Annotated in this window: 219 protein-coding genes and 1 other RNA gene (2 of these 220 cut by a window edge); 100 read left to right on the top strand and 120 right to left on the bottom strand. The window is 70.5% G+C overall.

The features are described from left to right. Together JMJ56_RS05650 and JMJ56_RS05645 are read left to right on the top strand one after the other, a co-directional pair. Positions 1-365 carry the 3' portion of a sulfite oxidase-like oxidoreductase gene (locus JMJ56_RS05650; RefSeq protein ID WP_202830591.1) on the top strand. The gene continues 307 nt to the left of window position 1, outside the view, so only the last 365 of its 672 coding nucleotides appear in the window; its start codon lies off the left edge, out of view; its stop codon occupies positions 363-365. After that, complete coding sequence (locus tag JMJ56_RS05645) at positions 358-912, top strand: glutathione peroxidase (RefSeq protein ID WP_202830590.1); 555 nt, start codon at positions 358-360, stop codon at positions 910-912. The genes JMJ56_RS05650 and JMJ56_RS05645 overlap by 8 nt, the downstream gene beginning before the upstream one ends. Here JMJ56_RS05645 and acpS read toward each other — a convergent pair. The 4 genes from acpS to folK all read right to left on the bottom strand — a co-directional run bounded on the left by acpS (position 902) and on the right by folK (position 4,633). Continuing rightward, the gene (gene acpS / locus JMJ56_RS05640) at positions 902-1,306 is read right to left on the bottom strand and encodes a holo-ACP synthase (protein WP_202830589.1); all 405 of its coding nucleotides are present in this window, start codon (positions 1,304-1,306) and stop codon (positions 902-904) included. The genes JMJ56_RS05645 and acpS overlap by 11 nt on opposite strands. Beyond that, positions 1,303-3,711 carry a RelA/SpoT family protein gene (locus JMJ56_RS05635; protein ID WP_202830588.1) on the bottom strand — a complete coding sequence of 803 codons (2,409 nt, stop codon included), beginning with the start codon at positions 3,709-3,711 and terminating at the stop codon, positions 1,303-1,305. Before JMJ56_RS05635 ends, acpS begins: the two co-directional genes overlap by 4 nt. Next, positions 3,632-4,030 carry a DNA-directed RNA polymerase subunit omega gene (gene rpoZ, locus JMJ56_RS05630; protein WP_043340735.1) on the bottom strand — a complete coding sequence of 133 codons (399 nt, stop codon included), beginning with the start codon at positions 4,028-4,030 and terminating at the stop codon, positions 3,632-3,634. The genes JMJ56_RS05635 and rpoZ overlap by 80 nt, the downstream gene beginning before the upstream one ends. Before the next feature lie 99 nt (positions 4,031-4,129). Continuing rightward, on the bottom strand, positions 4,130-4,633 hold the full coding sequence (gene folK, locus JMJ56_RS05625) for a 2-amino-4-hydroxy-6-hydroxymethyldihydropteridine diphosphokinase (RefSeq protein ID WP_202830587.1): 504 nt from the start codon (positions 4,631-4,633) through the stop codon (positions 4,130-4,132). 83 nt (positions 4,634-4,716) lie between these two features. Here folK and JMJ56_RS05620 point away from each other — a divergent pair, with 83 nt between their 5' ends. Next, positions 4,717-5,358: a LabA-like NYN domain-containing protein gene (locus JMJ56_RS05620; RefSeq protein ID WP_236037419.1), complete on the top strand. Its 642-nt coding sequence runs from the start codon at positions 4,717-4,719 to the stop codon at positions 5,356-5,358. Then, the gene (locus tag JMJ56_RS05615; protein WP_202830585.1) at positions 5,355-5,993 is read left to right on the top strand and encodes a uracil-DNA glycosylase; all 639 of its coding nucleotides are present in this window, start codon (positions 5,355-5,357) and stop codon (positions 5,991-5,993) included. The genes JMJ56_RS05620 and JMJ56_RS05615 overlap by 4 nt, the downstream gene beginning before the upstream one ends. 53 nt (positions 5,994-6,046) lie before the next feature. On the opposite strand, the gene JMJ56_RS05610 is transcribed toward JMJ56_RS05615, so the two are convergent. After that, on the bottom strand, positions 6,047-6,241 hold the full coding sequence (locus JMJ56_RS05610) for a hypothetical protein (RefSeq protein ID WP_202830584.1): 195 nt from the start codon (positions 6,239-6,241) through the stop codon (positions 6,047-6,049). Between the two features lie 73 nt (positions 6,242-6,314). Between JMJ56_RS05610 and JMJ56_RS05605 the strand changes: the two genes are divergently transcribed. Beyond that, entirely contained in the window at positions 6,315-7,760 is a 1,446-nt protein-coding gene (locus JMJ56_RS05605; protein ID WP_202830583.1) for an NAD(P)H-hydrate dehydratase, read from the top strand. 64 nt (positions 7,761-7,824) lie between these two features. Continuing rightward, positions 7,825-9,282: a malonyl-CoA decarboxylase gene (locus JMJ56_RS05600; RefSeq protein ID WP_202830582.1), complete on the top strand. Its 1,458-nt coding sequence runs from the start codon at positions 7,825-7,827 to the stop codon at positions 9,280-9,282. An 18-nt stretch (positions 9,283-9,300) separates the two neighbouring features. Here the strand turns inward: JMJ56_RS05600 and smpB are convergent, their stop codons facing one another. Both smpB and dapA read right to left on the bottom strand, forming a co-directional pair. After that, the gene (gene smpB, locus JMJ56_RS05595) at positions 9,301-9,789 is read right to left on the bottom strand and encodes an SsrA-binding protein SmpB (RefSeq protein WP_090560719.1); all 489 of its coding nucleotides are present in this window, start codon (positions 9,787-9,789) and stop codon (positions 9,301-9,303) included. 10 nt (positions 9,790-9,799) lie between these two features. Next, entirely contained in the window at positions 9,800-10,678 is an 879-nt protein-coding gene (gene dapA / locus JMJ56_RS05590; RefSeq protein ID WP_202830581.1) for a 4-hydroxy-tetrahydrodipicolinate synthase, read from the bottom strand. A 297-nt stretch (positions 10,679-10,975) separates the two neighbouring features. Here dapA and JMJ56_RS05585 point away from each other — a divergent pair, with 297 nt between their 5' ends. Genes JMJ56_RS05585 through JMJ56_RS05570 form a run of 4 tightly spaced genes read left to right on the top strand, consistent with a single transcriptional unit; the run spans position 10,976 to position 14,740 of the window. Beyond that, positions 10,976-12,952 (top strand): lytic transglycosylase domain-containing protein, encoded by a 1,977-nt coding sequence (locus JMJ56_RS05585; RefSeq protein ID WP_202830580.1) that lies wholly within the window; start codon positions 10,976-10,978, stop codon positions 12,950-12,952. Then, positions 12,949-13,797 carry an alpha/beta fold hydrolase gene (locus JMJ56_RS05580; protein WP_202830579.1) on the top strand — a complete coding sequence of 283 codons (849 nt, stop codon included), beginning with the start codon at positions 12,949-12,951 and terminating at the stop codon, positions 13,795-13,797. Before JMJ56_RS05585 ends, JMJ56_RS05580 begins: the two co-directional genes overlap by 4 nt. Before the next feature lie 2 nt (positions 13,798-13,799). Further along, positions 13,800-14,252, top strand: a complete 453-nt coding sequence (locus JMJ56_RS05575) for a phosphatidylglycerophosphatase A family protein (RefSeq protein WP_202830578.1) — start codon at positions 13,800-13,802, stop codon at positions 14,250-14,252. After that, positions 14,252-14,740, top strand: coding sequence for a CinA family protein (locus tag JMJ56_RS05570; RefSeq protein ID WP_202830577.1), 489 nt, complete (start codon positions 14,252-14,254; stop codon positions 14,738-14,740). The genes JMJ56_RS05575 and JMJ56_RS05570 overlap by 1 nt, the downstream gene beginning before the upstream one ends. On the opposite strand, the gene JMJ56_RS05565 is transcribed toward JMJ56_RS05570, so the two are convergent. From JMJ56_RS05565 to pdhA, 11 genes are all read right to left on the bottom strand, one after another. Further along, on the bottom strand, positions 14,741-15,052 hold the full coding sequence (locus JMJ56_RS05565) for a YraN family protein (RefSeq protein ID WP_268884960.1): 312 nt from the start codon (positions 15,050-15,052) through the stop codon (positions 14,741-14,743). It lies immediately after the preceding gene. Positions 15,053-15,120: 68 nt separating this feature from the next. After that, the gene (locus JMJ56_RS05560) at positions 15,121-16,185 is read right to left on the bottom strand and encodes a threonine aldolase family protein (protein ID WP_202830576.1); all 1,065 of its coding nucleotides are present in this window, start codon (positions 16,183-16,185) and stop codon (positions 15,121-15,123) included. Positions 16,186-16,253: 68 nt separating this feature from the next. Beyond that, on the bottom strand, positions 16,254-16,877 hold the full coding sequence (locus tag JMJ56_RS05555; RefSeq protein WP_202830575.1) for a glutathione S-transferase family protein: 624 nt from the start codon (positions 16,875-16,877) through the stop codon (positions 16,254-16,256). 73 nt (positions 16,878-16,950) lie between these two features. Beyond that, complete coding sequence (locus JMJ56_RS05550) at positions 16,951-17,415, bottom strand: type II toxin-antitoxin system RatA family toxin (protein WP_202830574.1); 465 nt, start codon at positions 17,413-17,415, stop codon at positions 16,951-16,953. A gap of 5 nt (positions 17,416-17,420) precedes the next feature. Then, positions 17,421-18,392 carry a lipoyl synthase gene (lipA, locus tag JMJ56_RS05545; RefSeq protein WP_202830573.1) on the bottom strand — a complete coding sequence of 324 codons (972 nt, stop codon included), beginning with the start codon at positions 18,390-18,392 and terminating at the stop codon, positions 17,421-17,423. 4 nt (positions 18,393-18,396) lie between these two features. Next, positions 18,397-19,800, bottom strand: a complete 1,404-nt coding sequence (lpdA, locus tag JMJ56_RS05540; RefSeq protein WP_202830572.1) for a dihydrolipoyl dehydrogenase — start codon at positions 19,798-19,800, stop codon at positions 18,397-18,399. Between the two features lie 4 nt (positions 19,801-19,804). Further along, entirely contained in the window at positions 19,805-20,290 is a 486-nt protein-coding gene (locus tag JMJ56_RS05535) for a GNAT family N-acetyltransferase (RefSeq protein WP_202830571.1), read from the bottom strand. Then, positions 20,287-20,679: a VOC family protein gene (locus tag JMJ56_RS05530; RefSeq protein ID WP_202830570.1), complete on the bottom strand. Its 393-nt coding sequence runs from the start codon at positions 20,677-20,679 to the stop codon at positions 20,287-20,289. Before JMJ56_RS05530 ends, JMJ56_RS05535 begins: the two co-directional genes overlap by 4 nt. Beyond that, entirely contained in the window at positions 20,676-22,049 is a 1,374-nt protein-coding gene (locus tag JMJ56_RS05525; protein ID WP_202830569.1) for a pyruvate dehydrogenase complex dihydrolipoamide acetyltransferase, read from the bottom strand. The genes JMJ56_RS05530 and JMJ56_RS05525 overlap by 4 nt, the downstream gene beginning before the upstream one ends. A gap of 14 nt (positions 22,050-22,063) precedes the next feature. Beyond that, on the bottom strand, positions 22,064-23,494 hold the full coding sequence (locus tag JMJ56_RS05520) for a pyruvate dehydrogenase complex E1 component subunit beta (RefSeq protein WP_202830568.1): 1,431 nt from the start codon (positions 23,492-23,494) through the stop codon (positions 22,064-22,066). Position 23,495: 1 nt separating this feature from the next. Beyond that, positions 23,496-24,521 carry a pyruvate dehydrogenase (acetyl-transferring) E1 component subunit alpha gene (gene pdhA, locus JMJ56_RS05515; protein WP_202830567.1) on the bottom strand — a complete coding sequence of 342 codons (1,026 nt, stop codon included), beginning with the start codon at positions 24,519-24,521 and terminating at the stop codon, positions 23,496-23,498. A 304-nt stretch (positions 24,522-24,825) separates the two neighbouring features. Here pdhA and JMJ56_RS05510 point away from each other — a divergent pair, with 304 nt between their 5' ends. Further along, positions 24,826-25,848 carry a phytanoyl-CoA dioxygenase family protein gene (locus JMJ56_RS05510; RefSeq protein WP_202830566.1) on the top strand — a complete coding sequence of 341 codons (1,023 nt, stop codon included), beginning with the start codon at positions 24,826-24,828 and terminating at the stop codon, positions 25,846-25,848. A gap of 78 nt (positions 25,849-25,926) precedes the next feature. Here JMJ56_RS05510 and JMJ56_RS05505 read toward each other — a convergent pair whose 3' ends face one another. The 13 genes from JMJ56_RS05505 to JMJ56_RS05445 all read right to left on the bottom strand — a co-directional run bounded on the left by JMJ56_RS05505 (position 25,927) and on the right by JMJ56_RS05445 (position 37,397). Further along, entirely contained in the window at positions 25,927-26,256 is a 330-nt protein-coding gene (locus JMJ56_RS05505; RefSeq protein ID WP_202830565.1) for an FtsB family cell division protein, read from the bottom strand. Positions 26,257-26,503: 247 nt separating this feature from the next. Then, positions 26,504-26,665, bottom strand: a complete 162-nt coding sequence (locus JMJ56_RS05500; RefSeq protein ID WP_202830564.1) for a hypothetical protein — start codon at positions 26,663-26,665, stop codon at positions 26,504-26,506. Between the two features lie 25 nt (positions 26,666-26,690). After that, complete coding sequence (gene eno / locus JMJ56_RS05495) at positions 26,691-27,968, bottom strand: phosphopyruvate hydratase (RefSeq protein ID WP_202830563.1); 1,278 nt, start codon at positions 27,966-27,968, stop codon at positions 26,691-26,693. Positions 27,969-28,053: 85 nt separating this feature from the next. Then, complete coding sequence (locus tag JMJ56_RS05490) at positions 28,054-28,293, bottom strand: hypothetical protein (protein WP_202830562.1); 240 nt, start codon at positions 28,291-28,293, stop codon at positions 28,054-28,056. Beyond that, positions 28,290-29,222, bottom strand: a complete 933-nt coding sequence (locus tag JMJ56_RS05485; protein WP_202830561.1) for a hypothetical protein — start codon at positions 29,220-29,222, stop codon at positions 28,290-28,292. The genes JMJ56_RS05490 and JMJ56_RS05485 overlap by 4 nt, the downstream gene beginning before the upstream one ends. Positions 29,223-29,348: 126 nt before the next feature. Further along, positions 29,349-30,989, bottom strand: coding sequence for a CTP synthase (locus JMJ56_RS05480; RefSeq protein ID WP_043363810.1), 1,641 nt, complete (start codon positions 30,987-30,989; stop codon positions 29,349-29,351). A gap of 216 nt (positions 30,990-31,205) precedes the next feature. After that, the gene (gene secG / locus JMJ56_RS05475) at positions 31,206-31,535 is read right to left on the bottom strand and encodes a preprotein translocase subunit SecG (protein ID WP_202830560.1); all 330 of its coding nucleotides are present in this window, start codon (positions 31,533-31,535) and stop codon (positions 31,206-31,208) included. 40 nt (positions 31,536-31,575) lie between these two features. Continuing rightward, positions 31,576-32,550: an apurinic/apyrimidinic endonuclease family protein gene (locus tag JMJ56_RS05470; RefSeq protein ID WP_236037417.1), complete on the bottom strand. Its 975-nt coding sequence runs from the start codon at positions 32,548-32,550 to the stop codon at positions 31,576-31,578. A gap of 154 nt (positions 32,551-32,704) precedes the next feature. Continuing rightward, positions 32,705-33,640, bottom strand: a complete 936-nt coding sequence (locus JMJ56_RS05465) for a calcium-binding protein (RefSeq protein ID WP_202830558.1) — start codon at positions 33,638-33,640, stop codon at positions 32,705-32,707. A 232-nt stretch (positions 33,641-33,872) separates the two neighbouring features. Next, entirely contained in the window at positions 33,873-34,286 is a 414-nt protein-coding gene (locus tag JMJ56_RS05460) for a Rieske (2Fe-2S) protein (RefSeq protein ID WP_043340769.1), read from the bottom strand. A gap of 2 nt (positions 34,287-34,288) precedes the next feature. Further along, entirely contained in the window at positions 34,289-35,398 is a 1,110-nt protein-coding gene (locus tag JMJ56_RS05455; protein WP_202830557.1) for an amidohydrolase family protein, read from the bottom strand. After that, positions 35,395-36,471, bottom strand: coding sequence for an amidohydrolase family protein (locus JMJ56_RS05450; protein ID WP_202830556.1), 1,077 nt, complete (start codon positions 36,469-36,471; stop codon positions 35,395-35,397). The genes JMJ56_RS05455 and JMJ56_RS05450 overlap by 4 nt, the downstream gene beginning before the upstream one ends. A gap of 2 nt (positions 36,472-36,473) precedes the next feature. Next, positions 36,474-37,397 (bottom strand): shikimate dehydrogenase family protein, encoded by a 924-nt coding sequence (locus JMJ56_RS05445; RefSeq protein WP_202830555.1) that lies wholly within the window; start codon positions 37,395-37,397, stop codon positions 36,474-36,476. Here JMJ56_RS05445 and JMJ56_RS05440 point away from each other — a divergent pair. Both JMJ56_RS05440 and JMJ56_RS05435 read left to right on the top strand, forming a co-directional pair. Next, positions 37,345-38,121 (top strand): 3-ketoacyl-ACP reductase, encoded by a 777-nt coding sequence (locus JMJ56_RS05440; protein WP_202830554.1) that lies wholly within the window; start codon positions 37,345-37,347, stop codon positions 38,119-38,121. The two genes, JMJ56_RS05445 and JMJ56_RS05440, sit on opposite strands and share 53 nt — an antisense overlap. A gap of 76 nt (positions 38,122-38,197) precedes the next feature. Then, positions 38,198-39,844, top strand: coding sequence for a methyl-accepting chemotaxis protein (locus JMJ56_RS05435; RefSeq protein ID WP_202830553.1), 1,647 nt, complete (start codon positions 38,198-38,200; stop codon positions 39,842-39,844). 2 nt (positions 39,845-39,846) lie between these two features. On the opposite strand, the gene JMJ56_RS05430 is transcribed toward JMJ56_RS05435, so the two are convergent. Then, positions 39,847-40,809, bottom strand: coding sequence for a tripartite tricarboxylate transporter substrate binding protein (locus JMJ56_RS05430; protein WP_202830552.1), 963 nt, complete (start codon positions 40,807-40,809; stop codon positions 39,847-39,849). Positions 40,810-41,135: 326 nt separating this feature from the next. Between JMJ56_RS05430 and JMJ56_RS05425 the strand changes: the two genes are divergently transcribed. Next, positions 41,136-41,690 (top strand): type 1 glutamine amidotransferase domain-containing protein, encoded by a 555-nt coding sequence (locus JMJ56_RS05425; RefSeq protein WP_202830551.1) that lies wholly within the window; start codon positions 41,136-41,138, stop codon positions 41,688-41,690. A gap of 3 nt (positions 41,691-41,693) precedes the next feature. Here JMJ56_RS05425 and JMJ56_RS05420 read toward each other — a convergent pair whose 3' ends face one another. Continuing rightward, a complete protein-coding gene (locus tag JMJ56_RS05420; RefSeq protein WP_202830550.1) occupies positions 41,694-42,332 on the bottom strand; it encodes an MBL fold metallo-hydrolase in 639 nt (212 codons plus the stop codon). A gap of 76 nt (positions 42,333-42,408) precedes the next feature. Here JMJ56_RS05420 and JMJ56_RS05415 point away from each other — a divergent pair, with 76 nt between their 5' ends. From JMJ56_RS05415 to urtE, 6 genes are all read left to right on the top strand, one after another. Further along, entirely contained in the window at positions 42,409-43,347 is a 939-nt protein-coding gene (locus JMJ56_RS05415; RefSeq protein ID WP_236037416.1) for a DMT family transporter, read from the top strand. Between the two features lie 215 nt (positions 43,348-43,562). Continuing rightward, on the top strand, positions 43,563-44,807 hold the full coding sequence (urtA, locus tag JMJ56_RS05410) for an urea ABC transporter substrate-binding protein (protein ID WP_202830549.1): 1,245 nt from the start codon (positions 43,563-43,565) through the stop codon (positions 44,805-44,807). 52 nt (positions 44,808-44,859) lie between these two features. Then, complete coding sequence (gene urtB, locus JMJ56_RS05405; RefSeq protein WP_202830548.1) at positions 44,860-46,419, top strand: urea ABC transporter permease subunit UrtB; 1,560 nt, start codon at positions 44,860-44,862, stop codon at positions 46,417-46,419. Between the two features lie 41 nt (positions 46,420-46,460). Next, the gene (gene urtC, locus JMJ56_RS05400; protein WP_456318781.1) at positions 46,461-47,510 is read left to right on the top strand and encodes an urea ABC transporter permease subunit UrtC; all 1,050 of its coding nucleotides are present in this window, start codon (positions 46,461-46,463) and stop codon (positions 47,508-47,510) included. Further along, a complete protein-coding gene (urtD, locus tag JMJ56_RS05395; protein WP_202830546.1) occupies positions 47,507-48,244 on the top strand; it encodes an urea ABC transporter ATP-binding protein UrtD in 738 nt (245 codons plus the stop codon). Before urtC ends, urtD begins: the two co-directional genes overlap by 4 nt. A 71-nt stretch (positions 48,245-48,315) precedes the next feature. Further along, positions 48,316-49,011, top strand: a complete 696-nt coding sequence (gene urtE, locus JMJ56_RS05390) for an urea ABC transporter ATP-binding subunit UrtE (RefSeq protein WP_202830545.1) — start codon at positions 48,316-48,318, stop codon at positions 49,009-49,011. 76 nt (positions 49,012-49,087) lie between these two features. Here urtE and JMJ56_RS05385 read toward each other — a convergent pair whose 3' ends face one another. The 3 genes from JMJ56_RS05385 to JMJ56_RS05375 form a co-directional block, all read right to left on the bottom strand. Continuing rightward, a complete protein-coding gene (locus JMJ56_RS05385) occupies positions 49,088-49,990 on the bottom strand; it encodes an MBL fold metallo-hydrolase (RefSeq protein ID WP_202830544.1) in 903 nt (300 codons plus the stop codon). Between the two features lie 51 nt (positions 49,991-50,041). After that, entirely contained in the window at positions 50,042-50,572 is a 531-nt protein-coding gene (locus tag JMJ56_RS05380) for a GNAT family N-acetyltransferase (RefSeq protein WP_202830543.1), read from the bottom strand. Between the two features lie 74 nt (positions 50,573-50,646). After that, positions 50,647-51,834: an amidase gene (locus JMJ56_RS05375; RefSeq protein ID WP_236037415.1), complete on the bottom strand. Its 1,188-nt coding sequence runs from the start codon at positions 51,832-51,834 to the stop codon at positions 50,647-50,649. Positions 51,835-51,989: 155 nt separating this feature from the next. Between JMJ56_RS05375 and JMJ56_RS05370 the strand changes: the two genes are divergently transcribed. From JMJ56_RS05370 to JMJ56_RS05360, 3 genes are all read left to right on the top strand, one after another. Beyond that, positions 51,990-52,799, top strand: coding sequence for a ferredoxin--NADP reductase (locus JMJ56_RS05370; protein WP_202830541.1), 810 nt, complete (start codon positions 51,990-51,992; stop codon positions 52,797-52,799). A 205-nt stretch (positions 52,800-53,004) separates the two neighbouring features. After that, positions 53,005-54,693, top strand: a complete 1,689-nt coding sequence (locus tag JMJ56_RS05365) for an MFS transporter (RefSeq protein ID WP_236037414.1) — start codon at positions 53,005-53,007, stop codon at positions 54,691-54,693. A 112-nt stretch (positions 54,694-54,805) separates the two neighbouring features. Continuing rightward, positions 54,806-56,683, top strand: coding sequence for an AMP-binding protein (locus JMJ56_RS05360; RefSeq protein WP_202830540.1), 1,878 nt, complete (start codon positions 54,806-54,808; stop codon positions 56,681-56,683). Positions 56,684-56,943: 260 nt separating this feature from the next. On the opposite strand, the gene JMJ56_RS05355 is transcribed toward JMJ56_RS05360, so the two are convergent. The 5 genes from JMJ56_RS05355 to JMJ56_RS05335 all read right to left on the bottom strand — a co-directional run bounded on the left by JMJ56_RS05355 (position 56,944) and on the right by JMJ56_RS05335 (position 59,111). Beyond that, positions 56,944-57,759 (bottom strand): TIGR00282 family metallophosphoesterase, encoded by an 816-nt coding sequence (locus tag JMJ56_RS05355; RefSeq protein ID WP_202830539.1) that lies wholly within the window; start codon positions 57,757-57,759, stop codon positions 56,944-56,946. A 4-nt stretch (positions 57,760-57,763) separates the two neighbouring features. After that, positions 57,764-58,357 (bottom strand): 5-formyltetrahydrofolate cyclo-ligase, encoded by a 594-nt coding sequence (locus tag JMJ56_RS05350; RefSeq protein WP_202830538.1) that lies wholly within the window; start codon positions 58,355-58,357, stop codon positions 57,764-57,766. Continuing rightward, a non-coding RNA gene (gene ssrS, locus JMJ56_RS05345) (6S RNA) lies at positions 58,344-58,498 on the bottom strand. The genes JMJ56_RS05350 and ssrS overlap by 14 nt, the downstream gene beginning before the upstream one ends. A 32-nt stretch (positions 58,499-58,530) precedes the next feature. Continuing rightward, positions 58,531-58,854: a cell division protein ZapA gene (locus JMJ56_RS05340; RefSeq protein WP_202830537.1), complete on the bottom strand. Its 324-nt coding sequence runs from the start codon at positions 58,852-58,854 to the stop codon at positions 58,531-58,533. Between the two features lie 11 nt (positions 58,855-58,865). Then, entirely contained in the window at positions 58,866-59,111 is a 246-nt protein-coding gene (locus JMJ56_RS05335; RefSeq protein ID WP_202830536.1) for a hypothetical protein, read from the bottom strand. A gap of 73 nt (positions 59,112-59,184) precedes the next feature. Between JMJ56_RS05335 and JMJ56_RS05330 the strand changes: the two genes are divergently transcribed. The 7 genes from JMJ56_RS05330 to JMJ56_RS05300 all read left to right on the top strand — a co-directional run bounded on the left by JMJ56_RS05330 (position 59,185) and on the right by JMJ56_RS05300 (position 63,718). Then, positions 59,185-59,622 (top strand): hypothetical protein, encoded by a 438-nt coding sequence (locus tag JMJ56_RS05330; RefSeq protein ID WP_202830535.1) that lies wholly within the window; start codon positions 59,185-59,187, stop codon positions 59,620-59,622. Positions 59,623-59,686: 64 nt separating this feature from the next. Beyond that, positions 59,687-60,613, top strand: coding sequence for a class I fructose-bisphosphate aldolase (locus JMJ56_RS05325; protein ID WP_202830534.1), 927 nt, complete (start codon positions 59,687-59,689; stop codon positions 60,611-60,613). After that, positions 60,610-61,248 carry a thiamine phosphate synthase gene (gene thiE, locus JMJ56_RS05320; protein ID WP_202830882.1) on the top strand — a complete coding sequence of 213 codons (639 nt, stop codon included), beginning with the start codon at positions 60,610-60,612 and terminating at the stop codon, positions 61,246-61,248. The genes JMJ56_RS05325 and thiE overlap by 4 nt, the downstream gene beginning before the upstream one ends. Further along, positions 61,245-61,661 (top strand): bleomycin resistance protein, encoded by a 417-nt coding sequence (locus JMJ56_RS05315; RefSeq protein ID WP_202830533.1) that lies wholly within the window; start codon positions 61,245-61,247, stop codon positions 61,659-61,661. Before thiE ends, JMJ56_RS05315 begins: the two co-directional genes overlap by 4 nt. Beyond that, positions 61,651-62,532, top strand: coding sequence for a PhzF family phenazine biosynthesis protein (locus JMJ56_RS05310; protein WP_202830532.1), 882 nt, complete (start codon positions 61,651-61,653; stop codon positions 62,530-62,532). Before JMJ56_RS05315 ends, JMJ56_RS05310 begins: the two co-directional genes overlap by 11 nt. Continuing rightward, entirely contained in the window at positions 62,525-63,250 is a 726-nt protein-coding gene (locus tag JMJ56_RS05305; protein WP_202830531.1) for an FkbM family methyltransferase, read from the top strand. Before JMJ56_RS05310 ends, JMJ56_RS05305 begins: the two co-directional genes overlap by 8 nt. A 51-nt stretch (positions 63,251-63,301) precedes the next feature. Further along, a complete protein-coding gene (locus tag JMJ56_RS05300) occupies positions 63,302-63,718 on the top strand; it encodes a DUF2171 domain-containing protein (protein ID WP_202830530.1) in 417 nt (138 codons plus the stop codon). 11 nt (positions 63,719-63,729) lie between these two features. Here JMJ56_RS05300 and epmA read toward each other — a convergent pair whose 3' ends face one another. Further along, on the bottom strand, positions 63,730-64,758 hold the full coding sequence (epmA, locus tag JMJ56_RS05295; RefSeq protein ID WP_202830529.1) for an EF-P lysine aminoacylase EpmA: 1,029 nt from the start codon (positions 64,756-64,758) through the stop codon (positions 63,730-63,732). 11 nt (positions 64,759-64,769) lie between these two features. Between epmA and JMJ56_RS05290 the strand changes: the two genes are divergently transcribed. Then, complete coding sequence (locus JMJ56_RS05290; RefSeq protein ID WP_202830528.1) at positions 64,770-65,777, top strand: lysine-2,3-aminomutase-like protein; 1,008 nt, start codon at positions 64,770-64,772, stop codon at positions 65,775-65,777. Here the strand turns inward: JMJ56_RS05290 and JMJ56_RS05285 are convergent. Then, positions 65,762-66,349, bottom strand: a complete 588-nt coding sequence (locus tag JMJ56_RS05285; RefSeq protein ID WP_202830527.1) for a hypothetical protein — start codon at positions 66,347-66,349, stop codon at positions 65,762-65,764. The two genes, JMJ56_RS05290 and JMJ56_RS05285, sit on opposite strands and share 16 nt — an antisense overlap. Before the next feature lie 279 nt (positions 66,350-66,628). Here JMJ56_RS05285 and efp point away from each other — a divergent pair, with 279 nt between their 5' ends. The 5 genes from efp to JMJ56_RS05260 are packed head-to-tail and all read left to right on the top strand — an operon-like array spanning position 66,629 to position 71,438. After that, complete coding sequence (gene efp / locus JMJ56_RS05280) at positions 66,629-67,198, top strand: elongation factor P (protein ID WP_202830526.1); 570 nt, start codon at positions 66,629-66,631, stop codon at positions 67,196-67,198. A gap of 15 nt (positions 67,199-67,213) precedes the next feature. Next, positions 67,214-68,068 (top strand): inositol monophosphatase family protein, encoded by an 855-nt coding sequence (locus JMJ56_RS05275; RefSeq protein ID WP_202830525.1) that lies wholly within the window; start codon positions 67,214-67,216, stop codon positions 68,066-68,068. Between the two features lie 46 nt (positions 68,069-68,114). Beyond that, positions 68,115-68,639, top strand: a complete 525-nt coding sequence (locus tag JMJ56_RS05270) for an OmpA family protein (protein WP_202830524.1) — start codon at positions 68,115-68,117, stop codon at positions 68,637-68,639. A 25-nt stretch (positions 68,640-68,664) separates the two neighbouring features. Beyond that, positions 68,665-69,813 carry a flagellar motor protein MotA gene (locus tag JMJ56_RS05265; protein ID WP_202830523.1) on the top strand — a complete coding sequence of 383 codons (1,149 nt, stop codon included), beginning with the start codon at positions 68,665-68,667 and terminating at the stop codon, positions 69,811-69,813. Continuing rightward, a complete protein-coding gene (locus JMJ56_RS05260; protein WP_202830522.1) occupies positions 69,813-71,438 on the top strand; it encodes a peptidoglycan -binding protein in 1,626 nt (541 codons plus the stop codon). Before JMJ56_RS05265 ends, JMJ56_RS05260 begins: the two co-directional genes overlap by 1 nt. Before the next feature lie 96 nt (positions 71,439-71,534). On the opposite strand, the gene JMJ56_RS05255 is transcribed toward JMJ56_RS05260, so the two are convergent. After that, entirely contained in the window at positions 71,535-72,251 is a 717-nt protein-coding gene (locus tag JMJ56_RS05255; RefSeq protein ID WP_202830521.1) for a response regulator transcription factor, read from the bottom strand. Positions 72,252-72,479: 228 nt separating this feature from the next. Then, positions 72,480-72,812: a DUF1491 family protein gene (locus JMJ56_RS05250; protein ID WP_202830881.1), complete on the bottom strand. Its 333-nt coding sequence runs from the start codon at positions 72,810-72,812 to the stop codon at positions 72,480-72,482. A 120-nt stretch (positions 72,813-72,932) separates the two neighbouring features. Between JMJ56_RS05250 and JMJ56_RS05245 the strand changes: the two genes are divergently transcribed. Further along, complete coding sequence (locus tag JMJ56_RS05245) at positions 72,933-73,130, top strand: hypothetical protein (RefSeq protein WP_202830520.1); 198 nt, start codon at positions 72,933-72,935, stop codon at positions 73,128-73,130. On the opposite strand, the gene JMJ56_RS05240 is transcribed toward JMJ56_RS05245, so the two are convergent. After that, the gene (locus tag JMJ56_RS05240) at positions 73,127-73,666 is read right to left on the bottom strand and encodes a cytochrome b (protein WP_202830519.1); all 540 of its coding nucleotides are present in this window, start codon (positions 73,664-73,666) and stop codon (positions 73,127-73,129) included. The genes JMJ56_RS05245 and JMJ56_RS05240 overlap by 4 nt on opposite strands. 102 nt (positions 73,667-73,768) lie before the next feature. On the opposite strand from JMJ56_RS05240, the gene JMJ56_RS05235 reads away from it, so the two are divergent. Then, positions 73,769-74,617, top strand: a complete 849-nt coding sequence (locus tag JMJ56_RS05235; RefSeq protein ID WP_236037413.1) for a hypothetical protein — start codon at positions 73,769-73,771, stop codon at positions 74,615-74,617. On the opposite strand, the gene JMJ56_RS05230 is transcribed toward JMJ56_RS05235, so the two are convergent. Genes JMJ56_RS05230 through JMJ56_RS05210 form a run of 5 tightly spaced genes read right to left on the bottom strand, consistent with a single transcriptional unit; the run spans position 74,607 to position 79,374 of the window. Continuing rightward, positions 74,607-75,443 carry a VOC family protein gene (locus tag JMJ56_RS05230; protein WP_202830517.1) on the bottom strand — a complete coding sequence of 279 codons (837 nt, stop codon included), beginning with the start codon at positions 75,441-75,443 and terminating at the stop codon, positions 74,607-74,609. The genes JMJ56_RS05235 and JMJ56_RS05230 overlap by 11 nt on opposite strands. A gap of 1 nt (position 75,444) precedes the next feature. Next, positions 75,445-76,431, bottom strand: coding sequence for a ketopantoate reductase family protein (locus JMJ56_RS05225; RefSeq protein ID WP_202830516.1), 987 nt, complete (start codon positions 76,429-76,431; stop codon positions 75,445-75,447). Beyond that, on the bottom strand, positions 76,428-77,420 hold the full coding sequence (locus JMJ56_RS05220) for a ketopantoate reductase family protein (protein ID WP_202830515.1): 993 nt from the start codon (positions 77,418-77,420) through the stop codon (positions 76,428-76,430). The genes JMJ56_RS05225 and JMJ56_RS05220 overlap by 4 nt, the downstream gene beginning before the upstream one ends. After that, a complete protein-coding gene (locus JMJ56_RS05215) occupies positions 77,417-78,190 on the bottom strand; it encodes a creatininase family protein (protein WP_202830514.1) in 774 nt (257 codons plus the stop codon). Before JMJ56_RS05215 ends, JMJ56_RS05220 begins: the two co-directional genes overlap by 4 nt. Next, positions 78,187-79,374, bottom strand: coding sequence for a M20 metallopeptidase family protein (locus JMJ56_RS05210; protein ID WP_202830513.1), 1,188 nt, complete (start codon positions 79,372-79,374; stop codon positions 78,187-78,189). The genes JMJ56_RS05215 and JMJ56_RS05210 overlap by 4 nt, the downstream gene beginning before the upstream one ends. Before the next feature lie 164 nt (positions 79,375-79,538). On the opposite strand from JMJ56_RS05210, the gene JMJ56_RS05205 reads away from it, so the two are divergent. The 5 genes from JMJ56_RS05205 (at position 79,539) to JMJ56_RS05185 (ending at position 83,970) form a co-directional block, all read left to right on the top strand. Next, positions 79,539-80,510, top strand: a complete 972-nt coding sequence (locus tag JMJ56_RS05205) for a Bug family tripartite tricarboxylate transporter substrate binding protein (RefSeq protein ID WP_202830512.1) — start codon at positions 79,539-79,541, stop codon at positions 80,508-80,510. Positions 80,511-80,638: 128 nt separating this feature from the next. Beyond that, complete coding sequence (locus JMJ56_RS05200) at positions 80,639-81,244, top strand: tripartite tricarboxylate transporter TctB family protein (protein WP_202830511.1); 606 nt, start codon at positions 80,639-80,641, stop codon at positions 81,242-81,244. 30 nt (positions 81,245-81,274) lie between these two features. Continuing rightward, positions 81,275-82,774 (top strand): tripartite tricarboxylate transporter permease, encoded by a 1,500-nt coding sequence (locus JMJ56_RS05195; RefSeq protein ID WP_202830510.1) that lies wholly within the window; start codon positions 81,275-81,277, stop codon positions 82,772-82,774. Positions 82,775-82,879: 105 nt separating this feature from the next. Then, positions 82,880-83,638 (top strand): SDR family NAD(P)-dependent oxidoreductase, encoded by a 759-nt coding sequence (locus tag JMJ56_RS05190; RefSeq protein ID WP_202830509.1) that lies wholly within the window; start codon positions 82,880-82,882, stop codon positions 83,636-83,638. Between the two features lie 17 nt (positions 83,639-83,655). Next, positions 83,656-83,970 (top strand): antibiotic biosynthesis monooxygenase family protein, encoded by a 315-nt coding sequence (locus JMJ56_RS05185; protein WP_202830508.1) that lies wholly within the window; start codon positions 83,656-83,658, stop codon positions 83,968-83,970. Here JMJ56_RS05185 and JMJ56_RS05180 read toward each other — a convergent pair. Next, positions 83,967-84,941, bottom strand: coding sequence for a S1C family serine protease (locus JMJ56_RS05180; RefSeq protein WP_202830507.1), 975 nt, complete (start codon positions 84,939-84,941; stop codon positions 83,967-83,969). The two genes, JMJ56_RS05185 and JMJ56_RS05180, sit on opposite strands and share 4 nt — an antisense overlap. A gap of 45 nt (positions 84,942-84,986) precedes the next feature. Between JMJ56_RS05180 and JMJ56_RS05175 the strand changes: the two genes are divergently transcribed. Beyond that, a complete protein-coding gene (locus JMJ56_RS05175; RefSeq protein WP_202830506.1) occupies positions 84,987-86,669 on the top strand; it encodes a Na+/H+ antiporter in 1,683 nt (560 codons plus the stop codon). A gap of 79 nt (positions 86,670-86,748) precedes the next feature. Here the strand turns inward: JMJ56_RS05175 and JMJ56_RS05170 are convergent, their stop codons facing one another. Beyond that, positions 86,749-87,693: a metallophosphoesterase gene (locus JMJ56_RS05170; RefSeq protein WP_202830505.1), complete on the bottom strand. Its 945-nt coding sequence runs from the start codon at positions 87,691-87,693 to the stop codon at positions 86,749-86,751. A gap of 218 nt (positions 87,694-87,911) precedes the next feature. On the opposite strand from JMJ56_RS05170, the gene JMJ56_RS05165 reads away from it, so the two are divergent. Next, entirely contained in the window at positions 87,912-88,874 is a 963-nt protein-coding gene (locus JMJ56_RS05165) for an SDR family NAD(P)-dependent oxidoreductase (protein ID WP_202830504.1), read from the top strand. A 4-nt stretch (positions 88,875-88,878) separates the two neighbouring features. Here JMJ56_RS05165 and JMJ56_RS05160 read toward each other — a convergent pair whose 3' ends face one another. After that, positions 88,879-89,544, bottom strand: a complete 666-nt coding sequence (locus JMJ56_RS05160; protein WP_202830880.1) for a DNA-3-methyladenine glycosylase family protein — start codon at positions 89,542-89,544, stop codon at positions 88,879-88,881. A gap of 74 nt (positions 89,545-89,618) precedes the next feature. Between JMJ56_RS05160 and JMJ56_RS05155 the strand changes: the two genes are divergently transcribed. Then, positions 89,619-90,014 carry a gamma-glutamylcyclotransferase family protein gene (locus tag JMJ56_RS05155; protein ID WP_202830503.1) on the top strand — a complete coding sequence of 132 codons (396 nt, stop codon included), beginning with the start codon at positions 89,619-89,621 and terminating at the stop codon, positions 90,012-90,014. A gap of 6 nt (positions 90,015-90,020) precedes the next feature. Here the strand turns inward: JMJ56_RS05155 and JMJ56_RS05150 are convergent, their stop codons facing one another. Further along, positions 90,021-91,154 (bottom strand): M20/M25/M40 family metallo-hydrolase, encoded by a 1,134-nt coding sequence (locus JMJ56_RS05150; RefSeq protein WP_202830502.1) that lies wholly within the window; start codon positions 91,152-91,154, stop codon positions 90,021-90,023. Between the two features lie 119 nt (positions 91,155-91,273). Here JMJ56_RS05150 and JMJ56_RS05145 point away from each other — a divergent pair, with 119 nt between their 5' ends. Together JMJ56_RS05145 and JMJ56_RS05140 are read left to right on the top strand one after the other, a co-directional pair. After that, positions 91,274-92,071 carry a hypothetical protein gene (locus JMJ56_RS05145; RefSeq protein WP_202830501.1) on the top strand — a complete coding sequence of 266 codons (798 nt, stop codon included), beginning with the start codon at positions 91,274-91,276 and terminating at the stop codon, positions 92,069-92,071. A gap of 4 nt (positions 92,072-92,075) precedes the next feature. Then, entirely contained in the window at positions 92,076-92,810 is a 735-nt protein-coding gene (locus JMJ56_RS05140; protein ID WP_202830500.1) for an aspartate/glutamate racemase family protein, read from the top strand. Between the two features lie 5 nt (positions 92,811-92,815). On the opposite strand, the gene JMJ56_RS05135 is transcribed toward JMJ56_RS05140, so the two are convergent. Further along, on the bottom strand, positions 92,816-93,811 hold the full coding sequence (locus tag JMJ56_RS05135) for a Bug family tripartite tricarboxylate transporter substrate binding protein (RefSeq protein WP_202830499.1): 996 nt from the start codon (positions 93,809-93,811) through the stop codon (positions 92,816-92,818). Positions 93,812-94,041: 230 nt separating this feature from the next. Here JMJ56_RS05135 and JMJ56_RS05130 point away from each other — a divergent pair, with 230 nt between their 5' ends. The 5 genes from JMJ56_RS05130 to JMJ56_RS05110 all read left to right on the top strand — a co-directional run bounded on the left by JMJ56_RS05130 (position 94,042) and on the right by JMJ56_RS05110 (position 99,633). Next, entirely contained in the window at positions 94,042-95,832 is a 1,791-nt protein-coding gene (locus JMJ56_RS05130; RefSeq protein ID WP_202830498.1) for a glucan ABC transporter ATP-binding protein/ permease, read from the top strand. Between the two features lie 92 nt (positions 95,833-95,924). Further along, positions 95,925-96,362 carry a CBS domain-containing protein gene (locus tag JMJ56_RS05125; protein ID WP_202830497.1) on the top strand — a complete coding sequence of 146 codons (438 nt, stop codon included), beginning with the start codon at positions 95,925-95,927 and terminating at the stop codon, positions 96,360-96,362. A gap of 148 nt (positions 96,363-96,510) precedes the next feature. Continuing rightward, positions 96,511-97,494: a TRAP transporter substrate-binding protein gene (locus JMJ56_RS05120; protein WP_202830496.1), complete on the top strand. Its 984-nt coding sequence runs from the start codon at positions 96,511-96,513 to the stop codon at positions 97,492-97,494. Between the two features lie 180 nt (positions 97,495-97,674). Then, positions 97,675-98,208, top strand: a complete 534-nt coding sequence (locus tag JMJ56_RS05115; RefSeq protein ID WP_202830495.1) for a TRAP transporter small permease — start codon at positions 97,675-97,677, stop codon at positions 98,206-98,208. 3 nt (positions 98,209-98,211) lie between these two features. Beyond that, positions 98,212-99,633 (top strand): TRAP transporter large permease, encoded by a 1,422-nt coding sequence (locus tag JMJ56_RS05110; RefSeq protein ID WP_202830494.1) that lies wholly within the window; start codon positions 98,212-98,214, stop codon positions 99,631-99,633. A 31-nt stretch (positions 99,634-99,664) separates the two neighbouring features. On the opposite strand, the gene JMJ56_RS05105 is transcribed toward JMJ56_RS05110, so the two are convergent. The 4 genes from JMJ56_RS05105 to JMJ56_RS05090 all read right to left on the bottom strand — a co-directional run bounded on the left by JMJ56_RS05105 (position 99,665) and on the right by JMJ56_RS05090 (position 103,271). Further along, positions 99,665-100,303: a hypothetical protein gene (locus JMJ56_RS05105; RefSeq protein ID WP_202830493.1), complete on the bottom strand. Its 639-nt coding sequence runs from the start codon at positions 100,301-100,303 to the stop codon at positions 99,665-99,667. Between the two features lie 7 nt (positions 100,304-100,310). After that, the gene (locus JMJ56_RS05100) at positions 100,311-100,724 is read right to left on the bottom strand and encodes a VOC family protein (RefSeq protein WP_202830492.1); all 414 of its coding nucleotides are present in this window, start codon (positions 100,722-100,724) and stop codon (positions 100,311-100,313) included. A 121-nt stretch (positions 100,725-100,845) separates the two neighbouring features. Then, entirely contained in the window at positions 100,846-101,673 is an 828-nt protein-coding gene (locus tag JMJ56_RS05095) for a PPC domain-containing DNA-binding protein (RefSeq protein ID WP_202830491.1), read from the bottom strand. Then, complete coding sequence (locus tag JMJ56_RS05090; RefSeq protein ID WP_202830490.1) at positions 101,670-103,271, bottom strand: acyl-CoA synthetase; 1,602 nt, start codon at positions 103,269-103,271, stop codon at positions 101,670-101,672. The genes JMJ56_RS05095 and JMJ56_RS05090 overlap by 4 nt, the downstream gene beginning before the upstream one ends. Before the next feature lie 112 nt (positions 103,272-103,383). On the opposite strand from JMJ56_RS05090, the gene JMJ56_RS05085 reads away from it, so the two are divergent. Then, on the top strand, positions 103,384-104,391 hold the full coding sequence (locus JMJ56_RS05085; protein WP_202830489.1) for a TRAP transporter substrate-binding protein: 1,008 nt from the start codon (positions 103,384-103,386) through the stop codon (positions 104,389-104,391). Positions 104,392-104,394: 3 nt separating this feature from the next. Beyond that, entirely contained in the window at positions 104,395-106,242 is a 1,848-nt protein-coding gene (locus JMJ56_RS05080) for a TRAP transporter large permease (RefSeq protein ID WP_202830488.1), read from the top strand. Between the two features lie 8 nt (positions 106,243-106,250). Here JMJ56_RS05080 and JMJ56_RS05075 read toward each other — a convergent pair whose 3' ends face one another. The 3 genes from JMJ56_RS05075 to JMJ56_RS05065 form a co-directional block, all read right to left on the bottom strand. Next, the gene (locus JMJ56_RS05075) at positions 106,251-107,009 is read right to left on the bottom strand and encodes an alpha/beta fold hydrolase (RefSeq protein ID WP_202830487.1); all 759 of its coding nucleotides are present in this window, start codon (positions 107,007-107,009) and stop codon (positions 106,251-106,253) included. A 14-nt stretch (positions 107,010-107,023) separates the two neighbouring features. Continuing rightward, positions 107,024-107,923: a DMT family transporter gene (locus JMJ56_RS05070; RefSeq protein WP_202830486.1), complete on the bottom strand. Its 900-nt coding sequence runs from the start codon at positions 107,921-107,923 to the stop codon at positions 107,024-107,026. A gap of 118 nt (positions 107,924-108,041) precedes the next feature. Further along, complete coding sequence (locus JMJ56_RS05065) at positions 108,042-109,049, bottom strand: NAD(P)H-quinone oxidoreductase (RefSeq protein WP_202830485.1); 1,008 nt, start codon at positions 109,047-109,049, stop codon at positions 108,042-108,044. A gap of 127 nt (positions 109,050-109,176) precedes the next feature. On the opposite strand from JMJ56_RS05065, the gene JMJ56_RS05060 reads away from it, so the two are divergent. Further along, positions 109,177-110,415 carry an ABC transporter substrate-binding protein gene (locus tag JMJ56_RS05060; protein WP_236037412.1) on the top strand — a complete coding sequence of 413 codons (1,239 nt, stop codon included), beginning with the start codon at positions 109,177-109,179 and terminating at the stop codon, positions 110,413-110,415. Here JMJ56_RS05060 and JMJ56_RS05055 read toward each other — a convergent pair. The 6 genes from JMJ56_RS05055 to JMJ56_RS05030 form a co-directional block, all read right to left on the bottom strand. Then, on the bottom strand, positions 110,402-111,370 hold the full coding sequence (locus tag JMJ56_RS05055; protein WP_202830483.1) for a Bug family tripartite tricarboxylate transporter substrate binding protein: 969 nt from the start codon (positions 111,368-111,370) through the stop codon (positions 110,402-110,404). The genes JMJ56_RS05060 and JMJ56_RS05055 overlap by 14 nt on opposite strands. Positions 111,371-111,427: 57 nt before the next feature. Next, on the bottom strand, positions 111,428-112,492 hold the full coding sequence (gene ugpC / locus JMJ56_RS05050; RefSeq protein ID WP_202830482.1) for a sn-glycerol-3-phosphate ABC transporter ATP-binding protein UgpC: 1,065 nt from the start codon (positions 112,490-112,492) through the stop codon (positions 111,428-111,430). Then, a complete protein-coding gene (gene ugpE / locus JMJ56_RS05045) occupies positions 112,492-113,337 on the bottom strand; it encodes a sn-glycerol-3-phosphate ABC transporter permease UgpE (RefSeq protein WP_202830481.1) in 846 nt (281 codons plus the stop codon). Before ugpE ends, ugpC begins: the two co-directional genes overlap by 1 nt. Next, positions 113,337-114,215, bottom strand: coding sequence for a sn-glycerol-3-phosphate ABC transporter permease UgpA (gene ugpA / locus JMJ56_RS05040; protein ID WP_202830480.1), 879 nt, complete (start codon positions 114,213-114,215; stop codon positions 113,337-113,339). Before ugpA ends, ugpE begins: the two co-directional genes overlap by 1 nt. Before the next feature lie 13 nt (positions 114,216-114,228). Further along, positions 114,229-115,578, bottom strand: a complete 1,350-nt coding sequence (gene ugpB / locus JMJ56_RS05035; protein ID WP_202830479.1) for a sn-glycerol-3-phosphate ABC transporter substrate-binding protein UgpB — start codon at positions 115,576-115,578, stop codon at positions 114,229-114,231. Between the two features lie 116 nt (positions 115,579-115,694). Then, the gene (locus JMJ56_RS05030; protein WP_202830478.1) at positions 115,695-116,858 is read right to left on the bottom strand and encodes a diaminopropionate ammonia-lyase; all 1,164 of its coding nucleotides are present in this window, start codon (positions 116,856-116,858) and stop codon (positions 115,695-115,697) included. Positions 116,859-116,958: 100 nt separating this feature from the next. Here JMJ56_RS05030 and denD point away from each other — a divergent pair, with 100 nt between their 5' ends. After that, complete coding sequence (gene denD, locus JMJ56_RS05025; protein ID WP_202830477.1) at positions 116,959-117,969, top strand: D-erythronate dehydrogenase; 1,011 nt, start codon at positions 116,959-116,961, stop codon at positions 117,967-117,969. A 28-nt stretch (positions 117,970-117,997) separates the two neighbouring features. On the opposite strand, the gene JMJ56_RS05020 is transcribed toward denD, so the two are convergent. Then, positions 117,998-118,444: an acyl-CoA thioesterase gene (locus JMJ56_RS05020; RefSeq protein WP_202830476.1), complete on the bottom strand. Its 447-nt coding sequence runs from the start codon at positions 118,442-118,444 to the stop codon at positions 117,998-118,000. 177 nt (positions 118,445-118,621) lie between these two features. Between JMJ56_RS05020 and JMJ56_RS05015 the strand changes: the two genes are divergently transcribed. The 10 genes from JMJ56_RS05015 (at position 118,622) to rpmG (ending at position 128,940) form a co-directional block, all read left to right on the top strand. Beyond that, positions 118,622-119,374, top strand: a complete 753-nt coding sequence (locus JMJ56_RS05015; protein ID WP_202830475.1) for a GntR family transcriptional regulator — start codon at positions 118,622-118,624, stop codon at positions 119,372-119,374. 62 nt (positions 119,375-119,436) lie between these two features. Further along, positions 119,437-121,008 (top strand): gamma-glutamyltransferase, encoded by a 1,572-nt coding sequence (locus tag JMJ56_RS05010; RefSeq protein ID WP_202830474.1) that lies wholly within the window; start codon positions 119,437-119,439, stop codon positions 121,006-121,008. Between the two features lie 148 nt (positions 121,009-121,156). After that, on the top strand, positions 121,157-122,134 hold the full coding sequence (locus JMJ56_RS05005; RefSeq protein WP_202830473.1) for a Bug family tripartite tricarboxylate transporter substrate binding protein: 978 nt from the start codon (positions 121,157-121,159) through the stop codon (positions 122,132-122,134). Positions 122,135-122,191: 57 nt separating this feature from the next. Next, a complete protein-coding gene (gene rutA / locus JMJ56_RS05000) occupies positions 122,192-123,271 on the top strand; it encodes a pyrimidine utilization protein A (RefSeq protein WP_202830472.1) in 1,080 nt (359 codons plus the stop codon). A 48-nt stretch (positions 123,272-123,319) separates the two neighbouring features. Beyond that, positions 123,320-124,714: an amidase gene (locus JMJ56_RS04995; RefSeq protein WP_202830471.1), complete on the top strand. Its 1,395-nt coding sequence runs from the start codon at positions 123,320-123,322 to the stop codon at positions 124,712-124,714. Between the two features lie 36 nt (positions 124,715-124,750). Then, positions 124,751-125,635, top strand: a complete 885-nt coding sequence (locus tag JMJ56_RS04990; protein WP_236037411.1) for a fumarylacetoacetate hydrolase family protein — start codon at positions 124,751-124,753, stop codon at positions 125,633-125,635. Further along, positions 125,632-126,594, top strand: coding sequence for a Bug family tripartite tricarboxylate transporter substrate binding protein (locus JMJ56_RS04985; protein ID WP_202830470.1), 963 nt, complete (start codon positions 125,632-125,634; stop codon positions 126,592-126,594). Before JMJ56_RS04990 ends, JMJ56_RS04985 begins: the two co-directional genes overlap by 4 nt. A 66-nt stretch (positions 126,595-126,660) precedes the next feature. Continuing rightward, the gene (locus JMJ56_RS04980) at positions 126,661-127,200 is read left to right on the top strand and encodes a SixA phosphatase family protein (RefSeq protein WP_202830469.1); all 540 of its coding nucleotides are present in this window, start codon (positions 126,661-126,663) and stop codon (positions 127,198-127,200) included. A gap of 26 nt (positions 127,201-127,226) precedes the next feature. Next, on the top strand, positions 127,227-128,696 hold the full coding sequence (locus JMJ56_RS04975; protein ID WP_202830468.1) for a CYTH and CHAD domain-containing protein: 1,470 nt from the start codon (positions 127,227-127,229) through the stop codon (positions 128,694-128,696). A 76-nt stretch (positions 128,697-128,772) separates the two neighbouring features. Further along, positions 128,773-128,940 (top strand): 50S ribosomal protein L33, encoded by a 168-nt coding sequence (rpmG, locus tag JMJ56_RS04970; protein ID WP_043342217.1) that lies wholly within the window; start codon positions 128,773-128,775, stop codon positions 128,938-128,940. 61 nt (positions 128,941-129,001) lie between these two features. On the opposite strand, the gene JMJ56_RS04965 is transcribed toward rpmG, so the two are convergent. Beyond that, on the bottom strand, positions 129,002-130,381 hold the full coding sequence (locus JMJ56_RS04965; RefSeq protein ID WP_202830467.1) for a PleD family two-component system response regulator: 1,380 nt from the start codon (positions 130,379-130,381) through the stop codon (positions 129,002-129,004). Positions 130,382-130,632: 251 nt separating this feature from the next. Next, a complete protein-coding gene (locus JMJ56_RS04960) occupies positions 130,633-131,817 on the bottom strand; it encodes a pyridoxal-phosphate-dependent aminotransferase family protein (protein ID WP_202830466.1) in 1,185 nt (394 codons plus the stop codon). Positions 131,818-131,944: 127 nt separating this feature from the next. Between JMJ56_RS04960 and JMJ56_RS04955 the strand changes: the two genes are divergently transcribed. From JMJ56_RS04955 to JMJ56_RS04920, 8 genes are all read left to right on the top strand, one after another. Beyond that, a complete protein-coding gene (locus JMJ56_RS04955) occupies positions 131,945-134,851 on the top strand; it encodes an FAD-binding and (Fe-S)-binding domain-containing protein (protein WP_202830465.1) in 2,907 nt (968 codons plus the stop codon). 181 nt (positions 134,852-135,032) lie between these two features. After that, positions 135,033-135,773, top strand: a complete 741-nt coding sequence (locus JMJ56_RS04950) for a DUF1194 domain-containing protein (protein WP_202830464.1) — start codon at positions 135,033-135,035, stop codon at positions 135,771-135,773. A gap of 134 nt (positions 135,774-135,907) precedes the next feature. Next, on the top strand, positions 135,908-136,621 hold the full coding sequence (locus tag JMJ56_RS04945; protein WP_202830463.1) for a hypothetical protein: 714 nt from the start codon (positions 135,908-135,910) through the stop codon (positions 136,619-136,621). A gap of 225 nt (positions 136,622-136,846) precedes the next feature. Beyond that, positions 136,847-138,475: an FAD-dependent oxidoreductase gene (locus tag JMJ56_RS04940; protein ID WP_202830462.1), complete on the top strand. Its 1,629-nt coding sequence runs from the start codon at positions 136,847-136,849 to the stop codon at positions 138,473-138,475. A gap of 65 nt (positions 138,476-138,540) precedes the next feature. Continuing rightward, complete coding sequence (locus JMJ56_RS04935; RefSeq protein ID WP_202830461.1) at positions 138,541-138,807, top strand: DUF3253 domain-containing protein; 267 nt, start codon at positions 138,541-138,543, stop codon at positions 138,805-138,807. Next, complete coding sequence (locus tag JMJ56_RS04930) at positions 138,804-139,253, top strand: DUF1499 domain-containing protein (protein WP_202830460.1); 450 nt, start codon at positions 138,804-138,806, stop codon at positions 139,251-139,253. The genes JMJ56_RS04935 and JMJ56_RS04930 overlap by 4 nt, the downstream gene beginning before the upstream one ends. A gap of 27 nt (positions 139,254-139,280) precedes the next feature. Next, positions 139,281-141,011, top strand: coding sequence for an ABC transporter ATP-binding protein/permease (locus JMJ56_RS04925; protein WP_202830459.1), 1,731 nt, complete (start codon positions 139,281-139,283; stop codon positions 141,009-141,011). A gap of 57 nt (positions 141,012-141,068) precedes the next feature. After that, positions 141,069-142,046: a YihY/virulence factor BrkB family protein gene (locus tag JMJ56_RS04920; protein ID WP_202830458.1), complete on the top strand. Its 978-nt coding sequence runs from the start codon at positions 141,069-141,071 to the stop codon at positions 142,044-142,046. Positions 142,047-142,050: 4 nt separating this feature from the next. On the opposite strand, the gene recQ is transcribed toward JMJ56_RS04920, so the two are convergent. From recQ to cydD, 5 genes are all read right to left on the bottom strand, one after another. Next, positions 142,051-143,898: a DNA helicase RecQ gene (gene recQ, locus JMJ56_RS04915; protein ID WP_236037410.1), complete on the bottom strand. Its 1,848-nt coding sequence runs from the start codon at positions 143,896-143,898 to the stop codon at positions 142,051-142,053. A gap of 127 nt (positions 143,899-144,025) precedes the next feature. Next, entirely contained in the window at positions 144,026-144,412 is a 387-nt protein-coding gene (locus tag JMJ56_RS04910) for an OmpA family protein (protein ID WP_202830457.1), read from the bottom strand. A 149-nt stretch (positions 144,413-144,561) separates the two neighbouring features. Then, on the bottom strand, positions 144,562-145,521 hold the full coding sequence (locus JMJ56_RS04905; protein WP_202830456.1) for a radical SAM protein: 960 nt from the start codon (positions 145,519-145,521) through the stop codon (positions 144,562-144,564). A gap of 16 nt (positions 145,522-145,537) precedes the next feature. After that, the gene (gene cydC, locus JMJ56_RS04900) at positions 145,538-147,178 is read right to left on the bottom strand and encodes a thiol reductant ABC exporter subunit CydC (protein ID WP_202830455.1); all 1,641 of its coding nucleotides are present in this window, start codon (positions 147,176-147,178) and stop codon (positions 145,538-145,540) included. 4 nt (positions 147,179-147,182) lie between these two features. Further along, positions 147,183-148,853 carry a thiol reductant ABC exporter subunit CydD gene (gene cydD / locus JMJ56_RS04895; protein ID WP_202830454.1) on the bottom strand — a complete coding sequence of 557 codons (1,671 nt, stop codon included), beginning with the start codon at positions 148,851-148,853 and terminating at the stop codon, positions 147,183-147,185. A gap of 92 nt (positions 148,854-148,945) precedes the next feature. On the opposite strand from cydD, the gene JMJ56_RS04890 reads away from it, so the two are divergent. Continuing rightward, positions 148,946-149,836: a polysaccharide deacetylase family protein gene (locus JMJ56_RS04890; RefSeq protein WP_202830453.1), complete on the top strand. Its 891-nt coding sequence runs from the start codon at positions 148,946-148,948 to the stop codon at positions 149,834-149,836. A 4-nt stretch (positions 149,837-149,840) separates the two neighbouring features. Here JMJ56_RS04890 and JMJ56_RS04885 read toward each other — a convergent pair whose 3' ends face one another. The 5 genes from JMJ56_RS04885 to JMJ56_RS04865 all read right to left on the bottom strand — a co-directional run bounded on the left by JMJ56_RS04885 (position 149,841) and on the right by JMJ56_RS04865 (position 155,314). After that, a complete protein-coding gene (locus JMJ56_RS04885; RefSeq protein WP_202830452.1) occupies positions 149,841-150,821 on the bottom strand; it encodes a TRAP transporter substrate-binding protein in 981 nt (326 codons plus the stop codon). A 75-nt stretch (positions 150,822-150,896) separates the two neighbouring features. Beyond that, on the bottom strand, positions 150,897-151,958 hold the full coding sequence (locus JMJ56_RS04880; RefSeq protein ID WP_202830451.1) for an SPL family radical SAM protein: 1,062 nt from the start codon (positions 151,956-151,958) through the stop codon (positions 150,897-150,899). Beyond that, positions 151,948-153,003: a spore photoproduct lyase family protein gene (locus JMJ56_RS04875; RefSeq protein ID WP_202830450.1), complete on the bottom strand. Its 1,056-nt coding sequence runs from the start codon at positions 153,001-153,003 to the stop codon at positions 151,948-151,950. Before JMJ56_RS04875 ends, JMJ56_RS04880 begins: the two co-directional genes overlap by 11 nt. Before the next feature lie 32 nt (positions 153,004-153,035). Then, a complete protein-coding gene (locus tag JMJ56_RS04870) occupies positions 153,036-154,394 on the bottom strand; it encodes a formimidoylglutamate deiminase (protein WP_202830449.1) in 1,359 nt (452 codons plus the stop codon). A gap of 17 nt (positions 154,395-154,411) precedes the next feature. Continuing rightward, a complete protein-coding gene (locus JMJ56_RS04865; protein WP_202830448.1) occupies positions 154,412-155,314 on the bottom strand; it encodes a lipid kinase in 903 nt (300 codons plus the stop codon). Between the two features lie 93 nt (positions 155,315-155,407). On the opposite strand from JMJ56_RS04865, the gene JMJ56_RS04860 reads away from it, so the two are divergent. The 6 genes from JMJ56_RS04860 (at position 155,408) to JMJ56_RS04835 (ending at position 161,849) form a co-directional block, all read left to right on the top strand. After that, positions 155,408-156,106, top strand: a complete 699-nt coding sequence (locus JMJ56_RS04860) for a phosphatase PAP2 family protein (protein WP_202830447.1) — start codon at positions 155,408-155,410, stop codon at positions 156,104-156,106. 214 nt (positions 156,107-156,320) lie between these two features. Further along, the gene (gene hutU / locus JMJ56_RS04855) at positions 156,321-157,997 is read left to right on the top strand and encodes a urocanate hydratase (protein WP_202830446.1); all 1,677 of its coding nucleotides are present in this window, start codon (positions 156,321-156,323) and stop codon (positions 157,995-157,997) included. An 18-nt stretch (positions 157,998-158,015) separates the two neighbouring features. Continuing rightward, entirely contained in the window at positions 158,016-159,515 is a 1,500-nt protein-coding gene (hutH, locus tag JMJ56_RS04850; RefSeq protein ID WP_202830445.1) for a histidine ammonia-lyase, read from the top strand. After that, positions 159,515-160,699 carry an imidazolonepropionase gene (gene hutI / locus JMJ56_RS04845; RefSeq protein WP_202830444.1) on the top strand — a complete coding sequence of 395 codons (1,185 nt, stop codon included), beginning with the start codon at positions 159,515-159,517 and terminating at the stop codon, positions 160,697-160,699. Before hutH ends, hutI begins: the two co-directional genes overlap by 1 nt. Beyond that, positions 160,699-161,115, top strand: a complete 417-nt coding sequence (locus JMJ56_RS04840; RefSeq protein ID WP_202830443.1) for a PaaI family thioesterase — start codon at positions 160,699-160,701, stop codon at positions 161,113-161,115. The genes hutI and JMJ56_RS04840 overlap by 1 nt, the downstream gene beginning before the upstream one ends. Then, positions 161,085-161,849 carry a hypothetical protein gene (locus JMJ56_RS04835; protein WP_202830442.1) on the top strand — a complete coding sequence of 255 codons (765 nt, stop codon included), beginning with the start codon at positions 161,085-161,087 and terminating at the stop codon, positions 161,847-161,849. The genes JMJ56_RS04840 and JMJ56_RS04835 overlap by 31 nt, the downstream gene beginning before the upstream one ends. On the opposite strand, the gene JMJ56_RS04830 is transcribed toward JMJ56_RS04835, so the two are convergent. After that, positions 161,846-163,372, bottom strand: a complete 1,527-nt coding sequence (locus JMJ56_RS04830; RefSeq protein WP_328702271.1) for a flavin monoamine oxidase family protein — start codon at positions 163,370-163,372, stop codon at positions 161,846-161,848. The two genes, JMJ56_RS04835 and JMJ56_RS04830, sit on opposite strands and share 4 nt — an antisense overlap. Continuing rightward, positions 163,369-164,454, bottom strand: coding sequence for an isocitrate/isopropylmalate dehydrogenase family protein (locus tag JMJ56_RS04825; protein ID WP_202830441.1), 1,086 nt, complete (start codon positions 164,452-164,454; stop codon positions 163,369-163,371). Before JMJ56_RS04825 ends, JMJ56_RS04830 begins: the two co-directional genes overlap by 4 nt. Positions 164,455-164,516: 62 nt before the next feature. On the opposite strand from JMJ56_RS04825, the gene JMJ56_RS04820 reads away from it, so the two are divergent. Then, the gene (locus JMJ56_RS04820) at positions 164,517-165,491 is read left to right on the top strand and encodes a Bug family tripartite tricarboxylate transporter substrate binding protein (protein ID WP_202830440.1); all 975 of its coding nucleotides are present in this window, start codon (positions 164,517-164,519) and stop codon (positions 165,489-165,491) included. A 39-nt stretch (positions 165,492-165,530) separates the two neighbouring features. On the opposite strand, the gene JMJ56_RS04815 is transcribed toward JMJ56_RS04820, so the two are convergent. Then, positions 165,531-165,875: a hypothetical protein gene (locus JMJ56_RS04815; RefSeq protein WP_202830439.1), complete on the bottom strand. Its 345-nt coding sequence runs from the start codon at positions 165,873-165,875 to the stop codon at positions 165,531-165,533. Positions 165,876-166,054: 179 nt separating this feature from the next. On the opposite strand from JMJ56_RS04815, the gene JMJ56_RS04810 reads away from it, so the two are divergent. Beyond that, positions 166,055-166,513 (top strand): MarR family winged helix-turn-helix transcriptional regulator, encoded by a 459-nt coding sequence (locus JMJ56_RS04810; protein WP_202830438.1) that lies wholly within the window; start codon positions 166,055-166,057, stop codon positions 166,511-166,513. Here the strand turns inward: JMJ56_RS04810 and JMJ56_RS35210 are convergent, their stop codons facing one another. After that, positions 166,514-167,383, bottom strand: coding sequence for a DUF697 domain-containing protein (locus JMJ56_RS35210; RefSeq protein ID WP_202830437.1), 870 nt, complete (start codon positions 167,381-167,383; stop codon positions 166,514-166,516). Continuing rightward, a complete protein-coding gene (locus JMJ56_RS04800) occupies positions 167,380-168,789 on the bottom strand; it encodes a YcjX family protein (protein ID WP_202830436.1) in 1,410 nt (469 codons plus the stop codon). The genes JMJ56_RS35210 and JMJ56_RS04800 overlap by 4 nt, the downstream gene beginning before the upstream one ends. Positions 168,790-168,967: 178 nt before the next feature. Here JMJ56_RS04800 and JMJ56_RS04795 point away from each other — a divergent pair, with 178 nt between their 5' ends. Next, complete coding sequence (locus JMJ56_RS04795; RefSeq protein WP_236037409.1) at positions 168,968-170,695, top strand: response regulator; 1,728 nt, start codon at positions 168,968-168,970, stop codon at positions 170,693-170,695. A gap of 5 nt (positions 170,696-170,700) precedes the next feature. Here JMJ56_RS04795 and gloA read toward each other — a convergent pair whose 3' ends face one another. The 19 genes from gloA to JMJ56_RS04700 all read right to left on the bottom strand — a co-directional run bounded on the left by gloA (position 170,701) and on the right by JMJ56_RS04700 (position 190,860). After that, positions 170,701-171,090: a lactoylglutathione lyase gene (gene gloA / locus JMJ56_RS04790; protein WP_202830434.1), complete on the bottom strand. Its 390-nt coding sequence runs from the start codon at positions 171,088-171,090 to the stop codon at positions 170,701-170,703. Further along, positions 171,087-171,929, bottom strand: coding sequence for an LpxI family protein (locus tag JMJ56_RS04785; protein WP_202830433.1), 843 nt, complete (start codon positions 171,927-171,929; stop codon positions 171,087-171,089). The genes gloA and JMJ56_RS04785 overlap by 4 nt, the downstream gene beginning before the upstream one ends. Further along, complete coding sequence (gene lpxA, locus JMJ56_RS04780) at positions 171,926-172,768, bottom strand: acyl-ACP--UDP-N-acetylglucosamine O-acyltransferase (RefSeq protein ID WP_202830432.1); 843 nt, start codon at positions 172,766-172,768, stop codon at positions 171,926-171,928. Before lpxA ends, JMJ56_RS04785 begins: the two co-directional genes overlap by 4 nt. A gap of 4 nt (positions 172,769-172,772) precedes the next feature. Continuing rightward, positions 172,773-173,273, bottom strand: coding sequence for a 3-hydroxyacyl-ACP dehydratase FabZ (gene fabZ / locus JMJ56_RS04775; protein ID WP_202830431.1), 501 nt, complete (start codon positions 173,271-173,273; stop codon positions 172,773-172,775). A 4-nt stretch (positions 173,274-173,277) separates the two neighbouring features. Then, a complete protein-coding gene (gene lpxD, locus JMJ56_RS04770; protein WP_407927881.1) occupies positions 173,278-174,315 on the bottom strand; it encodes a UDP-3-O-(3-hydroxymyristoyl)glucosamine N-acyltransferase in 1,038 nt (345 codons plus the stop codon). 16 nt (positions 174,316-174,331) lie between these two features. Beyond that, on the bottom strand, positions 174,332-175,135 hold the full coding sequence (locus tag JMJ56_RS04765) for an OmpH family outer membrane protein (RefSeq protein WP_202830429.1): 804 nt from the start codon (positions 175,133-175,135) through the stop codon (positions 174,332-174,334). A 47-nt stretch (positions 175,136-175,182) separates the two neighbouring features. Further along, positions 175,183-177,543: an outer membrane protein assembly factor BamA gene (gene bamA, locus JMJ56_RS04760; protein ID WP_202830428.1), complete on the bottom strand. Its 2,361-nt coding sequence runs from the start codon at positions 177,541-177,543 to the stop codon at positions 175,183-175,185. 139 nt (positions 177,544-177,682) lie between these two features. Continuing rightward, complete coding sequence (rseP, locus tag JMJ56_RS04755; RefSeq protein ID WP_328702270.1) at positions 177,683-178,813, bottom strand: RIP metalloprotease RseP; 1,131 nt, start codon at positions 178,811-178,813, stop codon at positions 177,683-177,685. 15 nt (positions 178,814-178,828) lie between these two features. Beyond that, a complete protein-coding gene (gene dxr, locus JMJ56_RS04750; protein ID WP_202830427.1) occupies positions 178,829-179,998 on the bottom strand; it encodes a 1-deoxy-D-xylulose-5-phosphate reductoisomerase in 1,170 nt (389 codons plus the stop codon). Continuing rightward, on the bottom strand, positions 179,989-180,840 hold the full coding sequence (locus JMJ56_RS04745; protein ID WP_328702269.1) for a phosphatidate cytidylyltransferase: 852 nt from the start codon (positions 180,838-180,840) through the stop codon (positions 179,989-179,991). The genes dxr and JMJ56_RS04745 overlap by 10 nt, the downstream gene beginning before the upstream one ends. 13 nt (positions 180,841-180,853) lie before the next feature. Further along, positions 180,854-181,591 (bottom strand): polyprenyl diphosphate synthase, encoded by a 738-nt coding sequence (uppS, locus tag JMJ56_RS04740; protein WP_456318780.1) that lies wholly within the window; start codon positions 181,589-181,591, stop codon positions 180,854-180,856. Between the two features lie 32 nt (positions 181,592-181,623). Next, on the bottom strand, positions 181,624-182,196 hold the full coding sequence (gene frr / locus JMJ56_RS04735) for a ribosome recycling factor (protein WP_202830425.1): 573 nt from the start codon (positions 182,194-182,196) through the stop codon (positions 181,624-181,626). A gap of 115 nt (positions 182,197-182,311) precedes the next feature. Then, positions 182,312-183,037, bottom strand: a complete 726-nt coding sequence (pyrH, locus tag JMJ56_RS04730; RefSeq protein ID WP_202830424.1) for a UMP kinase — start codon at positions 183,035-183,037, stop codon at positions 182,312-182,314. Positions 183,038-183,160: 123 nt separating this feature from the next. After that, a complete protein-coding gene (gene tsf, locus JMJ56_RS04725; protein WP_043363656.1) occupies positions 183,161-184,081 on the bottom strand; it encodes a translation elongation factor Ts in 921 nt (306 codons plus the stop codon). Positions 184,082-184,170: 89 nt separating this feature from the next. Further along, positions 184,171-185,010, bottom strand: a complete 840-nt coding sequence (gene rpsB / locus JMJ56_RS04720) for a 30S ribosomal protein S2 (RefSeq protein ID WP_202830423.1) — start codon at positions 185,008-185,010, stop codon at positions 184,171-184,173. 186 nt (positions 185,011-185,196) lie between these two features. Further along, positions 185,197-186,765 (bottom strand): ABC transporter substrate-binding protein, encoded by a 1,569-nt coding sequence (locus JMJ56_RS04715; RefSeq protein WP_202830422.1) that lies wholly within the window; start codon positions 186,763-186,765, stop codon positions 185,197-185,199. 49 nt (positions 186,766-186,814) lie between these two features. Beyond that, positions 186,815-187,768: an isopenicillin N synthase family dioxygenase gene (locus JMJ56_RS04710; RefSeq protein WP_202830421.1), complete on the bottom strand. Its 954-nt coding sequence runs from the start codon at positions 187,766-187,768 to the stop codon at positions 186,815-186,817. Between the two features lie 82 nt (positions 187,769-187,850). Beyond that, positions 187,851-189,494, bottom strand: a complete 1,644-nt coding sequence (gene pyk, locus JMJ56_RS04705) for a pyruvate kinase (RefSeq protein WP_202830420.1) — start codon at positions 189,492-189,494, stop codon at positions 187,851-187,853. Between the two features lie 67 nt (positions 189,495-189,561). After that, the gene (locus tag JMJ56_RS04700) at positions 189,562-190,860 is read right to left on the bottom strand and encodes a glycerate kinase type-2 family protein (RefSeq protein WP_202830419.1); all 1,299 of its coding nucleotides are present in this window, start codon (positions 190,858-190,860) and stop codon (positions 189,562-189,564) included. 71 nt (positions 190,861-190,931) lie between these two features. On the opposite strand from JMJ56_RS04700, the gene JMJ56_RS04695 reads away from it, so the two are divergent. From JMJ56_RS04695 to JMJ56_RS04685, 3 genes are all read left to right on the top strand, one after another. Further along, positions 190,932-191,240, top strand: coding sequence for a DUF1244 domain-containing protein (locus JMJ56_RS04695; RefSeq protein ID WP_043334853.1), 309 nt, complete (start codon positions 190,932-190,934; stop codon positions 191,238-191,240). Positions 191,241-191,406: 166 nt separating this feature from the next. Beyond that, the gene (locus JMJ56_RS04690) at positions 191,407-191,712 is read left to right on the top strand and encodes a DUF2312 domain-containing protein (RefSeq protein WP_202830418.1); all 306 of its coding nucleotides are present in this window, start codon (positions 191,407-191,409) and stop codon (positions 191,710-191,712) included. 173 nt (positions 191,713-191,885) lie between these two features. Continuing rightward, on the top strand, positions 191,886-194,648 hold the full coding sequence (locus JMJ56_RS04685) for a PAS domain-containing hybrid sensor histidine kinase/response regulator (RefSeq protein ID WP_202830417.1): 2,763 nt from the start codon (positions 191,886-191,888) through the stop codon (positions 194,646-194,648). 218 nt (positions 194,649-194,866) lie between these two features. Here the strand turns inward: JMJ56_RS04685 and JMJ56_RS04680 are convergent, their stop codons facing one another. Together JMJ56_RS04680 and JMJ56_RS04675 are read right to left on the bottom strand one after the other, a co-directional pair. Continuing rightward, on the bottom strand, positions 194,867-195,430 hold the full coding sequence (locus tag JMJ56_RS04680; RefSeq protein ID WP_202830416.1) for a tetratricopeptide repeat protein: 564 nt from the start codon (positions 195,428-195,430) through the stop codon (positions 194,867-194,869). Beyond that, entirely contained in the window at positions 195,430-195,924 is a 495-nt protein-coding gene (locus JMJ56_RS04675; protein WP_236037408.1) for a Fur family transcriptional regulator, read from the bottom strand. Before JMJ56_RS04675 ends, JMJ56_RS04680 begins: the two co-directional genes overlap by 1 nt. A 27-nt stretch (positions 195,925-195,951) precedes the next feature. Between JMJ56_RS04675 and hisI the strand changes: the two genes are divergently transcribed. Genes hisI through lpxB form a run of 5 tightly spaced genes read left to right on the top strand, consistent with a single transcriptional unit; the run spans position 195,952 to position 200,065 of the window. Then, positions 195,952-196,371, top strand: a complete 420-nt coding sequence (gene hisI, locus JMJ56_RS04670; protein WP_202830415.1) for a phosphoribosyl-AMP cyclohydrolase — start codon at positions 195,952-195,954, stop codon at positions 196,369-196,371. Next, positions 196,368-197,381 carry a CobW family GTP-binding protein gene (locus JMJ56_RS04665; RefSeq protein WP_202830414.1) on the top strand — a complete coding sequence of 338 codons (1,014 nt, stop codon included), beginning with the start codon at positions 196,368-196,370 and terminating at the stop codon, positions 197,379-197,381. The genes hisI and JMJ56_RS04665 overlap by 4 nt, the downstream gene beginning before the upstream one ends. Beyond that, positions 197,378-197,962 carry a GNAT family N-acetyltransferase gene (locus tag JMJ56_RS04660; RefSeq protein WP_202830413.1) on the top strand — a complete coding sequence of 195 codons (585 nt, stop codon included), beginning with the start codon at positions 197,378-197,380 and terminating at the stop codon, positions 197,960-197,962. Before JMJ56_RS04665 ends, JMJ56_RS04660 begins: the two co-directional genes overlap by 4 nt. Then, entirely contained in the window at positions 197,959-198,825 is an 867-nt protein-coding gene (locus JMJ56_RS04655) for a carbon-nitrogen hydrolase family protein (protein ID WP_202830412.1), read from the top strand. Before JMJ56_RS04660 ends, JMJ56_RS04655 begins: the two co-directional genes overlap by 4 nt. A 52-nt stretch (positions 198,826-198,877) precedes the next feature. Continuing rightward, positions 198,878-200,065, top strand: a complete 1,188-nt coding sequence (gene lpxB / locus JMJ56_RS04650; RefSeq protein WP_202830411.1) for a lipid-A-disaccharide synthase — start codon at positions 198,878-198,880, stop codon at positions 200,063-200,065. Here lpxB and JMJ56_RS04645 read toward each other — a convergent pair. Both JMJ56_RS04645 and JMJ56_RS04640 read right to left on the bottom strand, forming a co-directional pair. Further along, entirely contained in the window at positions 200,045-201,022 is a 978-nt protein-coding gene (locus tag JMJ56_RS04645; RefSeq protein WP_202830410.1) for a Gfo/Idh/MocA family protein, read from the bottom strand. The two genes, lpxB and JMJ56_RS04645, sit on opposite strands and share 21 nt — an antisense overlap. Before the next feature lie 71 nt (positions 201,023-201,093). Continuing rightward, positions 201,094-203,703, bottom strand: coding sequence for a PAS domain-containing protein (locus JMJ56_RS04640; RefSeq protein WP_202830409.1), 2,610 nt, complete (start codon positions 203,701-203,703; stop codon positions 201,094-201,096). A 288-nt stretch (positions 203,704-203,991) separates the two neighbouring features. Here JMJ56_RS04640 and secD point away from each other — a divergent pair, with 288 nt between their 5' ends. Together secD and JMJ56_RS04630 are read left to right on the top strand one after the other, a co-directional pair. After that, on the top strand, positions 203,992-206,571 hold the full coding sequence (gene secD / locus JMJ56_RS04635; RefSeq protein ID WP_202830408.1) for a protein translocase subunit SecD: 2,580 nt from the start codon (positions 203,992-203,994) through the stop codon (positions 206,569-206,571). A 308-nt stretch (positions 206,572-206,879) separates the two neighbouring features. Further along, a complete protein-coding gene (locus JMJ56_RS04630) occupies positions 206,880-207,719 on the top strand; it encodes an EAL domain-containing protein (RefSeq protein ID WP_202830407.1) in 840 nt (279 codons plus the stop codon). Positions 207,720-207,767: 48 nt separating this feature from the next. Here JMJ56_RS04630 and JMJ56_RS04625 read toward each other — a convergent pair whose 3' ends face one another. The 6 genes from JMJ56_RS04625 to JMJ56_RS04600 all read right to left on the bottom strand — a co-directional run bounded on the left by JMJ56_RS04625 (position 207,768) and on the right by JMJ56_RS04600 (position 213,355). Next, entirely contained in the window at positions 207,768-208,937 is a 1,170-nt protein-coding gene (locus JMJ56_RS04625) for an iron-containing alcohol dehydrogenase (RefSeq protein WP_202830406.1), read from the bottom strand. Positions 208,938-208,993: 56 nt separating this feature from the next. Further along, the gene (locus JMJ56_RS04620) at positions 208,994-209,620 is read right to left on the bottom strand and encodes a hypothetical protein (RefSeq protein WP_202830405.1); all 627 of its coding nucleotides are present in this window, start codon (positions 209,618-209,620) and stop codon (positions 208,994-208,996) included. Continuing rightward, complete coding sequence (locus JMJ56_RS04615) at positions 209,620-210,180, bottom strand: hypothetical protein (protein ID WP_202830404.1); 561 nt, start codon at positions 210,178-210,180, stop codon at positions 209,620-209,622. The genes JMJ56_RS04620 and JMJ56_RS04615 overlap by 1 nt, the downstream gene beginning before the upstream one ends. Before the next feature lie 25 nt (positions 210,181-210,205). Further along, positions 210,206-210,775 carry a hypothetical protein gene (locus JMJ56_RS04610; RefSeq protein WP_202830403.1) on the bottom strand — a complete coding sequence of 190 codons (570 nt, stop codon included), beginning with the start codon at positions 210,773-210,775 and terminating at the stop codon, positions 210,206-210,208. Positions 210,776-210,863: 88 nt separating this feature from the next. Next, a complete protein-coding gene (locus tag JMJ56_RS04605; RefSeq protein WP_202830402.1) occupies positions 210,864-211,841 on the bottom strand; it encodes a 2-dehydropantoate 2-reductase in 978 nt (325 codons plus the stop codon). Further along, complete coding sequence (locus tag JMJ56_RS04600) at positions 211,838-213,355, bottom strand: acyl--CoA ligase (RefSeq protein ID WP_202830401.1); 1,518 nt, start codon at positions 213,353-213,355, stop codon at positions 211,838-211,840. Before JMJ56_RS04600 ends, JMJ56_RS04605 begins: the two co-directional genes overlap by 4 nt. Positions 213,356-213,528: 173 nt before the next feature. On the opposite strand from JMJ56_RS04600, the gene JMJ56_RS04595 reads away from it, so the two are divergent. The 3 genes from JMJ56_RS04595 to JMJ56_RS04585 are packed head-to-tail and all read left to right on the top strand — an operon-like array spanning position 213,529 to position 216,545. Next, complete coding sequence (locus JMJ56_RS04595) at positions 213,529-214,527, top strand: Bug family tripartite tricarboxylate transporter substrate binding protein (RefSeq protein ID WP_202830400.1); 999 nt, start codon at positions 213,529-213,531, stop codon at positions 214,525-214,527. Next, entirely contained in the window at positions 214,524-215,012 is a 489-nt protein-coding gene (locus JMJ56_RS04590) for a tripartite tricarboxylate transporter TctB family protein (RefSeq protein ID WP_202830399.1), read from the top strand. The genes JMJ56_RS04595 and JMJ56_RS04590 overlap by 4 nt, the downstream gene beginning before the upstream one ends. A gap of 3 nt (positions 215,013-215,015) precedes the next feature. Further along, complete coding sequence (locus tag JMJ56_RS04585) at positions 215,016-216,545, top strand: tripartite tricarboxylate transporter permease (protein ID WP_202830398.1); 1,530 nt, start codon at positions 215,016-215,018, stop codon at positions 216,543-216,545. A gap of 10 nt (positions 216,546-216,555) precedes the next feature. Here the strand turns inward: JMJ56_RS04585 and JMJ56_RS04580 are convergent, their stop codons facing one another. The 4 genes from JMJ56_RS04580 to rplM all read right to left on the bottom strand — a co-directional run bounded on the left by JMJ56_RS04580 (position 216,556) and on the right by rplM (position 219,136). Further along, entirely contained in the window at positions 216,556-217,077 is a 522-nt protein-coding gene (locus JMJ56_RS04580) for a gamma carbonic anhydrase family protein (RefSeq protein WP_202830397.1), read from the bottom strand. Positions 217,078-217,088: 11 nt separating this feature from the next. Then, on the bottom strand, positions 217,089-218,036 hold the full coding sequence (gene argC, locus JMJ56_RS04575) for an N-acetyl-gamma-glutamyl-phosphate reductase (RefSeq protein WP_202830396.1): 948 nt from the start codon (positions 218,034-218,036) through the stop codon (positions 217,089-217,091). A gap of 132 nt (positions 218,037-218,168) precedes the next feature. Further along, positions 218,169-218,660 (bottom strand): 30S ribosomal protein S9, encoded by a 492-nt coding sequence (gene rpsI, locus JMJ56_RS04570; RefSeq protein ID WP_202830395.1) that lies wholly within the window; start codon positions 218,658-218,660, stop codon positions 218,169-218,171. A gap of 2 nt (positions 218,661-218,662) precedes the next feature. Next, positions 218,663-219,136 (bottom strand): 50S ribosomal protein L13, encoded by a 474-nt coding sequence (rplM, locus tag JMJ56_RS04565; RefSeq protein ID WP_202830394.1) that lies wholly within the window; start codon positions 219,134-219,136, stop codon positions 218,663-218,665. A 175-nt stretch (positions 219,137-219,311) separates the two neighbouring features. Between rplM and JMJ56_RS04560 the strand changes: the two genes are divergently transcribed. Both JMJ56_RS04560 and JMJ56_RS04555 read left to right on the top strand, forming a co-directional pair. Next, complete coding sequence (locus JMJ56_RS04560; RefSeq protein ID WP_202830393.1) at positions 219,312-220,280, top strand: Bug family tripartite tricarboxylate transporter substrate binding protein; 969 nt, start codon at positions 219,312-219,314, stop codon at positions 220,278-220,280. 6 nt (positions 220,281-220,286) lie between these two features. Beyond that, positions 220,287-221,596: the 5' portion of a dihydroxy-acid dehydratase gene (locus JMJ56_RS04555; RefSeq protein WP_202830392.1), read on the top strand. The gene runs 403 nt beyond the window's last position; 1,310 of the gene's 1,713 nt are visible here — the first part of the coding sequence; the start codon lies at positions 220,287-220,289; its stop codon lies beyond the right edge, outside the window.

Below are 221,596 nucleotides of genomic sequence, written 5' to 3'. Positions count from 1 at the left end.
TCACGCAATGGAGCCGCTACGACAACCGATGGCAGGGCGTCCGCGCCCGCGACCTCATCGAGATGGCCCGGCCGAAGGAGGAGGCGCGCTTCGTCTCCTTCACCTCCTATGACGGCTACACCACCAATGTCCCGCTGGCCGAGTTCACGCGCGACGAGGTCCTCCTCGCCCATTCCTGGGAAGGCGAGCCCATCACGTGCCAGCATGGCGGCCCGGTGCGCGTGGTCCTGCCCCGTCTCTATTTCTGGAAGAGCCCGAAATGGGTGACGCGCATCGAGTTGCTGCGCGAGGACCGGCCCGGCTTCTGGGAAGTCCGCGGCTACCACAACAACGGCGACCCCTGGCTGGAGGACCGGTATGGTTGAGCCCGGACGACGTACGGCCCTCGCCCTCGGGGCGATCGCCATGAGCGGCCTCGCCACCGCCGCCGAGCCGACCGCCTTCGACTTCCGCATGGAGTCGCTCGATGGCGGCCCGCTCGACCTCGCCACCTTCCGCGGTCGACCGATGCTGGTGGTCAACACCGCCAGCTTCTGCGGCTTCACCCCGCAATATGCCGGACTGCAACGGCTTCAGGACCGCTTCGCCACGCGCGGACTGGTGGTGCTGGGCGTCCCCTCCAACGACTTCAACCAGGAGAGCGCCGACGCCCGCACCATCAAGCATTTCTGCGAGGCGACCTACGCCGTCACCTTCCCGATGACCATGCCCGCCCGCGTGCGGGGCGCGCAGGCCGTGCCGCTCTTCGCCTTCCTCGCCACCCATGGCGGGGGCCCGCCGCGCTGGAATTTCCACAAGTACCTGGTCGCCCGCGACGGCCGCCGGGTGCAGGGCTTCCCGACCGCGACGGAGCCCGACGCCCCGGCCCTCATTCGCGCGGTCGAAGCCGCCCTGGCCGCGCCTACAGCCTGACCGCCGAGATGATCACCACGGCGCTGGCGTAAGGGTATTCATCCGTCATCGTCAGCGCCACCTCCGCCCGATGCCCGGGCGGCGTCATCCGCGCCAGCCGCTCCGCCGCCCCGCCCGTCATGCGGAGCGTCGGCTGCCCGCTCGGCAGGTTGACCACGCCGAGGTCGCGGAGGAACACCCCCGCCCGGAACCCCGTCCCCAGCGCCTTGGACGCCGCCTCCTTCGCCGCGAAGCGCTTGGCATAGGTGCTGGCCCGGATCTTCTCCGTCCGCCGCTCCGCCTTCGCCCGCTCCACTTCGGTGAAGACCCGCTCGAGGAAGCGCTCGCCGAAGCGCGCGATGCTCTGCTCGATGCGCCGTATATCGACGACGTCGTTGCCGAGGCCAAGGATCATCCGCGCGCCCGCTCCACCCGGAGGTTGTCCGCCGGCGCCCGCAACGCCCCCATGATCCGCTCCAGATGCCGGAGGTCCCGCACCTCCACGTCGAGCGCAATCTCGCAGCTTTCCGGATCGCGGTGATTGACCTTCAGCCCGGCCAGCGCCCCGTCCTGCTGCGCCACCGTCTCGGTCAGCGCCGCCAGCGCCGAGGGCTTGTTGCGCGTCTCGACGATGATCCGCCCGACATGATGCCCGACCGCCCCCTCATCCCAATCGATATCGAGGAAGCGCTCGGGCGCGGCAGCGAAATTCTGCAGGCTGGGACAGTCCGCCGCATGGATCGTGACCCCCTTGCCGGTGGTGACGATGCCGAGGATGCGCTCGCCCGGCAGCGGATGGCAGCAGCCCGCGAAGTGATAGGGCATGCCGCTGACGAGCCCCGTCACCGGCATCCCCGCGGGCGCCAGCGCCGCCCCGCGCCCCGCCCCCGGCCGCTCCGCACGCCCCAGCATCGGCCCAGCACCGAGCCGCCCGCGCGGCCGCGCCAACGGCAGCGGGTCGGCGATGCGCGGCGACGTCCGCAGCTCCGGCACCGCCGCCTGCACCACCTCCCGCGCCGAGAGCGAGCCGGAGCCGACCAGCAGGTAGAGCTCCGGCAGCCCCGGCTGCTTCAGCGCCTTCAGCGCCCCTTCCAGCAGCTTCTCGGAGAAATCCAGGCCCTCCTGCCGGAAGGCCTTGGTGATGGCCGCCCGCCCGCTCTCCTGGTTCTCCTCCCGCTGCCGCGCATGGACGAAGCGGCGGATGCGCGCCCGCGCCTTGCCGGTGACGACGAAGCGCTCCCAGGACGGGTTGGGCTGCCCGCCGCGGGCGGTGATGATCTCGACCTGGTCGCCGTTCTCCAGCATGTGCCGCAGCGGGACGATCTTGCCGTTGACCTTGGCGCCGACGCAGGTGTCGCCGACCTGGCTGTGCACCTCGTAGGCGAAGTCCACCGGCGTCGCCCCGCGCGGCAGCTCGATGAGGTCGCCCTTCGGCGAGAAGCAGAAGACCAACTCGCGGTGCAGTTCGAGCTTGGTGTCGTCGAGGAATTCCTGGACGCCCTCGGCATTCTCCAGGATATCGAGCAGCGCCCGCACCCAGGGGTAGCGCTTGCGCGTGGTCCCGGCGCGGGCCGTCTCCGGCCCCTGCTTGTAGATCCAGTGCGCCGCAACGCCGTATTCGGCGACCTCATGCATCTCGCGGGTGCGGATCTGCACCTCGATCTTGGCGTTGCGCCGCTCCGGCACCGTAACGCCGGTGTGCAGCGACTGGTATCCGTTGGTCTTCGGCGTCGAGATGTAGTCCTTGAAGCGCCCGGGGACGACACGATAGGCGTCGTGCACCGCGCCGAGCGCCATGTAGCAGGCGTTGCGGTCATCGACGATGACGCGGAAGGCCATGACATCCGAGAGCGCCTCGAAGGCCACGTTCTTCTTCTGCATCTTCAGCCAGATCGAGTAGGGCGACTTCTCCCGCCCCAGCACGTCGAGCGCGTTGACGCCATGCCGCGCCAGCACGCGCTTCAGGTCCTGCTCGATCTCGCGGATCAGGTCGGCGCCCTGGCCGCGAAGGAAGGTGAGCCGCGCCGCGATGGTCTGCCGCGCCTCCGGGTGGAGCGCCTGGAAGGCGAGCGTTTCCATCTCGGTCTTCAGCGCATCCATGCCGATGCGTTCGGCGAGCGGCGCGAAGATCTCCAGCGTCTCGCGCGCCGTCTTCTGCCGCCGCGCCTGCTGCGGCACGAAATGCAGCGTCCGCATGTTGTGCAGCCGGTCGGCCAGCTTCACGAGCAGGACGCGGATGTCCTCGCTCATGGCCAGCACCAGCTTGCGGAGGTTCTCCGCCTGCTTGGTCCGCTCCGACTGCAGCTCGATCCGCGTCAGCTTGGTGACGCCGTCCACCAACCGCGCCACCTCGGCGCCGAAGCGCCGCTCGATCTCCTTCAGCCCGACCGCCGTATCCTCGGCGACGTCGTGCAGCAGGGCCGTTGCGATGGTGGCGCTGTCGAGCCGGTAGTCGGCCAGGATGCCGGCGACCGCGAGCGGATGGGTGATGTAAGGCTCGCCATTCTCCCGCTGCTGCGCCGCATGCGCCTCGGCGGCAAGCTGCCCGGCGCGGGTGATGAGGCCGATATCGGCCCGCGGGTCATAGGCCAGCACCCGCTCAGCGAGCACGGCGGCCTCGGCATAGCCAGGTGGCAGGGTAGGATTAGCGACGGGGGCGGTTCCGGTGGCCGGGCCCTCGGGGGCGCGCGGCACCGGGGCGGAGAGGGGCCCGGTGTCGCGCTCGATCAAGGCGCCGGCCTCAGCGCCGGCCGCCGCCCAGCTCGGCGGCGATTGCGGCCTCGAGGTCGTCCGGCGACATCTCCTCAAGCCCGGCGCCATCGGCCGGCAACTCCTCGTTGACGTCCATGACGCCGAAGATGTTCTCGTCGGTGGCGATGAGGTCGAGCACCTCCTCCTCCGCCGGCTCCGGCTCGGGCGCGCGCTGCAACGACTTGATCAGGTCAGCCTCGACCGAGGACAGGTCGATGGTCTGGTCGGCGATCTCTCGCAGCGCAACGACGGTGTTCTTGTCGTTCTCGCGCTCGAGGGTCAGCTCCTCGCCGCGGCCGATGTTGCGGGCCCGTTGCGCGGCGGTGAGCACCAGCTCGAACCGGTTCGGGATCTGAAGGATGCAGTCTTCGACGGTGACGCGCGCCATCTCGGCCTCATGAACTGGAGCGGCCGCCCCCGAGGGGGCAGCGCGGATGAACCTTCCAGATAGACACGCCGCTCCTTTTCCGCAAGCGCCGCGCGCCTTTCACCCCCCGATCGGCACCGGGGCCTCCTCCGCCGCCAGCCCCGCCAGCAGCGCCTCCACCGTCACCCCGAGCGAGGGATGCACCCAGCCCGGCGCCACGTCGCGCAGCGGCTCCAGCACGAACCGTCGCAGATGCGCCCGCGGATGCGGCAGCACCGGGTCCGGTGCCGCCCGCACCATGTCACCGATCGCCACGATGTCGAGGTCGAGCGTCCGCGGCGCATTCGGATAGGGCCGCTGCCGCCCCGCCCGCTCCTCCAGTCCCTGCAGGGCCGCGAGCAGCGCCGCCGGGTCCATGTCCGCGCCCTCCAGCCGCGCCACGCCGTTGACGTAGCGCGGCACGCCCGGCACCGGCGGCACCGGCACGGTTTCATACCAGCGCGAGACGACAGCCAGCTTCAACCCGCACAACCCATCGAGCGCAGCGGCGGCTGCCCGACACGTCTCGATTGGTGTATTTCCGCCATATCCAGGCAAATTCGCGCCGATGGCGATGAGTGCCACGCTTTGTCGCTTAACCACCTGCAATGTTCACCTACAATGCACGCGCGCAGACTGGCGCGACCCAAATTTCGAAAGCAACAACCTTGCAGCCCGACCGGATCGAACGCCTCGCCGTTTTCATCGACGGGGCCAATCTTTACGCTGCTTCGCGTACCTTAGGCTTCGACGTGGACTACAAGAACCTGCTGGCGCATTTCCGCCGTCAGGCCTACCTCATCCGCGCCTATTACTACACCGCCCTGCTGGAGACCGAGGAGTACTCCCCGCTTCGTCCGCTGGTCGATTGGCTCGGCTACAACGGCTACTCGGTCGTCACCAAGCCCGCCAAGGAGTTCACCGACGCCACCGGCCGCCGCCGCGTCAAGGGCAGCGTCGACATCGAGATGGCCGTCGACGTGCTCGACCTCGCCCCGCATCTCGATCATGTCGTTATCTTCTCCGGCGATGGCGACCTCCGCCGCCTGGTGGAAGCGGTGCAGCGCCGCGGCGTCCGCGTCACCGTCATCTCCTCCATCCGCACCCAGCCGGCGATGATCGCCGACGAGTTGCGCCGCCAGGCCGATGCCTTCATCGACCTCACCGAGCTTGCCGAGCACATCACCCGCCGGCAGGTGGAGCCCCGGCAGCGCACGGCCGGCCCCTCCGGCGGCTCCTCGCCCAAGCTTCCGCCGGTCCGCGCCACCCCGGCCGAGCCCTTCCGCGAGGCCCCGGACCTGCCGGAATGACCGATCCAGCGCCCCAGCCGGGGCGCGACTGCCCGCTTTGCCCCCGGCTCGCCGCGCTCCGCGAGGCGAACCGGGTCGCCTGGCCGGACTGGCACAATGCCCCCGTTCCCTCCTGGGGCCCGCGCGAGGCAGGGCTGATGGTGCTCGGCATGGCGCCAGGCCAGCGCGGCGCCAACCGCACCGGCCGCCCCTTCACCGGCGACCATGCCGGAAGGCTGCTCTACGCCACGCTGCTCAAATACGGCCTCGCTGAGGGCACTTACCTGGAGCGCCCGGATGACGGTCTGGTACTGACCGGCTGCCGCGTCACCAACGCCGTCCGCTGCGTCCCGCCTGCCAACCTGCCCCAGCCCTCCGAGATCCGCGCCTGCAACGGCTTCCTTGCCGGCGAGATCGCCGCGATGCCGCAGCTGCGCGTGATCCTCGCCCTCGGCGTCCTGGCGCATGACGCCTGCCTGCGCGCCCTTGGGCTGAAGCGCAGTGCCAACCGCTTCGCCCATGGCGCCCTGCACCCGCTGCCCGGTGGCCTGCTGCTGGCCGACAGCTACCATGTCAGCCGCTACAACACCTCGACCCGCCGCCTGACGACGGAGATGTTCGAATCCGTCGTCGCCGCCATCCTGCAGCGGCTGTAGCGGGCCTGCCGGCATGGCCGGGCCCGGCCCGGCCGCCGACGATCCGCGGCGGCTTACCCACCCGTCTGCGTGCTGGTCGCCGGCGGCTGCACCGGCGCCGGCCCGGCCCCGCTCGACTCCCGGTAGGCCGCCGTGTTCGGCGGCGGCGGCGCCTCCGGCTTATCCGCGGTCATCTTGTGGAAGCCGAGCGCTAGGGTGATCAGGACCAGCAGCGGCGCGATGACGGTCGACAGCGAGATGCGAGGCATTCTCCCCTCCTTCGGGAAACCTGTCCTCCCAGGACGCATAGGATCCCTGCCGGTTCAGACGGAGCACGGATCGATGGCCCCAGAACTCACCCCCGACCCCGCACCCGAACTGCTCACCCCCGCCGAGATGGCCCGGGCCGATGCGCTGGCGGCCGAGGCCGGCTTCCCCACCTTACGCCTGATGGAGGCCGCCGGACGCGCCGTGGCCCGGGCGGCCCGCCGCCGCTTCCGCCCCTGCCGCACCCTTGTCCTGGCCGGGCCGGGCAATAATGGCGGCGACGGCTATGTCGCGGCCCGGCAGCTGGAAGCGGCGGGCTGGCCGGTCGCCGTCGCCCCCCTCGCCCCGCCCCGCACCGGCAGCGACGCGGCGGCGATGGCGGACCGCTGGCACGGCCCTCGCATTCCCTTCTCCGCGGCCGAGGCTGCCCGTGCCGGCCTCGTCATCGATGCCCTCTTCGGCGCCGGCCTTACCCGCCCGGTCGAAGGCCTCGCCGCCGAGGTTCTGGCAGCCTGCCGCGCCCCCATCCTCGCCATCGACACGCCCTCCGGCCTCGACGGCACCACCGGCCAGGTCCGGGGCTTCGCCCCGCAGGCGGCCCTGACCGTCACCTTCTTCCGCCTGAAGCCCGGTCATCTGCTGCTGCCGGGCCGCGGGCTCTGCGGCGAGACCCTGCTGGCCGATATCGGCCTGCCCGCCTCCGTCCTCACGGAGATCGGCCCCCGCGCCCGGCGCAACGGTCCGGGCCTCTGGCACCTTCCCAGCCTCGGCCCGGACTCGCACAAGTACACGCGCGGCCACCTGACCATCCTCGCCGGCGCGGCGATGACCGGCGCCGCCCGGCTCGCCGCTGGCGCCGCGCACCGGGCGGGCGCCGGCCTCGTCACCCTCCGCGCTCCCGATGCCACCGCCGCCACCCTCTACCGCGCCACCGAGCCCGGCAGCCTCGTCACCGAAGCCTCCCTTGACACCCTCCTCGCCGACCCCCGCCGCGCCACCTGGCTGATCGGCCCCGGCCTCGAGCCGGACGACGCCACCCAAACCGCCCTCCGCCAGGTGATCGCGGCCGGCCGCCGGCTCGTCGCCGATGCGGGCGCCCTCGCCGCCGCCGCCGGCGCCCCCGACCTGCTGCGTGGTGCCACCGTCCTCACCCCTCATGCCGGCGAGTACGCCCGCGTCTTCGGCCCCATCGGCCCCGACAAGCCGGACGCCGCCCGCCGCGCCGCCGCCCTGACCGGCGCCGTCGTGCTGCTGAAGGGTGCCGACACCGCCATCGCCGCCCCGGACGGCCGCGTGATCGTCAACGACAACGCCCCGCCGAGCCTCGCCACCGGCGGCACCGGCGATGTCCTCGCCGGCACCATCGCCGCGCTCCTCGCCCAAGGCATGCCCGCCTTCGAGGCCGCCGCCGCCGGCGCCTGGCTGCAGGGCGAGGCCGCCCGCCGCCACGGCCCCGGCCTGTTGGCCGAGGATCTCATCACGCTCCTGCCAGCGGCAGCGGAGGCCACACGCGGGACCTGACGGAATCTGCTCGCTCTCGCTATATTACCTGGGATTTCATTACGCCTCGCCGAAGGACCAACCGATGTCCGAAGTCCTGGAACAAGCCGGCCTCTTCGACCGCGCCCTCCGCCGCGTCACCAGCCTCTGGCGCGACATGGCGGACCGCGTCACCGGCGCCGAGGCGGAGGGCATCGCCGAGCAGATGCGCGCCTGCCTGGAGGACCGCGGCGGGGAGCTTTCCGCCCGCAACCGCGCCGCCAAGCTGGCCCAGGCCTATCTCGGCCTCGACGCGCCTGGCCGCATCGAATTCCTCCGCACCCTCGCCAGCTTCGACTCGGACGAGGCCGCCGTCCGCGCCGCCATGGAGCGCGTCCAGGCCGCCGCCGACGCCACCGAGCGCGCCAGCGCCAAGGCCCGCCTTCGCCGCGCGCTGGAGCCGCCGCGGCTGCGCCTGCTCACCCAGTTCACCACCATCCCCGACGGGGTGAAATTCCTCGTCGACCTGCGCGGCGAGCTGCTGCGTCTGATGGATGGCGACCCGCTCCTCGGCGCGCTGGAGAGCGACATGCGCGGCCTGCTGGCGAGCTGGTTCGATGTCGGCTTCCTCGAGCTGCGCCGCATCGACTGGAACAGCCCCGCCGCCCTGCTCGAGAAGCTCGTCAGCTATGAGGCGGTGCATCGCATCCGCACCTGGCGCGACCTGAAGAACCGGCTCGACAGCGACCGCCGCTGCTACGCCTTCTTCCACCCCCGCATGCCGGAGGAGCCGCTGATCTTCGTCGAGGTAGCGCTGGTCAAGGGCCTTGCCGGCAGCGTGCAGAAGCTGCTCGACGAGAAGGCGCCGGTGCTCGACCCGGCCGGGGCCGACACCGCCATCTTCTACTCGATCAACAACTGCCAGCGCGGGCTGGACGGCATCAGCTTCGGCAATTTCCTGATCAAGCGCGTGGTGGCGCTGCTTGGCGCCGAGCTGAAGGGACTGAAGGCCTTCTCGACCCTCTCCCCCATCCCCGGCTTCTGCCGCTGGCTGAACGAGCGCATCGCCGAGGGCGAGGCCGGGCTGATCACCGAGGAGGAACTCGCCGCCCTCCGCGCCGCCGCTCCCGCCATGCTCGCCCTCCCCGCCCCGGCCGAGGGCGGCGCCGCCACCACCAGCGCGCCCTCCCTCGTGCCGGAGACGCCTTCCCAGACCCTCGCCCGCATTCTCGGCCGCCGCGGCTGGCAACGCGACGAGGGCTTAGCGAAGCTGCTGGAGCCGGTGCTGACGCGCCTCTGCGCCACCTACCTGGTCCAGGCCGCCTCGCCGCGGAACCCGAAGCGCGTGCGCGACCCGGTGGAGCATTTCCACCTCTCCAACGGCGCGCGGATCGAGCGGCTGAACTGGCGGGGCGACATCTCCGACAAGGGGATGCGCGAGAGCGCCGGGCTGATGGTCAACTACCTCTACGACCCGGCCCGGATCGAGGAATACCACGAAGGCTACATGGGCGAGGGCAAGCGCCCCATGGCGAGCGCCATCCGCAAGCTGGCCAGGACCTGAGGCCCGGCCGCGGGCGCGTCAGCCGCGCGCCCGCATCAGCCGCGCCTTGTCCCGCGCCCAGTCGCGCTCGGCGATGGCATGCCGCTTGTCGTGCTTCTTGCGCCCCTCGGCCACGCCGAGCAGCACCTTGGCGCGACCCTTCTCGTTGAAATGGATCTGCATCGGCACGATGGTCGCCCCCTCGCGCGCGATGTTGCCGATCAGCTCCTGCACCTGCTTGCGGTGCAGCAGGAGCTTCCGCGGCCGCGTCGGCTCGAAGCGCGCGACGGTGCTGCCCGCCTGCCATTCGGGGATGGTGCAGTTGAACAGCCACATCTCGCCGTCGCGCTCGCCCGCCCAAGCCTCGGCGAGCGTCGCCCGCCCGGCGCGCAGCGACTTCACCTCCGGCCCGACCAGCGCCAGGCCCGCCTCGATCGTCTCGCCGATCGTGTAGTCGTAGCGCGCCCGCCGGTTCTGCGAGGCGATGCCGTGCGAGATCAGCCCCTTCTTCGTCTTCTTCTCTGCCATGAGGGCATATCTAGTTGAGGAGGCCCACCGATACCATGGCCTCCCGCACCCGCTTCCGTACCGGCTCCGAGACCGGAGCCATCGGCAGCCGGCAATGATCCGTGCCCTTGCCGAGCAGGCTGGCGGCATACTTCACCGGCCCCGGCGAGGTCTCGGCGAAGAGCGCGTCATGCAGCGGCACCAGCCGGTCCTGGATGCCCATCGCCTCGGCCACCCGCCCCTCGCGCCAGGCCTTATGCATCTCCGCGCAGAGCCGGGGCGCCACATTCGCGGTGACGCTGATGCAACCGACGCCGCCCGCCGCATTGAAGGACAGCGCCGTATGATCCTCGCCCGAGAGCTGGATGAAATCCGCCCCGCAGGCCCTGCGCGTGTGCAGCGGCCGCGCCAGGTTCGCCGTCGCATCCTTCACGCCGACGATGTTCGGGTGCTTCGCCAGCCGCGCCATGGTCTCGACGCTCATGTCGATCACGCTGCGCGGCGGGATGTTGTAGATGAAGAGCGGCAGGTCGGCCGCATCCGCCAGCGCCTTGAAGTGGAGGTACATCCCCTCCTGCGTCGGCTTGTTGTAGTAGGGCGTCACGACCAGCGTCGCATCCGCTCCCGCTGCCTTGGCGTGCTTCACGAAGTCGATCGCCTCGGCGGTGCTGTTGCTCCCCGCACCGGCGATCACCGGCACCCGGCCGTGCGCCACCTCGACGCAGAGTTCCACAAGCCGCTTGTGCTCGGCATGGCTCAGCGTCGGGCTTTCGCCCGTGGTGCCGACCGGGATGAGCCCCTCGGTCCCCTCGGTGATCTGCCACTCCACCAGCTCCTGGAAGGCTTTCTCGTCCAGGGATCCATCGCTCCGCATCGGCGAGATCAGCGCGACCATCGATCCCCTGAACATGACCCGTTCCCTCCTTCGGCAAGCCGGCGACATTAGAGCAAACCCCGGAAGGGTGGAAACACCCGACAAGCGGAATTGGCACGCGCGTCCGCGAGCGGGGACGGACCTGGACCGAAGCGGAAAGGGGGCGACGGATTCGATCTAAGGGGAGGGTGGAGCCCCTCCCGCACCCTATTCTGCCGTCGGTCCCCACCGACGCTTCGATCCATGCTCGACAAACCCCGAGGCCTGAAGGTCTTTGGAAACCGTTAGTTTAGCCGTGGGACATGACATGCCGAATTAGGGTAAGACATTCCGATGCGCCGCCGCACCGTACTCGCCTTCCCGCTCGCCCTCGCCCTGCCGCAACCGGCCCCCGCCCAGCCCGTCGCCCCCGCCGGCCCGGAGGCCATGCGCTCCGCCGGCCGCCAGGCCATCGCCTTCGCCAACAGCCAGCGCTGGGCCGAGGCCGATGCCGCCGCCCAGTCCGCCGACCCGCTGATCCGCAAGCTGGTCGCCTGGATGCGCCTGCAATCCCGGTCGAGCGCCGCCACCACCCAGGAAATCGTCGCCTTCGCCCTCGCCAACCCAGGCTGGCCGGCGCAGGACGCCCTCTCCCGCCGCGCCGAGGAGGCACTGGCCGCCGACCCCAACGACGCCCTCGCCGCCGAATACTTCGCCGCCCGCGCGCCCCGCACCCTGGACGGCTACCAGCGCCTCGCCGATGCCCTCGCCCGCGCCGGCCGCAGCGAGGAGGCGGCGAAGATCATCCGCATCGGCTGGCAGGATGCCCCGGCCGATCCGATGGCCGAGCCTGGTTATCTCGACCGCAACGCTGCCAGCCTGACGCCGGAGCACCACTGGCAGCGCTTCGACCGCCTGGCGCTGGCCCGTGAGACCGCCGCCGCCGGCCGTACCCTGGCCTACCTGGACCCTGCCCGGCAGAGCATCGCCGCCGCCCGCCTCGCCTATGCCGCCGACAGCGGCGATGCCGACCTCCCCGCCTTCGCCGCGGCCGCCGCCACCGATCCGGCGCTGGCCTTCGAGCGTGCCCGCTGGCTTCGCCGCCGCGACCGCGACGCCGAGGCCGCCGCCTGCTGGGCGACGAGCCCCGCCCCCTCGCCCGAACTGGCGCGCGCTGCCTGGCCGGAGCGCCAGCTCCTCGCCCGCAAGCTGATCCGCCTCGGCGACCCGCGCGGCGCCTATGCCGTCGCCGCCCGCCACGGCCTGGAGGTCCCCGGCGAGCCGCGCCAGGAGGCCGAATTCCTCGCCGGCTTCATCGCCCTCCGCCGGCTCGACGACGCCGCGTCCGCCGAGCGCCACTTCTCCCTGCTGGCCGAAGGCAGCCGCAGCGTCATCACCCGCGCCCGTGCGCTGTATTGGCAGGGCCGCGCCCTCGCCGCCCGGGGCGATGCCGCCTCCGCCCGTCAGCGCTACGCCGCCGCTGCCGAATATCCTGTCGCCTTCTACGGCCAGCTCGCGGCCCTCGCCCTCGGAGAGGACGGCGCCACCCTCTCCGCCCGCATCGCCCGCACGCCGAGCCCCGCCGCCTCCCCCGGCCTCGCCACCGCCTTCGCCGGCAAGGAGATGGCCCGCCTGGTCCTGGCGCTCGCCGATATCGGCGAGACCCGCCGCGCCCGCACCTTCCTCCTTCGCCTGGAAGAGACCGCTGCCGACCCCGCGGAACGTGTCCTTGCCGCCCAGTTGGCCACCCGCATCGGCCGTCCCGACCATGCCGTCTGGATCGCGCGTCGCGCCGGCGCCTCCGGCCTCATGCTCCTCGCCGATGGCTGGCCCACCCCCTACCCCGCTCCCGCGGATGGGCCCGAGCCGGCCCTCACCTTCGCCATCACCCGCCAGGAGAGCAATTTCGACCTGGAGGCCGTCTCCTCCGCCAATGCCCGCGGGCTGATGCAACTTCTCCCGAGCACCGCCCAGCTCGTGGCCCGGCGCCTCTCCCTGCCCTATGCGGTCGGGATGCTGACCATCGACCCGGTGCTGAACATGCGCCTCGGCTCCGGCTACCTCGCCCAGTTGCTCGACCGCTTCGCTGGCACGCTGCCCTTCGCCATCGCCGGCTACAATGCCGGGCCGGGCCGCGTCGACGAGTGGATCGGCACCTTCGGCGACCCGCGCGACGGCTCGATCGCCATGCTCGACTGGATGGAGCTCATTCCCTTCGGCGAGACCCGCAACTATGTGCAGCGGGTGATCGAGAACATGGCCATCTACCGCGCCCGCGACCCCGCCGCTGCGAGCCAGCCGCATCCGATGACGCGCTGGCTCGCGGCGTGAGCGCACTCCCGCGCCGCATCGCCTTCAGCGCCCGCGACGGCCTCCGCCTCTCCGCCCTGGAATGGCCCGGCGACCCGCGCGCCGTGCCGCTGCTCTGCCTGCCGGGGATCGCCCGCACCGCCCTCGACTTCACCGGCATCGCCCTCCGCCACCGCGGCCGCCGCCGGGTCGTCGCCCTCGACTATGCCGGCCATGGCGACAGCGCCCGCGCCGCCGACCCCACCCGCTACCGGGTGGAGATGGCGATCGGCGACCTGATGGATGCCCTGGCCGCCCTGCACCTGCACCGCGTCGCCCTGCTCGGCACCAGCTTCGGCGGCATCCTGGGCATGGCGCTTGGCATCCTCCGGCCCGGGGCGCTGGCCGCCCTTGCCATGAACGACACCGGCCCCCGGATCGAGCCCATGGGCCTCGAGGAGGTCCGCGCCTTCATCGGCCGCGACCCCGCCTTCGCCACCATCGAGGAGGCCGCCGCCTTCCTCCGCCGGATCCTCCCACCCCTTGGCATCCCCGAGGCGGGCTGGCGCGCCGTCGCCGAAACCACCTACGCCCGCGGCGCCGATGGCCGCCTCCACCCCCGCTGGGACACCCGCATCCTCGCCGCCATGCCTCGCGAGGCCGGCCCGACCGAGCTCTGGCCGCTCTTCCACGGCCTCCCCGCCGTCCCCCTGCTGCTGATCCGCGGAGAGGCCAGCGCCATCCTCTCCGCCGATACCGCCCGACGCATGCGCGCGGCCCGGCCGGAGATGACCTTCGTCTCCCTCCCCGGCATCGGCCACGCCCCGACGCTGATCGAGCCGCCCTGCCTCGCCGCCCTCGACCGATGGCTGGCCCGGCTCGGGTGAGGATGACTCCGTTGCGCTTCATCGCCACCATGGGCGGCATCGGCCTGCTGCGCCCGGCGCCCGGCAGCTGGGGTTCCGCCCTCGTCCTGCCACTCGCCTTGCTTGGCCCCGGCGCCTGCCTGGCACTGGCCCTGCTGCTGACCCTCATCGGCCTCTGGGCGATCGACCGCCTGCTCGCCACGGACCGCGCCGCCGATCCCGGCTGGGTGGTGATCGACGAGGGCGCCGGTCAGCTCCTGGCGCTCGCTGCCTTGCCGCCCTCCCCGACCGGCTGGGGAATCCTCCTTGCCTTCCTGCTCTTCCGGCTTTTCGATGTGACCAAGCCCGGCCCCGTCGGCTGGGCCGATCGCCGGCATGGCCCCTTCGGCATCATGCTGGACGATGTCGTGGCCGGGGCGATGGCGGCCGCGCTCCTGCTGCTGCTGCGCTTCGCCTGGCCGGAGGTGCCCCTGTGATGCTGCCCGCCGACACCCTCGACGCCGCGCAATCCCTGCTCGCCCTGCTCGAAACGCGCCGCCTGACGCTGGCCACCGCCGAGAGTTGCACCGGCGGCCTCATCGCCGCGGCACTCACCGCCATCCCCGGCTCCTCGGCGGTGGTGACGCGCGGCTACGTCACCTATTCCAACGAGGCCAAGGCCGGGATGCTCGGCATCCCCATCGGGGTGATCGAAGGCTACGGCGCCGTCAGCGACACGGTCGCTCGCCGCATGGCCGAGGGTGCGCTGCAAGCGAGCGGCGCCGGCATCGCCGTCAGCTGCACCGGCATCGCCGGCCCCGGAGGCGCGACGCCGGGCAAGCCTGTCGGCCTGGTCCACATGGCCGCCGCCCACCGCGACGGCCGCACCCTGGCGATCCGCAGCGTCTTCCCCGGTGACCGGGCCGCAGTCCGCGCCGCGACCGTCGCCGAGGTGCTGGCCCTCGCTCGCACCCTGGCCGGGTAGCTATTCCAGCCGGAACGCATCCGCGATCCGCCGGACGGTCCCGTCGGCTGCCACCAGCAGCAGGTCGAACCGCACCCCTGCCGCCCCGCGCCCCGGATTCAGGGCAAGCCAGCACTCCCCCGCCCGCAACAGCCTCTCCCGCTGCCGCGGCCCGAGCGCCCCGGCGGCCTCACCGAGGCTCGGCCTCGCCTTCACCTCGATGAAGGCGAGCATGCCCTTCCGCTCGGCGACGAGGTCGATTTCCCCCGCCGCCGTCCGCACCCGCCGCCCGAGCACCAGCCAACCGGAGGCCACGAGCGCCGCCTCGGCCAGCGCCTCGGCCTGCCGCCCAGAAAGCTCAGCCTTGGCGCCTCTCCCTTGGGCCCCGGTTCCGGCCCGGTTCAGCGGCCGATCGCCTCGCGGATCGCCGCCACCGCCTCCTCGATCATCGGCGCCGAGACATCGAGATGGGTGCAGGCCCGGACCCGCCCGCCGAGACCGCTCACCGCGATGCCCTGCAGCGCCAGGCGCGCCTGCAGCGCCTCCACCGTCAGCCCCGTCCCCTTGATGTCGAAGAAGACCAGGTTGGTGTCCGGCTCCTCCACCACGACGCCCTCGATCTGCCGCAGCCCCCGCGCCAGCGCCTTCGCATTGGCATGGTCCTCCGCCAGCCGTTCCACATTGTGGTCAAGCGCATAGAGGCAGGCCGCCGCGCAGATGCCCGCCTGCCGCATGGAGCCGCCGAGCCGCTGCTTCCACCGCCAGGCCTGGCCGATGAACGCATCCGTCCCGCACAGCACCGCCCCGAGCGGCGCGCCCAGCCCCTTGGTGAAGTCGAGCCAGACGCTGTCGTACTGCGCCACCATCTCCTTGGCCGAGATCCCCGCCGCGACGCAGGCATTCATCAGCCGCGCCCCGTCCATATGCGTGGACCACCCCTGCTCATGCGCCACCTTGGCGACGGCATTGAGCTGCGCCAGCGGCCATACCGTTCCGCCGCCGATATTCGCCGTCTGCTCAACCTCCAGCAGCCGCTGCGGCGGCGCGTAGCGCGTCTTCGGCCGGATCACCGCCCGCACGTCATCGGCGCTGAACTGCCCCCGCTCCCCCTTCAAGGGCAAGATTTGCACCCCGGTCAGCGCCGCATGGGTGCCGCCCTCGCTGTGGAGGATGTGGCTCGTCTCATGCGCGACGACCTCATCGCCCTTGCCGCAATGGGTCAGGATGGCGATGACGTTGCACATCGTCCCCGACGGCAGGTAGATCGCCGCTTCCTTCCCCATCAGCGCCGCCATCCGGTCGCAGAGCGCATGCACGGTCGGGTCGTCGCCATGCTGCTCGTCGCCGACCTCGGCGCGCATCATCGCCTCCTTCATCGCCGGGCCTGGCCGGGTCTGGGTGTCGGAATAGAGGTTGATGCGCACCGGCGGGGCACCGGCGGGCGGACGGGCGGGGGCATGGACCATGGCTGAAATCCCTATCGGAGGCGCCGAACCTGCGACCGCCCGGCCGCGCTGGCAACACCCCCGCGGCGTCAGATATGCTTCGCCCAGACCGGCCCCGCCCGCGGCCGCGCTGCGACCGCCCGGGCGATGCCCTCCACCTTCGGGCAATTGGCCGGCGTCCACTCCCGCCCACCCATCCAGCGCGACAGGAAGGCGAGGTAGAGATCGGCCACCGAGAACCGCTCCCCCAGCAGCCAGGGCGCCGGCTCGATCTGCGCCTCGACCAGCCGCCAGATGTCCCGCCCCATCTCGAAGGCCCGTGCCCGGATCGCCGGCGCATAGGCCGGGTCGGCGCTGAACCGCTCCGGATAGTCACCCCGAGTCACGCAAGGGTAAAACTCGCCCGCGAGCAGCGCCATCCAGCGCAGCGCAACCGCCCGCGCCGGATCGCCCGGCGGCGGCAGCAGCCCGGCCTCGGGGTGGCGGTCCACCAGCGTCAGCAGGATGGCGAGACTCTCCGTCACCACCGTCCTGTCCGGCAGGAGCAGCGTCGGCACCCGCCCCATCGGATTGATCCGCCGGTACTCCTCGGCGAGCTGGTGGTCGCCCTCCAGCGGCACCGCGCGCAGCTCCACCGGCGCGCCGATCTCGGCCAGCGCCATCTCCACCGGGGCCGAGCCCGACCCCTTGTCGCCATAAAGGATGTAGGTCATGGCGCCGAGCCTGCCGCACCCGCCGCGCCGGCCGCCAACACAAAAGCCTGATGCCCGCGATCAGCCCCGCTGATCAGGCCGCCGGCACCGGGCTCGGCGTCCCGTTCGGCCGCCCGTAGAGCTGCATCGCCCGCCGCTCGAAGGACCGGACCATCAGCCGCACCGCCTCGTTGAACACGGTGCCGATCACCGCCTGCAACAGCCGCGAGCGGAACTCGAAGTCGACGAAGAACTCCACCTGCGTGCCATGCGGATGCGGCACGAACTTCCAGTGGTTGTTCAGGTAGCGGAAGGGCCCGTTCAGGTACCGCACATGGATGTCGTGCGGCCGCTCCAGCTGCACCTCGCTGCGGAAGGTCTCGCGGAACAGCTTGAAGCCGATGGTGAGGTCGGCGACCAGCTTGTCCTCGGCCTGCGAGATCACCCGCGCGCCCACGCACCAGGGCAGGAATTCAGGATAGCGCCGCACATCCGCGACAAGCGCGAAGAGCTGCTCCGGGGTGTAGCGCAGCAAGCGCTTCTCGGCATGGGTCGGCATGGGGCTTAGGTGGCGCCGCCCGGCGACGTGACAACCGGCGCCTGGGCAAGCTGCCGCTCCCGCGCCGCCCTGAGGGCCGCGAAATCGCGATCCGCATGATAGCTGCTGCGGGTCAGCGGCGTCGCCGAGACCAGCAGGAAGCCCTTGGACCGCGCCATCCGCGCATAATCCTCGAACTCGTCCGGCGTCACGAAACGGTCCACCGCCGCATGCTTCACGCTCGGCTGGAGATATTGCCCGATGGTGAGGAAATCGACCTCGGCGCTCCGCATGTCGTCCATGACCTGCAGCACCTCGATCCGCTCCTCGCCAAGCCCGACCATCAGCCCCGACTTGGTGAAGATGGTGGGATCGAGCCGCTTCACCCCGTCCAGCAGCCGGAGCGAGTGGTAGTAGCGCGCCCCCGGCCGGATGTTCGGATAGAGCTTCGGCACCGTCTCGAGGTTGTGGTTGAAGACATCCGGCCGCGCCTCGACCACGATCTCGAGCGACCCGTCCTTGCGGAGGAAGTCCGGCGTCAGCACCTCGATGGTCGTCTCCGGCGTCGCCGCCCGGATCGCCCGGATGGTCTCGGCGAAATGCCTGGCCCCGCCATCCTTCAGGTCGTCCCGGTCCACGCTGGTGATCACCACATGCCTGAGGCCGAGCGTCGCCACCGCCTCGCCCACGCGCCGCGGCTCGTCGGCGTCGAGCGCCTTCGGCAGCCCCGTCGCCACGTTGCAGAAGGCGCAGGCCCGGGTGCAGGTCTCGCCCATGATCATCATGGTGGCGTGGCGCTGCGACCAGCACTCGCCGATATTCGGGCAGGCCGCCTCCTCGCAGACCGTGACCAGCTTCTGGTCCCGCATCAGCGCCCGGGTCTCATGATAGATCGGGTGCGTCGGCGCCTTCACCCGGATCCAGCTCGGCTTGCGCTGGATCGGGTTGTCAGGCCGATGGACCTTCTCGGGATGCCGGATTTCGATGCGGGTCGCCATGGGCCTACATGTGGATCACGCGGCCATAGGCATCAAGCACCGCCTCATGCATCGCCTCCGAAATCGTCGGGTGCGGAAAGATGCTCTGCATCAGCTCCTCCTCCGTCGTCTCCATGGTCTTGGCGATGGTGTAGCCCTGGATCATCTCCGTCACCTCCGGCCCGACCATATGGGCGCCCAGCAGCTCCCCGGTCTTGGCGTCGAAGATGGTCTTGATCAGCCCCTCCGGCTCGCCCATGGCGATCGCCTTGCCGTTGCCGATGAAGGGGAAGCGCCCGACGCGCAACTCGTGCCCCGCCTTCTTCGCCGCCTCCTCGGTCAGGCCGACGCTCGCCACCTGCGGCCGGCAATAGGTGCAGCCGGGGATGTTGAGCACCTCCATCGGATGCACACCCTCGATGCCGGCGATGGTCTCGACGCAGAGGATGCCCTCATGGCTCGCCTTGTGCGCCAGCCAGGGCGCCCCGGTCAGGTCGCCGATGGCATAGACGCCCGGCTCTCCCGTCCGGCAGTACTGGTCGATGACGACATGCGTCCGCTCGACCTTCACCTTGGTCCCTTCAAGCCCGATATCCTCGACATTGCCGACGATGCCGACCGCCGAGATCACCCGGTCGGCCGTGACCTCCTGCACCTTCCCCCCCGCCTCGATGACCGCGGTGACATTGTCCGCGCCCTTGCGCAGCCCCTGCACCTTGGCCTCCGTCAGGATCTTCATCCCCTGCTTCTCGAAAGCCTTGCGGACGAAGGCGCTGATCTCGGCGTCCTCGACGGGGAGGATGCGGTCCATCACCTCGACCAGCGTCACCTGCGCCCCGAGATTGAGGTAGAAGCTGGCGAACTCCGCCCCGATCGCACCCGAGCCGATGACGATCAGCGACTTCGGCATGGTGGGCGGCACCATCGCCTCCTTGTAGGACCAGACGAGCTTGCCGTCGGCCTCGAGGCCCGGCAGCGTCCTCGCCCGTGCCCCCGTCGCCAGGATGATGTGCTTCGCCGCCAGCTCGGCGACCGGCTTGCCGTCCTTGCTGACCGACATCTTGCCCGGCCCCGCGAGCTTGCCTTGCCCGTCGAAGACCGTGACCTTGTTCTTCCGCAGCAGGTGCTTGACGCCGCCCGAAAGCTGGTTGGCCACCGCCCGGCTACGCTTCACGATCTTGCCGATGTCGAAGCGGATGTTGTCGGCCGCGAAGCCATAGGCATCGAGCGTATGCAGCAGGTGGTTGATCTCGGAGGAGCGCAGCAGCGCCTTGGTCGGGATGCAGCCCCAGTTGAGGCAGATGCCACCCAGATGCTCCCGCTCCACCAGCGCCGTCTTCATGCCGAGCTGCGCCGCGCGGATGGCGGCGACATAACCGCCGGGCCCGCCACCGAGGACGACGAGGTCGAAGCTCTGGGTCTCTGCCATGGGTTCATTCCTCCCGCGTGGCGAGCGCCTCGAGCGCCGCGCCGCTGAGCCGTTGCAGGGTCCACCCCTCGCGCGGCAGCGCGCCGATGGAGCGGTAGAAGGCGATGGAAGGCGCGTTCCAGTCGAGCACCGACCATTCCATGCGGCCGCACCCGGCCGTCATGGCCCGCCTTGCGAGGTCCGCGAAGATCGCCCGCCCGATGCCGCGCCCGCGCGAGCCGGGCTCGACGAAAATGTCCTCGAGATAAAGCTTCGGCGCGCCGTCGAAGGTGGAGACGCTATAGAACCAGAGGGCGAAGCCTACCGGCCTCCCCTCCCACTCGGCAATCAGCGCCCAGGCACGCGGCGTCTCGCCGAAGAGCAGGCGACGGAAATGCTCTTCCGTCGCCGTCACCTCATGCAGCAGCCGTTCATACTCCGCGAGCGCCCGGACGAAATGCAGGACGAGGCCAAGATCGTCCGGGCTGGCGTCGCGCAGGCGAAGGGTCATGCGTGCTCCCCGTGGCAGACCGCCTCGACGCGGTTGCCGGCCGGATCGCGCAGGAAAGCCGCGTAATAGTGCGGATGGTAGTGCGGCCTGAGCCCAGGCGCCCCGTCGTCCGCCCCTCCGGCAGCCAGGCCGGCTTGCCAGAAGCGATCGACCGCCACGCGGCCCGGCGCCTTGAGGCACCAGTGCCGGCCCGGCGCCGCCTCCGGCATGGCGCCGAGTCGGATGGACAGGTAGCTCCGCTCCGGACTTGCAGCATCGGCCCGGAGGCCATAGCCCAGCCAGTGCTCGTCCCGCCCGACCGTCGGCACGCCGAGCGCCGCCATCACCGCGTCATAGAAGCGCGCGGCAGCGGCGATGTCCGGCACCGTGATCGAGACATGGTCGATCACAGCATCAGGCTCAGCGGGTCCTCGATGACGCCCTTCAGCGCCTGCATGAACTCCGCCGCCAGCGCGCCGTCGATGACGCGATGGTCGACCGAGAGCGTGCAGGTCATCACCGTGGCGACCGCCAGCTCGCCCTTCCGCACCACCGGCCTCTGCTCGCCCGCCGCGACGGCCAGGATGCCGGCCTGCGGCGGGTTGATGATGGCGCTGAAGTCCCGCACGCCATACATCCCCATATTCGAGATGCTGAACCCGCCGCCCTGGAATTCCTCCGGCTTCAGCTTGTTCGCCTTGGCGCGCGAGGCGAGGTCCTTCATCTCGTTGCTGATCGTCGTCAGCCCCTTCTGGTCGGCCTTTCGGATGATCGGCGTGATCAGCCCCGTCGGCGTCGAGACCGCGACCGAGACATCGACGTCGTGGAACTGCAGGATCGCCTCGTCCGTCCACATTGCGTTGACGTTCGGGAAGCGCCTGAGCGTCGCCGCCACCGCCTTGATGACGAGGTCATTGACCGAGAGCTTGAACGCCCCCGGCCCGTCCTTGGCGGACTTGGCATTGAGGTCGGCGCGCAGCTTCAGCAGCGCGTCGATCTCGAAATCCATCGTCACGTAGAAATGCGGGATGGTCTGCTTCGACTCCGCCAGCCGCCTGGCGATGACCTTGCGGATGGTGGAATTCGGCACCGGCGTATGCGGCGCCGTGACCACCGGCGCAGGCGCCGCCGGCTTCGGTGCCGGAGCGGCCGCCGGGGCCTGCGCGGCCGGTGCCGGCTGCGCCGCCGGCGCTGCCTTCGGCCGGTTCAGCGCCGCCTCGACATCCGCCTTGACGATCCGCCCCGCCGGGCCGCTGCCGCTGATGCCGCCGAGGTCGAGCCCTGCCTGCTGCGCCATCCGCCGCGCCAGCGGCGAGGCGAAGACGCGCTCATCCCCCTTGGCATGCCCATTGGCGACAGGCGGCAGCGGCTGCGGATTGAGCGATTTCTGCTCCGCCGGCTTCGGCGCCTCGATCGGCTGCTCGGCCGCACCCGCGACCTTGCCCCCATCCGCCTTCACCGCCTCCAGCGCCGGGCCGGAGGGCGACTCATTCCCCGCCGACTTGCTGCCGCCGCCACCACCGCTTGGCACCGCCTCGCCCGGCTCCACCAGCACGGCGATGGTGTCGTTCACCTTCACGCCCTGGGTGCCGTCGGCGACGAGGATCTTGCCGAGCACGCCCTCGTCGACGGCCTCGACCTCCATCGTGGCCTTGTCGGTCTCGATCTCGGCGATGATGTCGCCCGCCTTGACCTGGTCGCCTTCCTTCTTGAGCCAGCGCGCCAGCGTGCCTTCCGTCATGGTCGGCGAGAGCGCAGGCATCAGGATATTGGTCGCCATCTCCCCGCTCCCCCTTACTTGTAGGTCACGCGCTTCACCGCATCGACGATCTCGGGGATCGTCGGCAGCGCCAGCTTCTCGAGGTTCGCCGCATAGGGCATCGGCACGTCCTTGCCGCAGACGCGCACCGGCGGCGCATCCAGCCAGTCGAAGGCCGCCTCCATCACCTGCATGGCGATCTCGGTGCCAATATTGGCGTAGGGCCAGCCCTCCTCCACCGTCACAAGCCGGTTCGTCTTGCGCACCGACTCCGCGATGGTCTCCGCATCCAGCGGCCGGATGGAGCGCAGGTTGATCACCTCCGCCTCGATCCCCTGCTTCGCCAGCTCCTCGGCCGCCTGCATCGCCCAGGTCACGGCGATGGAATAGGCGACGATGGTGACGTCCTTGCCCGCGCGCTCGACCTTCGCCTTGCCGATCGGCACGATGAAGTCATCCGCCGTGGGGCAGTCGAAGGTGTGCCCGTAGAGGATCTCGTTCTCCAGCACGATCACCGGGTTGGGGTCGCGGATCGCCGCCCGCAGCAGCCCCTTGGCATCCGCAGACGACCAGGGCGCCACCACCTTCAGCCCCGGCACATGCGCATACCAGCTCGCATAGCACTGGCTGTGCTGCGCCGCGACGCGCGCCGCCGCCCCGTTCGGCCCGCGGAAGACGATCGGGCACCCAAGCTGCCCGCCGCTCATGTAGAGCGTCTTGGCGGCGCTGTTGATGATCTGGTCGATCGCCTGCATGGAGAAGTTGAAGGTCATGAACTCGACGATCGGCTTCAGCCCCGTGAAGGCCGCCCCCACCGCCATGCCCGTGAATCCATGCTCGGTGATGGGCGTGTCGATCACGCGCCGCGCCCCGAACTCGTCGAGCAGGCCCTGGCTGATTTTGTAGGCGCCCTGGTACTGCGCGACCTCCTCGCCCATGAGGAAGACCTTGTCGTCCGCCCGCATCTCGAGCGCCATCGCATCGCGCAGCGCCTCGCGTACCGTCATCGGCTTGGTCGGGCCCCAATCCTTCTCCGGCGCCGCCGCCGCCTCGCCCATTTTGGCGGCGCCTTCCTTCCGGTCGGCCCCGCGCTGCGCGACCGCGCCGTAATCCTCGGCCTGCTTCGCCACCTCGCCGACCTCGGGGCTGGCGGCCGCTGGCGGTGCCGGCTGCTGCGGCATCGCCGTATCCTGCCCCGGCGCCGTACCCTTCGAGCCGCCCGCGCCGCCGCCATCCAGCTCGGCGATCGGCGAGTTGACGGCGACGCCCTCCGTGCCCTCGGGCACGACGATCTTCGTCAGCGTCCCCTCATCGACCGCCTCGACCTCCATCGTGGCCTTGTCGGTCTCGATCTCGGCGATCACATCGCCGGACTTCACCGCATCGCCTTCCTTCTTCAGCCAGCGGGCGAGCTTCCCCTCCGTCATCGTCGGAGAGAGCGCCGGCATCAGGATCTCGACACCCATCTCAGCGCGCCTCCACCAGCACATCGGTCCAGAGCTCGGCCTCGTCCGGCTCCGGGCTCGACTGCGCGAAGTCGGCCGCCTCCTGGACCACCGCCTTCACCTCGTCATCGATCTTCTTCAGCGCCGCCTCGTCGAGGCCGCCCTCCAGCAGCAGCTTGCGCGCCGTCTCGATCGGGTCGGACTGCTCGCGCATCTTCTGCACCTCCTCGCGGGTGCGGTACTTCGCCGGGTCGGACATGGAATGCCCGCGATAGCGATAGGTCTTCATCTCCAGCAGGTACGGGCCGCGCCCTTCGCGGCAATGCGCCGTCGCCCGCTCCCCGGCCTCCTTCACGGCCATCACGTCCATGCCGTTGACCTGCTCGCCGGGGATGCCCCAGGCCGCGCCGTTCTTCGACAGGTCGCGCGAGGCGCTGGCCCGCTCAACGCTGGTGCCCATGCCGTACTTGTTGTTCTCGATGATGAAGATCACCGGCAGCTTCATCAGCGCCGCCAGGTTGAAGCTCTCGAAGACCTGCCCCTGGTTGGAGGCGCCCTCGCCGAAATAGGTCAGCGAGACGTTCCGCGACTCCCGGTACCAGTTGGCGAAGGCGAGCCCGGTGCCGAGCGAGACCTGCGCGCCGACGATCCCATGCCCGCCGAAGAAGCCCTTCTCCCGGCTGAACATGTGCATGGAGCCGCCCTTGCCGCGCGAATAGCCGCCCGCCCGCCCGGTCAGCTCGGCCATGACGCCGCGCGCCTCCATCCCCGTCGCCAGCATGTGGCCGTGATCGCGGTAGGAGGTGATGACTTGGTCGCCCGGCTCCAGGCAGGCCTGCATGCCGACGACGACCGCTTCCTGCCCGATATAGAGGTGGCAGAAGCCGCCGATCAGCCCCATGCCGTAGAGCTGGCCCGCCTTCTCCTCGAAGCGGCGGATCAGGAGCATGTCCCGATAGGCCTGCAGCAGCTGATCCTGCGTCATGGGCGGCGCCGACGCCGCCTTTCCACGGCGCTTCGCGCCTGTGGCTTCCGCTGCCTGAGCCATGCGGTCCCCTCCCTTGCCTGCGATCTCGTCCCTGCCCGAAATACGCGTCCCAGGCCTCTACGACAAGCGAGAGCCTCTGAAAAAACCGAGTTGCCGCAATGAAATACGGCGATTAACCAGATTTCGGTTAACAGACGTTGTGTGCATCGCAGCAGGCATCTGGCCTGTTGCTCCGCCCTGCCAGCAAGCGCAAGAAGCGCAAAGCGGTTCCGCCCGGGCGTGAAGCTTCCGGCACCGCTTGACGCGCTGCGCCCCAACCTCGGATAACCGCGCCTCGCATTCCCGTGACCGATCGGAGGGCTCGATGCCTGGCTGGACCGGCTGGCTGCTAGCCCCCCTGCATGCCCTGGCGCTGGCGACCGGCGCAAAATCCTTCCGCGGCAACCCCCTCCTCGGCAGCCCCGCGCTGAACCGCATGGGCCTCCATTTGGCCCGTAAGCGACTGGCCGCCCGCCTCGCCGCCCGCCGCCGCGCCGGGCTGGCCGCAGCCCTCGGCCCCGCCGACCGCGCCCGCTTCGATCGCGACGGCTACCTCGTCATCCCCGACTTCCTGCCGCCCACGCTCTTCGCCCGGCTACGCGCCGAGCTGCTCAGCCAGCAGGCGCCCGCCCGCGAGTTCGTCGACGGCTACACGCTGACGAGGCTGATCCCCCTCGATGCCGTCACCCTGCCCGGCCTGCCCGCCACCGCCGAGGCCCTTGCCTCGCCCCGCTACCGCGCCCTGCACGACTATGCCGGCTCTCACCGCCTCGCTCCGCATCGCTTCGTGCAAACCGTCTTCAGCGGCATCCGCGACGCACCGCCCGACGTGCAGAGCCATTTCCACACCGACACTTTCCATCCGACGGTGAAATCCTGGCTCTTCCTCACCGATGTCCCGGGCGATGCGGCCGCCTTCACCTATGTCCCCGGCTCCCACCGCCCGAACCGCCGGCACCTGGCCTGGGAACGCCGCCTCTCCATCACAGCGGCGCAGCACGCGGACCGGCTCACCGGCGAAGGCTCGCTCCGCATCGACGAGGCACGGCTTGCCCGCCTCGGCTATCCGCCCGCGCGGAAGCTCGCCGTCCAGGCCAACACGCTTGTCATCGCCGATACCAGCGGCTTCCACCGGCGCGGCATCAGCGAGGGTGCCGCCTGCCGCATCGCCATCTGGGCCTATGCGCGCGGCAATCCCTTCATACCCTGGGCAGGGCTTGGCCTCGCTGGTGCGGGTGGGCGGAAGATCCGGGCCCTCTGGGCCATGCAGGACGCCGTGGCGCGCCTCACCGGGCGCGGCAACGGTTGGAAGTGGGTCGGCATCCGGAGCCCTGCCGCACCGCCTTGAGGCGGGGCCGGAGGCAGTGCCCCCCATCTCTCAAAGTCTCCCCGTCAAAGGCCGAGGGGCCTTCGGCAACCAGTAGCATCAGTACAACCGCCGCTGCGCCTCGTAGGGCACGACGATCTCATCCTTGTTGACGAGGTTCAGCAGCGTCCGCGCCCGCTCATCCAGCTCGTCCCGGTCGATGCGCTCGCCGCGCAACCCGTTTACCTTCCGCTCCATCGAGTCACGCTCCGCCTCGGCACGCGCCAGCGTGGCCCGAGCGTCGACGATCTGCTGCTGCTTCTGCTCCCGCGCCAGCAGGCCGCTTTCGCCATGCAGCGAGTGCCACACGAAATAGCCGCAGAGCAGCGCCAGCCCCACCGGCGGCAAGGCCTCCGCCAGCTTGCGCTTCACCGCACGTCCAAAGGACATGTCCGGAATCCCCCAATCCCCGATGCTATAAGCACCAGCGCCGGCGCCACTGGCAAGCACGATCCCCGCTTCCACCGGCGATTCGGACCACCATCCGCAACCATGCTTGTCCAGGGTGCCCTTCGGCAGCGTTCGACGGGCGAAGCGAGCGGCATCCGGGCTCCCGCAACAGACGCGACGCGGTCTTGCCGGCAGCGCCAGAGCAGACTCTGCTCAGGTGGAACCACCCGGGCGGAGCAGTTGCCCGTTAAACAACAAACCAGACCAGGCTCCGCGCCTCCTCGCTGTCGAACAGCATCCGGATCAGCGCCTCCAGCGCCTCGTGCCGCGCCGCATGGTCGGCGACGGCCGCCTCGCTCTCCGCCTCCCGCCCGAGCACCACCCGGTCGAGGGCCCGGACGACATCCACCCGCCGCCAGCCCTCTATGGCAAACCTATCGCCGGAGGATGGTCCGCCCCGCATAGCGCGCGGCGGTGCCGAGCTGCTGCTCGATGCGGATCAGCTGGTTATACTTTGCGAGGCGATCCGACCGGCTCAGCGAGCCCGTCTTGATCTGCCCGCAATTGGTGGCAACGGCGAGGTCGGCGATCGTCGCATCCTCGGTCTCGCCCGAGCGGTGGCTCATCACCGCCTTGTACCCCGCCCGATGCGCCATCTCGACGGCTTCCAGCGTCTCCGTCAGCGTGCCGATCTGGTTCACCTTGACGAGGATCGCGTTCCCGGTCCCGGTCTCGATCCCCTGCCGCAGCCGCTCCGGGTTGGTGACGAAGAGGTCGTCGCCGACCAATTGCACCTTGCCGCCCAGCGTCTCCGTCAGCAGCTTCCACCCGGCCCAGTCATCCTCGGCCATCCCGTCCTCGATCGAGATGATCGGCCACTTGGCGCAAAGCCCGGCGAGGTAGTCGACCATGCCCTGCTGGTCGAGCGTCTTGCCCTCGCCCTCCATCTTGTAAGCGCCATCATGGAAAAACTCGGTCGAGGCGCAGTCGAGCGCGAAGACGATGTCCTCGCCGACCCGGTGCCCCGCCGCCTCGCAGGCGCGGGCGATGAAGGACAGCGCCTCGTCGGCCGAGCCGATATTCGGCGCGAAGCCGCCCTCGTCGCCGACATTGGTGTTGTGGTGCGCGTCGTGCAGCTGCTTCTTCAGCGCGGCGAAGACCTCGGCGCCGATCCGCACCGCATCCGCCACCGTGCCGGCCGCCACCGGCATGATCATGAATTCCTGGATGTCGATCGGGTTATCGGCATGCTTGCCGCCATTGATGATGTTCATCATCGGCACCGGCAAGGTGCGGGCGAAGACGCCGCCCACATAGCGGTAGAGCGGCTGCCCCAGCTCCTCCGCCGCGGCCTTGGCGACCGCGAGCGACACGGCCAGGATCGAGTTCGCCCCGAGCCGCGCCTTGTTCGGCGTCCCGTCCAGCTCTATCATCGTCTCGTCGATGCGGACCTGCTCGCTCGGGTCCATCCCCGACAGCGCGTCGAAGATCTCGCCCTCGACATGCTCCACGGCCTTCTGCACGCCCTTGCCGCCGTAGCGCGCCTTGTCCCCGTCCCGCAGCTCGACCGCCTCATGCGCGCCCGTCGAAGCGCCCGAGGGCACGATGGCCCGGCCAATGGCGCCGCTCTCCAGCACCACCTCCGCCTCGACCGTGGGGTTACCCCGGCTGTCGAGGACTTCGCGGGCGATGATGTCGACGATGGCGGACATGGGGGACCTCCGGCTCTCTCAGCGCGCGGATACCGGCCCCGCCGCCGGGCGGCAAGCCCCCAACTTTCCGGGATCGGCGAGGCCGCTATTCCCCGCCATCGCCTCCGGCATCGCCGTCGCCCCCGCCGCCATCGCCGCCCGGCCGGGCGCCACCCGCGCTGCCGCCATCGCCCGCCCCCTCATCCGGCTCCGAGCGCATCGCCATGGCGACCGCGACGAATGCCACGATGGTGAGCGGCGCCACCCAGGCCGCCGCCGCCGGCGCCAGCCCGCATAGCGCGACGCCGCCGAAGCCGATCCCTGCGAGGACCAGCCCCTTCCTCACCCCCGCCGCGCGCCTTCGGTCAGCGAGGTGAGCCGCTCGACCGCCAGCTCCAGCGCCGCCACCTTGGCCTCCGCATCCGCGCGGTCCGCCGCGAGCGCCGCATGCGCCTGCTCGATCGCGGTCAGCAACTCGTTGATCGCCTCGAGATTGCCCTGCGCCGGGTCGTTGTCCCGCCCCTCGGCGACGCTGCGGAAGATGCTGTAGCGCTCGCCCGGCCCGATCCGCCCGTCATTGCGGAGCGCGGCGAGAAAGCGTGCCTGCTGCGCATCCAGCCCCTCGCGCCGTGCCCGGATGGCGCCCCGCGTGCCGAGACCCGGCTCCGCCCCGATCACCGCCTGCAGCATGGCGATGACGGCCGCCACATGCGGCTGGCCTTCCTGCACCAGCGCAGCGAGGCTCGGCGTTTCGCGCCGCTGCGCCAGCACCGCCGGCAGGTCGGCCAGCGCCGCGACACCGGCGACGCCCGCCGTCCTCACCGGCTCCAGCACCGGCGTGCCGCTTGCCGCCCGCACCGCGTCGAGCCCCTTCGCCACCGCCTCGGCCAGCGCCCGGCCGTTCCCGGCCGTCTCGTCCCGCACGCGCTGCCCGCCCGCGGCCGCCGCCAGCACATGGGCGTAGTCGCCGAGCGCGGTGAAGGCCGGCTCCAGCACCCGCCCCGCTGCCTCAGACGCCCCTGCCGGCGGCGCGGTGAAATGCCCGGCCGGCGCCCGTCGCCCGCCGATGGCGAAGGCGATGGCATTGTCCTCGCGCTCGGCCAGGCGCTCGAACCCGTCCATCCGCCCGATCGCCTCGTCCACCGCGTCATCCGCCCGGTCCAGCGTCTGGGCGAAGCGCAGCGACACCGGGGCCGGCGGCTCCGGCCGCTCCCCCATCTGGGCGCAGCCCGCGAGCAGCGGCAGGGCAAGAAGCATCAGGCGAGGCCGGACCATGCGGTTTCCCTCTTTCAGCTGGTTCGGCGCCGAGTGAGACCCCGGCGCGTGACCAGGTCAAGCGCAACCGGGACGGCACCATGCGCCGCCCCGGCTTTCCCTGGGATTGCAGGCAGATGGACGCGCCTAGACCAACCTTGCCTGCTTCACCGCCGCCCCGATGAACCCGCGGAACAGCGGATGCGGCGCAAACGGCTTCGACAGCAGCTCCGGGTGGAACTGCACCCCGATGAACCACGGATGGTCCGGATACTCGACGATCTCCGGCAGCTCCCCGTCCGGCGACATGCCGGAGAAGCGCAGCCCCGCCTCCTCGAGCTGGTCCTTGTAGTTGACGTTGACCTCGAAGCGATGCCGATGCCGCTCCTCGATCGTCGCCGCCCCGCCATAGACCTCGCGCACCAGCGACCCGTCGGAGAGCTTCGCCGCATAGGCACCGAGCCGCATCGTCCCGCCGAGGTCGCCCGCGGCATTCCGCCGCTCCAGCGCATTCCCCCGCAGCCATTCGGTCATCAGGCCGACCACCGGATGCTCGCAGGGCCCGAATTCGGTCGACGACGCCCCCTTCAGCCCGACGAGATTGCGCGCCGCCTCGATCACCGCCATCTGCATCCCGAAGCAGATGCCGAAGAAGGGGATCTTCCGCTCGCGGGCGAAGCGCACCGCCTCGATCTTCCCCGGCGTCCCCCGCTCGCCGAAGCCGCCCGGGACGAGGATGCCGCTCGCCCCCTCCAGCCGCTTCACCGCCTCCTCACCGCGCCGCTCGTCGAACACGCCGGAGTCGACCCAGTCGAGGTTGACCTTCACGTTGTGCGCGATCCCGCCATGGGTCAGCGCTTCCATCAGCGACTTATAGCTGTCGAGCAGGTTGGTGTACTTGCCGACGACGGCGATCGTCACCTCGCCCTCGGGCTGCTTGATGGAATGGACGATCCGGTCCCAGCGGCGCATGTCTGGCTCGCCATAGGCCGAGAGGCCGAAATGCCGCAGCACCTCCTGGTCCATGCCCTCCGCATGGTACTGGATCGGCACGTCGTAAATGGTGCTCGCATCCAGCGCCGGGATCACGCTCTCCGGCCGCACGTTGCAGAACAGCGCGATCTTCCGCCGCTCGTTCTCGGGGATCGGCCGGTCGCAGCGGCAGAGCAGCACCTGCGGCTGGATCCCGAGGCCCAGCAGCTCCTTCACGCTGTGCTGCGTCGGCTTGGTCTTCAGCTCGCCCGCCGAGGGGATGTACGGCAACAAGGTGAGGTGGACGAAGAGGCTCCGCGTCGGCCCCAGCTCGTTGGCGAGCTGCCTGAGCGCCTCAAGGAAGGGCAGCGACTCGATGTCGCCGACCGTCCCGCCCACCTCGACCAGGATGAAGTCGTAGCCGTCGGTCTCGGCCTGGACCACTTCCTTGATCTTGTCGGTGATGTGCGGGATCACCTGGACGGTGCCGCCCAGATAGTCCCCCCGCCGCTCCGCGGCGATGACGTCGGAGTAGATCCGCCCCGTCGTCCAGTTGTCGGCCTTGGTCGCATGCACGCCGGTGAAGCGCTCATAGTGACCGAGATCGAGGTCCGTCTCCGCACCGTCATCGGTGACGAAGACCTCCCCATGCTGATAGGGCGACATGGTCCCCGGATCCACGTTCAGATAGGGATCGAGCTTGCGCAGACGGATCTTGTATCCGCGCGCCTGCAACAGGGCACCCAGGGATGCCGCTGCGATGCCCTTGCCGAGGGAGGAGACCACGCCGCCGGTGATGAATACGAACCGCGCCATGGGCGCCCCTCATAATCGGCTCCGGCGCGCTCCGCTACCCGCGATCACATCATCGGCCGAGAGGGCAGCCATGCGGTGACGCGCCTTGTAACGCATCGAAACGGGCCAGGACGGGCGCTGCCCTCCCCGAACCCTCGCCGCCGGAGGCCGAAAGGCCATTGGGCAGCTTGAGTTTGGCCAGCGGGAGGCGACCGCAATCGCCGGCCGGCCGAGCGATCAGTTCGTCGGCACGCCCGGCGCCGCCGGAGCGGCAGGCACGGCCGGGGCCGTCACCGCCGGCGGCGTCGGCGCCGCATCGAGGATTGACCCCCGCAGCCCCGTCCCCCGCCCGATCAGCGCCAGCGCCAGCGACAACACGAAGAAGGCCGTCCCAAGGACCGCCGTCGTCCGCGTCAGCAGGTTGGCCGTCCCCCGCCCGCTCATGAAGGATCCCATCCCCTGCGAGGAGCCGATCCCGAGCCCGCCCCCCTCGCTGCGCTGCAGCAGCACCACCCCGATCAGGGCCAGGGTGACGAAGAGGTGGATGACGAGGAGAACGGTGGCCATGGTCTGCGGCGAGGTCCAGGAGAGGGGTTCGGGCCGCCTTCTACAGGCTCGCCGCGAGCGAAGCCACCCTCCCCTGAACGGCGGCCTCCGCCAGGTCATGGCTGGCGAGGTTCTTCCCCTTCGCCTCCACCTCAAGGTCGGTCCAGGCCAGGTGCCCGACCGCCCAGCCGTTGATCGCCCGGTTCCACATCCGCTCCGAATGCGCCCGGAGCTCCCGCGCCGGCACCCCGGCCGCCACCAGCGCCCCGAAATCCGGCAGCGCATCCGGGTCCATCCCACCCGGCAGCAACCCTTCCCGCGGCGCGCTGAGATGCCCCATGGGCCGCACCCCCAGCCAGCTCTCCCGGACCAACGCGATCCGCGGATCGTCCGGGGCGATGTGCTCGCCCCGCGACTGGCACCAGTGATGATGCAGGTCGAGCACGATCGGCAGCGTCTCGGCGAGCGGCAGCAGGTCGTCGAGACCATAGGCGATCTCGTCGTTCTCGACCGTCAGCAGCCCCTGCGTCTCCTCCGACAGCAGCGCGAAGCCCCGCCGGAACCCCTCCACCCCCGGCGCCCGCGCCCCGCCATGGATGTTGATATGCGCCCCCTCCCGGTGCCATCCGCCCGAGAGGCCGAGCATCGCCATCACCTCGGTATGGTAGTCGAGTTCCTCGACGCTGTTGGCCAGCGCCCGCGGATTCTCGGTGGACAGCACGCAGTACTGCCCCGGATGCATCGACAGCCTCACCCCCGCCGCCCGCGCCCGCCTGCCGATCGCCACCAGCCCCCGCTCCACCCCCTCCCGCAGCGCAGGCTCCGCATAGCGCGGCCGGGCGACCGGATGCGTGTAGACCGGCAGCACGCTCGAGATGATACGCAGGCACCGCTCCAGCGGCGGCGCGGCCGCCGCCTCCTCCACCTGCGCGGCCAGCGCCAGCATGTTCCCCTCGACGAGGCCGAGCAGCTTCGCCGTCGCCTCCGCCGGCCCGAGCCGGCTGAGCGCCGCGACCGTCGTATCCCTGAGGTTCATCGAGGCCGCCAGCCGGTCATCCCCGGCCGGCGGCACCCATTTGCAGCACCATCCGATTCGCATGGAGGCCGAACGCGCCACGCGACCGGCCGGTTCTCCTTGCAGAATCAGCCCGAAGTTGCTATACGGGAACGATCAGCGCCTCTCCGCCCGTTCAGCCGAGGAACACATCGTCGGCGCTGAGCCCCTGCACGCCCAGCAACTCGATCTCCACCGTCACCCGCGGCACCGGCTGCGGTTCGTAGTCCGGCGGCGGCAGGTTGAACTCGCTGTAGACCTGCACGATCGTCCTGTCGCCCTCCACCTCGTAGCGCACCTGCAACCGGGCGCCGTCCTCCGGCGTGACCCGGAAAGCCTCGGTGCCGATGAAGATCGGCGGCGGCGTGCCCTGGGGCAGGAAGCCGCTGCGGTAGCCGGCCAGGTCGAGCACATCCTGGTCGGCCTGACGGAAGTCGGTGACGACGTCCCGGTTGCCCGAGCCCACGCCGCTGTCGAGGATCCTCCCCGGAGTGCCTTCCCGGTCGAAGACGAAGCGGTCGGCGCCGTCCCCGCCGGTCAGGCGGTCGAGGTCGGACCCGCCCTGCAGCGTGTCATCCCCGGCGCCGCCGGTGATGGTGTCGTTCCCGCCGCCGCCCAGGATGCTGTCGCACCCGCGACCGCCATGCAGCAGGTCGGCAGCATCGTATTGCTCATAGGCCTCGGCGCCCGACGGGCTTGGCGGCCCGAAGCCCCAGCCGATGATGGTGTCGTTCCCCGCGCCCCCGAAGGCGGTGTCCTCGCCATAGCCGCCGCGGACGAAATCGTTGCCGCCGCCGCCGAGGAGCAGGTTACGGCCCGGCGTACCGCCGGACTCGACCGGGGCCGGCCCGCCGCCCGAAGCATCGCCGACCACCGTATCGTCGCCGGCGCCGCCCGAGACGAGGTCGTCGCCCGCCCCGCCGAAGATGCTGTCATTGCCGCCGCCGCCGAAGACCGTGTCACTCCCCGCCAGCCCGTCCAGGCTGTCGGCACCGCCGGCCCCCACGAGCAGGTCCCAGCCCACCGTGCCTGGCAGGCTGTCGGCACCGGCGCCGCCAAATCGGATACTCATTCGGGTTCCCTCCGAAAGCCCATTCTTCTGCATGGGCCTTGCCTACCGGTAACCCGAAGGACTCCCGCACCGTACCTGTTTTCCCGCCAATCCGGCCGCAGCGGCTTCAACTTCCTTTGACAGGGTCGCGCTTCAATCCCTCAAAGTCTCAATTTTCGGGCCAAGCCATTGATATCAGCAACAAGACCCATGGCCTGCCTCAACCGCTTGAGGAAATTGAGGCAGGACGTCATCATGCCTCGACGACGACGTACTCGTCCTCGACCCTGACGGCGAAGGTCTCCGCCACATAAGGTCCCTCCACCAGCGCCGCCCCGCTCGTCACCTGCGCCGGGAATTGCCGCACCTGCACCCGCTTCGGGTCGAACCAGGACTTCCCCGTCCGGATGTCGAATTCCCAGTAGTGCCACGGGCACCGCACCATCTCGCCCCGCCGCGCATAGCGGTAGACGCCTGGCTCGCTGCTCTCGACATGCCCCGAGACCAGCCCCGCGCAGAGGCTTCCCCCCTGATGCGGGCAGCGGTCGCTCAGCGCATAGAACTCGCCGCCGAGGTTGAAGACGACGATCCGCTTCCCCTCCGCCTCCACCAGCTTCCGCCCGCCGGCCGGGATCTCGCCGACCGGCGCCACCACGATCCGCGCCATGGTCAGAACCCGTAGAGCGCCCGCGCATTCCCCCCATAGATCGCCCGCCGCCGCTCGGCCGGGATCACGCCGGGGATCGCCGCGCGCGGGTCGTCGAAGTCCCAGTGCGGATAGTCGCTGGCAAACAGGATGCGGTCCCACCCCACCCATTCGCAGATGTCGAGGATATGCTGCCCCCGCTCCGGCTCCTCCATCGGCTGGGTCGAGACCCAGATATGCTCGCGGATGTACTCGGAGGGCGCCCGCTTCAGATGCGGCACCTCGCTTTTCAGGTGCCGCCAGTGCTTGTCGAGCCGCCACCCGACCGAGGGCAGCCAGCCGAACCCGCACTCGATCAGCACCACCTTCAGCCCCGGGAAGCGCTCGAACACCCCTTCGGTGACAAGGGAGATCACCTGGTTCTGGCAGGAGGTCGCGTGCTCGCTCACCTCCTCGATATAGAAGGAGGGCCAGCCGCCATTGGTCATCGCCCAGCCGCTGTAGCCGAAGGCGTGGAAGGCGACCGGCAGCCCCGCCTCCACCGCCGCCTCGTAGATCGGCCAGTAGCGCGGGTTGCCGGCCGGCTCCCCCGTGCGGCTCATCATCAGCACCTGGCAGAAATTCGGGTCGCCCGCCCGCTTCCTGATTTCCGCCGCCGAGGCTTGCGGGTCCTCGTAGGGCACCACGACGCTGCCCCTGAGCCTCGGTTCCTTCCGCAGCCAGGCCTCCAGCTGCCATTCATTCACCGCATGCGCCATGGCGGCCGAGAAGCCGTTGTTCCGGTCCCCCTGCCCGCTCGGCTGCAGCGGGTTCAGCACGCCGTAATCGATCCCGTAATTGTCGAGCAGCTGGAACCGCAGGAAATCGAGGTCCGAGGCCGGCGTCCCCCCCGTCGGCGGCCAGGCATCCCGCCGCGAGGCCAGGGGCTGCGCCTTCGGGAAGGGCGGCTGCCCGGCGGTGAAGCCGTGCCGCGCCCGCATCCCCCAGGTCTGCAGATGCTCCCACCACCGCTCGCTCAGGAACGGCCGGAACGCCTCGATATTGTCCGCCCTCGGGTGGATATCGACATCGACAATCCCCAGCGTCGCCGCGGCCGGCTTCCCTGGGGCAGCAATCGGCTGGATCACGTTCATGCCACGACTCCTTCGCTGAGGCGCTGATAGGTGGCGAGCGGGTTGTCCCGCATGAGTTTCGGCCAGAGGCTCTCGGGGATGCCCGCCGGCATGGCGTCATCCCCGTCGAATTGCCAGTGCGGCCAGTCCGAGGCCCAAAGCAGCAACGCATCGGAGCGCAACTGGTCCATCACCCGCTGCACGATGGCCCCGTCCTCCGGCGCGTCCAGAGGCTGGACGGTCAGCCGCACCTGGTCCCGCACGATCTCCGCCGGCAGCCGGTCGACCCAGGGCACCTCGAAGCGCACGCCCTTCCAGGTCTTCTGCAGCCGCCAGAGGAAGCCCGGCAGCCAGGAGACCCCCGATTCCAGCAGCACCACCCGCAACCCGGGGAATTTGGTGAAGACCCCTTCGGTGATGAGGCTCGCCAGCGTGCTCTGGAAGGCCTGCTGGTTGGCCGCGTACTCCTCGAGATACCAGCTCGTCCAGCCGACCGAGGTCTGCGGATGCCGGTAGGCACTGCCGGCATGGATGCCAAGCGGCAGCCCATGCCGCACGCAGGCCTCGAAGATGGGCCAATACTGCCGCCGCCCGAGCGGCACCTCCCCCATCACCAGCGCCAGCACCTGAACGAAGCGCCGGTCGGGCGCCAGCCGCTCGATCTCCGCGACCGCGGCCTCCACGCTTTGCAAGGGCAGCACGATGGAGGCCCGCAGCCGCTGGTCCTGGTCGAGCCATTCCGCCCGCGTCCAGTCGTTCAGCGCCCGGGTGAAGGCGGCCGCCATGTCCTCGTTGAAGACCAGCTGCACGCCATAGAGCGGGTTCAGGATGCCCATCGCCGTCCCCAGCCGGTCCAGCGACTGCGCCCGGAGCTGCCCGACCGTCGCCGCCCCGCGCCCATCCGCCCCGCGCCAGTCGGTCCGGACGGTCTTCGGCGAGCGCACCGGCCAGGATTGGGTATCAAGGGTGGTGATTCCCCGCTCCACCACCTGGTCGCGCCAGAACTCGTCCATGTAGGGCGTGAGCGCCGCCATGCCCGGCACCATCGGGTGCAGGTCGCAATCGATCGGGCGGAATTGGCCGTAGCTCGGCACCGTTACCCTCCCAGGCCCGCCAGCCCCAGATAGGCCGCGGCCAGTCTTGCCTGGCCTTCGAACATCGCGCGGCCGGAGACCGTATCACACCCCGCCGCGGCCGCCGCGTCCAGCAGCGGCGTGCGCTCCGGGTTCAGAATCACGTCGGCCACCACCTGGCCGGGCGAGAACCGCCCCTGCTTCAGAGGCAGCGCGTCGCCCGGCCGCAGCCCGAGCGGCGTCGCATTCACAATGAGGTCATGCCCCGCCGGATCGGCCAGCCCCGTCGCCACCGCACAGTTCGGAAAGGCCCCGCCGACCGCCCCGGCCAGCGCCTCGGCCCGCCCCGGCGCCGTGTCGGAGAGCGCGAGCGAGGCCACCCCCGCCCGCGCCAGGGCGAAGGCGATCGCCCGCCCCGCCCCGCCGCAGCCGACCTGCAAGGCCCGCATCCCCGCAGGCTCGTGCCCTGCCGCCCGCAGCCCGGCGACGAAGCCCTCGCCGTCGAACATCTCGCCCTCCCAGCCGCCATCCGCCCGCCGCCGCACCGTGTTCACCGCACCTGCGAGCCGCGCCGTCGGCCCCAGCCCGTCGAGCAGCGGCACCACCGCCTGCTTGTGCGGCATGGTGAGCACGATCCCGTCGAGGTTGCGGATGCGCGTCAGCCCGCGCCAGGCCACGGCCAGGTCGCCACCGGCGACGTCCACCGGCAGCAAGACGGCATCCAGCCCCGCCCGCCCGAAGGCCGCATTCCACCACTCCGGCGAGCGCACCACCCCCACCGGGTCGCCGATGATGGCGAAGAGCCGGGCCCGACCGGTGATCGGCATGCTGCACCCCTTCCGCTGTCCATCCGCCTCACGCATCCTCGCCCCAAGCATCGGGCGGAGGAAAGCCATGGCGAGCGGGACGAAGCCGGTGGCATTGGTGACGGGCGCGCGGCGCGGCATGGGAGCGGCCACCTGCATCGCCCTCGCCGCCGCCGGCTACGACATCATCGCCATCGACAAGGAGCTGGAAGGGGCGCGGGAGACCGGCCATGCCGTGGTCGTCGCCGGCGGCGACTTCGACTTCCGCTTCTGCGACCTGTCCGACCCGGCGGCGGTGGCGAAGATCGCCGACCTCGCCTGGGAGATCGGCGGCGGCATCGAGGCGGTGGTGAACAATGCCGGCGTCGGCACGCTGGTCCGCGGCGACCTCCTCGACCTCGCGCCGGAGAGCTGGGACCGGGCGCTGGCGGTCAACACCCGCGCCCCCTTCTTCCTCACCCAGGCCCTGGCCCGGCGCATGGTGGCGCCGGATTCGCCGCGGCGCGGGCCGCGCGGCATCGTCTTCGTCACCTCGGCCAATGCGTCGCTCGCCAGCCCCGACCGGGCGGACTACAGCGCGAGCAAGGCGGCGCTCTCCATGGTGGCGCGCTGCTTCGCGCTCCGCCTCGCCGAGGACGGCATCCCCGTCTACGAAGTACGTCCCGGCGTCATCCGCACGGCGATGACCGAGGCCGTCGCCGAACGCTACACGCAGCGCATCGCCGACGGCCTCTCGCCGATCCGCCGCTGGGGCCAGGCCGGGGACGTGGCGCGGGCGATCACCGGGCTGCTCTCAGGCGCCATCCCCTTCTCCACGGGCGATGCCTTTCATGTCGATGGCGGGCTGCATATCGGCCGCCTTTAAGATTTCTTAGGCTTCGTGGCCTTAGGGTTCGCCTTGGCCGCAATCGGCGGTCGGCAACGCCCCGGGATTAGCCGCCTTGTCCAAGTCCGACCAGTCGCTGCAGCAACGTCTGCTTGCCTTCCATGTCGCGCCTGCTGACCTCAGAGCCCTGGCCGACCTCCGCGAATTCGCCGCGACGCGCCTGCCGGGGCTGATCAAGGACCGGGCGACGGACCTGCCGGACTGGCCCAAGATCACCGAAGTGCTGCGGCAACCGGCGGTCCATGCGGCCCGCGTCGCCCACTGGCAGCGCCTCATTGGCGGGCAGTTGGACGAGGACTTCGTCGCCTCCGCCCACCTCCTCGGCCGCGTGCTGCATGAGCACGGGCTTCCCATCTTCGGCGTTTCCTTCTGCGCCGCCTCCATCCTGCAGGCGGTCTCCGAGGCACTCGGCCTGGCTGCACCCTTGGGGCGCTGGCCGAGCCGCAGCCAGGTCGAGAAGGCGAGGCTGCAGGCAAGCCTTTCGCGCGCCGTCTGGATGCACAGCGAATTGCTGCTCGAAACCTTTACCGAAGCCGCCTTCGAGACGCGCAAGCTCTCGCTCCGCGCCATGGCCGAACGGGTCGAGACGGAGAGCTTCCAGGCGGTCACCAGCCTCACCGCCACCATGGGGCGCGTGATCGCCGATGCCGTGGCGATGGCCGATACCGTCGGCGCCCTGGCAGAAGACAGCCAGGCCGTGACCCTCGCCACCGGGGAAGCGCAGCAGAACGTGCAGACCGTGGCTGCGGCGACGGACCAGCTCGGCGCCTCGATCCAGGAAATCGCGCAGCAGATCACCGGCGCCACCGGCGCGACCCGGCGAGCGACCGAGCATGGGAACGAAGGCCGGCGCCGCATCGCCACCCTTGCCGAGGAGGTTGGGCGCATCGGCAATGTCGCGCGGCTGATCGCCGGCATCGCCGGGCAGACCAACCTGCTCGCGCTGAACGCGACGATCGAGGCGGCGCGGGCCGGCGAGGCCGGCAAGGGCTTCGCCGTCGTCGCCAATGAGGTGAAGAGCCTGGCCGCGCAGACCGCCAAGGCGACCGAGGAGATCAGCCGCCAGGTACAGGAAGTCTCCAGCGCGACCGACAATGCGGTGACGGTGGTGCGCGAGATGGCCGGCGCCGTCGCCGAAGTCGATCAGGCCGCCGCCGCCATCGCCGCCGCCATGGAGCAGCAGACTGCGGCGACGCGGGAGATCGCCCGCGCCGTCGAGGTCGCCTCGGTTGCGACGGGGTCGGTGAGCCAGCGCATCTCCCTGGTCTCCGGCCGGGCCGATGCGGCGGCGGGAAGCTCGGCCTCCGTGCGCGGTGCGGCAGAGGAGGCGCAGGCGGGAATGGAGCACCTGAGCCGCATATTGACGCGCATCGTTCGGGAGGCGGCGCCGGAGGTGGAGCGGCGCGAGCATGAGCGGCTGGCGGTGACCCTGCCGGCGGAGATCCTCACCGCACAACCGGGCGCCCGTCCGGTAAGCGTCACGCTGGTCGACCTGTCGCGCGGCGGATGCCGCCTCAGCCCGGGGGCGGCCTCCTTCGCCGCCGGCACCGCGGTAATGCTGCGCCTGACCGCGGCGAGGCTCGAACTGCCGGCCGAGGTTGTCTCCGGCGACGGGGCAGCGCGCCTCCGCTTCACCGCCAGGCCGGACCAGCTGGATCAGCTCGACCGGTTCATGCGGGATCTGCCGCGGAAGGCGGCCTGAGCCTATTCGATATGGATGTTGGCGAGCTTGGCGACTTCGGCATTCACCGCGATTTCACGCGGGATGCGCTTGCGGAACTCGGCCGGCCCCTCGCCTTCCACCACGCCGCCCGCCTCCTCGATGCGGGCGATGATCTCCGGGCGGCGCAGCAGCCCCTGCACATCCGCGGCAATCCGGGCGACGAGCGCCTCGGGCAGGCCGGCCGGCCCGGCGAAGCTGTACCAGGGCGAGGTGTCGCGGATTGCGACGCCCTGCTCCGCCATCGTCGGCACATCGGGGAAGGCGCGGGCGCGGCGCGGGGCGGCAACGGCGATCGGGCGGAGCTTGCCGTCGCGGGCGAGGCCCATGGCGCCGGAGAGCGTCGAGAAGGTGATCGGCACGCGGCCGCCCATCACGTCCTGCATCGCCGGCACGGCACCGCGATAGGGCACATGCGTCAGCTCGACCTTCGCCGCGCGCATGAACATCTCCGTGGCGAAGTGGCCCGACGTGGCGACGCCCGACGTGGCCGCGGCCAGCCCCGGTTGCCGCCGCGCCGCCTCGATCACGTCCTGCACGGTGCGGTAGGGCTGGTCGGCGCCGGTGAAGAGCACCGTCGGCGAGGAATAGATCACGACGATCGGGGTGACGTCGCGCAGCGTGTCGAAGGGCAGCCGGGCGAAGACGGCGGGATTGGTGGTCAGGTTGCTGGTGCAGAGCAGCAGCGTGTAGCCATCGGGCGGTGATTTCGTCAGTGCCTCGACGGCGATGTTCTGCGAGGCGCCAGGGCGGTTCTCGACCACCATGGGCTGGCCCCAGAGCGCCTGCAAGGGCTCCTGCAGCAGGCGGGCGGCGAAGTCGGTCGGGCCGCCGGCAGGAAAGCCAACCAGCAGGCGGATCGGGCGGTCGGGCCAAGCCGGCTGGGCGCGGGCCGCAGAGGTCAATGCGGCGCCGGCGGCCGCGAGCAACCCGCGTCGGTTGAGCATGGCGTTTCCCCGTACTTATCGTTGCCGGGAGCATTCGCCTCGCGGACCGGCCCGTCAAGCGAGCGCGGGCGGGGCAACCCGAGGCCGCGCACCTCGTTCAGCGGGCAAGCCAAACAGGCCAAGGAGACACGGCATGACGCGAGGCCTCGGCGGTCAGTCCCCCGTCAACATCACCCACCAACTGAAGGGGCTGCACATCCCTGCGCGAAAGCGGGATCTGGTGCGGCAGGCCTGACGGCGCGGTGCGGAGCAGGAATTCCACAACATCGCCGAGGTCATGACGGCGATGGTCAAGCAGAACCCGGTTCGTTGAGAGGGGCCGCGACATGGCGAATGAACTGAACGGCCGCAGCGTCGCCGTGCTGGCGACGGATGGCGTCGAGCAGGTGGAGCTGACGGAGCCGGTGAAGGCGTTGAAGGCGGCCGGCGCCACCGTGCACGTCGTCTCGCCGAAAGTGGGCAGCCTGCAAGGCTGGAACCACCACGACAAGGCCGATCCGATCCCGGTCGACCAGCCGCTCGAGGGGGCGGACCCGGGCCGCTACGACGCGCTGCTGCTGCCGGGCGGCGTGGTCAATCCGGACGAGCTGCGGCTGCAGCCGAAGGCGATCGAGTTCATCCGGCACTTCGTCCAGAGCGGCAAGCCGATAGCCGCCATCTGCCACGGACCCTGGACGCTGATCGATGCCGGCGGCGTGGAGGGACGGCGGATGACGAGCTGGCCCTCGCTCAAGGCGGATCTCACCAATGCCGGGGCGCATTGGGAGGATTCGGAGGTGGTTACCGACCGCGGCCTCGTCACCTCGCGCAAGCCGGACGACATCCCGGCCTTCAGTCGCAAGATGATCGAGGAATTCCGCGAGGGCCGGCACCCGCGATGAACCTCAGCTCCTGAGGAAGGGGTTGCTCCGCCGCTCCTGGCCGAAGCTCGAACCCGGGCCATGGCCGCAGAGGAAGGCGATGTCGTCGCCGAGCGGCAGCAGCTTCCCGTGGATGGCGGTGAGCAGGGCTTCCTGGTCGCCATAGGGAAAGTCCGTGCGGCCGACCGAGCCGCGGAACAGCACGTCGCCCACCACGGCGACGCGCAACCTCGTCTGGACAAAGACGACATGGCCGGGCGTATGCCCCGGGCAATGCAGCACGCCGAACTCCTCGCCGCCGATGGCAACCGTATCACCCTCGGCCAGCCACTGGTCGGGCACTAGGTTGCGTGCCGCTAAGCCGTACTTCGACCCCTGCTCCTCCAGCCCCTCGAGCAGGAAGGCGTCGCGCCGGTCGGGGCCGATGACGGGCGGCGTGCCGGGCAGTGCCTCCTTCAGCTCCGCCGCGCCGCCGGCATGGTCCATATGGCCATGGGTCAGCAGGATGCTCTCGATGGAGAGCTTCAGCTCGCTGATGGCGCCGAGGATGCGCTCCACCTCCCCGCCCGGGTCGATGACGCTGCCGCGCAGGCTGGCCTCATCCCAGAGCAGGGCGCAGTTCTGCTGGAAGGGGGTGACGGGGATGATGGCGGCTTTGAGCATGGGCGGAGCCTAGGCAGCCCGTCCCGCCGCGGCAAGCGGGCTGGACGCGGCGATGCGCGGGCCGCAGCCTCGACCCATGCCTGATCCGATGCGCGGCGGCGCGCTTCCGCCAAGGGCCTTGGGCCTGATGTTGCTGCTCTGCCTGGTATGGGGGCTGAACCTCGTGGCGATGAAGCTGGGCAACCAGGGCATCCCGCCGGTGCTGCAGGCAGGTCTGCGCTCTTCCATCGCCGCCCTCCTCCTCATTGCCTGGTGCCGCTGGCGGAGCATCGGCTTCGGCCTCTGGCGCCGCGACGGCACGCTCGGGCCGGGCGTGCTGGCCGGTCTGCTCTTCGCCGTGGAATTCATCGCCCTTTATGTCGGCGTCGGACTGACCACGGCCTCGCGCGCCGTCGTATTCCTCTACGGCGCGCCCTTCTTCGTGGCGCTCGGCGCCCATTGGCTGATTCCAGACGACCGGCTGACACGGGCCAAGGCCATCGGCCTGCTGGTGGCCTTCGGCGGCCTCATGCTTGCCTTCTTCGAAGGCCTCTTCGCCCCGGCCGGCGAGCGGGCCCTGCTCGGCGACATGCTCTGCCTGCTGGCGGGCGCGCTTTGGGGCGCGACGACGGTGCTGGTGAAGGCCTCGGCCCTGCGCCGCGCGCCGGCGATGACGGTGCTGCTCTACCAGCTCGCCGTCTCGGCTCCACTGCTGCTGATCGCCTCGCCGCTGATGGGCGAGGTATGGCATGTCGAGCCCCGCCCGCTCGTTATCGGCGCCCTGATCTACCAGGGGGCAGTCATTGCGGGTGCGAGCTACGCGCTCTGGTTCTGGCTGGTGTCGCAATACTCCGCCTCGCGCCTCGCCGCCTTCAGCGTGCTGACGCCGATCTTCGGCGTGCTGGCCGGGGCGGTGCTGCTCGGCGAGCCGCTCGGCCACCTGTTCGGCGCGGCGCTGGCGCTGGTGGTGCTCGGCCTCTGGCTGGTGAACCGCCCCGCTCGATCCGCTGCCCCTTCGGCGCCCAGGATGCGATGAAATTCCATCCACCTGCGTGTTTTTGAGGCAAATCCGGCTCGCAGGGCCGTGATCCCGGCCGCTTCCGTCTGGCACGCATCTCGCAATGGCTTGGGCGCAACCCGGCACCCAGCTCCGCGGGGTGATGCGGCTGCTCACCGCCAAGGCTGCACAGGCCCGAGGGACCGCAACCCTCAGGATTGAAGGCCAAGGTCTGAACAAGGAAGGAAGAACCGGTGACCCCGACCTCCCCCACCCTCACCCGGCGCGCGGCGCTCGGCGGCCTCGGCGCCGCCCTTGCCATGCCCGCGCTGCGGCCCGCCTTCGGCCAGGGCGCGCCCATCAAGGTCGGCGTGCTGCACTCCCTCTCCGGCACCATGGCGATCAGCGAGACGGCGCTGCGCGACACCGTGCTGATGATGGTCGATTGGGTGAACGCGAAGGGCGGCGTTATGGGCCGCAAGGTCGAGGCGGTGGTGGTCGACCCGGCCTCCAACTGGCCGCTCTTCGCCGAGAAGGCGCGCGAGCTGCTCCAGGTCCACAAGGTGGACGTGACCTTCGGCTGCTGGACCTCGGTCTCGCGCAAGTCAGTCCTGCCGGTCTTCGAGGAGCTGAACGGCATGCTCTTCTACCCCGTCCAGTACGAGGGCGAGGAGGAGAGCAAGAACATCTTCTACACCGGCGCCGCGCCGAACCAGCAGGCGATCCCGGCCGTCGAGTACCTGATGTCGAAGGACGGCGGCGAGGCGAAGCGCATCGCCCTCCTCGGCACCGACTACGTCTATCCGCGCACCACCAACCGCATCCTGCGCGGCTTCCTGAAGTCGAAGGGCATCGGCGACGCCGACATTATGGAGGAATACACCCCCTTCGGGCACAGCGACTGGCAGGGCATCGTCGCCCGGGTGAAGCGCTTCGCCTCCGAGGGCAAGAAGACGGCGATCGTCTCCACCATCAACGGCGACGCCAACGTCCCCTTCTACCGCGAGCTCGGCAACCAGGGCATCAAGGCCGAGGACATCCCCTGCGTCGCCTTCTCGGTCGGCGAGGAGGAGCTGGCGGGCATCGACACCAAGCCGCTGGTCGGCCACCTCGCGGCCTGGAACTACTTCATGTCGATCAAGGGCGCGCCGAACGAGGAATTCCTCAAGCTCTGGCAGGGCTACATCAAGAACCCGAAGCGCGTGACGAACGACCCGATGGAGGCCACCTACACCGGCTTCCGCATGTGGACCCAGGCCGTCGAGAAGGCCAAGTCCACCAAGGTCGACGACGTGCGCGCGGCGATGATCGGCCAGAAGCTCATGGCGCCCTGCGGCTACGAGGAGGAGATGCTGCCGAACCATCACCTCTCGAAGCCGGTGCTGATCGGCGAGGTGCAGGCCGACGGCCAGTTCAACATCGTCTGGAAGACGCCGAACGCGGTGAAGGCCGAGAACTGGTCTCCCTTCATCCCCGAGAACGCCAACCGGCGCCGCTGAGCGTGACGGCGGCGCCGGGGGTCTCCGGCGCCGCCCCTAGCTGAAAGTACCCATGAAGAACCTATCCCTGGCCCTGGGGCTGCTGCTGTGGCTGGCGCTGCCGGCCAGGGCGCAGGACGCCTTCACCGCCGCGCTCCCCGGCCTCGCCGGCGGCTTCGGCGACATCGCCGCCTCCGTCGAGCAGCTCGGCGCCCTCGGCGACCCACGCGGACTGCCCGTCCTCCGCGCCCTGCAGGCCGGCCAATTGCAGAAGACGGCCGATGGCCGCCTGCTGCTGCCCGGCAACACCGATGCCGCGACCGGCCAGCCGGCCGATGGCGCGGGCGCCGAGGCGGTCCGCCTCAACAACCGCGTCCGCCAGGCGCTGCGCGGCGCCCTCGGCCGGCTACAACTGGTCTCGCCCGACGCGGCCGAGCGCGGCGCCGCCGCCGAGGCCATCTTCCGCAGCCGCAGCGCCGAGGACGTGCCGATCCTGCAGGCCGCCATCGCCCGCGAGCCGGATGCCGGCGTGAAGGCGAGGATGGTGCTGGCGCTGGCCGCCGCCCAGCTCGTCGCCCCCAACGAGGAGGCCAAGCGCGACGCCATCGCCCGCCTCGGCGCCGCCGGCACGGTCGAGGCGCGCGCCCTGCTGATCGAGGCCCGCGCCGCCAACCCCTCGCTCGTCACCGCCATCGACGTCTCCATCGCCAGCATCGAGCGTTCGCTCTCCATCCGCCGCGCGGCGGAGACGCTGTTCCAGGGCCTCTCGCTCGGCTCCGTGCTGCTGCTCGCCGCGCTCGGCCTAGCGGTGACCTTCGGCGTCATGGGCGTCATCAACATGGCGCATGGCGAGTTCGTCATGCTCGGCGCCTATGCGACCTTCGTGGTGCAGGAGGCCTGCCGCGGCATCCCCTGGCTCGCCCCCTGGTCCCTGCCCCTCTCCGTCCCCGCCGCCTTCCTCGTCGCCGCCGCCGCCGGTGCCGTGCTGGAGCGCGGGCTGATCCGCCACCTCTACGGCCGCCCGCTCGAGACGCTGCTGATGACCTTCGGCGTCGGCATGATCCTCCAGCAGGGCGTGCGGACGATCTTCGGCGCGCAGAACCGCGAGGTCACCTCCCCCGCCTGGATGCAGGGCACGCTGATGCTCCCCGGCGGCATCGCGGTGACGCAGAACCGGCTTTGGATCATCGTCTTCGGCATCGCCGTGCTGCTGCTGGTGATCGCCGCCATCCGCTTTACCCGCTTCGGCCTCGAGATGCGCGCCGTCGTGCAGAACCGCCGCATCGCCGCCACCATGGGCATCCGCACCGGCCGCGTCGATGCGTTGACCTTTGCCTTCGGCTCGGGGATCGCTGGCATGGCGGGCGTGGCGCTGAGCCAGATCGACAACGTCTCGCCCAATCTCGGCACCGGCTACATCATCGACAGCTTCATGGTCGTCGTCTTCGGCGGCGTCGGCTCGCTCGCCGGCACGCTGGTCGGCGCGCTGACCCTCGGCGTCGTCAACAAGGTGCTGGAGCCCTATGCGGGCGCGGTGCTCGCCAAGGTCTTCGTCCTCGTCGCCATCATGCTGTTCATCCAGCGCCGGCCGCGGGGCCTCTTCGCACTCAAGGGCAGGGCCGCGGAATCATGAGCGCATCCCTCGCCGCACCCGCCCCAGGCGGCTTCGGGCGGATGACGCTGCGGCTGGTGCTGGTCGGCGCCGTGCTGGTCCTCGCCATGCTGCCGGCGCTGAACCGCCTGCCGGCCGACAGCGCGCTGCACGTCTCCGACTTCATCGTCAGCGTCACCGGCAAGTGGATCACCTATGCGATCCTGGCGCTCGCCATCGACCTGGCCTGGGGCTATGCCGGCATCCTCTCGCTCGGCCATGGCGCCTTCTTCGCCCTCGGCGGCTACGCGATCGGCATGCACCTGATGCGGCTGATCGGCCCGCGCGGCGTCTACGGCCACCCGGTCCTGCCGGATTTCATGGTCTTCCTCGGCTACCAGGAACTGCCCTGGTACTGGCTCGGCTTCGACCACTTCCCCTTCGCCATCCTGATGGCCGTCGTCGTGCCGGGGCTGCTGGCGGGCGTCGTCGGCTACCTCGCCTTCCGCAGCCGCATCACCGGCGTCTACCTCTCGATCATCACCCAGGCGCTGACCTATGCGCTGATGCTCGCCTTCTTCCGCAACGACATGGGCTTCGGCGGCAACAACGGCTTCACCGACTTCAAGGAGCTGCTGGGCATGCCGCTGAACACGCCGACCGCCCGCAGCGCATTGTTCTACGCCTCGCTGCTGCTGCTGCTCGGCGCGCTCTGGCTCTGCTCCTGGGTGGCGCGGTCGAAGCTCGGCCGCGTCCTCGTCGCCATCCGCGACGCCGAGAGCCGCGTGCGCTTCCTCGGCTATGACGTGACGCAGCACAAGCTCTTCGTCTTCGTCCTCTCGGCGATGATCGCGGGGCTGGCCGGCGCGCTCTACGTCCCCCAGGTCGGCATCATCAACCCCGGCGAGTTCAGCCCCGGCAACAGCATCGAGGCCGTCATCTGGGTCGCCGTCGGCGGCCGCGGCACGCTGGTCGGCGCCCTGCTCGGCGCCTTCTCGGTCAATGCGCTGAAGACCTGGCTGACGACCGTGGCGCCCGACCTTTGGCTCTTCGCCCTCGGCGGCCTCTTCGTCGCGGTGACGCTCTTCCTCCCCCGTGGCCTGATCGGCCTGTTCTCGAAGGCCCAGAAATGACCGAGCCCGTCCTCTACCTCGACGGCGTCTCGGTCGTCTTCGACGGCTTCCGCGCGCTCAACAACCTCTCCCTCATCGTCGATGCCGGGGAGCTGCGGGCCATCATTGGCCCGAACGGCGCCGGCAAGACGACGATGATGGACGTCATCACCGGCAAGACCCGCCCTACCGCCGGCGTCGTCCGCTTCCGCGAGCACGACCTGACGAAGCTCGACGAGGCGAGCATCGCGACCCTCGGCATCGGACGGAAATTCCAGAAGCCGACGATGTTCGACGCGCTCACTGTCTTCGAGAACCTCGAACTCGCGCTGAAGGCCCCGCGCGGCCCCTTCTCCTGCCTGCGCTGGGTGCTGTCCGGCGAGGCCCGCCGCCGCATCGAGCAGGTGATGGAGGAAGTCGGCCTCGCCGCCCGCGCCCATGACCGCGCCGCGATCCTCAGCCACGGCCAGCGGCAATGGCTCGAGATCGGCATGCTGCTGATGCAGGACCCGGAGCTATTATTGGTCGACGAGCCCGTCGCCGGCATGACCGACCAGGAGACCGAGCATACAGCGGCCCTCCTCGTCCGCATCGCCGGCCGGCGCAGCGTCGTCGTCGTCGAGCACGACCTGGAGTTCGTCCGCGCCCTCGGCAGCAAGGTCACGGTGCTCTGCGAGGGCTCGATGCTCTCCGAGGGCAGCATCGACCACGTCCAGAACGACCCGCGGGTCATCGAAGTCTATCTGGGGCGCTGAGCGAGCCGATGACCGCAGCGCCGCATGGCGCGAAGGTCTGAATCGGCTCGCCCTTCCGAAGGAAGAAGACCATGCTGCGCGTCGAGACCATCGACCTCTCCTACGGCGCCTCGCGCTGCCTCCGCAGCGTCTCGCTGGAGGCCGATCCCGGTCGCATCACCTGCGTGCTCGGCCGCAACGGCGTCGGCAAGTCCTCGCTGATGCGGGCGATCGTCGGGCTGGAGCGCATCCAGTCCGGCCGCATCCTGTGGGAAGGGCGCGACATCGCCGGCATGGCCCCCGCCGAGCGCGCCCGCGCCGGCATCGGCTACGTCCCGCAAGGGCGCGAGATCTTCCCCTTCCTCACCGTGCAGGAGAACCTCGAGACGGCGCTCGCCGCCGCGCCGCGCGGCAGCAAGGTCCCGGAGGAGGAGATCTACGCCCTCTTCCCCATCCTGAAGCAGTTCCTCAAGCGCCGCGGCGGCGACCTCTCGGGCGGCCAGCAGCAGCAGCTCGCCATCGCCCGCGCCCTGACGGCGCGCCCGCGCCTGCTCATCCTCGACGAGCCGACCGAGGGCATCCAGCCCTCCGTCATCAAGGACATCGCCCGCGTCATCCGTCTCCTCGCGCGGGAGAAGAATTTCGCCGTCGTCCTCGTCGAGCAGTACTTCGAATTCGCCCGCGACCTAGCCGACCGCATCGCGGTCATGGTGCGCGGCGAGGTCGCCCTCGGCGGCCCCGTCGAGGAACTCGAGGACGAGGCCGTCCGCCGCCTGCTGACCGTGTGACGCGTGATCGCCGAAGGTCGGAACGGCGGGAGGCGTGAATCACCCGTCCAAACCATTCGCTGGACGAGGAGCGGCGTTACGGGGAACGCCGCTCCTCGTTCAGGCCGCCCCGCAGCACCACCGGGATCTTCATGTAGCGCACGCCGTTGCTCTCGGCCGGCGGGAAGCGCCCGGCCCGCATGTTCACCTGGATCGAGGGCAGCAGCAGCACCGGCGGCGCCAGCTTCGCATCCTTCGCCTCCCGCATGGCGACGAACTCCTCCTCGGTGACGCCGTCCTTCACATGCGGGTTGCGCGCCCGCTGCTCGGCGACCGTGCTCTCCCAGGCGAATTCATCCCGCCCCGGCGCCTTGTAGTCGTGCGCGGTGAAGATCCGCGTCTCCGGCGGCAGCTCCAGCAGCCGGCGGATGCTGCGCCAGAGCGTCCGCGCATCGCCGCCGGGGAAGTCGCAGCGCGCCGTGCCATAATCCGGCATGAAGAGGGTGTCGCCGACGAAGGCCGCATCGCCGATGCGGTAGGCGATGCAGGCCGGCGTATGGCCGGGCACATGGATCACCTCGACCTCCAGCCCCCCCAGGGCAAAGCGCTCGCCATCGGCGAAGAGGAGGTCGAAATCGCCGCCCTCGGGCGCCAGGTCGGCGGCATCGAAGACCGGGCGGAAGATCGCCTGAACGTCGCGGATATGCTCGCCAATGCCGATCCGCGCGCCGGTGCGGGCCTTGATGTAGGGCGCGGCGGTCAGGTGGTCGGCATGAACATGCGTCTCGAGCACCCAGCGAAGGGTGAGGCCCTCCGCCTCGGCCGCCGCAAGGATCGCATCGGCACCTCCGGTATCGGCGGTGCCGGCGCGGTTGTCCCAGTCGAGCACCGGGTCGATGACGGCGCCCTCGCGGCTCGCCTCGTCCCACACCAGGTAGCTGACCGTATTGGTCGCCGCATCGAAGAAGGCCCGGATCGCCGGGCTGCCGCGTTCCGCCATGGCACCACCTCCTTGCGGGAGCAGGCAGGATGCGCCCATCAAGCTGACATGTCAGCCGGGAACATCGCGGTCGGCCATGCCGATGCCGCGCTGCATGAAGACGAGGTCCACCCAGCGGCCGAATTTCAGCCCGGCCGCCTTCATCACCCCCGCCTGACGGAAGCCGAGCGAGACATGCAAGCCGATGGAGCCCACATTGTCGCTGTCGCCGATCAGCGCGAACATCTGGCGGAAGCCGGCCTCGGTGGCACGGTCCAGCAGCGCCTTCACCAGCGCCTTGCCGACACCCTGGCCGCGGACGTCGTTGCGGACGTAGATGCTGTCCTCCGCGGCGTGGCGGAAGGCGGAGCGGTCGCGGAGCTGGGCATAATAGGCGAAGCCGATGATGCCCTTGCCTTCTCCCTCCTCGGCCTCGGCGACCAGCCAAGCCCAGCCCCTCTCCTGCACCTGGGCAAGGCGGTGCGCCATCTCCGCCGCGTCGGGCGGGACCTCCTCGAAGGTGCCGGCGCCGTGCAGGACGTGATGGGCATAGATGTCGGTGATGGCCGGAAGGTCGTCTGGGCCGGCATCACGGATGATCATGCAGCTTGTCCTGACGAGATATTCGGTTGCGGCCCCGTCCTAACCGCCGGGGGCGGACGGGACAAGCATTCGACTCAAACGGGCAGGCCGAGTTCCATGGCGAGGCGCTCGGCAAGCGCGAGCAACGCCCGGTCCCGCCCGGCGGCGGCGACCAGGGAGAGGCCGACCGGGGCGCCCTCGGCACGGCCGACGGGCAGGCTCACCTCCGGCAGCCCGGCGAGGCCGGCGATGGCGGTGACGCCCATGCTCCGCTCGCGGATGGCGTTCTGCTCCGCCTGGCTGGCGCCGAGCCTTGGCGCCGGCACGGGCGAGGTCGGATAGGCGAGGACGGCGCCGCCGGCCAGCAGCGCCCGCATCCGCGCCTGGAAGCCGCGGCGGAAGGCGCGGCCGGCGGCCGCCCTGGCCGGGTCCATGCCCTTGGCGGCGGCGAAGCGATCCGCCACGCCCGGGCCGAATTCGGGCCGGGTCTCCTCGACCCAGGAACCGAGCGTGGCCCAGGCCTCCTCGGCCTGGGCACAGCGGAAATGCTCGTAGAGCGCATCGAGCCCCTCCGGCGCGACATCGACGCGGAGCGCCCGGCCGAGCAGCCGCTCGAGCGCCAGCATCGGCTCCGCCAGCGCCACCACGGCGGGCGGAATGGCGTTGATCCAGGCGTCATCCACCTTCAGCAACGGGCCGAGGCCGGGCCCAGCGCCGTCCTCCGGCAGCAGCACGGCGCCCACGCGGGCGAGGATGGAGGCGCGCCCGGCGAACCAGCCCGGCGTGTCGAAGCTCGGGCCGAGGGCGCGGGCGCCGGCAAGGCTGATGGCGCCCCAGCTCGGCCGGATGCCGAAGACGCCGCAATAGCTGGCCGGGATGCGGACCGAGCCACCGGTATCCGACCCCATGGAGAACTCGACGAGGCCCGCGGCGACCGCGGCAGCCGAGCCGCAGGACGAGCCCCCGGGGAAACGGTCGGGCGCCGCCGGGTTGAGCGGCGTGCCGTACCAGACATTCTCGCCGGTCAGCCCATAGGCCAGCTCCACCGTCTTGGTCTTGCCACGGAGGCTGGCGCCGGCCTGCAGCAGCGCCTGGATGACGGGCGCCGTCGCCGCCGCGGGCGGCTGGGTGCGGGCCCAGTCCGGGTTGCCGTAGCCGGTCGGGCTGCCGGCGACGTCGAAGAGGTCCTTCACCGCGAAGCCGAGGCCGGCAAGCGGCCCCTCCGCCGCGCCCGTAACCTCAAGGCGAGGGCCGGGCAAGAAGGGGCTGTCACGATCGGTCATGGCATCCGGCATGGCGGCCTCGCAGGGCGGGTTTCGTTGCGCCGCGATCCTGCCCTGTGAAACGGGCGGGGCGAAAGGCCAATCTCGCGCGTGCATGGCAGGCATTTCACGGCAACAGTTGCATCTTTCGCCGCATCGCAGCATGTAGCGATGCCATGAACGCGCTCGCCCCCAGCCCGAAACCCGCCATCCCGCCGGCCTTCAACGGCGAGACGGTTACCTGGGTCCATCACTGGACCGACCGGCTCTTCTCCTTCCGCTGCACGCGGGACCCGGGGCTGCGCTTCGTCGCCGGCCAGTTCGCCATGATCGGCCTCATGGTCGAGGGCAAGCCGCTGGTGCGGGCCTACTCCATCGTCAGCCCGCCCTGGGAGGAGGAGCTCGAATTCCTCTCCATCAAGGTGCAGGACGGCCCGCTGACCTCGCGCCTCCAGCACATCAAGCCGGGCGACACGGTCGTCATCGGCAGGAAGCCGACGGGCACGCTGCTCACCGAGAACCTGCTGCCCGGCAAGACCCTCTGGCTGATCGCGACGGGCACCGGCCTCGCCCCCTTCATGTCGCTGATCCGCGAGCCGGATGTCTACGAGCGCTACGAGCATGTGATAGTCTGCCACACGGTGCGCGAGGTGAAGGAGCTGGCCTATCGGCAACTCATCAGCGAGGAACTGCCACGCCACGAATTCCTCGGCGAGATGCTGGCGGGCAAGTTGCTTTACTACCCGAGCGTGACGCGGGAGCCCTTCCCCACCCAGGGCCGGATCACCGACCTGATCGAATCGGGCAAGGTCTTCACCGATCTCGGCCTGCCGCCTCTCTCGCCGGAGCAGGACCGGGTGATGCTCTGCGGCTCCGAGGCGATGAATGCCGATGTAAAGGCGTTGCTCGAATCGCGCGGCTTCACCGAGGGCTCGAACAACGAGCCGGGCAGCTACGTGCTCGAGAAGGCCTTCGTCACCAAATAATTCACGGGTGAACTGGCCTTCACCGAAGGGTCAGGAAGCTCGCGATCCGCCTTGCCTTTCCCGCCATCCGTTGCCATCCTGGCAAGGTTTGGTCCCGGCGGCGGCTGGCAGTGTTGGCGTTGCGGCATGGAAGCGGGGCCCCTCCCGCTGCCTCCTCCCTGCTTGGCACTTCCGGCGGCGCCCGGCCGGGAGGAAAGGGCAGGAAATGAGCGCACATTCCGCAACTTCGGCGCCGGGCCGGACGGCGCCGATGACCAAGGAAGAGAGGAAGGTCATCCTCGGCTCCTCGCTGGGGACCGTCTTCGAGTGGTACGACTTCTATCTCTACGGCAGCCTCGCAGGGCTCATCGGCACGCATTTCTTCAGCCAGTACCCCGAGGGCACGCGCAACATCTTCGCGCTGCTGACCTTCGCGGCGGGCTTCCTGGTGCGGCCCTTCGGCGCGCTGGTCTTCGGCCGCATCGGCGACCTGGTGGGGCGGAAATACACCTTCCTCGTCACCATCGTTATCATGGGCGCCTCGACCTTCGTCGTCGGCCTGCTGCCCGGCTCGGAGACGATCGGCATCGCCGCGCCCATCCTGCTGGTCCTGCTGCGTTGCCTCCAGGGCCTCGCGCTCGGCGGCGAGTATGGCGGCGCCGCGACCTACGTGGCCGAGCACGCGCCGAACGGGCGGCGGGGCTTCTACACCTCCTTCATCCAGATCACCGCGACCGCGGGGCTCTTCCTCTCGCTGCTCGTCATCCTCGGCGTCCGCACCTGGACGGGTGAGGCGGATTTCGCGGCCTGGGGCTGGCGCGTGCCCTTCCTCGTCTCGATCGTCCTGCTCGGCATCTCGGTCTGGATCCGCTCGACGCTGAATGAGAGCCCGGCCTTCCAGAAGATGAAGTCCGAGGGCACCGGCTCCAAGGCACCGCTGTCGGAGGCCTTCGGCAAGTGGAGCAACGCCAAGTGGGCGCTGCTGGCGCTTCTCGGCCTGACCATGGGCCAAGCGGTGGTCTGGTACACCGGGCAGTTCTACGCGCTGTTCTTCCTCGGCTCGATCCTCAAGGTGGATGGCCCGACGACCAACCTGCTCATCGCCTGGTCGCTGCTGCTCGGCTCCGGCGGCTTCGTGCTGTTCGGCTGGCTCTCCGACAAGATCGGCCGCAAGCCGATCATCCTCGGCGGCTGCCTGATCGCGGCGCTGACCTACTTCCCGCTCTTCAAGCTGCTGACCGCGGAGGCCAACCCCGCGCTGAACCAGGCGCAGCAGACCATCCCGGTGCAGGTGCTGACCGACCCGGCCAGCTGCTCCTTCCAGTTCAACCCGGTCGGCACCACGCGCTTCACCCAGCCCTGCGACATCGCCAAGTCGGCGCTGGCTCGGGCCTCGGTGCAGTACTCGGTCGAGGGCGGCGTGGCGGCGGGCGAGACGGCGATCCGCATCAACAACGGCGCGCCGATCCGGGCGACGGACCCGGCCTTCGCCCAGCAGCTCGCGGCGGGGCTGACGGCGGCGGGCTACCCGGCCGCCTCCAACCCGACGGTGGTGAAGATGGCCGGGCCCTTCGACATCTTCCGCGAGCAGCCGGCGGTCATCATCGGCGTGCTGACCGTGCTGGTGATCTACGTGACCATGGTCTACGGGCCGATCGCGGCGGCGCTGGTGGAGCTTTTCCCAACGCGCATCCGCTACAGCTCGATGTCGCTGCCCTACCATATCGGCAATGGCTGGTTCGGCGGCCTGCTGCCGGCCACCTCGCTGGCGATGGTGGCCCAGACCGGCGACATCTATTTCGGTCTCTGGTACCCGATCGTGATCGCACTCGCGACCTTCGTCATCGGGATGATCTTCATCCCGGAGACCAAGGACCGCGACATCTTCGACGACGCATCCTCCACCACGCGCTGACCGGCGCGGCAGGCCTGGAGCAGGGCGCCGGGGGCCAACCCCGGCGCCTTTTTCATGCCGCTTGCCGCCGGGCGGCGGGCTTGCCACCTTCCCCGAAACGGGGAGCGAAACCATGCAAGGCTACGACGCCACCTACGCCGCCTGGCGGGCCCATCCGGAGGCCTATTGGCGCGAGGCCGCGCAAGGCATCGATTGGGAGCAGGCCCCTTCGGCTATCTTCGACGCGAAGGCCGGCGTCTACGGCCGCTGGTTCCCCGATGCCCGGCTGAACACCTGCCACAATGCCCTCGACCGTCACGTCGCCGCCGGCCGCGGCGCCCAGCCCGCCCTGCACTACGACAGCCCGGTGACGGGCCGCAGCACCACCTACACCTATGATGCCCTGCTCGCCCGCGTGGCGAAGCTCGCCGGCGCGCTCGCCGCCCGCGGCATCGGCCGGGGCGACCGCGTCGTCATCTACCTGCCCATGGTCCCCGAGGCGCCCATTGCCATGCTCGCCTGCGCCCGGCTCGGCGCGGTGCATTCCGTCGTCTTCGGCGGCTTCGCCGCGGCCGAGCTGGCGGCCCGCATCGCCGACGCCCAACCCAAGCTCATCATCTCCGCCTCCTGCGGCATCGAGCCGGGCCGCGTCGTCGCCTACAAGCCACTGCTCGACGCCGCGATCGGCCTCTCCCCGCACAAGCCGGCGCACTGCCTTGTCCTCCGCCGCCCCGAGCTGGACTGCGCCCTCACCCCCGGCCGCGACGAGGACCTGCTCGAGGCCGAGGCCGCCGCCGCGCCGCACGCCTGCGTCCCCGTGGCGGCGACCGACCCGCTCTACATCCTCTACACCAGCGGCACGACGGGGAAGCCGAAGGGCATCGTCCGCGACAATGGCGGCCATGCTGTCGCCCTGCACAATTCCATGCGCATGCTCTACGGCCTCGGCGCCGGCGACGTGATGTTCACCGCCTCCGATGTCGGCTGGGTCGTCGGCCATTCCTACATCGTCTATGCCCCGCTGCTGGCCGGCGCGACGACCGTGCTCTACGAGGGCAAGCCAGTGGGTACACCCGATGCCTCCGCCTATTGGCGCGTCTGCGCGCAATACCGCGTCAAGGCGATGTTCACCGCCCCCACCGCCATGCGCGCCATCAAGCGCGAGGATCCGGAGGGGAAGCTGATGGCCGGCCACGACCTCTCGGCACTGGAGGCGCTGTTCCTCGCCGGCGAGCGCTGCGACCCGCCAACCGCCGAATGGGCCGCCGGCCTGCTGCAGCGCCCGGTGATCGACCATTGGTGGCAGACCGAAACCGGCTGGGCCATCACCGGCAATTTCCGCGGCCTCGGCCTGTTCGAGCCGCGCTTCGGCAGCGGCGGCAAGCCCTCGCCCGGCTACGAGGTCGCCGTCCTCGACGATACCGGCCGGCCGCTGCCCCCCGGTGAGACCGGTACGCTCGCCATCCGCCTGCCCATGCCCCCCGGCTGCCTGCCGACGCTCTGGCAGGCGGACGAGCGTTGCCGCGAGGCCTATCTCGAGGCCTTCCCCGGCTGGTACAACACCTCCGACGCCGGCGTCATCGACGCCGAGGGCTATGTCTCCGTCATGTCCCGCACCGACGACATCATCAACGTCGCCGGCCACCGCCTCAGCACCGGGGCGATGGAGGAGGTGCTGGCCGCCCACCCCGATGTGGCCGAGTGCGCCGTGCTCGGCATCAAGGACGGCCTGAAGGGCCAGGTGCCGCTCGGCCTCGTCGTGCTGAAATCCGGCGTGGGGCGGGGCGAGGCGGAGATCGCGGCCGAGCTGGTGGCGATGGTCCGCGACCGCATCGGCCCCGTCGCCGCCTTCAAGGACGCCAAGGTGGTGGCGCGCCTGCCCAAGACCCGCAGCGGCAAGATCCTCCGCGCGACGCTCCGCAAGATTGCCGATGGCGAGAGCTACACCGTGCCCCCGACCATCGACGACCCGGTCATCCTCGACGAGATGCGGGCGAGCCTCGGGCGGTAGGTCGGGCTTCAACCGCCGTCAGGCGCGGGCTTCATGGCGAAGGCAGGAGGCTGCCGGAACCCCGGACGCCGAATGCCCTGCCGTGAGGGCGGAAATCACGGTATAGGATTTTTTGCCCAGAACGCGACGGCGCCCGGGCCGCCTGTCCCCGCCTCAAACCTTAAATCCCCCAAATCCGGCCATCGAACCGAAGCTTTCCAACGGCTTGCCAACCGCCGATTTCAAGCCTTCAGGAATTAAAGCCGCGACAGGCGGGGTTCCTAAACTCTCGGCATCGCCTGCGACAGCCGTCCACCCAACCGCACCGGTGCGACGCCCAGCGCCAGCCCGGTCGCATCGTCCGTCTCGACGAAGAGCCCGCAGAGCGTCGCCTCGCCCTCCGCCGGAGCCAGCTTCTCCCCCGGCATCTTACGCCAGAAGCGCAGCGCCGCGCCGCCCTTCTGCATGCCGATGACGCTGTCGTAGTCGCCGCACATGCCGGCATCGCTCTGGTAAGCGGTACCGCCGGCGAGGATCTGGTGGTCCGCCGTCGGCGTATGCGTATGGGTGCCGATCACGAGGCTGGCGAGGCCGTCGAAGCTGTGGCCGAAGGCGTATTTCTCGCTCGTTGCCTCGGCGTGCACGTCGATCACTGCCGCATGGATGGTCTGACCGAGGCGATGCCGCTGCAACTCCGCCTGGACAGCCCGGAAAGGGTCATCCAGCGCGTCCATGAACAGCCGGCCCATCACGTTGACGACGAGCGCGCGACGGTTGCCGGGCACATCGACAACCACCGCACCGCGGCCGGGCGTACCGGGCGGGAAATTCGCCGGGCGGATGACGCGCGGCTCGGTCTCGAGGAAGGGGATGATCTCCTTCCGGTCCCAGGCATGGTTGCCGAGGGTGATTACATCGGCCCCGGCGGCGAGGAAGGCGCGTGCCATATCGGGCGCGAGGCCGAAGCCATGGCTGGCATTCTCGCCATTCACCACGACGAGGTCTGCGCGGAGGCTGGCACGGAGGCCGGGGAGTTTCGCCGTCAGGGCATCACGCCCGCTGCGGCCGACGACATCGCCGAGGAAAAGAAGTCTCAACCGGTCACACCCCGCATCGCACCACGCCCGTTTCCGTCGCCACCATGGGCAGTCGCCAATCCTCGGGGCCGGCCGGCACCTCCGCCACCTCCTGCGCGGCATAGGCGCAGCCGATGGGCGTCGCGCCGGGCAGCAGGGCCAGCGTCCGGTCGTAATAGCCGCCGCCATAGCCGAGGCGGCGGCCGGCGCGGTCGAAGGCGAGCAAGGGCACGAGGAGCCAGTCGGGCGTCACTGCCTCGCCCTCGGCAGGCTGGCTTGTGCCCATGGGTCCGCGCGCCAACGCAGCACCGAATCGCCAGCGGCGGAAGATCAGCGGCTGGCCGCGGCGCGGCGTCACCGGCAGGGCGAGCGGATGGCCCCGCGCCTCGAGCGCCTGGAGCAGCGGGCGGATGTCGATCTCCTCGCCCATCGGCCAGAAGCCGGCCACGAGGGCGCCGGGGGGCGGCGGGGCTTCGGCGAGGAGTTGCTCGGCCAAGGGCGCGCCGAGCCGCGGGTCGCAGCCGGCGCGCCGGGCAAGCGCATGCCGGCGGGCCTCGGCCTTCAGGCCGGTGAGCAACTCGGCGCAGAAGGCCGTACTGTCTGAGTGCGGAGCCACCATGGCCGTCGGCGTCTCATCCTCCCAAGGCCTGCGTGAGCAGGTGGGCACCGGGTACCCGGACCAAGATCCGGACAGAGCCAGCTCCCGGAGGATGCTTATTGGCCCTGGGGATGAATTACCTGACGCACCGGGCAGCCCCGCCTGGTGCATATAGGCACTGCGGCCGCCCGAGGCTAGGTGCCCCTGTCCAGCGTCTGCGCCAGCCCCTCGATCCGCTCGGCGATGCGCGCCAGACGGTCTGCGAGCTGCGGGTCGGCCACGCCCGGCTGGCCGCTGCGCAGGCGGTCGATCTCCACGCGCAGGTCGCCGCCCTCGTCGGCCAGCAGCAGTGCGACATGCAGCAGCATCCGTGCCTCGGAGAACTGCCCGCCCATGCCGCGGATCAGCCGGACCTTCTCCTCGATCTGCTGGGCGAGGGCGAGGACATGCCCCTCCTCGCCGTCCTTGCAGCCGATGGTGTGGCTGTAGCCATTGACCCGGACGGTGACCTGCCCCACGCGCTACCCCCTCAATACGTCTCGGCCGGCGGCGGCTCCGCTGACGCCTCCGGCCGCAGCTCCTCCGCCAATGCTCCGCGCAGCCGGGCGATGGTCGCCTCCAGCCGCTCGGCCATGGCGGCAACCTCGGCACGGGGCACCATGTCGCCCTCGGCGGCTGGAAGATGGCCGCGGGCGAAGGCCTCGGTAAGCCGCTCCACCGCCGCTTCCAGGCGCGCCGCCGCCGCCCCGACCGGATCCCTCGCGCTGTCGCTCATGCCTCTCCACCGGGACGCGTCGCCGGCGGGCGCGCGCTGGACGGCGCCGCACCGGCATGCTGGAAGGCTTCGCATGGGTGCCGAGGCGGGTCAACGGCCAGAGAAAATGCCGGGGGTGCTGCCGCCGGCCGTCCGGGTGCATGGGCGGGCGGAAGCGGAGGCGGCGCTGGCCCTGGCCGGGCCAGATGGCGTCACGCTGCTCTCGGCACCGGGGATGGCGCCGGGCGTCTTCCAGGCCCTGGTTGCGGCGGCGGCACGGCCGGGCCAGCCGCATCGGGTGATGATGGATTGCGCCGATGCGCCGGGCCTCGCGCTGGCAACGCTGCGGGCCGGGCTGCGGCTGCTGGTCCTGGCCCCCTGCCCGGCCTTCGACGCCGTCGCCGCCGCGGCGGAGGAATGTGGTGCGGAACTCCGGCCGGAGCCGCCGCCGACCTTCGATTTGGGGCGGATTGATCTCAATTCGCCCGGCGGACGCAACAAGCTCGCGCAATGGCTACGTGCGGCCGGGTGACAGGAACGCAACCCCGCGCTACAGGACGCGCCGCCCGCGACGATACGGCTGAAAAGGGACTCCGATGAAGCTTTCCCGCAAGGTCAAGGATATCCTCTCCTGGTATGAGAGCGACAACCCGGGGACCAAGGCCAACCTCGCCCGCATCCTGATGGAGGGCAAGCTCGGCGGCACCGGCCGCATGGTGATCCTCCCGGTCGACCAGGGTTTCGAGCACGGCCCGGCACGCTCCTTCGCGCCGAATCCGGCCGCCTATGACCCGCGCTACCATTTCGAGCTGGCGGTCGAGGCGGGGCTCAACGCCTATGCCGCGCCGCTCGGCATGATCGAGGCGGGGGCGGCGAGCTATGCCGGCGCCATCCCGACCATCCTCAAGGTCAACAGCTCCAACAGCCTCTCCACCACCAAGGACCAGGCGTTGACGGGCAGCGTCTCCGACGCGCTGCGCCTCGGCTGCTCGGCCATCGGCTTCACCATCTATCCGGGCTCCGAGTACCAGTTCGAGATGATGGAAGAACTGCGCGAGATGGCGGAGGAGGCGAAGGCCGCCGGCCTCGCCGTCGTCGTCTGGTCCTATCCGCGCGGCCCGATGCTCGACAAGGTCGGCGAGACGGCGCTCGACATCTGCGCCTATGCCGCGCACATGGCGGCGCTGATGGGTGCCCACATCATCAAGGTGAAGCCGCCAACCGAGGCGATCTTCCTCGATGCCGCCAAGAAGACCTACGACAAGTCGCCGGTGCCGAACCTCGCCGAGCTGTCGGGCCGCATCACCCATGTGGTGCAGGCCTGCTTCGGCGGTCGCCGCCTGGTGGTTTTCTCCGGCGGCGAGGCCGGCACGGTCGACAGCATGATGGCCATGGCGCGCGGCATCCATGCCGGCGGCGGCAACGGCTCGATCATCGGTCGCAACACCTTCCAGCGGCCGAAGGCGGAGGCGCTGCAGCTGCTCTCCGACATCATCGGCATCTACAAGGGCCCCGCCGCCTGAGCGAGCAGGGCTGCCGGCTCTACCTGATCACCCCGCCGGCCTTCGAGCCGGCGGGGTTTTCGGCGCTGTTGGCGGAAGCACTGGATGCGGGCGACGTCGCCGCCCTGCAGATCCGGCTGAAGGACGCCGATGACGATGCGGTACGCCGGGCGACCGAGGCGCTGCTGCCCGTAGCGCAGGCCCGTGGCGTCGCCGTGCTGATGAACGACCGCGCCGACCTCGCCGTGGAACTCGGCTGCGACGGCGCCCATCTCGGCCAGGAGGATGGCGACCCCGCCGCCGCGAGACGCCTGCTCGGCCCCGAGCGGACGCTCGGCATCACCTGCCACGGCAGCCGCCACCTGGCGATGGAGGCCGGCGAGATCGGCGCCGACTACGTCGCCTTCGGCGCCTTCTTCCCGACCTCCACCAAGGAGGCGAAGCACCGCGCCGGCACCGACCTGCTGGAATGGTGGTCGGAATTCTTCGAGCTGCCCTCGGTCGCCATCGGCGGCATCACGGCGGCGAATTGCGCCCCGCTGGTGCAGGCGGGCGCCGATTTCCTCGCCGTGGTCGGCGCCGTCTGGAACAACCCGGAAGGGCCGGCCGCCGGGGTGCGCGCGATGAACCGGGCCATCGCCGAGGCAAGGGGATGAGGCAGCCGGCCCTCGTGCCGGAGCTGATGGTGACGGATCTCCGCCGCAGCCTCGCCTTCTGGTGCGGGCCCTGCGGCTTCGCCGTGCTCTACGACCGGCCCGAGGATGGCTTCGCCTGCATCGAGCGCAGCGGCTCACGCCTCATGCTCGACGAGTTGCCCAAGGACCGGCCGCATCGCTGGCAGGTGGCGGAGACGAAGCCGCCTTTCGGGCGGCACGTGAATTTCGAGCTGGCGGTGGAGACGGTGGAGCCGATCCTGGCGGCACTCGCCGCGATCGGCTGGCCGCTCTTCATGGCACCGGAGGTCAGGCGCTACCGGGTCGGCGCGGGCAGCGTGACCGTGCGGCAATTCCTGGTGCAGGATCCGGATGGCTATCTGATCCGCTTCTCGGAGGCGCAGGATGAGGCTTGAGTTCGAGACGGCGGATGTCTTCACCGGGCGACGCTTCGGCGGCAACCCGCTGGCCGTCGTCTTCGGGGCCGGGGCGCTGGATACGGCGGCGATGCAGCGCCTGGCGCGGGAGTTCAACCTCTCCGAGACCGTCTTCGTGCTTGGGGTGGAGGGCGATGCCGCTCGCATCCGCATCTTCACCCCGGGCTCGGAACTGCCTTTCGCCGGGCACCCGAATGTCGGCGCGGCCGTGCTGCTGGCGCGGCGGCTGGGGCTCGCCGGCGGACGGCTGATGCTCGACCAGGCGGCCGGGCGGGTGCTGGCGCGGCTCGCCAGAGACGCGACGGGCGCAGTGACCGGGGCGGAGATCGAAGCGCCGCGGGCCTTCGCCGAGGCGGCGCCCTTCACGGCGGAGGCGGCAGCGGCCTGTGCGGGACTGCCCGCTTCGGCAATCACCGCACGGGTGCATGCGCCGCTGATCGGCGGCTGCGGCAACCGCATCGCCTTCGCCGAGGTCGTGGATGCAGCCACGCTGGCGGCGGCGAGCCCGGATGCGGCGGCCTTCCGCGCCCATCTGCCGGTGAGCACGGCGACCGGGCTCTATCTGCATGCGCCGCTGCCGGATGGGCGGCGGCGGGGCCGGATGTTCGGGCCGCTGGAGGGCATCCCTGAGGACCCGGCGACGGGAAGCGCGAATGTGGCGCTGGCCGCGCTGCTGCTGCGGGCGGCGGGCGGGGAGGATATCGCCCTGGAAGTCGAGCAGGGGATCGAGATGGGGCGGCCAAGCCTCCTTGCAGTCCGCGCCTGGCGGGATGCAGAGGGCGGGCTGCGTGCCGCGGTCGGCGGCGGCGTGGTGCCGGTCTCGCAGGGGACCATCCTGGCCGATGGATGAACTCGGCTTCCACCGCACCCTGCACCGGGCGGGGACGTTGCTGGACGTCGGGGCGCATGATGGGGGCTTCACCCTGCCCTTTGCCGCCCTGCCCGGCTCGCGGGTGCTGGCCTTCGAGCCACTGCCCACCGCCTTCGCCAGGTTGCAGGCGGCCTGCGGCGGCCTCGCCCATGTCACGCTGCGGCAGGAAGCGCTCGGCGATGCCGCGGGCGAGGCGGTGCTGCGGCTGCCGGTGGTCGACGGCGTACCGAACGAGCAATGGGCGAGCACGGCCAAGAGCTATGCCGGGCATGGGCCGCATGTCGGGGAGCGGCGCATCGTCGTGCCGCTGCGGCGGCTCGATGAATTCGGCATCGACGACCTGACGGCGGTGAAGCTCGATGCCGAGGGGGCGGAGTACGAGGTGCTGCGCGGCGCGACGGAGACGCTGCGCCGCTGCCGCCCCATCCTCTCCATCGAGATCGAGGAGCGCCACCGGCCGGGCAGCACCTGGGCGGTGCCGGCCTTTCTCGACGCGCTCGGCTATGACGGCTTCTGGGAGTATTGGGGCGACTGGCGTCCGATGGCCGAATTCGACCGCGCCACCATGCAGGTGGCGAGCCCGGACCCCGCCGTCTTCAGCGCCTCGGACCCCTATGTCTTCGTTTTCTACTTCCTGCCGCGGGAGCTGGCGTCTTCCATGCTGGATCGGTTGCGGAAGGCGGAAGACGGGAACTGAACCGCAGCCCCTCCCCGGCCGTTGCCTCGGGCGATACGGCAGGAGGGACGCATGGCCAATGCAGCAGACCTCGCCCAGGGCGAGATTCCCGACCACACCCCGGTCATCGGCAGCGACGGGCGGAATGTCGGCACGGTGGACGGCACTGAAGGCGAGTACATCAAGCTGATGCGGGACGAGGCGGGGCAGCACCGCTGGCTGCCGCGCAAGCTGGTAGCGAGCCTCGAAGGTGGGCTGGTGCGGCTCTCGCTTCCGGCGGCGCAGGCGGCGGAGGCCATGGTCGACGAGGCGGCGCTGGCGCAACGGATGGCGCTCGACCCGGATGCCGGGGCGGCCTTCGGCCGGCCGGACGATAGCGGGCCGCATGGCAGCCGGGCCCAGGCGCATGGGCCGAAGGGCAGCCCCGAGCGCCTGAAGGGCGGGCAGCGGCCGGCGGCGGATGGCGGCATCAACACCCACCGGAAATAGGCCGGTGGCGGTCAGGGCAGCGCGGGCAGCCACAGCACGTCGCTGATCCGGCGGGCACCGGAGGCCAGCATGGCCAGCCGGTCGAAGCCGAGGGCGATGCCGCTGCCCTCCGGCATGCCGTGGTCCAGCGCAGCCAGGAAATCCTCGTCGACGTCCCAGGCCTCGCCAGGATGCTGGGCGCGGCGGGCGGCGGTATCGGCGAGGAAGCGGGCGCGCTGCTCCACCGGGTCGGTCAGTTCGTCGAAGGCATTGGCCAGCTCGATACCGGCGGCGAACAACTCGAAGCGCAGAGCCGCGCGCGGGTCGGCCGGGTCGCGGCGGGCAAGTGCTGCCTGGGGCGCGGGCCAATGGGTGAGGAAGGTCGCCCGCTCCCGGCCGAGATGGGGCTCGACCCGCTCCAGGAGCAGGCGGAAGAAAAAGTCTTCCCACCCCTCTCCCGCCCGCGGCGGAATGCCGACGGCGCGGGCGGCAGCGCCGAGCGCCTCGGCATCGCCCTCCGTCGCCAGGATGTCGAGGCCGCCGCACCAGCGGCGGAAGGCCTCGGCCATGGTGATGCGCTCGAAGGGCAGGGTCAGGTCGGTCTCGACGCCCTCATGGCTGACACGAGGCGGGCAGACGGCGCGGACGAAATCCTCCGCCTGCTCCATCAGCCCGGCGAGGCCGATGCCGGGGGCGTACCATTCGAGCATGGTGAATTCGGGGGCGTGGCGCGGGCTGGCCTCCCCGTTGCGCCAGACCCGGGCCAGCTCGAAGACCGGGCCGGCGCCGGCGACCAGCAGGCGCTTCAGCGCCAGCTCAGGCGAGGTGCGGAGCCAGAGGGTCCGCCGCGCGCCGACGCCGAGATGCGGGATGTATTCGCTGCGGAAGGCCTGGAGATGCACCTCCATCCCCGGCACGGGCACGAGGCAGCCGGTCTCGACCTCGGTGAAGCCGCGGGTGGTGAAGAATTCGCGGGTTGCCGCGGTGAGCGCTGCGCGGCGGCGGAGGAAGGGCAGCCGGTTGGCGAGGCTTTCCGGATGCCAGGGCGGCAGGGAGGGCATTGCCGCGGAGCATGCCAGGGATTAGCTCCCACCGCATCATGTCCGCCCGTACCCTTCGCAGCGCTGCCGATCTCGCCCATGCCGGGCTGCTGCCCGCCGATGCCATGGAGGCGGCGGCACGGGTCGGGACGCGGTACAGCATCGCGGTGACGCCCGCGGTCGCCGCGCTGATCGACCGCGCCGACCCGGCCGATCCGATCGCGCGGCAGTACATCCCCCACCCGGCGGAGCTGCTGACGGCGCCGCATGAGCAGGAGGACCCGACGGCAGATGCCCCCTTCACCCCGGTCGAGGGCGTGGTGCACCGCTACCCGGGCCGGGCGCTGCTGAAGCCGCTGCTGGCCTGCCCGGTCTATTGCCGCTTCTGCTTCCGGCGCGAGGCGGTCGGCGCCGATGGCGGGGTGCTCGGCGAGCCGGCGCTGGAGGGGGCACTCGGCTGGTTTCAACGGACGACGACGATCCGCGAGGCGATCCTCACCGGAGGCGACCCGCTGATGCTCTCGCCACGGCGGCTGGGAGCGATCCTCAGGCGGCTGGAGGCGATGCCGCATATCGAGCTGCTGCGCATCCACAGCCGCGTGCCGGTGGCGGCGCCGGATCTCGTCACCCCGGCGCTGGCCGGGGCCCTGGGGGCGGTGACGAAGCCGCTCTATCTCTGCGTCCATGCCAATCATGCGCGGGAATTCTCGTCCGCGGCCGTCGAGGCGCTGGGGCGGCTGCACCGCACAGGCGTCGTGCTGCTCGGGCAGAGCGTGCTGCTGCGCGGGGTGAATGACAGCACGGAGGCGCTGGAGGCGCTGTTCCGCGCCATGCTGCGGGCGCGGGTGAAACCCTACTACCTCCACCAGCTCGATCCGGCGCCGGGGACGGCCCGCTTCGCCGTGCCGGTGGAGGAAGGCCTCGCGCTGCTCCGGGCGGTGCGCGGGCGGGTCAGCGGCCTCGCCTGGCCGACCTATGTGCAGGAACGGCCGGGCGGTGCTGGGAAGGTGCCGCTCGGGCCGGCCTATGCCGGGTCCTGATCGCGCGGGATCGGCTGCGCTTCGGCCTGGCGGCTGACGGCGGGCCGTTCGCGCTCGAGCAGCGGGGCCTGCGGACCCGCACCGAGCATCGGTTCGGCAGGCGGCACCAGCCAGCCCGCCGCATAGGGCCCGCGCACCGCGACCAGGGCGAGGATCGCCAGCAGGAAGAGCAGGCCGAAGGGGAAGCCGTTGCCGATCGTCAGCAGCATGTTGACGATGCCGGCCCCGAGCAGGATGACGAGCAGCACGGCGCTGCGCTGCGGCTCGGTCAGCCCGTCGTACCAGAGGTTCCAGCGGTAGAGGCTGTCGGCGCCCTCGATCCGCATTTGTGCCCGGCCAGGCTGCTCGGGGTGCGGACGGACCCAGCCCATGGCATGCGGCAGGCGCACAGCCACCAGCGCCGCGATGGCGAGGATGACCAGGAGGGCGAAGGGGAAGCCGATCTCGACCGTCAGCCACATGTTGACGGCGCCGATCAGCACCACCGCCCCGGCGACGACGTTGAACCGCAGATCCTCAGGCGCCTGATCATACAGGCGGTTCCAGTGCTGCACGCGCTCGGCATAGGTCATGGTCATTCCCCTCCGGGTTGGATTTCGGGTTGTGTGCTCTCCGGTCTCGATGCGGCCCCGGGCAAAGGGCGGGCGGCACGCTATCGCTTGCGCCGGCGTCATGAAAGCATGCGCGCCAACCGCGGGATCACATGGCCTCGACGGGAAGCCCGCCCAGCATGGAACGGTCGGCAAGGTTGCCAGCGGGAGGCATCCCGATTAAACCCCGGCCGGTCCGCGTGCCGGCCCCGCCGGCGCGCCGCTGCTCATTCCGCCCTTTCAGACGTCAGGTCCCGCCCCATGGCAAAGATGCAAGCCAACCAGATGCGTGCCGGCATGGTCATCGAGTTCGAAGGCCAGCGCTACACCATCCTCAAGCAGAACATCATGATCCCGGGCAAGGGCAACGCGATCATCCAGGTCGACATGCGCAACATCAAGACCGGCGCGAAGAAGGACCAGCGCTGGCGCACGGCGGACACCGTCGAGCGACTGATGACCGAGGACAAGGACTTCACCTACTCCTATGCCGAGGGCGACACGCTGATCCTGATGGATCCGGAGACCTATGAGCAGACTACCGTCTCGAAGGACATCCTCGGCGACCGATTGCCCTTCCTGGTCGAGAACATGACCGTCGGCGTGCGGCTGATCGAGGGCGAGCCGGTGGCGATGACCCTGCCGCCGCAGGTGGTGCTCGAGGTGGTCGAGGCCGACCCGGTGGTGAAGGGGCAGACCGCCGCCTCCTCCTACAAGCCGGCGATGCTGTCGAACGGCGTGAAGACCATGGTGCCGCCCTTCGTCACCACCGGCGAGAAGATCGTCGTCAGCACCGAGGACGCCTCCTACGTGGAGCGGGCCAAGGGCTAAGAGAGGAATCGAGTCTTGGCGTCTCCTGCCCGGCTTTCGCCCGCTCTCAATGTCGTCGTCTCTGCGGTGCAGAAGGCCGGGCGCCGGCTGCTGCGCGACTTCGCCGAGGTCGAGCAGCTCCAGGTGTCGTCCAAGGGGCCGGGCGACTTCGTCTCCCAGGCCGACCTGCGGGCGGAAGAGACGCTCCGCCATGATCTCGGACGGGCCCGGCCGAATTTCGCCTTCCTCATGGAGGAGAGCGGCACCCATGGCGCCGAGGACTGGGAATGGCGCTGGGTGGTCGACCCGCTCGACGGCACCAGCAACTTCCTCCATGGCATTCCGCACTGGGCGATCAGCGTAGGCATCGAGAAGCGGCTGGAGGACGGGCGGAGCGAACTCGTCGCCGGCGTCATCTACAACCCGGCTGCCAACGAAATCTTCTGGGCGGAGCGGGGCGTCGGCGCCTTCCTGAACGACCGGCGGCTGCGCGTCTCCGGGCGGAAGGACATGCGCGAGGCGCTGTTCGCAACCGGAATCCCTTTCGCCGCGGCGCCGCGGCGGGCGGAGTTCACCCATACCCTGGCCCGGCTGATGCCGCAGGTGGCGGGCATCCGGCGCTTCGGCGCGGCGGCGCTCGACCTCGCCTGGGTCGCGGCCGGCCGTTACGATGGGTACTGGGAGTTGAACCTGAAGAAGTGGGACATGGCCGCGGGCCTCGTCATGGTGCGGGAAGCCGGCGGCTTCATCACCGATCCGCAGGGCGGTGACGCCTTCTACTCCGAGGGGAACGTCGTCGCCGGCAACCAGGCGCTCCAAGGCAAGCTGCGCGAGGTGGTGGCGGAGGGTATGGCCGCCGCCGAGGCGAGCCGCCAGCGCCAGGCTGGCTGAGGCCGCGCCATGGACCTCGGCGTCGTCCATGTCCTAGTTTGGTGAAGTGACGCGCTTCACCCTCGCCCTCTGGCTGCTGGCCAGCCTGCATCCGGCCGCGGCCCAGCCGACGGAGACGGAGGAGAGCATCCCCGCCCCGCCCGCCGCGGCGGAGCCGCGCCCAGCCGATCTGGGCCGGCCTGCACCCGCCGCTGCGCCGCCCCGGACCGGGCCGGCCCTGCATGGCCTGCCGGCCTTGCTGGAAGCCCTGCCCGATGGCGGAGTACGGCTGCGCTTCGCCGCCGGGGCCGATGGGCTGCCGCAGGGGGCTGAGGCCGGCCTCGCCGAATTCGGCCGGCGGATTGCCGCCGGCCCACCCGGGCGGGTGACGGTGACGACCCAGGCCTCCGCACCGGTCGCGGATGTCTCCACGGCACGGCGGTTGAGCCTCGCCCGGGCGCTGGCGGTGAAGCAGGCCCTTGCTGCGGGCGGGGTGGCGCCGACGCGGATCGATCTCCGCCCGATGGGCCACACCGCCGAGGCGCTGGACGCCGCCGACATCCAGCCGCCCGTGCCGCCGCCGGCCCGATGAGGCGCAACCGGATGGAGACCGGCCGATGACACCCCCGCTCCGCTTCCTCTGGCGCATGCTGGTTTTCCTGGCGGTGGTGCTCGGGGTCGGGCTGCTTCTGGCGCCGGAACTCGCCACCGCCTTCGGCGCCAATCCGCTGCTGAACGGGCTGATCCTCGGCGTGCTGTTCATCGGCATAGCGTGGAACCTCCGCCAGGTGCTGGTGCTGAAGCCGGAGGTCGCCTGGCTCGAGAATTTCCGGGCGCCGAAGCTCGGCGCCCCGGCCCAGCCGGCGCCCCAGCTGCTCGGGCCGATGGCGAGCATGTTCTCCGCCCGCCGCTCGGACCGGCTCTCGCTCTCGGCGCCGGCGATGCGGAGCGTGCTGGACGGCATCGCCTCCCGCCTCGACGAGACCCGTGAGTTGTCCCGCTATATGACCGGGCTGCTGATCTTTCTCGGCCTGCTCGGCACCTTCTGGGGCCTGCTGCTGACCATCGGCTCGGTTTCTGAAGTGATCGGGGGGATGTCGGTCGGGTCGGGCGACCTCAACCAGCTCTTCAACCAGCTGAAGACCGGCCTCGCCGAGCCGCTGCGCGGCATGGGGACGGCCTTCTCCTCCTCCATGCTGGGGCTGGCGGGGGCGCTGGTGCTCGGCTTCCTCGACCTGACGGCGGGGCAGGCGCAGAACCGCTTCTATAACGAGCTGGAGGAATGGCTGGCGGGCATTACCCGCCTCTCCTCCGGCGTGCTCGGCGATGCTGGCGGCGAGGCCATGGGCAGCGTCCCGGCCTATGTGCAGGCGCTGCTGGAGCAGACGGCGGAGAACCTCGAAGGCTTGCAGCGCATCTTGGCACGGGGCGAGGAGGGTCGGGCCCAGACCGGCCAGGCCATGCTGACCCTCACCGAGCGGCTGACGGTACTGACCGATCAGATGCGGGCGAGCCAGTCCCTCATGCTGCGCGTCGCGGAGCAGCAGGCGCAGCTCGCCCCGGTACTGGCGCGGCTGGCCGATGCGCAGGCGCAGCCGCAGGCCGACGAGGTGCTGCGCGGGCATCTGCGCAATGCCGAGCTGCACCTCGCCCGGCTGGTCGAGGAGGTGGCGCAGGGGCGGCAGCAGGCAACCAACGAAATTCGCAGCGAGATCAAGCTGGTAGCGCGCACGATTGCAGCGCTGTCTGAAGACCAGTCGCGGTAATGGCAAGCTCGGGCGGACGGCGCCGGGCACGGGGGGGTGGCGGGCTCGATGCCTGGCCGGGCTATGTGGATGCGCTGTCGACGCTCCTCATGGTGCTCATCTTCGTGCTGCTGGTTTTCGTGCTGGCGCAGGGCTTCCTTTCCGTCGCCCTCTCCTCGCGCGACCGCGCACTCGACCGGCTGAACCGGCAGGTGGCCGAACTGGCCGAGCTGCTGTCGCTGGAGCGCGGCCAGACAGGCGAGCTGCGCAGCGCCCTCACCCGCACCGCCGAGGAGTTGCGCGGCGCGGCGGCGGCGCGGGACGCCCTGCAGACGCAGCTGCGCGACCTGCGGGAGGAGCGGGACCGGCTTTCGACCGAGCGCGATGCGGCGCGCGGCGAGCGGGACCAGCTGACGGCCCGCCTCGCGGATCTCGAGCTGACCAACCGCGGCGCCCCGGAGCGCATCGCGACGCTGGAGCGCCAGCTGGCCGATGCCTTGCAGCGGGCCGAGGTGACCGGCGGCGATGCCGCACAGACCGTTGCCCGGCTAACCGAGGCGACGCGGGCGCTTGCCGCCGAGCGTGGTGTCCGGCAGCAGCAGGAGACGCGGGCAGCCGATCTCGACCGGCAGCTCGGCGAGGCGCGGGGCGCGACCGAGACGGCGCGGCAGGAGCTGGCTGGGCTGCGGCGGCAACTCCAGGAGGCGCAGGGGCAGCTCGCCGAGGCGCAGCGCCAGCTTGCCGCCATGCGGCAGGAGATGGCGGTGCTGGACCAGCAGGTGAAGGCGGATCGGGCCACCATCGAGGCGCGGCTCTCCGATGTCGCCCGGCTCAACGAGCAGGTGCGGGCCCTGACCGCGCTGCGGGACCAGCTGGAGCGCCAGGCGCAGGAGGCGGCACGGCGCGCCGGCGACGAGGCGCAGCGCCGCACCACGGCCGAGGTGGCCACCGGCAGCGAGCGGGAGCGCCGCCAGGCCGCCGAGCGGGTGGCGGGCGAGCAGACCCGCCTTGCCGAGAGTGCCCGTGCGCAGGTCGCCCTGCTCGGCCGCCAGATCGAGGAGTTGCGCAACCAGCTCGCCCGGATCGCCGCAGCGCTGGATGCGGCCGAGACCTCCGGGCGGGACAAGGATGCGCAGATCAGCGCCCTCGGCACCCGGCTGAACGCGGCGCTCGCTGCCCGCGTGGAAGAACTGCAGCGCTACCGCAGTGACTTCTTCGGCCGGCTGCGCGATGTGCTGGGCGATCGGCCGGATATGCGTATTGTCGGCGACCGTTTTGTCTTCCAGTCGGAGGTGCTGTTCCCGCCCGGCAGCGCCGAGCTGTCCATGACCGGGCAACAGCAGATCAGGGCGATCGCCCGGGTGCTGCAGGACCTGGCGGCGAGGATCCCGCCGGATGTGAATTGGCTGCTCCGGGTGGATGGCCATGCCGACCGCACACCGATCCGCAGCCAGCGCTATGCCAGCAACTGGGAGCTTTCGGCCGCGCGGGCAATCGCCGTCTCGCAGCTCCTGATGGCCGAGGGGCTGCCGCCGAACCGGGTGGCGGCGACGGCCTTCGGCGACAACCAGCCGCTCGATGCCGGCGAGTCGCCGGAGGCGCTGGCACGCAACCGGCGGATCGAACTGCGGCTGACGGATCGGTAGAGCAGACGCGGCCTCGGCGACGTCACCGAACGGGATGACGTCGCCTGTGCAGCAGGGTAGTGCGGCTCTCTCAAGCCAGAGCTCCCGGAAAACGCCCTAAGCAGGCGGGTTGCCGGCGACCGGGTCGAGCTTGTAGCCGCCGGCTTCGGTCAGCAGGAGGCGGGTCTGGGAAGGGTCGGGCTCGATCTTTTGGCGCAGGCGGTAAATATGGGTCTCCAGCGTGTGGGTCGTCACCGCGCTGTTGTAGCCCCAGACCTCGTTCAGCAGGATCTGACGCGGCACGGGCTTGCCGCCGGCGCGATAGAGGAACTTCAGGATCGCGCCTTCCTTGTCGGTCAGCCGGATCTTGCGGTTGCGCGCCGGCTCCATCAGCAGCTTGGCGCTCGGCCTGAACAGGTAGGGGCCGATGGTGAAGACGGCATCCTCGGAGTTGTCGAAAACGCGCAGCTGAGCGCGAACCCGGGCAAGCAGTTCCGGCAGGCGGAAGGGCTTGGCGATGTAGTCGTTGGCACCGGCATCCAACCCACGCACCACATCCGCTTCGGCATCGGCGCCGGTCAGCATGATGATCGGCATCTGCCGCCCCTCGCGGCGCAGCTTGGCGCAGAAATCACGGCCATCGGCATCGGGCAGGCCGATATCGAGCAGGATGGCGTCATAGCGGGCATTGGCATTGGCGAGCTTGGCCTCCGCCTCGCCCGCACTCTCGGCCTCGTCGGCGGCAAAATCACCATCCATGGCGAGTTGCTCGACCAGGGTGGAACGCAGGGCAGCATCGTCCTCGACGATCAAAATCGGGCGGGGCGTCGCCATTGGACCTCCGGGAAAAAGACATCGCCATTTCGCCACGCCGGACGCAACTGGCGGCCAAGCCTCAGCGATTGAAACCATAAAGCGAAACTTCGCACCTCACGGATGCGTCTGACAGGCTACACTTTATTGCGATACAGGTCCGACCTGCCGAGGGCTGGCGATCGGTTGCTTCAAAGTATAATGAACACTGCCACGCAACATGTTGATTTCGTAGAAAAATCTTGCCTGTCAGATAAGCTTGCCTTCGAAAGGTGGCACCAGATCCGGTGCGTCGAACTCCACAACCCATAAATCCGGGTCGCGTTTCACTTGCCGTTCGACATAGGCATCGGCGACCGCGTCCTCGATCGGCGCCGGTCCGGTACCGCGCAGCCAGGCTGGCCGGCCCTCCGCATCGCGCACCTGGCTGAGCACGACCAGCCCTTCCCGCCCACGCAGGACGCAGAGGATACCGCCTGAATCCGGGTCGCCCTTGCGCAGCACTGCGCCGCTGCGGCCGCCGATATCAGCGAGCCGCAGCGCCATGGAGACCCAGATGCCAGCCTTCACGCGCGCTTCCATGGCCCGCATAGGCCTGGATGCGGGGGCGTCCGGCAAGCCCCTGCTTGCCGATCGGCACGACCTCAGCCACATCTCCGGCATTCAGGGCCAGTATGGGGTTGGACCGTGGACCAGCGGAAGATGACCGAAGGCCAGCGCGCCTACGAGGCGAAGCGTGCGGCGAAGGCGGGGATGAGCGTGGAGAAGTGGCTGGCGCTCAAGGCCAAGGAAGCCGAGGCCGAGCGCGCCGTTGCAGCCAAGGCGGTGGAGACCGCGCAGCCAGCGAAGAAAACGGGTTTCTTCAGTCGGTTGATGGAGCGGGCTCAGAAGCCGCTTTAGGTTGGACCGCCGACCATTCGCTGCAGGATGCCGTCACGGCGGATGGCTTGGTGAAAGATCACCCCGCCGATATGGAAGACAAGCAACGCCAGGATCGCATAACCGCCAATCCGATGCGCAAGCTGCACCGCGCCAGCGAGCGCCTCGTTCGCCTCCATGAATTTCGGCAGGTCGATGATGCCGAGGAAGGCGCTGTCGCCACGCAGCGGGAAGCCCCAGGCGTTGGTGGCGATGAAGCCGAGGATGGGCTGCAGGACCAGCAGGGCATAGAGCGAATGGTGCACCCCGGCCGCTGCCCGGCGCAGCGGCCGGGGCACATGGTCCGGCAGCGGGGGTGGCGGGTAGCGCAGACGCCAGGCGAGACGGGCGAGGACGACCAAGAGGATCAGCAAACCGGCTGATTCATGAACGGTGTAGAAGGCGGTCTTCGCGTCTTCCTTGATATAGCTGATGACGAAGCCGACCGGCCAGGCAAGGGCCAGCAGCGCCACGGTGATCCAATGGAACCACTTCGATCCGGTGCTGTACTCCTGCATGACCCACGCTCCCATGGCGTGATCGCCGCCCATGCCGATTGGAGCATCGATCCGCGCAAGCGCTGGATATCGGTGGCCGAGCGCGAAGGAGAAGGCTGGCGCATGGCCGCACCACGGCCGGTCGGGCCGTTGGAGGGGCTGGTGGAGGGACTGATCGGGCCGGGTCGGGCGGTGGCGCTGGGGCTCGACCTGCCGCTCGGCCTGCCGCGGGCCTATGCGGCGGAGCGCGCGGAGGCAGGTTTTCCCCAGTTCCTGCGCGAATTGGCGGCACGGCCTAGCTTCTTCGAAGTGAGTGCGGGGCTGGAGACGGTCTCGCCGGAGCGGCCCTTCTATCCGGCGCGTGGCGTCAAGGGGATGACGCGGGCGGCGCATGCGTCGGCCCTCGGCTTCGATGGGCCGGAGGGGCTGTCGCGCTGGTGCGACCGGGCGACGGCGGAGCGGCCGGCGGGAGCGCCGGTCTTCTGGACGCTTGGGGCGAACCAGTCGGGCAAGGCGGCCATCGGTGCCTGGCGAGACTGGCTGGTGCCGGCGCTCGGCGCGGGGGCACCGGTGCGGCTCTGGCCCTTCGAAGGCAGCTTGGCGGATTTGCTGGCGCCAGGGCGGGCGGTGCTGGCCGAAGCCTATCCGGCCGAGGCGCTGCGGCAATGCGGGTTGCGCCTCGCCGGCAGCAAGCGGGTGCAGGGGCCGCGGCGGGCCTTGGCCCTTGCCCTGCACGCCGCGCTGGCGGCGCGGCGGGTAGTGGCCGAGCCGGCGCTCGTGGCCGCCATCGCGGATGGGTTCGGAGCGGATGCGACCGGGGAGGACCGCTTCGACTCGGTGATCGGCCTGCTCGGGTTGATCGGAGTGCTGGACGGGGCACGGCCCGACTTCATCCCCGACGACCCCTGGATCCGGAGCTGGGAGGGCTGGGTGCTCGGGCAGACGGCGCTGCCCCGCGCCCTCATGCCATGAAGTCGAGCGCCGTGTTCATTGCCTCGCGGGCCGGGATGCGGAGCAGGCCGGGCGCCTCCGTGAAGTGTACGGCATTGATACGAAGCGCCGCAGCCGTCTCCGGCAACGAGCGGATGCTGACACCAAGCAGTGCCATGTGGTCGCCGCGGCCGGCCGGGTCCGGTGCCGCCTCGCCCAGTTCGGCGGCGACGGCGGCATGCGGGGCGAATTCGACCTCCGCTTCGCCGGCCTGGAGGATGGCCCGGCCGCCGGGGCCCTCCGTCACCGCCGCGGTGCCGAAGATGCGGCGGAAGAGCGCTGCTTGACGCTCCGGGTCCCGCACCGAGAGCAGGATGCGGGCGACGCCGAGCGCGCCATTGGAGTGGGACTGCCATTCCGGGCGCCAGACATGCTCCGGCGTCAGATGCTCGCACCAGTAGAGGCGTCCGTCGAAGGCGGCGGCGCGGTCAAGGCGGGCGGTGCGGAACCTGGCGTCCTGCCGGGTGCCGTCGGGCAGGTCGGCGGGGCGGTGGAAGGCCTGAGCGGGCCCGATCGGGACGCCGCGGGCCTGCTGGGCGGCGGCCAGCGCCTCGGCATCGCCGGTGCGGAAGACCAGGCCGTTCAGCCCGACAGGATAGGGCGCGATATCGGGGCGAAGCGCGCCGCCCGGCACGTCGGTGCCGAGCAATTCGAGGTAGTCGCGGCCAAGGATCGCCAGGTGGTTGGCGGAGCCGAGGCTGTGCTTGCCCATCGGCGTGAGCTGGAAGCCGAGGCGGCGCCAGGCCTCCGCGCCCTCCGCCATGCGGTCGCGGACATCGATGACGACGTGGTCGATCAGGTTGTCCATCTCACCCCTCCTGGCGGTAGAGGCCGGCGGCTTCGGCGGCCTGGGCCGCCATGGCGACGATCAGCTCCAGCGTCGGCGCCGGCACGCCACGCTCCCGGGCCAGGCGGAGCGGCGCCTGGAACAGCGCATCCACCTCCATCGGCCGGCCCGCCTCAAGGTCCTGCAGGATGGAAGGCTTGTGCGGGATGTCGGCCGAGAGATTGATCCTCTCCTCCGCCGCGCCGCCGACCGGGCGGCCCATGGCGGCGGCGATGGCGAGGCCCTCCTTCACCACCTCGACCGCCGCGGTGCGGACGGTGGCATCGCGGAAGGTGTCCTGCATGTTGCGGCGGGTGAGGATGCAGAAGGGGCCGTTGGAGAGGTTGTTCAGCAGCTTGGCCCAGACATCGGTGCGGATGTCCCCGGCGACGCTGCAGGGCAGGCCGCCCTGCTTGAAGGCGCCGGCCAGCGCCATGGCGCGTGGGCTGCGGGAACCGTCCGGCTCGCCGAGGATCAGCTTGCTCGACTTGCTGGTGACCTCGATGACGCCGGGCTCCGGTACGGAGCAGGCGGAATAGACCACGCCGCCGATGGCCCGCGCCGGGCCGATGGCCTTCCAGACCACATCGCCCGGATCGGCCTCAGGCACGCGCTGGCCCTCCTCCGGCCCGCCATGATGGGCGAAGTACCACCAGGGGATGCCGTTGGTGACGAAGGCGACCGGCGTCTCCGGCCCGAGCAGCGGGGCGATGGCGCGGGCGACGCCGGCCAGGGCCGGGACCTTGGTGCAGACGACGACGGCATCCTGCGGTCCCAGATCGGCCGGGTCGGCAGCGGCCGTCGGGCGGCATTCGATCGTGCGGTCCGGCAGGCGGACGGTCAGGCCGCGCTCCCGGATGGCGGCAAGCTGGGCGCCGCGGGCGACGACCGAGACCTCAGCGCCGCCTTCGGCCAGCCGGCCGGCGAGATGCCCGCCGATGGCGCCGGGCCCGTAGATGCAGATCCTCATGCAGCGTCCTCGGTCGGGGTGTAGAGCCCGGCGGCGATGGCGGCGCGGGTCGCCAGCGCCACCATCAGGGCGAGAGTCGGCACCGCGACACCGGCCTCACGGGCGATCCGCAGGGGCGCGCGGAGCATTGCCTCCACCTCCATCATCCGCCCGGCCTCGAGGTCCTGCAGGATGGAAGGCTTGTGGCGAAGCCTGGCCGAACGGGCGATGCGCGCAGCGGGTGCGTCGCCGGGGATGGGCCAACCCTCGGCGGCGGCGATGGCGGTGACCTCCTCGGCCATGCGAATGGCCGTCTCCCGCGTCTCGGGGCTCAGCAGCGTGTCCTGCATGCAGGAGCGCGTCAGAATGCAGAGCGGGCCGCTGACGAGGTTGCCGAGCAGCTTTTGCCAGACCGCCTGGCGGATGTCGGGCACCACCGGCGAGGGCAGGCCGCCGGCGGCGATGGCGGCGGAAAGGGCCTGGGCGCGCGGCGAGATGCGGCCATCGACCTCGCCGAAGATGACGCGGCCGTCGCTGGTCTCGACCTCGACGACGCCGGGCTCGGTGACCTCGCAGGCGGAGTAGACCACGCCCCCGATGGTGCGCGGGATGCCGATGGCTTGGCGGAGCGCGTCGCCCGGGTCGAGGGCCGGCAGCGTCTGCCCATCCCGCGCCGTTGCGTCATTGTACCACCAGGGGATGCCGTTCATGACGAAGGCGACCGGCGTCTCCGGCCCGAGCAGCGGGGCGATGGCGGCGGCGACGCTCGGCAGGGCGGGAGCCTTGGTGGTGACGACCACCGCATCCTGCGGGCCGAGCGAGGCCGGGTCGGCGCTGGCGCGGGGGCGACAATGGAGCGTGCCGTCCGGGGCGTGGACGGTGAGGCCGCGTGCCTCGATGGCGGCGAGGTTGGCACCGCGGGCGACGACCGAGACATCGGCGCCGCCCTTGGCCAGGCGGGCGGCGACATGGCCGCCGATGGCGCCGGCGCCGAAGACGCAGACCTTCACGCCCTGGCGTCCTTGAGCGCAGCGACGGCGGCGATGCCGGCCTCGACCAGCCTAGCGCCAAGGCGGGCGCCGTGCCCGGCATTGCCGGGGCGGCTGTCGGCGCAGGCGACGCCGCCGGGAGCGACCTCCTCCACCTCGGTCGGCACCGCGACCTCGACGCCGGCCAGGCGGATCGTGCCGAAACTGGCGATGGGCTGGCCGAGGACGGTGCCCGCCGGCTGCCGGGCGCGGGCGCGCTCTGGCTGGCAGAGATCGGGGCGGAGATGCAGGGCGACGGACCAGACCGGGTCGCCGCCATGGCCAAGGCTCGCCGTGCTGCCGCCGAGCTCGGCATGGAGCGCGCCGGCTATGCGCCAGAGATGCAGCGTGGGGATCACCACCCCATGCCTGCGGCGGAGGCCGCGCGTGGCGGCATCGACCGGCGCGATGGAACCGGCATGGCCGTTGAGGATGAGGATGCGGCGGCAGCCGGTACGGATCAGGTTGCCGCAGACCTCCTCCACCACCGCCTGGAGCAGGCCGGGGGTGAGCACGATGCCGCCGGGGACCATGCCGAAGTAGTCCTCGCCACCGAAGGGGATGGAGGGGAGGACCAGCGAGCCGGTTCCGGCGGCGATGCGGTCGGCCAGCGCCTCGGCGAGCAGGAAGTCGCCCATTGGCGCCTGAGGCCCATGGGTCTCGAGGCTGCCCATGGGCAGGATGGCGCAGGCCCCCTGCCCCAGCCGCTCGGCGACTTCGGGCGCCGCCAGCTCGGCGATGCGGTGGGTCACGCCAGCATGTCCAGCGCGATGCGGGTCAGCGCCTGGGCGCCGAGGCCGATGCAACGCTCGTCGGGCTGGTAGCGGTCATTGTGCAGATGATCGTGCCGGCCGGGCGCGCCGCTGCCGATGCGGAGCTGGAAGGCCGGGACGCGCTCGGCGAACTCGGCGAAATCCTCGGCGCCCATGCTGGGGCGGCCCTCAACCACGACATCGCCGAACTGGCGGCGGACGGAGGCGATGGCCGGGTCGAGCACGCTGTCGGCATTGACCAGGGGCGGCACGCCGCGGCGATAGCTCAGCGTGCATTGGACGCGATGCATGGCCTCAAGCCCGGCCGCGAGGCGCTTCAGCCCGGCCTCCGCGACATCACGCGCCGCATGATGCAAGGTGCGGACGGTGCCGCGCAGCTCCACCGTCTCCGGGATGATGTTGGGCGCGGTGCCGCCATGGATCATGCCGATGGTGACGACGCCCGGCATCAGCGGGTCGAGCTCGCGGCTGATGACGGTCTGCGCCTGCGCGATGAAGGCGCTGGCGGCGACGATCGGATCGACGGCCTTGTCCGGATGAGCGGCATGGCCCGACTTGCCCTGGATGACGAGGTCGAAGCGGTCGGCGGCCGCCAGCGTCGAGCCGCGGCAGTAGCCGAACTGGCCGGCCGGCATGTCTGGATGGTTGTGGAAGCCGAGCGCCATGTCGACGCCGTCCAGCACGCCGTCCTTCACCATCTCGGCGGCGCCGCCGAGCGCCTCCTCGGCCGGCTGGAAGACGAGGACGACGCGGCCGGCGAGCTGCGGGGCCATGTCCTTCAGGACTTCCGCGGCACCGAGCAGCGTCGTCGTGTGGATGTCATGGCCGCAGGCATGCATCTTTCCATCGACCGTGCTGGCGAACGGCAAGCCGGTCATCTCGTGGATCGGCAGGGCATCCATGTCGGCGCGGATGGCGAGCGTCGGGCCGGGGCGGCCCCCCTCGATCACGCCGACCACGCCGGTGCGCCCGATGCCGGTTCGGTGCGCGATGCCCATGCGGGCAAGTTCCGCAGCGACGATGCCGCTGGTGCGCACCTCCTCGAAGGCAAGTTCGGGATGAGCATGGATGTCGCGCCGGATCTCGAGCAGCCGTGGCTCCAGCGCCGCGACCGCCTCCCGGATCGCGGTCTCGGGATCGTTGGGGCGGGGTGAGGCGGCCATGGCGAGGATCCTGTCGGGAAGCGTGCGTCGAGGATCGGGGCAAAGTGGCGCTGCCGCAAGCCGTGGCGAGGATTTTGCCGCAGTGCAGCACAGGATGCGTGGCTTGCCCGCCATCCTCTCGTCATGCGATACGCAGCGCGATCCAAAGGGAGGAGACGCCCGGGATGCTGCCGCGCCGAGCCTGGCTCGCCGGCGGCGCCGTCATCGCGGCGCTGCCCGCGATCGCGCACGCCGAAACCTCGTGGCCGGCTCAGCCGATCCGCCTGGTCGTGCCTTTCGCCCCGGGCGGCACCACCGACCTCGCCGCGCGGCTCGTCGCCCAGGGGCTGGGTGCCCGGCTCGGTCAGCCGGTTGTCGTCGAGAACAAGCCGGGGGCGGGATCGACGCTCGGTGCCGCACAGGTGGCGCAGGCGGCGCCGGACGGGCTCACCCTCGTCGTCTCCAACATCGCCAGCCATGCCATCGCGCCCTCGCTCTATCGCGAACTGCGCTACCATCCCCTGCGCGACTTCACCCATATCGCCCTGCTGATCGAGACGCCCTCGGTCTTCGTCGCCAACCCGCACTTCGCACCGCGCGGCCTCGCCGAGGTGGTGCGGCTGTCGCGTGAGCAGCCAAGGGGACTTGACGTCGCCTCATCAGGCTCGGGCTCCTCCAACCATCTCCTCATCGTGCAGTTCGGCCAGGTGACCGGGGCGCGGGTGAACCATGTTCCCTATCGCGGTGCCGGGCCGGCCATGACGGATGTCATCGCCGATGTGGTGCCGATGATGTCGGACAGCCTGCCGAGCGCGTCGGGCCATCTCCGTGGGGGCGCGGTGCGCGGCATGGCGGTGGCGTCGGCGGCGCGGCATCCGGGCTTCCCAGCGCTGCCGACCTTCCGCGAGCAAGGTGTCGATCTCGTCAGCAATTCCTGGTTCGGCATCTCCGGCCCGGCCGGCCTGCCGCCGGCGGTGACCGGGAGGCTGAACCGGGAGATCAATGCCGTGCTGGCGGAGCCGGCCACACAGCGGCGCTTCGCCGAGCTTGGCGGTCTTGTGAGCCCGCTTTCGCCTGCCGCCTACGCGGAGTTCATCGCCGGGGAGGTGGCGCGATGGGCGCCGATCGTGCAGGCATCCGGCGCCCGCGTCGAGTAGCGCGAGGCAGGGAATTGCAGGGCGACCCGGCTTGACCGGGAGCGTCCGGTAGGGTTGTCGTTGCACGATTCAAGTTGGGGTAATGCCGGGCCAGTCCCGGCAGGTTGGGAGCCGGGAAGGGTCGCCGCATGAAAATCAATGCCAAGGATGTTGCTTCAGGGGTGTTGCTCATCCTGATCGCTGCCACGGGACTCTGGCTGAACGGCGACCACTCGCTCGGCAGTGCCCGACGCATGGGCCCGGGCTACATGCCCATGCTCGTGTTCTGGGCCCAGATGGGCCTCGGCACCATCGTGCTCGCGCTGGCCTTCTTCAACGGTCCGGATCCGCTGGAGAAGTGGACCGGGCTCGACGCCTCGATGCTGATCATCTCGATCATCGTCGGCACCGCCGTCGGGTTGGCCGCGCCCTATCTCAGCTCGTTCTTCGAAAGCTCGTACGGTTCGCTCGGCCTCGGCATGCTCGCGGGGTTCCTGGTCCTCGCTTATGCAGCCGGCTGGCGGCTCCTGGCCTTCATCTGCGCGGCGATGTGCGCCTTCTGCCTCCTGCTTGAAAAAGGTGGGCTGATGCTGTCGCTGGCCGCGACCATCGGCATCGCCTGCCTGGCCGAGCCCGAGCACCGCGCGCGGCCGCTCGGCGTGCTTGGCATCACGATCTTTCTGCTGGCGATGTGCTGGTGGATCTTCATCAAGCAGCTCGACATCCGCGTGGCCGTCTGGCCGCTTCAATACTGACCAGAAGCCGGGAAGGGACACGCAACGGTCATGGACATCCTAGGTAATCTGGCGCACGGCTTCAGCGTCGCGCTCAGCGTCAACAACCTGCTGTTCGCGCTGATCGGCGCCCTGATCGGCACCGCCATCGGCGTGCTGCCGGGCATCGGGCCCGTCGCCACCATCTCGCTGCTGCTGCCGATCACCTTCGGCCAGCCGGCAACCACGGCCATCATCATGCTGGCAGGCATCTATTACGGCGCCCAGTATGGCGGATCGACCACGGCGATCCTGCTGAACCTGCCTGGTGAAATCAGTTCGGTCGTGACCACGCTTGAGGGCTACAAGATGGCCCGGAACGGCCGGGCGGGCGCGGCGCTGGCCACCTCGGCGCTGTCCTCCTTCTTTGCCGGCACGGTAGCCACCATCGTGGTCGCCGGGTCGGGGCCGTTGCTGACATCGGTGGCGCTGTCCTTCGGGCCCGCGGATTACTTCTCGCTCATGCTGCTCGGCCTCATCATCTCGGCCGTCCTTGCCCAGGGCTCCGTCGTGAAGTCGATCGGGATGGTGGTGTTCGGCGTCGCCCTCGGGCTGGTCGGCACCGACGTGCAGACCGGCCAGCAACGCTTCACCTTCGGCATCCCCGAACTCTCCGACGGCATCAGCTTCGTCGCATTGGCGATGGGCATGTTCGGCATCGCCGAGATCATTCTCAACCTCGAGAAGCCTGAGGCCCGCAGCGTCCTCAAGACCGAGGTCGGCAGCCTCTGGCTGACGCGCGAAGAACTCCGTCGCGCCACGCCCTCGACCCTGCGCGGCACCATGGTCGGCACGGTGCTCGGCATCCTACCTGGCGGCGGCGCGGCCCTGTCGTCCTTCGGCTCCTACATGATGGAGCGGAAGGTTTCGAAGAACCGGCACCTCTTCGGCACCGGCGCCATCGAGGGCGTGGCCGGACCCGAGGCGGCCAACAACGCGGCGGCGCAGACGAGCTTCATCCCGCTGCTGACCTTGGGCATCCCGGCCAATGCTGTCATGGCGCTCATGGTCGGCGCGCTGATCATCCAGGGCATCCAGCCCGGCCCGCGGATGGTAGAGGCCCAGCCCGACCTGTTCTGGGGCCTCATCGCCTCGATGTGGATCGGCAATGTGATGCTGCTGATCATCAACCTCCCGATGATCGGCATGTGGGTGAAGCTGCTTCAGGTTCCCTACAAGTTCCTCTATCCGGCGATCCTGGTGTTCTGCTGCATCGGCGCCTACAGCGTGAACAACAACGTCTTCGACGTGTACTCGACCATCATTTTCGCCGTGTTCGGCTACATGTGCAACAAACTGAAGCTGGAGCCGGCGCCGATGCTGATCGGCTTTGTGCTTGGCCCGATGATGGAAGAGCATCTGCGGCGCGCCATGCTGCTCTCGCGCGGCGACGTCATGGTGTTCATCGAACGTCCGATCAGCGCCAGCATGCTGGCCATCGGAGCCATCGCCCTGGCCGCCATGCTGCTGCCGAACCTGCGGAAGGGCAAGGAAGCCGCCCTCACCGGCTGACCGCCCTGCCCGCCCCCTGCCGAAGCCGCCCCAGGAGACTGGGGCGGCTTTTCTTTTGCGCGCCGGGGACGCAGGCTCCGGCCGGGATGCGAAAAGGGACGAGCGATGGATCTGCAATTGGCCGGGCATGTCGCCCTCGTCACCGGCGCCTCGGCGGGGCTGGGGCGCTGCATCGCGGCGATGCTGGCGAAGGAAGGATGCCGGCTCGCCATCCTGGCCCGGCGGCGGGCGCTGCTGGAAAGCCTGGCCGCGGAGTTGCCGGCAACGGCAGAGCCGCTTCTCCTCACCGAGGACGTGACGGATGCGACGGCGGCGCCGCGCATCCGCGATGCGGTGCTCGGGCGGTTCGGACGCTGCGACATCCTGGTCAACAATGCTGGCGGCAGCCGGCCGCAGCCGGCGGGCGAACTCGGTGACGACGCGGTGTGGCAGGAGGCGATGGAGCTCAACTTCCACGCCGCCCGGCGCCTCTCCCATGCGCTGGTGCCGGCCATGCAGGCGGCCGGCTTCGGGCGCATCATCAACCTCACCGGGCAGGACGAGCCGCACAACGTGAACCCGGCCAACGCGCCGAACGGCGCCACGCATATCTGGGCCAAGGCATTGTCCCGGCAGGTGGGGCGGGACGGGATCACTGTGAACTCCATCCCGCCCGGTCGCTTGCGCTCCGAGCAGATCGACCTGCGGGTGATGCCGACGGAGGAATCCCGGCGCGCCTGGGCGGAGCGGGAGGTGCCGGCGGGCTATATTGGCCAGCCGGAGGATCTGGCGGTGCTCGCCGTCTTCCTTGCCTCGCCGCTGGCGCGCTACATCACCGGGCAGGTCATCCATGTGGATGGCGGCACGCGGCGCTTCAGCCACTGAGTAGGGAAACGAGGCCGATGTTCATCGCCATGAACCGCTTCCGCGTCATGCCGGGCGCCGAGGCCGATTTCGAGGAGCTCTGGCTCTCGCGCGATTCGAAGCTCAGCACCGTGCCGGGCTTCGTGGAATTCCACCTGCTGCGCGGGCCGCGGAAGGAGGACCACACCCTCTACGCCTCGCACACCATCTGGGCGAGCCGGGAGGCTTTCGAGGACTGGACGAAATCCGAGGCTTTCCGAATGGCACACCGCAGCGCGGGCGGAACGCGGCCGCTCTATCTCGGCCATCCGGAGTTCGAGGGGTTCGAGCCGATCCAGACGCTGAAGGGCTAGCCGCCGCGCTCCCCGGGTACGAGGCGGAAGCGGCGTGGGTCGCCGCGGCGGAGGACCAGCACCTCCGCCGGCTCGCCGACGCGCTCGGCGGTGAGCCAGCGCAGCAGCGCATCGATACCGGTCACCGGCTTGCCGCCGATGCGGAGGATGAGGTCGCCGGGGGCAAGGCCGGCGTGGGCGGCAGGACCGTCGGGCTGCAGAGCGGTGACAAGGACGCCGGTGTCCTGCTCGATCCCGGCGGCGCGGGCCAGGCGGCGGGGGACGGCCTCGCGCTGGCCGGTCAGGCCGAGGCTGGCGCGGCGGACGCGGCCGAAGCGCACCAGCTCGCCCAGCACAAGCTGCGCCGTGTTGGCGGCCACCGCGAAGCAAAGGCCCTGGGCGCCGGCGATGATCGCCGTGTTAATGCCGATCACCCGGCCCGCGCTGTCCACCAGCGCACCGCCGGAATTGCCGGGGTTCAGCGCGGCATCGGTCTGCACCAGATCCTCGATGGGGCGGCCACCGCGCCCGGCGAGGCTGCGGCCGAGGGCGCTCACCACCCCGGCCGTCACCGTCGAGGAGAAGCCGAGCGGATTGCCGATGGCGATCGCAAGCTGACCGACGCGGAGCGTCGCGGAATCGCCAAGCTCGGCGGTAGGGAGCGCCGCCGGGGCCTCGGCGCGGAGCAGCGCAAGGTCGGTGTCGCGATCCTCGCCGAGCAGACGGGCGGGCATCGGGCGGCCCTCTGCGGTTGTCACCTGCACCGCCTCGGCACCGGCGACGACATGGGCATTGGTCAGCACCAGCCCGTCGGGCGAGACGGTGACGCCGGAGCCGGCCCCCTGTCCGCGCCGGCCGCGTACCGCAACATGCAGCACGGCGGGGCCGGCGCGCTCCACCGCCGCGGTCACGGCACGGGAATAGGCATCGAGCAGGTGGGAGTCCGGGGGCGGCAGGGAGTCGAGCATGGCCCCGGAGAGATGGGAGGCCATGCGACCCTCTCGCAACCGGGCCGATTGGGCGGGTAGAAGCAGGGCATGGACCTCGTCGAACTGCTTCTGGCCCTGATCGGTGCCTGCATCGGCTTCGCGCTGCTCGCGCGGCGGCTGAACCTGCCCTACGCCATCATTCTCGTCCTGGGCGGGATGGTGCTGGCGCTCATCCCCGCCGTGCCGGAGCTGCGGCTGGACCCGGACCTCGCGCTCGCCTTCTTCCTGCCGCCGCTGCTGCAGGTCAGCGCCTACCGGACGGATTGGCGGGCCTTCCGCAGCAATCTCGGGCCGATCCTGCTGCTGGCGGTGGGGGCGGTGATCTTCACCGCCTTCCTGATCGGCGCGGTGGCGCGCTGGCTGGTGCCGGAGCTGCCCTGGGCGGCGGCCCTTGCCTTGGGCGCCATCGTCGCGCCGCCGGATGCGGTGGCCGCCGGTGCCATACTGCAAAGGCTGCGGCTGCCGCGGCGCATCGTCACCGTCCTCGAGGGGGAGAGCCTCATCAACGACGCCTCCTCGCTCGTGCTCTACAAGCTGGCGGTCGCGGCGGCGCTGGCGAGCGGTACGCTGGGCGCGGCGAGCGGGGTGGCCAGCTTCCTCGTGCTTGGCCTTGGCGGGATCGTCGTGGGCTGGCTGGTGGGCCGCGTCGCGCTTTGGGTGTTGCCCCGACTCGACGACACCATGCTGGAGACGACGACGGGCTTCCTCGCCGCCTATGCCTCCTACCTGGCGGGGGAGGCGCTGCATGTCTCGGGCGTCATGGCGGTGGTGACGACGGGCCTGGCCTTCGGCCGGGCGCAACACACCATCTTCAGCTATAATTCGCGCGTCACGACGAGCGTGGTTTGGCGTTTCGTCGAGTTCATCCTGAACAGCCTAGTCTTCCTGCTGATCGGCCTCCAGCTCAACCATGTGCTGGAGCGGATCGCCGGGCGCGGGATGCTGAGCCTCGCCGGCATCGCCGGTGGCATCGCGCTGGCGCTGATCGTCGGGCGCTTCCTATGGGTGTTCCTCGCGAGCTGGCTTCCGCGGCGCATCCCGGCCCTGCGGCGGCGGAACCCGATGCCGGACTGGCGGCACATCACGATCATCGGCTGGGCGGGGATGCGGGGCGTGGTCAGCCTCGCCGCGGCGCTGGCCCTGCCGATGGAATTTCCCGAGCGCGACCTGATCGTCTTCCTTGCCTTCACCGCCATCCTGGCGACGCTGGTGCTGCAGGGAACGACGCTGGAATGGGTGATCCAGCGCCTCGGCGTGACGCTGCCTCCTCATCCGAACGGGGTGAACCCGGAGGAGGCGGAAGGGCGCCGGCTGCTCGCCGTGGCGGCGCTGGCCGAGATCGAGCGGCGGATGGAAGACCCGCTGGAAGGCGCCATTGCCGCCGACCTGGTGCACGAATTCCGCGACCGGGCGGGGCACCTTCACCGGACGGCGACGAACCAGGGGGCGGCGATCGCCGAGCGAGTCGCACGGCGGCGCATCCGGCTGGCGGCGCTGGAGGCCTCGCGGCAGCAGCTCATCGCGCATTACCAGTCCGGGCATCTCGACGAGGAGGGGCTGGTGAAGCTGGAGCAGGAACTCGATCTCGAGGAGCTCCGGGTGCGGCAGGTGCTGGGCGACGACCGAACCGAAGGTCAAAAGCGGGAGGATGCCAAGCGCCGGAAGGCGATGGAAGCCGCCGCGGCCGAAGACGGCGCCATGGTGACCGGCAAGGCGGTGGCGGGGGCTTGAGCCTCGCAGGGCAGCCGCCGGATACAGGCCGGTAGGGCGGATGCCTGCGCCGGTCCCTGCCGCGATGGTCCGCCAGGCTTCAGGCGAGTTCGACCAGCGTGACCTCCGGCGGCATCCCAAACCGGATCGGCAGCGCCGAGTTGCCGATCCCGCCGGAGACGACGAGGTGCCGCCCCTCCTCCTCCACCGCTCCATAGGCGTAGCGGTTGCCGTAACGGCTTGGGACCAGCGGCGAATAGCCCCGCAGCCGCACCTGCCCGCCATGGGTGTGCCCCGAAAGCGTCACCCCCACATGCTCGGGTACGCTCGGGAAGATATCGGGCTCATGCGCCAGCAGGATGCTCGGCGCACCCTCGGGGATGCCGGCGAGCGTCCCCTCCAGGTCATGCGCCCCATGGATGGCACCACCGCGTCGATAGGCCCACTGGCTTCCGAGGCCCGCCAGCCACACCTCCCGTCCATGATGCATCAGCCGGCGAAGGTCGTTGTGCATGACGGGCAGCCCGGCAGCGGCGAAGGCTTCCGCCGCCTCAGGCAGCATCCGCAGGCCAGCCTGGGCCGCCGGGCATTCCCACCAGTCATGGTTGCCGAGCACCGCATGCACCCCGAGCGGCGCATGCAACCCCGCCAGGATCTCCGCCACCTGCCGCATGGTCGGCCGTTCGGCGATGAAGCGCCCATCCGCCAGGTAATCGCCCAGCAGGACCACAAGGTCCGGCCGCAGCCCATTCGCCATGCCGACCGCGCGCGCCAAGTGCTCGACCGGCGTCTGCGGCCCGCCGGCATGCGGGTCGGCGATGATGACGATGGAGAGAGGCAGGTCCCGCGGCCAGCTCGGCGGGGCCAGGCGGTAGCGGACCAGCTCCAGCCGCGGCTCATGCGCCCCGCCGCGCCGATGGGCGCCGAGCCAGCCGAGCAACCGGCGCCGGCCCGGCCGCCGCGCCGGCGCCGTGCGCGCCAGGGCCTCCGGCCGGGACTCCGCGCCGGCCGGGAGGCCGGCAAAGGCTGCCACTTCCGTCGTCATGCCTGGTCCTGTCCAAACCCCGCGCTGCGCGGGCAGCCCCTAATCTAGGCTCTCGCGCCTTGCTGAAAAGCGAAGCCGCTGCACTGGCGCTCGAATGGCATGGGATGGCCGCCCTGAAAAGCACCATTCGCCCGCCCAAGCCGGGAACGGGCGCCCACGGGACCGGTTGAGGCCGCAGCCCTGCCAAAGGTCCGGCCGCCTTGTCCAGACCACTTATCATGCTCCTCGCCTTTCTCCTCGCCGCCTGCGCCAGCCAGCCAGGGCGGGAGGAGATCGCCAACCGCACCTATGTCGTCACCGGCGCCTCCAGCGGGTTCGGCCGCGGCGTCGCCACGCGCGTCGGCGCGCAGGGGGGGAACGTCGTCCTCGCCGCCCGTCGCGCCGCGGTGCTGGAGGAGGTGGCCGGCGAGATCCGCGCTGCCGGCGGCCAAGCCCTCGTCGTCCCGACCGACGTCAGCCAGCCCGACCAGGTCGAGGCCCTGGCCGCGGCGGCCGAGGCCCGCTTCGGCCGCATCGATGTCTGGGTGAACAACGCCGCCGTCGCCAGCATCGGCCGCTTCGAGGAGATTCCCGTCGAGGACCACGCCCGCGTCGTCGACGTGAACCTGAAGGGCGTCATCTACGGCAGCCACGCCGCGCTGCGCCGCTTCCGCGTCCGGGGCGGCGGCACGCTGGTCAACATCGCCTCGGTCGAGGGCCGCGTGCCGATCGCCTACCATGCGAGTTACAGCGCGACGAAGCACGCCGTCATCGGCCTGGGCAATGCGCTGAACCAGGAACTCCGCCTCGGCGGCCTCGGCGACCGCATCGCCGTCTCGACCGTCCTGCCCTGGGCGGTCGACACGCCCTTCTGGCAGCATGCCGGCAACTACAGCGGCCGCACGCCCCGCATGGTGCTGATGGACGGGCCGGACGAGGTGGTCGATGCCATCATCCGAGTCTCCGTCCGCCCGACGAGCGAACTCGCCGTCGGCTGGAAGGCGAAGGGCGCCGTCCTCGGCCAGCGCATCTGGCCCGGCCTCGCCGAACGCATCGCCGGCGACGTGGTCCACCGTGCCCAGATGGAGAGCGGCGCACCCGCCCCGCCGACCTCCGGCTCGCTCTACGCCCCGGTTGCGGAGGGCACCGGTGTCGCCGGCAGTGCCCGCGCCCGGATGGCGCGGGAGGACGCCGCCCGCTGAGCCCCTATTGCGGCTTGAACACGCTCCGCTTCGCCGCATCCGCCGCGCGCCAGAGATACCAGGCGGCGACGCTGCGCCAGGGCTTCCAGGCCTCGCCGATCGCCGCCAGCTCCTTCGGCTTCGGCTGCGCCTCGAGGCTGGCGGCCACCTTCCACCCCTCCCGCACGCCGAAATCATCGACCGGCAGCACGTCCGGCCGCCCCAGCGTGAAGATCAGCAGCATCTCCACCGTCCAGCGCCCGACGCCGCGGATGGCTACCAGCCGCTCGATCAGCGCCGCGTCGTCGTAGCGCGCGCAGGCCTCCCGCGTCGGCACCAGCCCGCCTGCCGATTTTTCGGCGATGTCGCGGATCGCGGCGACCTTGGAGCCGGAGAAGCCGCAGCCCCGCATCGCCTCCACCTCCATCGCCAGGATCGCCTCCGGCGGCGGGAAGGCATGCGCCGGATGCAGCGCCAGCAGCCGGCCGAGGATCGCCTCCGCCGCCCGGCCATGCACCTGCTGATGCGCGATGGCGCGCACCAGCGCCTCATAGGGCTCGCGCGTCACCGGCTCGAGCGTGCAGGGGCCGATCTGCTTGATGACCTTCTTCAGCATCGGGTCATGCTTCAACGCCCGCTCGGCGCGGGACCAGTCGGGACGTTCGGTCTGCTTCGGGCTGTCGCCGGCCATGTCGCTCATCGGTTGGGTTCTATCCCGGCGGCGCGGGCTTGCGCCATGCCGCCCGCGCCCAGAATGCTTCGCCCATGCCCGAACTCTACGCCGCCTATGGCAGCAATCTCTCCCATGCACAGATGCAGGCCCGCTGCCCCGGCGCGACCGTCGCCCGCGGGCTGCTGCTGCCCGGCTGGCGGCTGGTGCTCCGCAGATTCGCCCTCATCGAGCCCGACCCGGCCGCCGCCTGCCCCATCGGCCTCTGGCAGGTGACGCCAGCGCACATGGCGAGCCTCGACCGCTACGAGGGCCCGCACACCTATGAGCGCGCCCGCCTCGCCCTGCCCGATGGCGGCGAGGCATGGATCTATCACGAGCTCGCCTTCCGCCCTGGCCCGCCATCCGCCGAATACGTGGCGCGGCTGCGCCAGGGCTACCGCGACTTCGGTTTCGACCCGGCGCCGCTGGAGGCGGCGCTGGCCGCCTAAGCCGCCTCACACCACCTGCAGGAGCCCCGCCAGCAACTTCGCCCGCGGCACCAGGCTGTCGAGCAACAGGTGCTCCTCCAGCGTATGCCCGCCGGCGCCCTGCACGCCGAGCCCGTCGAGCGTCGGGATGCCCATCGCCCCGGTGAAATTACCGTCCGAGCCGCCACCCGCGCTCTGCGAGCTGATGTCGAAGCCCATGCTCTGCGCGATCCGCCGCGCCGTGCCGTAGAGCTCCATCCCTCGCGCATCCGGCTCCCAGACCGGGCGGGTCACGCCGCGCCGCACCTCGAGCTGCACGTCGTTCCCCGTCGGCCGCAGCGCCAGCATGGTCTCGACGGCGCGGTCCAGGTCCTCCTGCCGCTTCGCCATGGAGAGGCTTTCCGCATCGCAATGCGTCGCCACGCAGTTCACCCACTGCCCGCCATGGATCACGCCGACCGAATAGGTGACGTCATCATTCGTCAGCGCCTCGATCGCCACCACCTGCCGGCACATCTCGCGGATGGCGCTGCGCCCGTCGGCCAGCCGCGCCCCGGCATGGCTCGGCCGGCCGGTGGCGCGCAGGTTGAAGCGGGCGATGGCGTAGCGGCCGGTCACCACGCCGCCATCCGGCCGCGCCGGCTCCGGCACCAGCACCACGGCATGGCGCGCCGCCTCCGCCTCGATCAGGTCCCGCGTCGAGGGCGAGCCGATCTCCTCGTCGCTGGTCAGCAGCACCGTCACCGGCCGGCTTGTGGCGATGCCGGCCCGGATGAGCTGGCGGATGGCCTCAAGGGCGATCCAGTTGCCGCCCTTCATGTCGTAGACCCCGGGGCCGTAGACCCGGTTGCCCTCGACGCGCCAGGGCAGCGGCTCCAGCGTGCCGACGGGGTGAACGGTGTCCATGTGGCCCATCACCAGCACGCCGGGCAGCGACGGGTTCGGATGCGGGAAGGTGGCGCGGACGCAGGGGCCGTAGCCCATCCGGCCAGGGATGGTCTCGATCCGCGCCCCCATCAGCGCCAGGTCGCGCGCCGCGATCTCCATCACGCGGGCGACGGCGGCGGCGTCGAAGGTCGGGCTCTCGCATTCCACCCAGGTGCGCAGGCCGGGCAGCATCGCCTCGGCATCGAAGGGCAGGTCGAGGACGGGCTGGTCCATGCGGCATCTCCGGGTTGCTGAGGAGGAGCCTGTATCCGTCGCCGCCATCCGGCAATGGCATCCTTGCGCGGCTACGCCCTCCCTGCCGCCCGCGCCTTCCGGCTGCTAGGCTTCGTGGCATGCAAGCGCCGCCCCCCCGCCTCATCCCCCAGGCCGGCCCCGCCGCCTGGGCCGGCTCCGCCCTCAACCCAGCCGATTGGATGATCCCGGCCGGCGCCGAAGCCGCGGCCGAGCTCGCCGAGCCCGATGCTGCGCAGCGGCCGCAGCTCACCGCCTTACTGCGGCAAGTCGCCGAGCGGCTGGAGGAGGGCCGAGGCTTCTGCCTGTTGCGCGGCCTCAAGCTTGACCTGCTGGCCGAGCCGGAGGCGGCCTTGATCGCCCTCGGCCGCCTGCTCGGCCAGCCTCTACCGGAAGCCCAGTCCCCCCCCCCGGACGCCTTCCATGCTGACCTGGCGGATGCCGTGGCGCTCCTCTGCCTCGGCGGTCTGGCCGAGGGCGCCGTCAGGCTGGTCGCGACCGCCGCCTTGCACAATTCGCTGCTGAAGGAGGACCGTGCGGCGCTTGCCGTGCTGCATCGCAACTTCCCCTATGGCGAGGCGGCCGCGCTGCCGGTCTTTTCCACCGCCGAGGGGGTCTTTCTCAGCCATCTGGACCGGGCAGCGATGAACGAGACGCGGCTTGACCCCGCCCAGCAGGCGGCCCTTGCCGCGCTGGAGGCCGCGGCGGAGGCGCCTGGCCAGGCCCTCGCCCTGCCGCTGCATGCTGGCGACCTGCTGCTGGTGAACCCGCGCCTTGCCTGGCTGCGCATCGCGGCGGAGGCGCCCGCCTTGCGCTGGCTCCGCCTCGACCGGCCCGGCCCGCGCTCTCTCCCCGCGGCCTTCCGCAAGGCGGCCTCCAACCCGGCGGCCGGGGGCTGAGCCGATGCGAATCCTGGTCGCCAATGCCAATACCACTGAGGCCATCACGGCGCTCTGTGCCGCCGCGGCGCGTGCTGCCGCCGGCCCGGGCACAGAGATCCTGCCGGCGACGCCGCGCTTCGGCCCGGTGGTGATCTCCTCCCGCGCCGAGAACATCGTCGCTGGCCATGCCTTGCTGGAACTCCTCGCCATCCACGCCGGCAAGGTGGATGGGGTGCTGCTGGCCGTCAGCCACGATACCGCGCTCGAGGCCGCTCGCCAGCTCATGCCCTGCCCGGTGGTCGGCATGACCGAGGCCGCCTGCCTCACCGCCTGCCTCGCCGGGGGCCGCTTCGGCCTGGTGACTTTCGGCGGGACGGAAACCTACCGTGAGCGCATCGCCCAGCACGGGCTGAGCGGCCGCCTCGCCGGCCTCGCCGGCCTGGAGGCGACGCCGCAGGATGCGGTGCGGGACCCGGAACGGGTGGCGCGCCTGCTGCACGGCGCCATCGGCCGCCTTGCCGCGGAGGGATCCGATTCGGTGGTGCTGGGCGGCGCGGCCCTGGCCGGCATGGCGCCCCGGCTGCAGCCCGACGCACCCGTGCCGCTGCTGGACGGCATCGCCTGCGGTGTCCGGCTGCTGGAGATGCTGGTCGCGCTCGGGCTGCCGAAGCCAGCCCTCGGCAGCTTCGCGGCGCCGCAGGGACGCGAGGTGGGCGGCATCGATCCGGCGCTGGCCGCCCTGTTCCGCGGCAGCTGAGTGGGCTACTCGGCCGTCGCCCCCGACTTTCGGACCACTTCCGTCCACTTCGCGATCTCGGCCTGGATGAACCGCTCGAAGGCTTCGGGCGTGGTGCCGCCATCCGGCGTCAGCCCGGGCGCCATGCCACCGAGATCGGCGATCTTCGCCCGCGTTTCGGGCTCCTTCACCACCGCGTCGATCTCGGTGCCGAGGCGGTCGATGATCGGCTTCGGCGTCCGCGCCGGCGCCTGCACGCCGAACCAAGCCGTCGCTTCCACATCAGGGAAGCCGGCCTCCGCCGTGGTCGGCACGTCCGGCAGCGCCGGGCTGCGCTGCTTCGTCGTCACCGCCAGCGGCCGCAGCCGCCCCTCGCGCAGATGGCCAATGACGGAAGGCAGGTTGTCGACCGCGACCTCGATCCGTCCGGCGATCACCTCCTGCAGCATCGGTCCTGCGCCGCGGAAGGGAACGTGCTGCATCTGGATGCCCGTCGCGGATTTCAGCAGCTCCCCGGTCAGGTGCAGCGAGGTGCCGATGCCGGAGCTGCCGTTGTTGAGCCGCCCCGGCCGTGCCTTGACGTAGTCCACCAACTCCCTGAGCGTCTTCACCGGCAGGCTGTTGGTGACGAAGATGGCATTTGGCACCTGCAGCATCAGGCCGGCCGCCGCCAGGGCGTCCGGCTTGTAGGGCATTTTCGCCCCATACAGGCTGTAATTGATCGCCCCCGAGCTCACCGTGCACATCAACAGCGAGTAGCCATCCGGATCGGCTTGGACGACGGCATCCGAGCCGATATTGCCGCCCGCGCCCGGCCGGTTCTCGACGATGACGTTCTGTCCGAGCCGCTGCGTGAGCCGCTCGGCGAGGATGCGGGCGGCGATGTCGGTGGTGCCCGCCGGGGTGAAGGGCACCACAAGCCGCACCGTGCGGGCTGGCCAGGTTTCCTGCGCATGGGCAAGGGCCGGGGCGGCGAGCAGGCCGGCCCCGGCGGCGAGTGCCGCGCGGCGGGTCACGTTCATTGGAAGTTCCTCCCTTTTATCGTGCCGCATAGGTGGCGGTGCGGCCGGCGCGCCGTCAACCCTCCCGGCACGGGATCGTTCCGCAAAACGCAGGGAACTCCCGGCGCCCTCCGCCGATCCCATCCCGGTGTTGCCGCAGGGGTGGCCTTGCCCTTCGGCGAGGCTTGCCTATTACGGCATCGGATGGCCCGGCGCCGCCGGGCATGGGGACCACTCACAGGGGCGCCGGGATGGATTTTATCAGGCTCTACGGGCGGGTCCTGAAGCTGCTGTGGAAGGACCGCTGGGTGGCGGCCGGCCTGGCGACCGCAAACATCGCGCTCGCCGGGCTGCTCTTCCTCGAGCCGGTCCTGTTCGGACGGGTGGTGGACGTGCTCTCCCACGCTTCGACCAGCACGCGGGACCAGGTATGGGAGCGCGCCTTCGCCCTGCTCGCGCTCTGGAGCGCGGTCGGCCTCTCCGGCATCGGCGCGACGGTCGCGGTCTCGTTGCTGGCGGACCGCATGGCCCATCGCAACCGCCTACTCTCCATGCACAGCTACTACGAGCATGTGCTCGCCCTGCCGCTCTCCTTCCACGGCGACATCCAGTCCGGCCGGCTGATGAAGGTGATGCTGGTCGGCGCCGACAACCTGTTCAGCATCTGGCTCGCCTTTTTCCGCGACCATCTCTCGACCTTCGTCGCAGCGTTGGTCCTGCTGCCGCTGACGCTGGCGATGAACTGGCGCCTCGGCCTGCTGCTCCTCGGCCTGGTCGTGGTCTTCGCCGTCATCACCGCCTTCGTCATCCGCCAGACCGAGACGGCGCAGGGCAAGGTGGAGATGTTCCAGTCCCGCCTCGCCGGCACGGCGCAGGATGCGCTCTCCAACGTCATCGTCGTGCAATCCTTCACCCGCATGGCGAGCGAGGCGCGCATGTTCGGCGACATCGTGCGCCAGGTGATGGATCACCAATTCCCGGTGCTGAACTGGTGGGCCGTTGTCTCGGTGCTGACCCGCGCGGCCAGCACGCTGACGGTCATCTCCATCTTCATCCTGGGCACCCTGCTGCATCTCGACGGCAAGGCGACGGTCGGCGAGATCGTCAGCTTCATGGGCTTCGCCATGCTGCTGATCAACAAGCTGGAAGGCGCCGTCGCCTTCGTCTCGCGCCTCGTCTTCCAGGCGCCCGGCATCGCCGAGTTCTTCGAGGTGCTGGACGCCCGCACCAGCGTGCCGGAACGTCCGGGTGCCGTCTCGCTCGGCCGCGCCTCGGGTCAGGTGGTGTTCGACAAGGTTGCCTTCGCCTATCCCGGCGGCCCGCGCATCCTCTCCGACGTCGAGTTCCGCGCCGAGCCGGGCCGCACGCTCGCCCTGGTCGGCCAGACCGGTGCGGGCAAGTCGACGGCGATGGCGCTGCTGCAGCGGCTGTGGGACCCGGTGGGTGGCCGCGTCACGCTCGACGGCCACGACCTGCGCGACATCACCCTGGAAAGCCTGCGGCGCAACGTCGGCGTCGTCTTCCAGGAGAGCATGCTCTTCAATCGGACGATCAAGGACAACCTCTTGGTCGGCCGCCCGGACGCCACGCAGGACGAGCTGGAACGCGCCTGCCGCATGGCCGAGGCGCATGATTTCATCATCCGGCAGCCGAAGGGCTACGACACGCTGGTCGGCGAGCGCGGCGCCAGCCTCTCCGGCGGCCAGCGCCAGCGCCTCGCCATCGCCCGCGCCCTGCTGAAGGACCCGCCGGTGCTGATCCTCGACGAGGCGACGAGTGCGCTCGACGCCGCGACCGAGGCGCGGGTGCAGAAGGCGCTCGCCGCGCTGATGGCGGGCCGCACCACCTTCATCATCGCCCATCGCCTCTCGACTGTGCGCGATGCCGACGAGATCCTCGTCTTCGAAGGCGGCCGGATCGTCGAGCGTGGCAGCTTCGACACGCTGGTGCAGCAGGGCGGCCGCTTCGCCGAACTGGTGAAGACGCAGCTCACCGCCAGCGCCCCGCTGACCGCCGCGCAGCCCGTGAAGGCGGCGGAATGAGCAGCCCCGCGGCGCCGCTTTTGCTTGCAACCGGCGCGCGCGGCGGCGCAGCCTGCCCGATCTGAAGGAAGACCAGTTCAAGGGAGGCACCCATGGTCATCGCCGCGATCCTGAAGACGAAGGGTAACCGCGTCATCTCGCTCGGGCCCGATCAGACGGTCCTTGACGCTGCTCGCCTTCTGGCCGAGCACCGCATCGGCGCTGCCCTGGTCCGCGGTCCCGGCGGCGAGCTGCTCGGCATCCTGAGCGAGCGGGACATCGTCGGCGGCATGGCGGCGCATGGCCCCGGCACCACCGGCCTCCAGGCGACCCAGTTCATGACCCGCGATCTCGTGACCATCCGTCCGGAGACGCTGGTGACGGAAGCGCTCTCGCTGATGACGACGCGCCGCGTCCGTCATCTACCTGTGCTCGATGCCGGCGGCGGCCTGGTCGGCATGATCTCGATCGGCGACTTGGTGAAGGCGCGCATCGAGGCGGCCGAGCAGGAGGCGGAGGAGCTGAAGCATTACGTGGTCTCCGCCGGCTAGGGCGGCTTCCGCGCCAGCCTATCGTCCGCTCGGGCAGAGCACTCGGCCAGATGCTTCCACCTGACCGGGGCTTGTACCAAGGCCCCTTGTTGAGGAGCCGATTTCCGGGCTTCACTCGCCGCCGGTAACGAACCGGGGGCTTTCACGCATGACCATCACCCGCCGCGCCACGCTGGCGGCGCCGAGCCTGCTGGCCGCCTTGGGCCTCGCACCCGCCCGGGCGCAGACCAGGTGGCAGCTCGCCAGCGCCTATCCGGACGGCAATTTCCACACGAGGAACCTCCGCGAGTTCTGCGCCGATCTCGATCAGGCCACCGGCAGCAAGCTGCAGGTCCAGCTGCACGGCAACGCCTCCCTCCTGCCCATGCCGCAGATCAAGCGCGGCGTGCAGACCGGGCAGGTGCAGATCGGCGAGATCCTGCTGACCGCCTATTCCAACGAGGACCCCTTCTTCGACGCCGATGCCGTGCCGTTCCTAGTGCCCGACTTCGCCGGCGCCCGGAGGCTGGCCGAGCTGCAGCGCCCCTATATCGAGGCCCGGCTGGCCCGCCAGGGCCTCTCGTTGCTCTACACGGTCACCTGGCCGGCGGCCGGCTTCTACACCCAGGTGCCATTGACCAGCCTCGACGTGCTGAAAGGCAGCCGCTTCCGCACCTTCAGCCCGCTGACCAACCGATTCGCCGCGCTGGTCGGTGCCAACCCGGTGCTGGTCCAGCAGGCCGAGCTTGCCCAGGCCTTCGCCACCGGCATCGCCACCGCCATGGTGACGAGCGCCCAGACCGGCGTCGACACCTCCGCCTGGGATTACGCCAAGGTCTTCACCCCGGCGACCTTCTCGATGACGAAGAACGCCATCCTGATCTCCCGCCGCGCACTGGAGGGGCTGCCGGCCGACCAGCAGGCCGCGGTGAAGGCGATGGCGCAGAAGGCCGAGGACCGCGGCTGGACCTATGCAGCGGAGGCGCAGAAGGCCTCCGAGGCGAGGCTCGCCGAGAAGGGCCTGACGATCGGCACCGTGTCGCCCGCCGTCATGGCCGAGCTGAAGCAGATCGGCAACACCATGACCGAGGAATGGGTCCAGCGCGCCGGCGAGGACGGCCGCAAGCTGGTCGATGCGCTGCGCGCTGCCTGACCATGGCTGCGGCGGCGCTGCCTGGTTTACGGGCAGCGCCGCCTGCCATGCCATCTCCGCCATGCCATGGCCCCTTGCGGCCTCCCGACCCGGCGGCGATGGTGCCGGGCCGGGACGTGCCATCAGGGGGCTTGCACCAATGCCGACCATCCGCCGCGTCTTCGGAGGCCGCTGACCCGCATGCGCCGCCTGCTCGACGTGCTCTATGCCCTGGGCGCCGGCCTCGCCGCCCTGTCGCTCTTCGCCATCTTCTGCGTGATGATGGCACAGGTCGTGCTGCGGGAGATGCAGCTCCAGCTCCCGGCCGCCGACGATGTCAGCGCCTATCTCTGCGTCTCGACCACCTTCTTCGCCCTGGCCGCCACCTTCAAGCGCGGCGAACTGATCCGCGTCGGCATGGCGCTCGACAGGCTGGGGCCCGCCGCCCGGCGCTGGGCGGAGCTGCTGGTGCTCGGCCTCGCCGCGGTGCTGATCGCCTATGTCACCTTCTGGACCGCGCAGGACATGTGGTTCAGCTGGGAGATCGAGGAGGTGGCGCAGGGCACCGTGCCCATCCCGCTCTGGATTCCGAAGCTTGCCGTGCCGCTCGGCACCGGCCTGCTGCTCATCGCCATCCTCGATGAGTTCGTCACCGTCCTCGGCGGCGCCAGGCCGGGCTATGTCGTCGCGGCCGAGGAACGCGCCGCGGCCGGCGACTTCTCGGCGGAGGTCTGACCGATGGATCTGCTGACCTTCGCCCTGCTGCTGCTGGTGCTGCTGTGCATCCTGCTCGGCGCCGGGCTCTGGATCGCCATGTCGCTGGCCGCTGTCGGCTATATCGCCATGGTCTTCGTGCATCCGAGCCCGGGGCTGTTCCTTGCCTCCTCCTTCTGGGAGGCGACCGGCTCTTGGACGCTCGCGGCGCTGCCGATGTTCGTCTGGATGGGCGAGATCCTTTTCCGCACCAAGCTGTCGGAGGAGCTGTTCAACGGCCTCGCCCCCTGGGTGCGGCGCATCCCGGGCGGCCTGCTCCACGTGAACATCCTCGCCTGCGGCATCTTCGGCAGCGTCTCCGGCTCCAGCGCCGCGACCTGCGCGACGGTCTCGAAGATCGCGCTGCCGGAGCTGAAGCGGCGCGGCTACGACGAGAACGTGGCCGTTGGCAGCCTCGCCACCTCCGGCACCCTCGGCATCCTGATCCCGCCCTCGATCATCATGGTCGTCTATGCGGTGGCGGCCGAGGTCTCGATCATCCGCGTCTTCATCGCCGGCTGCATCCCGGGCCTGCTCGTGATGCTGCTCTTCAGCGCCTATATCGCCATCTGGGCGATGCTGAATCCGTCGAAGCAGCCCAGGGCGGAGCCACGGATGAGCCTCGCCGGGAAGCTCCGGGCGAGCGCCAAGTTGATTCCCTGTGCCGTGCTGATCGTCGTCGTCATCGGCACCATGTTCGTCGGCTGGGCGACGGCGACTGAGGCGGCGGCCTTCGGCGTGCTCGGCGCCCTGCTGATGGCGGCCGGCTGGCGCACCGGCGCCGTGCTGCTCGCCGCCGACCTGCTGGCCTGGGCCTTCGGCGTCATCGGTTTCTCCGAGGTCTGGCCGATCGCCTTTTTCGCGCTCCTCGGCCTCGCCGCGGGCGAGAGCGTGCTGACCTGGCAGGCCTTCCTCGACAGCGTGAAGGGCGCGACGCGCCTGTCATGCATGATCATGTTCATCCTGGCGGGCGCGGCCTTCCTCACCAAGGCGATGGCGCTCACCGGCATCCCGGCGGCGCTCGCGGAGGGGGTCGTGCACCTCAACCTCGGCCCCTATGGGCTGATCGCCATCCTCACCGTCGTCTATGTCCTGCTCGGCACGGCACTCGACGGCGTGTCGATGATCGTGCTGACCACCTCCATCGTCATCCCGCTGGTGCAGCAGGCGGGGTTCGACCTCGTGTGGTTCGGCATCTTCATCGTGCTGCTGGTGGAGATCGCCGAGATTACGCCGCCTGTCGGCTTCAACCTCTTCGTCATGCAGACGATGACGGGGAAGGAGCAGACCGAGGTGGCGATGGCCAGCCTGCCCTTCTTCCTCATGCTGGTGCTGACCGTGGTGCTCTGTACCCTCTTCCCGGTGACGCTGGTCACCGGACTGCCGGACCTGCTGCTGTCGCGGTAGCGGGGCCGGAGCTCCGCTACCGCGGCCAGCCTCAGCGCACTGGCGTCGTGCTGTTCATGCTGTTGCCGGCCGGCGCCGTACCGGCGGGCGGCACCGCATCGCCGCGCGCGCCCATGCCGCTGCCGGTGGTGCCGGTCGTCGTGTCCATGGTCCTGCCCGTGGTCGCGCCGGTATTGGTGGGCGTGCCGACCATGCCGCCGCCCATGTAAGCGCGGTCTGCCTCACTGGTCGGCCGGCGTGCCGCGCTCTGCGAGCGGCGGCTGCTGCGCCGGGTCGACTTGTTATCGTCGAGCGGCGTACGCACTTCGGGGTTGCTCCAGGGCGGCGTGCCGAGATTGACGTCGCGCGGGCTGGTCGTCGCGCCGGTCACGGCACCCGCGCCGGCTCCGATCGCCGCCCCGGCCAGCGCACCTACCGGGCCACCGAGCGCGCCGATGCCGGCGCCCGTCGCCGCACCTGCGGCCGCGCCACCGGTCGTGCGGTCGGAGCTATTGGTTCCGCAGGCCGCCAGCGCCAGCGCCAGGCCGGCTGCGCCGATGACTTTCCAGCTCATGTGTTCCTCCATCCCTTTGCCGTTCGCCTCGGGAGGTGGCGCCAGGGCGCTGCCGTCCCGCACGAACCGGAACGCCTTCGCGTTGAAATGGTTGCGCAGACGGCGGGGAACCGACACGCGGATGTCAGTCTGGCTCCGGCCAATCCGCGCGGTCGAAACGCTGGATCTCGAGCAGGTAGCCCGCCGGGTCGCGGAAGAAGAAATGGGTGATGCCGATTGCCGCATGGGCCGCGGGCGGCGCCTCGATGGCCACCCCCTCACCCAGCAGATGCACATGCCAGGCTTCCACTACCGGGGTGACGAGCGTCAGCACCACGCCGCCTTCCGCTCGCGGCTCCCGCCCCTCGCGCGGCCCGCGCGCCTGCACCACGCCGAGGAAGGCACGTCGGCTCGCCGTTGCATAGATGGCGGCGAAGCCCTGGTCCTGCACCAGTTCGAGGCCGAGCACCCGCCCGTAGAAATCCCGGCTGGCGGCAGGATCCTCGGCGTAGAGGAAGGTGATCTGCTGGGCGAAGGTCGGCGGGCGTGGGGCGGTCATGCGGCATCCTCCGCCGAAGCTGTGCCCCGGCGCAATCCTTGCCCGGCGGCCAGGAATGGCCGTCCGCCATGGGGACCTATCGAAGAGCGCGCCGCTGGCACTGGATCGATCCGGCCGGGGCTCAGACCTCCTCCACCAGCAACGCCTCGATGGTGATGCAGACCGGGTTCTCGCCCGGGCGCAACACGCCCTCATGCACCCGTCCCTGCATGTCGGCCAGGGCGATGCCGAGGCCATCGCCGGTGAAGAGCATCTCGGTCGCATAGTCCTCGACCGCGCCGCCGCCCTCGAAGCGGGCGCCGATGAGGCTGCCGAGGCTGCCGCGCAAGGCCGGACGGTGGAGGCCATGGCGGCCGATGGCGGCGGCGAGGGCGTTCGCAGCATCCTCGTTCGGGCGGATGCGGAGGGCGACCGCGGGCCGCGCCCCGGGCGGTGGCGAGCCCGCGGCGGGCACGGGGCGGAAGATGGTGAAATTCGTCTCCGCATCCAACTCGGAGACCAAGGCGATGCCGGTCAGGCCCCAGGCCCGGGCAAGAACCGGAGCGACGAGCCTGGTCTCCTCCGGCAGAACATGGCCACCGCGCCGCCCGGCCGCTTCCTGCCAGACCGCATGGCAGTGCAGCCAAGGCTGGCCGGCGCGGCGACCGAAGGTGATGCAGCCACGCTCGAGGCGGGCGCCTGCCGGCGGGGTGTGGGTCGCGCTGTAATAGGCGGCGTGGGTGTCATCCGGCGCCGGGGCCGGCAGGACATAGGAGAAGGGCGCGAAGCCGCCGCCCTCCAGCTCGAGCGTCGCACTGTCGAAGCCGGCGGCGTGGACGGCGCGGGTGACGGCGTCCAGCAAGGAGAGGCCGGGGGCAAGGGTGACGGCGAACGGCTGTGCGTGCCCGGCCACGCTCTCGATTCGCGGCATGAGGGCCGGGCCGGGATGGGCAAGGCGGCGCGGGCTCATGCGAGGGGCAGCAGGCCGCGGGCTTCCATCTCCTCCCGCACCATCTTCTTGGTGATCTTGCCGTAGCCCGAGCGGGGCAGCGCATCCCAGGCGAAGACGCGCCGCGGCATCTTGTAGCGCGCCATGCGGCCATCGAGCCAGCCGAGCAGCGCCTCCTCCGCCACCGACTCGCCCGGCCGAGGAACGATAACGGCGACGCCGACCTCGCCCCAATGGCGGTCCGGCACGCCGACCACCGCGACCTCGGCAATGCCGGGATACTGCAGGATCAGCTCCTCCACCTCGCGCGGATACACGTTCGATCCGCCGGAGATGTACATGTCCGAAGCGCGGCCGGTGATGTAGAGGAAGCCTTGCTCATCCATATGGCCGAGGTCGCCGGTGCGGAACCAGCCGTGGCGGAAGGATTTCGCGTTGGCCTCGGGGTTGTTGTAGTAGCCGGCGAAGACGGCGGGGCCGGCGACGCCGATCTCGCCCTGGGTGCCGGGCGCGACCTCCCTGCCCTCCTCGTCCTGGATCTGGATCTCGATTCCCGTGCGCGCAAAGCCGCAGCTGCCGATGCGGGCGGCCGGGCCGTCCTCCTCCCCGTGCAAAGCGGGTGGCAGGACGGTGATGTTGCCCGTCACCTCGCCGAGGCCGAAATACTGGACGATCACCTTGCCCAGCTTCCGCAGGGCGAATTTCTGGTCCTCGCGGTACATCGGCGCGCCGGCATAGATGACGTAGCGGAGCGAGGCATGGTCGTGCGCATCGACCGCGGGATGCTCGACCAGCATCTTCAGGATGGTCGGCACCGTGAACATGTTGCTGATGCGATGGGCTTCGACCAGGCGCCAGGCCTCAGCGGCGTCGAAGCGTTCACCAGGCAGGAGGATGCTGGCGGCGCCGCGCGCCACCTGCGTCAGGAAATGGATGCCGGCGCCGTGGGAGAGCGGTGCCACCACCAACGAGGCGTCCTGCTCGGTCGTGCCTGGCATCAGGTCGCAGAGATGGTTGGTGATGACGAAGGCCATCTGGCCATGCGTCAGCACCGCGGCCTTGGGACGGCCGGTGGTGCCGGAGGTGAAGAAGAACCAACAAGGGTCGTCGTACTCAGCATCGGCGATGGGACAGGCCCGGCCCGCTCCCGCCTCGATCAGCGCTTCCAGCGTCGCCGTGCCGAACCCGGCCTCGCCGATGCTTGCCAGCAGGCGGAGGCCAGGCAGGGCGGCGGCGACGGCGGCGGCGTGCTCGGGGAAAACGGAATGGCAGAGGAAGGCGGTCGCGCCAGAGGCCTCGGCGAGATAGGCGACCTCCTCCGACACCAGCCGCACATTGGTCGGCACCAACACGGCGCCGAGGCGGAAGGTGGCGAACATCGCCTCCAGGATTTCGTTGCCGTTCCGCGCATGGACCAGCACGCGGTCGCCCTTGCCGATTCCCCGCGCTGCAAGCGAGGCGGCGAGCGCCGTGCTACGCCGCTCGAATTCCCGCCAGGTCCAGCGCCGCTCGCCCCAGGCGAGCGCCAGATGGTCAGGCAGGCGGCGGGCCGTCTGGGCGAGGAAGCCGGCGAGGTTCATCACCCGCTGTGAGACGGGCAGGCCGGTCATCGAGGTCATGCGGGCGGTCCCTCCTTCGTTGCCGGTGAAAATACCGCCTCCCCGGCCCGGGCGACATGGCCTATGAGCGGGCAACGGGACAGTCCGGCCAAGACCGGAACGGAGGAAACAGATGGTCCGACTGCATCGCCGCACCTTGCTCGCCGCGGGCGCGCTTGCCGCCCCCGCCCTCCGGATTCGGCCCGCCCATGCGGCGGAGTTCAGCTACAAATACGCCAACAACCTGCCGCTGACCCATCCGATGAACCAGCGCGCCAAGGAGGCTGCGGAAGCGATCGCCAAGGAGACGGGCGGCAGGGTCGAGATACAGATCTTCCCGAACAACCAGCTCGGCTCGGATACCGACATGCTGAGCCAGGTGCGGAGCGGCGCGATCGAGTTCTTCACCCTCTCGGGGCTGATCCTCTCGACGCTGGTGCCTGCCGCCTCGATCAACGGCGTCGGCTTCGCCTTCCCCAATTACGCGACGGTATGGAAGACGATGGACGGAGCGCTCGGGGCCCATGTGCGGGCCCAGATCGGCAAGGCCGGCCTGATCGTGATGGACAAGATCTGGGACAATGGGTTCCGCCAGATCACCTCCTCCTCCAGGCCGATCGCCGGGCCGGAGGACCTGCGGAACTTCAAGATCCGCGTGCCGGTGAGCCCGCTCTGGACCTCGCTCTTCCAGGCCTTCGGCTCGGCGCCGACGAGCATCAACTTCGCCGAGGTCTATTCGGCCCTGCAGACCAAGGTGGTGGATGGGCAGGAGAACCCGCTTGCCATCATCTCGACGGCAAAGCTCTACGAGGTGCAGAAATTCTGCGCCCTCACCAACCACATGTGGGACGGCTTCTGGATGCTCGGCAATCGCCGGGCCTGGGCGGCGCTGCCGGCCGATGCGCAGGCCGTGGTGGCGAAGCACTGGAATGCCGCGGCGGTGGCCGAGCGCGGCGATGTCGAGGCGCTCAATGCCGGGCTGCAGGCGGAGCTGGCGAAGCAGGGCCTTACCTTCAACACCGTCGATCCCATGCCCTTCCGCGAGGCGCTGAGGAAGGCGGGCTTCTACACGCAATGGGGGCAGCGCTACGGCGAGGAGGCCTGGGGCATCCTCGAACAGGACCTCGGCAAGCTGACCTGAGTCATGGCGGATATCGGCCTGGTGGAGCGGCGGCCTGAGGGGCGGGTGGAGAGCCTGCTCGGCGGTGCGCTGGAGCTTGCGGCGGCGGCGCTTGTCGCGGTGGAGACGGTGCTGCTGCTGGCCGGCATCGTGGCGCGCTACGTGTTCCACAGCTCGCTCGTCTGGTCGGACGAGCTGGCCTCCGTGCTGTTCCTCTGGCTGGCGATGCTGGGGGCGGTGGTCGCCTTCCGCCGCGCCGAGCATATGCGGATGACAGCGCTCATCGCCATGGCACCGGCGGGGCTGCGCGGCTTCCTCGAGGCGCTGGCCGTGGCGGCGCCGATCCTTTTCCTGCTGCTGCTGCTTCATCCGGCCTACGACTATGCGGTGGAGGAGAGCTTCATCACCACGCCGGCGATGGAGATCCCGGGAAGCTGGCGGGCCTCGGCCCTACCGGTGGGCGTTCTGCTGATGTTGCTGGTGGCGCTGGTGCGCCTGCCGCGGGCTGCGGGCTGGGGGCGGGCGGCGGCGGCGCTGGGCGTCGTCGCACTGGTCGCGGCGGGGTTCTGGTGGGCCGGGCCAGTGTTCAGGCCGCTCGGCAACCTCAATCTCGTCATCTTCTTCGTGGGGCTAGTGGCGGCGACGGTGCTCGCCGGCGTGCCGATCGCATTCTGCTTCGGGCTTGCGACCTTCGGCTATCTGGCGCTGACGACGCGGGTGCCGACCATGGTGGTGGTGGGGCGGATGGATGAGGGGATGTCGCACCTCATCCTGCTCGCGGTGCCACTTTTCATTTTCCTCGGCAGCTTGATCGAGATGACGGGCATGGCCCGCGCGATGATCCGTTTCCTCGCCAACCTGCTCGGTCATGTGCGGGGCGGGCTGTCCTATGTGCTGATCGGGGCGATGTACCTCGTCTCCGGCATATCCGGCGCGAAGGCGGCCGACATGGCGGCGGTGGCGCCGGTGCTGTTTCCCGAGATGCGGGAGCGTGGGGCGAAGCCAGGGGAGCTGGTCGCACTGCTCTCGGCAACGGGGGCGCAGACCGAGACGGTGCCGCCCTCGCTAGTGCTCATCACCATCGGCTCGGTGACGGGGGTGTCGATCGGCGCGCTCTTCACCGGCGGGCTCCTGCCTGGGGCGCTGCTCGCGGTGGTGCTCTGCGGCGTGGTGTGGTGGCGGCATCGGGGGCAGTCGCTTGCCGGCGCCGCCAAGCCGGGCGGGCGTGAGATCCTGCGGAGCTTCGGCTTCGCGTTGCCGGCGCTGGCCTTGCCCTTCCTGATCCGCGCCGCGGTCGTCGAAGGCGTCGCCACGGCGACCGAGGTGTCGACCATCGGCATCGCCTACGCCTTCATTGTCGGGTTGCTGTTCTACCGTCAGCTCGATTGGTCGCGGCTGAGGCCGATGCTGGTGGATACGGCGGCGCTGTCGGGAGCGATCCTGCTCATCATCGGGGCGGCGACGGCAATGGCCTGGGCGCTGACGCAGTCGGGCTTCTCGCGGCAGCTTGCCGCGGTGATGGCGGCGCTGCCGGGCGGGCAGGCGGGGTTCCTCGCCGTCTCGATCCTGGCCTTCGTTGTGCTGGGCAGCGTGCTGGAGGGAATTCCGGCCATAGTGCTGTTCGGACCCCTGCTCTTTCCCATCGCGCGCGACATGGGTGTGCATGAGGTCCACTATGCGATGGTGGTGATCCTCTCGATGGGGATTGGCCTCTTCGCCCCGCCCTTCGGCGTCGGCTACTATGCCGCCTGCGCCATCAGCCGCATCGGGCCGGATGAGGGGATGCGGGCGATCTGGGGCTACATGCTGGCGCTGCTGCTCGGCACGGCAGTGATCGCCGCCATTCCCTGGATCTCCATCGGGTTCCTCTAAAGCAAGCTCTAGTCGAGGAACGGGCCGATCAGGGCGAGGAAGCTCGACGGGCTCTCGGCATGGACCCAGTGGCCGACGCCCGGGACGGTGGCGAAGCGGGCAGCCGGGAAAAGAGCCCCGAACCGCGGGTGCGAGTCGGGCCGGATGTAGCTCGACCGTTCGCCGTTGATGACGAGGGTCGGTCCCTCGTAGCGGCCGGGAAGATCGGGGAATCCCTCGAGTACCGGCATGGCGGCGGCGAGCTCATCGAGGCCGAGGCGCCAACGCGGCGGGTCGTCCTGCATCCGCAGGTTCTGCACGAGGAAGGCACGGATGCCGGGCTCGGGAACTGCAGCGGCCAGCGCCGCGTCGGCGTCACGGCGCGTCAGCCCGGAGCGAAGCGGAATGGCCTGCATTGCCTCCACATAGGGGCGCAGCGCCGGCGGATAGGCGATGGGCGCGATATCGACGACGACCAGCCGCGCGACCAACGCCGGCTCGGCGAGCGCGAGCGCCATCGCCACCTTGCCACCCATGGAATGGCCGATGACCGCGGTGGGCGCGGCCCCCATTGCCCGCATCGTCTCGGCGACATCGGCGGCCATGGTCGGATAGTCCATGGCACTGGAGCGGCCGGAAGCGCCGTGGTTGCGGAGGTCGAGGGCGAGGACGCGGTGCCGTGCCGCCAGATGCCGCTGCACCGCCCCCCAATTCTGCGCCGAGCCGAACAGTCCGTGCAGCAGGATCACGGGCGGGCCGTCGCCGGCTTCGACCAGGTTGAGGCGCATCCTCTCTCCCTCCCCTACCCCTTCGCGGCCAGGACCACGCTCGCGGCGATCAGCCCGCCCCCGGCCAGCACATCCCATCCCAGCGCCTCGCCGAGCCAGAGGTTCGAGATCAGCACGCCGAGCGCCGGCACGACGAGGAAGCCAACCGAGGCGCGGATGCCCGACAGCCGCCGCCCTGCCTCGATCGTCGACCAGGTGCCGATGGGCGCCGCCACGGCGCCGATGAAGGCGGCATGCGGCCAGGAGGGCGCGCCGATGCCACCCGCCGGCTCGCGCCAGAGTGCCAGAGGCAGCAGCAGGAGGGCGGCGATGGCGAAGCACCAGGGCAGCAGCTCCATCACCGGCCGGCGCGGCGGCAGGCGGCGGGTGACGAGGATGGCGACGCTCCAGAACAGGCTGGAGCCGAGCAGCATCAAGTAGCCCGGCAAGGTGTCGAGGCCTGTCGCACTCAGCATCGCCCAGGGCTGCATCAGCACGCCGACGCCGAGCAGGCCGATCCCCGCCGCCAGCCATTGCAGCGGCGAGACCCGCTCGCCCAGCACCCACCAGGAGAGCGGGATCAGCCAGAAGACGGTGACATTGGTGAGGATCGCCATCCGCCCGGCCGGGATCCAGGCCAGCGCCGTATGGGTCAGCGCGAAGAAGCCCCCGAGCTGCAGCAGGCCGATCGCCAGGATGCAGGGCAGGTCGCCGCGCGCCGGCCAGCGCAGCCGCCGCATCCCCGCCAGCAGCAGCAGGGTGACGGCCGCCGCCATGGCGCAACGGTTGAGGGCGAACCAAAGCGGCGTCGCATGCGCCAGCGCGTCCTTGGTGACGGGCCAGACGCCGCCAAACAGCACCACCGAGATGGCGAGGTAGCGATAGCCCTCAAACGTCTTTGCCCGCGACGGCGGTGTATTCGAAGCACCTGTCAAAAAGCGGGTCCTGCCCGGTGTCCTCCCCACGGCTTTGCCGGGGAGGCGGCGCGAGGCCTGAGGAAAGGAACGTGTTCCGGGGCCCCGCGAAGCCGCTTCGCGGCTTCGCGGGGAGTGATCAGTCGGCGACCTTCAGCATGATCTTGCCGATATGCGTGCTGCTCTCCATCAGCGAATGCGCCGCCGCCGCCTCGGACAGCGGGAAGACCTTGTGGATGGGCGGCGCGACCTTGCCGGCATCGAGCAGCGGCCAGACCTTCTCGCGCAGTGCTTCCGCGATCTCAGCCTTCTGCGCCGCGGTGCGCGGGCGCATGGTGCTGCCGGTGACGGTGAGGCGGCGGGTCATCACCGGGCGGAGATCGGCCTTCGCCACCTCGAAGCCGCCGAGGAAGGCGATGATGACAAGGCGGCCGTCCATGGCCAAGCATTTCAGATTGCGGTTGAAGTAGTCGGCGCCGACCATGTCGAGCACGACATTGGCCAGCTTGCCGCCGGTCGCACGCTTCACCTCCTCGACGAAATCCTGGGTGCGGTAGTCGACCGCGTGATCGGCGCCAAGGTCGAGGCAGGCCCTGCATTTTTCCGTGCTGCCGGCCGTCGCGATCACGCTGGCGCCGAAAGCTTTGGCGAGTTGAATGGCGGTAACGCCGATGCCGCTCGTGCCGCCATGGATCAGCACCGTCTCTCCGGCGGCCAGCCGGCCATGGCCGAAGAGATTGGCCCAGACGGTGAAGAAGGTCTCCGGCAGGGCGGCGGCACGGATGGCATCGAACCCCTTCGGCCAGGGCAGGCACTGGCTGGCCGGGGCGACGCAATACTCGGCATAGGCGCCGCCATTGGTCAGGGCGCAGACCCGGTCGCCCGGCTTCCAGGCGGTGACCTCGGCGCCAGCTGCGACGACCTCGCCGGCGGTCTCGAGCCCGATCAGGGGGCTTGCACCGGGGGGCGGCGGGTATTCGCCCTTGCGCTGGGCGACATCCGGACGGTTGACGCCCGTTGCCAGGACGCGGATCAGCACCTCATCCGCCTTCGGTTGAGGCACTGGCGCCGTCGAGGGGGTTAGCACCTCGGGCGGGCCGCCTTCGCCATGGGTGATGACGGTCATCGATGGGGGCAGCGGTGCCATGGCGGTCTCTCCCGGAGTTGCGGGGAGGTTCCGCGCGAGGGCGCATCGCGTCAAGCCAGGGGGCCTTGCCAGGACGGGTGGGCATGCGATGAATCCGCCGCCGCGCATCCGTCGCGGGAGGATGCCGATGTCGAGGATTGCCCGTCGCCCGCTGCTCGGCGGCATTGCCGCCCTGGCGGCGCCGCGGTTGGCCGGGGCGCAGGGCACGGCGCCGGCCAACGAGCTGAGGCTCGGCGCCCTGTTTCCCTTCAGCGGCAGCCTCGCCCTGCTCGGCGACGAGAGCTTCCGCGGGCTGGAGCTGGCCGCGGAGGAGCGCAACGCGGTGGGTGGGCTGCTTGCGCGGCCGATCCGGCTGGTGAAGGGCGACGCGGCCGGGGCGGACCAGGCGGTCGCCGAGTTGCGGCGCTTGCAGGGGACGGAGAGGGTGGCGGCCGCCTTCGGCACCTATGCCTCGCCGCTCGGCTTTGCGGCCAGCCAGGCGGCGGAGTTGCAGGGCTTCCCGTTCTTCGAGCTCGGCGCCATCGCCGACCCGATCACCGAGCGCGGCTTCCGCATGCTGTTCCGCCTCTGCCCGCGAGCCAGCGACTTCGCCCGCGATTCGGTCGCCGTCATCCCGGAGATGCTGGCGACGGCCTGGTCCACGCCGGCCGAGGTGCTGCGCATCGCCATCCTGCATGAGGAGGGCCTCTACGGCCAGGCGGTGAGCGGGGCACAGGAGGCGCAGCTCAAGGCGCGCGGGCTGAACCTGGTGGAGCGGATCGGCTATGCGGCGCGAAGCGTCGACCTGTCATCGCTGCTGCAGAGGCTGCGCGCGGTCGGCGCCGACGTGGTGCTGCATACCGGCTACCAGAACGACATTGTGCTGTTCTATCGCGGCATGAAGGAGGCGGGCTGGAAGCCGCGCATGGTGATCGGCGCCGGGGCCGGCTACAGCATGACGGACACGGCCCGTTCGGTCGGGCCGGAGTTCGACGGCACGCTGGATGTCGACTTCCCGCAGATCGCGGTGAACGAGGCCGCCGCACCGGGCGTGCAGGGCTTCGTTGAACTTTACAAGCGGCGCTACGGCAGCGACCCGCGCTCCGGCCATTCGCTGGCGAATTACGTCGGTGCGCGCCTGGTGTTGGATGCGATGCAGCGTGCGGCTGCACTCGACCGGGACAAGCTGCGTGCCACGCTGCTGGCAACGGATGTGGCGGAGGGCAGCACGCCGAATGGCTGGGGTGCGCGCTTCGACGAGAAGGGGCAGAACCTGCGCGCGCGGCCACTGCTGGCCCAGTGGCAGGCTGGCCGCCTGGTGACGGTGGCGCCGGCCGAGGCGGCGGTGGCGGTGCTGCGGCCGGTGATGGGGGCTATTCCACCTTGATCCCCGCATCCTGGATGATCGTCTCCCATTTGGTGATCTCATCCATCAGCCACCGCCGTGCCGTCTCGGGCGTGGTGTCGTGGCGGACCAGCATGGTGAGGTCGGTCAGGCGCTGCTGTACGCCGGTCTGCGCGGCGGCCTTGTTGAAGGCGGCATTGATCTGCTCGACGACCGGCGCCGGCGTGCCGGCCGGGGCGAAGACCATGTGCCAGGTATAGCTCTCGGCATTGGCGACGCCGCCCTCGGCGAAGGTTGGGATGTCAGGTGCCTGGGGCAAGCGCTCGGCGGAAGAGATGCCGAGGGCCCGCGCGTCGCCGCGCTTGGCATAGGTAAGGCCGCCGGCGGCGACATCCATGAACATCGCAAGGCGCCCGGAGAGCAGATCAGGCATCCCCGCGGCCGAGCCGCGATAGGGGATGTGGTTGACCTTGAGGTTGCCTGCGCGCTTCAGCAGCAGTTCGGTCGCCAGATGCACGGCGCCGCCGACGCCGCTGCTGCCGTAGTCAAATTCGCCGGACTTCCCGCGGAACAGCGCGACCGCCTCCTGCAAGGTCTTTGCCGGGAGATCCTTGTTGACCAGCAGGATCATCGGGATGACACCGAGCAGCGCCACCGGCTGGAAATCCCCGACCGGATCGAAGGCGAGGCGTGGGAAGAGCGGCCGCAGCACCGAATGCGCGATGGTGCTGTAGAGCAGCGTGTGCCCGTCCTTCGGCGCAGTCGCCACGGCTTCGGTGCCCACCACCACGCCGGCTCCGGTACGGTTCTCGACGACGACGCGCTGCGGCAGGAGCTTCGACACCTCCTCGGCGAAGAGGCGGGCGGGAATGTCGGTCGGCCCTCCAGCGGCGAAGGGAACGATCAGCCGGATCGGCTGGTTGGGCCAGGCCGGCTGCGCCCGCACGGAGGAGGCTGGCAGGATGGCAGCGGCGGCAAGCAGGCTGCGACGATGCATGGATGAGCCTCCCGGTGGGCTTCGCTGCCCTTGCGGCTCAATCTTGGCTCCGGGTGGCTAGGGGTCAAGCCGCTTGCCGGTCTCGCCATCGAAGACGTGCAGCGCCGCGGCCGGGAGAGCGACCGGCAGGCTCTGCGCACCGGGGCCCGGGCCGGCAAGCTTCACCACCAGCGCCTCGCCGCCCGGCAGGCGTCCGTGCAGCACCGTCTCGGAGCCGAGCGGCTCGACCAAGTCGAGCGGAAGCGGGATGCCGCCCTCGGCCAGTTCGACATGCTCGGGGCGGATGCCGATGGTGAGCGGCCTCCCCTCCCCGCCCGCACGCGGCCCGTCGGCGAAGCGCAGCACCGGCCCGGCCTTCAGCGCGACGACCTGGCCGCCCTCGGCCAGGGTCCCTTCCAGGAAATTCATCGCCGGGCTGCCGATGAAGCCGGCGACATAGGTATCGGCAGGCCGCGCCCAGATCTCCATCGGCGACGCGATCTGCGCCGCATGGCCGGCATGCATCACGACGAGCCGGTCACCGAGTGTCATCGCCTCGGTCTGGTCATGGGTGACGAAGAGCGAGGTGACGCCGAGACGGCGTTGCAATCGCCTGATCTCGGCGCGCATCTGCACCCGCAGTTTCGCATCGAGGTTGGAGAGCGGCTCGTCGAAGAGGAAGAGCTTCGGCTCCCGCACGATGGCGCGGCCCATGGCCACGCGCTGGCGCTGGCCACCCGAGAGCTGGCGCGGGCGGCGCGCCAGCAACGGCCCGATCCCGAGCAGCCCAGCGGCCTCGGCGACGCGGCGAGCGATCTCGGGCTTCGGCAAGCCGCGGATCTTGAGGCCGTAGGCCATGTTCTGCTCGACCGTCATGTGCGGGTAGAGCGCGTAGTTCTGGAACACCATGGCGATGTCGCGCTCCGCCGGCTCCAGCGCCGAAACCTCCCGCCCGGCGATGCGAATGCTGCCGGAACTCGCTGTCTCGAGCCCCGCCACGATCCGCAGCAAGGTGGACTTGCCGCAGCCGGAGGCGCCGACGATGACGATCATCTCGCCATCCTCGACGGCGAGGTCGATGCCGTGCAGCACGTGAGTGGCGCCGAAGGACTTCGTGAGTCCGGAGACCTCAAGGCTCGCCATTACTTCTCGGTCTCCGTCAGGCCCTTCAGGAACCAGCGTTGCATCAGCAGCACCACGGCGACGGGCGGCAGCAGCGCCAGCACCGCCATGGCCATGATGACATTCCATTCATTCTGCGCATCGCCGGTGCCGATCATCTTGGCCATGCCGACCACGATGGTCTCTAGGCTGCGGTCGTTCACCACCAGCAGCGGCCAGAGGTACTGGTTCCAGCCATAGATGAAGAGGATCACGAAGAGCGCCGCGATGTTCGTCACCGAGAGCGGCAGCAGGATGTCACGGAAGAAGCGCATCGGTCCGGCGCCGTCCATCTTCGCCGCCTCGACATACTCCTCCGGAATGGTGAGGAAGAACTGACGGAAGAGCAGCGTCGCCGTAGCCGAGGCGATCAGCGGAATGGTCAGTCCGGCCATGGAGTTGAACAGGTCCATGCTGACGATGACCTGATAGGTCGGGATGATCCGCACCTCGACCGGCAGCATCAGCGTCATGAAGATGGTCCAGAAGGCGATCATCCGGCCGGGGAAGCGGAAGAACACCACCGCATAGGCCGAGAGCAGGGAGATGACGATCTTCCCGACCGCAATGCAGAGCGCCATGATGGTGCTGTTCAGCAGCATCCGCGATGCGGGCGAGACGGTGAAGCGGCCGGAGCCGCCGCTGACCCAGGCGGCGGTGTAATTCTCGACTGCGTGGCTGCCCGGCAGCAGCGGCACGTCGCCGCGGCCTATGGTGGAGGCATCATGCGTCGAGCCGATCAGGGTGATGTAGATCGGCGCCGCGAAGATCAGCACCCCGAGCAGCAGCCAAAGATGCGGCCAAAGGGAGGACCAGTAGCGGCGCATCAGTAATGCACCTTGCGCTCAATGAAGCGGAATTGCACCGCCGTCAGCGCGATGACGAGGATCATCAGGATCACCGACTGGGCGGAGGAACTGCCGAGGTTCACGTTCTGCACGCCCTCGACATAGACCTTGTAGATCAGCGTCTCCGTAGCCTTTCCCGGGCCGCCGCCGGTCAGCGCATGGATGACGCCGAAGGTGTCGAAGAAGGCATAGACGAGGTTCACCACCAACAGGAAGAAGGCGGTCGGCGAGAGCAGCGGCAGGATGATGGTCCAGAAGCGCCGCACCGGCTTCGCACCGTCGATCGCCGCCGCCTCCAGCACGCTCCGCGGGATGGATTGCAGGCCGGCCAGGAAGAAGATGAAATTGTAGCTCACCTGCTTCCAGGCCGCGGCGACGATCACCAGCAGCATCGCCTGGTTGCCGTTCAACTTGTAGTCCCAGGCAACGCCGGCCTCATTCAGCGCCCGCCCGACCAGCCCGATCGAGGGGTGAAAGAGGAAGAGCCAGAGCACGGCGGCGATGGCCGGCGCCACGGCATAGGGCCATACCAGCAGCGTACGGTAGATATTGGCACCGCGGATCGACTTGTCCGCTTGCACGGCCAGGAAGAGCGCAGTGCCCATGGCGAGCACGGCGACCGAGGACGAGAAGATCAACGTGTTCCAGGCGGCGCCACGCCATTCCGGCTCCGCCAGGACTTCGGTGAAGTTGCGGAGGCCGACGAACTGGGAGCTCATGCCCCAGGGGTCCTCCTGCAGCAGGGACTGCCAGATGGCAGCCCCCGCCGGCCAGAGGAAGAAGATCGCGGTGATGACGAGCTGCGGCGTGAGCAACAGCAGCGGCAGCGCCGTGCCGTTGAAGACCGTCTTGCGCACAGCGCTTTCCTGATCAGCCGCGGTTCTGGCGCTCGAAATTGCGCAGCACGGTATTGGCCCGCTGCATCACCGCCTCCAGCGCCTGCTGTCCGTTCTGCTGGCCCTGGAAGGACTTCTCCATCTCCTCCTGGATGATGTTGCGGATCTCGACATAGCCGCCGAGGCGGATGCCGCGGGTGTTCGGCGTAGTCTCGCCGCCACGCAGCAGCTGCTCGATCGCAACCTCGGTGCCGGGGTTCTTCTCGTAGAAGCCCTGCGACTTCGCCACCTGGTAGCTGGCTCGGCGGACCGGGACGTAGCCGGTGTCCATGTGCCACTTGGCATCGATCTCGGGTTGACTGAGATAGCGGTAGAATTCCGCGACGCCTTTCCACTCGGCCGCACTGCGTCCGCCGGCAGGGCCGCGGTTCAGGGCCCAGAAGCTGGCACCGCCGATGATGCTGTTGCGGGGCGCGCCGGCGACGTCGCTATAATAAGGCAGCATGGCGGTGCCCCAGGCGAAGCGCGACTCGCGCAGCAGGCGGGCACGCAGGCTCGAGGACGCCATGGTGATGCTGACCTCGCCAGCCGGGAAGAGCGCATCCGCTGCATTGTCCCGGCCGCCATACTTGAACAGGCCGTCCTTCTGCCAGGCGATCAGGTTGTCCATGTGCCGAACCATCACAGGGTTGTTCACCTGCATGGTGGCGCCGAGCCCGTCGAAGCCGTTGCCGAGGCTCGCCAGCGGGAGGTTGTGGATGGCCGAGACCTGCTCGACCTGCACCCAGGCCGGCCACGAGGTGGTCATCGGACTGGCGATGCCGGCCGCCTTCAGCTTCTTCAGCGCCTCGGCCAGTTCCTCCCAGGTCTTCGGAGCCACATCGGGGTCCAGCCCGGCCCGCCTGAGGTGATCCTTGTTGTAGAACATCGTCGCGGTGGAGCTGTTGAAGGGCATGCTCATCTGCCGCCCGTCGGAGGCCTGATAGTAGCCGCGCACCGCCGGGAGGTAGTCGTTGAAGTCGATGCTGACGCCGGATTCGGCGAGCAGCTCATGCACCGGCTTCACCGCGCGCCCGGCGGACATCATCGTGCCGGTGCCGACCTCGAACATCTGCACCACATGCGGCGCGGCATTGGCGCGGAAAGCGGCGATGGCGGCCACCATCGTCTCCGGATAGGAGCCGCGGAAGGAGGGCATCACCTTCACCCCCTGCTGCGTGGCGTTGAAGGCGGCGACGATCCCCTCGAGCTGCCCGCCGAGCGGCTGCGGCAGGCCGTGCCAGAATTGGATCTCGACCGGCGCCTGGGCGGCGGCGGGGCGGGTGCGCGCGGCGGCGATGGCCGCGGCGGCCAGGCTGGCCTGGGCCAGGAAACGGCGCCTCATGGCGTGACTTCTCCCAATCGATCTCGTTGCCGGGGCCGCCGGTTAGCGGCGCCAGGTTGCGGCTCCGTGCCAGTCTTGTGACAGATAGATGAAGCCCGTACAGCGCAGCAAGCGGCCTAAGCGGTCAGCTTTGCGTAAAGCGCCGGGTCGGTCGCCCCCTCGGTGCCGAAGAGGAGGATGCGGCTCGCCTCGTTGAGCCCGAGGGCGGCGCGGGCGAAGGGCTCGCGTGCCGCCAGCAGCATCCCGGCCAGGCCGGCGACGGCGCTCTCGCCGGCGACCAGCGGCGGCTGGCGGCGAGCGAGCAGGCGCATGCAATCGACGGCGCTGGCATCGGGGACAGCCATGAAGGCGAAGCCGGCCCGCTCCAGCTCCTGCCAGGCGAGCAGGCTCGGCTCGCCGCAGGCAAGGCCGGCCATCAGCGTGTCCAGCTCGCCTTCGACAGCGGTCGCCTCGCCCGCCTCGGCGCTGGCCATCAGGCAGGCGGCCCGCTCCGGCTCGACCACCACGATGCGCGGGCCGTCCAGCCCGTAGCGGGCGCGCATCTGCACAGAGACGGCGGCCGCCAACCCGCCGACGCCGCCTTGGATAAAGACATGGGTGGGCGGCGCGGGGATCGACTCGGCCGCCTCCTCCGCTATCAACCGGTAGCCCTGCATCACGTCGCGCGGCACCTCGGTGTAGCCTGCATAGGAGGTGTCGGAGACGACGAACCAGCCCCGCTCGGCGGCCTCGCCCCGGGCGGCGCGGACGGCATCGTCATAGGTGCCGGGGACAACGCGGATTTCGGCGCCGTAGCGGGCAATGGCGTCGCGCCGGCCCTGGCTCACCCCCTCATGGACGAAGATGACGCAGGTGGCGCCGAAGCGCTGCGCGCCCCAGGCGACGCTCCGGCCGTGGTTCCCATCCGTCGCGCAGGTGATGGTGATGGCACGCGTCGCCTCGCGGTGGGTGCCGTCCGTCAACTCGGCCGCCGTCGCGGCATTGGCAACGCCCCGCTTCGCCAGCTCGGCCTGGAGCAGCCGCATCACCGCATAGGCCCCGCCGAGCGCCTTGAAACTGCCGAGGCCGAAGCGGCCCCCCTCATCCTTCCAATGCACGGCGCCGAGGCGGGCGGCCTTGGCCACCTCCTCCAGCGGGACCAGAGGAGTCGACGCATAGCCTTCCCAGCCGGCGATTTCCTCGCGTGCGCGCCGGAATCCGCCCTCAGGCAGGACGACCACGCCTGGCGTACCGTGATGGCGATTGAGGATCAGGCGGAAGGGGCGGTTCGGGATGCTCATGGAGAGGAGTTATCGCGCGGCCCCTGCCCCGCCGCCACTGGCGGCTTGCACCCGGAGGGGGCCGGCGCGACATCTATCCGGGCAAGATCGGGAGAGCGCCATGCAGATCACCATCCTGGGCGGGGGCGGCTTCCTCGGCCGCAAGCTGGCGGCGCGGTTGGCCCACGAGGGCAGCCTCGGCGGCGAGGCGATCAGCGGCCTCACCCTATTCGACCTCCACGCACCGCCGGGGATCGAGGCGCCCTTCCCCGTACGCTGCCTCGGCGGCGACGTGGCCGATCCGGCGCAGGTCGCCACCGCCATCCCGGAGGGGACGCGGGTGGTGGTGCATCTGGCCGCCGTGGTATCGGCCCAGGCAGAGGCGGATTACGAGCTCGGCCTGCGGGTGAACCTGCATGGCACGCTGGCGGTGATCGAGGCCTGCCGGCGGCTGACCCAAGGTCCGCACGCCTCCGGCGCGACGCCGCCGCGGGTGGTCTTCACCTCCTCCGTCGCCAGCTTCGGCGGCGGGCAGGAGGCGCGGCTGGAGGACGATGCCCGTCAGCTTCCCGGCAACAGCTACGGCGCGGAGAAGGCGGCCGCCGAACTGCTGCTGCAGGATGCCTCAAGGCGCGGCGTGCTGGATGCCGTCAGCCTCCGCCTGCCGACGGTGATCGTGCGTCCGGGGCGGCCGAACAAGGCGGCCTCCTCCTTCGTCTCGGCGATCCTGCGGGAGCCGCTGCTCGGCCTCCAGACCGAGCTGCCTGTGCCGGAGGAGTTCGCCGTCTGGATCTGCTCGCCGCGCCGGGCCATCGACTGGTTCCTGCATGCGATGGCGATGGACACGACGCCGCTCGGCCTCGATCGCGGCATCAACCCGCCTGGGCGGAGCGCGACCGTCGGCAAGATGCTGAGCGCGCTCGAGAGCGTCGCCGGGCCCGAGGCGCGGGCCCTGGTGCGTCATGCGCCGGACCCGGCGATCGAGGCGATCGTCGGCGGCTGGCCGGCCAGCTTCACCGCGGAGCGGGCGCGGCGGCTGCTCGGCTTCTCGGAGCAGGAATCGCTGGAGGAGATCATCCAGGGCTTCATCGAGGACGACCTGACCGCGACCCGGGCCGAGCGGGGCATCTGAGGCCCGGGGCGGTGCCGGGCTGCGAGGCTCAGGCATCCTCCGCCGCGCCCTGTCCGACCAGCACCGCCCGCATCGCCGGCGGGATCGCCACCTTTTCCCCGCTGCCATGGCGGATGAGGACCAGCACGGCGCGGCAGGTGAAGACGAGTCCCCTCTTCCACACCGCATAGTCCTGGGTCAGGCTGCTGCGGCGCAGCGCCGCCGGCCGCATGGTGACGGCGACCGCATCGTCGAAGGCGAGCGACTGGAGGTAGCGCACCTCCATCTGCGCGACGACCGGGCCCGGCTCGCCCACGGCGAATCGGCCGCCGAGCGAGAGCCAGTGGGACACGCGGAGATCCTCGCACAGGGCGAGGTAGGCGGCATTGTTGGCATGGGCGTACTGGTCGCATTCCGACCAGCGGATTCGGTGCCGCCGGACCACCGCCCAGTCACCCTCGATTCCGAATTCCGCGCGATCCGCATCCTCGACCATGCTGCCCTCCAACGCAGCGAGACTGCCATGACGGCAAAGACAAGGGCAGCGGGGCTTGACTTGATGCTTAAATGCAACAAAATGTAGGGCTTGCGCAATTCGATCTGCGGGTGACCTTCACAAACCAATGAGTTGAATTTAAACTTCAGTTCTTCGCGATTTAACGGGGATCACCACGTGGCTGTTCCGGACCATCGGGCGCACCAGGACGCGTCCGAACGATTGGTCATCGCCCTGGCTGAACCCCGGCGCCTGTCTCCCGTCCAGCCGCGGACGATGGTGGAGCAGGCCGCCGAGGCCATCGTCGCCGCCGCCGCCCGCGGCCTCTTCCTGCCCGGCGACCGGCTTGTCGAGGCGGAGATCGCCCGCGACCTCGGCATCAGTCGCGTCCCAGTCCGCGAGGCGCTGCGGCTGCTGGAGAGCCAAGGCATCGTCGTCAGTACCCCCTACAAAGGGATGCGGCTGATGCAGGTGACGAATTCCGGCGTCGCCGCACTGATGCGGGTGAGGTTCGCCCTCGAATCGCTCGCCGTGCGGGAAGCCTTGCGTCAGCCGGGTGGTGCCGAGCGCTTCGAGGGGCTTGAGGCCGCCGCCGCGGGCTACCGCCAAGCGGTGGAAGTCGGCGACCCGGCGCTGATCGTGCTGGCCGATGGCGATTTCCATGCCGAGTTGTGCCGGGTTTCCGGCAACGCGCCCCTGCTCGCCCTGTGGCAGAGCCTCGCTCGGCAGCTTGCGGTGATCTGGGGGCTCGCCCAGCAGATCCGGGTGCAGGAGGGACTGGAGGCGGAGCATGGCGTGCTGATCGCCGCCCTTGCTGCCGGGGATGAGGCGAAGGCCCTGGCCGCGCTCGAGGCGCATGTGGGTTGGAACCTCACCTTCGACTTCGAGTCGGTGCTGGAGGAGCGGCGGCGCCCCCCGGCCGGGCTTTAGGGATTGCGGCATCCTGGTCATGGCAGGACGATGACGGCACGCCGACCACCGGAGTTGCCGCGATGACGGATGCCTTCCCCCTGCCCGATCACCAGAGCCAGAACTGGTCCCTGCGCAAGCCCGCCGCGAGCGGCGCCGGGGGCGTCGTCGTCTCCCAGGTGAGGGTGGCGGCGGAGGCCGGTGCCGCCATGCTGCGCGCCGGCGGCACCGCGGCGGATGCCGCCGTTGCCACCGCCTTCGCCCTCGCCACGCTCGAGCCCTGGAACAGCGGGCTCGGCGGCATCGGCTTCGCCCAGGTGATGACGCCGGGAATGTCGCCCGCCGAGACCATCGATTTCGGTCCCGTTGCGCCGGCCGGGCTCGACGCCTCCGCCTTCCCGCTGACCGGGCGGATGAAGCAGGACCTTTTCTCCTGGCCCGAGGTGGAGGGGGACCGCAACATCCATGGCCCGCTCTCCTTCGTCATCCCCTCCGCCGTCGCGGGCTATGCGCTGCTGCATGAGCGGCACGGGCGGCTGCCGATACGCGAGGTCCTGGCCCCCGCAGTCGCCCTGGCCAAACGCGGCCTGCCGGCCGACTGGTACACCACGCTGAAGGTAGCGAGCTCGGCCAGCGTGCTGCGCCTTTACCCGGAGAGTGCGCGCATCTACCTGCCGAACGGCTTGCCGCCGACGACACCCTATCAAGGGGCTCCGGGCTTCTTCCCGCTCGGCAACCTGCCGGCGACCCTGGAGCGGCTGCAACAGGCCGGGCTGCGCGACTTTTATGAGGGCGAGATCGCCGCGCAGATCGCCGCCGATGTAGGGGAGATGGGCGGCGTGCTCTCCGCCGCCGACCTCGCCGGCTGCCGTGCAAGGGTGAAGCCCGCCGTCGCCGTGCCCTGGCGCGGGCGCACGCTCATGCTCTCGAATGGGCTGACCGCGGCGCCGACCATGCGCCGGGTGCTGGAGCTGATGGCCGATGTCCCGCTCGGCCCGGAACCATCGGCCGCCTGGTATGCCAGCTTCGCCAGCGCCATGCAGGCCGCCTATGGCGAACGGCTCGCCGGCCTTGGCGATGCCGAGCCCGAGGGCGCCGAGACCTGCACGACTCACCTCACCACTTGCGACAAGGATGGGATGATGGTGGCAGTGACCACCACCCTTCTCTCCTCCATGGGCAGCCGCGTCGTCCTGCCGCGCTCGGGCGTGCTGATGAACAACGGCGTCATGTGGTTCGACCCGCAGCCGGGCACGCCGAATGCCATCGCGCCAGGCAAGCGGCCGCTGACCAACATGTCGCCCATCATCCTCGCCTCGGGCGACCAGCCGGAGATCGCGGCCGGCGCTTCGGGCGGGCGGCGCATCCTGGCCGCGGTGCTGCAGCTGCTCTCCTTCGTCACCGAATTCGGGATGGAGCCGGAGGCGGCGGCGCATCATCCGCGGATCGACGTCTCCGGGCCGGAGGGCGTCACCGCCGACCGGCGCCTGCCGCCCGAGGTGCTGGCCGCCCTGCCTGGCACCCCGACCATTGTGGAGCACGCCGTGCTGCCTCTCAACTTCGCCTGCCCGAACCTCATCCGCCGCGATCCGGGCGGCGAGGCGACCGGCATCAGCGATGCCATGACCCCCTGGAGCGGCGCGGTCGCGGCCTAGAGGGACCCTGGTCAGGGGCTATCGGCCCCAGCCGCGGCACGCTCCTTGCTGCTCATGCCTTGCCCAAGGGCAAGGCAGCTTCCGGGACATGACCGTTGCGTCATCTGACGGCAATCTGCCTGCGCCCTGCCGCAAAGGAGCGCAGAGCATGCATCGCCGACACCTACTCGCCGCCCTCGCCGCCCCTGCCCTGCTGCCCCGCCTCGCGCGGGCGCAGAATGGCTGGCCGGGACGCGGCTCCATCCGCCTCGTCGCGCAATTCCCGCCCGGCGGGCTGGTCGATACCATAGCCCGGCTGATCGCGCCGCCGCTCGCCCAGGCGCTCGGCCAGACGGTGGTCGTCGAAAACAAGGCGGGCGCCGGCGGGGTGATCGGTACTGACTTCGTCGCCAAGTCGCCGGCCGATGGCTACACCTTCCTTGTCAGCCATGCGTCGGTGCATGTCTTCTCGACGGCAACGCTGCCGACCCTGCCCTTTGACCCGGTGGCCGACTTCACCCATCTCGGCATGCTGGTCGAGGCGCCGAACGTGCTGCTGGTGAAGGCGAACTCGCCCTACAAGACGCTCGACCAGTATCTGGCCGCGGCGCGGCGCGTGCCGGTGCGCTACGGCTCCTCCGGCATCGGCTCGGCGCCGCATCTGCTCGGGGTGATGCTCGGGGCGGAAGGGCGGGCGCCCAGCCTTGAGCATGTGCCCTACCGCGGCAGCGCGCCGGCGATGCAGGACCTGATGGCCGGCACCATCGAGAGCCTGATCGACCCGATCACCACCAACGTGGCGATGCTGAAGGATGGCACGCTGCGCTGCCTCGGCATCTCCTCGCCGCAGCGGCTGGCGGCGATGCCGGACATCCCGACTTTCACCGAACAGGGCTACGGCAAGCTGACCTCGAGCCAGTGGCTCGGCCTTTCGGCGCCGAAGGGCCTGCCGGCGCCGATCGCCGAGCGAGTGACGGCGCTGATCCCGCCGCTGCTGGAAACGCCCGTGCTCCGTGCCCGGTGCGAGGAACTGGTGACGCTGCCGCGCAACCCGCCGCCGCTCGGTGCCGACTTCGTCGCCATCATGCAGGAGAACATCGCCACCTGGACCGGCATCGCCCGGCAGTTCAACATCGTGGCGAGCTGAGAGCCATGGCATGAGGATTGCGTGCCCCTCTGCCGCTCAATGCAGAGGGGCGTGCCCATGGATATCGGTGTCTTCATCCCGATCAACAACAATGGCTGGCTGATCTCGGCCACCTCGCCGCAATACATGCCGAGCTTCGAGCTCAACAAGCGGGTGGTGCAGATGGCCGAGGGCTACGGTCTCGACTTCGCCCTATCGATGATCAAGCTGCACGGCTTCGGCGGGAAGACCGAGTTCTGGGACCACGGGCTGGAAAGCTTCACGCTGATGGCGGGGCTCGCCTCCGTCACCTCGAAGATCCGGCTCTACGCCTCGACCGCGGTGCTGACCATTCCACCGGCGATCGTGGCGCGCATGGCGACGACCATCGACAGCATCTCGGGCGGACGGTTCGGGGTGAACATCGTCTCCGGCTGGCACAAGGTCGAGTACAGCCAAATGGGGATGTGGCCGGGCGATGCGTATTTCGGCAGGCGCTACGACTACAGCACCGAATACGTTCAGATCATGAAGCAGCTCTGGGAGACCGGAACAAGCGACCTCAAGGGCGAGTTCTTCCAGATGGACGCGTGCAAGATGAGCCCGCCGCCCTCGGTGCCGATCAAGCTGGTCGCCGCCGGGCAGAGCGACCGCGGGATGGAATTCGCGGCGCAGTACTGCGACTTCAACTTCGCCCTCGGCGAGGGGGTGAACGAGCCGCAGAAATGCATCGACGTGCCGCGGCGGATGCTGAAGGCGGCCGAGAAGACCGGGCGCGATGTCGGCTCCTACATCCTCTACATGGTCATCGCCGACGAGACGGACGAGGCGGCGATGGCGAAGTGGGATCTCTACAACCGGGGTGCCGACCGCGAGGCGCTGGCGCATCTGCTCGGCCATGCCGCAGCCGATGTGAACACGGAATCGACCTCGATGGCTGCGGCGATCCAGCGCTCGCCCTCGCCGATCAATTTCAACATGGGCACGCTGGTCGGCTCTTATGCCAGCATCGCGCGCATGCTGGACGAGGCGGCGGCGATGCCCGGGGTGAAGGGCATCATGCTCACCTTCGACGACTTCCTGGCGGGGATGGAGAATTTCGGCACCCGCATCCAGCCGCTGATGCGCTGCCGGAGCCATGTGAGGCTCGCCGCCTAGCCCTCGGCCTCGGGCGGGTCCAGATTGGTGGCCTGCCCGAGGTGACGCATGACCGAAACCGACCCCGCCCTGATGTCCGCCGAGACCCTGCTGGCGCTCTACGCACGGCGGGCGCTCAGCCCCGTGGAGGTGCTGAAGGCGGTGATGGAGCGGGTGGCCCGATACAACCCCTGGGTCAATGCCTTCGCCGCCATGAACCCCCGCGCCCTGCAGGCCGCGGGCGAGAGCGAGGCGCGCTGGATGGCCGGGCGGCCGATGGGGCTGCTCGACGGCGTGCCCGCCACGGTGAAGGACCTGCTGAACCTCACCGGTTTCCCGACCCGGCGCGGCAGCAAGGCCACCGACACGGCGCCGGCGACGGAGGATGCCCCCTCGGTGCTCGGGCTGAAGGCGGCCGGCGCCGTCATCCTGGGCAAGACCACCACCACGGAGTTCGGCTGGAAGTCGCCCGGTGACTGCCCGCTGCACGGCATCACCCGCAACCCCTGGAACCGCGAGCGGACGCCGGGCGGCTCCTCCTCCGGCGCCGGGGCGGCGGGCGCGGCCTGCTTCGGGCCGCTCCATATCGGCACGGATGCGGGCGGCTCCATCCGCATCCCGGCCGCCTTCTCCGGCCTCGTCGGGCTGAAGCCGAGCTTCGGCCGGGTGCCGCAATGGCCGCTCGGCGCCTTTTCCAATGTCGCCTGCACCGGGCCGATGACGCGTACGGTGCGCGACGCGGCGCTGATGCTCTCCACCATGGCGCGGTACGACCTGCGCGACCCCCGCTGCCTGCCGGATGAGCCGCGCGACTGGCGGGCGGGCATCGAGGGCGGCGTCGCCGGCCTGCGGATCGGCCTCGTGCGCCGCCTCGGCTTTGCCCCGCCGCTCGATGCCGATGGCGAGGCGGTGCTCCAGGCCGCGGCGCGGATGCTGGAGGAGCAGGGCGCGCAGGTCGAGGAGGCCGACCCGGCCCTGCCGGATACGCGGGCCATCTTCTCCCGCGTCTGGGGCGTGGGGCTGGCGCGGCTGGTGGCGACCATCCCGGAGGATCGGCGCGGACTGTTGGATGCCGGCCTCGTCGACCTCGCCGGGCGCGAGGCGGGGATGAATGCGGTCGACTTCCTGGGCGCCGAGGCGCTCCGGATCGAGGCGGCGCATGCGGCGGCGCGCTTCCACCAGCGCTTCGACCTGATGCTCTGCCCGGCGACGCCGACGGCCGCCTTCGCCGCCGACCAGCCGACCATCCGCCCGGCCGAGGCGCTGTGGCGCGACTGGGCACCTTGGACCTTCGCCTTCAACCTGACGCGGCAACCGGCGATCGCCGTGCCGGTCGGCCTCGACGAGCACGGGATGCCGCGCGCGGTGCAGCTCGCCGCCGCGCTCTACCGCGATGACCTGGTGCTGCGTGGGGCGCGGGCGCTGGAACAGGCCGCCACGATACCGCTGGCCCAGCCCGGCTGATTCTGCTTCATCGGGGAGAAGGTGGGAGGACGCGGCATGCGGTTGGTGACCTATAAGCGGGGCGGCTGGGCCGGCGGCAAGGTGGGCGCGCTGCGGGCGGACGGGGCGGTGCTCGACCTCTCGGCGGCGGATGGGCAGGTCTCCTGGGACAACATGCCGGCGCTGATCGCCGGCGGCGAGGCGATGCTGCGGCGGGCGCGGGCGGCGGCGGCGCAGGCACCGGTGGTGGAGGATGCGGTGCTGCTGGCGCCGATCCCGCGCCCGGCCAAGAACATCTTCTGCGTCGGCAAGAACTATTTCGAGCATGCCAAGGAATTCGCCGGCTCCGGCTTCGACGCCACGGCGAAGGAGGTGGTGCCGGAGGCGCCGGTGGTGTTCAGCAAGCCGCCGACCGCCGTCAGCGGGCCGGGCGACACCATCCCCGCCTTCCTCGACCCGACCGGGTCGACCGACTACGAGGGCGAGCTGGCCGTCGTCATCGGCAAGGCGGGACGCGGCATCAAGGCGGCCGACTGGGCGCAGCACGTCTTCGGATACACCATCGTCAACGACGTGACGGCGCGGACCTTGCAGCACAAGCACCGGCAATGGATCCTCGGCAAGGGGATCGACGGCTTCTGCCCGATGGGTCCCGCCATCCTCACCGCCGACGAGGTGCCAGACCCGCGCGCGCTGCGGCTGACCACGCATGTGAATGGCGAGAAGCGGCAGGATGCGTCGGTCGCCGATCTGATCTTCGCCATCCCGACCCTGATCGAGACCATCAGCGCCGGCATCACCCTGGAGCCGGGCGATATCATCGCAACCGGCACGCCGGCCGGCGTCGGCATCGGCTTCCAGCCGCCGCGCTTCCTGAGGTCGGGCGATGTGGTGCGGGTCGAGGTGACGGGGATCGGCGTGCTGGAAAATCCGGTCGCATGAGGCGCCGGGCGGTGCTGGCGGGCGGTCTGGCGCTCCCGGCGCTGGCCCGTGCGCAGGACTTCCCCGGCCGCCCGGTCAGCATGGTCGTCGCCTTCCCGCCCGGCGGCCAGGCGGATGTGGTGGCGCGGCCCGTTGCGGCGGCGCTGGAGCGCCACTGGCGCCAACCGGTGCCGGTGGTGAACCGCGCCGGCGCTGCGGGGGAGATCGGCAATGCCTTCGTCGCCCGCGCCGCACCGGATGGCACTACCCTGCTGATGGCGCTCTCCTCGCTTGCCGTCCTGCCGGAAGCGGCGCGCCTCTTCGGCCGGCCGCCAGCCTATGAGATGGAGCAGCTGGCGCCCATCGCCCTCTTCACCGCCGACCCGACCCTGCTGGTGGTGCCAGCCGCCTCGCCCTGGCGGAGCCTCGAGGAATTCCTGGCCGATGGCAGGGCGCGGCCGGGGCGGATCAGCTACTCCTCCTCCGGCAACTACTCGGCGCTGCATGTGCCGATGGCGATGCTGGCCAAGGCGGCCGAGGTGGAGCTGCTGCATGTGCCGTTCCAGGGCGGGGCGCCGGCGCTGACTGCGCTGCTCGCCGGGCAGGTGCAGGCGCTTGCGAGCGGGCCGGGGCCGGTTGCGCCGCATCTACGCGAGGGGCGGTTGCGCGCGCTGGCCAGCTGGGGCGCTCATCGCCCGGCCGGAATGCCGGAGGTGCCGACGCTGATCGAGCGCGGCTTCAGGGAGGCGGAGTACTACATCTGGGCCGGCATCTTCGCCCCCGCCGGCACGCCGGCGCCGATCCACGAGGCGCTGCGCGCGGCCATGGCCGCGGTGGCGGCCGAACCGGAAACCGGCCGGGCCCTGGCGACCGGCGGCAATACCCTCGACTACCGGGACGGCGCCGCCTTCGAGGAATTTCTCCGCACCGACAGCGCCCGCCTGGTGCGGGCAGTTCAGCGGATCGGGCGGGTGGAATAAGGCGGCCGGTCCGCTCGTGCCGAAGGGGCAGGACAAGCGGCGCGAGCCGTGGCAGGATTGGCGACGATGCGCCAGCTCCTGCTGCTGCGGCACGCGAAGTCCTCCTGGGACGATCCGGGCCTCTCCGACCATGCCCGCCCGCTCAATGCGCGCGGCCGACGCTCCGCCGCGGCCATGGCCGATGCCATGCGCGAACTGGGTCTCTCGCCCGATATCGTGCTGGTGTCCTCGGCCCGCCGCACCCTGCAAACCCTCGAGGCGCTGACGCCCTTCGAGGACGGGGCGCTGGTCGAGCCGATGGATGCACTCTACCTGGCCCCCTGGCCGCGGCTGCTGGACGAATTGCGCCAGGCGCCGGAGACGGCGCGCAGCCTGCTGCTGATCGGCCACAACCCCGGCTTGCACGAACTGGCCGTGGAGTTGGCCGGCCCGGAGGCGCTGGCCCGCGGCGGGGTGGACGCGCGCCGTCTGGTGGAAGGCTATCCGACCGGGGCGCTCGCCGAGTTCACCATCGCATCGGCCTGGCGCCAACTCGACCGGGGCGGGGCGCGTTTGGTGCGCTTCCTCGCTCCCCGTGACCTTCCTGCCGCAGAGGTGCCCGCCTGAGCCGCTTCGAGACCCCTGACCCCGCGATGGACCTGCAAAGCGAGTCGAGCCCCGCCGGGGAAGCGGCAGCGCAGCTCGTGCTGGAATTCGCTCTCGATCCCGAAGCGGCGCAGCGCCTGTCGCGGCATGGTGCGATCTCCTCGGCCCGGGCCGGGCGCACCAAGAGCTCGGCGGAGGAGCTGATCTGGCTGGACACCGCCGATGGCGCGCTGGCAACCGAGGGCCTGGCCCTCGAATCCAACCGCCGTGGCCTGCGCCGGCTGCTGCGCGCCATGCCGGCCCCGGGCGCGAGCTGGTGCCCTGGGCAGCCGCCGGAGGAGCTGGAGGCGCCGTCCGAGGAGGCGGCCACCCTCGTCCCGATTGCCGCCTTCAGCGGCCGGCGCAGCCTCATCGCCCTTGGGGAGGTGGAGGCGGAGCTGCTGACCGGCAAGCTGCGCGCCGTCGCCGCCGAGATGCCTGTCGCCCGGCTGACCCTGCGGGGCACGACGGCCGCCGTGCTTGCCCGCGCGGCAGCGCTTGCCGACCTGCACCCGTTACCGCCCATCGCCAGCCTCGCAGAGGAGGGCCGCGCCCTGGCCCGCGGCGAGGCGCCCCGCCCGCGCCGCCGTGGGCCCCCGGTGCTCGCCGGTGCGGCCACGGTGGAGGAGGCATTGCTCGCCGCCCTTGGCCACCTGCTGGAGGTGATGCTCGGCCATGCCCCGGGCTGCCGGCTCGGGGCGGGGCCGGAAGGGGTGCACCAGACCCGCGTCGCCCTGCGCCGCCTGCGCTCGGTGCTGAAATCCTTCGGTGCGGCCGCCGCCTGCCCGGAGGTCAAGGAATTCGACCAGGGACTGCGCGACCTGGCGACCGCCCTCGGTCCGGCACGCGACTGGGATGTCTTCCTTGCCGGTACCGGCGCCGCCGCCGCGGAGGCGATCGGCGACGACCGACGGCTACTGGCTCTGTTGAAGGCGGGTGAGACGCGCCGGCAGGAAGCCTATGTCGCGCTCCGGCGCATGCTGGACGGGCCGGCCTTCCCGCGACTGGTGCTGGCCGGCCTCGGGCTGATGCTGCTTCGCCCCTGGCGAGCCGGGCCGCCGGAGCAATCGGCGCTGCTCGACCAGCCGCTGACGGAATTCGCCAGCGGCCTCCTCGACAAGCGCTGGCACCGGCTGCGCAAGCGCGGCGAGGACATCGCCGAACATGGCGCCGAGGCGCTGCACGAGGTCCGGCTGGACGCCAAGCGGCTGCGCTATGCAGCGGAGCTCTTCGCCCCGCTTTGGCCGGGCAAGCCGGCGCGGCGCTTCCTCCGGCGGCTGGCGGCGCTGCAGGAGGAGCTCGGACTGGCGAACGACGTCGCCGTGGCTCGGGGGCTGGTCGGCTCGCTCGGCGCCGGAGTGCCGGCCTGGGCGGTGGGCGCGGTCGAAGGCTTCGCCGCCGCCCGCACCGGTCGCGCCCGGCGGCATGCGCTGGAAGCCTGGGACGAGTTGCTGGGCGCCGATCCCTTCTGGCGGTAACCCTTTCGCTTGACCTTTGGGCGCGGGAAGCTACGGTGCGACCCCTTCCGACATTGCAGGATTCACGGGCTTCGCCATGGCCAAGTCGAACACCATCCAGATCAAGCTCGTCAGCAGCGCCGAGACCGGCTTCTTCTACGTGACCAAGAAGAATGTCCGGAACACCACTGGCAAGCTGGAACTGAAGAAATACGACCCCGTCGCGCGCAAGCACGTCGTCTTCCGCGAAGCCAAGATCAAGTAAGCTGGCCTGAGCCTGTCGGCGAAGCGAGGGGCGGGGCCGTGAGGCGCCCGCCCTTGCCGATTCACGCCTTGCCTTCGTCGCCTTCGGTGAAATCCTCCTGCCGCGCCTGCTCCACCCGGTTCCGGCCGCCCTGCTTGGCCCGGTAAAGGGCGGCATCGGCTGCTGCCACGGCGGCGTTCACGCCGGTGCCGGTGGTGGCGATGGCGAGGCCGAAGCTCGCCGTGATGGGGAGCGAGAGGCCGGCGATGTCGAAGGGATCGGCGGCGATCGCCAGGCGCAGCCGCTCCGCCACCGCTGTGGCGTAGTCGGTCGGCGCGCCGGTGAGCACCACCATGAATTCCTCGCCACCATAGCGGGCCACCACATCCGCGGCGCGGAGGTAGGACTTCAGGCGTTTCGCCACCTCCTTCAGCGCAACATCGCCTGCCGGATGGCCGTAATTGTCGTTAATCGACTTGAAGCGGTCGACGTCGAGCATCAGCACGGCCGCATCCGTCCCGCGCAACACCCCCTCCATGTGGCGTCGCACATAACGGCGGTTGCGCAGGCCCGTCAGCGGGTCAGTGACCGCCATCTCCAGCGACCGATCGAGATCGGCCCGTAGCCGCTCCTGGTAGCGTTTGCGGCGGATCTGGTTGCGCGCCCGGGCGCGCAGCTCGTTCGGATCGATCGGTCGAAGCACATGGTCGTTGGCGCCGAGATCGAAGCCTCGCAGCACCAGGCCGCGCTGGCTGACATCGGCGGCGAGCAGCACCGGCAGGTCCCGCGTCGCGCCCTGGGCGCGGAGGCGGGAAGCGAGGCGCAGTACATCTCCCCCCTCCCCCGGCAGGCAGAGCACGGCGAGGTCGAAATTGCCGTCGGCCAGGATGCGGCGGGCGACCTCCGGGTCGGTCGCGGTCTCCACGGTGACACCATCGGCGCCGAGGATGGCGGCGACCTGGGCGGCTTCTGCCGCTTGCTCGGAGAGGACGAGGACCTCGGCGCCCTCGATGCTCGGCGAGGGGTCGGGCTGCGGCTCGATGCCGAGGTCTCGGGCTGTATCGGAGCGCAGGCGCCAGGCATCCTGCACCTGCTTGACCCGCAGCAGGGCGCGGAGGCGGGCAAAGAGCGTCGCGTCGTCGACCGGCTTCGACAGGAAGTCGTCCGCCCCGGCCTCGAGGCCGCGGACACGTTCCACCGGGTCGATCAGGGCGGTGATCATGACGACGGGCATATGCGCCGTCGCGCCATTCTCCTTGAGACGGCGGCAGACCTCGTAGCCATCCATCCCAGGCATCATTACGTCGAGCAGGATGACGTCGGGCGACCAGCGTGCGGCGGTGGCCAGCGCCTCCGGGCCCGAGGCGGCCAGGGCGACATCGTAATACTCGTTCAGCAGCTTGGCTTCGAGCAGCCGCAGGTTGGCGGCGATGTCATCGACCACGAGGATTCGGGCGGTCATGGCTGGCCCTCGGGTTCGTCGCGCCGCAAGGCCGTCTGCTGCTGCATCCCTGTCCTATCGCCTTCCCCAACCGAGGCGATGCCAGCCATCCTGGCGCCGCACCGACCTGCCGATCGGCGCCCGGGCCTCGGTCGCCGCTGCGGGGGGGAAGAGCTAGAACACGGCCCGCCTTTCCTCACCACACGGAAAGGATAGCACAGACGCCCCCTGGCTTAGAACTCCCCGATCGCGGCGGGGCAGGCGCCTGCCGCTCAGGCATTGCCGTTCAGATAGGCCATCGCCGCCTGCACCCCGCCCGGCTTGTGCGGCACGCCGGCCGCACCCAGGCCCATCTCCACCCCGCCCAGAGTGCCGATGAGGGAGAGTGGGCCGAAATCGCCGAGATGACCGATGCGGAAGACCCGGTCGTTCAGCCGGCCGAGGCCGTTGCCGAGGGACATGTTGAACCGTTCCAGGATCACCGCCCGCAGCGCATTGGCGCTATGCCCCTCCGGCAACCGCACGGCGGTCAGCGAGGAGGAATAGTGCCGCGGCTCCTCGCACTGGATCTCGAGGCCCCAATGGCGCACGGCGCGTCGTGTCGCCTCGGCGAAGCGGTCGTGGCGGGCGAAGACGTTGTCGAGCCCCTCCTCGTTCAGCATGTCGACTGCGGCATCGAGCCCGTAGAGCAGGTTGGTCGCGGGCGTATAGGGGAAGTAGCCGGTCTCGTTCGCTTTCAGCATCGGGTGCCAGTCCCAGAAGCTGCGGGGCAGCTTGGCGGTCTCGGTGGCCTTCAGCGCCTTTTCCGAAACCGCATTGAAGGACAGGCCGGGCGGCAGCATCAGCCCTTTCTGCGAGCCGGCGACTGTGACATCGACGCCCCATTCGTCATGCCGGTAATCGATCGAGCCGAGGGAGGAGATGGTATCCACCAGCAGCAGCGCGGGATGGCCGGCGGCGTCGATGGCGCGGCGGACCTCCTCGATGCGCGAGGTGCAGCCGGTGCTGGTCTCGTTGTGGACGACGCAGACGGCCTTGATGCCGTGCGACCTGTCCTCACGCAGCGCCGCCTCGATCGCCGGCGCATCGGCGCCGCGGCGCCAGTCGGTCGGGATGAATTCCGGCCGGAGCTGGAGGCGCTCGGCCATCTCCTGCCAGAGCGTGGCGAACCAGCCCGTCTCGCACATCAGCACGCGGTCGCCGGGCGAGAGGGTGTTGACCAGCGCGGCCTCCCAGGCCCCCGTGCCGGAGGCGGGGTAGATGACCACCGGCCCCTCGGTCTTGAAGACGGTGCGGAGCTTCTCCAGCAACTGGGCACCGAAGCGGCCGAAATCCGGCCCGCGATGGTCCATGGTCGGGTTGTCCATGGCGCGCAGCACGCGGTCCGGCACGTTGGTCGGCCCTGGGATCTGCAGAAAATGCCGGCCGGCGATGGGGGAGGACTGGTAATAGGCCATGCTGTCGGTCTCCGATCTTGCGGCACCCTATGCGCCTGATCCATCTCCCTCGCCAACGAGAAGGGCTTGTCGGATTGATGAGCATTATAGATCGGACAAGCGGCCAGCCCAGGATTAGAAACCGCGCATGAACGCCTTCACCATCCCCAAGGATCGCATCGGCGACAGCCGCCTCGCCGAGCGCCTGGAGCGCGAGACCCAGGGCGAGGTGCTCTGGAGTGCGGCCGACCGCGGCCGCTACGCGACCGATGCGAGCATCTATCAGATCGAGCCGGTCGGCGTGCTGGTGCCGCGCAGCATGTCGGATGTGGAGGCGGCGCTCTCGATCTGCCGCGATGACGGCATCCCCATCCTGCCGCGGGGCGGCGGCACCAGCCAGTGCGGCCAGACGGTGAACCGCGCCCTCGTCATCGATTGCAGCAAGTACCTGAACCGAGTCCTCGCCGTCGAGGGCGACACGGTGCGGGTGGAGCCGGGAATCAGCCTCGGCGCGCTGAACACGGCGCTGGCCGGGACGAAGCAATTCTTCCCCGTCGATCCCTCCACCTGGGCTCGCTGCACCATCGGCGGCATGGCCGGCAACAACAGCTGCGGCAGCAAGTCGATCCGCTATGGGCTGATGGCCGACAATGTCCGCGCCATCGATGCGCTGCTCGCCGATGGCAGCCGCTTCCGCTTCGGCGCATTGCCGGACAATCTCGGCGCCGAGGTTCCGGCCGGCATCGCCGACCTCATCCAGCGGCTGCGCGCGCTCGGCGCCCGCGAGGCGGAGGAGATCGCCGCCCGCTTCCCCAACCAGCTCCGCCGCGTCGGCGGCTACAACATCGAGAGCCTGACGCCCGCCGCCCGCGCCGAGGGCCGCGGCAACCTTGCGCGCCTGCTCGTCGGCAGCGAGGGCACGCTCGCCTTCTCCGCGGCGCTTGACCTGCAGCTCTGGCCGGTGAAGCCGCGCAAGGCGCTCGGCATCTGCCAGTTCCCGAGCTTCCGCGCCGCCATGGCCGCCTCGCAGCACCTGGTCACGCTGGACCCGGAGGCGGTGGAGCTGGTCGACCGGACGATGATCGATCTCGGCCGCTCCATCCCGATCTTCCGCGCGACCATCGACAGGATCGTGCGCGGCGAGCCCGACAGCCTGCTCATCGTCGAGTTCCACGGCCAGGAGGATGCGCCGCTCGCCCGCAGCCTCGATGCGCTCGAGGAGATGATGGGCGATCTCGGCTATCCGGACAGCGTGGTGCGCTGCATCGATCCGGGCTTCCAGGCCGCCGTCGCCGAGGTGCGGGAGGCCGGGCTCAACATCATGATGAGCATGAAGGGCGACGGGAAGCCGGTTTCCTTCATCGAGGACTGCGCCGTCGCCCTGCCTGACCTCGCCGACTACACCGAGCGGCTCAATCAGGTGTTCGAGCGCCACGGCACCAAGGGCACCTGGTATGCGCATGCCAGCGTCGGCTGCCTGCATGTGCGGCCCGTGCTCAACATGAAGGATCCGGAGGATGTGCGCCGCATGCGCACCATCGCCGAGGAATGCTTCGCGCTCGTCAAGGAATACAAGGGCTCGCACAGCGGCGAGCATGGTGACGGCATCGTGCGTTCGGAATTCAACGCGTCGATGTTCGGCCCGCGCATCACCGCGGCCCTGGAGGAGGTGAAGGACGCCTTCGACCCGACGGGCCTACTGAACCCCGGCCGCGTCGTCCGCCCGCCGAGGATGGATGACCGCACGCTCTTCCGCTACGCCCCTGGCTATGCCGCTGATCCCGACGTCCAGCCGGTGCTCGACTGGTCTGCCTGGCCCGGGCCGCAAGGCGGCCTGCTCGGCGCGGTCGAGATGTGCAACAACAACGGCACCTGCCGAAAATCCGACGCCAACGTCATGTGCCCGAGCTACCGCGCGACGCGCGACGAGGAGCACCTGACGCGCGGCCGGGCCAACACCCTTCGCCTTGCCCTGACCGGCCAGCTTCCCGGCGGCCTTGCCTCGGACGAGGTGCATCACGCCCTCTCCCTCTGCGTCTCCTGCAAGGGCTGCAAGCGCGAATGCCCGACCGGCGTCGACATGGCGAAGATGAAGATCGAGGCGATGGCCGCCCGCGCCCGCGAGCGCGGCATCAACGCCCGCGACCGGCTGATCGCCACCCTGCCCCGCTGGGCACCCTTTGCCGCGATGCTGCCCGAGGCGGCGAACGCGCGGAACTGGATCCCCGGGCTGCCGCGTCTCGGCGAGCGGTTGCTCGGCTTCTCCGCCGAGCGCAGCCTGCCGCGCTTCCGGCGCGACGCCTTCCACGATGCGGAACTGCCGGCGCCGGATGGACGCGCGGGCGAGGTCATCCTCTTCCCCGACGTGTTCAGTCGCTATTTCGAGCCGGAGAACCTGCGCGCCGCCATCCGAGTGCTGCGCGCCGCCGGCTATAACCCGGCGGTCGCCCGGTCCGCGCGCGGCTCCCGGCCCCTCGACGAGGGCCGCACCCTGCTTGGCGCCGGCCTTGTCGATGAAGCCAGGGAGGAAGCACGGCGGACGCTCGCGGCACTCTCCGCTGTCGCCTCCCCCGTCATCGGCCTCGAGCCTTCCTCGACGCTCACGCTGCGGGACGAATTCCTCTCCCTCCTCCCCGGGCCGGAGGCCGAGGCGCTGGCGGCCCGCACCTTCCTCGTCGGCGAGTTTCTGGCGCGCGAGAAGCCGAGGCTTACCCTGAAGCCGGTGGCCGAGGCGGCGCATGTGCATGGGCATTGCCACCAGAAGGCCTTCGCCGCCTTCGCCCCCGCCATCGCCATGTTGACCATGATTCCTGGACTGAAGGTGGTGCCGATCGCTTCCTCCTGCTGCGGGATGGCGGGGAGCTTCGGCTACGAGGCGGCCAACCTCGCCGTCTCCAAGGCGATGGCGGAGCTTTCGCTGCTGCCGGCGGTGCGGAAGGTCCCGGAGGGCGCGCTGATCGTCGCCGACGGCACTTCCTGCCGCCACCAGATCGGTGACCTCGCCGGGCGGCAGGCGCTGCATGGCATCCGCGTGCTGGAGATGGCGCTGGCCTGAGGCTGCCTGCGCAAGCTTTCGTTGCGCAAAATGGCTTGTTTTGCCCAACGGTGATGTTGCAGCGCAGCATAAGTCCGTTCTATGATGATTTTGTTTCGGGAAGGAAGGCGGTCACGGCCTCGCTTGTTCACGCCGCGGTTCGGGTGCGCGCAGCGCCCATCCACGGCCAGAAGGGGGTCGTATGCGAAGACGCGATGTGCTGGGCGCAGCCCTGGCGATGCCTGCCATTCTCCGATTCGGACGGGCCCGGGCGGCGACGCCGGTCGATGTGGAGCTGGTGCTTGCGGTCGATGTGAGCCGCTCCGTCGATCCGGAAGAGCAGGAGATGCAGTTTGCCGGCTACGAGGCCGCCTTCCGCGACCCACGGCTGATCGAGGGCATCATGGGCGGTCCGGTCGGCGCCATTGCGGTGACGATGTTCACCTGGTCCGACTGGCACATCCAGAACACTGTTGTTCCCTGGATGCTGCTCGACGGCGCCGCTACGGCCAACCGCTTCGCAGATGCCATAGGCAACGCACCGCGGCGCACCTGGCTCTACACCTCGATCTCCGGCGCCATGGATTACGCGGCGCGGCAGTTCGGCCAGGGTTTCGAGGGCACCCGCAAGGTCGTGGACATCTCGGGCGACGGCGTCAACAACTCCGGCCGGTCGGTTGCCGATGCACGGGCCGAGGCGCTGGCCCAGGGGATCGTGCTGAACGGCCTTGCCGTACTCGACCGGACGCCGCAGCCGCTCTCCCTCGCCTCCTCCCTGCCGCCGCTCGACACCTATTACCGCGAGGAGGTGATCGGTGGCCCTGGCGCCTTCCTGGTCATCGCCGAGGGGTTTCAGGCGTTCGAAGCAGCAGTGCGCCGGAAGATCATCCGCGAGATCGCCGCCGTGCCCGAGGCAGGGCCGGTGACAGAGCGCTTCGCCTGACGCCGCCATGACCACAACGTCTAAAAGAGAGTAACAAGTGGATACTGCGAACAACTTGCATCAGTTGGGGCAAATTTCCGACGGTGAAATTGAATCTACTCCTCAGTAATGGGTTCTGTTGCGGAGCTGTGGTCATGTATCAGGCTGCGCCCGTAGTAGAACTCCCCGGGTGCGGCAATCGCGACCCGGCCCGGCGTCCTGCGGGGAGACGGAGTGTCTTTCGTTACGAAGATCGGGCCGCCGAGGCCCTCGAGCCTTCGCCGCCGCATGATGGCGATCTCCTGCGGGTCGCCTTCGGCCTGCTCGGCATTGCTGCGCTGATCGCTTACCAGGCGGAGACGCGGGCGCTCGACCGGGCCGGGTCCGAGATGATAGGGACGGCGCGCGCCCTTGGGTCGACAATCCAGGGCCGTTTCGATGCCGCCGAGGCGGCGTTGCAGGACCTCGCCGCCATGGGATCCTATACGCTTCGCGAAGGAGGGCCGGGAGGATTCGCCGCACAGCTCGGTGCCTTCGCCCGTGCGGCCAATCTGAGCCCGGTGAGCCTTTTCGCGCCTGATGGTGGGTTGCTGCCCAGCTCCCGCCTATCGCCCGGGACGGCGCCGCCCGACATCCCGGCCCCGCCGGCGGCCCGGCAAACCTTCCTCGCCGGCCGAACCGAGATCGGCGACCTGATCCGCGGTCCCACCGGCGGCGAGCACCAAGTCTCTGTCGCCGTACTAGTCGACCGGCCGGACAGCGGCGCCGAAGCCTGCCGCAGCTATGGCCTCAGCCTGTCCCTGGCAGCCACCGATCTGGCCACCGCTCTCCACAATCAGGAGCTGCCGCCTGGCTGGTGGCGGCGGTGACCGACCGCACCGGCCATGTCGTCGCCCGCAGCGAGCGGCATGAGGAGTTCGTCGGTTCCGGCATGATCCCTCTTTGGTGCCGAGGCGCTCAGGGACTACCGCCTCGACCTGCGGCAGCATGGCAGTGCGACCCGCAGCTTCCGCCACCAACGCCCGGACGATGGCACGATCTGGCTGCAACTCGGCCTTGCTCCGATCACCGCGACGGCGCTCAAGGCGCCGCGGATGGTGCTGGTGGTGGAGGATGTCACCGAGCGGCATCGGTCACTGGAACGCGTGGCGCTGGCCATGCGGGAGATGTCGCACCGGGCGATGAACGCATTGGCCCTGGTGCAGGCGACCCTCCGCCTTACCCCGCGCACGGACGCCAGTGCCTATGCGGCTGCGGTCGAGGCGCGCGTTGCTGCCCCGGCCCGGGCCCATGCAAGGCTTGTCGGCGACAGCTGGACCGGCGGCAGCCTGCGGGTCCTCGCAGAAGGCGAGATGAAGGTATTCCGGCCGAACCTCGGCGATCACCGACGCATCGGCATCGACGGGCCGGAGATGCGGCTCCTGCCCCAGGCCGTGCAGCAACTGGCCATGACCCTGCATGAGCTGTCCACCAACTCGGCCAAGCATGGGGCGCTCTCCTGCCCGGCGGGGCGCGTCACGCTGCACTGGCGCACAGTCCGGGTGGCGGAAACGCTGCGGCTGCACTGGGAGGAGGCGGGCGGACCGCCCATCGCCGAGCCGGCGGGGCTTTGGCTCCCGCCTGCTCGATGCGACGATCCGGGGCCGGCTGGGTGGAACGATCACGCTGTCCTGGCGCCGCACGGGCCTGTCCTGCCGGATCGAGATTCCCCTGGCGCGCGCCGCTCTTGCGGATGCGGCGAACGGGCCCATTCGAGGTGGTGCATGACACAGCTCCGGATCGCCATTCTCGGTGCCGGCCTCGCCGGCCTCGCCTGCGCTCGTGAACTCGCCGGGCGGGGCGCCGCCGTCACCCTGTTCGACAAGGGTCGCGCGGCCGGCGGAAGGCTGGCGACGCGGCGGGCGGAAGCAGGCGGGTGCCGGTTGCAATGGGACCATGGCGCGCAATACCTGACGGCGCGTGGGCCCGGCTTCGCCGCCCTGCTGGCGGAAGCCGGGGCGCAGGCCTGGAGCGAGGCCGGGCGCTTCGTCGGCGTGCCGGGAATGTCCGCCCTGCCGAGGGCGCTGGCGGCCGGGCTCGACCTGCGCGCGGGCCGGCATGTGACGCTCCTGGGCGGCGGGCCCGGCGCCTGGACGGTGCGGCATCTGGACGCGGCGCTGGTGCGTCCGGGCGGGGCGGTGCCCGAGACGGCGCGAGACGAAGACGGGCCCTTCGACTCGGTCGCCATCACCCTGCCGCCAGCCCAGGCGGCGCCGCTGGTGGCGCGACCGGCGCCTGGGCTGCGGACGCGCATCGCCGAGGTCGGCATTGCCCCCTGCTGGACGGTGGTCGCCGCCTTCGGCACGCGGCCCGACTGGCCAGAGACGCTTCGCCCCGAAGCCGGGCCCATCGGCTGGCTGGCGCGGGACAGCGGCAAGCCGGGCCGCGACGCCACGACGGAATGCTGGGTGATCCAGGCCAACCAAGACTGGTCCCGCACCCATCTTGAGGCGGAGGCCGCCACCATCGGCCCCGCCCTGCTCGCAGCCCTGCCCCCGGCCCCAGCGCCAATCCATCTCCAGGCGCACCGCTGGCGCTACTCCCTGGTGGAACAGCCGCTCGGCGAGCCCTGTCTCTGGCTGCCCGAGGCGCGGCTCGGCCTCGCCGGTGACTGGTGCCTTGCCGGCCGTGCGGAGGCAGCCTTCGACAGCGGGCGGGCGCTGGCCGCCGCCATCTTCGGCTGATCGATGGAAAGGCGACGCAAAACCAGGCTGACAGCGCCGACGCGGGGCTTATGGTGCCGCCCAGCATGAGCCCCGCCCCCGACCAGGCCGTCATCACGGCCGAGATCCTCCGTCAGACCGCCGAACGCGGCGCCGAGAAATCCATATGCCCGAGCGAGGTGGCGCGCGTCCTCGCCGGCGACGAGGAATGGCGGCCGCTGATGGGTCCCGTCCGCCAGGCGGCGATCGCGCTCAGCCGTGAGGGAGCGGTCGAGATTCTCCGCAAGGGCAAGCCGGTGCCGCCCGAGGAGGTCCGCGGCGTCATCCGCCTCCGCCGGCGGGCCGGGGCATGAGCGCGCCGATCAGCGCCCTGTTCGGCCGCGGCGGGGCCGGACTGCCACCGGCCGAGCCGCTCGATTTTGCCCGGCTCGCCCTGCCGCCCTCGCCCAACACTTGCCTCGCCGCGCCGCCGGGCGGCCATCCGCAGGCGCATGTCACCGTGCCGCTCCTCCCCGTCGATGCCGCGACCGCCTGGCCGGTGCTGCGCCGCCTGGGCGAGGGCTTCCCGCGCACCACCCTCGTCCGCGACTGGCCGGAGCGGCGCCAGGCGCAATGGGTGGAGCGCTCGGCGCTGATGAACTACCCGGACATCGTCGTCGCGGAGCTGGTTCCTGCCCCCGGGGGTGCCGGCCTCTTCCTCTATTCGCGCAGCCTCTTCGGCTGGTCCGACCTCGGCGTGAACCGCCGCCGGGTGGAGCGCTGGCTCGCCGCCCTCGACGCCGCTCTGCGCCGGCACTGATCCCCCTTCCTCCCCGGAGTGCCTGCCATGCGCCGCCTCGGCCATTTCCTTTCCGATGCCTGGACCGTGGCGGGCCCCTATTGGCGGAGCGAGGAGCGCTGGAGGGCCCGGCTGCTGCTCGGCGTCGTCATCCTCCTGAACCTTTCCCTGGTCGGGATGAGCGTGCTGCTCAGCTACTGGAACCGGGAATTCTTCAACAGCCTTCAGGAGAAGAATGCCGAGGCCTTCTGGGCGCTGCTCTTCTGGTGGCGGCAGACCGACAGCGGTCCGATGCCCGGCTTCGTCTTCGTCGCCGCCCTGTACATCCTGATCGCGGTCTATGCGCTCTACCTGCGCCAGGCCCTGCAAATCCGCTGGCGGTCCTGGCTGACGCGGGAAGTGCTGGACCGCTGGCTCGCCGACCGCGCCTATTACCGCGTGGCACTGACCGACTCCGGCACCGACAACCCGGACCAGCGCATCGCCGAGGACCTCCGGCAGTTCGTCGACAACACCCTCGCCCTCGGCCTCGGGCTGATGCGCTCGGTCGTCACGCTGTTCAGCTTCGTCCTGGTGCTCTGGGGCCTGTCGGGGCCGGCGACGATCCTCGGCATCACCATCCCAGGCTACATGGTCTGGGTGGCGCTGGCCTATGCGGTGGTGGGGACGGGCCTCGCCCACCTCGTCGGCCGCAGCCTGATCCGGCTGAATTTCCAGCAAGAACGGGTGGAGGCGGATTTCCGCTATGCCCTGGTACGGCTGCGCGACAATGCCGAGGGCATTGCCCTCTATGGCGGCGAGGCGGATGAGAAGCGCGGGCTCAGCGACCGCTTCGGCGCGGTGATCGGCAATTGGTGGGCCATCATGGTCGCCACCAAGCGCCTCACCTTCTTCACCAGCGGCTATGCGCAGGTGGCGATCATCTTCCCTTTCATCGTCGCGGCGCCGGCCTATTTCGCCGGACGCATCCCGCTCGGCGGGCTGACCCAGACCTCGGGCGCCTTCTCCGAGGTGCAGGGGGCGCTTTCCTGGTTCGTCGACAATTACTCGTCGCTGACGGAATGGCGGGCGACGGTGCTCCGCATCCGCGGATTCATCGGGGCGATCGAGGAAGCGCGGGCGGCGGCCGGCAGCGGCATCCAGGCCGTGCCGGATGGCGGCGATGAGCTGGTGCTGGAGGATGTGACGATCCGCCTGCCGGATGGCCGGGTGCTGATCGAGAATGCCTCGGCCCGGATCGCGCCGGGCGAGGCGGTGCTGATCGCCGGCCGCTCGGGCAGCGGCAAGTCCACGCTGTTCCGCGCCCTGGCCGGGCTCTGGCCCTTTGGCCATGGCCGGGTGCATGTGCCGGCGGAAGGGCGGCTCTTCCTGCCGCAGCGGGCCTACCTGCCGCTCGGGACGCTGCGCCGGGCGGTCTGCTACCCGCGCGACGCGGCCGAGTTCAGCGATGCCGCCATCCACGAGGTGCTGGAGGCTGCCGGGCTCGGCCATCTCACCGCGCGGCTCGATGAGGTGGAAACCTGGGACAGGCTGCTCTCGGGCGGCGAGCAGCAGAGGGTGGCGCTCGCCCGCGCCCTGCTGCTGCAGCCGCGCTGGCTCTTCCTCGACGAGGCGACGGCGAGCCTCGACCCGGAGGCGGAGTCCCGCTTCTACAAGCTACTGAAGGAGCGGCTTCCTGGCACCTCGCTGGTCTCCATCGCCCATCGCCCGGCCGTCGCGCAGTACCACCATCGGGCGCTTCGGGTGCGCGACGGGCATCTCGTCCCTGCCCCGGCCTGACGGCCGCGGAAACCCCTTCCGACCCCGGATGTTTGTGCGGCGGCGGGAGACGGATGGATGCTGAACCGGGTTTGGATGCTGCTGCGCGAGACGGTCGAGGGCTATATCGAGGACGAGGCGTTGGGCCGCGGCGCGGCGATCGCCTACTACACGGTCTTCTCCATTGCACCTTTGCTGGTCATCGCCACCGCCATCGCCGGCATCTTTTTCGGTGAGGATGCGGTCCGCGGCGCCATCGCCGAGCAACTTCGCGGCCTGCTCGGCAGGACCGGGGCAGAGACGGTGGAAGCCATGGTCCGCGGCGCTGGCGACATGACCTCCGGCACCATCGCCACGGTCATCGGCGTTGTCACCCTGTTGCTGACGGCAAGCGGCGTCTTCGGCGAGCTGCAGGCGGCGCTGAACGCCATCTGGCGGGCAAAGCCGCCCGAAGGCGGCGCGGTGACGCGGCTGATGCGGGCCAAGCTGGCGAGCCTCGGCCTGGTGGCGGCGACCGGCTTCCTGCTGCTGGTCTCGCTGATTGCAAGTGCGGTGCTGTCGGCATTGATGACCTGGTTCCGCGACCAGCTGCCGGAGATGCTGCTGTTGCTGGGTGCGGCCAATTTCCTGATCTCGTTCCTGATGGTCACGGTCCTCTTCGCGGCGATCTACAAAATCCTGCCGGACCGCGAGATCGGCTGGCGCGATGTCGCCGTGGGCGCGCTGGTGACGGCCTTCCTCTTCACCGTCGGCAAGACGCTGATCGGCTGGTATGTCGGCAGCAGTCATGTGGCGACCAGCTACGGCGCCGCGGGAGCCCTGATGGTGGTGCTGCTTTGGGTCTACTACTCGGCCCAGGTTTTCCTGCTTGGGGCGGAGTTTACCCGCGCCTGGGCCGGCCTGCAGGGAAGTCCTGCGGGCCAGGCGGCGCTGGCCGAGGCGCCGCATCACCGCGGGCGGGACCGGAAGGCCCAGAAGCGGGCCGAGACCGGGCACTTTCTCGGCGGGGCCGCGGTGGCGGCCGTACTGATGGCGGTGTTCCGGCGGAAGAAATAGGCGTTCAGCCGATGTCCCGCACCACGCGCAACACGGCATCCGCATAGCGCTCCAGCTTGCTGCGGCCGACGCCCGGGATCATCGCCAGTTCCTCGGCATCCTGCGGACGGCGTTCGGCGATGGCGGCCAGCGTGTCGTTCTGGAAGATGACATAGGCCGGCACGCCCTGCTCGGATGCCTCGCGCTTGCGCCAGGCACGGAGCGCGTCGAACAGCGCATCCCCGGCCATGGCGGGCTCGGCGCTGCGGCCGCGCTCGCGCGGGCTCGGGGCGGTCAGGGCATCGACGCGGAGCATCACCCGTTCCTCGCCCTTCAGGATCGGCCGTGCAGTCTCGGTCGGGACGAGCTCGCCATGATTCTCCACCGCCACGTCGAGCGCGCCACGGGCGACGAGCTGCCGCGCCACGCCGCGCCAGGCGAGATCCGAGAGGTCGGCGCCGATGCCGAAGGTCTTCAGCTGGTCATGGGCGAACTGCGCGACCTTCGGCGTCAGCTTGCCGCGCAGCACGTCGACCACATGGCCCAGGCCGAAATGCCCCCCCGAGGGCAGCCGGGTGCGGACCACCGCGCTCAGCAGCTTCTGCGCCGGGATGGTGCCGTCGAAGAGGCGCGGCGGGTTGCGGCAGATGTCGCAGGCGCCGCATTGCTCGGGCCCCTGCTCGCCGAAGCAGCGCAGCAGGATGCGGCGCCGGCAGGTGGCCGCCTCGGCGATCGAAACCATGGCCTCCAGCCGCGCCCGCTCGATGCGCTTCTGCTCCGGCGTCGCAGGGCTACCCTCGATGCGATGGCGGGCGAGCGCGATGTCGCCCGCCCCGTAGAGCAGCAGCGCCCGCGCCGGCAGCCCGTCGCGCCCGGCGCGGCCGATCTCCTGGTACCAGCTCTCCGGCGAGCGGGGCAGGTCGAGATGCGCGACCCAGCGCACGTCGGGCCGGTCGATGCCCATGCCGAAGGCGATGGTCGCCGCCATGATGACGGCATCGCCGCGGGCGAAGCGGCGATGCGCCTGGCGCTTCGCCTCCCCCTCCATCCCGGCATGGAAGCAGAGCGCGTCATGCCCGTCGGCGCGCAGCCATTCGGCGGTCTGCTCGGTCTTGGCGCGGCTGCCACAATAGACGATGCCCGCGCCCGAGCCATCGCCTGCGGCCTTGATGAAGGCGCGAAGCTGCGCCCGCTCCTGCTCTCGCGGCTCGGCCGTGATGAAGATGTTCGGCCGATCGAAGCCGCCGCGGAAGACCGGGCTCTCGGCAAGGCCGAGCTGGGCACGGATATCCTCGACCGTGCGCGGATCGGCCGTCGCAGTCAGGGCCAGGCGTGGCACGCCTGGAAAGCGCTCGGAGAGAAGGCCGAGGCCGCGGTACTCCGGGCGGAAGTGATGGCCCCATTGGCTGACGCAATGCGCCTCGTCGATGGCGAAGAGAGCGAGTGGACGGCGCGCCAGGAAGTCGAGCGTGCCTTCGAGGGTCAGCCGCTCCGGCGAGATGTAGAGCAGCTTGACCGCGCCACGGGCGAGGTCGCGCTTCACCTCCCGCGCCTCGTCCTCGGGCAGGTCGGAATGCAACGCCGCGGCGGCGATGCCCTGCTGGCGCAGGGCGGTGACCTGATCCTCCATCAGCGCGATGAGCGGCGAGACGACGACGCCAAGCCCCTCGCGGCAGAGCGCCGGCACCTGGAAGCAGAGCGACTTGCCGCCGCCTGTCGGCATGAGCACGAGGCCGGAGCCGCCCGCCATCACATGGCGGACGATTTCCTCCTGGCGACCGCGGAAACCGGGATGGCCGAAGACCCGATGCAGCAACTCGGCCGGGTCGGCAACAGCCCCCGGATGGGTCGGGGACTCCATGACATCGGGCATGCCGCCAACATGGCATGCGCCGGGGTCGGCGTCAGCCATTGTTGCGGTACGGCCTGCATTGGCCCACCGCCGGAGGGCCGATGCGGGCGATTCATGCCCCGGATGCGTCACCCGGGACGATCGCGGGCTAGCCGCCGAGAAGGATCTCCACGCGGCGGCTCTCGGTCGGGATCATCTCGTAGGAGACCGGCCCGCGCGGCTCGATGCGGATGCGGCTGCGCTCGATACCGGCGGCGACCAGCACATCGGCGACGTTGCGGGCGCGCGCCTCGGCCAGCGCCCGGTTGAAGCCGGCGCTGCCGTCCGGGGCGGTGAAGCCGCGCACGCGGATCGGGGCGCCGGGGCTTGCCTTGGCCCGCCCGGCCACCTCGGAGACGAGGCCTGCGGCATTCTCGTCGAGCGCGGCGCTGTCATTGGTGAAGAAGACGACGCTGCGGGACGCCGGGGCCTGGCTTGGCGCCTGACAGGCAGCCAGGGCCAGCATCGGCAGGGCGACGAGAAAAAGGCGACGCATAGGATTACTCCGGAAGCGATGTAAGTAGCTGGCGCGTAACGCAACTCAGAGGCGCGGATGCCACGAATCACGCAACCCTGATCGTCTCGCTTCTCGCATAGTGGCGGAAGCGACCGGCCATCACATTCCGGAGGGCGAAGCGGCCTGCCTCAGCGCGAGCAGGCTGCACCGCCAAGGACGCAGAACCTGGCGCAGTGCGGGTGGTTCAGCGCCACCGGGCGGGCGGCCTCGGCCAGCGTCCCGCCCAGCTCGAATTGCGGGTCATGCGGCAGCAGCGTGCAGGCCAGCACCGCAGGCGCCGCGGCGCCGCGACGCTTCACCAGCATCCGCGAGGAGGCGCACATCATGCTGTCCGGCGACTTGCCGAGAATGCCCCAGCAGGCGGTGGTGATCTCCGGCACGTCGGCCGCCGCATCCATCTCCGGGAAGAGCATCAGGGCCACCGGGTCCGCGGCATCGATCGGGATGCCTTGCTCGGCGAAGAGGCCAGCGAAGCCGTCGCGCATCGCGGCCTCCCCTTCCCCGCCAAAGGCGGCCCGCCCGGCGACATGGACGCGGAAGCCCTCGCGCGCCAGCCAGCGCAGCCCGTCGAGGGCGATGGCGAAGCTGCCCTCCTGCCGCTCTAGGTCGTGCAGCACTGCGCCGTAATGGTCGAGGCTGACGCGGAGAGTCAGCGCCTCGCCATACCGGTCCCGCAGCGAGAGGAGGGCCGCGGCGTGGTTGCGCATCGGCTTCATCGCATTGGTCAGCACCAGGGCGCGATGACCGCGAGAGAGCACATCTTCCAGCATCGCCGGGAGGTCGCGGTTGAGGAAGGGCTCGCCGCCGGTGAAGCCGATCTCCTCCACCGGCAGCCCGTCCCGGGCGATCTCGTCAAGGAAGGGACGGAGTTCGGCGGCGGTGATGTAGACCAGCGAGTCGTTCCGCGGGCTGCTCTCGATGTAGCAGTTGCTGCAGGCAATGTTGCAAAGCGTCCCGGTATTGACCCAGAGGCTGCGGAGGCCTCCGAGGGCGACCGTCGCGCGCGCCTCGCCCTTGGCCGTGACCCATGGATCGCGAAATTTGGCGGGGTCGAGCGGCGGCGGGGCGGTCGGGGCGAGAACGGACATGGCTGCGATCTAGCCCTCAGCCCGCCGCAGGCAAGGCCCGGCCACCGGCGAGGCGAATGATGCGCGTCGTCCGTTCCACCCCGGTCAGGCGATGAGCAATGAGGATAACGGTGCGGCCGGCCGTTACCTCCTCCAGGGTTTCGAGGAAGGCTCGCTCGGTTTCGGCGTCGAGGCCTGCTGTCGGCTCGTCGAGAATAAGCACCGGAGCGGCGGAAAGCAGCACGCGCGCCAGCGCCAGCCGCCGCGCCTGCCCTCCGGAGAAGCGGGCCCCACCCTCGCCGCAGCGGGTCTCAAGCCCTTCCGGCAGGGCCCTGACCAGGGTGCCGATGCCGGCGCGGTCGAGCGCCCGCCACAGCGCCGCCTCGGGCGCGAGCGGCGCCGCGATGCGGAGATTGGCGGCGATGCTGTCGTCGAACAGCCGGGCATCCTGGCTGAGGCAGGCAATGCGGCGGCGGACATCCTCGGCGGCGAGGCTCGCCAGGTCTGTGCCGCCCAGGGTGATGCGCCCGGCCTGCGGCGCGGCGAGCTTCAGCAGCAGGGCAGCCAGGCTCGACTTGCCGATGCCGCTCGGCCCAAGCAGGGCAAGGCGGGTGCCCTCGGGCAGGTCGAGATCGAGCCCGTCGAAAACAGGCGGCCGGTCGGGCTCCCAGGCGAAGCATAGCCCCTCGATCCGGATCGCATGGCCAGTGGGCAGGTCAGCGGGTTGCGCCGGCTCGGTCAGGGGAGGCGGCGCGTCGGCCGCCTCCAGCAGGCGGCGGGCGCCGGCGGCGGCGGCGGCCAGCGCCGTCCCGGCCCGCGGCAGGACTCCGACCGTCTCCGCCGTCGCCAGCACGAGAAACAGCGCCAGGACCGTCATCCCCGGCGCCCCGCCGCCCAATCCCCAGGCGAGGGCGGCGAGCAGCGCCGCCTGGCCCAGCACCGTGCCGGCGGCACCGGCCAGGGCGGCGCGTCCTGCAAGGCGGCGCTGCGCCCGACCGAGCTTCCGCGTTTCTTCCGCCAGCGCCGCGCCGGCCCGTCCTTCGGCATTGGCGGCCAGCGTGTCCTCGATGCCGATCAGCGGATCGACTGCGGCGGCGCGCAGCCGGCCCTGCGCCGCGGCCGCCTCGGCCGCGGCGCGGGCAGCGCCCGGGGCGAGCAGGAATGGGAGGGCGAGGGCAAGCGCCAGCGGCAGGGCGACGGCTGCGGCGAGCAATGGATGCCCGGCCAGCAGCGCCACCACCACCAGCACCAGGGCGAGGGCGGCGGCGACCGGGACCATGACTTTCAGGTAGAGCCCGTCCAGCGCCTCCACATCCGCCACCAGCCGGCCGAGCAGGTCGCCTGAGCGGCGCAGGCCGATGCCGGCGGGCAGCCGCTCGGCGAGGCGGCGGAAGAACCAGACGCGGGTATCGGCCAAGGCTCGGAAGGTGGCTGCATGGCTCACCATGCGCTCGGCCCAGCGGGCGGCGGGGCGCAGGCCGATCAGCGGCTTGAGCAGGAAGAAGGAGACGGCGGCGGCGACGGCGGCACCGCCCAGCGCATCGGCCACGGCCTGGCCGGCGAGCGCCAGCAGCGCGGCACCGATCAGGGCGGAGAGGATGGTGACGCCGAGGCCGGCGGCGAGCCAGCCGCGCCGCGCCCGCCAGAGGCCGAGGATGCGGAGGAGGTCGGCAGTCATAACGCTATCCTTGCGCCAGCCGGGCGCTGCCGGCGGCACGGCCGCCGGTGATCTCCAGCACCCGGCCGAGCCGGGCGCGGGCGGCGGCGGAATGGCTGGCGATGATGGCAGTGCGGCCCATGCAGAGGCGCTGCAGGCTCTCGATCACCTCGGATTCCGTGCCCGGGTCGAGATGGGCGGTCGGCTCGTCGAGCAGGACAAGGGGCGTGTCGCGCAGGAAGGCGCGGGCGAGCGCCACCCGCTGCGCCTGGCCGCCGGAAAGCCCCCATCCCCCCTCGCCCACCAATGTGTCGAGCCCCTGCGACAGGCCGGCAGTGAAATCCAGCACCCGGGCAGCGGCGGCGGCGGCCTCGACCTGCTCGGGCGAGGCGTCCGGCCGGGCGAAGCGGATATTGTCGCGGATGGAGGCGCGGAAGAGATGCGGCTTCTGCCCGACATAGGAGGAGAGACGGCGCAGCTCGGCGGGCTTCAGCGCCAGGGCGTCCTGGCCGTTGATGGCGATGCGCCCGGCCTCGGGACGGTTGAAACCCAACAGCAGGCGGAGCACGGAGGACTTACCGGCGCCCGAGGGGCCGGCCAGCACCAGCGTCTCGCCGGCATTGACCCGGAAGGAGAGGCCGTCGAGGGCGGGCGGGCGGGCCGGGTCGTAGGTGAGGCGCACATCGGTGAAGGTGACGACGACGCGGGGCGGCATCTCCTCAAGCAGGAGACCGCCCGGCTCCTCGGCCAGCAGCAGAGGGGCGAGGGCGGCGGCGGCGCCGGCGGCGGAAAGGCGTTCGTGATAGGCGGCGGCGAAGCTGCGCAGCGGAGCGAAGAAGGTGGGCACAAGCAGCAGGCAGAAGAGGCCGGCGGCGGGGTCGCCGCCTTCCAGCGCGCCGTGGCGCCAGGCGATGCAGGCGAGCGCCAGGGCGGAGAGCAGCTCCAGCGCGGTGCCGGAGAGGAAGGCGACGCGCAGCACCTTCATGGTCCGCTGCCGCAGCTCGTCGGCGGCTTTGCCCAGCGCCTCGGCCTCCGCCTCCTGGCGGTTGAAGAGGACGAGGGTCGGCAGGCCGCGCATGCGGTCGAGGAAGCGACCGGAGAGGCGCTCCAGGGATTCGAACTGGCGGCGGCTGGCCTGGGCGGCGCCGATGCCCGTCGCCGCCATCGCCACCGGGTAGAGCAGGCCGGCGATCAGCAGCAGCAGGCCGCTGCGCGGGTCGGCGGTGCTGGCGGCGGCGATAACCATCAGCGGCGAGAGCAGGGCGAGCATGGCGGTCGGCAGCCAGCGGCCGAAATAGCCGTCCAGCGCTTCCACCCGGTCCACCGCCAGAGAGGCCGCCTCGCCCACTCCGCGCGGGGCGGCGGGGCCGGCGGCGAGCAGCCGGGCGAAGGCGGCGTCGCGAAGCCGGGTGCGGGCGGCCTCGCCGGCGGCGAGCTGGGCGCGTTCCTGGGCGAGGCCAAGGGCGGCGCCGAGCAGGGCCAGCGCAGCGGCGGCGGCGAGTTCCGGCCAGCCGGCGCCGGGGTTGCCGAGCAGGGCGGCGAGCAGCCGCGCCGTAAGCCAGGTGGTGCCGAGCGCGCAGGCGGTGGCGGCCACCCCTAGCAGGACGGGCAGCAGGACGCGGCCGCGCAGGGCCCGGGATTCACGGCGCAGCAGGGCGCGCGCTGCGTCCTGGCGGCCAGCCGAGGGGGAAGCCATGCCGTATAATAGGGTGTCGGTGGGGCTACGTCACCTTGCACTGCTGCAAAGGGCCGGGCAGATGCTGTCCATTCGTTCCGGGAGCCCGCCGCATGCTGCCGAGCCATGGCCGCTACGACTACCACCCCTGGCCCGATCGGCCCCGCTATGCCTGGCCGGGCGGCGCGAAGCTCGCTGTCTATCTCGGGGTCAATCTCGAGCACTTCGCCTTTGGCGAGGGGCTGGGGGCGGAGCTGGCGCCCGGCGGGCCGCAGCCGGATGTGCTGAACCATGCCTGGCGGGACTACGGCAACCGGGTCGGCGCCTGGCGGCTGATCGAGCTGCTCGATGCGCTCGCCCTGCCGGCGACGGTGCTGCTCAACAGCGCGATGTACGATCATGCCCCGCACCTCGTCGCGGCGCACCGGGCGCGGGGCGACGAGATCGCCGGGCATGGGCGGACCAACAGCGAGCGGCAATCAGTCCTCGACGAGGGGCTGGAGCGGGCGCTGGTCGCCGCGAGCACGGCGGCGATCCTGGCGCATGAGGGGGTAGCGCCGCGCGGCTGGCTGTCGCCCTGGATCGCCGAGAGTCGGGTGACGCCCGACCTGCTGGCCGAGGCCGGCTACCGCTACACGCTCAACTGGTGCATGGACGACCAGCCGGTCTGGATGCGGACGCGGTCCGGGCGGCTTCTGGCCATCCCCTACCCGCAGGAGGTGAACGACATCCCCTCCGTGGTGGCGCGCAAGGATGGCGCGGAGCAATTCGCGGCCATGGCGCTCGCGGATTTCGAGGAGCGGCTGGAGCAGGTGGCGCGGGACGGCATCCCGCAGGTGATGGGGATCGCGCTGCACCCCTACATCGTTGGCCAGCCCTACCGGCTGCGGGCGCTGCGAGGTGCGCTTTCGGCCATTGCCGCGCGGCGGGGCGAGGTGTGGATCACCACCGCCGGCGCCATCTTCGACCATGTGGCGGCGCTGCCCGAAGGCAGCACCACCTGAGCCGTCACTGGCGCAGCAGGGCGCGGTAGCGGTCCAGCATGGCCCGCCCGTCGGGACCCGCCTTGGCGAGCCATTCCTCCTCCTGCTTGGCCCCGATGGCGCGGAGGCCGGACATGAGGGCCTCGCTCGGCGCCGGGGCCTGCATCCCATGGGCCTGGAGGCGGGCGGTCATTTCCCGCTCGGAGGCCTGGGAGGCCTCGAGGCCGCGGGCCGTGGCGCGCTCGGCGGCGGCGGTGATGGCGGCTTGGGTCGCCGCATCGAGCGAGCGCAGCGCCCGGGTGTTCACCACGACCACGTTCCGGGTCAGGGTGAAGCCGATGTTGTAGAAGTACTTCGAGTAGTCCCAGGCGGAGCTGTCGACGCCGGTCTGGGCGCTCGTCACCATGGCATTGACGATGCCGGTGGCGAAGGCCTGGGGGATGTCGGCCGCCTGCACCAGCACCGGCGTCGCGCCGAGCAGCTCCGCCATGCGGGCGATGATCGGCGTCTGGGCGCGGAAGCGGCTGCCGCGGAGGTCGTCCACGCTGCGCAACTCGGTGCGGCTGTAAAGGGCCTGGCTCGGCCAGGGGACCATGTAGAGGGCGGTCAGGCCCTGGCGCTCGAGCCGGGCGAGGATGGCTGGCTCGATCGCCTGGCCGAGGGCGCGGCCTTCCATCCAGTTGCTGGCGAGGAAGGGGATGAAATCGACCTCGTAGATCGGGTCCTCGTTGCCATAGGCGCCGAGGAGGAATTCACCGAGCTGGATCTGACCGGTCTGCACGCCGCGCTTGATCTGCGTCAGCGGCATCAGCGAGGCGTTGCTGTGGAGCTGGACGGCCAGCTTGCCGGGCGCCGCGGCCTCGATATCGGCGAGGAAGGCGCGGACGGTCTGGGTGTGGAAATTGGCGTCCGGATAGGCGGTGGCCATGACCCAGCGGGTCTGCGCAACGGCCGGCGCGGCCATGGCGATGAACGCGGCGAAGGCCGCGGTGACGAGGCGGTGCATGCCGCTCCTCCCTGAGTGCAGGTGTGCCGTGGAGCGGGCGTTCTTCCCGGCTGCGTTATGGCAGGGGGCGGCGGCTCAGGTCCAGTAGAGGCGGCGGGCCTGGGGCAGGTGGCGGGCGAGGCTCGCCTCAAGCCCGCGGCGGAGCGCGGCCATCTGCTCGCGCGGGAAAACATATTTGATGCCACCGAATTTCGTCGTCTTCCGGCTGCGGCTCGCATCCTCCATCTCCAGCCGGCTGCCCGGGTACCAGCCGCGCAGGATCTTACGCGAGGACTCGGTGAAGCGGTGGGTGATGAGCTCGACGGTGAGGTCGGGGTCGGGGATGCCGTCCAGCGCCGTGGCGCAATCGGCGAGCAGCCGGTCGTATTGCATCTCCCAATCCGGGATGGGCAGGATCGGCGCGATGGTGAGGCCGATGCGATAGCCGGCCTCGGCCATGCGGCGTAGCGCGGCCAAGCGAGCCGGCATGCGCGGCGTGCCACCCTCGAAGCGCTCCGCCCCCGCGGCATTGAGCGAGAAGCGGATGCGCGTGCGCCGGTTGTGCGGCAGGCCGAGCAGCGGCTCCACCGCATCGTACTTGGTGGTGAAGCGGAGCTGGACCGGCGCCTCCCACGCGCCGAAACGGCGGATGGCGGTGGCGAGAGCGCCGGTGATGTGCTCGAGCGCCAACGGGTCGGTGTAGCAGGAACACTCGAAGGTGGTGCCCTCCCCTGCCCTCGCCGCGTCGGTCGAGGTGACGCGGCCCTGGCCGAGCAGCGGCGGCAGCTCGGCAAGGATCTCCGGCAGGTTGGCATAGGCGCGGATGATCGGCGGTCCCGCCAGCGAGCCCGCGAGGTAGCAGTACTGGCAATGGGCCGGGCAGCCGGCGGCGAGGTCGAAGCGGAAATCGGCGCTGGGCGGGATCGGCTGGGGGCGGCGCTTGCTGGGCGGGGCGACGACCAGGGCGAGGGTCGTTTTGGCGTCGCGGTAGGTGTCGGGAAGGCCAGTAAGGCGGTCCGACTTCAGCCGCACCAGCTCGGCGCCGAGGGCGGCGGCGCGCTCGGCCATGGCGGCGCCCTCCGGCCAGGCGAGGGCGGCGGGCGTCGCCAGCACGCGCTTCGGCACCCAGAGGCGCGGCGGGGCGGCGTCAAAAGGCATAGCGCACCCGGCAATAGGGCATGTGCTGCGCAAGGAGGGCCTGGAAGCGGGCGAGCCACTTGCCCTTCCAACCCGTGCGGTAGCGGAGGTTCACCCCGCCCGCCTCGGAGCGCTTCTCCTCTTGGATGTCGGGGCGCCAGAGCATCTCCTCGGCCTTGGGGTGCCAGGCGAGGTTGACGTCGTGCAGCGCCTCGTTGTGGGTGAGCATAATGATCTCGGCCGCCAGTTGCTGCTTCACCGCAGCGGGCAGCAAGTCGTCGAGTTCCGCGAAGAGGGCGGTCCATTCCGCCTCCCATCCCTCGTGCAGGACGACGGGGGAGAAGTTCAGATGGACCTCGTAGCCGGCACGGTGCAACTCGGGAACGAAGGCCATGCGCTCGGCGATGGAGGGGGCGCGCACGTCGAGCAGCTTCGCAATGCCATGCGGCATCAGCGACATGCGGATGCGGGTGCGGCCCTGCGGGTCGTAGCCGAGCAGCGCTGGGGTGACGCCCTTGGTGGCGAAGCTGCCCTTGGCCTTGGGCAGGGTGCGGAAGAGGGCGACGAGGTCGCGGACATTGTCGGAGATCAGCGCATCGACGGAGAGGTCGCCATTCTCGCCGAGGTCGTAGACCCAGTCTCGCGGGTCGACCTGATTCGGCTCCGGCTTCGGCCCCTGCTTGGTGGCGTGGCGGGCGGTGGCGGCCAGGATCTGCTCGATATTGGCGAAGACGGTGATCGGGTTCGCATGGCCCTTGCGCCGGGCGACATAGCAATAGGCGCAGGCCATGGCGCAGCCATTAGAGCTGGAAGGGGCGATGAAGTCGGCGCTGCGGCCATTCGGGCGGAAGGGCAGGCCCTTCTTCACGCCGAGGACGAGCACCTCGCGCTTGGGGCGGAGGTAGTCCTCCGGCTCGGCCTCGCGGAGTTCGGGAATGCGCCAGTGGGAGGCGACCTCGACACGCTCGGCTGCGGGGAAGCGGGCGAGCACTTCCTGGCCACGCGGCAGGGCGGCAGCCGCCGGTTCGAGATAGATGCGGCGGATGTCGAGGAGCGGGGCGGCCATCCCCCATCAAATGGGGTCGCGGACCCGGAACGTCAGGCCAGGAGGCGGTGCATAACCTGCCCGTAGGCGGCGGCGATCGCCTCGCCGGCAATGTGGCGGCCGGCTTCCACGACGGTCCTGCCGCCGACGATGACGGTGCGGATGGGGTTGGCCGCGCCGGAGAAGACCCAGGCATCGAGCCGGCCGTCGCCCGAATGTCCGACGAGCGACGGATGGTCCGTATCGAGTTCCACCAGGTCGCAGCGGCGGGCGGGGGCGATGGCGCCGATGGGGCGGCCGCAGGCGGTGGCGCCGCCGGACAGCGCGCCTTTCAGCAGGAAGCGGCCGGGATGCGGCAGCGCCTCGCTCGCGGCGACGGCGCGGGACTGCAGCAGAAGGCGCTGGCCGGTCTCCAGCAGGCGGAGCTCGTCGCGGGCGGCGGTGCCGACATGGCTGTCGGTGCCAACCCCGAACCGGCCACCGGCGGCGAGCCAGGCGGGCAGCGGAAAGAAGCCGTCGCCGAGCGAGGCCTCGGTGGTCGGGCAGAGGCCGGCGACGGCGCCGGTCGCGGCCAGCGCCGCCGTCTCGGCAGGGTTCATATGGGTGGCGTGGATCAGGCACCAGCGCCCATCGACCGGCGCGTTGTCGAGCAGCCATTGCACCGGGCGGGCGCCGGTGGCGAGCAGGCATTCCGCCACCTCGCGCTGCTGCTCGGCGATATGGATGTGCAACGGCCCTGGCTCAGCCGCAACCGTTGCAAGCATCTCGGGCGTCACCGCGCGCAGGCTGTGCGGGGCGAGGCCGACCGCCGCCTGCGGGTCGTCGCCCATGGCCATGCGGCAGGCCTCGACGATTCGCAGATAGGCATCGGGGTCGTTGAGGAAGCGCCGCTGCCCCGGCGCAGAAGGGCGGCCGAAAATGCCGCCATGCCGGTAGAGCACCGGCAGCAGGGTCAGCCCAATGCCGGTGCGGCGGGCGGCGGCGAGGTTGCGCAGCGCCATCTCGGCCGGTTCGGTATAAGGCGTCCCGTCCGGCTGGTGGTGCAGGTAGTGGAATTCGGCGAGGCTGGTGAAGCCGCCCTCCAGCAACTCCACCTGAAGTTGTGCAGCAATCGCCTCCGCCTCCTCCGGGCCGAGGCGCTCGCCGAAGCGGTACATCACCTCGCGCCAGGACCAGAAGCTGTCCTGCCCCTCCGGGCTGCGCCGTTCGGTCGCCCCCGCCATAGCACGCTGGAAGCTGTGGGAATGGAGGTTCGGCAGGCCGGGGATCAGCGCCCCGCGCAGCCGCCGCGCCCCGCCCGGCGCCGCGCCGGGGGTGACGGCGGTGATGGTGCCGGCGGCATCGGCGGTGACCAGGACATCCGCCGCCCATCCATCGGGCAGCAGGGCGGCGGGAGCGTGAAAGTCGGGCATCGGCGCATCATGGCTCCTCACCCCGGCGGCGCGAAGACCCGGAGCGCGGCACGGTGCAGGCGGAAGACGGCCGGCGTATGCGTCGTCAGCTCGCCATCCGTGTTGACCGGCCGGGGCTTTCGCGTCCTGAGCTCCAGCGCCGTGGTGCGGAAGGCGCGGACATCGTGCCAGCGGCCCTGGGTGCCGCTGCGCAGCCAGGGAATCAGCGCCACCAGCCGCCACCAATGCGCGACCTCGAGGCTGTAGACGTCGAAGAGGCCGTCATCCGGCCGCGCATCCTCGGCGATGGTCATTCCGCCGCCGTAGTGCCGGCCGTTGCCGACCGAGACCTGGATGGTCTTCACCCGGCGTACCTGGCCGTCATGGATCAGCGTCGCGGTAAAGGGCCGGGCGCGGCGCAGCAGGCGGAAGGCGGCGATGCCATAGCCGAAGGTGCCCCAGCGCTGCTTCGCCTCGGCCTTCAGCTCGCCCGCCAGTTCGGCGCTGAAGCCGACGCTGGCAACGTTGAAGTAGCGGTGCCCGTTGACCTCGCCGAGATCGACCGGGCGCGGCTGCTCCGTGGCGATGACCTGCGCCGCCGCCTCCAGTTCAAGCGGGATGCCGAGGCTGCGCGCCAGGTCGTTCGCCGTGCCGAGGGGGAGGATGCCGAAGGGCAGCCCCGCCTCCTGCAGGCCGGGAATTGCAGCGTTCAGTGTGCCGTCGCCGCCGCCGATGACGATGCGGTCGATCCCCCCCTCCCCGGTCCCGTAGCGGCCGAGGCCGGCGGTGACGGCTTCGGCGCAGGACATGCCCGAGGGCGTTTCAAAGCGGGCGACGGCGAGGCCCGCCATTTCCAGCGCGTCATGCGCTGCCTCCGCCGCCTCGGCGCCTCGGCGCGCTTGGCGGTTCACGATCAGCAGAGCACGGCCCTGGTCCTGCATTAGCGGAATGTCCCGGCTTCGACCTGTTGCGGCGATGCAACCGGCGAAGCGGCCGGAGGTTGCCTGCGCATCGATATCACGGAACGATGCCGCATGCCCGATCCCGCCGAACCCCGCCCCCTGCCCCTGCGCTTCGGCCAATTGGCGCCGGTCCTGGCGCTCGCAGTCTGCGCCGGCGGGTTGTTCGGCTTCCTCGAGCTGATGGAAGTACTGGAGGGCGAAGGCCGCCATATCGACGAGGCCGTGCTGCTGGCTCTGCGGAACCCGGCCGACCCGGCAGACCCGCTCGGCCCGCCCTGGCTCGAGCTGACGATGCGCGACCTCACCGCGCTCGGCGGCATCCCCGTCCTCGGCCTGCTCTCGCTGCTGGCGCTCGGCTGGCTGGCGCTGCGGCGGCGCTGGCGCTCGGTCACCCTGCTGTTCATCGCCCTGCCCGGAGGGCTGTTGCTGAACACCCTGCTGAAGCGCGGCTTCGACCGGCCGCGGCCAAGCCTCGTCGCGCATCTGGTCGAAGTCGGGACCAGCAGCTTCCCGAGCGGCCATGCCATGCTCTCGGCCGTCGGCTTCCTCACCCTCGGCGCGCTGCTGGCCGGGGGGACGGAGCGGCGGCGGGAGCGCGGCTACATCCTCGCCGCCGCGGTGCTGCTGACGCTGGTGGTCGGTGGCAGCCGGGTCTATCTCGGCGTGCATTGGCCGAGCGACGTGCTGGCTGGCTGGTGCCTCGGCGCGGCCTGGGCGATGGGCTGCTGGCTGCTGCTGGATCTCGCCAGACGGATCTTTCCCAATCGGTGAATGCTGCGCTTGCGCCTTTGGCCGGGTCGGCCAGCCCGACCGGGAAGGCGGTCAGGATCGGGCCGATGCCGAGATGGCGTCTTGCCTCGCTACCTTGGAACACGAGGGCGCAGATCGCCTGCGGCGCGAGGCAGGGCACATCTTCGCCGGCGAAGCCGGGGCTGCGTGCCGTGCGATGGCTGACGTGGAGGACCGATCAGCTTATCATCGGGCAATGACCGACCTGGCGAACTCCCGGCTCCGCAATTCCCCCGCGATCCGCGCGCCGCGCGGGCTCGAACGCTCCGCCCTGCACTGGACGACGGAAGCGCCGTTGCGGATGCTGATGAACAACCTCGATGCCGAGGTCGCGGAGCGCCCGGGCGAGCTCGTCGTCTATGGCGGCATCGGCCGCGCCGCGCGCGACTGGGCCAGCTACGAGCGCATCGTCGAGGTCCTGCGCCGCCTGCGCGAGGACCAGACGCTGCTGGTGCAGTCCGGCAAGCCGGTCGGCGTCTTCGAGACCCACGCGGATGCGCCGCGCGTGCTCATCGCCAACAGCAACCTGGTGCCGCGCTGGGCGAGCTGGGAGCATTTCTCGGAGCTCGACCGCAAGGGGCTCATGATGTACGGCCAGATGACGGCCGGCTCCTGGATCTATATCGGCAGCCAGGGCATCGTGCAGGGCACCTACGAGACCTTCGCCGAGGCGGGGCGGCAGCATTTCGGCGGCGACCTCGCGGGCCGCTGGATCCTGACCGGCGGACTCGGTGGCATGGGCGGGGCGCAGCCGCTGGCGGGCGTCTTCGCCGGCGCTTCCGTCCTTGCCGTCGAATGCCAGCCCTCCTCCATTGAGAAGCGGCTGGAGACGAAGTATCTCGACCACCGGGCGGACAACCTCGATGAGGCGCTGGCCATGATCCGCACCGCCTGCGCGGAGCGCCGCGCGATCAGCGTCGGGCTGCTCGGCAACGCGGCGGAGATCTTCCCGGAGCTGGTCCGCCGCGGCGTCGTGCCGGACATCGTCACCGACCAGACCTCGGCGCACGATCCCGCCAATGGCTACCTGCCGGCCGGCTGGACGCTGGCGGAATGGGCGGCGAAGCGGGAGAGCGACCCGGCCGCCGTCGCCGCCGCCGCGCGGCGCAGCATGGTGGGGCATGTGCAGGCGATGCTCGACTTCCAGCGGATGGGCGCCAAGGTGCTCGATTACGGCAACAACATCCGGCAGATGGCGAAGGAGGAGGGGCTGGCGGACGCCTTCGGCTTCCCCGGTTTCGTGCCGGCCTATATCCGGCCGCTCTTCTGCCGCGGCATCGGTCCCTTCCGCTGGGCGGCACTCTCCGGCGACCCGGAGGACATCTACAGGACGGACGCCAAGGTGCGGGAGCTGATCCCGGACGATCCGCACCTGCATCGCTGGCTCGACATGGCGCGCGCGCGGATCAGCTTCCAGGGCCTGCCGGCGCGGATCTGCTGGGTCGGGCTCGGCCAGCGGGACCGGCTCGGCCTCGCCTTCAACGAGATGGTGGCGCGGGGCGAGATCGGGCCCGTCGTCATCGGGCGGGACCATCTGGATTCCGGCAGCGTCGCCTCGCCCAACCGCGAGACGGAGGCGATGCGGGACGGCTCGGACGCCGTCTCCGACTGGCCGCTGCTGAATGCGCTGCTCAACACGGCCTCCGGCGCCACATGGGTCTCGCTGCATCATGGCGGCGGCGTGGGGATGGGTTTCAGCCAGCATGCGGGGATGGTCATCGTCTGCGACGGCACGGCGGATGCGGCGCGGCGGCTGAAGCGCGTGTTGTGGAACGACCCCGCGACGGGGGTGATGCGCCATGCCGATGCGGGCTACGAGATCGCCATCGACTGCGCGCGGGAGCATGGGCTCGACCTGCCGGGCCTGGGCTGATCCGCCGAAGGAGGGACGATGACGGTCATTCCGGGCGAGGCCAGGCTCGGCCAGTGGCGGGCGGTGATGCAGGGCGAGGCACTCACGCTCTCCCCTGGCTGGCAGGCGGTGGCGCAGGCGAGCGTCACCGCGCTCGAGACCCGGCTGGCCACCGGGGAGGCGCTCTACGGCGTCAATACCGGCTTCGGCAAGCTGGCCGGCACGCGGATCGGCCCGGCGCAGCTCGCCCAGTTGCAGCTGAACCTGCTCCGCAGCCACGCCGCCGGCACCGGACCGCTGCTGCCGGCGCCGGTGGTGCGGCTGGTGCTCGGGCTGAAGGCGGCCTCGCTGGCGCGCGGCGCCTCTGCCATCCGGCCGGCGGTGATCGAGGCGCTGCTGGCCCTGCTCGCGGCCGATATCCTGCCCGCCATCCCGGCCCGCGGCTCGGTCGGCGCGTCGGGTGACCTGGCACCGCTCGCCCATATGGCACTGCTGCTGATCGGCGAGGGCGAGGCCTTCCAGGGCGAGCGAATCCTGCGAGGGCCGGAGGCCCTCTCGGCGGCTGGGCTCGCGCCCTTCGCCCTCGGCCCGAAGGAGGGGCTGGCGCTGCTCAACGGCACGCAGGTAAGCACCGCGCTGGCGCTTGCCGGCCTCTTCGCCGCGGAGGATCTGCTGCGGACAGCGCTCGTTGCCGGCGCCATGTCGGTCGATGCGGCACGCGGCAGCGACACGCCCTTCGATGCACGCATCCATGCGCTGCGCGGCCAGCCGGGACAGATCCGCGTGGCGGCGGCGCTGCGCGACCTGCTCGCCGGCAGCCAGATCCGCGAGAGCCACCGCGAGGGCGACCCGCGCGTGCAGGACCCCTATTCGCTGCGCTGCCAACCGCAGGTCGCCGGCGCCTGCCTCGATCTGCTCGCGCAGGCCGCAGCAGTACTGGAGCGCGAGGCCAACGCCGTCACCGACAATCCGCTGGTCATCGATGGCGAGGTGCTTTCGGGCGGCAATTTCCATGCGGAACCGGTGGCCTTCGCCGCCGATACCATGGCGCTGGCGCTCGCCGAACTCGGCACCATCAGCGAGCGGCGCATTGCCCTGTTGACCGACCCGGTGCTGTCCGGCCTGCCGGCCTTCCTCGTTCGCGACGGCGGCGTGAATTCCGGCTTCATGATCGCGCAGGTCACGGCCGCCGCGCTCACTGCGGAGAACCGCGCACTGGCCGTGCCGCGCAGCACCGACAGCATCCCGACCAGCGCCAATCAGGAGGACCATGTCAGCATGGCGACCGGCGCCGCGCTCCGCCTGCATGACATGGCGGACAACCTGGCCGGCATCCTCTCGATCGAGTTGCTGGCCGCGGCGCAGGGACTCGAATTCCACCGCCCGCTGCAAAGCGCCGCCTCGATTGAGGCGGCGCATGGGCTGGTGCGGGGCGCCGCCGCCGCCTGGGATGCGGACCGCGCCATGGCGCCCGACATTGCCGCCGTGAAGGCGCTGGTCGAGCGCGGCCGTTTCGCCGACCTGGTAGAGATCGCCTGATGTTCGACCGCGTCTGGCTGAACGCCCACCTGGCGACGATGCAGGGCACAGATCTCGGCCTCGTCGAGGACGGTGCGATCGCCGCGAAGGACGGCCGCATCGCCTGGCTGGGACCCCGTGCCGCCTTGCCCGCCGGCGGGATCGAGACCACGGATTGCGGCGGCGCCTGGATCCTGCCCGGGTTGATCGACTGCCACACGCATCTCGTCTTCGGCGGCGACCGCGCGGACGAGTTCGAGCGGCGGCTTGCCGGCGAGGATTATCAGGCGATCCTGAAGGAGGGTGGCGGCATCCTCTCGACCGTCCGCGCGACGCGGGCGGCGGGCGAGGAGGAGCTGCTCGCGGTCGCCCTGCCGCGCGCCGAGGCGCTGATGGCGGAGGGCGTCACCACCATCGAGATCAAGTCCGGCTATGGGCTGGAGCAGGAGGCGGAGCTGCGCCAGCTCCGCGCCGCCCGGCGCCTGGCCGAGGCGCTGCCCGTCGTGGTGCGGACGACGCTGCTCGCGGCGCATGCGGTGCCGCCGGAATTCGCCGGCCGCCGGGCCGAGTATGCGCGCCTCGTCGCCGAGGCGATGGTGCCCGCGGCCCAGGGCCTCGCCGATGCGGTCGATATCTTCCACGATCCGCTCGCTTTCGACAGCGAGGATGCGAGGCTGGTGATCGGCGCCGCCCGGCGTGCCGGGCTGCCGGTGAAGCTGCATGGCGACCAGCATGGCGACATGGGCAGCGCGGCGCTCGGCGCGGAATGCGGCGCGCTCTCGGTCGATCACCTGGAGCATGCGAATGCGGCAGGGCTCACTGCCATGGGACGGGCCGGGACGGTCGCCGTGCTGCTGCCGGGGGCGACGCTCTTCCTCCGCGAGACGCGCATCCCCGATATCGGCGCGATGCGGGCGGCGGGGGTACGGATGGCGGTCAGCACGGACATGAATCCGGGCTCCTCCCCTGCCCTCTCCCTGCTGCTGATGCTGAACCTCGCCTGCACGCTCTATCGCCTCACAGTCACCGAGGCGCTGCGCGGCGCGACGGTCGAGGCGGCGGCGGCGCTGGGGCTCGATGACCGAGGGCGGCTGGCGCCGGGGCTGCGCTGCGACCTCGCGCTCTATCGCATCGCCCGGCCGGCGGAGCTCTGCTACTGGATGGGCCGCAATCCCTGTATCGGCCGCGTGCTGGAAGGACGCTGATGGATCTCGACACCATGCTCGCCGTGATCCGTCGCGGCGTGCCGCTCGCCGAGGACTGGGGCGTCGAATTGCTCGAGGCCGAGGGCGGCCGCGCCCTGCTGCGCCTGCCCGCCTCGGCGCGGCTGCTGCGGCCGGGCGACACGCTCTCCGGCCCGGCGCTGATGGGGCTTGCGGATGTGGCCATGTGGGCGGCGCTGCTCTCGGTGAATGACGGGCGCGATAACAGCGTCACATCCACCATGACGGTGAATTTCCTCCGCCCCGCCGGCAGCGGCCCGGTGCTGGCCGAGGCGCGGCTCGTCAAGCGCGGCAGGCGCATGGTCTTCGGCGAGATCATGATCCGTGCGGAGGACAGCGAGGAGGTTGCCGTGCATGTGACGACGACATGGGCGGTGATCGCCCCGGCCGCGCGATGAAGCGGCTTGCCCTCGCCCTCGCCGCGCTGCTGCTGGCGTCGCCCGCCGGCGCCGCCGGCTTCGACGAATTCCAGGTTTATGACGGGCGCATTGCCGAACAGGGCGTGCCCGACATCAACATCCATTTCAATGCCGGTCGCCGCGGCCGGCTCGGCGACGGGGCGCCCCGCAACGGGCTGCTGGCGACGGCGGAGCTCGGCTTCGCCACCGCACCCTGGCACGAGGTGGCGCTGCTGCTGCCGGTCGCGCGCGAATTCTCCGGCGACACCTATGGCGGCGGGTTCAAGCTGCGCAACAGCTTCATCAGCCCGGGCGCCGACACCCGGCCCTTTGCCTATGGCATGGATATCGAGATCGGCCACCAGTCGACTCGCTTCGCCGAATCCAATCTGGCCTTGACCTTGCGGCCCATCATCGACATGCGCAGCGGGCCCTGGCAGCTCATCCTCAATCCGTCCGTGGTTTTCCCGCTCGGCCAGGGCGGCCCGGTCTTCGTGCCCTCGGTGCGCGGCGTGCGGCAGGTGGCGCCGATCGTCTGGCTCGGGCTGGAGCACTACATGGATTTCGGCCGTATCAGCCGGGGCGAGGGATTGCCGCAGCAGGGGCATCAGCTCTTCGTCACGACGGACATCAAGATCAGCAACCGCTTCGCCGTGCATTTCGGCCTCGGCCACGGGCTGACCCATGCGAGCGACCGCTGGCTCGGCAAGGTGATCCTCAGCGTGGATTTCTAGGCCATCCCTTCCAGTGCGGCCCAGGCGGAGAGCACTGCGCCTTCCTGCCAGCCGGTGAACCAGGAGAGATATTCTCCGGCGAAGTGATACGGGCCCTCCGGGGCGCGCAGCAGCGGGTAGAGGCTGCGCCGCTGCTCCGCCGTCCACTCCGCCCAGGCGCCACGCGCCCGCGGCATGCGCCGCCAGGCGATCGATACCGGCGCCGCAACCTCGCGCCCGAGGCCCGGATGCAGCACCTCGCCATCGGCCGCGATGACGGCGGCGCGCTCGGCGGGGCTGCGGGAACCGAAGCGCTCCCCGGTCTCATCATCCCAGATATAGGCGCCGATCAGGATGCCTTTCGCGGCATGAAAGCCGTGCGACGGGTACCAGATCTGCGTCGCTTCGCGCGGCATCCAGGAGATGCCGCCGTAGATCGCATGATCCTCCTCCCAAAAGCGCCGTTCGCATTGGAAGGCGAGCTTGGCGGCCGCAGCGTGATGCAGCGCGGCGAGCCCCGCCCTGCGCTCCGCCGAGAGGTCGGAGTCGAGCCGCGCCAGCACCGGCGCCGGCAGGGCGAGGAGGATGCGCGGCGCCTCCTCCTCGCGCACCGCGCCATCCATCCCGCGCCAGGCAACGCGCGCGCCTGATTCCGTGCGGCGGAGCGAGAGCACGTCCGCCCCCGTCACCAGCGCGTCGCCGACCGCCGCGGCGAGAGCGGCGGCGATGCGGTTCATTCCGCCGACCGGCTGCAGCATGGTCGCCGCATAATCGACGCCCTCGGCGAAGGCGGCCCCTTCCCAGAGCGCCGGTTCCAGCAGCAGGCGCGCGTCGAGCGGCGCCATGGCGCGCGGCGGGGCGAGGCCGGCGCCAGGCGGTTCTGCCCAGCCGGCGCGGGCGGTGCCGTTGTAGCGCATGTCCCGGTCGAGGGCGCCGAAGCGGCGCAGCATGGCCCGCAGCGCATCGAGATCGGCCTCGCCGAGCGGCGCCTCCGCCGTGCCGCGCTCCAGCCCTTTCGCCGCCAGCTCGGCGACCAAGCCGCGCAGGTCGGCCTGCACCCGCCGCATCGGCACCGGCCCGGCGGAGGAGGCGAGCAGCGCCGCCCGGTTTTCGTCGACCAGCACCTCCAAGGGCACGCCAAGCGTCCGGCAGTAGCCCAGGATGCCGCGATGGTGGTGCGGGATGCGCGCCGGACCAGGGTTGGCGTAGAGGTGCGGCGCGGCATCCCAGGTAACGCGCTGCGCCGGCCCGCCTTCTTCCTCGACCACGTCGCCGGAGCGCAGCGTCGTGCAGCGGCCGCCGGCTTGTGGGGCGGCCTCCAGCACCCGCACCGACCAGCCGGCCCGCCGCATCTCCAATGCCGCAACCAGCCCGGCGATGCCGGCGCCGACCACGAGCACCCGCCGCCCGTCCCGCGGCAGGGCGGGCGGCGCGGCGGCGGCCGGCACCGCCGGCAACCCGCCGAGCGCGGCGAGCACCGCGACCGCTGCCCGCGTCCCGCCGGCCGCCGCAGCGCCTTCCAGCAGGGCGCGGCGGGAGATCACCGGCCGAGCCGCTCCGTGACGGCCCGCACCACCGCGGCGGTGCCGTCGTCCCCGCCGATATCCGCGGTGCGCAGCCCCGCGGCGAAGGCGGCATTCACCGCCCCCTCCAGTTCCGCCCCCGCCTCCGCGAAGGCTTCGCCGGCGCCGCGGCTGGCGAGCCAGTCGAGCATCATCGCCGCCGAGAGCAGCATGGCCGTCGGGTTGGCGATGCCCTGCCCGGCAATGTCGGGCGCCGTGCCATGCGCCGGCTGGAAAACCGCATGCTCGTCGCCGATATCGGCCGAGGGCGAGAAGCCCATCCCGCCCACCAGCCCGGCGGCCAGGTCGGAGAGGATGTCGCCGAACATGTTCTCGGTCGGCAGCACGTCGAAAGCCCAGGGGCGCCGCACCAAGTCGAGCGCCATGGCGTCGACATAGTGGTGCCCACTGTCGACGCCGGGGAATTCCGCGGCGACGCCGTCGAAGACCGCGCGCATGAAGGCGAAGGCGCGGAAGACATTTGCCTTGTCGACCAGGGTGACGCGTCCAGGGCGGCCGAGCCGTGCCGCCCGTCGCTCGGCATGGCGGAAGCTAAAGCGGGAGAGCTTCTCCGTCGTGGCGCGGGTGATGCGAAGCGTCTCCTCCGCCCGGTCCTCCGTCACCAGCCCGGTGCCGCGTGAATGGAACAGCCCCTCGGTGCTCTCCCGGACCAGGACGAAGTCGATGCCCTGGGCGCGGGGGTCGGCCAGGGCGACTGGCACGCCGGGGATGGCGCGCACCGGCCGCACCCCGGCATAGAGGCCGAGGCGGAAGCGGAGGTCGAGTTGCGGCGCGATCTCCGTCCCGTCCGCCTGGCGGATGCCGGGCCAGCCCATGGCGCCGAGCAGGATGGCATCGGCCGCCTCGGCAGCGCGGAAGCTGGCTTCGGGGAAAGCCTCGCCAGTTGACTGGTAGTGAAAGGCGCCGGCCGGCAACGCTTCGGTCGAGAGGCCGATGCCGTGGCGCCGTGCCAGGGGCTCCAGAACCGCGAGCGTCGCATCGGTCACTTCCGTGCCGATGCCGTCACCCGGCAGCACCGCGATCCGTACCGAATTGGCGGCCATGCGCTTTCCCTTCCCGCTGCTTTGGCGGCATCCTGCGGGAAAGACCGAGGGAGGGACAGACCATGCCGCAGGCCACGCGACGCCGCCTGCTCGGGGCAGCCGCCCTGCTGCCGGGCATCGCCCGCGCACAGCCGGCCTGGCCGGACAAGCCGGTGCGGATCATCGTGCCCTTCCCGCCCGGCCAGGCGGCCGACATCTTCACCCGGCTCTATGCCGACGAGCTCTCGCGCCGCTGGCCTCAGCGCGTCGTCATCGAAAACCGCGGCGGCGGCGCCGGAGCGCCAGCACTCGAGGCCGGGGCGCGGGCGGCACCGGATGGCTATACGCTGACGGCGGGCACATCGGGGACGCTCGGCGTCAATCCCTCCGTGCTGCCGCGCATCCCCTATGATGCCGAGCGGGACTTCGCATTCGTCAGCAATGTCGTGGTGCTGCCGCTGCTGATCGTGGCGCACCCTTCGCTCAGGATGCGCACAGCAGCCGAGGTCGTGGCAGCGGCCAAGGCCGCGCCCGGGGCGATCGACGTGGCGACGGCGGGGCCGGCGACCAGCCAACACATGTCGGCGGAGCTCTTCGTGCACCGAACCGGCATCCGGGTGAACATGGTGCATTACCGCGGCAGCGGGCCGGCCATGGCCGACCTGCTCTCAGGCAACGTCAAGCTGATGTTCGACAGCGTCGCTTCCGCCCTGCCGCACATCCAGGCGGGGAAGGTCGTCCCCATCGCCGTCACCACGCCGGACCGCGCGCCGCAGCTGCCGGAGGTGCCGACCATCGCCGAGACGGTAGCGCCCGGCTACGGCGCCTATGGCTGGACCGGGCTTTGCGCCCCGGCCGGGACGCCGGTGGAGATTGTCCAGAAGGTGAACGCTGATCTCGGCGCCGTCCTGCGTCAGCCGGCGATGCAGGCGCGCTTCATTGAGCTCGGCGGCACGCCGGCGCCGGGCACGCCGGAAGAATTTGGGGATTTCGTGCGGCGGGAGATCGCGCAATGGCGCGAGGTAGCCCGCATCGCCAATGTCAGGCTGGAGGGATGAGGCTCCGCGGCGCCTCTTGGAGGCGCCGCGGGAGCAAGGTCAGCCGCCGATGCGGTCGGTCGTCTGGGCGGCCAGGGTCGGGCTGCCGGACTGCGCCGGGGCGTAAACCAGTGCCTGCTCACGGCCACCGCCCACGAGCTGGGCGACATAGCCCGTCACAGCCTGGCCCGTGGTCGGGCCCGCATAGGCGACGCTGCGGTTGCTGGCTTCGCCGGTGATGCGGGCATAGCCGCCGCCGACGACGTTCTGGCTGGGCTCGGCATACACGACCCGGGGGCCGCCATCGGCGCCGCCACCGATCAGCCGGGGGCCATTGTCCTGGGCCAGCGCGGCACCGGCCGTGCCGAACAGCATCGCGGAGGCAATTAGTGCGTTGCGGAACATGGTTTCGTCTCCTTCGGGCACCGACCACCGGCGCCCTGTTGGGAGGCTATGTAGCGGGCGATTAGGTCGTGCGCGATAGACATATCCGCATGTCGGCCATGCAGGTCTTTCATGTACGATTAAATCGCGCGATATTCATTTGGTGAGGTAAGGGACAAACGTCAGATGGGGATGCAGCCATGAGCGAATCGACACCGACCAGCCCGAGCCTGGATCTGAACGAGTTCCTCTGCTTCGCCCTGCACTCCACCGCGCAGGCGATGGGGCGCGCGAACAAGCCGATGCTGGAGAAGATCGGCCTCACCTACCCGCAGTACCTTGTCATGATCGTTCTGTGGAAGGAGGACAACCGCACGGTCAGCGCCATCGGCGACAAGCTCTACCTCGAATCGAGCACGCTGACGCCGATGTTGAAGCGGCTGGAGGCGCTCGGCTACATCCGCCGCGAGCGGGACACCGAGGATGAGCGGCAGGTGCGCATCCGCCTGACCGAGCAGGGCCGCACCCTGCATGACAAGGCCTGCGAGCTGCATCCGGACTGGGTGGAGCACGTTTTCGGCGGCGACATGCAGGCCGTCCACGACCTGAAGCAGCGCGTCATCGCGCTGCGGGACAAGCTGCTGTCGGTCGAGGGATAGTCAGCGCAGCGGCGGCACGATCCGGCAGGCTTCCGCCGCGACGCGGGCGAGGCGCAACATCCGCCGTGCCGCCACCGCCCCGGCCGCAGCCTCCCCGGCGAACTGCTCCAGCAGCTTGTTGGAGAGCAGCGCCCGCGCTGCCGCATCCACCGCCACATCCGTCGCGGCAACGGTCGCAGCGTCGAACAGCGTCCGCCGCAGCAGGGCAAAGGTCCCGGCAAGGCCTGGCCGCAGCCCGTGCAGCGCCGCCACCTGCCGCACCAGCCGCACCCCGCGCCAGGCGAAGACCAGCGCATCCAGCCCCGGCGAGGGGCTGATGGCGGTGATCGAGAAGGCCTGCACCGCCGCCACCCGGCCGAGCCCCGCCGCCTCCGCATCCAGCAGCCGCAGCGGGCCGCCCTCCAGCAACGCGCGCAGTTCCTCCGTGCTGCCCGCCTGGCGCAGGGCGGGTTGCAGGCTCGCCGCTTCGGCGACGCCACCCGCCCAGCGCAACGCCTCGGCCCGTGCCGTCTCCAGGTCCTGCCGGGCAAAGGCCACCCGCGCGCGGTCCACCGCCCGGAGTGCGGCAAGGCTCCGCAACTCGCGCCAGGCGCCACCCGCCAGCAGGCCGAAGCCGACTCCCACCACGCCGAGCGTCGCCCAGCCCTGCACCGGCCCCCGGCCGAACTGGTCGACAACGAAATTTGCCGCATCCAGCGCCGCCAAGCCAAGGCCAAGCACCGCCGCCCCCGCCGCCACCCGTCCGAGCCCGGACCAGCGGGCGCGCGGGGCCGGCACCGCCACCGGCACAACCGCCTGTTCCCACTGGAAGTCGAGCCGCGGCGCCGGCTCCTCCAGGATCACCCGCGGGCCCTTGGGCGAATCGCTCACAACAGATCTCCGATCAGCGCCGCCAGCAGCGCATCCAGGCCGAGATGCGGAACGCCAGAGCCGCCCGCCGCGTCCAGCCGCGGAGGCTGGAATTCCGGCATCTCGAAAAAGCCATGCTCCCAGAAGCCCGGCTCGGGCGGCCTCAGGGGAATCTCACCAGGATAGACCTTGGCGCTCCGCCCGTTCGCCAGCAGCAACCCGCGCACCGCGGCAACCGGGCGGCCGTCCAGCATCGCCACGTCATCCTGCGTGCAGCGAAGCGAAGCGAGGGCGTGCACGCTGGTCGGCACGCCTGCCTCGCCTGCCCTTCCTTGCGGCCCGGCGACCAGATGCCCGAGCAGCGCCGCCAGCGCATCCCGCTGCCGGGCCGGCACATGGTCGGCCTTGGTGGCGGCGAAGGCGATGCGGCTGATGCCGGCCCCGGTCAGCCAGTCCAGCCAACCGCCGCCATGGCGCAGGGCACCGGCGATGGCCGCGAGCGCCTCCGCCGTATCCTCGAAGGCGGCCTGCCCGGCATGGAGCGCGCCGAGCACATCGACCAATACCACCTGCCGGTCGAAGCGGCGGAAGAAGGGCTCGAAGAAATCCGCCCGTTGCGCCGCGACATAGGCAGCGTGCCGCTCCGCCAGCAGCCCGGCCAGCCCGCCGCCCCGTGGATGCGGCAGGGGGAAGAACCAAAGCAGCGGCGTCTCACCGCGTGGCCCCGGATTGAGCACCCGTCCGGGCTGGAGGAAGCGGAAGCCGAGCCGGTCCCGGCACTCCCGCAGGGCATCGCGGTAGAGCGCATGGCCGCGTCGTGCCAGCGCCTCATCCGCCGCAGTCCCGGCGGGCAGCGCCTCCGCCCAGGCCAGGAACTCATGCGCTGCCGTCGAGGCCTCCGCCCGGCGCAGCCGCCGCAAGGCCTCGGCCGACCACTCCGCATAGTCTTGGTCGAGCATCGGCAGGTCGAGCAGCCATTCGCCCGGATAGTCGAGCAGTTCCAGCGTCACCGTCCGCCGCCCGATCAGCCCGCCCAGCAGGCTGCCGAGGCTGCTGCCGCGCTCCAGATCCAGGGTCACTTCCAGGGTGGAAAGATCATCCGTCCGCCCCGGCCAGGCCGGCGGATCGGCTGCCAGCGCTGCCAGATGCGCCTCCACATCGAAGCGCGGCAAGGCCTCGCTCGCAGAGGGCACCAGTCGAACCCCGCGCAGCCGTCCTCCCGCCGCCTGCTCCAGCTGCGGCAGCGTCCGCCGCCCCCGCCCTGCCGCTAGGAGGTTGGCGACCATGGCGGTGAGGAAGACAGTCTTCCCAGCCCGCGTGAGGCCGGTGACCGCCAGGCGGATGCGCGGCTGGCCAATCAGGTTGCGTAAGCCGCGCTCGGGCATCTCCGCCAGGTCGCGGAGGAGGCCGAAAGGATCAGCGGGCATCGGCAGAGCAGGTCCCCCTTGTCTCGGCCCCGGGGTGTAGGGGCCGGTCAGGGCAGCGGCAAGGCAGACCCAAGATCACGGATTTTGGCGCGGCCTCGCAATGGAGCGGCGCGGCGGCTACCATGAAGGGAGAACAAGCGCGGGGCGCCATGCATCCCTCGACCGCTGGTACGGGCTGATGGCAAAAACGCCGGACCTCCAGGCCGAGCGGTTGAAGGCGGTCCGCGCGCAGCTGCCCTTCGCCCTGGTTGCGACGCTCGGCAATGCCGCGATCACCACCATCCTGCTGGCGCTTGACCTTGGCCAGGCAGAGGCCTTCGCCTGGTTCGCCGTCATGCTCGCCATCACCGGCTTCCGCTTCCTGGTCGGGCGGAGCGGCGGGCCGGAGAGTCCGCGCCGCGCCTGGGCGGCGCTCGCCGGCACCGCTGCGAGCGGCCTCGGCTGGGGTCTCGGCGCCCTCTGGCTGATGCCGGCCTCCGAGGGTTACCAGCTGTTCTGGATCTTCCTGATCGGCGGCATGTGCGCCGGCAGCGCGGCACTGCATTACCCGCATTTTCCGACCGTGCTCGCTTTCCTGCTGCCGGCCGGGTTGCCCCTGGTGCTGCGCATCGCCTTCGGAGAAGGACCGCGCCACCACGCCGAGGCCCTGCTGCTGCTCAGCTTCCTCCTCGCGCTCAGCCTGACCGCGCTGCGCTCCAGCCGGCAGTTCGATGCGATGATCCGCCTTCAGATCGACCTCGTTGCCCTTCAGGCCCGCCTCAACGCCGAGATCGCCGAGCGCCGGGCGACGGAGGCCAACCTCGTCCATGCCCAGAAGATGGAGGCGGTAGGCCAGCTCACCGGTGGCATCGCACATGACTTCAACAACCTGCTGATGGCCGTGCTCGGCAGCCTGAAGCTGCTGCGCAAGCGCCTCGCGCCCGAGGATGCCAAGGCCCGGCAGCTCATCGAGAACGCGCTGGCCGGGGCGGAGCGCGGCGCCGGCCTGACCCGCCGCCTCCTCGCCTTCGGCCGCCGCCAGCCGAGCCGGCCGGAGCGGGTGGAGCTGCATCGGCTGGTCCGCGGCATGAGCGACCTGCTGCGCAACTCCCTGAGCGCCGCCATCCGGTTCCAGCTTCGCCTGCCGCCGAATCTGCCCGCAGTGCAGGTGGATGCCAACCAGCTGGAACTCGCCCTGCTCAATCTGGTGGTGAATGCCCGCGACGCCATGCCTGCGGGCGGCACCATCACCATCACCGGCCGGGTTGCCGAGCCGGAGGCGGAGGCGCTGCCGCCCGGCCCCTATGTCGTGCTTTCCGTCACCGATACCGGCGAGGGAATGGATGACGCGACCCTTGCCCGCGCCACCGAGCCCTTCTTCACAACCAAGCCTGCCGGCAAGGGCACGGGCCTCGGCCTGCCCATGGTTCAGGGGCTGGCGCTCGGCTCGGGTGGGCACTTCCTGTTGCGGAGCATCCCAGGCGTCGGCACCGAAGCGGAACTTTGGCTGCCCTTGTCTCCGGCCGAGGTGGCGACGGAGGCTGCACCCAGCCCCGCCCCTGCCGCACCGCCGCGCCCGGCGCAACGACGCAGCGTGCTGTTGGTCGATGACGACCCGCTGGTGCTGGCCAGCACGCGGGACATGCTGGAGGATCTCGGCCATGTCGTGCTGGAAGCCAGCTCCGGCCCCGAGGCGCTGGCGCTGCTGCGCGCTGGCCGCGCCGCCGACCTTGTCATCACCGATTACGCCATGCCGGGAATGACCGGTGTGCAGCTCGCCAATGCCATCCACCGGGATTGGCCCGGCCTGCCGGTGCTGCTGGCTACCGGCTATGCTGAATTGCCGGGCGAGGGCGAGGGCGCCTTCCCGCGGCTGGAAAAACCCTTCGACGCGGAGGCGCTGGCCCGGGCGACCAGCCTCTCCTGACCGCCTCAGCGCTGGATCAACTCGATCTTGTAGCCGTCCGGATCCTCGACGAAGGCGATGATCGTGGTGCCGAACTTCACCGGCCCTGCCTCACGCGTCACCTTGCCGCCACCTGAGCGGACCTTCTCGCAGGTCGCCGCCACATCCGGCACGCCGACCGCCAAGTGGCCGAAGGCATTGCCCTGCTCGTATGTCTCCGTGCCGTAGTTGTAGGTGAGCTCGATCTCGCCCTGCCCTTCGGCATTGCCCTCGCCATAGCCGAGGAAGGCCAAGGTGTACTTGCCATCGGGCACGTCGCGGCGGCGCAGCTCCTTCATGTCGAGCAGCTCGGTGTAGAATTTCACGCTTCGGTCGAGATTGCCGACCCGGATCATCGTATGCAGGAATTTGCTCATGGCGTCGTCTCCTTGAGGAAGTTGTCCGGCCGGAGGGCGAGCAGGAAGAGTCCCGCCGCATCGGCGGCCGCGATGGTGGCGGGCCGGTCCACCAGGATGGTGCCGCCCGCCTCGATGGCAATGCCGGCGAGCCCCGCCGCGGCGGCGCCGGCGATGGTCACCGGCCCCAGCGTCGGCAGGTCCACCCGCCGATCCTGCCCCGGCTTCACTAGCTTCACCAGCACCCCGCCCGGCCCCTCCCGCCTGAGCCCGGCGCAACGCGCGAGCAGCGCATCCGTCCCCTCGATCGCCTCGACGCCGAGGACGAGGCCCTGCTGCACCACAGCGCCCTGGCCGACATCGACGGCACCGAGCGCCCGCACCACGGCGATGCCGCGCCGGATGTCCTCGAAGGCCGCCGGCGCCGGCGCCACGGCGCCGAGCTGCCCCGCCTCCGGCAGGATGTCGCAGAGGATCGCCTGGGCGGGGAGGATCTCGAACCCTTCCTCCTCCAGCACCCGCACCACTGCCTTCAGCAGCCCGTCATCGCCCTGCCAGGCGGCGCGGCCGATCTTCAGAAGCAGCCGGGCCATGCCGACATCCGGGCGAATGGACAGGAAGGAGGGCCGCTTCGCCGCGCCGCTCATCACGAGCTGGCGGATCCCCCGGGCCCGAAGCGCCTCGATGGCCTCGCCCGCAGCCCCAAGCCGGATTGCCAGATGCGGAAGATGGGCATAATCGGCCGGATCGGCCCAGCCCTCGATCACCACGGCAAAGACATCCCGCCCGGCCGCCCGCGCCGCCGCGGCCACCCGGAGCGGCACGGATCCACCGCCGGCGACGAGGCCGAGGGGCGTCACGCCCCCTCCCCGTTCTCCTCATCCACACCGCCGAGCTCCGGCGCGGCCATCCGCCCCGGTCGGACCAGCTGCCGGCGGCGGGACGCGTCGCGGATGAAGGCGATGATTTCCATCACCAGCGGCTCCTCCGCATAGCGCTCCTCCGCCTGGGCGAGCTTCACCGCAAACTCACCCGGGTCCTTGAAGAGCAGGTTGTTGGCGACGCGGAGGGTGCGCAGCTGCTCCCGACTCGCGCCCCGCCGCAGCAACCCGATCTTGTTGAAGCCGACCAGCCGAGCTGGCAGGCCGAAGACATAGCCGAAGGGCGGGATGTCGTTGGTGACGCCAGCGAGGCCGCTCACCATGGCGAGCCGGCCAATCCTGACTGTCTGGTGCACCGCCGCGCCGCCGCCGACGAAGGCGCCGTCGCCGACATGCACATGCCCGCCCAGCATCACGTTGTTGGCGAGGATGACGCCATCCCCCACCACGCAGTCATGCGCCACATGAGCCTGAGCCATCAGCATGCAGCCCGCGCCAACGCTGGTGACGCCGGCACCGCCGACCGAAGCGCGATGGATGGTGCAGCCCTCCCGCACCAGGGTCCGGGCGCCGAGTTCGCACCGGGTCGGCTCGCCTTTGTACTTGGTGTCCTGCGGCGGCGTGCCGATGGAGGCGAAGGGCAGGATGCGGGAGCCGGCGCCGATGCGCGTCGCGCCGTCGACGACGACATGGGAAACGAGCTCGACGCCTGCCTCCAGCACCGCCTCGGGGCCGACCTGGCAGAAGGGGCCGATGCTGACATCGTCCGCGATCCGGGCACCGGGGGCGACGACCGCGCTGGAATGGATCTGCGCCAAGGGTTCAGCGGTCCAGAATCATGGCGGTATAGGTCGCCTCGGCGACGACCTTGCCGTCCACCTTCGCCTCGGCGGCGAATTTCCAGATATTGCCCCGCTGCCGGTCCTTGTTGACATGGATGCGGAGCTGGTCACCCGGGCCCACCGGCTTGCGGAACTTCGCATTCTCGACCGACATGAAATAGACCAGCTTGCCGCGTGCGGCGGGGCCGAGCGTCTCCACCACCAGCACGGCCGCCGTCTGCGCCATGCTCTCGACGATCAGCACGCCGGGCATCACCGGATGCTCGGGGAAATGGCCCTGGAAGAAGTTCTCGTTGATGGTGACGTTCTTGATGCCGACGCAGGAGTGGTTCTTCCGCACCTCGACGATGCGGTCCACCAGCAGGAAGGGATAGCGGTGCGGGATGGCGCGCATGATCTGCGCGATGTCGAAGGCTTCGACCCGCCCTTCCTCGCCGACCGGACCAGCGGTCTCCGCTGCCCTTGCCTCGTTCGCATCCATTGCCTTAGCCTGCCTTCCCCTCATCCTGCCGGGCTGCGCCCAGCTTGCGCAGCCCTGCCACGGCGCGCCAGAATTCCCGCGCCGGCCAGGCCGGGCTGCCGATGACATCGGTCTTTGCAGGCACGTCGTTCATGACCCCGGCCTGCGCCCCGATCCGCGCGCCGCTGCCGATCTCGAGATGGCCAGCGATACCACTCTGGGCCGCGAGTTGGACATAGTCGCCGAGCACCGTCGAGCCGGCAATGCCCGCCTGCCCGACGATGATGCAGCCTCGGCCGGTGCGCACGTTGTGCCCGACCTGCACCAAGTTGTCGAGGCGCGACCCCGGCCCGATGACCGTATCGCCCTGGCTGCCGCGATCGACGCAACTATTGGCACCGATCTCGCAGAAGTCACCAAGCAGCACCCGGCCGAGCTGTGGCATGGTCAGGAAGCCGCCCTCCGGCGTCGGCGCGAAGCCGAACCCCTCCTGCCCGATGCGCGCCCCGGGATGCAGCACCACCCCGCGCCCGGCGATCGCATGGCTGATGCTGCAATGCGGATGCAGTCGGCAGCCCTCGCCGAGCTCCACCCCCGGCCCAACCACCGCATGGGCGCCGATGATGCAGCCGCGCCCGATGCACGCGCCGGCTCCGATCACGGCGCAGGGCCCGATCTCGCACCCCTCCCCGATCACCGCGTCTTCGGCGATGACGGCGCTCGGATGCACCCCCGGCACCGGCGCAGGCGCCGGATGGAAAAGGGCCGCGATCCGGGCGAATGTCAGGTAGGGCGCAGCCGCGGTGATGGCGATCATTCCTTCGGGCACCTGACCGGCCAGCGCCGGGGCCAGCACCACCGCTCCGGCCCTGGTCGCGGCCAGCGCCGGCAGGTATTTCCGGTTGTCGAGGAAGCTCACCTCATCCGGCCCGGCCGCCTGCAACGGCGCGACACCGTTGAAGGACCGGGTCGGGTCGCCTGTGCTCTGGCCGCCGGCGGCGAGAAGGATATCGGCCAGCACCTGCGGCCCGGCCGAGGCGAAGAAGCGCGGATCGACCGCCACCGCCGCCCCCCTTAGGTCAGCGCCGCTGCTGCGTGGCAGGCGCCGGGGCCGGCGCGGCCGGCCGGGTCGGCGCCTGGGCGGCCGGAGCTTCGGCCCCGCCGGTGGCATCAGGCGGCATGGTCACGCTGCGCAGCACGCGGTTGAACTGCTGCGCCACTTCCTCGGTCAGATCGAAGGGCGGGTCGTTGAAGATCACCAGCGGCCGCGGCAGCACCAGATTCACCTTCCGGCTCGCCGCCACCTGACGGATCACGCCGCCGAGGGCCTGCTCGATCTCCTGCAGTGCCTGCTGCGCCGCCTGCTCGATGGCGCGCGAACGCTCGCGGAAGATGCGCTGGCTGTCGGTGATGCGGTCCTGCAAGGTCCGCTCGCGCTCGCGCAGCTGGTCAGGCGGCAGCGTCGCGCGCTGGTTGGCCAGTTGCTGCTGCTGCTCGCGCCAGTTGTTCTGCTCGCGTTGGAGGTCGTCATTGAGGCGCTGGCGGCGCCGCTCGATCTCGTCCCGCACCTGGTTGAAGGCCGTGGAGACGCGCTGGATCTCCGGCACGTCGACGATGCCGATGACAGCGTCCGGCGGTTGCTGGCCGGGCGGCAGCGGGGCCGGCGCCTGGGTGTTGGGCCGGGCCGGAGCCTGGGCCGGACGCTGCTGCTGTGCCGGCTGGACAGGCCGCTGCTGCTGGGGCTGCGGCTGCGCCGGCCGTTGGCCGCCGGGGATGAAGAAGCCGGGATCCTGCTGCTGGGCCAGCGCCGGCCCTCCGACCAGGGCGGCGACCGCCAGAGCCGAAGCCGAGCGGAGAAGGGACGAAGCGCGGAAGGCTGGCATAAGCAGGGGAATCCCAGGTTTCAAATGATCGGGGTCACAAGCTGCGGTCAGAACCGGGTGCCGAAGCCGAACCGGAAGATCTGCGTCTCGTCGTAGGACTTCTTCACCACTGCCTGGGCGATGTCGATATTGATCAGGCCGAAGGGGCTGCGCCAGGAGATGCCGACGCCAGCGCCGACCCGGGGCGACGCGTCGTCGGCGATGCCTGCACCCTTCTCCGTCTGCGACAGCGAGCCGACATCGACGAAGGCGCGACCCACCAGCCCAAGCTCGGACGGCAGAGGCAGCGGGTAGCGCAACTCGGTGGTCTGGGTCCAGAGCAGCCGGCCGCCGAGGCTGTCGCGGGTGTTGATGTCGCGCGGCCCGGCGCCGGCGATGCGAAAGCCGCGCAAATTCTCGCCGCCGAGGAAGAAGCGGTCGATGATGCGGGTCTGCTTTCCGAAGAGATCCTCGAGGTAGCCGACGCTGCCGGAGACGGAGAGGAGGTAGTCTGGGTCGCCCAGCCAGGACTCGAGTGGGATGTAGTAGGTCCCGTCCAACCTGGCGCGCAGGTAGGCCACGTCGCCGCCGAGGCCGGCAAAGTCGGTGCCGAGCCGCAGCACCGCACCGCGACGCGGATCGACGATCGAATCGCGCAGGTCGTAGGTCAGCGTCTGGCCGATCTGCGACAGCAACGTCGCGCCCCGCTGCTCGGTGATGAAGCGCGAGGCGCCCTCGGCGATGTCGGTGATGCGCCGATTAGTAAGCGTGTAGGCCCAGGTCTGCCGCAGCCGCTCATTGAAGGCGTAGCCCATGCGAACGGTGAAGCCCTGCCGCTCCTCGCGGTAGGAGGCGATGTTCAGCAGGTTGCGCTGGACGTAGAAGATATCGACGCCGGCCGCGAGGTTGCGGTCGAGGAAATAGGGGTCGGTGACCGAGATATCGATCTGGCTGCGGCGCTGGGCGATGGTGCCGTTGATGCGCGCATCGATGCCGGTGCCCAGCAGGTTGCGCTCGCGCAGACCCACATCGGCCAGCGCGCCTGCGTCCGTCGAGTAGCCGCCACCGATCGAGACCTCGCCCGTCGCCCGCTCGGCGACCTGGGTGTTGAGGATGGCGCGGTCCGGTGCCGTGCCCGGCGTCGAGGTGATCTGCACGTCGGAGAAATAGCCGAGGTCGCGCAGCCGCTGCCGGCTGCGCCTGATCTGCGCGGCGTTGAAGGCATCGCCCTCGGCCAGGCGGAATTCACGCCGCAGCACGCGATCCTGCGTGCGGGTGTTGCCATTGATCTCGATGCGCTCGACATAGACCCGCGGCGCCTCGTTGATCTCGAAGGTCAGGTCGACCCGCCGGTCCTCGCGGTTGCGGGTGATGCGCGGCTGGACATCGACGAAGGGAAATCCACGAAGGTTGGCGGCATCCTGGATCGCCTGCGCGGTGCGCTCGACGACATCGCCGTCATACCAGTCGCCGTCCGAGACATCCACGAGCCGCCGCACGCTCGCCGCGTCGAGGTTGCGGATATTGGAGACGACTTCCACCTTGCCGACGCGGTAACGCACACCCTCGTCGACCGAATAAGTGACGAAGAAGCCGGTGCGGTCCTGCGCCAGCTCTGCGGTCGCATTGGTGACCTGCACATCGGCATAGCCGTTGCGGAGGTAGAAGCGGCGCAGAAGCTCGCGGTCGAAGGCCAGGCGCTCCGGATCGAACTGGTCCGAGGTGGAAAGCAGCCGGTACCAGGCCTGCTCCTTGGTCGCCACGACTTCCTTCAGCCTGCTGTCCGAATAGGACTGGTTGCCGACGAAGTTGATGCGGGCAACGAGGGCCGCGTTGCCCTCCTGGATCTCGTAGACGATGTCGATGCGGTTCTGGTCGCGCTGGATGATCTTCGGCTCGACGGTCGCGGCGAAGCGGCCGCGACGTGCGTAGAGGTCCATGATCCGCTGGCGGTCGGCCTGCACCGCCTGCGTGGTGTAGACGGAACGGGAGCGTAGCTGGATCTCCTTGCCCAGCACGTCATCGGAGATCTTGCTGTTGCCCTCGAAGGCGACGCGGCTGACGATCGGGTTCTCGGTCACCTGCACCAGGACACGCCCGCCTTCCCGGCGCATCTGCACGTCGCTGAAGAGGCCCGTCGCGTAGAGCGACTTCAGGCTGCGGTCGAGCCGGTCCGCATCGAAGGCATCGCCCGGCTGGAGCAGCATGTAGGAGCGGATGGTGTCGCCCTCGATGCGCTGGTTGCCGGTGACGTCGATGGCCTGGACGACGCCGTCCACTGCCGGAGGCCGGGCGGGCACGGCGCGTGCCGGCGGGCGAGGCCGCGCCTGGGCCTGCTGCTGGCGGGTCTGCGCCTCGGCCGCCGCCGGGATCAGACCCGAGGCGATGCAGGCGGTGGCAGCGAGGAGGACGCGGAAGGAAGGGAGCAAAGTGCAGGCCCGTAACGTTGGGGTTCAGCGGCGGGCCGGAGAATAGCCGCGCACCAGCGCCACCGCCACCCCACACCTCGCGCCTTCGCTACTAATCCGCTCAAAGGCTTAGCCGGCGCATCGCAGACGGGTAAAAAGCCTAGCCCACGAGCCCCGCCACCCAACGCCCGATCGCCCCGCCGGCGATGTCGTTCCACGAGGCAAAGAGGAAGAGCGAGACGAGCAGCGCGAATCCGGCCCGGAAGCCATATTCCTGCGCCCGCGGCGGCAGCGGCCGGCCGCGGATCGCTTCCGCCGCATAGAAGACGAGATGGCCGCCATCCAGCAAAGGGATGGGGAAGAGGTTCAACAGACCGAGGCTTACCGAGAGCAGCGCCATCAGGTTGACCAGCGGCGAGAGGCCAAGTGAGGCCGCCTCCCCCGACACCTCGGCGATGCGGATCGGCCCGCCGAGCTCCTTGGCGCTGCGCTCACCGACGAGCATCTCGCCGATACCCTTCAGCGTCTGCCAGGTGATGTCGGCGGTCTGGACCGCACCTGCCGCCAGGGCGGAGGCAGGGTCCAGCCGCTCGAACCGGGAGGCACCGCCTTGAATGCCGAGCACGCCGACCGGGCCGTTGCCATTATCCCTGGCATCGGGCGTCACGGTCACGGTCTGCTCCGCCCCGTCGCGGGTAATGGCGACCGCCACCGGCTGGCCCGCCCGCGGCTGGATGTAGCGCTGCACCTGCTCGAAGCGGCCGACCCGCTGCCCGTCGAGGGAAACGATGGCATCGCCCGGCAGCAGCCCGGCCCGAGCCGCGGCCGAGCCTTCGACGACGGTGTTGATGCCGGTCCCGCCGACCGGCTGGCCGATCGTCATGAACAACCCGGCGAAGAGCAGGATGGCGAGAAGGAAATTGGCCACCGGCCCGGCCGCCACGACGATGGCGCGGTCGCCGACGCGCTTCTCGTGGAAGGTCCGCCCCGGCTGCCAGTTGGCCCGCACCTCGGGCGGCACATCCTCGGGCGTCTCCTGCCCATGCAGCTTCACGTAGCCGCCGAGCGGAATCCATCCGAGCCGCCACTCCGTCCCACGCCGGTCGCGGCCCTGCAGCAACGGTCGGCCGAAACCGATGGAGAAGGCGTCGACATGCACTCCGCGCCAGCGGGCGGCGAGGTAGTGGCCCATCTCATGGACGAAGACGAGGACGCCGAGCACGACGGCAAAGGCGATCAGCGTCCGCGGCAAGGCCGGCAGCATGTTCCAGAGATGGCCAAACGATTCCAAAACCGTCGCTCCTGCTCAGGCCGCCGCCCGCCTTGCGGCGAGCCGGCCGGCTTCCTCACGCGCCGCCGTATCCACGGCCAGCACTGCCTCAAGCCCATCAATCGCCGGGTTGCCGAGGGCTTCCAGCGTTTCTTCCACCACCGCGGCGATGTCGAGGAAGCCGAGCCGCCGGTCGAGGAACAGCGCCACCGCCACTTCATTCGCGGCGTTCAATATGGTGGTGGCGCCCTGCCCCGCCTGCAACGCCGCCCGGCATAGCCGAAGGGCGGGAAATCGTACCGTATCCGGAGCAAAGAATTCCAGCCTGCCGAGCGCCACCAGGTCGAGCCGGGGTACCTCGACTGCCATCCGCTCCGGCCAGGCCAGGGCATGGGCGATGGGCGTGCGCATGTCGGGCGAGCCGAGCTGGGCGAGGACTGAACCATCGGCATACTGGACGAGGCCGTGCACCGTCGATTGCGGATGGATCAGGATCTCGATCCGCTCCTCAGGCACCGGAAAGAGCCGCGCCGCCTCGATCAGCTCCAGCCCCTTGTTGAACATGGTGGCGCTGTCGACCGAGATCTTGGCGCCCATGGACCAGACCGGGTGGCGCACTGCCGCCTCCGGCGTCGCTGCCCGCATGGAGGCGAGGTCGGCATTGCGGAAGGGCCCGCCAGAGGCGGTCAGCACGATCTTCTCAACTACCGCCGGGTCGCGCGCATCGAGCGCCTGGAAGATCGCGTTGTGCTCGGAATCGACCGGCAGCAGCGTGGCCCCCGAACGCCGGGCCTCGGCGAGGACGATCTCGCCGGCGCAGACCAGGCTCTCCTTGTTGGCGAGCGCCAGCGTGCCGCCGCGGCCAAGCGCGGCCAGGGTGCTGCGCAGCCCGGCGGCGCCGACGATCGCCGCCATGGTCCAGTCGGCCGGCCGGGCGGCGGCCTCGACCACTGCCTCCGGGCCTGCCGCGGCCTCGATGCCGCTGCCGGAGAGTGCCTCGCGCAGCGCGCCGAGGCAGGCCGGATCGGCCACCACCGCAAGCCGCGCCCCGAAGCGCCGGGCCTGGGCGGCGAGCGCCGTCACGTCCCGCCCGGCAACCAGCGCCTCGACCGCGAAGCGGCCGGGCGGCGCCGCCTCCAGCAGGGCCATGGTGCTGCGGCCGACAGAGCCGGTACTGCCGAGAACGGTGATGCGTTTCAACGCCATAAGGCTTCCCCAGGGCCCAGCAGCACGCCAAGCAACGCCGCGGCGGGCGCTGCCGAGATCACCCCGTCCAGCCGGTCCAGCAGGCCACCGTGGCCGGGAATGAGGCGGGAGGAATCCTTCACGTTGAAGCGCCGCTTGATCCAGCTTTCGAACAGGTCCCCCGCCTGCGACAGCATGCTGAGGATGGCGGCGATCACCAGCACCCGTGGAAGGGGCGCCGTCGCCGGCTCCATCACATACGCCGAGAGCACGCCGACCGCCATCGCCGAGACGAGGCCGCCCATTGCTCCGGACCAGGTCTTGTTGGGAGAGATGGCCGGCGCCAGCTTCGGCCCGCCGAATGCCCGGCCGGCGGCATAGGCGCCGATATCGCTCGACCAGACGATCAGGAAGAGGAAGATGACGTTCCGCAGCCCCGCCACCGCATCGCCCCGGAGATGGATGAGCGAGACGCCCGCGAGGCCAATATAGATCACCCCGAAAGCCAGCCAGAAGCCTGGCACCGCCCGGCGGAAGCGCGGTGGCTCGGCCACCGCCCAGAGGCCGAGGAAGCCGAAGCCCAGCACGGCGAAGGCCCAGTTCCACGCCCCGCCCACCGCCAGCACACCCGCCAGCAGCACCGCAACCGGCACTGCCAGCCCCGGCGGGCGTTTGGTGGAGAAGCCGCAGAGCCGCACCCATTCCCAGGCCAGCAGAGCGACGGCGGCGGCCATCAGCGCCGTCCAGGCCTCCGCGCCCAGCCAGATGCAGAGCAGGGCCGCCGGCCCGAGCAGCATCGCGGAGAGCGCGCGCTTGCGCAGATCGGGCCAGCGCGAGGCGGGCCGGGCGGCCGGGTCGGTCACGCGCGGCGACCGCTCAGCCCGTGCGGGCGCCGAAGCGCCGCTCCCGCCGGCCGTAGTCGCGGAGCGCCCGTGCCAGGTGCTCGGCGCCGTAATCCGGCCAGAGCACGTCCTGGAAGACGAACTCCGCATAAGCCGCCTGCCAGAGCAGGAAATTCGACAGCCGCTGCTCGCCCGAGGTACGGATTATGAGGTCGGGGTCCGGCATGCCGGCGGTGAAGAGGTGCTGCGCGAAGGCCGCGTCGTCGATCGCCTCCGGGTCGAGCCGCCCGTCCCGTGCCGCCGCCGCCATGGCCCGCGCCGCGGCGAGGATCTCGTCCCGCGCGCCGTAGGACAGCGCGACATTGAGGTTCAGCCGCGTCCCGCCGGCGGTGACCTTCTCCGCCTGGTCGATCTCCCGCACCATCTCGGCGCCGAACCGCGCCCGGTCGCCGATGACACGGAGACGGATACCCTCCTTTGCGAAGGTCGCCACCTCGGAGCGCAGATAGACCTTCAGCAAGCCCGTCAGCGCCCGCACCTCTTCGGCCGGCCGCAGCCAATTCTCCGAGGAGAAGGCGAAGAGGGTCAGCCAGCCGATGCCCTGCTCGGCGCAGGACTCGATGGTGCGGCGCACCGCCTCCGCCCCGGCCTTGTGGCCCAGCGCGACCGGCAGTCCGCGCGCCTCCGCCCAGCGCCGGTTGCCGTCCATGATGATGGCCACATGCTGCGGGTGCGCGCCAAGGGACGTCTTGTCCGGCACAGCATCGGTCAGCGGTTGGAGCTTGGGGGCGCCGGACACGAGGCTCAAACCTGCCGGATGTCCTTTTCCTTCTCGGCCAGCGTGCTGTCGATCTGCTTGATGTACTGATCGGTCAGCTTCTGCACCTCGTCGGACCAGTGCTTGACGTCGTCCTGGCTGATCGGCGCCTTCTTGTCCTTCTCCTGCGCCTTCACCTGCTCCATTCCGTCGCGGCGGACGCCGCGGATCGCTACCTTGGCGCCCTCCGCATACTTGCCCGCGGTCTTGATGAGCTCGTTGCGCCGCTCCTGGGTCAGCGGCGGCAGCGGGACGCGGATCACCTGTCCCTCGGTCTGCGGGTTCAATCCGAGGCCGGAATCGCGGATGGCGATCTCGACCGCCTTCACCACCGACTTGTCCCAGACCTGTACCGAGAGCAGCCCGGGCCCGGAGACCGAGACATTGGCTACCTGGTTCAAGGGCTGGTTATTGCCATAGGCCTCCACCCGGATGGGCTCCAGCAACGCAGGGCTGGCACGGCCGGTCCGCAGGCCGGTGAATTCCTTTTTCAGCATCTCGATCGCGCCGTCCATGCGGCGCGTGAGGTCCTGTTTGAGCGTCTTGAGGTCGGCCGGCATGGCCCGTCTCTCCCGATCGGTACGGCCCCGGACATGGTCCCAGGCCTCGTCACATCGCGCCCAAGGCGCATTCAAGCCCAATCCACCATGCGAAAATGGCGGGAAGCGGGCGGCGTCAGTGTTGCTCGACCACCGTGGTGAACTTCCCCTCGCCCTTCATGACGGCCGTGAAGGCGCCGGGCTCGTGGATATTGAAGACGATGATCGGCAGCTTGTTTTCGCGGCAGAGGCTGATCGCCGCAGCATCCATCACCAGGAGGTCGCGGGCGAGCATATCGAGATAGGTGAGCGTCACGTAGCGCTCAGCCTTCGGGTTCTTGCGCGGGTCGGCGGAGTAGACGCCATCTACCTGCGTGCCCTTGAAGAGCGCATCGCATTCCATCTCGGCCGCCCGCAGCGCAGCGGCGGTATCGGTGGTGAAGAAGGGATTGCCCGTGCCAGCGGCAAAGATGACGACGCGGCCCTTCTCCATGTGCCGCATCGCGCGGCGGCGGATATAGGGCTCGCAGAGCGACTGCATCGGTATGGCGCTCAGCACCCGCGTCGGCAGGCCCTGCTTTTCAAGCGCCGACTGCATGGCGAGCGCGTTCATAACCGTCGCCAGCATGCCCATGTAGTCGGCCTGGGCGCGGTCCATGCCGGCCGCGGCGCCGGCGATGCCGCGGAAGATGTTGCCGCCGCCGATGACGAGGCAGACCTCCGCGCCGAGCGCGACCGCACCCTTCACGTCCTCGGCGATGCGACGGACCGTGGCCGATTCGAGGCCGTAGTCGCGGTTGCCCATCAGCGCCTCGCCGGACACCTTGAGCATGACACGCTTGTAGCTGGTCGGCTGGTTCATTATGGGACCGTCACGGGGGCGAGGAACGATATGCAGCGGCCCCCGGCCCCGCAAGGCCCTGGTCGAGCCGCGGACGCCACATGCGGGTGAGCGGAGGCTCCACCCGCATGCAACGGTTTCGGATCAGGCGGCGCCGACGCCCGAGACCTTCGCCACTTCGGAGGCGAAGTCCGGCCCGACCGGCTTGTCGATGCCTTCGCCGAGCTGGAACCGGGCGAAGCCGGTCAGCTTGCCGCCGGCCTTCTGGACGATCGCCTTCACCCGGCTTTCGCCGTCATGCACCCAGACCTGCTCCAGCAGCACCACTTCCTCGTAGTACTTGCGGATGCGGCCTTCGACCATCTTCTCGATGATGGCTTCCGGCTTGCCGCTGGCCCGCGCCTGCTCGGAAAGCACCGCCTTCTCCCGCTCGAGGGCGGAAGGATCGACGGCGGTGACATCGAGCGCCTCCGGCCTCGTCGCGGCGACATGCATGCCGATCTGCCGCCCGAGGCCTTCGAGTGCATCGATCTCCGATGCCGCCTCGAGCGCGACCAGCACGCCGATCTTGCCGAGGCCGGGCCGGATGGCGTTGTGGGTATAGGTGGCGACGGCGCCGCTGCTGACCTCGAGCCGGCGCGCACGGCGGATCGCCATGTTCTCGCCGATGGTGGCGATGAGGCGCGTCAGCTCCTCGGCCACGCTATGCTGCGCACCGGGATAGGTCGCCGCCTTCAGTGCCTCGACGTCCTCGCCGACGGTCAGGGCCAGGCCCGCCACCTCGGAGACGAAATTCTGGAACTGCTCGTTGCGGGCGACGAAATCGGTCTCGGCATTCACCTCGACCATGGCGGCGACGTTCGGCGCGCTGGCAACGCCGACCAGCCCCTCGGCGGCGACGCGGCCGGACTTCTTGGCGGCCGCAGAGAGGCCCTTCTTCCGCAGCCAGTCGATCGCGGCTTCCATGTCGCCGTTCGACTCCACCAGGGCCTTCTTGCAGTCCATCATGCCGGCGCCGGTCTTGTCGCGCAGGTCGCGGACCATCGCTGCGGTGATTTCGGCCATGGATCAACCCTCCATAGGATTGCGGCCGTCCATCCCGAACGGCCGCCATGATGCATCAATCAAGGTCCGCCCGCAGGCGGCGCGAATTCTCAGGCCTGCGCGGCGGGCTGCTCGGCCGGGGTCTCCTCGGCGGCGGCGGCCGCGGTGAACTCCTCCGGCGTCGCCTCCTCGGCGGCGGCGGTCAGCGCCTCGTCCTCGGGCAGTTCCTCTACGGCGCCCATATCGACGCCCGAGGCCTGCAGCCCGGCCGAGATGCCGTCGATCACCGCGCCGGCAACCAGGTCGCAGTAGAGGTTGATCGCGCGGATCGCATCGTCATTGCCCGGGATCGGGAAGGCGACGCCCTGCGGATCGGCATTGCTGTCGACCACGGCGATCACCGGGATGCCGAGCTTGTTGGCCTCCTCGATCGCCAGCTTCTCCTTCACCACGTCGATGACGAAGATGATGTCGGGCAGGCCGCCCATCTCCTTGATGCCGCCGAGCGCGCGATCGAGCTTCTCCTTCTCGCGCGTCAGCATCAGGATCTCTTTCTTGGTGAGACCGGTGATGTTGCCGCCGAGCTGCTCCTCCATCTGCTTCAGGCGCTTGATGGAGCCGGTGATGGTCTTCCAATTCGTCAGCATGCCGCCGAGCCAGCGGTGGTTGACGTAGTACTGGCCGCAACGGGCCGCTGCCTCGGCCACATATTCGGCCGCTGCCTTCTTGGTGCCGACGAAGAGCACGCGGCCGCCGGCCGCCACCACGTCGCGGACGGCGCGCAGCGCGCGGTCCAGCATCGGGACGGTCTGCTGCAGGTCGAGGATGTGGACCTGGTTGCGGACGCCGAAGATATAGGGCGCCATCCGCGGGTTCCAGCGCCGCGTGTGGTGGCCGAAATGCACGCCTGCCTCGAGCAGCAGGCGAAGGGAAACCTGGGGCATCGCCATCGGGCGAAATCCTTCCTGTCAGTCCGGTTGGGCCTCCGCGGCGCCTTCCCGGGAATACTCCGGGACCGGACCCTGCCGTGACGGAAGGGCGCGCCGCGTGTGAATTTGCCGCGCCGGGCTAGGCCCGCCCGCGACGCGGCCGCATATGGCATGGCGGCCGCCCCGGGGCAAGGCCCGGGGCGGCCGTCAGCGGCGCTCCACCCCCCAGAAGACGGGGAAGCTGAACGGGAGCACCCCGCGCAGCTCGGCCCGCCAGGCCGGCGGGCCGGAGAATTGGCCGCCGGGGACGAAGGTGACGGCGTCATGCACCGTCGCCTGCAACTCGTCGGCCAGCGCCCGGGCCGCCTCGGGTGTCGCCGCCTCGGAATAGCGGGCGGTCAGGCCGGCGAGGCGCGGGTCGCAGTACCAGCCGGGATAGTCGACGCAATTGTAGGCGATCAGCGGGTTGGCCAGCGCGTTCGCCAGGTCTACCCCGTTGAAGACGATGGGCGCCACCGACCAGCCTCCCTGCTCCAGCGGCGCCCGGCTGAGGCGTCGCTGCGCGACCGTCGCATAATCGGTGCTGCGCAGGTCGACGGTGAACCCGGCCCGACGCATCTGGTCGGCCATGACGAGGCCGATCGGGTTGAGCAGCGCCGAGGCCGCGGCATGCAGGAAGACCACCGGCTCGCCCCGGTAGCCGCTGGCCCGCAGCAAGGCCCGCGCCCGCTCGGCCGAGGCGGCGCGCAGCCCCTCCGTTCCTGCCTCGGTCGCCCCGGCGGCGTTGCACATGTAGATCGAGCCGCACCAGGGCACCACCATGTCGTCCGGCAGGCCCATCGCCGCCATCACCTCCGGCTGCATGATCGCCGCCTGTAAGGCCTTGCGGATGGCGGGATCGTTGAAGGGCGGCACCGCATGGTTAACGTTCAGCACGGCATAGAACTGGTCAATGCCACGCGGCTGGCCGACCACAACGTTCCGGTTCCGCCGCATCCGTGCGATGTAGTCGAAGGGCAGGATCTCGAGGAAGTCGAGCTCGCCGGATTCGAGCGCGGCCGCCCGGGTGGCCTGGTCGGTGATGCTGACCAGCTCGATCCGCTCCATCCGCGCCACCTTGCCGCCGGCCAGCGCCGAAGGCGGCTCCTCGCGCGGCCGGTAGCGCGGGTTGCGGACGAAGCTGGCCCGTTCGCCCGGCCGCCATTCGGCCTGCAGGAAGCGGTAAGGGCCGGAGCCGACGATCTCCGGCACCGGCAGGTTCGGGTCATGCGCCGCGAGGCGCGCCGGCATCATCACCGGGATGGTGTGCCCGGCCTTGCCCAGCGCCTCGATGACGAAGGCGAAGGGGCGGTTGAGCCGGATCTCGAAGCGCCTGGCATCCACCACGCGCATCTCGCGCGTTGCCGCCATGAGCTGGCCGCCCAGCGCCTCCCGCTTCGCCCAACGGCGGATGGAGGCGACGCAATCCTCGGCCGTCACCGGCTGGCCGTCGCTCCATTCCAGCCCTTCGCGCAGGGTGAAGGCATAGGTCAGCCGGTCCGGGCTGATTTGCCAGCCTTCGAGCATCTGCGGCCGGTACTGTCCCTCGGCATCCAGGCTGACCAGGGTGTCGAAGACGAGGTAGGCGAAGACCCGCGTGGCATTGATGGTGGTGAGAAGCGGGTCGAGAACCTGTAATTCAGTGTTCAGCGAGACGCGCAGCGTGCTGCGGCGGTCCTGCGCCAGGGCGGCGCAGGGGAGCAGCAGAAGCAGCAGGGCAAGACGGCACAGCCTCATTGACGCTCTCCAGGGGGCGTTGGGCCGTGGCTGGCTGTTCTTGGCCGCGCTACTCCGCGGCGGCGGCACCCTTGCGGAAGTGGTTGTAGTTCTGGCCGCGGAACCAGGCCATGTATTCGCCGACCGTCTGCGCTGGGAAGCGCGGCGGGTTCGCCTCGCTGACGCAGGTGGGCAGGGCCTCGATCATCGTCTCGGAATTGGGGTGAAAGAAATAGGGAATGGCATAGCGCGGCGCATCCATCGTGTTGAAGGCGCGGTGCGGCGTGGACAGGAAGCGCCCGTTGGTCCAGCGGTTCAGCACGTCGCCGGTATTGACCACGAAGGTCTGCGGGATCACCGGCGCCGAGATCCACTCGCCCGCCTGCGTGCGGATCTGCAGGCCAGGCACCGGGTTCTGCGCAAGCAGGGTGAAGAAGCTCGAATCGGTATGCGGCGCGATGCCGTATTCGTCGGAGCCGTACTGCACGGGCGGATAATGCGTCAGCCGCAGCGAGCTGAGCGAACGGTCGCAGAGCGGCGTGAAATAGTCCGCCGGCATGTCGAGCGCCCTGGCATAGACCGGCAGCAGCCGCAGCGCGAGCGCCTCCAACGCGGCGAAGTAGCGCAGCGTCACCTCGCGGAAGTCGGGCATCGCCTCAGGCCAGCGATTGGCCGGCTGCGCCGGGTCGCGCTCCGGGTTGACGAAGAAGGCCTCGTTCTCGTTCGGCTTGCGCACGGCGACCAGGCCGTTGGCCCGCGTCGTGCTGCTCTTGTAAGGCAGGTAGCCCTGCATGGCGTCGTCGAGCTTCACCGCCATCTTCGCCTCGAGCGGCTGGGCGTGGAAGCGCGCGGCGGCATCGAAGGTCGCATCCACCAGCGACCAGGGCACGCCATGGTTGGCGATGAACAGGAAGCCGACCGTCTCGCAGATATGGCGCAGCCGGGCGGCGGCCTCCTCCAGCGCGCCGGGCTCGCCGGCAAAGGCGGGACCGAGATCGAGAAGGGGGATGGCGGCATCGGACATCGGGTATTCCTCTTGCGCTGCGGCGGTCCGTCCCGGCGCCAGCATGCGGCAGCGGGCAGACGCGGTCAAACCGCGCCGGCGGCTATTTCACCGCGGCCACCCGCAGCGCATTGGTCGTGCCCGGCGTGGCAAAGGGGACGCCGGCCGTCACCACCACCTCCTGCCCGGGCACGGCGAAACCCTCGGCCTGCGCGGCGCGGAGCGCCTTGGCCACCATGTCGCTCATCGAGTGCGGCTCCTGCGAGACCAGCGGATGCACTCCCCAGACGACGGCCAGCCGCCGCGCGCTCGCCATGCTGGCGGTGAGGCCAAGGATCGGGCAGTCCGGCCGCTCCCGCGCCACACGGAGCGTCGTCGATCCGGTCGAGGTGAAGGTGGCGATCACCTGGGCCTTGATCGTATGGGCCACCTGCCGCGCCGCCGCGGCGATGGCGCCGGCACTGTTCGCCTCCGGCTCGGGCCGCGAATTGTCGGTGAGCGAGCGCCAGTCCGGGTCCTGTTCCACCCGCGCGACGATGCGGTCCATCATGTTGACCGCCTCGAAGGGATACTGCCCCGCCGCCGTCTCGGCCGAGAGCATCACCGCATCCGCCCCGTCGAACACGGCGGTGGCGACGTCCGAGGCTTCGGCCCGGGTCGGCGCCGGGGCGGAGATCATGCTCTCCAGCATCTGAGTGGCGACGACCACCGGCCGGCCCAGCGCCCGCGCCGCGCGGACGATGCGCTTCTGCACCAGCGGCACCTCCTCCGGCGGCAACTCGACGCCGAGGTCGCCGCGCGCCACCATCACGCAGTCGGCGAGGGCGATGATGGCATCGAGGTTCTCGACCGCCTGCGGCTTCTCCATCTTGACCATGACGAGGGCGCGGCCGGCGCAGATCGCCTTGGTCTCGGCCACATCCTCCGGCCGCTGGACGAAGCTGAGGCCAATATACTCGACGCCCCGGTCCAGCACGAAGGCGAGGTCCTCGCGGTCCTTCTCGGTGAGTGCCGGGATCGGCAGCGCCACGTCGGGGACGTTAACGCCCTTGCGGTCGGACAGCGGCCCGCCGACCACGATCTCGGTCTCCAGATGGTCCTCGCGCACGCGCGTCACGCGCAGCCGCAGCTTGCCGTCGTCGAGCAGCAGGCTGGTGCCGATCTGCGCGGCCTTGATGATCTCCGGATGCGGCAGCTGCACCCGCCGCACGTCCCCCGGGCTGGGGCTGAGGTCGAGGCGGAAGGGCTGGCCGGTCTGCAGCTGCACCCGCCCGCCCTGGAAGCGCCCGACCCGCAGCTTCGGCCCCTGCACATCGGCCAGGATTCCGATCGGCCGGCCCACCTTTCCCTCTAGCGCCCGAATGATCGAGATGCGCTCGGCATGGTCGGCGTGCGACCCGTGAGAGAAGTTCAGCCGGAACACATCAGCCCCCGCCCGGTAAAGCCGCTCGATCACCTCGGGCGTGGAGCTGGCCGGGCCGAGGGTCGCGACGATCTTGGTGCGGCGGCGGCGGCGCAGCGGGATACGGGTGGCCATACGGGGCGTGTTCCATTCGAGCGGGGTCTTGTGGAGGTCCGGCCGCAGCCGGTGCGGCGGCAGGTCGAGCAGGCGGGAGAGGTCGGCAACCCGCTCGGCGGGCACCCGCTGCCATTGCGATACGGCAGCCGGGGAAATGCCGAGTGCGGCCGCGATGCGGGTGACGGCGCCGCGCCGGGCAAGGATGTCTTCCAGTTCTGGGTCGCGCATCGGGGCAGCTTAGGGATTTTAAGTTGCCCCGCCCATGACCCCTGCCGGCTTAAATTTGAAGCCTGGATTAAGTTACAAGGACCGCCCGGACATCGTTCACATTGGTCAGCGTCGGCCCGGTGACAACGAGGTCCCCAATCGCGGCGAAGACCCCATAGCTGTCATGCTCCGCCAGCATCGCCCGCGGGTCGAGCCCTGCCGCCCGCGCCCGCGCCAGCGTATCCGGCGCCGCAATCGCCCCCGCCGCCTCGGACCTGCCGTCGATGCCGTCCGTATCGGCCATCAGCGCCCAAACGCCGGGAAGTCCCCCCAGCGCCAGTGCCAGGCCGAGCAGCCCTTCCATGCTCCGTCCACCCCGCCCGGAGGCGCCTGGCGGCAGCGTCACCGTCGTCTCCCCACCCGAGAGGATCAGCGCCGGCCGCCCGACCGGCAGCCCATGCGAGGCGCTGCTGCGGGCGATGCCGGCCAGCACCTTGCCGAGCTGGGCGGCCTCTCCCTCCAGCGCATCGCCGAGGATCAGCGGCGCGAGGCCCAGCGCCTCCGCCTCCCGTGCCATGGCCCGGAGCGCCATCAGCGGCGTGGCGATCATCCTGAGCTCCGCCCCCGCAAGGCGTGGGTCACCCGGCTCCGGGCTCTCCTCCAGCGCCTCCTCCAGGTGGCGCACCACCGCTGGCGGTAGCCGCATCCCGTAATGCGCGACCAGCGCCCGTGCCTCGGCAAAGCTCGTGGGGTCGGGCACGGTCGGCCCGGAGGCAATCACCGCGGGATCGTCTCCCGGCACGTCGGAGATCGCGAGCGTCACCACCCGCGCCGGATGCGCCGCCGCCGCCACCCGCCCGCCGGAGAAGGCGGAGAGGTGCTTGCGGATGCAATTCATTTCCTGGATGGGCGCGCCGGAGCGCAGCAGCTCGCGGTTGACCGCCATAAGATCGTCGAGGGAGAGCCCGACCGCCGGCAGGGTCGACAGCGAGGAGCCACCGCCCGAGACCAGGAACAGCACCAGATCCTCGGCCGAGAGCCCCTGCAGCAGGCCAAGCATCTCCGCCGCCGCCGCGGCGCCTGCCGCATCCGGCACCGGATGGCTGCCGAAGCGTACCGCGATGCGCCGTCCGGGCGGCGGGTCGGGCACATCGGCGCCATGGGTCGTGATGATGAGGCCCGAGAGCGCCCGGTCCGGCCAGGCGCGCTCCACCGCAAGCGCCATCTTCGCCGCCGCCTTGCCGACGCCGATGACGATGCAGCGGCCCCGCGGTGCCTCCGGCAGATGCGCCGGCAGCGCCGTCAGCGGGTCGGCCGCCGCAAGCGCGGCCTGGAACACCCGGTGCAGTGCCGCCCGCGCCCCTGCATCGTCGAAGCCAGACGCCATGCTTTCACCCCTCCCCTTTGCCTCGGCGCCAGTATGAACCATTTAGGGCCCTGACCGAGAGGGAGAGCCCCATGCCCGATATCGACCCCGCCACCCGCACCGAACTCGAAGCCGCCGCCTTCCGCCGCCTGGTGGAGCATCTCCGCGAGCGGACCGACGTGCAGAACATCGACCTGATGAACCTCGCGGGCTTCTGCCGGAACTGCCTCAGCAAGTGGTACCGCGCGGCCGCTGAGGAGAAGGGCATCCCCCTGGCCGACCCCGAGGCGCGGGAAATTATCTACGGGATGCCCTACAAGGAGTGGCAGGCGAAGCATCAGGTCGAGGCCACCGCGGCACAGAAGGCGCAGTTCGCCGCCTCCAACCCGGGGCATGGCTGATCGTCGTTGCTGCCGGGCCGCGGGCGCGGTAGGAGCGTGAACGCAGCGGCTGGATCGGCCCGCGGCATGAATCACGCGATAAAACAACGACCTAGGCCGTGGTTTTCGCTTCCTTTGGCGGCAATCATGGTCTAGGAGCGCCGCCCGCCCTGGAGCTAGGCAGCAGATGAGCGACATCGATTTCGAGGACGAAGCCCGCGCCAGCCGCGCCCGCCAGGAAGCCGATCCGGACCCGGAAGTGGGCGGCATCGCCGTGGACCGGCTGCGTTCGATTATCGAACGCATCGAGCGCCTGGAGGAGGAGCGCAAGGCGCTCGCCAACGACATCAAGGACATCTACGCCGAGGCCAAGTCGGCCGGCTTCGACGTGAAGGTGGTCCGCCAGCTGATCTCGTTGCGAAAGAAGGAGCCGGCCGAGGTGGAGGAGCAGGAGACGCTGCTCGACCTCTACAAGCGCGCCCTCGGCATGTGATAGGCTGGGTTAGTGCGGTTTGAGCTTTCGTAACGAATTGAATTCAGATGCTGCCGGGCGCGTCTGCCCGGTGGCTGCTTTCGTCTTGCGAGGCTGTACTGACTGACTATCCCGAGACCATGGCGCCTGCGCCGCCCGCCTTCCTTGCGGGAGGCGGGCGCACGGGCGCCCTGATGCGCAGCATCGACTGGTCACAGTCCCCGCTCGGCCCGCCGGAGGGGTGGCCTGCCTCGTTGCGCACCGTGGTCGGGCTGATGCTTGCCTCGCGCTTCCCGATGTTCGTCGCCTGGGGGCCGCAGCTCGGCTTTCTATACAACGACGGCTACGAGCCGATCCTCGGCGCCAAGCATCCGCGCGCCATGGGCCGGCCCTTCCAAGAGATCTGGGCCGAGATCTGGCCGGACATCCGACCGCTGGTCGACCGGGCGCTGGCCGGCGAGGCCACCTGGGCCGAGGACATGCATCTCGTCATGGAGCGGCATGGCTACCCGGAGGACACCTGGTACACCTTCTCCTACAGCCCGGTCCGCGACGAGGACGGGGCCATCGCCGGCATGTTCTGCGCCTGCACCGAGACCACCGGACAGATTCTCGCCGATCGCCGGCGCGCCGCAGCCGAGGCGGCGCTGCGCGAGAGCGAGGCGCGCTTCCGCACCATGGCCGACCATGCGCCGGTGATGATCTGGACCACCGAGCCGGACGGCCATTGCAGCTACCTCAACAGCCGCTGGTACGAATTCACCGGCCAGGCTCCCGGTACCGGTGAGGGATTCGGCTGGCTCGAGGCTTCTCATCCCGAAGACCGGCCGCGCGTCGAGGCCAGCTTCCGCAAGGCCAATGCCGTGCGGCAGCCCTTCCAGGCGGATTACCGGCTGCGCCGGGCCGATGGCAGCCTCGCCTGGGTGCTCGACACGGCGGCGCCCCGCTTCGGGGAGAGGGGCGAGTATCTGGGCTTCATCGGCTCGGTGATCGACATCTCCGAGCGCCAGCAGGCCGCCGCCGCGGTGGCGGCGAGCGAGGCCCGCTTCCGCGCCTTGATCGAAGCCTCCGCCCAGATTGTCTGGACGACCGATGCCAAGGGCTCCGTGCGGGATGATTCCGCCTCCTGGCGCGCCTTCACCGGCCAGAGCGAGGCGGAATGGGTCGGCTCCGGCTGGCTCCAGGTCGTCCATCCCGATGACCGTGATCAGGCGGCGGCCCGGTGGCGTGAGAGCGTCGCCAACCTGCGTCCCTATGAGGTGGAATACCGCCTGCGCCACCGCGACGGCGGCTGGCGATGGACCTTCGCCCGGGGCGTGCCGCTACTCGATGACGAGGGGCGACTGCAATCCTGGGTCGGCATGAACATCGACATCGAGGACCAGCGCCAGGCCGAGGCGGCGCTCCGCGCCCTGAATGCCGAGCTCGAGGCCCGGGTCGGGGAGCGTACGCGCGAGCGCGACCGGATGTGGCGCCTCTCCCAGGACCTGATGCTGGTGGCCCGGTTCGACGGCACCATCACCTCGGTCAATCCAGCCTGGGCACGGCTGCTCGGCCGTGATGCCGCTGCCCTGCTCGGCACCCGCTTCCTCGACCTCATCCACCCGGAGGACCGGGCGTCGACCCTCGGCCAGATGGACAGCCTGGCCGGTGGCCTCGCCACGCTCCGCTTCGAGAACCGCTACCGCCATGCCGATGGCGGCTGGCACTGGATCTCCTGGACCGCGGTGCCGGCTGAAGGGCAGATCCATGCCGTCGGCCGCGACGTCACCGCCGAGAAGGAAGCCGCCGCCGCGCTGGCCGCGGCCGAGGAGCAGTTGCGCCAGGCGCAGAAGATGGAAGCCGTCGGCCAGCTCACCGGCGGCATCGCGCATGACTTCAACAACCTGCTGACCGGCATCATCGGCTCCCTCGCCCTGCTGAAGAAGCGCGTCACCGAGGGCCGCATCGCTGAGACCGGCCGCTACATCGCCGCCGCCACTGAATCGGCCGAGCGGGCGGCGGCGCTGACCCAGCGGCTGCTCGCCTTCGCGCGCCGCCAGCCGCTCGACCCGCGCCCCGTCGACGTCGCCGCCCTGATCCGCTCCATGGAGGAGTTGCTGCGGCGAACCCTGGGTGAGGCCATCACCCTGTCGATCGAGATCGCGCCCGGCCTGCCGGCAACGCTCTGCGACCCCAACCAGCTCGAGAATGCCATCCTTAACCTAGTCATCAATGCGCGGGACGCCATGCCGGGCGGTGGACGGCTCACCATCGCCGCCGCCGAGGCCCGGCTGGGCACGGGCGAGGAGACGGCGCCCGGCGACTACGTCGCCATCACCGTCGGCGATACCGGCATCGGCATGCCGCCAGCGGTCGCGGCCCGCGCCTTCGACCCATTCTTCACCACCAAGCCGACCGGCCAGGGCACCGGGCTCGGCCTGTCGATGATCTACGGCTTCGTCCGCCAGTCGGGCGGCACAGTCGGTATCCGCACGGCGCCGGGCGAGGGCACCACGGTGCGGCTATGCCTGCCCCGCCATGCCGGCGCCGCCCGCGCCATGCGGGCCGGCCCGCTCCCAGACCTTGCTGGCGCACCATCGGCCCGCACCGGGGAGACCGTGCTGGTGGTGGAGGACGAGCCGGTGGTGCGGAGCGTGCTGATCGAGGTGCTGCACGACCTCGGCTACCATGCGGTGGAAGCGGCCGATGGGCACGAGGCGCTGGGCCTGCTGCACAGCGACTGGCCGCTAGACCTGATGGTCACCGATGTCGGCCTGCCGGGCGGGATGAACGGCCGGCAACTCGCCGATCTGGCGCGGGAGCAGCGGCCCGGGCTGAAGGTGCTCTTCGTCACCGGCTATGCCGATGCGGCCGGCCTGTCGGGCGAAGTCCTGGCGCCGGGGATGGCGCTGATCGCCAAACCCTTCGAGGCAGGCAACCTCGCCCGCCGGATCCGCGCCCTCATCGAGGGCTGACGGTCAGCGGAACTGGGTCAGTGCAGCCGCCGCGGCCACCAGGCCGAAAGCCCAGGGCAGCATGGAGATCAGTTCGTTCATGGCCGCTCGTCCTCGATCCGTCCGCCCACCCGGTCGGGCGGGAAAGATTGCTCTTTTGCAATCTAGACTTCGAGAAGATGACAGCCCACCCATCATTCCGCCTTGCTGCCATGCAGCAATGGAATGCCCTTTCACCCCTAAGTGGCCTCGCCTTCGGCCTTCCGCCGCTGCTCGCGCAACCGTGCCGCTCCGCCTGGCATCTTCGGGTTGATGGCGAGCGCGGCGGCCAGGCTGCGAAGCGCGCCGCGGGCATCCCCTGCCCCGTCCTGGACCGTGGCGAGAGTGAGCAGTGCGGGCCAGTGCCGCGGCTCCAGCCGCAGCACCTCCTGCAGGTCGCGTGCGGCCGCCGCGCCGTCGCCGGCAGCAAGGTAGGCCTGGGCGCGGAGGAACCATGCCTCGGCAAAATCGGGCGCCAAGGTGATGGCGGCGTCGCAATCCTCAAGCGCCTCGTTCGATAGCCGGGCCTCCAGGTTGCGGGCGCCACGGCGGAGCAGCAGCACCACCGAGGGGCTGGCTCCCTGCGTCCAAAGTGCCCGGATGCGCCCCTCGACCAGCGCCGCCCCGCCCTCGTCCGGTGCGGTGCGCAGCGCCTCGAAGGCCCGGTCAAGCTCCGCCTTGCGCGCTTCGGGTCCCGGCCGGGGTGTTGCCTGGGCCAGGGCCGTCGCGGGCAGAAGCAGGGCCGCGAGCAGGCGCCGCCGCATCAGCCGGCGGCGTCCCGGCAGGCGGCGCAGAGTCCCTCCGCCTCCACCGTGCTGCGCGCCAGGGCAAAGCCGGCCGCGGCCGCGGCGCGGTTGAGGGCGAGGGCGACGCCAGGGTCGCTGATCTCCGTCGTCCCGCCGCAGCGCGCGCAGATGAGGAATTGGTGCGGGTGGTCATGCGCGGCGCCGCAGCCGCAATCCTCCGGGTGGTCCTCCACCTCGGCGCAGCCGATGAAGGCGCCGAGCCGCTCCACCTTGTGGATCAACCCCTGCTCCACCAGGAAGTCGAGCGCACGATAGACGGTCGGCGGCGCGGCGCCGGCGCGGCTCGCCTTCAGCCGGTCGAGCAGCGCATAGGCGCCGACCGGCTGGCCGCTTTCCAGCACCAGCCGCAGCACCTGCCGGCGCAGCTCGGTGAGTTGCGCCCCGCGCCGGGCGCAGAGAGAGGCGGCTCGGTCGAGGCTCGCCTCCAGCGTGTCGGGCATGGGCTCCTCCATCCGGGCATCCTGCCCTTATATAGGGGAATGAGCAGCCCCCCGAAGACCCCCGAGCCGGAAGCCGGCCTCCCCCTGCTGGACTCCATCTGCTTCGACCTGCGCGGCCTCGTCCCCGCCATTGCCCAGCAGCACGACACCGGCGAGGTTCTGATGCTCGCCTGGATGAACCGCGCGGCGGTGGAGGAGACGCTGGCGACCGGCCGCGCCTGCTACTTCTCCCGCTCGCGCAACGCGCTCTGGCGCAAGGGGGAAACATCGGGCCAGATGCAGCGGCTCGTCGACATCCGCCTCGATTGCGACGGCGACGCGCTGCTGCTGCTGGTCGACCAGACCGGAGTCGCCTGCCATACCGGGCGGCGGAGCTGCTTCTACTTCGCCCCGCGCGAGGGCGTGCTGGCCGAGCTGACCCGGCCCGAGGTCTCCCCCGAGGCGCTGTACGGCGCATGAGCGCGATTCCCGTTACCGTCCTCACCGGCTTCCTCGGCGCCGGCAAGACGACGCTGCTCAACCGCCTGCTGCGCGACCCGGCGTTGGCCGGGACGGCTGTGCTGGTGAACGAGTTCGGCGAGATCGGCCTTGATCACCTCCTCGTCGAGCGGCTCGACGGCGATACCGTGCTGCTCAATGCCGGCTGCCTCTGCTGCACCGTGCGTGGCGATCTGGTGCGGGCGCTGCGCGACCTCACGGGCCGCGAGATCCGCCGCGTCGTGGTGGAGACCACGGGCCTCGCCGATCCGGCGCCCATCCTGCAGACCTTGATGGCCGAGCCGATGCTGGCGGCCCGATACCGGCTCGACGGTGTCGTCACCCTGGTCGATGCGGTGGCCGGCATGGCGACGCTTGACGCGCAGATGGAGGCAGTGAAGCAGGCCGCCGTCGCCGACCGGCTGGTGCTCAGCAAGGCCGACCTCGCAGCGCCGGAGGCCGTGGCGGCGCTGGAGGCAAGGCTGCGCGCGCTGAACCCTGGCGCGCCGCTGCTGCGGCCCAATGCGCCGGCTGAGGCGCTGCTCGATTGCGGCCTCTACGACCCGGCGACGAAGCATCCCGATGTGCGGCGCTGGCTGGATGCCGAAGCCTTCGCAGGCCATCACCACCACCATCATCATCACGACGTCAGCCGGCACGATGCCCGCATCCATTCCTTCTGCCTCACCTTCGACGAGCCACTGCCCTGGGACGGGCTTGCCACCTGGATCGACGTACTGACCACGACACGGGGCGAGAGCGTGCTGCGGCTCAAGGGCATCCTCAGTCTCGAGGGCGAGGAACGGCCGGTCGCCATCCACGGCGTGCAGGGTCTTTTCCACCCGCCCGTGATGCTGGAGCGTTGGCCCGATGGGGATGACCGGCGCTCGCGCCTCGTCTTCATCCTGCGCGACCTCGACCGGGCGGTGGTGGAGAACGGCCTCCGCGCCTTCGCCGAGAGCGCGCGGCGGGAGCGCGAGGTGGCGGGATGAGGCTCGAGACCCTGGAGGGCGCCGCCGCGCGGGCGGCGCTGCCGGCGCTGACGCGGCTGCGCATCGCGGTCTTCGCAGAATGGCCCTACCTCTACGATGGCGATGCCGCGCAGGAGGAAGGTTATCTGGCAACGCTCGTCGCCGGCCGGGACGCGGCGGTCGTCGTCGCCTGGGATGGCGCGGAGCCGGTCGGCATGGCGACCTGCCAGCCCATGCGCGAGTCCTATGCGACCGTGCAGGCGGCCTTCCGCCGACGCGGGCTGGATTCCGCGCGCTTCTGCTATTTCGGCGAGAGCGTGTTGCTGCCGGCTTTCCGTGGACAGGGCATCGGCGTCGGCTTCTTCGAAGCGCGGGAGGCGCATGCGCGACGGGTCGGCCTCACGGCCACGGCCTTTTGCGCCGTGGTGCGCAATGCCAACGACCCGCGGCGGCCGCGCGACCATGTGCCGCTCGACGGGTTCTGGCGGCGGCGCGGCTATGCGCCGCGGCCCGACCTCTCCTGCGTCTTCCACTGGCGCGAGCATGGCGACACGGCGGAGACGCCGCATGCCCTCGGCTTCTGGGTGAAGGACCCTCTGTGACGCCGCTCCGCCTCGGCACCCTCGCCTGGCCCGTGGGGCGCCCTGCGGGGATTGACGGGTATGCGGCCCGGCTCGACGGCTTCGTCGCCGAGGCCAAGGGGCGGGCGGACCTGCTGCTGATGCCGGAATACGCGCCGATGGAGATCGTCGGCGGCGAGGCGGGTGCCGCCGCGGAGCTGCGCGCCATGGTCGGGATCGCGCCGGCGGTGGTGGAGGCGATGCGCGGCGTCGCGCGGCGGCACGGCGTTTGGCTGGTGCCGGGCAGCCTGCCGATGGAATCAGGCGGGCGGGTGGTGAACCGGGCGCCGCTGATCGCGCCGGACGGGCGGCTCGCTTTCCAGGACAAGCGGATGATGACGCGCTTCGAGGCGGAGAGCTGGGGCGTCTCGGCCGGCGCGGGGCCGGTGGTCTTCGGCACGCCCTGGGGCACCATCGGGGTTTCCATCTGCTACGATGCCGAATTTCCGAAGCATGTGCGGGCCCAGGTGGAGGCCGGGGCCTGGCTGGTGCTGGTGCCCGCCTGCACCGACAGCCTGCATGGCTACAACCGCGTTCGCTTCTCCGCCCAGGCGCGGGCGTTGGAGAACCAGTGCATCGTCGCCGTGGCGCCAACCGTGGGGCTGGCGCCCTGGTCGGCGGCGCTCGATGAGAACCACGGGGCGGCCTCCGTGCATGGGCCAGTGGACCGGGGCTTCCCCGTGGACGGAGTTCTGACCGCCGGGGCGATGGACGCGCCGGGCTGGGTCTTCTGCACGCTCGACCCCGGCGCGATCGAGCGGGTGCGGCGGGATGGTGCGGTGCTCAATCACCGGGACTGGCCGAAGGGGCCGGTCGAGCCCCCTGCGCTCGCGGTGCTGGCATGAGGCGCGGCCGCTTCACGCCTCCGGGCAGGTCCTCCGGCAAACGGATGCAGGCATGACACTGATCTACATGGCGGCCGGCGAGGCCTCGGGCGACATCCTCGGCGCGCGGCTGATCGCCGCCCTCAGGCGGAGGCGGCCCGACCTCGACTTCGCCGGAATCGGCGGCGAGCGGATGGCGGAGCTGGGGGTGCGAAGTCTCTTTCCCATGCGTGAGCTCTCATTGATGGGACTGTTGGAGGTGCTCCCCAACCTCCGCCGCCTCGCCCGGCGGATGTCCGAGGCGGAGGCGGATGTCCTGGCGCGGCGCCCGGCGCTGCTCGTCACCATCGACGCACCGAGCTTCACCCTCCGGCTCGCCGGGCGGGTCAAGGCGCGCGGTGTGCCGGTGCTGCATTACGTGGCGCCGCAGGTCTGGGCCTGGCGACCGGGGCGGGTGCGGCGGGTCGCCGAGGAGGTGGACCGCATTCTCGCCCTCCTTCCCTTCGAGCCGCCCTTCTTCGAGGCGGCGGGCATCCCGGTCCGCTTCGTCGGGCACCCGGTGCTGGAGAGCGGTGCCGATCGCGGGAATGCGGCGCGCTTCCGGGCGGCGCATGGCATCGCGGAAGGCGAGCGCGTGGTCGTCGTGATGCCGGGCAGCCGGCGCTCCGAGGTGCGGCGGCTGCTCGGCATCTTCGGCGAGGCGCTGCGGCTGGCGGGTGGGGCCGTGCCAGGGCTGCGGCCGGTGGTGGCGCTGGCTGGCGGGGTCGAAGGGGCGGTGCGCGAGGGTTGCGCGGGTTGGCCGGCGCAGCCGGTGCTGATCCGCGAGGCTTCGGACAAATTCGATGCCTTCGCCGCGACGGAGGCGGGGCTCATCAAATCGGGCACCTCCAGCCTTGAAGCGGCGGTGGGCGGCGTGCCGCATGTGGTGGCCTACCGGGTCAACCCGATCACTGCCGCGATCGTGCGGCGGCTGATCCAGGTGCCGCATGCCTCGCTGGTCAACCTGCTGGCGGAGCGGGAGGTGGTGCCGGAATACATCCAGGAACGCTGTGCCCCGGCGCTGCTGGCCGAGGGGCTGGTGAGGCTGCTGCGCGAGCCCGGGACGACGGCGGCGCAGCGCGCGGGATTCGCCGAGGCGCTCGGGCGGTTGCGGCCACCGGAAGGCGTGCCGAGCGAGGCGGCGGCGACGGCGGTGCTGGAGATGATCGGAGAAGATTCGGCGGAAGCGACTCAAGCCGCTTCAGCTCCCGTCAAGACCTGAGGCGCCGATGCGGGCCGGCTCTGCGGCCCGGCAGTCGATCGCGGCCTCCACGCGCAAGGCAGCATCCAGCGCCGCCAGCCCTGCCTCGCCGCCTGCCTCGACCGGGGTGCCGGATTCGATGCTGGCGAGGAAGGCAGCCTGCTCGGCCTCAAGGCTGTCGTGCTCGGTCCAGGTGGCGCGGGTGATGCCCCAGCCGGGCATGGTGGCGACCGCCTCGGCGCCGCCGGGGTGAAGACGCTCCAAGCTGCGGGCAAGGAAGTCGATGCGAGTCTCGCCCTGCCCGCCGAGGATGCGGAGGCGCCGTTCCATGCCGACGCTGACCCGGCTCGCCGTAATGGTGGCCTGCGCCCCGCTCTCGAAGCGGAGGTGAGCGACGGCGAAATCCGGGTGGCCGGACATGATGCGGGCGCCGGTCGCCTGTACCTCGGCAAGGGGCGAGGCGGCAAGGCTGAGGACCAGGTCGAGGTCGTGAATCATCAGGTCCAGCACCACCGAGACATCGAGGCTGCGAGGGCGGAAGGGAGCGACCCGCGTCGCCTCGAAGCTCATCCCGCCGGCCCCGGCGCCGCTGGCGCGCAGCGTCCGGATGGCGGCCGAGTAGCGCTCGATATGGCCGACCTGGAGGACGCGGCCGGCGGCGCGGGCGGCGGCGACCAGTTCCCTGCCCTGCTCCAGCGTGGCGGCAAGCGGCTTCTCGACGAAGAGATGGCGGCCGGCGGCGATGGCCTGCATCGCCAGCGCATGGTGGTGCGCGGTGGGAACGGCGATGACGACGGCGTCGCAGGCCGCGAGCAGCGCTTCGGAGGTGAGGGCAGGAGCGCCGGTTTCGGCCGCGATCTGCGCGGCGCGGGCCGGGTCGGCGTCGTAGAGCCCGGCGAGCAGCCCGCGCGCGGCGAGCTTCAGCGCGTGGAAGCGGCCGAAATGGCCGGTGCCGAGGACGCCGATGCGAAGGGGCATGGTTTGCTTCACCCTTGGGGAGTCGAGGCGCGGTTCTACCAGCCTGCGCCGCGCCAGTCAGGGCTTGCGGGTCAGCGCGAGGCGATCATCTCGCGAATGCGGCTGGCGAGCGTCTCCATGGCGAAGGGCTTCGTGAGGACATGCATCCCCGGCTCCAGGTGGCCATGGCCGATTGCGGCATTCTCGGCATAGCCGGTGATGAAGAGCACCTTGAGGCCGCGCCGCAGTGCCCGGCCGGCATCGGCGAGCTGGCGGCCGTTCATGCCGCCCGGCAGGCCGACATCGGTGACGAGCAGGTCGATCCGCGCGTCCGAGCGCAGGACGCGGAGGCCGGCGGCGCCGTCCTCGGCCTCGATCGCGGTGTAGCCGAGCTCGCCCAGCACATCGGCGACCAGCATGCGCACGGTCGGCTCGTCATCGACGATCAGCACCGTCTCGCCGCGTTCCGCGCGCGGCGGGGTGCCGGCGAAGGAGGGCGGCTCCGCCTCCTCCGCGGCGCCGATGTGGCGCGGCAGGTAGAGCGCGACGAGGGTGCCCTGCCCCACCTCCGAATAGATGCGGACCTGGCCGCCGGATTGCCGGGCGAAGCCGTAGATCATGGAAAGGCCGAGGCCGGTGCCCTGGCCCAGCGGCTTGGTGGTGAAGAAGGGGTCGAAGGCCTTGGCGATGACGTCGGGCGCCATGCCGGTACCGGTGTCGCTGACGCTGATCGCCACATACTGGCCGGGCTGCAAGTCGCGGCTGGCCGCCGCGCGCTCGTCGAGCCAGCGGTTGGCGGTCTCGATGGTGATGCGGCCGCCATCGGGCATTGCGTCGCGGGCATTGATGCAGAGGTTGAGGACGGCGTTCTCCAGCTGGCTCTGGTCGACCATGATGGTCCAGAGCCCGGCGGCGCCCACCACCTCGACGGCAATGGCCGGGCCAACGGTGCGGCGGACGAGCTCCTCCAGCCCGGCGACCAGGCGGTTGGCGTCGGTCGGCTTCGGCTCCAGCGTCTGGCGGCGTGAGAAGGCGAGCAGGCGGTGGGTCAGCGAGGCGGCGCGGTCGGTGGCCCCGCGCGCGGCGGTGAGGTAGCGCGGGACATCCTGCAACCTTCCCTGGGCGATGCGGGTCTTCATCAATTCCAGGCTTCCGGCGATGCCGGCGAGCAGGTTGTTGAAGTCGTGCGCGAGGCCGCCGGTGAGCTGGCCGACCGCCTCCATCTTCTGCGACTGGCGCAGCGCCGCCTCGGCCTCCATCAGCGCCGCAGTGCGGGCATTCACCTGGGATTCGAGGGATTCGGCGAGCGCCTTCAGGTCCTGCTCGGCTTGGCGGCGGGCGACGGCGAGGCGCGTGCGTTGTGCCACCTCGCGGACGAAGGCGAGTTCCTCCGGCTGCCACCGCCGCGGCGTCGCACTGGTGAGGTAGAGCAGCGCGACAAGCCCGTCGCGCTCGGTGAGCGGAATGTTGATGAGGGCGGTGGCCTGCATTGCCCGCAGCGCCTCGGTATGGTCTGCGGTGCGCGCGTCCTCGGCGGCATCGGCGAGGACCACCGTCTCGCCGCGTTTGAGGTCCTCGATATAGGTGCCGTAGTCGCGGAACCGCAGCACGCCGGCGAAGCTGCCGATACCGGGCGCGGTCCAGTCGCGGTCGATGGAGATGGTTTCCGAATCGAGGTCGATCAGCCCGTAGCCGGCGCGGCTGACGTCGAGGGTACGGCCGAGGATCTCGGCCGCGGCATAGGCGAGCGCGGCCGGGTCGTCGAGGCTGCGGAAGCGGTCGTCGAGTTCGAGCAGGGCACGGTCCTGCGCCTGCTGCTGCTTGCGGGCAGTGATGTCGCGGGAGGTACCGGCCATGCGTAGCGGGCGGCCCTCCTCATCGCGGAGGAAGCGGGCACGCAGCTCGATCCAGCCGGGGCGTCCGTCTGGGCGGCGGACGCGGCATTCGAGGCCGAATTCGCGGCCGGTGCCGAGGCCTTCCGCGATGGCGGTCTCGAGCCGCGGGCGGTCGGCGGCGTGGATGGCGGCGCGCAGGATCTCATAGGTGAAGGGGGCCCTGGGGCCAAGGCCGAAGTCGGCCCGGCAGATCGGCGAGGCGGTGAAGGCGCCGCTGCGGAAATCGAGTTCCCAGACGCCGAGGCGGCCGGCCTCCGTGGCGAAGCGGAGGCGGGCCTCGCCCTCTTCCAGCGAGCGGAGACGCTCGTTGAGCTCGGCCAGCAGCGCGGCGTTGTGGCTCTCGAGGCCGGCCATGCGCTCGCGTTCGGGGGTGACGTCGAGCTGACTGGCGAAGAAATACGCCAGCGCGCCGGCGGCGTCGCGAACCGGGGCGATCAGCAGGCGGTTCCAGAAGGCGGAACCGTCCTTGCGGTGGTTGCGGATATCGATCTCGATCGGCTCGCGGGCCGCGATCGCGTCATGGATGCGACGGACGGTGCCCGGGTCGCTCTCCGGGCCCTGCAGGAAACGGCAGTTGCGGCCGAGGATCTCGTCGCGCCGGTAGCCGGAGAGACGGATGAAGGCATCGTTGGCGAAGACGACCGGATTGTCCGGCAGGCGCGGGTTGGTGATGATCATCGGCATGCGCGTGGCACGCACGGCTGAAACGAAGGGGTCCGTGCTTTTGTCGAGCCCGAGCAGCTCCGCGCCGATGCGCGCCTCTTCGGCGGCCAGCTCGCTCGGGGTGCTGCCTGGGGTGTCGGGCATGGCTCGGGCGTTGGCCTCTCATCCGGTTGCAAGGAAGGTGGGGAACTATAGTGGCAGTTGGCGCCGCAGGGACCAGGCGCAACCCAAGGGAGAGAGAGATCGGCTGGAGAAGGGTCTGGTCATGGCGCTTTCCACTCGGACCGGGGGGCATATGTTCCGGCGGTGAACACCCTTGGAAGGTCAGGGTTGCATCGGTGCCCGGGCATCGTCACATTCCGGCGCGAAGGCTTGGCCGGGATGGCACCCGGCGCCGAAAGTTCCCGTAATTCCGATGAGTAGCACCCGATCATGATGTTCTTCGCCCGCTGGAAGACCCTGTCCATCCTGGCGGTCTGCCTGCTCGGGGTGCTGCTTTGCGCTCCGAATCTCTTTCCCAAATCCTCGCTGCCGTCCTGGGCGCGGCAGTTCTCGCTCGGCCTTGACCTGCGCGGCGGCTCCTACCTGCTGCTTGAGGTCGACATGGACGCGGTGGTGAAGGAGCGGCTGGAGAGCCTGGCCGATGCGGCGCGGGGCAGGCTGCGGGCGGCCAATATCGGGTATGTCAACCTGGCGGCGGAGCCGGGACAGCGGCGGGTTTCGATGCGCGTGCGCGACCCGGGCCAGGCGCAGGCGGCGATGGCCGTGCTGCGGGAGCAGGCGAACCAGATCCCGACCAGCCTCGGCAACACGGTGCCGGATATCGACGTGGCCGCGACGCCGGACGGACTGGTCACCGCGACGTTGAGCGAGGCGGGGCTTAGGGCCAAGGCGACGGGGGCGGTCGAGCAGTCGATCGAAATCGTCAGGCGACGAATCGACGAGACGGGTGTCTCCGAGGCGCTGATCGCACGGCAGGGGCAGGCGCGCATCCTGGTGCAGCTGCCTGGCGTCGAGGACCCGAACCGGATCAAGCAGCTGCTCGGGCAGACGGCGCGGATGACCTTCCACCTGCTTGATGAGACGGCCAATCCAGCCTCGCCGACGCCGCCGCCGGGGGTGCAGTTCCTCGACGGCGAGGCGCGCGGCGGGCAGCCGGCGCCACGCTACGCGGTACGTCGGAGGGTCGAGGTGGATGGTGCCAACCTCACCGATGCGCGGGCCGGGCAGGACAACCGGACGGGCGAGTGGGTGGTCAACTTCGCCTTCGACTCGACGGGGACGCGGCGCTTCGCCGATGTGACGCGGACGAATGTGGGGCGGCCCTTCGCCATCGTGCTCGACAACAAGGTTATCACGGCGCCGGTCATCCGCGAGCCGATCACCGGCGGACGGGGCCAGATCAGCGGCAGTTTCGACGCGCGCGGGGCGAACGACCTCGCCGTGCTGCTGCGGGCGGGCGCGCTCCCGGCGCCGCTGACGGTGGTGGAGGAGCGGACGGTCGGGCCGGAGCTCGGGGCGGATGCGATCCGCGCCGGCATCCTCGCGCTGGCGGCAGGGGCGGTCTTCGTCTTCCTCTATATGGGCTTCGCCTACGGTCTGTTCGGCTGGTTCGCCAACCTGGCGCTGCTGGTGAATATCGTCTTCCTGCTCGCGGCGCTCTCGGTGCTGGAGGCGACGCTGACGCTGCCGGGCATCGCGGGCATCGTGCTGACGCTGGGGACGGCGCTCGATGCCAATATCCTCATCAACGAGCGCATCCGCGAGGAGGTGAAGAACGGACGGCCGCCGCTCAGCGCGCTGGAGGCGGGCTTCACCAAGGCCTCCGGCACCATTATGGACAGCAACCTGACGAACCTCATCGCTATGGCCTGCCTCTACGGCTTCGGCAGCGGGCCGGTGAAGGGCTTCGCGGTGACGGTCGCCATCGGCACCATCGTGCAGATGTGGACGGCGACGACGCTGGTGCGGCTGATGGTCTCCACCTGGTACCGCTGGACGCGGCCGAAGACCCTGCCGGTGCTGGAGGATGGGCGCGGCTTGCGGGAGCGCTTGGCGCGACCGCTGTTCCGCATCATCCCCGACGTGACGCATATCCCCTTCATGAAGGGGGCGCGGGTGGGGCTGATGGTCTCGGCCATCCTCTCCACCGCTTCGCTGGTGGGGGCCTTTTATCCAGGGTTGGAGAAGGGCATCGACTTCAAGGGCGGCATCGTCATGGAGGTGCGGACGCAGGGACCTGCCGACCTCGCGGCGCTGCGGACGAAGGTGTCCGGCCTCGATCTCGGCGATGTTGGGCTGCAGCAATTCGGCGATGCCGAGACGGTACTGTTGCGGCTGCCCGTACAGGCGGATGAGGGCGGTACCCAAGCGGCGGTCAACAAGGTGCGCGAGGGCGTGGAGCAGGTGGCGCCGGGGGCGCGCATCCTCCGCGTGGAAGCGGTGGGCAACCGCGTCTCGGACGAGCTCTTCCTCGGCGGGATGATTGCGCTCGGCATCAGCCTGCTGGCGATGCTGATCTACATCTGGTTCCGCTTCGAATGGCAGTTCGCCATCGCTGCTATCGTCACGCTGGTGCTCGACACGACCAAGACCGTCGGCTTCATGGTGCTGTTCGGGATCGAGTTCAATCTCACGACGGTGGCGGCGATCCTCACCGTCATCGGCTTCTCGGCGAACGACAAGGTGGTGGTGTTCGACCGGATGCGGGAGAACCTGCGCAAGTACAAGACGATGCCGCTGCGGCAACTGGTCGACCAGTCGATCAACGAGACGCTGAACCGTTCGCTCGGCACCTCGATGACGCTGCTGCTTTCGGCGGTGCCGCTCGCCTTCTTCGGCGGCGACACGCTGGCGGGCTTCGCCTGGGTGATGCTGTTCGGCATCGTGGTGAGCGCGTCGTCCTCGGTCTTCATCGCCGCGCCGATCGTGCTCTACACGGGGAAGGATCGGCTGCGCCGCGGCGTGGAAGCGCCCGCGGTGGCGCCAAAGCAGGCGCCCGCTGGCGTCTGACCCAGGAATCCCGGAGAGGACAGCGGCCTCCTCGGTGCTTTTGGCGAATGCAAAGCCGTGCGGCGCGGTGGTTCGCAATCACCGCCCAGAGAGGGCGGTCCCGTTGAAAGGTACCTGGCGGCTAGCCTGCATTCGTCGTCGCCGGCCGGGGAAATTCGGGTTGGCGACCGGCAGTGCCAACGCCATGCAGGCATGACAAAACGGGTAGCGATCTCAATAAAACGTGAATAATGTCGAATTTAGTCATAGCGCCATTGCATCGCACTCTCTATCGTGCCGCGGCTCCAGATGGAAAGACGTCCAGGTCGATGACGAGGGTCGCCGGGCCACCGACACCATGGCTGGCTGCCCATTCCGAGGTCGCACCTCTGCTGGGACTGCAGGGCGACGCGGCTGACCTGGCCGCCGGGCTGAGCAATGGCGAGGTTTCCGTGCATTATCAGCCAGTCGTGCGCTTCGCCGACCGGCGGCCGGTGATGGTCGAGGCCCTTGCACGCTGGCACAAGCCGCCAACGCTGATCTCGCCTGACCGCTTCGTCCCGCTGGCCGAGAGCAGCGGGCTGGTACGCGCCCTCTCCATGCTGGTGGCTACGCGGGCGGCGGCGGAGCTGGCGCCACTCTGGCAAAGGCTGCGGCTCAGCGTCTCGGTCAACCTGCCGCTCGGCCAGCTGCTGCTGCCGGACCTGCCGGCCTGGCTGCACCGGGCCCTGCGGGCAGGCGGGCTGCATCCGCGGCAGGTGGCGCTGGAGCTGACCGAGACCACCGAAGTCAGGGACCGCTCGGCGCTGCGCCGGGCGCTGATGCGGCTGCGCGAGGCGGGTCACCGGGTGCTGCTCGACGACATCATCCTGCATGACGAGCGGAGCTGGCTCTTCGGCCTGCCCTTCGCCGCGCTGAAGCTGGACCGATCGCTCGTCGAGCAGCTGCCGGGCGATGCCCATGCCCGGCGCGAGGTGCGGCGCATGGTGCGGCTGGCGGAGGCCTCAGGGAAGCAGGTGATAGCCGAGGGGGTGTCCGACCAGCGGATCTGGCAGGTGGTCCGTGGCCTCGGCGTGCATCATGCGCAGGGCTACCTGGTCAGCCGGCCGCTGCCGGCGGAGGCGCTGGCGCGGTGGCATGGGCGGTGGCGGGGTTCCGTCCGGAGCTGACCGAAGGGAGCTCGCAAGGGCGAGGAAGAAACCCATCCCCGCCCCGGCTCACCCGTAGATGCGGCGGTAGAGATCGACGATCTCCGCCTCGGTCGGTACCCGCGGGTTGTTGGCGGGGCTGCCGGAGGCGAGCGCCTGCTTCGCCATGAGCGGCAGCAGCCCCTCCCAGCGGTTGCCGCCGATGCCGTACTCCTTCGGCGTCGGCACGCCGAGCTCCTGGTTCAGCGCGCGCAGCTCCTCCAGCAGCCTGGAGGCGGCGGCCTCGTCGCTGTCCTCGCGGGTGGCGACGCCAATGGCCCGCGCCGCCTCGGCATAGCGCGGCAGGGCATCGTTCAACCCGAATTCGGTGACTGCGGGCAGCAGCATGGCGTTGGAGAGGCCGTGCGGCACATGGAAATGCGCGCCGATCGGGCGGCTCATGCCATGGACGAGCGCGACAGAGGAGTTGGAGAAAGCGAGGCCTGCCTGCATGGCGCCAAGCATCATTGCCTCGCGCGCCGCGGCATTCCGGGGCTGGTGGTAGGCCGGGCGGAGATGGCGGCCGATCAGCTGCATGGCCGAGAGGGCCAGGCTGTCGGCATGCGGGTTGGCGCGCTTCGAGACATAGGCCTCGAGCGCATGGGTCAGGCTGTCGATGCCCGTATCGGCGGTGGTGCGCGGCGGAACGCTGAAGGTCAGCTCGTAATCGACGATGGCGGCAAGCGGCAGGGCGCCGAGGCCGGCGATCAGCATCTTCTCCTCGGTCTCCGTGTCGGTGATGACGGTGAAGCGCGTCGCCTCCGAACCGGTGCCGGCGGTGGTCGGGATGCAGATAACGGGGACGAGGCCGCGATCGGCCTGGGCGGGGACCTTGAAGTCGCGCATCTTGGCGCCTGCCGGGGCGGCGGCGAGGATGGCCATGGCCTTCGCCGTGTCCATCGGGCTGCCGCCGCCAAAGCCGATCAGGCTATCGAAACCGCCGCCGCGCAACAGGGCGGCGCCGGCCTCGATGACGGTGTCGGTCGGATCGGGGACGGTCTCGCTGAAGACCTCGAGGCGGAGGCCGGCGGCACGCAGCGGGGACAGCAGCGCGCGCTCGATGGTGCCGGAGGAAACCATCCACGGGTCGGTGACGACGAGCGGTTGGGAGAGGCCGAAGAGGCCGAGCACCTCGGCGGCCTGCGCGACGCTGCCGCCGCCGATGCGCATCAGGCGCGGCGAGACGATGGTGGCGGTCATGGCTAAGGTCCTCCCCGGGGATTGGGGCGGAGGATAGGCGGGGGCCAGCGGCCCCGCTAGTAGCCGATGCCGCCGTTGCCGAGGCCGAAGGTAGTGATGTTGACGCCGCTCGTCTCCGCCTGCCGGGTGCCGGTCCAACCGCCCTCGGCATCGAGCTGAGAGATCAGCTGGGCGAGCAGGGCGGTGGCGTTGGAGGTCTGCGGCAGGGGGCCAAGCTCGCCGAGCCTTGCGACCGATCGCTCACCGCCGGGACGGAAGAGCGGTGCCGGCACCGCACGGGCGGCGGCAGGCGGATTGTTGGCGCGGAGCCCGCGGGCGGCGGCGAGCAGGGCGTCGATTACCGGGCGGGGCGCCGCCGCCTCCTGAACGCCGAGCGCATCCCGCAGCTCGGCGCGGGCGAGCTGCATCTGGCGGCGCACCGCCTCCGGCACCGGGGCGAAGCGCGGGTCGCGCTCCAGCGCCTCGGTCGCATACTCGAGCCGGGCGGCGGCTATCGCAGCGGCGGCCGGCTGCCCGGAGAGGCCGCGGCCACGATCTGCGAAGGCCTGGGCCGCCCCCTCGATCGCCGCCCGCGCCGGGTCCGAGGCGCCGGCGGCGAGGTCCGAAGGAGGCGCCGGCGGACGCTGCTGCATCTCGGCGCAGCCGGCAAAGGCGAGAACCAGGACCAGGCCGGACCGGCGCATCACAGGCGGCGGTTCGATTGGGAGTCGCGCTGGCGGATGGCATCCGTCGCGGTAACCGCGGCGGAGTTCGTCAGCGGCAGGCTGGGCAGCGCGGCGAGCCGGAGCAGCGTCGCCTGACCGCCCTGCGGGAAGGCGGAAGTGGAGAGGGCGGCGGCCGGGTCTCCCTGCTGCGCGCTGAGCGCCCGGGCGGCGGCGTAGAGCCCATTGATGACCGGCTGCGCCGGCACGTCGGGGGCGATGCCGAGGGCCGCGCGCCACTCGGCCCGGGCGGCGGCCATCTGGCCGATGATGCTGGGCGAGACGCTGGTGAGGCGCGGGTTGGTCGGCATCTCGACCGCCAGCCACTCCATCTGCGCCACGGCGCGGGCGGCCTCGGCCGGGCGACCGGCGAGCAGGGCCTGGCTGGAGAAGGCGACCGAGGTATTGGCGATGGCGCTGCGCAGCGGGTCGCCCGCGCCGATGACGGCATCGGCCGGCAGGCTTGCGGATTCGGGCGGCGGCGGTAGGGCGCAGGCGCCGAGCGCGAGCAGGGCGGCGAGCGGCAGGGCGGTCCGGATCATCGTGAGCGTTCCCCCAGATGTGTGGTCACAGCTTGGCCCCATCCCCACCGGAGGAGATCTGGTTGTCCTGCTCCACGCGATAGAGTTCGCGCTCGGCCAGCGCGGTGGCGGTGCGGGTGCGGGGCAGGTCGGGCAGGCGGGCGAGCCGTTGCAGGGTGGCGGCGCCATCCGGAAAGGCCGGTGCGCCGAGCGCGGCGCGGGCCGCCCCCGCATCGCCCCGGCGCAGCGCGCGGGAGGCGGCGAAGAGGCCATCGACCACCGCCTGCGGCGGCGCATCCCCGGCGATGCCGAGGGCCTCGTGCAGTTCGGCGCGGGCATCGCGCAGGCTGAGGGCGATGGTCGGGTTGAAATCGATCCAGCGCGGGCCAGACGGAATCTCGGTGGCGAGGTATTCGACCTCGGCGGCGGCGCGGGCGGCCTCCGGGCCGGCGGGGCGGCTGGCGAAGGCGTAGGCGCTGCCGATGATGGCGGCGCGCGTCGGGTCGCCGGCGCCGGTGACGGCGTCGCGTGGCAGCGTGGCATAGGGCTGGGGGGCGCCGCAGCCCGTCAGCGCGAGCAGGGCAGCGGCCATGAGCGAGGGCAGTCTCCGTCGCATGCGCGTCATCTCCGGGCCGGATTATGGCCCGGCCGATCCGGACGGACAATTGGTGTCACGGCGACCGCACCGCAACCCAAGCTTGCGGTCAGTAGCACCCGGCGAGGCGGGCGCGGGTGCGCAACAGGGCGAGCACGGTGCGGCATGTGGGCGCCGGCTGGTCCACCAGTTCCGACAGCTCGACGATGACGCCGAGCAGCGCGTCGATCTCCATCGGCCGGCCGCGCTCCAGATCCTGCAGCATGGAAGTCTTGTGCGCGCCGACCTCGGCGCCGCCGGCGATGCGCTTGTCGACATCGATGGCGAAGCGGGTGCCGAGCGCCTCGGCGATGGCTTGCGCCTCCAGCATCATGGCGCGGCAGACTGCGCGCAGCTCGCCCTCGCCGGTGATGACGTCGAGCGTCGCGCCGGTCAGCGCGGAGAGCGGGTTGAAGGCGAGGTTGCCCCAGAGCTTCACCCAGATCTCGTCGCGGATCTTGGGCCGCACCGGCGCCTTGAAGCCGGCGGCCACCAGGGCGGCGGACAAGGCCCCTGCCCGCTCCGACCGGCTGCCATCCGGCTCGCCGAGCGAGAAGCGGTCGCCATAGGTGTGGTTGACGACGCCCGGCTCCGGCACGTCGGCGGCCGGGTAGATGATGCAGCCGAGGACGCGCGAGGGGTGCAGCGCCTCCCAAAGCGCGCCGTCCGGATCGACGCTGGCGACGCGGCGGTCCTCGTAGGGGCCGGGGAGCTTGTAGAAATACCACCAGGGGATGCCGTTGACGGCGGAGACGATGGTCGTCTGCGGCCCGAGCAGCGGCTGCATCTGCCGCGCGACGCCGGGCAGCGAATGGGCCTTCAGCGTAATCAGCACATAGTCCTGCGGCCCCGCCTCCTCGGCGGTCGCGACGCAGCGCGGGCGGGTGATGCTCTCCTGGCCATCGCTGATCAGCTTGAGGCCGCTCGCCTGCATGGCCGCAAGATGCGGGCCGCGGGCGATGACCGTCACTTCGGTGTCGCCCTTGGCGGCCAGCTTCGCCGCCATGAGGCCGCCGATGGCGCCGGCGCCGTAGATGCAGATCTTCATGCGGTAATGCCCAGCTTCTCGGCGAGGCCGATGCGCATCAGCTTGCCCGTCGCCCCCTTCGGGATCTCGGGGAGGAAGACGACCTTGCGCGGCACCTTGAAGTCGGCGAGGTGCTTGGCCGCGAAGTCGCGCAGCTCGCGCTCGCTGCATTCCATCCCCTCGCGCAGGACGACGGCAGCGCCGACCTCCTCGCCAAGCATCGGGTGCGGGATGGAGAAGGTGAGCGCCTGGGCGACGGCCGGATGCTCGGAGAGGATGCCATCGACCTCGAGCGGGCTGACCTGCTCGCCGCCGCGCTTGATCAGCTCCTTCAGGCGCCCCGTCAGCATCAGGTAGCCGTCCTCGTCGAGCATGCCCTGGTCGCCGGTGCGGAACCAGCCATTGGTGAAGGCCTTGGCGTTGGCCTCGGGGTTCGCCTCGTAGCCCTTGGTGACGTTGGGGCCGCGGATGACGACCTCGCCGATCTCGCCCTGCGGCAGGATGCTGCCGTCATCGGCCATGATGGCGACCTCCGGGCCCGCCGGCAGGCCGACCAAGCCGGGCTTCTGCGCCCGCGGCGGCAGCGGGTTGCTGCACATCTGGTGGCTGGCCTCAGTCATGCCGTAGGCCTCGATGACCGGGGCGTTGAAGGCGGTGGCGAGGTCGCGCATCGCCTGGGCCGGCAGCGAGGCGGAGGAGGAGCGAAGAAAGCGCAGCGGCGCGCGGGCGATGATCTCCCGGTTGCGCTCGGCACGCTGAAGGATCGCCTGATGCATGGTCGGCACGGCGGTGTACCAGGTCGGGCGCTCGGCATCGAGCCAGCCGAAGAAGCGCAGCGCGTTGAAGCCGGGCGTGCAGATCACCGAGGCGCCGGCGGAGAGCGAGGAGAGCGTCGCCGCGATCAGCCCATGGATGTGGAAGAGCGGCATGACGTTGAGGCAGGCATCCTCCGGCGTCAGCTTCAGCGTCGCCGCGATGCTGCCGGCCGAGGCGGTGACATTGGTGTGCGTCAGCGGCACGATCTTCGGGCGCGCCGTGGTGCCGGAAGTGTGCAGCACGAGGGCGACATCGTCGGCGCCAGCTGGGCCGGGCTGCGCGGCGGCCGCCGGGTTGCCGCCGGCCAGGGTGAACTCGCCTGCGGCCTCGCCGGGGACCAGCTCCAGCACGGGGACGGAGAGACGGGCGGCGACGGCCCGGGCAGGCGTCTCCATCCCCTGCTGCACGACCAGCGCCTTGGCCTTGAGGTCGGTCAGGTAGAACTCGAACTCCTCGTCCTTGTAGGCGGGGTTCAGCGGCGCGGTGGTGGCGGCGCCGGCGATGGCGACGAAGGCGGCGGCCATCTCGGGGCCGTTCGGCAGGACGATCGCCACGCGGTCGCCGCGGCCGATGCCCATGCCGTTGAGGCTGGCGAGCGTCCGCTCCGCGAGCGCACGGAGGCCGGCATAGCTCAGCGGCGGGCGCTCGGGCGCGCGGATGGCGGGCCGGTCGGCGGCCCCGGCCGCGAGGAGTTCGGCGAGGGTGCTGATGGCGGGCATGGGGGTGCTTCCTCCGGCGACTTCGGGCCTTTCTCTGCATCAGCGGCGGGCGGCGGGCAAGTGGGGCCGTGGCGGCGCTTTACACGCTTTTCGTTGATTTACCTCAATTTCCGCCGCAACCCGGGGGTCCTGATGCGGTTCCACGACCGCAACGCATTGCCGGAGAAACGAGAATGCCACCTGCTGGATGCTTCCGCCGTTCGCTGCTGATCGGGGCCGGTGCGGCCGCCCTCGTCTCTCCCGCCATTGCCCAGAAAGGCTGGGAGCCGACGCGGCCGGTGCAGTTCATCGTCCCGGCCGGCACCGGCGGCGGCGCCGACCAGATGGCGCGGGTCATCCAGGGCATCGTCTCCAAGCACAAGCTGATGCGCCAGCCGATGGTCGTGGTGAACAAGGCCGGCGGCGCGGGGGCGGAAGGCTTCCTCGAGGCCAAGGGCGCGCGGGGCAACCCGCACATGATCGTCATCACCCTCTCCAACCTCTTCACCACACCGATGGCGACCGGCGTGCCCTTCAACTGGCAGGACCTGACGCCGGTCGCCATGCTGGCGCTCGACGAATTCGTGCTCTGGGTGAATGCGGAGTCGCCCTGGAAGACGGCGGCCGAGTTCATCGCCGCGGCGAAGCAGGAGCGGCTGAAGCTCGGCGGCACCGGCTCGAAGCAAGAGGACCAGATCATCGCCGTCGCCATCGGCAAGGCGACGGGCGCGCAGCTCACCTACGTGCCCTATCGCGGCGGCGGCGAGGTCGCGGTGCAGCTTGTCGGCAAGCATGTCGACGCCAGCGTTAACAACCCGATCGAGGCGGTGACGCATTGGCGCTCCGGTGCGCTCCGCCCGCTCTGCGTCTTCGACAGCCAGCGCCTCGCCAATACCGAGAAGATGACGGAGACCATGGCCTGGTCCGACATCCCGACCGCGAAGGAGACCGGGCTCGATGTCGAATACCTGATGCTGCGTGGCATCTTCATGCCGGCAGGCGTCCAGCCGGCGCAGGTCGCCTTCTACGAAGGGCTGCTCGAGAAGGTGCGCGAGACGCCGGACTGGCGCGAGCTGATGCAGCAGGGCGCCTTCAACAGCACGAGCATGACGGGCGATGCCTTCCGCGCCTGGCTGACGAAGGAGGAGGCGCGGCACCGCACGCTGATGCAGGAGGCGGGGTTCCTGGCATGAGCGCCGGACGCGGGCTCCGCATGAGCATGGTGGAGGCCGGCACGGCGCTGGCCTTCGCGCTGGCCGGGACGGCGGCGATCGGCGACAGCCTCAGGATCGGCACGGGCTGGGGTGCGGATGGGCCGCAATCCGGCACCTTCCCCTTCTGGATCGGCGTGATCCTCGTCGCGGCGAGCGCGGGGACGCTGCTGCAGGCGGTGCGGGCGCGGGCGGAGAGCGGGCTCTTCGCCAGCTGGGGTCAGCTGCGGCTGGTGGCCTCCGTGCTGGTGCCGACGGCGCTTTACGTGGCGGCGATCCCCTTCACCGGCATCTACCTCGCCTCCGCCGCGCTGGTCGCCTGGTTCATGCACCGGCTGGGCGGCTTCGGCTGGGCGCGGTCGATGGCGGCGGGCCTCGGCGTAGCCGTGACCTGCTTCCTCGTCTTCGAGGTCTGGTTCCTGGTGCAGCTCCCCAAGGGGCCGCTTGAATCCTTGCTAGGGTATTGAGAGATGGAAGAACTCGGCCTGCTGATGCAGGGCTTCGCCGTGGTGATGGAGCCGCAGAACCTGCTGCTGATGCTGGTGGGCATTGCACTCGGCGTGCTGATCGGGGTGCTGCCAGGGCTCGGCGGCGCGAATGGCATCGCCATCCTGCTGCCGCTGACCTTCGCCATGCCGCCGGTCTCGGCGATCATCATGCTCTCCTGCATCTATTGGGGCGCGCTCTTCGGCGGGGCCATCACCTCGATCCTGTTCAACATCCCGGGCGAGCCGTGGAGTGTCGCCACGACCTTCGACGGCTATCCGATGGCGCAGCAGGGCAAGGCCGCCGAGGCGCTGACGGCCGCCTTCACCAGCAGCTTCGTCGGCGCCTTCATCGCCATTGTCATGATCACCTTCATCGCGCCGGTGATCGCGGGCTTCGCGCTGCGCTTCGGGCCGCCCGAATTTTTCGCCGTGATGTTCCTCTCCTTCGCCAGCTTCATCGGCATGAGCAAGGGACCGGCGTTGAAGACACTCTCCGCCATGATGCTCGGCTTCCTGCTGGCGGCCGTGGGAATGGACACCGTCACCGGCCAGCTGCGCATGACATTCGGCAGCACGGAGATGATCCGCGGCTTTGACTTCCTCGTCGCCGTCATCGGCCTCTTCGGCATCAGCGAGATCCTCTGCTCGATCGAGGACGGGCTGCGCTTCAAGGGTGAGCGGGCGAAGATCGACGCGAGGGTCGTGCTGAAGGTCTGGGCTAGCCTGCCGAAGCATTGGTGGCTGGCGCTGCGCTCCTCGCTGATCGGCTGCTGGATGGGCATCACGCCGGCCGGCGCCACGCCGGCCAGCTTCATGTCCTATGGCGTGGCGCGGCGGATGTCGAAGCACGGCGCGAGCTTCGGCAAGGGGCGGATCGAGGGCGTGATCGCGCCGGAGACGGCGGCGCATGCGGCCGGCACCTCGGCGCTGCTGCCGATGCTGACGCTCGGCGTTCCGGGCTCGCCGACGGCCGCCGTCCTGCTCGGCGGGCTCATCATGTGGGGGCTGCAGCCGGGTCCGATGCTCTTCGTCGAGCAGAAGGACTTCGTCTGGGGGCTGATCGCCTCGATGTATCTCGGCAACGTCGTCGGGCTGATCGTGGTGCTGGTCGCGGTGCCGTGGTTCGCGGCGATCCTCCGCGTGCCTTTCTCGATCATCGCGGCGATCATCCTCGTCGTCTGCGCGATCGGGGCCTTCACCGTCAGCAATGCGGAGTTCGACATCACGCTGATGCTGATCTTCGGCGTCGTCGGCTACGTGCTGAAGAAGCTCGACTACCCGCTGGCGCCGCTGGTCCTCGCCCTGGTGCTGGGCGACCGAACCGAGGAGGCCTTCCGCCAGTCGCTGCTGATCAGCCAGGGGAGCCTCCGCGTGTTCTTCTCCAACTGGTTGGTCAGCAGCATCATGGCGATGGGCTTCGCGTTGCTGCTCTGGCCGGTGGTAAGCTGGGTCGTCGAGCGCATCAACGCGCACCGGTCGGGGACCGGTGCGGTGGTGCCGAGGGAAGCGTGAGCTCCGTCAGCTACTTCAGCGAGGCGCGGTGCCGCCCCGACAGCTCGACATAGTGCGACGCCGTTTTGTCGAAGCCGGCGCGCTGCTCGAGGGTGAGCAGCCGCACCGGCTTCGCCGGGTTGCCCATCCAGAGCTCGAGCGAGGCGATGCGCTTGCCGGGCGGCAGGACGGAGCCGGCGGCGAGCACGCCGCCCTCCTCGATCACCGCATCGTCCAGCACGGTGGCACCCATGCCGACGAAGGCGCGGTTCATCAGTGTGCAGGCATGGATGATGGCGGCATGGCCGACCGTCACTTCATCGCCGATATTGGTCGCCTGCTTCCCCGCATTGACGTGGATGATGGTGCCGTCTTGGATGTTGGAGCCGGCACCGATGCGGATGAAGTTGGTGTCGCCGCGCAGGACGCAGTGGTACCAGATGTTCGAGCGCGGCCCGATGGTGACGTCGCCGATGACGGCAGCGGTGGGCGCGACCCAGGCTTCCGGGTTCACTTGCGGCAGCTTGCCCTCGAAGGGGTAGAGCGGTCCCATTCCTGTCCTCCCTATTCGGCCGCCGCCGGCAGGCGCGTCTCGACCGCGATGCCGAGCATCAGGCCGATATTCTGCACCGCCGCGCCGGATGCGCCCTTGCCGAGATTGTCGAAGCGCGCGGTCAGCACGGCCTGGCCCAGGGCCTCGTTGCCGTGCACGCGCAGCTCCAGCAGGTTGGTGTTGTTGAGCGCCTGCGGCTCCAGCTTCGGCGTCGCCGGCACGACGCGGACATACTCGCTGCCGGCATAGCGCGCGGCGAGCAGCGCCTCGATATCGGCGGGCTTCGGTCGGCCCGGCAGGGTGTCGAGATGGAGCGGGATGCTGTCGATCATCCCCTGGCGGTAGTCTCCGACCGAGGGGATGAAGATGGGCCGCCGGGTGAGGCCGCTGTAGTGCTGCAGCTCGGCGACGTGCTTGTGGGTGAGGCCGAGGCCGTAGATCTCGAAATCGGGCGCTCGCCGTCCCTCGTATTCGGCAATCATGGCGTTGCCGCCGCCGGAATAGCCGGAGATGGCGTTGACGCAGACCGGGTAGTCGGCCGGCATCAGCCCGGCCTCGACCAGCGGGCGGAGCAGCAGGATGGCGCCCGTCGGGTAGCAGCCGGGGTTGGAGACGCGCGGGGCGGCGGCGATCAGCGCGGGCTGCTCGGCGGTCAGCTCCGGCAGGCCATAAGCCCAGTCGGGGTTGACCCGGTGTGCGGTGCTGGCGTCGAGCAGCCGCGGGGCGGCGTCGCCGAGCGAAGCGGCCAGCGCGGCGCTCTCCTTCGCCGCCTCGTCGGGGAGGCAAAGGACGACGAGGTCCACTTCTGCCATCAGGGCGCGGCGGGCCTCGGGGTCCTTTCGGCGGGCGGGGTCGATGGAGCGGACGGCGATTCCGGGCAGGATCGCCAGCCGCTCGCGGATCTGCAGGCCGGTGGTGCCGGCCTCGCCATCGATGAACACCGTCGGGGTCTTCGCCATCGTCCTGGCTCCCTCAGCCTCGGGGACAGTGCCGCCCAATGCGGCCCAAAAAGCAAGAGGGGCGAGCCCTTGCGGACCCGCCCCCCTTCGTATGACAGCCATGTGGCCGGCGCGAGCCGGCGTCCGCCCCGGCTAGCGCTTGCTGAACTGGAACGAACGTCGTGCCTTCGCCTTGCCGTACTTCTTCCGCTCGACGACGCGCGGATCGCGGGTCAGGAAGCCGGCCTTCTTCAGGATCGGCCGCAGCTCCGGCTCGAAATTCGTGAGAGCGCGGCTGATGCCGTGGCGCACCGCGCCGGCCTGGCCGGAGAGGCCGCCCCCGACAACGGTCGCGATCACGTCGAACTGCTGGTAGCGGTCGGCGACCAGGAAGGGCTGCGAGAGCAGCATCCGCAGCACCGGCCGGGCGAAATAGGTCAATACGGGCTTGCCGTTGACGGTCATCTCGCCCTTGCCGGGCTTCACCCAGACGCGGGCCACGGCATTCTTGCGGCGGCCGGTGGCGTAGGCGCGGCCGAAGGCGTCACGCTTCGGCTCGCGGGGGGCCGGGGCCTCGCCGGTGATGGCACCGGACTGCACCAGGCTCTTCAGATCGGCGAGCGTGCCGGTCGTCTGCTCGCTCATGCTCAGAGGACCTTATTCTTGCGGTTCATGGCGCCGATGTCGAGCGCAACCGGCTGCTGGCCGGCATGCGGATGCTCCGGGCCGGCATAGACGTGGAGGTTTTCCATCTGGCGGCGGCCGAGCGGCCCGCGGGTGATCATCCTCTCCACGGCCTTCTCGATCACGCGCTCGGGGTACTTGCCCTCGAGGCGCTCGCGCACGGTGCGCTCCTTGATGCCGCCCGGGAAGCCGGTGTGCCAGTAGAAGATCTTCTGCTCGGCCTTCTGGCCGGTGACGCGCACCTTCTCCGCGTTGACGACGACGACATGGTCGCCGCAATCGACATGCGGGGTGAATTGCGGCTTGTGCTTACCGCGGAGGCGGTTGGCGACGATGGTGGCGAGGCGGCCGAGGACGAGGTCCTGCGCATCGACCACCACCCAGGCCTTCTTGACCTCGGCCGGCTTCAGCGAGCGCGTCTGGGTCTGGAGTTGCATGGGAATGGGCTTTGTCCGGTCTGAAAGAGGCACGGGTTATGGCGTCCGACCGGCGGGAGGTCAAGGGGAAAGCTCGGGTTTTCGCGCGCGGTAACGGAATACCGCATCATTCGGGCGGGTTGCCAGAGGCCTGTGCGGCGGGCAGGCTCGGCGCAACGATACGGGAGCGGCGGCCATGGCGGGGATCGGGCGGCGGGGTTTGATCGCGGCAAGCGGGGCATTGGCGGCGCCGGCCCTGGCCCAGGCGCCATGGCCGGCGGGGCAGACCGTCGCGGTCGTCATCCCCTATGCGCCGGGCGGCGCCTCGGACGTGATCGGGCGGATCGTGACGCAGACCCTGTCGGAGCGGCTGGGCGGCACCTTCGTCATGGACCACAAGCCCGGCGCCTCCACCAGCCTCGCCGCCCGGCTCGTGGCGCGGGCGAAGCCGGACGGGCTGACCCTGCTGCTCGGCACCATCGCCACCTTCACCCTCACGCCGCTCGCGCTGCGCAACCCGGGCTACGACCCGCTGGCCGACTTCGTCCATGTCACCCATGTCTGCGAGACACTCTCCGTTCTCGTCGCCCATCCGCGCTGGGCGAGCTTCGAGGCGCTGATCGCGGCCGCCAAGGCGAAGCCCGACGCCCTCTCCTACGCCACCTGGGGCGTGGGGACGACAGCGCACCTGCCGATGCTCGACCTGCTTAGCCGGGTCGGGGCGGAGATGCTGCACGTCCCCTATAACGGCGCGCCGCCGGCGCTGACGGACACCATCGCCGGACGAACGGATTGCATGTTCGCCCTCTACGCCGCCTGCAAGGGTCATCTGGAGGAAGGCCGGCTGAAGGGCCTCGCCCAGCCCGTCGCCACCCGGCCGGCGGCGATCCCGAATGTGCCGACCTTCGCCGAACTGGGCATCCCTGACTTCGTCTACACCGGCTGGTATGGCGTGCAGGCGCCGGCGGGCACGCCGCGCGCCATCACCGACAGGATCGAGCGGGCGCTGACCGAGGGCCTGGCGGAGCCCCGCATCCAGGCCTTCATGGCGACGCAGGGGATCGGGCCCTCCGCCATGGGCGGGGCCGCGGCCGTTGCGCGGATCGAGCGCGAATTGCCACAGAACCGCACACTGATGCAGCGTGCGGGCCTCAGCCCGGAGTAGCCCCCAGTGACAGACCCCTCGCCCAAGGCGCCCCATGGCCTCTCCCGCAACGCCGCCAATTACGGCGACCGGGAATTCGCCTTCTACCTGCGCCGCAGCTTCGCCGCCTCCATGGGCTATTCCCGCGCCATGCTGGAGAAGCCGGTGGTCGGCATCGCCGACACCGCTTCCGACTACAACAACTGCCACCGCAACGTCCCCGAGATGATCGAGGCGGTGAAGCGCGGCGTCCTCGCCGCCGGCTCCCTCCCCCTCGCCTTCCCGACCGTCAGCCTCTGCGAGCCCTCGCTGACGCCGACCTCCATGCACTACCGCAACCTGATGGCGCTCGACACGGAGGCGATGCTCTCCGCCCAGCCGATGGATGCGGCCGTGCTGATCGGCGGCTGCGACAAGACCGTCCCCGCCCAGCTCATGGCCGCGGCCAGCGCCGACATCCCCTGCATGATGCTCGTCACCGGGCCGATGCTGGCGCAGCGCTTCGAGGGCGAGCGGCTGGCGGCCTGCACCGACTGCCGCCGCTACTGGGCGCGCTACCGGGCGGGCGACGTCTCCGCCGAGCGCATCGGCGAGATCGAGGGCAAGCTGGCGACGAGCGCCGGCACCTGCGGCGTGATGGGCACCGCCTCCACCATGGCCTGCATCGCGGCCGCGCTCGGCTTCATGCCGCTGATGGCGGCCAGCGCGCCCGCCGTCCATGCCGACCGGCTGCGCTTCGCCGAGGAGGCGGGGGAGCTCGCCGTCCGCCTCATCACCCATCCGGTGAAGCCCTCGCAGCTCATCACCGAAAAGAGTGTCGAGAACGCGCTCCGAGTCCTGCTCGCCCTCGGCGGCTCGACCAATGCGCTGATCCACCTGACGGCCATCGCCGGGCGGGCCGGGGTGAAGATCGACCTCAAGCGGCTCGACGCGCTCTCCGAGGAGACGCCGGTGCTGGTCGACCTGAAGCCGACCGGCGAGGGCTATATGGAGGACTTCCACGCCGCCGGCGGCATGGTCGCCCTGCTGCGCGAACTCAAGGACCTGCTGCATCTCGACTGCATCGACATCACCGGGGCGACGCTCGGCGAGCAGATCGATGCCGGCACGTCCTTCGTCGACCGCACCTATATCCGCGCCCGCGCCGAGCCGGTGAGCCCGGTCGGCGGCCTCGTCTCGCTCTTCGGCAGCTTGGCGCCGGAAGGGGCAATCCTCAAGCGGAGCGCCGCCACCCCTGCCCTCTTCGAGACCGAGGCGCGCTGCATCGTCTTCGACGGCCTCGCCGACCTCGCTGCGCGGATCGACGACGACACGCTCGACGTGACGCCAGAGGACAT

Source organism: Belnapia arida (assembly GCF_016773205.1).
GTDB classification, from domain to species: domain Bacteria; phylum Pseudomonadota; class Alphaproteobacteria; order Acetobacterales; family Acetobacteraceae; genus Belnapia; species Belnapia arida.
This window is presented reverse-complemented; position numbering and strand designations above follow the sequence as displayed.

Coding starts and splice junctions, on each gene's coding strand:
- JMJ56_RS05645 (WP_202830590.1), top strand. CDS start 358: ATGGTTGAGCCCGGACGACGTACGGCCCTCGCCCTCGGGGCGATCGCC.
- acpS (WP_202830589.1), bottom strand. CDS start 1,306: ATGATCCTTGGCCTCGGCAACGACGTCGTCGATATACGGCGCATCGAG.
- JMJ56_RS05635 (WP_202830588.1), bottom strand. CDS start 3,711: ATGGCGCCGGGCTTGAGGAGATGTCGCCGGACGACCTCGAGGCCGCAA.
- rpoZ (WP_043340735.1), bottom strand. CDS start 4,030: ATGGCGCGCGTCACCGTCGAAGACTGCATCCTTCAGATCCCGAACCGG.
- JMJ56_RS05615 (WP_202830585.1), top strand. CDS start 5,355: ATGACCGATCCAGCGCCCCAGCCGGGGCGCGACTGCCCGCTTTGCCCC.
- JMJ56_RS05610 (WP_202830584.1), bottom strand. CDS start 6,241: ATGCCTCGCATCTCGCTGTCGACCGTCATCGCGCCGCTGCTGGTCCTG.
- JMJ56_RS05605 (WP_202830583.1), top strand. CDS start 6,315: ATGGCCCCAGAACTCACCCCCGACCCCGCACCCGAACTGCTCACCCCC.
- JMJ56_RS05600 (WP_202830582.1), top strand. CDS start 7,825: ATGTCCGAAGTCCTGGAACAAGCCGGCCTCTTCGACCGCGCCCTCCGC.
- smpB (WP_090560719.1), bottom strand. CDS start 9,789: ATGGCAGAGAAGAAGACGAAGAAGGGGCTGATCTCGCACGGCATCGCC.
- dapA (WP_202830581.1), bottom strand. CDS start 10,678: ATGTTCAGGGGATCGATGGTCGCGCTGATCTCGCCGATGCGGAGCGAT.
- JMJ56_RS05585 (WP_202830580.1), top strand. CDS start 10,976: ATGCGCCGCCGCACCGTACTCGCCTTCCCGCTCGCCCTCGCCCTGCCG.
- JMJ56_RS05575 (WP_202830578.1), top strand. CDS start 13,800: ATGACTCCGTTGCGCTTCATCGCCACCATGGGCGGCATCGGCCTGCTG.
- JMJ56_RS05570 (WP_202830577.1), top strand. CDS start 14,252: ATGCTGCCCGCCGACACCCTCGACGCCGCGCAATCCCTGCTCGCCCTG.
- JMJ56_RS05560 (WP_202830576.1), bottom strand. CDS start 16,185: ATGGTCCATGCCCCCGCCCGTCCGCCCGCCGGTGCCCCGCCGGTGCGC.
- JMJ56_RS05555 (WP_202830575.1), bottom strand. CDS start 16,877: ATGACCTACATCCTTTATGGCGACAAGGGGTCGGGCTCGGCCCCGGTG.
- JMJ56_RS05550 (WP_202830574.1), bottom strand. CDS start 17,415: ATGCCGACCCATGCCGAGAAGCGCTTGCTGCGCTACACCCCGGAGCAG.
- lipA (WP_202830573.1), bottom strand. CDS start 18,392: ATGGCGACCCGCATCGAAATCCGGCATCCCGAGAAGGTCCATCGGCCT.
- lpdA (WP_202830572.1), bottom strand. CDS start 19,800: ATGGCAGAGACCCAGAGCTTCGACCTCGTCGTCCTCGGTGGCGGGCCC.
- JMJ56_RS05535 (WP_202830571.1), bottom strand. CDS start 20,290: ATGACCCTTCGCCTGCGCGACGCCAGCCCGGACGATCTTGGCCTCGTC.
- JMJ56_RS05525 (WP_202830569.1), bottom strand. CDS start 22,049: ATGGCGACCAATATCCTGATGCCTGCGCTCTCGCCGACCATGACGGAA.
- JMJ56_RS05520 (WP_202830568.1), bottom strand. CDS start 23,494: ATGGGTGTCGAGATCCTGATGCCGGCGCTCTCTCCGACGATGACGGAG.
- pdhA (WP_202830567.1), bottom strand. CDS start 24,521: ATGGCTCAGGCAGCGGAAGCCACAGGCGCGAAGCGCCGTGGAAAGGCG.
- JMJ56_RS05510 (WP_202830566.1), top strand. CDS start 24,826: ATGCCTGGCTGGACCGGCTGGCTGCTAGCCCCCCTGCATGCCCTGGCG.
- JMJ56_RS05505 (WP_202830565.1), bottom strand. CDS start 26,256: ATGTCCTTTGGACGTGCGGTGAAGCGCAAGCTGGCGGAGGCCTTGCCG.
- eno (WP_202830563.1), bottom strand. CDS start 27,968: ATGTCCGCCATCGTCGACATCATCGCCCGCGAAGTCCTCGACAGCCGG.
- JMJ56_RS05485 (WP_202830561.1), bottom strand. CDS start 29,222: ATGGTCCGGCCTCGCCTGATGCTTCTTGCCCTGCCGCTGCTCGCGGGC.
- JMJ56_RS05480 (WP_043363810.1), bottom strand. CDS start 30,989: ATGGCGCGGTTCGTATTCATCACCGGCGGCGTGGTCTCCTCCCTCGGC.
- secG (WP_202830560.1), bottom strand. CDS start 31,535: ATGGCCACCGTTCTCCTCGTCATCCACCTCTTCGTCACCCTGGCCCTG.
- JMJ56_RS05470 (WP_236037417.1), bottom strand. CDS start 32,550: ATGAACCTCAGGGATACGACGGTCGCGGCGCTCAGCCGGCTCGGGCCG.
- JMJ56_RS05465 (WP_202830558.1), bottom strand. CDS start 33,640: ATGAGTATCCGATTTGGCGGCGCCGGTGCCGACAGCCTGCCAGGCACG.
- JMJ56_RS05460 (WP_043340769.1), bottom strand. CDS start 34,286: ATGGCGCGGATCGTGGTGGCGCCGGTCGGCGAGATCCCGGCCGGCGGG.
- JMJ56_RS05455 (WP_202830557.1), bottom strand. CDS start 35,398: ATGAACGTGATCCAGCCGATTGCTGCCCCAGGGAAGCCGGCCGCGGCG.
- JMJ56_RS05440 (WP_202830554.1), top strand. CDS start 37,345: ATGGCGAGCGGGACGAAGCCGGTGGCATTGGTGACGGGCGCGCGGCGC.
- JMJ56_RS05445 (WP_202830555.1), bottom strand. CDS start 37,397: ATGCCGCGCCGCGCGCCCGTCACCAATGCCACCGGCTTCGTCCCGCTC.
- JMJ56_RS05430 (WP_202830552.1), bottom strand. CDS start 40,809: ATGCTCAACCGACGCGGGTTGCTCGCGGCCGCCGGCGCCGCATTGACC.
- JMJ56_RS05425 (WP_202830551.1), top strand. CDS start 41,136: ATGGCGAATGAACTGAACGGCCGCAGCGTCGCCGTGCTGGCGACGGAT.
- JMJ56_RS05420 (WP_202830550.1), bottom strand. CDS start 42,332: ATGCTCAAAGCCGCCATCATCCCCGTCACCCCCTTCCAGCAGAACTGC.
- JMJ56_RS05415 (WP_236037416.1), top strand. CDS start 42,409: ATGCCTGATCCGATGCGCGGCGGCGCGCTTCCGCCAAGGGCCTTGGGC.
- urtB (WP_202830548.1), top strand. CDS start 44,860: ATGAAGAACCTATCCCTGGCCCTGGGGCTGCTGCTGTGGCTGGCGCTG.
- urtC (WP_456318781.1), top strand. CDS start 46,461: ATGACGCTGCGGCTGGTGCTGGTCGGCGCCGTGCTGGTCCTCGCCATG.
- urtD (WP_202830546.1), top strand. CDS start 47,507: ATGACCGAGCCCGTCCTCTACCTCGACGGCGTCTCGGTCGTCTTCGAC.
- urtE (WP_202830545.1), top strand. CDS start 48,316: ATGCTGCGCGTCGAGACCATCGACCTCTCCTACGGCGCCTCGCGCTGC.
- JMJ56_RS05385 (WP_202830544.1), bottom strand. CDS start 49,990: ATGGCGGAACGCGGCAGCCCGGCGATCCGGGCCTTCTTCGATGCGGCG.
- JMJ56_RS05380 (WP_202830543.1), bottom strand. CDS start 50,572: ATGATCATCCGTGATGCCGGCCCAGACGACCTTCCGGCCATCACCGAC.
- JMJ56_RS05375 (WP_236037415.1), bottom strand. CDS start 51,834: ATGACCGATCGTGACAGCCCCTTCTTGCCCGGCCCTCGCCTTGAGGTT.
- JMJ56_RS05370 (WP_202830541.1), top strand. CDS start 51,990: ATGAACGCGCTCGCCCCCAGCCCGAAACCCGCCATCCCGCCGGCCTTC.
- JMJ56_RS05365 (WP_236037414.1), top strand. CDS start 53,005: ATGAGCGCACATTCCGCAACTTCGGCGCCGGGCCGGACGGCGCCGATG.
- JMJ56_RS05360 (WP_202830540.1), top strand. CDS start 54,806: ATGCAAGGCTACGACGCCACCTACGCCGCCTGGCGGGCCCATCCGGAG.
- JMJ56_RS05350 (WP_202830538.1), bottom strand. CDS start 58,357: ATGGTGGCTCCGCACTCAGACAGTACGGCCTTCTGCGCCGAGTTGCTC.
- JMJ56_RS05335 (WP_202830536.1), bottom strand. CDS start 59,111: ATGAGCGACAGCGCGAGGGATCCGGTCGGGGCGGCGGCGGCGCGCCTG.
- JMJ56_RS05330 (WP_202830535.1), top strand. CDS start 59,185: ATGGGTGCCGAGGCGGGTCAACGGCCAGAGAAAATGCCGGGGGTGCTG.
- JMJ56_RS05325 (WP_202830534.1), top strand. CDS start 59,687: ATGAAGCTTTCCCGCAAGGTCAAGGATATCCTCTCCTGGTATGAGAGC.
- JMJ56_RS05315 (WP_202830533.1), top strand. CDS start 61,245: ATGAGGCAGCCGGCCCTCGTGCCGGAGCTGATGGTGACGGATCTCCGC.
- JMJ56_RS05310 (WP_202830532.1), top strand. CDS start 61,651: ATGAGGCTTGAGTTCGAGACGGCGGATGTCTTCACCGGGCGACGCTTC.
- JMJ56_RS05305 (WP_202830531.1), top strand. CDS start 62,525: ATGGATGAACTCGGCTTCCACCGCACCCTGCACCGGGCGGGGACGTTG.
- JMJ56_RS05300 (WP_202830530.1), top strand. CDS start 63,302: ATGGCCAATGCAGCAGACCTCGCCCAGGGCGAGATTCCCGACCACACC.
- epmA (WP_202830529.1), bottom strand. CDS start 64,758: ATGCCCTCCCTGCCGCCCTGGCATCCGGAAAGCCTCGCCAACCGGCTG.
- JMJ56_RS05290 (WP_202830528.1), top strand. CDS start 64,770: ATGCCAGGGATTAGCTCCCACCGCATCATGTCCGCCCGTACCCTTCGC.
- JMJ56_RS05285 (WP_202830527.1), bottom strand. CDS start 66,349: ATGACCTATGCCGAGCGCGTGCAGCACTGGAACCGCCTGTATGATCAG.
- efp (WP_202830526.1), top strand. CDS start 66,629: ATGGCAAAGATGCAAGCCAACCAGATGCGTGCCGGCATGGTCATCGAG.
- JMJ56_RS05265 (WP_202830523.1), top strand. CDS start 68,665: ATGACACCCCCGCTCCGCTTCCTCTGGCGCATGCTGGTTTTCCTGGCG.
- JMJ56_RS05260 (WP_202830522.1), top strand. CDS start 69,813: ATGGCAAGCTCGGGCGGACGGCGCCGGGCACGGGGGGGTGGCGGGCTC.
- JMJ56_RS05255 (WP_202830521.1), bottom strand. CDS start 72,251: ATGGCGACGCCCCGCCCGATTTTGATCGTCGAGGACGATGCTGCCCTG.
- JMJ56_RS05250 (WP_202830881.1), bottom strand. CDS start 72,812: ATGGAAGCGCGCGTGAAGGCTGGCATCTGGGTCTCCATGGCGCTGCGG.
- JMJ56_RS05245 (WP_202830520.1), top strand. CDS start 72,933: ATGACCGAAGGCCAGCGCGCCTACGAGGCGAAGCGTGCGGCGAAGGCG.
- JMJ56_RS05240 (WP_202830519.1), bottom strand. CDS start 73,666: ATGCAGGAGTACAGCACCGGATCGAAGTGGTTCCATTGGATCACCGTG.
- JMJ56_RS05235 (WP_236037413.1), top strand. CDS start 73,769: ATGGCCGCACCACGGCCGGTCGGGCCGTTGGAGGGGCTGGTGGAGGGA.
- JMJ56_RS05230 (WP_202830517.1), bottom strand. CDS start 75,443: ATGGACAACCTGATCGACCACGTCGTCATCGATGTCCGCGACCGCATG.
- JMJ56_RS05225 (WP_202830516.1), bottom strand. CDS start 76,431: ATGAGGATCTGCATCTACGGGCCCGGCGCCATCGGCGGGCATCTCGCC.
- JMJ56_RS05210 (WP_202830513.1), bottom strand. CDS start 79,374: ATGGCCGCCTCACCCCGCCCCAACGATCCCGAGACCGCGATCCGGGAG.
- JMJ56_RS05205 (WP_202830512.1), top strand. CDS start 79,539: ATGCTGCCGCGCCGAGCCTGGCTCGCCGGCGGCGCCGTCATCGCGGCG.
- JMJ56_RS05200 (WP_202830511.1), top strand. CDS start 80,639: ATGAAAATCAATGCCAAGGATGTTGCTTCAGGGGTGTTGCTCATCCTG.
- JMJ56_RS05195 (WP_202830510.1), top strand. CDS start 81,275: ATGGACATCCTAGGTAATCTGGCGCACGGCTTCAGCGTCGCGCTCAGC.
- JMJ56_RS05190 (WP_202830509.1), top strand. CDS start 82,880: ATGGATCTGCAATTGGCCGGGCATGTCGCCCTCGTCACCGGCGCCTCG.
- JMJ56_RS05185 (WP_202830508.1), top strand. CDS start 83,656: ATGTTCATCGCCATGAACCGCTTCCGCGTCATGCCGGGCGCCGAGGCC.
- JMJ56_RS05180 (WP_202830507.1), bottom strand. CDS start 84,941: ATGGCCTCCCATCTCTCCGGGGCCATGCTCGACTCCCTGCCGCCCCCG.
- JMJ56_RS05175 (WP_202830506.1), top strand. CDS start 84,987: ATGGACCTCGTCGAACTGCTTCTGGCCCTGATCGGTGCCTGCATCGGC.
- JMJ56_RS05170 (WP_202830505.1), bottom strand. CDS start 87,693: ATGACGACGGAAGTGGCAGCCTTTGCCGGCCTCCCGGCCGGCGCGGAG.
- JMJ56_RS05165 (WP_202830504.1), top strand. CDS start 87,912: ATGCTCCTCGCCTTTCTCCTCGCCGCCTGCGCCAGCCAGCCAGGGCGG.
- JMJ56_RS05160 (WP_202830880.1), bottom strand. CDS start 89,544: ATGGCCGGCGACAGCCCGAAGCAGACCGAACGTCCCGACTGGTCCCGC.
- JMJ56_RS05155 (WP_202830503.1), top strand. CDS start 89,619: ATGCCCGAACTCTACGCCGCCTATGGCAGCAATCTCTCCCATGCACAG.
- JMJ56_RS05150 (WP_202830502.1), bottom strand. CDS start 91,154: ATGGACCAGCCCGTCCTCGACCTGCCCTTCGATGCCGAGGCGATGCTG.
- JMJ56_RS05145 (WP_202830501.1), top strand. CDS start 91,274: ATGCAAGCGCCGCCCCCCCGCCTCATCCCCCAGGCCGGCCCCGCCGCC.
- JMJ56_RS05140 (WP_202830500.1), top strand. CDS start 92,076: ATGCGAATCCTGGTCGCCAATGCCAATACCACTGAGGCCATCACGGCG.
- JMJ56_RS05135 (WP_202830499.1), bottom strand. CDS start 93,811: ATGAACGTGACCCGCCGCGCGGCACTCGCCGCCGGGGCCGGCCTGCTC.
- JMJ56_RS05130 (WP_202830498.1), top strand. CDS start 94,042: ATGGATTTTATCAGGCTCTACGGGCGGGTCCTGAAGCTGCTGTGGAAG.
- JMJ56_RS05125 (WP_202830497.1), top strand. CDS start 95,925: ATGGTCATCGCCGCGATCCTGAAGACGAAGGGTAACCGCGTCATCTCG.
- JMJ56_RS05120 (WP_202830496.1), top strand. CDS start 96,511: ATGACCATCACCCGCCGCGCCACGCTGGCGGCGCCGAGCCTGCTGGCC.
- JMJ56_RS05115 (WP_202830495.1), top strand. CDS start 97,675: ATGCGCCGCCTGCTCGACGTGCTCTATGCCCTGGGCGCCGGCCTCGCC.
- JMJ56_RS05110 (WP_202830494.1), top strand. CDS start 98,212: ATGGATCTGCTGACCTTCGCCCTGCTGCTGCTGGTGCTGCTGTGCATC.
- JMJ56_RS05100 (WP_202830492.1), bottom strand. CDS start 100,724: ATGACCGCCCCACGCCCGCCGACCTTCGCCCAGCAGATCACCTTCCTC.
- JMJ56_RS05095 (WP_202830491.1), bottom strand. CDS start 101,673: ATGAGCCCGCGCCGCCTTGCCCATCCCGGCCCGGCCCTCATGCCGCGA.
- JMJ56_RS05090 (WP_202830490.1), bottom strand. CDS start 103,271: ATGACCTCGATGACCGGCCTGCCCGTCTCACAGCGGGTGATGAACCTC.
- JMJ56_RS05085 (WP_202830489.1), top strand. CDS start 103,384: ATGGTCCGACTGCATCGCCGCACCTTGCTCGCCGCGGGCGCGCTTGCC.
- JMJ56_RS05080 (WP_202830488.1), top strand. CDS start 104,395: ATGGCGGATATCGGCCTGGTGGAGCGGCGGCCTGAGGGGCGGGTGGAG.
- JMJ56_RS05075 (WP_202830487.1), bottom strand. CDS start 107,009: ATGCGCCTCAACCTGGTCGAAGCCGGCGACGGCCCGCCCGTGATCCTG.
- JMJ56_RS05065 (WP_202830485.1), bottom strand. CDS start 109,049: ATGGCACCGCTGCCCCCATCGATGACCGTCATCACCCATGGCGAAGGC.
- JMJ56_RS05060 (WP_236037412.1), top strand. CDS start 109,177: ATGTCGAGGATTGCCCGTCGCCCGCTGCTCGGCGGCATTGCCGCCCTG.
- JMJ56_RS05055 (WP_202830483.1), bottom strand. CDS start 111,370: ATGCATCGTCGCAGCCTGCTTGCCGCCGCTGCCATCCTGCCAGCCTCC.
- ugpC (WP_202830482.1), bottom strand. CDS start 112,492: ATGGCGAGCCTTGAGGTCTCCGGACTCACGAAGTCCTTCGGCGCCACT.
- ugpE (WP_202830481.1), bottom strand. CDS start 113,337: ATGCGCCGCTACTGGTCCTCCCTTTGGCCGCATCTTTGGCTGCTGCTC.
- ugpB (WP_202830479.1), bottom strand. CDS start 115,578: ATGAGGCGCCGTTTCCTGGCCCAGGCCAGCCTGGCCGCCGCGGCCATC.
- JMJ56_RS05030 (WP_202830478.1), bottom strand. CDS start 116,858: ATGAGCATCCCGAACCGCCCCTTCCGCCTGATCCTCAATCGCCATCAC.
- denD (WP_202830477.1), top strand. CDS start 116,959: ATGCAGATCACCATCCTGGGCGGGGGCGGCTTCCTCGGCCGCAAGCTG.
- JMJ56_RS05020 (WP_202830476.1), bottom strand. CDS start 118,444: ATGGTCGAGGATGCGGATCGCGCGGAATTCGGAATCGAGGGTGACTGG.
- JMJ56_RS05010 (WP_202830474.1), top strand. CDS start 119,437: ATGACGGATGCCTTCCCCCTGCCCGATCACCAGAGCCAGAACTGGTCC.
- JMJ56_RS05005 (WP_202830473.1), top strand. CDS start 121,157: ATGCATCGCCGACACCTACTCGCCGCCCTCGCCGCCCCTGCCCTGCTG.
- rutA (WP_202830472.1), top strand. CDS start 122,192: ATGGATATCGGTGTCTTCATCCCGATCAACAACAATGGCTGGCTGATC.
- JMJ56_RS04995 (WP_202830471.1), top strand. CDS start 123,320: ATGACCGAAACCGACCCCGCCCTGATGTCCGCCGAGACCCTGCTGGCG.
- JMJ56_RS04990 (WP_236037411.1), top strand. CDS start 124,751: ATGCGGTTGGTGACCTATAAGCGGGGCGGCTGGGCCGGCGGCAAGGTG.
- JMJ56_RS04985 (WP_202830470.1), top strand. CDS start 125,632: ATGAGGCGCCGGGCGGTGCTGGCGGGCGGTCTGGCGCTCCCGGCGCTG.
- JMJ56_RS04980 (WP_202830469.1), top strand. CDS start 126,661: ATGCGCCAGCTCCTGCTGCTGCGGCACGCGAAGTCCTCCTGGGACGAT.
- JMJ56_RS04975 (WP_202830468.1), top strand. CDS start 127,227: ATGGACCTGCAAAGCGAGTCGAGCCCCGCCGGGGAAGCGGCAGCGCAG.
- rpmG (WP_043342217.1), top strand. CDS start 128,773: ATGGCCAAGTCGAACACCATCCAGATCAAGCTCGTCAGCAGCGCCGAG.
- JMJ56_RS04965 (WP_202830467.1), bottom strand. CDS start 130,381: ATGACCGCCCGAATCCTCGTGGTCGATGACATCGCCGCCAACCTGCGG.
- JMJ56_RS04960 (WP_202830466.1), bottom strand. CDS start 131,817: ATGGCCTATTACCAGTCCTCCCCCATCGCCGGCCGGCATTTTCTGCAG.
- JMJ56_RS04955 (WP_202830465.1), top strand. CDS start 131,945: ATGAACGCCTTCACCATCCCCAAGGATCGCATCGGCGACAGCCGCCTC.
- JMJ56_RS04950 (WP_202830464.1), top strand. CDS start 135,033: ATGCGAAGACGCGATGTGCTGGGCGCAGCCCTGGCGATGCCTGCCATT.
- JMJ56_RS04945 (WP_202830463.1), top strand. CDS start 135,908: ATGTATCAGGCTGCGCCCGTAGTAGAACTCCCCGGGTGCGGCAATCGC.
- JMJ56_RS04940 (WP_202830462.1), top strand. CDS start 136,847: ATGGTGCTGGTGGTGGAGGATGTCACCGAGCGGCATCGGTCACTGGAA.
- JMJ56_RS04935 (WP_202830461.1), top strand. CDS start 138,541: ATGAGCCCCGCCCCCGACCAGGCCGTCATCACGGCCGAGATCCTCCGT.
- JMJ56_RS04930 (WP_202830460.1), top strand. CDS start 138,804: ATGAGCGCGCCGATCAGCGCCCTGTTCGGCCGCGGCGGGGCCGGACTG.
- JMJ56_RS04925 (WP_202830459.1), top strand. CDS start 139,281: ATGCGCCGCCTCGGCCATTTCCTTTCCGATGCCTGGACCGTGGCGGGC.
- JMJ56_RS04920 (WP_202830458.1), top strand. CDS start 141,069: ATGCTGAACCGGGTTTGGATGCTGCTGCGCGAGACGGTCGAGGGCTAT.
- recQ (WP_236037410.1), bottom strand. CDS start 143,898: ATGCCCGATGTCATGGAGTCCCCGACCCATCCGGGGGCTGTTGCCGAC.
- JMJ56_RS04910 (WP_202830457.1), bottom strand. CDS start 144,412: ATGCGTCGCCTTTTTCTCGTCGCCCTGCCGATGCTGGCCCTGGCTGCC.
- JMJ56_RS04905 (WP_202830456.1), bottom strand. CDS start 145,521: ATGTCCGTTCTCGCCCCGACCGCCCCGCCGCCGCTCGACCCCGCCAAA.
- cydC (WP_202830455.1), bottom strand. CDS start 147,178: ATGACTGCCGACCTCCTCCGCATCCTCGGCCTCTGGCGGGCGCGGCGC.
- cydD (WP_202830454.1), bottom strand. CDS start 148,853: ATGGCTTCCCCCTCGGCTGGCCGCCAGGACGCAGCGCGCGCCCTGCTG.
- JMJ56_RS04890 (WP_202830453.1), top strand. CDS start 148,946: ATGCTGCCGAGCCATGGCCGCTACGACTACCACCCCTGGCCCGATCGG.
- JMJ56_RS04885 (WP_202830452.1), bottom strand. CDS start 150,821: ATGCACCGCCTCGTCACCGCGGCCTTCGCCGCGTTCATCGCCATGGCC.
- JMJ56_RS04880 (WP_202830451.1), bottom strand. CDS start 151,958: ATGCCTTTTGACGCCGCCCCGCCGCGCCTCTGGGTGCCGAAGCGCGTG.
- JMJ56_RS04875 (WP_202830450.1), bottom strand. CDS start 153,003: ATGGCCGCCCCGCTCCTCGACATCCGCCGCATCTATCTCGAACCGGCG.
- JMJ56_RS04870 (WP_202830449.1), bottom strand. CDS start 154,394: ATGCCCGACTTTCACGCTCCCGCCGCCCTGCTGCCCGATGGATGGGCG.
- JMJ56_RS04865 (WP_202830448.1), bottom strand. CDS start 155,314: ATGCAGGACCAGGGCCGTGCTCTGCTGATCGTGAACCGCCAAGCGCGC.
- JMJ56_RS04860 (WP_202830447.1), top strand. CDS start 155,408: ATGCCCGATCCCGCCGAACCCCGCCCCCTGCCCCTGCGCTTCGGCCAA.
- hutU (WP_202830446.1), top strand. CDS start 156,321: ATGACCGACCTGGCGAACTCCCGGCTCCGCAATTCCCCCGCGATCCGC.
- hutH (WP_202830445.1), top strand. CDS start 158,016: ATGACGGTCATTCCGGGCGAGGCCAGGCTCGGCCAGTGGCGGGCGGTG.
- hutI (WP_202830444.1), top strand. CDS start 159,515: ATGTTCGACCGCGTCTGGCTGAACGCCCACCTGGCGACGATGCAGGGC.
- JMJ56_RS04840 (WP_202830443.1), top strand. CDS start 160,699: ATGGATCTCGACACCATGCTCGCCGTGATCCGTCGCGGCGTGCCGCTC.
- JMJ56_RS04835 (WP_202830442.1), top strand. CDS start 161,085: ATGGGCGGTGATCGCCCCGGCCGCGCGATGAAGCGGCTTGCCCTCGCC.
- JMJ56_RS04825 (WP_202830441.1), bottom strand. CDS start 164,454: ATGGCCGCCAATTCGGTACGGATCGCGGTGCTGCCGGGTGACGGCATC.
- JMJ56_RS04820 (WP_202830440.1), top strand. CDS start 164,517: ATGCCGCAGGCCACGCGACGCCGCCTGCTCGGGGCAGCCGCCCTGCTG.
- JMJ56_RS04815 (WP_202830439.1), bottom strand. CDS start 165,875: ATGTTCCGCAACGCACTAATTGCCTCCGCGATGCTGTTCGGCACGGCC.
- JMJ56_RS04810 (WP_202830438.1), top strand. CDS start 166,055: ATGAGCGAATCGACACCGACCAGCCCGAGCCTGGATCTGAACGAGTTC.
- JMJ56_RS04800 (WP_202830436.1), bottom strand. CDS start 168,789: ATGCCCGCTGATCCTTTCGGCCTCCTCCGCGACCTGGCGGAGATGCCC.
- JMJ56_RS04795 (WP_236037409.1), top strand. CDS start 168,968: ATGGCAAAAACGCCGGACCTCCAGGCCGAGCGGTTGAAGGCGGTCCGC.
- gloA (WP_202830434.1), bottom strand. CDS start 171,090: ATGAGCAAATTCCTGCATACGATGATCCGGGTCGGCAATCTCGACCGA.
- fabZ (WP_202830431.1), bottom strand. CDS start 173,273: ATGGATGCGAACGAGGCAAGGGCAGCGGAGACCGCTGGTCCGGTCGGC.
- JMJ56_RS04765 (WP_202830429.1), bottom strand. CDS start 175,135: ATGCCAGCCTTCCGCGCTTCGTCCCTTCTCCGCTCGGCTTCGGCTCTG.
- dxr (WP_202830427.1), bottom strand. CDS start 179,998: ATGGCGTTGAAACGCATCACCGTTCTCGGCAGTACCGGCTCTGTCGGC.
- frr (WP_202830425.1), bottom strand. CDS start 182,196: ATGCCGGCCGACCTCAAGACGCTCAAACAGGACCTCACGCGCCGCATG.
- pyrH (WP_202830424.1), bottom strand. CDS start 183,037: ATGAACCAGCCGACCAGCTACAAGCGTGTCATGCTCAAGGTGTCCGGC.
- tsf (WP_043363656.1), bottom strand. CDS start 184,081: ATGGCCGAAATCACCGCAGCGATGGTCCGCGACCTGCGCGACAAGACC.
- rpsB (WP_202830423.1), bottom strand. CDS start 185,010: ATGGCGATGCCCCAGGTTTCCCTTCGCCTGCTGCTCGAGGCAGGCGTG.
- JMJ56_RS04715 (WP_202830422.1), bottom strand. CDS start 186,765: ATGAGGCTGTGCCGTCTTGCCCTGCTGCTTCTGCTGCTCCCCTGCGCC.
- JMJ56_RS04710 (WP_202830421.1), bottom strand. CDS start 187,768: ATGTCCGATGCCGCCATCCCCCTTCTCGATCTCGGTCCCGCCTTTGCC.
- pyk (WP_202830420.1), bottom strand. CDS start 189,494: ATGCGCGACCCAGAACTGGAAGACATCCTTGCCCGGCGCGGCGCCGTC.
- JMJ56_RS04700 (WP_202830419.1), bottom strand. CDS start 190,860: ATGGCGTCTGGCTTCGACGATGCAGGGGCGCGGGCGGCACTGCACCGG.
- JMJ56_RS04695 (WP_043334853.1), top strand. CDS start 190,932: ATGCCCGATATCGACCCCGCCACCCGCACCGAACTCGAAGCCGCCGCC.
- JMJ56_RS04690 (WP_202830418.1), top strand. CDS start 191,407: ATGAGCGACATCGATTTCGAGGACGAAGCCCGCGCCAGCCGCGCCCGC.
- JMJ56_RS04685 (WP_202830417.1), top strand. CDS start 191,886: ATGCGCAGCATCGACTGGTCACAGTCCCCGCTCGGCCCGCCGGAGGGG.
- JMJ56_RS04680 (WP_202830416.1), bottom strand. CDS start 195,430: ATGCGGCGGCGCCTGCTCGCGGCCCTGCTTCTGCCCGCGACGGCCCTG.
- JMJ56_RS04675 (WP_236037408.1), bottom strand. CDS start 195,924: ATGGAGGAGCCCATGCCCGACACGCTGGAGGCGAGCCTCGACCGAGCC.
- hisI (WP_202830415.1), top strand. CDS start 195,952: ATGAGCAGCCCCCCGAAGACCCCCGAGCCGGAAGCCGGCCTCCCCCTG.
- JMJ56_RS04665 (WP_202830414.1), top strand. CDS start 196,368: ATGAGCGCGATTCCCGTTACCGTCCTCACCGGCTTCCTCGGCGCCGGC.
- JMJ56_RS04660 (WP_202830413.1), top strand. CDS start 197,378: ATGAGGCTCGAGACCCTGGAGGGCGCCGCCGCGCGGGCGGCGCTGCCG.
- lpxB (WP_202830411.1), top strand. CDS start 198,878: ATGACACTGATCTACATGGCGGCCGGCGAGGCCTCGGGCGACATCCTC.
- JMJ56_RS04645 (WP_202830410.1), bottom strand. CDS start 201,022: ATGCCCCTTCGCATCGGCGTCCTCGGCACCGGCCATTTCGGCCGCTTC.
- JMJ56_RS04640 (WP_202830409.1), bottom strand. CDS start 203,703: ATGCCCGACACCCCAGGCAGCACCCCGAGCGAGCTGGCCGCCGAAGAG.
- secD (WP_202830408.1), top strand. CDS start 203,992: ATGATGTTCTTCGCCCGCTGGAAGACCCTGTCCATCCTGGCGGTCTGC.
- JMJ56_RS04630 (WP_202830407.1), top strand. CDS start 206,880: ATGACGAGGGTCGCCGGGCCACCGACACCATGGCTGGCTGCCCATTCC.
- JMJ56_RS04625 (WP_202830406.1), bottom strand. CDS start 208,937: ATGACCGCCACCATCGTCTCGCCGCGCCTGATGCGCATCGGCGGCGGC.
- JMJ56_RS04620 (WP_202830405.1), bottom strand. CDS start 209,620: ATGCGCCGGTCCGGCCTGGTCCTGGTTCTCGCCTTTGCCGGCTGCGCC.
- JMJ56_RS04615 (WP_202830404.1), bottom strand. CDS start 210,180: ATGATCCGGACCGCCCTGCCGCTCGCCGCCCTGCTCGCGCTCGGCGCC.
- JMJ56_RS04610 (WP_202830403.1), bottom strand. CDS start 210,775: ATGCGACGGAGACTGCCCTCGCTCATGGCCGCTGCCCTGCTCGCGCTG.
- JMJ56_RS04605 (WP_202830402.1), bottom strand. CDS start 211,841: ATGAAGATCTGCATCTACGGCGCCGGCGCCATCGGCGGCCTCATGGCG.
- JMJ56_RS04600 (WP_202830401.1), bottom strand. CDS start 213,355: ATGCCCGCCATCAGCACCCTCGCCGAACTCCTCGCGGCCGGGGCCGCC.
- JMJ56_RS04595 (WP_202830400.1), top strand. CDS start 213,529: ATGCCACCTGCTGGATGCTTCCGCCGTTCGCTGCTGATCGGGGCCGGT.
- JMJ56_RS04590 (WP_202830399.1), top strand. CDS start 214,524: ATGAGCGCCGGACGCGGGCTCCGCATGAGCATGGTGGAGGCCGGCACG.
- JMJ56_RS04585 (WP_202830398.1), top strand. CDS start 215,016: ATGGAAGAACTCGGCCTGCTGATGCAGGGCTTCGCCGTGGTGATGGAG.
- JMJ56_RS04580 (WP_202830397.1), bottom strand. CDS start 217,077: ATGGGACCGCTCTACCCCTTCGAGGGCAAGCTGCCGCAAGTGAACCCG.
- argC (WP_202830396.1), bottom strand. CDS start 218,036: ATGGCGAAGACCCCGACGGTGTTCATCGATGGCGAGGCCGGCACCACC.
- rpsI (WP_202830395.1), bottom strand. CDS start 218,660: ATGAGCGAGCAGACGACCGGCACGCTCGCCGATCTGAAGAGCCTGGTG.
- rplM (WP_202830394.1), bottom strand. CDS start 219,136: ATGCAACTCCAGACCCAGACGCGCTCGCTGAAGCCGGCCGAGGTCAAG.
- JMJ56_RS04560 (WP_202830393.1), top strand. CDS start 219,312: ATGGCGGGGATCGGGCGGCGGGGTTTGATCGCGGCAAGCGGGGCATTG.